The organism is Xanthobacter albus (assembly GCF_043194895.2).
In the GTDB taxonomy this organism is placed as follows: Bacteria; Pseudomonadota; Alphaproteobacteria; order Rhizobiales; family Xanthobacteraceae; genus Xanthobacter.
The window spans coordinates 1,364,531-1,591,500 of sequence record NZ_CM195532.1 but is presented as its reverse complement, the minus strand read 5'-3'; the positions used below and the strand labels follow the sequence as shown (position 1 = coordinate 1,591,500).

At 69.5% G+C, this 226,970-nt stretch carries 200 protein-coding genes, 1 tRNA gene and 2 riboswitches (2 of these 203 running past the window's edge); of the genes, 110 read left to right on the top strand and 91 right to left on the bottom strand.

What is annotated here, in order from left to right; all coding sequences use genetic code 11:
• Together V5F75_RS07140 and V5F75_RS07135 are read left to right on the top strand one after the other, a co-directional pair.
• Positions 1-162, top strand: partial view of an MBL fold metallo-hydrolase gene (locus V5F75_RS07140; protein ID WP_394035752.1) — the 3' end only. The gene continues 753 nt to the left of window position 1, outside the view; 162 of the gene's 915 nt are visible here — the last part of the coding sequence; the start codon falls outside the window, past its left edge; its stop codon occupies positions 160-162.
• A 38-nt stretch (positions 163-200) separates the two neighbouring features.
• Entirely contained in the window at positions 201-884 is a 684-nt protein-coding gene (locus tag V5F75_RS07135; RefSeq protein WP_394035754.1) for an SOS response-associated peptidase, read from the top strand.
• Positions 885-1,166: 282 nt separating this feature from the next.
• On the opposite strand, the gene V5F75_RS07130 is transcribed toward V5F75_RS07135, so the two are convergent.
• Positions 1,167-2,378, bottom strand: coding sequence for a ubiquinone biosynthesis hydroxylase (locus tag V5F75_RS07130; protein WP_394035802.1), 1,212 nt, complete (start codon positions 2,376-2,378; stop codon positions 1,167-1,169).
• 317 nt (positions 2,379-2,695) lie between these two features.
• On the opposite strand from V5F75_RS07130, the gene tesB reads away from it, so the two are divergent.
• The 13 genes from tesB to gcvPB all read left to right on the top strand — a co-directional run bounded on the left by tesB (position 2,696) and on the right by gcvPB (position 19,487).
• Positions 2,696-3,571 carry an acyl-CoA thioesterase II gene (tesB, locus tag V5F75_RS07125; protein ID WP_394035756.1) on the top strand — a complete coding sequence of 292 codons (876 nt, stop codon included), beginning with the start codon at positions 2,696-2,698 and terminating at the stop codon, positions 3,569-3,571.
• 309 nt (positions 3,572-3,880) lie between these two features.
• Positions 3,881-4,219, top strand: coding sequence for a P-II family nitrogen regulator (locus V5F75_RS07120; protein ID WP_234050913.1), 339 nt, complete (start codon positions 3,881-3,883; stop codon positions 4,217-4,219).
• Between the two features lie 29 nt (positions 4,220-4,248).
• Positions 4,249-5,610 carry an ammonium transporter gene (locus V5F75_RS07115; RefSeq protein WP_394035758.1) on the top strand — a complete coding sequence of 454 codons (1,362 nt, stop codon included), beginning with the start codon at positions 4,249-4,251 and terminating at the stop codon, positions 5,608-5,610.
• Between the two features lie 425 nt (positions 5,611-6,035).
• Positions 6,036-9,026: an isoleucine--tRNA ligase gene (gene ileS / locus V5F75_RS07110; RefSeq protein WP_394035760.1), complete on the top strand. Its 2,991-nt coding sequence runs from the start codon at positions 6,036-6,038 to the stop codon at positions 9,024-9,026.
• Positions 9,027-9,042: 16 nt separating this feature from the next.
• A complete protein-coding gene (gene lspA, locus V5F75_RS07105) occupies positions 9,043-9,567 on the top strand; it encodes a signal peptidase II (protein ID WP_394035762.1) in 525 nt (174 codons plus the stop codon).
• Positions 9,568-9,629: 62 nt separating this feature from the next.
• Positions 9,630-10,301, top strand: a complete 672-nt coding sequence (locus tag V5F75_RS07100) for a hypothetical protein (RefSeq protein ID WP_394035764.1) — start codon at positions 9,630-9,632, stop codon at positions 10,299-10,301.
• Between the two features lie 299 nt (positions 10,302-10,600).
• Positions 10,601-11,977: a M16 family metallopeptidase gene (locus V5F75_RS07095; protein ID WP_394035804.1), complete on the top strand. Its 1,377-nt coding sequence runs from the start codon at positions 10,601-10,603 to the stop codon at positions 11,975-11,977.
• Between the two features lie 71 nt (positions 11,978-12,048).
• Entirely contained in the window at positions 12,049-13,347 is a 1,299-nt protein-coding gene (locus tag V5F75_RS07090) for a M16 family metallopeptidase (protein WP_394035766.1), read from the top strand.
• Between the two features lie 180 nt (positions 13,348-13,527).
• Positions 13,528-14,400, top strand: coding sequence for a hypothetical protein (locus V5F75_RS07085; RefSeq protein ID WP_509212152.1), 873 nt, complete (start codon positions 13,528-13,530; stop codon positions 14,398-14,400).
• Positions 14,401-14,636: 236 nt separating this feature from the next.
• Positions 14,637-14,741, top strand: a riboswitch (glycine riboswitch).
• A gap of 3 nt (positions 14,742-14,744) precedes the next feature.
• Positions 14,745-14,844, top strand: a riboswitch (glycine riboswitch).
• A 54-nt stretch (positions 14,845-14,898) separates the two neighbouring features.
• Positions 14,899-16,062: a glycine cleavage system aminomethyltransferase GcvT gene (gene gcvT / locus V5F75_RS07080; RefSeq protein ID WP_394035770.1), complete on the top strand. Its 1,164-nt coding sequence runs from the start codon at positions 14,899-14,901 to the stop codon at positions 16,060-16,062.
• Positions 16,063-16,065: 3 nt separating this feature from the next.
• Complete coding sequence (gene gcvH / locus V5F75_RS07075; protein WP_394035772.1) at positions 16,066-16,443, top strand: glycine cleavage system protein GcvH; 378 nt, start codon at positions 16,066-16,068, stop codon at positions 16,441-16,443.
• A 60-nt stretch (positions 16,444-16,503) separates the two neighbouring features.
• Entirely contained in the window at positions 16,504-17,871 is a 1,368-nt protein-coding gene (gcvPA, locus tag V5F75_RS07070; protein WP_394035774.1) for an aminomethyl-transferring glycine dehydrogenase subunit GcvPA, read from the top strand.
• Between the two features lie 38 nt (positions 17,872-17,909).
• Complete coding sequence (gene gcvPB, locus V5F75_RS07065) at positions 17,910-19,487, top strand: aminomethyl-transferring glycine dehydrogenase subunit GcvPB (protein WP_394035776.1); 1,578 nt, start codon at positions 17,910-17,912, stop codon at positions 19,485-19,487.
• A gap of 157 nt (positions 19,488-19,644) precedes the next feature.
• Here gcvPB and V5F75_RS07060 read toward each other — a convergent pair whose 3' ends face one another.
• Positions 19,645-19,854 (bottom strand): hypothetical protein, encoded by a 210-nt coding sequence (locus tag V5F75_RS07060; protein ID WP_394035778.1) that lies wholly within the window; start codon positions 19,852-19,854, stop codon positions 19,645-19,647.
• Between the two features lie 233 nt (positions 19,855-20,087).
• Between V5F75_RS07060 and V5F75_RS07055 the strand changes: the two genes are divergently transcribed.
• Together V5F75_RS07055 and V5F75_RS07050 are read left to right on the top strand one after the other, a co-directional pair.
• The gene (locus tag V5F75_RS07055; RefSeq protein ID WP_394035780.1) at positions 20,088-20,696 is read left to right on the top strand and encodes an SAM-dependent methyltransferase; all 609 of its coding nucleotides are present in this window, start codon (positions 20,088-20,090) and stop codon (positions 20,694-20,696) included.
• A 116-nt stretch (positions 20,697-20,812) separates the two neighbouring features.
• On the top strand, positions 20,813-22,291 hold the full coding sequence (locus tag V5F75_RS07050; protein WP_394035782.1) for an NAD-dependent succinate-semialdehyde dehydrogenase: 1,479 nt from the start codon (positions 20,813-20,815) through the stop codon (positions 22,289-22,291).
• Positions 22,292-22,334: 43 nt separating this feature from the next.
• Here V5F75_RS07050 and V5F75_RS07045 read toward each other — a convergent pair whose 3' ends face one another.
• The 12 genes from V5F75_RS07045 to V5F75_RS06990 all read right to left on the bottom strand — a co-directional run bounded on the left by V5F75_RS07045 (position 22,335) and on the right by V5F75_RS06990 (position 37,769).
• Positions 22,335-22,793, bottom strand: a complete 459-nt coding sequence (locus V5F75_RS07045; RefSeq protein ID WP_394035784.1) for a carboxymuconolactone decarboxylase family protein — start codon at positions 22,791-22,793, stop codon at positions 22,335-22,337.
• Positions 22,794-22,815: 22 nt separating this feature from the next.
• On the bottom strand, positions 22,816-23,577 hold the full coding sequence (locus V5F75_RS07040) for an ABC transporter permease (protein WP_394035786.1): 762 nt from the start codon (positions 23,575-23,577) through the stop codon (positions 22,816-22,818).
• Positions 23,574-24,581 carry an ABC transporter ATP-binding protein gene (locus V5F75_RS07035; protein ID WP_394040957.1) on the bottom strand — a complete coding sequence of 336 codons (1,008 nt, stop codon included), beginning with the start codon at positions 24,579-24,581 and terminating at the stop codon, positions 23,574-23,576. Before V5F75_RS07035 ends, V5F75_RS07040 begins: the two co-directional genes overlap by 4 nt.
• Positions 24,582-24,760: 179 nt before the next feature.
• Positions 24,761-25,849: an ABC transporter permease gene (locus V5F75_RS07030; RefSeq protein WP_394035808.1), complete on the bottom strand. Its 1,089-nt coding sequence runs from the start codon at positions 25,847-25,849 to the stop codon at positions 24,761-24,763.
• Positions 25,850-25,935: 86 nt separating this feature from the next.
• A complete protein-coding gene (locus V5F75_RS07025) occupies positions 25,936-26,916 on the bottom strand; it encodes an ABC transporter ATP-binding protein (RefSeq protein ID WP_394035788.1) in 981 nt (326 codons plus the stop codon).
• Entirely contained in the window at positions 26,913-27,878 is a 966-nt protein-coding gene (locus V5F75_RS07020) for an HlyD family secretion protein (protein WP_394035790.1), read from the bottom strand. Before V5F75_RS07020 ends, V5F75_RS07025 begins: the two co-directional genes overlap by 4 nt.
• On the bottom strand, positions 27,878-28,621 hold the full coding sequence (locus tag V5F75_RS07015) for a TetR/AcrR family transcriptional regulator (RefSeq protein WP_394035792.1): 744 nt from the start codon (positions 28,619-28,621) through the stop codon (positions 27,878-27,880). Before V5F75_RS07015 ends, V5F75_RS07020 begins: the two co-directional genes overlap by 1 nt.
• 606 nt (positions 28,622-29,227) lie before the next feature.
• Positions 29,228-32,419 carry an efflux RND transporter permease subunit gene (locus V5F75_RS07010; RefSeq protein ID WP_394035810.1) on the bottom strand — a complete coding sequence of 1,064 codons (3,192 nt, stop codon included), beginning with the start codon at positions 32,417-32,419 and terminating at the stop codon, positions 29,228-29,230.
• Positions 32,420-32,431: 12 nt separating this feature from the next.
• Positions 32,432-33,682: an efflux RND transporter periplasmic adaptor subunit gene (locus tag V5F75_RS07005; protein ID WP_394035812.1), complete on the bottom strand. Its 1,251-nt coding sequence runs from the start codon at positions 33,680-33,682 to the stop codon at positions 32,432-32,434.
• Positions 33,683-33,927: 245 nt separating this feature from the next.
• Positions 33,928-35,478 (bottom strand): murein biosynthesis integral membrane protein MurJ, encoded by a 1,551-nt coding sequence (gene murJ, locus V5F75_RS07000; protein ID WP_394035814.1) that lies wholly within the window; start codon positions 35,476-35,478, stop codon positions 33,928-33,930.
• A gap of 112 nt (positions 35,479-35,590) precedes the next feature.
• A complete protein-coding gene (locus V5F75_RS06995) occupies positions 35,591-36,739 on the bottom strand; it encodes a DegT/DnrJ/EryC1/StrS family aminotransferase (protein WP_394035816.1) in 1,149 nt (382 codons plus the stop codon).
• Between the two features lie 49 nt (positions 36,740-36,788).
• Complete coding sequence (locus V5F75_RS06990) at positions 36,789-37,769, bottom strand: Gfo/Idh/MocA family oxidoreductase (protein ID WP_394035818.1); 981 nt, start codon at positions 37,767-37,769, stop codon at positions 36,789-36,791.
• Positions 37,770-38,020: 251 nt separating this feature from the next.
• Between V5F75_RS06990 and panD the strand changes: the two genes are divergently transcribed.
• The gene (panD, locus tag V5F75_RS06985; RefSeq protein WP_394035820.1) at positions 38,021-38,476 is read left to right on the top strand and encodes an aspartate 1-decarboxylase; all 456 of its coding nucleotides are present in this window, start codon (positions 38,021-38,023) and stop codon (positions 38,474-38,476) included.
• An 84-nt stretch (positions 38,477-38,560) separates the two neighbouring features.
• Here panD and V5F75_RS06980 read toward each other — a convergent pair whose 3' ends face one another.
• Positions 38,561-39,253 carry an outer membrane protein gene (locus V5F75_RS06980; protein WP_394035822.1) on the bottom strand — a complete coding sequence of 231 codons (693 nt, stop codon included), beginning with the start codon at positions 39,251-39,253 and terminating at the stop codon, positions 38,561-38,563.
• A gap of 687 nt (positions 39,254-39,940) precedes the next feature.
• On the opposite strand from V5F75_RS06980, the gene uvrC reads away from it, so the two are divergent.
• The 5 genes from uvrC (at position 39,941) to V5F75_RS06955 (ending at position 44,513) form a co-directional block, all read left to right on the top strand.
• A complete protein-coding gene (uvrC, locus tag V5F75_RS06975) occupies positions 39,941-42,151 on the top strand; it encodes an excinuclease ABC subunit UvrC (protein ID WP_394035824.1) in 2,211 nt (736 codons plus the stop codon).
• Between the two features lie 93 nt (positions 42,152-42,244).
• On the top strand, positions 42,245-42,877 hold the full coding sequence (gene pgsA, locus V5F75_RS06970) for a CDP-diacylglycerol--glycerol-3-phosphate 3-phosphatidyltransferase (protein WP_394035826.1): 633 nt from the start codon (positions 42,245-42,247) through the stop codon (positions 42,875-42,877).
• Positions 42,874-43,125: a molybdopterin converting factor subunit 1 gene (moaD, locus tag V5F75_RS06965; RefSeq protein WP_394035828.1), complete on the top strand. Its 252-nt coding sequence runs from the start codon at positions 42,874-42,876 to the stop codon at positions 43,123-43,125. The genes pgsA and moaD overlap by 4 nt, the downstream gene beginning before the upstream one ends.
• A gap of 3 nt (positions 43,126-43,128) precedes the next feature.
• Positions 43,129-43,635: a molybdenum cofactor biosynthesis protein MoaE gene (locus tag V5F75_RS06960; protein WP_394035830.1), complete on the top strand. Its 507-nt coding sequence runs from the start codon at positions 43,129-43,131 to the stop codon at positions 43,633-43,635.
• 317 nt (positions 43,636-43,952) lie between these two features.
• Complete coding sequence (locus tag V5F75_RS06955; RefSeq protein WP_393988813.1) at positions 43,953-44,513, top strand: hypothetical protein; 561 nt, start codon at positions 43,953-43,955, stop codon at positions 44,511-44,513.
• Between the two features lie 273 nt (positions 44,514-44,786).
• Here the strand turns inward: V5F75_RS06955 and V5F75_RS06950 are convergent, their stop codons facing one another.
• Positions 44,787-45,035 carry a hypothetical protein gene (locus V5F75_RS06950; RefSeq protein ID WP_394035832.1) on the bottom strand — a complete coding sequence of 83 codons (249 nt, stop codon included), beginning with the start codon at positions 45,033-45,035 and terminating at the stop codon, positions 44,787-44,789.
• 351 nt (positions 45,036-45,386) lie between these two features.
• On the opposite strand from V5F75_RS06950, the gene V5F75_RS06945 reads away from it, so the two are divergent.
• Entirely contained in the window at positions 45,387-46,808 is a 1,422-nt protein-coding gene (locus tag V5F75_RS06945) for a DHA2 family efflux MFS transporter permease subunit (protein ID WP_394036029.1), read from the top strand.
• A 217-nt stretch (positions 46,809-47,025) separates the two neighbouring features.
• On the opposite strand, the gene V5F75_RS06940 is transcribed toward V5F75_RS06945, so the two are convergent.
• The 3 genes from V5F75_RS06940 to V5F75_RS06930 form a co-directional block, all read right to left on the bottom strand.
• Positions 47,026-47,778, bottom strand: coding sequence for an RlmE family RNA methyltransferase (locus V5F75_RS06940; protein ID WP_394035834.1), 753 nt, complete (start codon positions 47,776-47,778; stop codon positions 47,026-47,028).
• On the bottom strand, positions 47,775-48,950 hold the full coding sequence (locus V5F75_RS06935) for a Ppx/GppA phosphatase family protein (protein WP_394035836.1): 1,176 nt from the start codon (positions 48,948-48,950) through the stop codon (positions 47,775-47,777). Before V5F75_RS06935 ends, V5F75_RS06940 begins: the two co-directional genes overlap by 4 nt.
• Before the next feature lie 324 nt (positions 48,951-49,274).
• On the bottom strand, positions 49,275-50,021 hold the full coding sequence (locus V5F75_RS06930; RefSeq protein WP_394035838.1) for a transaldolase family protein: 747 nt from the start codon (positions 50,019-50,021) through the stop codon (positions 49,275-49,277).
• A gap of 188 nt (positions 50,022-50,209) precedes the next feature.
• Here V5F75_RS06930 and V5F75_RS06925 point away from each other — a divergent pair, with 188 nt between their 5' ends.
• Positions 50,210-50,569, top strand: a complete 360-nt coding sequence (locus tag V5F75_RS06925; RefSeq protein WP_394035840.1) for a hypothetical protein — start codon at positions 50,210-50,212, stop codon at positions 50,567-50,569.
• A gap of 159 nt (positions 50,570-50,728) precedes the next feature.
• Here the strand turns inward: V5F75_RS06925 and V5F75_RS06920 are convergent, their stop codons facing one another.
• From V5F75_RS06920 to V5F75_RS06900, 5 genes are all read right to left on the bottom strand, one after another.
• The gene (locus V5F75_RS06920; protein ID WP_394035842.1) at positions 50,729-51,115 is read right to left on the bottom strand and encodes a DUF2023 family protein; all 387 of its coding nucleotides are present in this window, start codon (positions 51,113-51,115) and stop codon (positions 50,729-50,731) included.
• Positions 51,094-51,576 (bottom strand): flavodoxin FldA, encoded by a 483-nt coding sequence (fldA, locus tag V5F75_RS06915; RefSeq protein ID WP_394035844.1) that lies wholly within the window; start codon positions 51,574-51,576, stop codon positions 51,094-51,096. Before fldA ends, V5F75_RS06920 begins: the two co-directional genes overlap by 22 nt.
• Before the next feature lie 342 nt (positions 51,577-51,918).
• Positions 51,919-52,938 carry a ketol-acid reductoisomerase gene (ilvC, locus tag V5F75_RS06910; protein WP_393988806.1) on the bottom strand — a complete coding sequence of 340 codons (1,020 nt, stop codon included), beginning with the start codon at positions 52,936-52,938 and terminating at the stop codon, positions 51,919-51,921.
• A gap of 96 nt (positions 52,939-53,034) precedes the next feature.
• A complete protein-coding gene (gene ilvN / locus V5F75_RS06905) occupies positions 53,035-53,550 on the bottom strand; it encodes an acetolactate synthase small subunit (RefSeq protein ID WP_393988805.1) in 516 nt (171 codons plus the stop codon).
• Positions 53,551-53,640: 90 nt separating this feature from the next.
• The gene (locus V5F75_RS06900; RefSeq protein WP_394035846.1) at positions 53,641-55,437 is read right to left on the bottom strand and encodes an acetolactate synthase 3 large subunit; all 1,797 of its coding nucleotides are present in this window, start codon (positions 55,435-55,437) and stop codon (positions 53,641-53,643) included.
• 421 nt (positions 55,438-55,858) lie between these two features.
• On the opposite strand from V5F75_RS06900, the gene smc reads away from it, so the two are divergent.
• From smc to V5F75_RS06850, 10 genes are all read left to right on the top strand, one after another.
• Positions 55,859-59,311, top strand: coding sequence for a chromosome segregation protein SMC (smc, locus tag V5F75_RS06895; protein ID WP_394035848.1), 3,453 nt, complete (start codon positions 55,859-55,861; stop codon positions 59,309-59,311).
• A gap of 236 nt (positions 59,312-59,547) precedes the next feature.
• Positions 59,548-59,937: an AtpZ/AtpI family protein gene (locus V5F75_RS06890; protein WP_394035850.1), complete on the top strand. Its 390-nt coding sequence runs from the start codon at positions 59,548-59,550 to the stop codon at positions 59,935-59,937.
• 268 nt (positions 59,938-60,205) lie between these two features.
• Entirely contained in the window at positions 60,206-60,958 is a 753-nt protein-coding gene (locus tag V5F75_RS06885; protein ID WP_394035852.1) for a F0F1 ATP synthase subunit A, read from the top strand.
• Between the two features lie 75 nt (positions 60,959-61,033).
• A complete protein-coding gene (locus V5F75_RS06880; protein ID WP_234051604.1) occupies positions 61,034-61,261 on the top strand; it encodes a F0F1 ATP synthase subunit C in 228 nt (75 codons plus the stop codon).
• Positions 61,262-61,373: 112 nt separating this feature from the next.
• Entirely contained in the window at positions 61,374-62,027 is a 654-nt protein-coding gene (locus tag V5F75_RS06875; RefSeq protein ID WP_394036031.1) for a F0F1 ATP synthase subunit B, read from the top strand.
• Positions 62,028-62,239: 212 nt separating this feature from the next.
• Positions 62,240-62,731: a F0F1 ATP synthase subunit B family protein gene (locus V5F75_RS06870; RefSeq protein WP_394035854.1), complete on the top strand. Its 492-nt coding sequence runs from the start codon at positions 62,240-62,242 to the stop codon at positions 62,729-62,731.
• A 246-nt stretch (positions 62,732-62,977) separates the two neighbouring features.
• Positions 62,978-64,144, top strand: a complete 1,167-nt coding sequence (locus V5F75_RS06865) for a DUF459 domain-containing protein (RefSeq protein ID WP_509212151.1) — start codon at positions 62,978-62,980, stop codon at positions 64,142-64,144.
• 272 nt (positions 64,145-64,416) lie between these two features.
• Positions 64,417-65,292 (top strand): HpcH/HpaI aldolase/citrate lyase family protein, encoded by an 876-nt coding sequence (locus V5F75_RS06860; protein ID WP_394035858.1) that lies wholly within the window; start codon positions 64,417-64,419, stop codon positions 65,290-65,292.
• Between the two features lie 4 nt (positions 65,293-65,296).
• Positions 65,297-65,998, top strand: a complete 702-nt coding sequence (locus V5F75_RS06855; protein WP_394035860.1) for a DJ-1/PfpI family protein — start codon at positions 65,297-65,299, stop codon at positions 65,996-65,998.
• Positions 65,999-66,054: 56 nt separating this feature from the next.
• Positions 66,055-66,258, top strand: coding sequence for a DUF1737 domain-containing protein (locus tag V5F75_RS06850; RefSeq protein ID WP_394035862.1), 204 nt, complete (start codon positions 66,055-66,057; stop codon positions 66,256-66,258).
• Positions 66,259-66,396: 138 nt separating this feature from the next.
• Here the strand turns inward: V5F75_RS06850 and V5F75_RS06845 are convergent, their stop codons facing one another.
• Positions 66,397-67,254 (bottom strand): cation diffusion facilitator family transporter, encoded by an 858-nt coding sequence (locus V5F75_RS06845; RefSeq protein ID WP_394035864.1) that lies wholly within the window; start codon positions 67,252-67,254, stop codon positions 66,397-66,399.
• A gap of 203 nt (positions 67,255-67,457) precedes the next feature.
• Here V5F75_RS06845 and V5F75_RS06840 point away from each other — a divergent pair, with 203 nt between their 5' ends.
• Complete coding sequence (locus V5F75_RS06840; protein ID WP_394035866.1) at positions 67,458-68,507, top strand: MaoC family dehydratase; 1,050 nt, start codon at positions 67,458-67,460, stop codon at positions 68,505-68,507.
• Here the strand turns inward: V5F75_RS06840 and V5F75_RS06835 are convergent.
• Positions 68,504-69,529, bottom strand: coding sequence for a CE1 family esterase (locus V5F75_RS06835; protein WP_394040953.1), 1,026 nt, complete (start codon positions 69,527-69,529; stop codon positions 68,504-68,506). The two genes, V5F75_RS06840 and V5F75_RS06835, sit on opposite strands and share 4 nt — an antisense overlap.
• A 396-nt stretch (positions 69,530-69,925) precedes the next feature.
• Here V5F75_RS06835 and V5F75_RS06830 point away from each other — a divergent pair, with 396 nt between their 5' ends.
• From V5F75_RS06830 to V5F75_RS06805, 6 genes are all read left to right on the top strand, one after another.
• On the top strand, positions 69,926-70,612 hold the full coding sequence (locus tag V5F75_RS06830; protein WP_394035870.1) for an OmpW/AlkL family protein: 687 nt from the start codon (positions 69,926-69,928) through the stop codon (positions 70,610-70,612).
• Positions 70,613-71,057: 445 nt separating this feature from the next.
• Positions 71,058-71,459: a succinate dehydrogenase, cytochrome b556 subunit gene (sdhC, locus tag V5F75_RS06825; protein WP_394035872.1), complete on the top strand. Its 402-nt coding sequence runs from the start codon at positions 71,058-71,060 to the stop codon at positions 71,457-71,459.
• Between the two features lie 10 nt (positions 71,460-71,469).
• Positions 71,470-71,868, top strand: coding sequence for a succinate dehydrogenase, hydrophobic membrane anchor protein (sdhD, locus tag V5F75_RS06820; protein WP_394035874.1), 399 nt, complete (start codon positions 71,470-71,472; stop codon positions 71,866-71,868).
• A 3-nt stretch (positions 71,869-71,871) separates the two neighbouring features.
• Complete coding sequence (gene sdhA / locus V5F75_RS06815) at positions 71,872-73,707, top strand: succinate dehydrogenase flavoprotein subunit (protein ID WP_394035876.1); 1,836 nt, start codon at positions 71,872-71,874, stop codon at positions 73,705-73,707.
• A 111-nt stretch (positions 73,708-73,818) separates the two neighbouring features.
• Positions 73,819-74,604: a succinate dehydrogenase iron-sulfur subunit gene (locus V5F75_RS06810; protein ID WP_394035879.1), complete on the top strand. Its 786-nt coding sequence runs from the start codon at positions 73,819-73,821 to the stop codon at positions 74,602-74,604.
• A gap of 409 nt (positions 74,605-75,013) precedes the next feature.
• On the top strand, positions 75,014-75,259 hold the full coding sequence (locus V5F75_RS06805; RefSeq protein WP_394035881.1) for a hypothetical protein: 246 nt from the start codon (positions 75,014-75,016) through the stop codon (positions 75,257-75,259).
• A gap of 489 nt (positions 75,260-75,748) precedes the next feature.
• Here the strand turns inward: V5F75_RS06805 and V5F75_RS06800 are convergent, their stop codons facing one another.
• The gene (locus tag V5F75_RS06800; RefSeq protein ID WP_394035883.1) at positions 75,749-76,162 is read right to left on the bottom strand and encodes a hypothetical protein; all 414 of its coding nucleotides are present in this window, start codon (positions 76,160-76,162) and stop codon (positions 75,749-75,751) included.
• A 323-nt stretch (positions 76,163-76,485) separates the two neighbouring features.
• Between V5F75_RS06800 and V5F75_RS06795 the strand changes: the two genes are divergently transcribed.
• The 7 genes from V5F75_RS06795 (at position 76,486) to V5F75_RS06765 (ending at position 86,895) form a co-directional block, all read left to right on the top strand.
• Positions 76,486-77,778, top strand: coding sequence for an oligosaccharide flippase family protein (locus V5F75_RS06795; RefSeq protein WP_394035885.1), 1,293 nt, complete (start codon positions 76,486-76,488; stop codon positions 77,776-77,778).
• A gap of 189 nt (positions 77,779-77,967) precedes the next feature.
• Positions 77,968-80,091, top strand: coding sequence for an exopolysaccharide transport family protein (locus V5F75_RS06790; RefSeq protein WP_394035887.1), 2,124 nt, complete (start codon positions 77,968-77,970; stop codon positions 80,089-80,091).
• 414 nt (positions 80,092-80,505) lie between these two features.
• Positions 80,506-81,315: a polysaccharide biosynthesis/export family protein gene (locus V5F75_RS06785; RefSeq protein WP_509212150.1), complete on the top strand. Its 810-nt coding sequence runs from the start codon at positions 80,506-80,508 to the stop codon at positions 81,313-81,315.
• Positions 81,316-81,404: 89 nt separating this feature from the next.
• Positions 81,405-82,235: a WecB/TagA/CpsF family glycosyltransferase gene (locus V5F75_RS06780; RefSeq protein ID WP_394035891.1), complete on the top strand. Its 831-nt coding sequence runs from the start codon at positions 81,405-81,407 to the stop codon at positions 82,233-82,235.
• Entirely contained in the window at positions 82,232-83,602 is a 1,371-nt protein-coding gene (locus tag V5F75_RS06775) for an O-antigen ligase family protein (protein ID WP_394035893.1), read from the top strand. The genes V5F75_RS06780 and V5F75_RS06775 overlap by 4 nt, the downstream gene beginning before the upstream one ends.
• A gap of 303 nt (positions 83,603-83,905) precedes the next feature.
• Positions 83,906-85,615 (top strand): carbamoyltransferase C-terminal domain-containing protein, encoded by a 1,710-nt coding sequence (locus V5F75_RS06770; RefSeq protein ID WP_394035895.1) that lies wholly within the window; start codon positions 83,906-83,908, stop codon positions 85,613-85,615.
• 422 nt (positions 85,616-86,037) lie between these two features.
• Entirely contained in the window at positions 86,038-86,895 is an 858-nt protein-coding gene (locus tag V5F75_RS06765) for an FkbM family methyltransferase (protein WP_394035897.1), read from the top strand.
• Between the two features lie 325 nt (positions 86,896-87,220).
• On the opposite strand, the gene V5F75_RS06760 is transcribed toward V5F75_RS06765, so the two are convergent.
• The gene (locus V5F75_RS06760) at positions 87,221-88,894 is read right to left on the bottom strand and encodes an electron transfer flavoprotein-ubiquinone oxidoreductase (protein ID WP_394035899.1); all 1,674 of its coding nucleotides are present in this window, start codon (positions 88,892-88,894) and stop codon (positions 87,221-87,223) included.
• A gap of 234 nt (positions 88,895-89,128) precedes the next feature.
• Between V5F75_RS06760 and V5F75_RS06755 the strand changes: the two genes are divergently transcribed.
• The gene (locus V5F75_RS06755) at positions 89,129-90,004 is read left to right on the top strand and encodes a uracil-DNA glycosylase (protein ID WP_394035901.1); all 876 of its coding nucleotides are present in this window, start codon (positions 89,129-89,131) and stop codon (positions 90,002-90,004) included.
• A 4-nt stretch (positions 90,005-90,008) separates the two neighbouring features.
• Here the strand turns inward: V5F75_RS06755 and V5F75_RS06750 are convergent, their stop codons facing one another.
• The 3 genes from V5F75_RS06750 to hyi form a co-directional block, all read right to left on the bottom strand.
• Positions 90,009-90,485 carry a CYTH domain-containing protein gene (locus V5F75_RS06750; RefSeq protein ID WP_394035903.1) on the bottom strand — a complete coding sequence of 159 codons (477 nt, stop codon included), beginning with the start codon at positions 90,483-90,485 and terminating at the stop codon, positions 90,009-90,011.
• Between the two features lie 262 nt (positions 90,486-90,747).
• Entirely contained in the window at positions 90,748-92,268 is a 1,521-nt protein-coding gene (gene pyk / locus V5F75_RS06745) for a pyruvate kinase (RefSeq protein WP_394035905.1), read from the bottom strand.
• A 149-nt stretch (positions 92,269-92,417) separates the two neighbouring features.
• Positions 92,418-93,197, bottom strand: coding sequence for a hydroxypyruvate isomerase (hyi, locus tag V5F75_RS06740; protein WP_394035907.1), 780 nt, complete (start codon positions 93,195-93,197; stop codon positions 92,418-92,420).
• Between the two features lie 120 nt (positions 93,198-93,317).
• Here hyi and V5F75_RS06735 point away from each other — a divergent pair, with 120 nt between their 5' ends.
• From V5F75_RS06735 to cydC, 3 genes are all read left to right on the top strand, one after another.
• On the top strand, positions 93,318-93,617 hold the full coding sequence (locus V5F75_RS06735) for a YARHG domain-containing protein (protein WP_394035909.1): 300 nt from the start codon (positions 93,318-93,320) through the stop codon (positions 93,615-93,617).
• 166 nt (positions 93,618-93,783) lie between these two features.
• Entirely contained in the window at positions 93,784-95,604 is a 1,821-nt protein-coding gene (gene cydD, locus V5F75_RS06730; RefSeq protein WP_509212149.1) for a thiol reductant ABC exporter subunit CydD, read from the top strand.
• Positions 95,601-97,322, top strand: a complete 1,722-nt coding sequence (cydC, locus tag V5F75_RS06725; RefSeq protein ID WP_394035914.1) for a thiol reductant ABC exporter subunit CydC — start codon at positions 95,601-95,603, stop codon at positions 97,320-97,322. Before cydD ends, cydC begins: the two co-directional genes overlap by 4 nt.
• A gap of 346 nt (positions 97,323-97,668) precedes the next feature.
• On the opposite strand, the gene V5F75_RS06720 is transcribed toward cydC, so the two are convergent.
• The 4 genes from V5F75_RS06720 to V5F75_RS06705 form a co-directional block, all read right to left on the bottom strand.
• Complete coding sequence (locus tag V5F75_RS06720) at positions 97,669-99,342, bottom strand: NAD+ synthase (RefSeq protein ID WP_394036033.1); 1,674 nt, start codon at positions 99,340-99,342, stop codon at positions 97,669-97,671.
• 59 nt (positions 99,343-99,401) lie between these two features.
• Positions 99,402-100,271: a S49 family peptidase gene (locus tag V5F75_RS06715; RefSeq protein ID WP_394035916.1), complete on the bottom strand. Its 870-nt coding sequence runs from the start codon at positions 100,269-100,271 to the stop codon at positions 99,402-99,404.
• A 212-nt stretch (positions 100,272-100,483) separates the two neighbouring features.
• Complete coding sequence (locus tag V5F75_RS06710) at positions 100,484-101,239, bottom strand: tRNA1(Val) (adenine(37)-N6)-methyltransferase (RefSeq protein WP_394035918.1); 756 nt, start codon at positions 101,237-101,239, stop codon at positions 100,484-100,486.
• 10 nt (positions 101,240-101,249) lie between these two features.
• Positions 101,250-101,477, bottom strand: coding sequence for a putative signal transducing protein (locus tag V5F75_RS06705; protein ID WP_393987764.1), 228 nt, complete (start codon positions 101,475-101,477; stop codon positions 101,250-101,252).
• 118 nt (positions 101,478-101,595) lie between these two features.
• Here V5F75_RS06705 and V5F75_RS06700 point away from each other — a divergent pair, with 118 nt between their 5' ends.
• On the top strand, positions 101,596-102,603 hold the full coding sequence (locus V5F75_RS06700; protein ID WP_394035920.1) for a polyprenyl synthetase family protein: 1,008 nt from the start codon (positions 101,596-101,598) through the stop codon (positions 102,601-102,603).
• A gap of 133 nt (positions 102,604-102,736) precedes the next feature.
• On the opposite strand, the gene V5F75_RS06695 is transcribed toward V5F75_RS06700, so the two are convergent.
• A complete protein-coding gene (locus tag V5F75_RS06695) occupies positions 102,737-103,060 on the bottom strand; it encodes a YnfA family protein (protein WP_394035922.1) in 324 nt (107 codons plus the stop codon).
• Positions 103,061-103,177: 117 nt separating this feature from the next.
• Complete coding sequence (locus V5F75_RS06690) at positions 103,178-104,047, bottom strand: 4-(cytidine 5'-diphospho)-2-C-methyl-D-erythritol kinase (protein WP_394035924.1); 870 nt, start codon at positions 104,045-104,047, stop codon at positions 103,178-103,180.
• Positions 104,048-104,294: 247 nt separating this feature from the next.
• Here V5F75_RS06690 and V5F75_RS06685 point away from each other — a divergent pair, with 247 nt between their 5' ends.
• From V5F75_RS06685 to V5F75_RS06675, 3 genes are all read left to right on the top strand, one after another.
• A complete protein-coding gene (locus tag V5F75_RS06685) occupies positions 104,295-106,049 on the top strand; it encodes a tetratricopeptide repeat protein (RefSeq protein ID WP_394035926.1) in 1,755 nt (584 codons plus the stop codon).
• 660 nt (positions 106,050-106,709) lie between these two features.
• Positions 106,710-109,406, top strand: a complete 2,697-nt coding sequence (locus tag V5F75_RS06680) for a DUF2339 domain-containing protein (RefSeq protein WP_394035928.1) — start codon at positions 106,710-106,712, stop codon at positions 109,404-109,406.
• A gap of 92 nt (positions 109,407-109,498) precedes the next feature.
• On the top strand, positions 109,499-110,434 hold the full coding sequence (locus tag V5F75_RS06675; protein WP_394035930.1) for a LysR family transcriptional regulator: 936 nt from the start codon (positions 109,499-109,501) through the stop codon (positions 110,432-110,434).
• 179 nt (positions 110,435-110,613) lie between these two features.
• Here the strand turns inward: V5F75_RS06675 and V5F75_RS06670 are convergent, their stop codons facing one another.
• From V5F75_RS06670 to V5F75_RS06655, 4 genes are all read right to left on the bottom strand, one after another.
• Positions 110,614-111,084: a hypothetical protein gene (locus V5F75_RS06670; protein WP_394035932.1), complete on the bottom strand. Its 471-nt coding sequence runs from the start codon at positions 111,082-111,084 to the stop codon at positions 110,614-110,616.
• 158 nt (positions 111,085-111,242) lie between these two features.
• Positions 111,243-112,496, bottom strand: a complete 1,254-nt coding sequence (locus tag V5F75_RS06665; RefSeq protein WP_394035934.1) for an MFS transporter — start codon at positions 112,494-112,496, stop codon at positions 111,243-111,245.
• A 238-nt stretch (positions 112,497-112,734) separates the two neighbouring features.
• On the bottom strand, positions 112,735-113,313 hold the full coding sequence (locus V5F75_RS06660; RefSeq protein WP_394035936.1) for a Spy/CpxP family protein refolding chaperone: 579 nt from the start codon (positions 113,311-113,313) through the stop codon (positions 112,735-112,737).
• A gap of 108 nt (positions 113,314-113,421) precedes the next feature.
• Positions 113,422-114,342 (bottom strand): metallophosphoesterase family protein, encoded by a 921-nt coding sequence (locus V5F75_RS06655; protein WP_394035938.1) that lies wholly within the window; start codon positions 114,340-114,342, stop codon positions 113,422-113,424.
• A gap of 329 nt (positions 114,343-114,671) precedes the next feature.
• Here V5F75_RS06655 and V5F75_RS06650 point away from each other — a divergent pair, with 329 nt between their 5' ends.
• Positions 114,672-115,937, top strand: a complete 1,266-nt coding sequence (locus tag V5F75_RS06650) for a glycoside hydrolase family 2 TIM barrel-domain containing protein (RefSeq protein WP_394035941.1) — start codon at positions 114,672-114,674, stop codon at positions 115,935-115,937.
• Between the two features lie 178 nt (positions 115,938-116,115).
• Entirely contained in the window at positions 116,116-116,625 is a 510-nt protein-coding gene (gene fae, locus V5F75_RS06645) for a formaldehyde-activating enzyme (RefSeq protein WP_394035943.1), read from the top strand.
• 7 nt (positions 116,626-116,632) lie between these two features.
• Here fae and V5F75_RS06640 read toward each other — a convergent pair whose 3' ends face one another.
• The 4 genes from V5F75_RS06640 to V5F75_RS06625 all read right to left on the bottom strand — a co-directional run bounded on the left by V5F75_RS06640 (position 116,633) and on the right by V5F75_RS06625 (position 119,500).
• Positions 116,633-117,220 carry a MarR family winged helix-turn-helix transcriptional regulator gene (locus tag V5F75_RS06640; RefSeq protein WP_394035945.1) on the bottom strand — a complete coding sequence of 196 codons (588 nt, stop codon included), beginning with the start codon at positions 117,218-117,220 and terminating at the stop codon, positions 116,633-116,635.
• A gap of 249 nt (positions 117,221-117,469) precedes the next feature.
• Positions 117,470-118,270: an SDR family NAD(P)-dependent oxidoreductase gene (locus V5F75_RS06635; protein WP_394035947.1), complete on the bottom strand. Its 801-nt coding sequence runs from the start codon at positions 118,268-118,270 to the stop codon at positions 117,470-117,472.
• Between the two features lie 140 nt (positions 118,271-118,410).
• The gene (gene ppa / locus V5F75_RS06630) at positions 118,411-118,938 is read right to left on the bottom strand and encodes an inorganic diphosphatase (RefSeq protein ID WP_393987779.1); all 528 of its coding nucleotides are present in this window, start codon (positions 118,936-118,938) and stop codon (positions 118,411-118,413) included.
• 52 nt (positions 118,939-118,990) lie between these two features.
• Positions 118,991-119,500, bottom strand: a complete 510-nt coding sequence (locus V5F75_RS06625; protein WP_394035949.1) for a GNAT family N-acetyltransferase — start codon at positions 119,498-119,500, stop codon at positions 118,991-118,993.
• A 244-nt stretch (positions 119,501-119,744) separates the two neighbouring features.
• Between V5F75_RS06625 and V5F75_RS06620 the strand changes: the two genes are divergently transcribed.
• Complete coding sequence (locus V5F75_RS06620; RefSeq protein ID WP_509212148.1) at positions 119,745-120,065, top strand: hypothetical protein; 321 nt, start codon at positions 119,745-119,747, stop codon at positions 120,063-120,065.
• 142 nt (positions 120,066-120,207) lie between these two features.
• Entirely contained in the window at positions 120,208-120,864 is a 657-nt protein-coding gene (msrA, locus tag V5F75_RS06615) for a peptide-methionine (S)-S-oxide reductase MsrA (protein WP_394035953.1), read from the top strand.
• 19 nt (positions 120,865-120,883) lie between these two features.
• Here msrA and V5F75_RS06610 read toward each other — a convergent pair whose 3' ends face one another.
• Entirely contained in the window at positions 120,884-121,546 is a 663-nt protein-coding gene (locus tag V5F75_RS06610) for a TetR/AcrR family transcriptional regulator (protein WP_394035955.1), read from the bottom strand.
• 142 nt (positions 121,547-121,688) lie between these two features.
• On the opposite strand from V5F75_RS06610, the gene V5F75_RS06605 reads away from it, so the two are divergent.
• Entirely contained in the window at positions 121,689-122,867 is a 1,179-nt protein-coding gene (locus V5F75_RS06605) for an HlyD family secretion protein (protein WP_394035957.1), read from the top strand.
• Between the two features lie 23 nt (positions 122,868-122,890).
• Positions 122,891-124,462 (top strand): DHA2 family efflux MFS transporter permease subunit, encoded by a 1,572-nt coding sequence (locus tag V5F75_RS06600; RefSeq protein ID WP_394035959.1) that lies wholly within the window; start codon positions 122,891-122,893, stop codon positions 124,460-124,462.
• A gap of 28 nt (positions 124,463-124,490) precedes the next feature.
• Here the strand turns inward: V5F75_RS06600 and V5F75_RS06595 are convergent, their stop codons facing one another.
• From V5F75_RS06595 to V5F75_RS06555, 9 genes are all read right to left on the bottom strand, one after another.
• On the bottom strand, positions 124,491-125,237 hold the full coding sequence (locus tag V5F75_RS06595; RefSeq protein WP_394036035.1) for a Crp/Fnr family transcriptional regulator: 747 nt from the start codon (positions 125,235-125,237) through the stop codon (positions 124,491-124,493).
• A gap of 16 nt (positions 125,238-125,253) precedes the next feature.
• On the bottom strand, positions 125,254-126,105 hold the full coding sequence (locus V5F75_RS06590; RefSeq protein ID WP_394035961.1) for an ABC transporter ATP-binding protein: 852 nt from the start codon (positions 126,103-126,105) through the stop codon (positions 125,254-125,256).
• Positions 126,106-126,227: 122 nt separating this feature from the next.
• The gene (locus V5F75_RS06585; protein ID WP_509212147.1) at positions 126,228-127,157 is read right to left on the bottom strand and encodes an ABC transporter permease subunit; all 930 of its coding nucleotides are present in this window, start codon (positions 127,155-127,157) and stop codon (positions 126,228-126,230) included.
• Between the two features lie 116 nt (positions 127,158-127,273).
• Positions 127,274-128,611 carry an ABC transporter substrate-binding protein gene (locus tag V5F75_RS06580; protein WP_509212146.1) on the bottom strand — a complete coding sequence of 446 codons (1,338 nt, stop codon included), beginning with the start codon at positions 128,609-128,611 and terminating at the stop codon, positions 127,274-127,276.
• Positions 128,612-129,105: 494 nt separating this feature from the next.
• Positions 129,106-129,813 (bottom strand): GntR family transcriptional regulator, encoded by a 708-nt coding sequence (locus V5F75_RS06575; protein WP_394035967.1) that lies wholly within the window; start codon positions 129,811-129,813, stop codon positions 129,106-129,108.
• Positions 129,814-130,228: 415 nt separating this feature from the next.
• Positions 130,229-131,182, bottom strand: a complete 954-nt coding sequence (locus V5F75_RS06570; RefSeq protein ID WP_394035969.1) for a HEAT repeat domain-containing protein — start codon at positions 131,180-131,182, stop codon at positions 130,229-130,231.
• Positions 131,183-131,190: 8 nt separating this feature from the next.
• Positions 131,191-131,424 carry a 4Fe-4S dicluster domain-containing protein gene (locus tag V5F75_RS06565; RefSeq protein WP_394035971.1) on the bottom strand — a complete coding sequence of 78 codons (234 nt, stop codon included), beginning with the start codon at positions 131,422-131,424 and terminating at the stop codon, positions 131,191-131,193.
• Positions 131,425-131,463: 39 nt separating this feature from the next.
• Positions 131,464-133,224 (bottom strand): fumarate reductase/succinate dehydrogenase flavoprotein subunit, encoded by a 1,761-nt coding sequence (locus V5F75_RS06560; protein ID WP_394040950.1) that lies wholly within the window; start codon positions 133,222-133,224, stop codon positions 131,464-131,466.
• 39 nt (positions 133,225-133,263) lie between these two features.
• Positions 133,264-133,614, bottom strand: a complete 351-nt coding sequence (locus tag V5F75_RS06555) for a gamma-butyrobetaine hydroxylase-like domain-containing protein (protein ID WP_394035975.1) — start codon at positions 133,612-133,614, stop codon at positions 133,264-133,266.
• Positions 133,615-133,745: 131 nt separating this feature from the next.
• On the opposite strand from V5F75_RS06555, the gene fdxA reads away from it, so the two are divergent.
• Positions 133,746-134,081 (top strand): ferredoxin FdxA, encoded by a 336-nt coding sequence (fdxA, locus tag V5F75_RS06550; protein WP_394035977.1) that lies wholly within the window; start codon positions 133,746-133,748, stop codon positions 134,079-134,081.
• 125 nt (positions 134,082-134,206) lie between these two features.
• Entirely contained in the window at positions 134,207-135,019 is an 813-nt protein-coding gene (locus V5F75_RS06545) for a ferredoxin--NADP reductase (RefSeq protein WP_394035979.1), read from the top strand.
• A gap of 69 nt (positions 135,020-135,088) precedes the next feature.
• On the opposite strand, the gene V5F75_RS06540 is transcribed toward V5F75_RS06545, so the two are convergent.
• The 4 genes from V5F75_RS06540 to V5F75_RS06525 form a co-directional block, all read right to left on the bottom strand.
• A complete protein-coding gene (locus tag V5F75_RS06540) occupies positions 135,089-135,394 on the bottom strand; it encodes a PadR family transcriptional regulator (RefSeq protein ID WP_394035981.1) in 306 nt (101 codons plus the stop codon).
• Positions 135,395-135,431: 37 nt separating this feature from the next.
• Positions 135,432-135,617 (bottom strand): hypothetical protein, encoded by a 186-nt coding sequence (locus tag V5F75_RS06535; protein WP_394035983.1) that lies wholly within the window; start codon positions 135,615-135,617, stop codon positions 135,432-135,434.
• Positions 135,618-135,787: 170 nt separating this feature from the next.
• A complete protein-coding gene (locus V5F75_RS06530; protein ID WP_394035985.1) occupies positions 135,788-136,435 on the bottom strand; it encodes a pyridoxamine 5'-phosphate oxidase family protein in 648 nt (215 codons plus the stop codon).
• 136 nt (positions 136,436-136,571) lie between these two features.
• Complete coding sequence (locus V5F75_RS06525; RefSeq protein ID WP_394035987.1) at positions 136,572-136,916, bottom strand: carboxymuconolactone decarboxylase family protein; 345 nt, start codon at positions 136,914-136,916, stop codon at positions 136,572-136,574.
• A gap of 130 nt (positions 136,917-137,046) precedes the next feature.
• On the opposite strand from V5F75_RS06525, the gene V5F75_RS06520 reads away from it, so the two are divergent.
• Positions 137,047-137,415, top strand: a complete 369-nt coding sequence (locus tag V5F75_RS06520; RefSeq protein WP_394035989.1) for an ArsR/SmtB family transcription factor — start codon at positions 137,047-137,049, stop codon at positions 137,413-137,415.
• Here the strand turns inward: V5F75_RS06520 and V5F75_RS06515 are convergent.
• The 4 genes from V5F75_RS06515 to V5F75_RS06500 form a co-directional block, all read right to left on the bottom strand.
• Positions 137,393-139,339 carry an acyltransferase family protein gene (locus tag V5F75_RS06515; protein WP_394036037.1) on the bottom strand — a complete coding sequence of 649 codons (1,947 nt, stop codon included), beginning with the start codon at positions 139,337-139,339 and terminating at the stop codon, positions 137,393-137,395. The genes V5F75_RS06520 and V5F75_RS06515 overlap by 23 nt on opposite strands.
• A 280-nt stretch (positions 139,340-139,619) precedes the next feature.
• Positions 139,620-140,438 carry an ABC transporter permease gene (locus tag V5F75_RS06510; RefSeq protein WP_394035991.1) on the bottom strand — a complete coding sequence of 273 codons (819 nt, stop codon included), beginning with the start codon at positions 140,436-140,438 and terminating at the stop codon, positions 139,620-139,622.
• Positions 140,435-141,352, bottom strand: coding sequence for an ABC transporter permease subunit (locus V5F75_RS06505; protein ID WP_393987802.1), 918 nt, complete (start codon positions 141,350-141,352; stop codon positions 140,435-140,437). The genes V5F75_RS06510 and V5F75_RS06505 overlap by 4 nt, the downstream gene beginning before the upstream one ends.
• A gap of 11 nt (positions 141,353-141,363) precedes the next feature.
• Positions 141,364-142,530: an ABC transporter ATP-binding protein gene (locus V5F75_RS06500; RefSeq protein ID WP_394035993.1), complete on the bottom strand. Its 1,167-nt coding sequence runs from the start codon at positions 142,528-142,530 to the stop codon at positions 141,364-141,366.
• A gap of 348 nt (positions 142,531-142,878) precedes the next feature.
• On the opposite strand from V5F75_RS06500, the gene V5F75_RS06495 reads away from it, so the two are divergent.
• The 4 genes from V5F75_RS06495 to V5F75_RS06480 all read left to right on the top strand — a co-directional run bounded on the left by V5F75_RS06495 (position 142,879) and on the right by V5F75_RS06480 (position 146,473).
• Positions 142,879-142,953, top strand: a tRNA-Thr gene (locus V5F75_RS06495).
• An 80-nt stretch (positions 142,954-143,033) separates the two neighbouring features.
• On the top strand, positions 143,034-144,656 hold the full coding sequence (locus tag V5F75_RS06490) for a DUF6538 domain-containing protein (RefSeq protein ID WP_394035995.1): 1,623 nt from the start codon (positions 143,034-143,036) through the stop codon (positions 144,654-144,656).
• A gap of 2 nt (positions 144,657-144,658) precedes the next feature.
• Positions 144,659-145,219 (top strand): hypothetical protein, encoded by a 561-nt coding sequence (locus tag V5F75_RS06485; RefSeq protein ID WP_394035997.1) that lies wholly within the window; start codon positions 144,659-144,661, stop codon positions 145,217-145,219.
• Between the two features lie 891 nt (positions 145,220-146,110).
• A complete protein-coding gene (locus V5F75_RS06480; RefSeq protein ID WP_394035999.1) occupies positions 146,111-146,473 on the top strand; it encodes a hypothetical protein in 363 nt (120 codons plus the stop codon).
• Between the two features lie 37 nt (positions 146,474-146,510).
• On the opposite strand, the gene V5F75_RS06475 is transcribed toward V5F75_RS06480, so the two are convergent.
• The gene (locus V5F75_RS06475) at positions 146,511-146,798 is read right to left on the bottom strand and encodes a hypothetical protein (protein ID WP_394036001.1); all 288 of its coding nucleotides are present in this window, start codon (positions 146,796-146,798) and stop codon (positions 146,511-146,513) included.
• A gap of 538 nt (positions 146,799-147,336) precedes the next feature.
• Between V5F75_RS06475 and V5F75_RS06470 the strand changes: the two genes are divergently transcribed.
• The 13 genes from V5F75_RS06470 (at position 147,337) to V5F75_RS06410 (ending at position 164,738) form a co-directional block, all read left to right on the top strand.
• Entirely contained in the window at positions 147,337-148,464 is a 1,128-nt protein-coding gene (locus V5F75_RS06470; RefSeq protein ID WP_394036003.1) for a hypothetical protein, read from the top strand.
• A 314-nt stretch (positions 148,465-148,778) separates the two neighbouring features.
• The gene (locus tag V5F75_RS06465; RefSeq protein ID WP_394036005.1) at positions 148,779-149,516 is read left to right on the top strand and encodes a DUF3102 domain-containing protein; all 738 of its coding nucleotides are present in this window, start codon (positions 148,779-148,781) and stop codon (positions 149,514-149,516) included.
• A 501-nt stretch (positions 149,517-150,017) separates the two neighbouring features.
• Positions 150,018-150,959 carry a major capsid protein gene (locus tag V5F75_RS06460; protein ID WP_394036007.1) on the top strand — a complete coding sequence of 314 codons (942 nt, stop codon included), beginning with the start codon at positions 150,018-150,020 and terminating at the stop codon, positions 150,957-150,959.
• Between the two features lie 516 nt (positions 150,960-151,475).
• Positions 151,476-151,967 (top strand): hypothetical protein, encoded by a 492-nt coding sequence (locus V5F75_RS06455; RefSeq protein WP_394036009.1) that lies wholly within the window; start codon positions 151,476-151,478, stop codon positions 151,965-151,967.
• Positions 151,968-152,029: 62 nt separating this feature from the next.
• Entirely contained in the window at positions 152,030-152,326 is a 297-nt protein-coding gene (locus V5F75_RS06450; protein ID WP_394036011.1) for a hypothetical protein, read from the top strand.
• Between the two features lie 652 nt (positions 152,327-152,978).
• Positions 152,979-153,152: a hypothetical protein gene (locus V5F75_RS06445; protein ID WP_394036013.1), complete on the top strand. Its 174-nt coding sequence runs from the start codon at positions 152,979-152,981 to the stop codon at positions 153,150-153,152.
• A complete protein-coding gene (locus tag V5F75_RS06440; protein ID WP_394040948.1) occupies positions 153,149-153,346 on the top strand; it encodes an AP2 domain-containing protein in 198 nt (65 codons plus the stop codon). The genes V5F75_RS06445 and V5F75_RS06440 overlap by 4 nt, the downstream gene beginning before the upstream one ends.
• A gap of 528 nt (positions 153,347-153,874) precedes the next feature.
• Entirely contained in the window at positions 153,875-154,294 is a 420-nt protein-coding gene (locus V5F75_RS06435; RefSeq protein ID WP_394036017.1) for a hypothetical protein, read from the top strand.
• Positions 154,295-154,311: 17 nt separating this feature from the next.
• Positions 154,312-154,641, top strand: coding sequence for a hypothetical protein (locus V5F75_RS06430; RefSeq protein ID WP_394036019.1), 330 nt, complete (start codon positions 154,312-154,314; stop codon positions 154,639-154,641).
• A gap of 130 nt (positions 154,642-154,771) precedes the next feature.
• Positions 154,772-155,047, top strand: coding sequence for a hypothetical protein (locus V5F75_RS06425; RefSeq protein WP_394036021.1), 276 nt, complete (start codon positions 154,772-154,774; stop codon positions 155,045-155,047).
• 18 nt (positions 155,048-155,065) lie between these two features.
• Complete coding sequence (locus tag V5F75_RS06420; RefSeq protein ID WP_394036023.1) at positions 155,066-155,653, top strand: recombinase family protein; 588 nt, start codon at positions 155,066-155,068, stop codon at positions 155,651-155,653.
• A 14-nt stretch (positions 155,654-155,667) separates the two neighbouring features.
• A complete protein-coding gene (locus V5F75_RS06415) occupies positions 155,668-156,669 on the top strand; it encodes an abortive infection family protein (protein ID WP_394036025.1) in 1,002 nt (333 codons plus the stop codon).
• A 2,063-nt stretch (positions 156,670-158,732) separates the two neighbouring features.
• Positions 158,733-164,738 (top strand): autotransporter-associated beta strand repeat-containing protein, encoded by a 6,006-nt coding sequence (locus V5F75_RS06410; protein ID WP_509212145.1) that lies wholly within the window; start codon positions 158,733-158,735, stop codon positions 164,736-164,738.
• A gap of 173 nt (positions 164,739-164,911) precedes the next feature.
• Here the strand turns inward: V5F75_RS06410 and V5F75_RS06405 are convergent, their stop codons facing one another.
• The gene (locus tag V5F75_RS06405; protein WP_394033621.1) at positions 164,912-165,448 is read right to left on the bottom strand and encodes a hypothetical protein; all 537 of its coding nucleotides are present in this window, start codon (positions 165,446-165,448) and stop codon (positions 164,912-164,914) included.
• A gap of 940 nt (positions 165,449-166,388) precedes the next feature.
• On the opposite strand from V5F75_RS06405, the gene V5F75_RS06400 reads away from it, so the two are divergent.
• A complete protein-coding gene (locus V5F75_RS06400) occupies positions 166,389-167,996 on the top strand; it encodes an arylsulfatase (RefSeq protein ID WP_394033620.1) in 1,608 nt (535 codons plus the stop codon).
• A 252-nt stretch (positions 167,997-168,248) separates the two neighbouring features.
• On the opposite strand, the gene V5F75_RS06395 is transcribed toward V5F75_RS06400, so the two are convergent.
• Positions 168,249-168,764: a cupin domain-containing protein gene (locus tag V5F75_RS06395; protein WP_394033619.1), complete on the bottom strand. Its 516-nt coding sequence runs from the start codon at positions 168,762-168,764 to the stop codon at positions 168,249-168,251.
• A 96-nt stretch (positions 168,765-168,860) separates the two neighbouring features.
• On the opposite strand from V5F75_RS06395, the gene V5F75_RS06390 reads away from it, so the two are divergent.
• The 4 genes from V5F75_RS06390 to V5F75_RS06375 all read left to right on the top strand — a co-directional run bounded on the left by V5F75_RS06390 (position 168,861) and on the right by V5F75_RS06375 (position 175,351).
• Positions 168,861-169,835 (top strand): helix-turn-helix transcriptional regulator, encoded by a 975-nt coding sequence (locus V5F75_RS06390; protein ID WP_394033663.1) that lies wholly within the window; start codon positions 168,861-168,863, stop codon positions 169,833-169,835.
• A 615-nt stretch (positions 169,836-170,450) separates the two neighbouring features.
• A complete protein-coding gene (locus V5F75_RS06385; protein WP_394033618.1) occupies positions 170,451-171,644 on the top strand; it encodes an efflux RND transporter periplasmic adaptor subunit in 1,194 nt (397 codons plus the stop codon).
• Positions 171,645-171,653: 9 nt separating this feature from the next.
• The gene (locus tag V5F75_RS06380; RefSeq protein WP_394033617.1) at positions 171,654-174,791 is read left to right on the top strand and encodes a multidrug efflux RND transporter permease subunit; all 3,138 of its coding nucleotides are present in this window, start codon (positions 171,654-171,656) and stop codon (positions 174,789-174,791) included.
• Complete coding sequence (locus V5F75_RS06375) at positions 174,788-175,351, top strand: TetR/AcrR family transcriptional regulator (RefSeq protein WP_394033616.1); 564 nt, start codon at positions 174,788-174,790, stop codon at positions 175,349-175,351. Before V5F75_RS06380 ends, V5F75_RS06375 begins: the two co-directional genes overlap by 4 nt.
• Before the next feature lie 249 nt (positions 175,352-175,600).
• Here the strand turns inward: V5F75_RS06375 and V5F75_RS06370 are convergent, their stop codons facing one another.
• Positions 175,601-176,494, bottom strand: a complete 894-nt coding sequence (locus V5F75_RS06370) for a LysR family transcriptional regulator (RefSeq protein WP_394033615.1) — start codon at positions 176,492-176,494, stop codon at positions 175,601-175,603.
• A gap of 259 nt (positions 176,495-176,753) precedes the next feature.
• Between V5F75_RS06370 and V5F75_RS06365 the strand changes: the two genes are divergently transcribed.
• The 3 genes from V5F75_RS06365 to V5F75_RS06355 all read left to right on the top strand — a co-directional run bounded on the left by V5F75_RS06365 (position 176,754) and on the right by V5F75_RS06355 (position 180,099).
• Positions 176,754-177,053 carry a DUF485 domain-containing protein gene (locus V5F75_RS06365; protein ID WP_394033614.1) on the top strand — a complete coding sequence of 100 codons (300 nt, stop codon included), beginning with the start codon at positions 176,754-176,756 and terminating at the stop codon, positions 177,051-177,053.
• Positions 177,050-178,546 (top strand): sodium:solute symporter family transporter, encoded by a 1,497-nt coding sequence (locus V5F75_RS06360; protein WP_394033613.1) that lies wholly within the window; start codon positions 177,050-177,052, stop codon positions 178,544-178,546. Before V5F75_RS06365 ends, V5F75_RS06360 begins: the two co-directional genes overlap by 4 nt.
• A gap of 71 nt (positions 178,547-178,617) precedes the next feature.
• Positions 178,618-180,099, top strand: a complete 1,482-nt coding sequence (locus V5F75_RS06355) for a CoA transferase (protein WP_394033612.1) — start codon at positions 178,618-178,620, stop codon at positions 180,097-180,099.
• A 471-nt stretch (positions 180,100-180,570) separates the two neighbouring features.
• On the opposite strand, the gene V5F75_RS06350 is transcribed toward V5F75_RS06355, so the two are convergent.
• From V5F75_RS06350 to V5F75_RS06315, 8 genes are all read right to left on the bottom strand, one after another.
• Positions 180,571-180,990, bottom strand: a complete 420-nt coding sequence (locus V5F75_RS06350; RefSeq protein ID WP_394033611.1) for a F0F1 ATP synthase subunit epsilon — start codon at positions 180,988-180,990, stop codon at positions 180,571-180,573.
• Between the two features lie 299 nt (positions 180,991-181,289).
• Positions 181,290-182,726 carry a F0F1 ATP synthase subunit beta gene (gene atpD, locus V5F75_RS06345; protein WP_394033610.1) on the bottom strand — a complete coding sequence of 479 codons (1,437 nt, stop codon included), beginning with the start codon at positions 182,724-182,726 and terminating at the stop codon, positions 181,290-181,292.
• A gap of 34 nt (positions 182,727-182,760) precedes the next feature.
• Positions 182,761-183,636: a F0F1 ATP synthase subunit gamma gene (locus tag V5F75_RS06340; RefSeq protein ID WP_394033609.1), complete on the bottom strand. Its 876-nt coding sequence runs from the start codon at positions 183,634-183,636 to the stop codon at positions 182,761-182,763.
• Between the two features lie 39 nt (positions 183,637-183,675).
• Positions 183,676-185,205, bottom strand: coding sequence for a F0F1 ATP synthase subunit alpha (gene atpA / locus V5F75_RS06335; protein ID WP_394033608.1), 1,530 nt, complete (start codon positions 185,203-185,205; stop codon positions 183,676-183,678).
• A complete protein-coding gene (locus V5F75_RS06330) occupies positions 185,205-185,765 on the bottom strand; it encodes a F0F1 ATP synthase subunit delta (RefSeq protein WP_394033607.1) in 561 nt (186 codons plus the stop codon). The genes atpA and V5F75_RS06330 overlap by 1 nt, the downstream gene beginning before the upstream one ends.
• A gap of 466 nt (positions 185,766-186,231) precedes the next feature.
• Complete coding sequence (locus V5F75_RS06325; protein ID WP_394033662.1) at positions 186,232-187,578, bottom strand: S41 family peptidase; 1,347 nt, start codon at positions 187,576-187,578, stop codon at positions 186,232-186,234.
• Positions 187,575-188,945: a murein hydrolase activator EnvC family protein gene (locus tag V5F75_RS06320; protein ID WP_394033606.1), complete on the bottom strand. Its 1,371-nt coding sequence runs from the start codon at positions 188,943-188,945 to the stop codon at positions 187,575-187,577. Before V5F75_RS06320 ends, V5F75_RS06325 begins: the two co-directional genes overlap by 4 nt.
• A gap of 118 nt (positions 188,946-189,063) precedes the next feature.
• Entirely contained in the window at positions 189,064-190,965 is a 1,902-nt protein-coding gene (locus V5F75_RS06315) for a M3 family oligoendopeptidase (RefSeq protein ID WP_394033605.1), read from the bottom strand.
• Positions 190,966-191,165: 200 nt separating this feature from the next.
• Here V5F75_RS06315 and V5F75_RS06310 point away from each other — a divergent pair, with 200 nt between their 5' ends.
• The 3 genes from V5F75_RS06310 (at position 191,166) to V5F75_RS06300 (ending at position 196,154) form a co-directional block, all read left to right on the top strand.
• Positions 191,166-191,942, top strand: coding sequence for a response regulator (locus V5F75_RS06310; protein ID WP_394033604.1), 777 nt, complete (start codon positions 191,166-191,168; stop codon positions 191,940-191,942).
• Between the two features lie 91 nt (positions 191,943-192,033).
• Complete coding sequence (locus V5F75_RS06305; protein WP_394033603.1) at positions 192,034-194,250, top strand: L,D-transpeptidase scaffold domain-containing protein; 2,217 nt, start codon at positions 192,034-192,036, stop codon at positions 194,248-194,250.
• A gap of 440 nt (positions 194,251-194,690) precedes the next feature.
• Positions 194,691-196,154: a peptidoglycan L,D-endopeptidase MepK gene (locus V5F75_RS06300; protein WP_394033602.1), complete on the top strand. Its 1,464-nt coding sequence runs from the start codon at positions 194,691-194,693 to the stop codon at positions 196,152-196,154.
• Positions 196,155-196,444: 290 nt separating this feature from the next.
• Here the strand turns inward: V5F75_RS06300 and V5F75_RS06295 are convergent, their stop codons facing one another.
• Complete coding sequence (locus V5F75_RS06295; RefSeq protein WP_393987821.1) at positions 196,445-196,711, bottom strand: DUF2312 domain-containing protein; 267 nt, start codon at positions 196,709-196,711, stop codon at positions 196,445-196,447.
• Positions 196,712-196,922: 211 nt separating this feature from the next.
• Between V5F75_RS06295 and V5F75_RS06290 the strand changes: the two genes are divergently transcribed.
• A complete protein-coding gene (locus V5F75_RS06290) occupies positions 196,923-197,486 on the top strand; it encodes a DUF1036 domain-containing protein (protein WP_394074291.1) in 564 nt (187 codons plus the stop codon).
• A gap of 20 nt (positions 197,487-197,506) precedes the next feature.
• On the opposite strand, the gene pdeM is transcribed toward V5F75_RS06290, so the two are convergent.
• Positions 197,507-198,205: a ligase-associated DNA damage response endonuclease PdeM gene (gene pdeM / locus V5F75_RS06285; RefSeq protein WP_394033600.1), complete on the bottom strand. Its 699-nt coding sequence runs from the start codon at positions 198,203-198,205 to the stop codon at positions 197,507-197,509.
• A gap of 210 nt (positions 198,206-198,415) precedes the next feature.
• Here pdeM and proB point away from each other — a divergent pair, with 210 nt between their 5' ends.
• From proB to V5F75_RS06250, 7 genes are all read left to right on the top strand, one after another.
• Entirely contained in the window at positions 198,416-199,558 is a 1,143-nt protein-coding gene (gene proB / locus V5F75_RS06280) for a glutamate 5-kinase (protein WP_394033599.1), read from the top strand.
• Between the two features lie 230 nt (positions 199,559-199,788).
• Entirely contained in the window at positions 199,789-201,087 is a 1,299-nt protein-coding gene (locus V5F75_RS06275; protein ID WP_394033661.1) for a glutamate-5-semialdehyde dehydrogenase, read from the top strand.
• Between the two features lie 159 nt (positions 201,088-201,246).
• On the top strand, positions 201,247-201,834 hold the full coding sequence (locus V5F75_RS06270; RefSeq protein ID WP_509212172.1) for a nicotinate-nucleotide adenylyltransferase: 588 nt from the start codon (positions 201,247-201,249) through the stop codon (positions 201,832-201,834).
• 109 nt (positions 201,835-201,943) lie between these two features.
• Positions 201,944-202,378, top strand: a complete 435-nt coding sequence (gene rsfS, locus V5F75_RS06265; protein WP_394033598.1) for a ribosome silencing factor — start codon at positions 201,944-201,946, stop codon at positions 202,376-202,378.
• A 35-nt stretch (positions 202,379-202,413) separates the two neighbouring features.
• On the top strand, positions 202,414-202,896 hold the full coding sequence (rlmH, locus tag V5F75_RS06260) for a 23S rRNA (pseudouridine(1915)-N(3))-methyltransferase RlmH (protein WP_394033597.1): 483 nt from the start codon (positions 202,414-202,416) through the stop codon (positions 202,894-202,896).
• Between the two features lie 146 nt (positions 202,897-203,042).
• Positions 203,043-203,168, top strand: coding sequence for a type B 50S ribosomal protein L36 (gene ykgO, locus V5F75_RS06255; protein ID WP_012114086.1), 126 nt, complete (start codon positions 203,043-203,045; stop codon positions 203,166-203,168).
• 202 nt (positions 203,169-203,370) lie between these two features.
• Positions 203,371-204,000: a tetratricopeptide repeat protein gene (locus V5F75_RS06250; protein WP_394033596.1), complete on the top strand. Its 630-nt coding sequence runs from the start codon at positions 203,371-203,373 to the stop codon at positions 203,998-204,000.
• Between the two features lie 247 nt (positions 204,001-204,247).
• Here V5F75_RS06250 and V5F75_RS06245 read toward each other — a convergent pair whose 3' ends face one another.
• The 3 genes from V5F75_RS06245 to V5F75_RS06235 all read right to left on the bottom strand — a co-directional run bounded on the left by V5F75_RS06245 (position 204,248) and on the right by V5F75_RS06235 (position 206,929).
• The gene (locus V5F75_RS06245; RefSeq protein ID WP_394033595.1) at positions 204,248-204,847 is read right to left on the bottom strand and encodes a Smr/MutS family protein; all 600 of its coding nucleotides are present in this window, start codon (positions 204,845-204,847) and stop codon (positions 204,248-204,250) included.
• A complete protein-coding gene (gene mltA, locus V5F75_RS06240) occupies positions 204,844-206,109 on the bottom strand; it encodes a murein transglycosylase A (protein WP_394033594.1) in 1,266 nt (421 codons plus the stop codon). Before mltA ends, V5F75_RS06245 begins: the two co-directional genes overlap by 4 nt.
• Before the next feature lie 100 nt (positions 206,110-206,209).
• Entirely contained in the window at positions 206,210-206,929 is a 720-nt protein-coding gene (locus V5F75_RS06235; protein ID WP_394033659.1) for a Tim44/TimA family putative adaptor protein, read from the bottom strand.
• A 347-nt stretch (positions 206,930-207,276) separates the two neighbouring features.
• Here V5F75_RS06235 and V5F75_RS06230 point away from each other — a divergent pair, with 347 nt between their 5' ends.
• Positions 207,277-208,218 (top strand): glucokinase, encoded by a 942-nt coding sequence (locus tag V5F75_RS06230; RefSeq protein ID WP_394033593.1) that lies wholly within the window; start codon positions 207,277-207,279, stop codon positions 208,216-208,218.
• Between the two features lie 7 nt (positions 208,219-208,225).
• Here the strand turns inward: V5F75_RS06230 and V5F75_RS06225 are convergent, their stop codons facing one another.
• Positions 208,226-209,116 (bottom strand): LysR substrate-binding domain-containing protein, encoded by an 891-nt coding sequence (locus tag V5F75_RS06225; RefSeq protein WP_394033592.1) that lies wholly within the window; start codon positions 209,114-209,116, stop codon positions 208,226-208,228.
• An 86-nt stretch (positions 209,117-209,202) separates the two neighbouring features.
• On the opposite strand from V5F75_RS06225, the gene V5F75_RS06220 reads away from it, so the two are divergent.
• Positions 209,203-210,195 carry a DMT family transporter gene (locus tag V5F75_RS06220; protein ID WP_394033591.1) on the top strand — a complete coding sequence of 331 codons (993 nt, stop codon included), beginning with the start codon at positions 209,203-209,205 and terminating at the stop codon, positions 210,193-210,195.
• Positions 210,196-210,254: 59 nt separating this feature from the next.
• On the opposite strand, the gene V5F75_RS06215 is transcribed toward V5F75_RS06220, so the two are convergent.
• On the bottom strand, positions 210,255-211,034 hold the full coding sequence (locus V5F75_RS06215; protein WP_394033590.1) for a hypothetical protein: 780 nt from the start codon (positions 211,032-211,034) through the stop codon (positions 210,255-210,257).
• A gap of 343 nt (positions 211,035-211,377) precedes the next feature.
• Here V5F75_RS06215 and V5F75_RS06210 point away from each other — a divergent pair, with 343 nt between their 5' ends.
• Both V5F75_RS06210 and V5F75_RS06205 read left to right on the top strand, forming a co-directional pair.
• Complete coding sequence (locus V5F75_RS06210; RefSeq protein ID WP_394033589.1) at positions 211,378-212,166, top strand: Bax inhibitor-1/YccA family protein; 789 nt, start codon at positions 211,378-211,380, stop codon at positions 212,164-212,166.
• Positions 212,167-212,400: 234 nt separating this feature from the next.
• Positions 212,401-212,931: a GNAT family N-acetyltransferase gene (locus V5F75_RS06205; RefSeq protein WP_394033588.1), complete on the top strand. Its 531-nt coding sequence runs from the start codon at positions 212,401-212,403 to the stop codon at positions 212,929-212,931.
• Positions 212,932-212,992: 61 nt separating this feature from the next.
• Here V5F75_RS06205 and argB read toward each other — a convergent pair whose 3' ends face one another.
• Complete coding sequence (gene argB, locus V5F75_RS06200; protein WP_394033587.1) at positions 212,993-213,898, bottom strand: acetylglutamate kinase; 906 nt, start codon at positions 213,896-213,898, stop codon at positions 212,993-212,995.
• 421 nt (positions 213,899-214,319) lie between these two features.
• Between argB and V5F75_RS06195 the strand changes: the two genes are divergently transcribed.
• Positions 214,320-215,939, top strand: a complete 1,620-nt coding sequence (locus V5F75_RS06195; protein WP_394033586.1) for a hypothetical protein — start codon at positions 214,320-214,322, stop codon at positions 215,937-215,939.
• 89 nt (positions 215,940-216,028) lie between these two features.
• Positions 216,029-217,162, top strand: a complete 1,134-nt coding sequence (locus tag V5F75_RS06190; protein WP_394033585.1) for an alpha-D-ribose 1-methylphosphonate 5-triphosphate diphosphatase — start codon at positions 216,029-216,031, stop codon at positions 217,160-217,162.
• A gap of 196 nt (positions 217,163-217,358) precedes the next feature.
• Here the strand turns inward: V5F75_RS06190 and V5F75_RS06185 are convergent, their stop codons facing one another.
• Positions 217,359-218,414 carry a DUF2125 domain-containing protein gene (locus V5F75_RS06185; protein WP_394033584.1) on the bottom strand — a complete coding sequence of 352 codons (1,056 nt, stop codon included), beginning with the start codon at positions 218,412-218,414 and terminating at the stop codon, positions 217,359-217,361.
• Between the two features lie 141 nt (positions 218,415-218,555).
• On the opposite strand from V5F75_RS06185, the gene V5F75_RS06180 reads away from it, so the two are divergent.
• Entirely contained in the window at positions 218,556-219,149 is a 594-nt protein-coding gene (locus V5F75_RS06180) for a gamma-glutamylcyclotransferase (protein WP_394033583.1), read from the top strand.
• Between the two features lie 28 nt (positions 219,150-219,177).
• On the opposite strand, the gene V5F75_RS06175 is transcribed toward V5F75_RS06180, so the two are convergent.
• The 5 genes from V5F75_RS06175 to ftsE form a co-directional block, all read right to left on the bottom strand.
• Complete coding sequence (locus V5F75_RS06175; RefSeq protein WP_394033582.1) at positions 219,178-219,633, bottom strand: hypothetical protein; 456 nt, start codon at positions 219,631-219,633, stop codon at positions 219,178-219,180.
• A complete protein-coding gene (locus V5F75_RS06170) occupies positions 219,630-220,427 on the bottom strand; it encodes a lysophospholipid acyltransferase family protein (RefSeq protein WP_394033581.1) in 798 nt (265 codons plus the stop codon). Before V5F75_RS06170 ends, V5F75_RS06175 begins: the two co-directional genes overlap by 4 nt.
• A 31-nt stretch (positions 220,428-220,458) precedes the next feature.
• Positions 220,459-221,259 (bottom strand): YdcF family protein, encoded by an 801-nt coding sequence (locus V5F75_RS06165; RefSeq protein WP_394092759.1) that lies wholly within the window; start codon positions 221,257-221,259, stop codon positions 220,459-220,461.
• Between the two features lie 76 nt (positions 221,260-221,335).
• Complete coding sequence (locus V5F75_RS06160; RefSeq protein WP_394033579.1) at positions 221,336-222,313, bottom strand: cell division protein FtsX; 978 nt, start codon at positions 222,311-222,313, stop codon at positions 221,336-221,338.
• Complete coding sequence (gene ftsE / locus V5F75_RS06155) at positions 222,300-222,959, bottom strand: cell division ATP-binding protein FtsE (protein ID WP_394033658.1); 660 nt, start codon at positions 222,957-222,959, stop codon at positions 222,300-222,302. Before ftsE ends, V5F75_RS06160 begins: the two co-directional genes overlap by 14 nt.
• Positions 222,960-223,102: 143 nt before the next feature.
• Here ftsE and hpt point away from each other — a divergent pair, with 143 nt between their 5' ends.
• Complete coding sequence (gene hpt, locus V5F75_RS06150; protein WP_394033578.1) at positions 223,103-223,639, top strand: hypoxanthine phosphoribosyltransferase; 537 nt, start codon at positions 223,103-223,105, stop codon at positions 223,637-223,639.
• A 111-nt stretch (positions 223,640-223,750) separates the two neighbouring features.
• On the opposite strand, the gene V5F75_RS06145 is transcribed toward hpt, so the two are convergent.
• Positions 223,751-224,800, bottom strand: a complete 1,050-nt coding sequence (locus V5F75_RS06145) for a cytochrome-c peroxidase (RefSeq protein ID WP_394033577.1) — start codon at positions 224,798-224,800, stop codon at positions 223,751-223,753.
• A gap of 297 nt (positions 224,801-225,097) precedes the next feature.
• Positions 225,098-226,970, bottom strand: the 3' portion of a protein-coding gene (gene ppc, locus V5F75_RS06140; protein WP_394033576.1) for a phosphoenolpyruvate carboxylase. Its footprint extends 920 nt past the window's final position; 1,873 of the gene's 2,793 nt are visible here — the last part of the coding sequence; the start codon falls outside the window, past its right edge; its stop codon occupies positions 225,098-225,100.

The following is a 226,970-nucleotide window of genomic DNA, read 5'->3' as shown; positions in this document are numbered from 1 at the left end:
ATTCCCGATCTCGTGCGCGGCATCTACATCGGGCTCGATCCCCGGCTCGTGGGCGCGGCCTCCCTGACGGTGCTGGCGCACCTTGAGCATCTGGTGGAGACGGGGCGCGTCTTCACGGAAGGCGCACCCGCCATCGACGGGCGCTTCCGCCTCGTATCCTGATTCCCCCTCCACGACACCACGCGGAAGGGGAGCCCGCCATGTGCGGCCGCTTCGTTCAATACCGGGCACCAGTCGCCTATGTGGAGCATTTCGGGCTCAGCGGCCCCGCGCTGCGCCTGCCCAACTGCCCGCCCCACTATAATGCGGCGCCCACCCAGGACCTGATGGTGGTGCGCCTCAATCCGCACACCGGCGCGCTGGACCTCTCCCTGCTGCGGTGGGGATTCGTGCCGGTATGGGCGAGGGACCCGAGCGGTGGCGCCAGGCTCGTCAACGCCCGCGCGGAGGGGGTGGCGGAAAAACCCACCTTTCGCGATGCGTGGTGGAAGAGGCGGCGCTGCATCGTGCCGGCGGACGGCTTCTATGAATGGCAGCGGCGCAACGGCGCCGCCCAGCCCTTCTTCGTCACCACGGCCGATGGCGCGCCCCTCGCCTTCGCGGGGCTGTGGGAAGGCTGGAAGGATCCGACCACCGGGCAATGGCTGCGCACCTTCACCATCCTCACCTGCCCGGCCAATGAAACGCTGCGGCCGCTGCACGAGCGAATGCCCGTGGTGCTCGCCGATACGGACATTCCCCGCTTTCTTTCCGCCGAAGACCCGCGCGACCTGCTGCGCCCGGCCCCGCCGGCACAACTCACCTTCTGGCCGGTCTCCAAAGCGGTGAACGCCGTGCGCAACGACGATCCCGGCCTGACCGCACCCCTCCCGCCGACCGATTGATCCCATTGGCGCCGATCTTCGACCCGCAAGAAGCGGGCTCGCTCAGGTGCTGCGCGGCCCTGGCCAAAGGCCCGTGCGTCATGCCCACAAACCTCTTGCGTCAGATACGGCCAACCAGGAGCGAGAGGCAGCGGAAGCGACAGGTCAGCGAGCTGAATCCCCCGACGTCCCGCGCGCCACCCGCCAGCCGCGCCGGAAGAAAGCGGGGCGAATCGCAAGAACCGCGTCCTGCCGGCCCTTCGCACCGCCTCCGTTCCGAGACAGACGCCCCCTGCGCGGCGCCTAAAGCGCCTCGCCGCGCAGCAGCTTCGGCACCGCCCCGGTGAGGCCCGCCGCGTCGCGGATGAACAGGCCCTTCAGGCGCGGCAGGCGGTCCACCATCCCAAGGCCCACGTCGCGCAGCGCGCGCAGGGCGTCCGAGTGGTTGGAGAACAGGCGGTTGAGGCCGTCGGTGGCGATGCCCATGGCCAGGGTGTCGAAGCGGCGCCAGCGCTGGTAGCGTTCCAGCACCTGGGGCGAGGCGAAGTCCAGCCCCACGCGGGCGGCATCGGTGACCGCCTCCGCCAGGGCCGCGACATCGCGCAGGCCCATGTTGAGGCCCTGCCCGGCGATGGGGTGGATGAGATGGGCGGCATCCCCCACCAGCGCCAGCCTGTCGCCGACAAAGCTGCGCGCCATGGAGAAGCCGAGCGGATAGGGGCGCGGCCGCGTCACCGCCTTCACCCAGCCCAGGCGATGGCCGAAGCGCTGCTCCAGCTCCTCCTGGAACAGAGGCGCCGGGAGGGCGGCGATGCGCTCGGCATCCTCGGTGCGCTCGGTCCACACGATGGCGGAGCGGTTGCCGGGCAGGGGCAGCACGGCGAACGGCCCGGCCGGCAGGAAATGCTCCTCCGCACGGCCCTCGTGCGGGCGCTCATGCTCCACGGTGAAGGTGATGCCGCTCTGGCCATAGCCCCAGGAGACGGTCTCGATGCCGGCCATGGACCTGAGGCGCGAGCGGGCGCCGTCGCAGGCCACCAGCAGCCGGGTGGAGAGGCTCGCGCCCGTGCCGGTGGTGAGCGCCATGCCCGCGCCCTCGGGCGCGAAGGCGGACACGGTCTCGGCCTGCAGCTCGATCCCGGCGGCCTCGGCATCGGCGATGAGCGCGGCCTGGAGCACCGCGTTCGGCACCATGTGGGCGAAGGGCTCGCCGGGGACGACGTCGCCGTCGAAGGTGAGAAAGGTGGGGCGCGCCACGTCCCGCGTGCGGCTGTCGGTCACCACCATGGAGAGGATGGGCTGGGCCTGCGCCGCGATGCGCGGCCATGTGCCGAGCACGGTGAGCATGCGGCGCCCGCAGGCGGCGATGGCGGAGCAGCGCTCGTCGTCGATCACCGGATTGGCCAGGGCGGGATCGAACAGCGTGATGCGCGCGTCGGCGCCCAGCCCCTGCCGCAGCGCCAGCGCAAGGCTGAGCCCCGCCAGCCCGCCGCCGACGATGGCCACGTCGGACATCGCCGCCGGCGCGAGGAAGACACCGGGACCCGTATAGGGCGAAGGCGCCGTGGCGGGCTCGAACAGGCCACTCATGGAACAGTCTCCTCACAGGGTCGCTTGGCCGGGATCTCCCGGCCGGTATCTTCGCCGCATACCTGCCCGCGCCGCGGGCCCGGCGGGCTCATCCCGCCCCGGCCGGGGCCGGCATCGACGCGAACGTCATGATCTTCACCTATACGGACTTGACGCGCCTCATGGGCGCATGGCGTCTTCGTGCCTCGTCATCCTCACACCCGCCGCCCGCGCCCCGCGGGCCTTCCGCAAGGCCGATCCTCATGACCGACACGCCGTCTTCCGACGTTGAAGCGCTTCTGTCTATCCTCGATCTGGAGCAATTGGAGATCAATCTGTTCCGGGGTCGCAGCGGCAATCCGGGCGGCGGGCGCGTGTTCGGCGGGCAGGTGGTGGCGCAGGCCCTGGTGGCGGCGCGCCGCACCGTGGACGCGCCGCGCGTCACCCATTCGCTCCACGGCTATTTCCTTTTGGGCGGCGACCCCACCATCCCCATCGTCTACGAGGTGGAGCGCATCCGCGACGGGCGCAGCTTCACCACCCGGCGCGTGGTGGCCATCCAGCACGGCAGGGCCATCTTCTCCATGTCCGCCTCGTTCGAGCTGGAGGAGGACGGCCTGGAACACCAGAGCACCATGCCGAAGGTGCCCATGCCGGAAGAGCTGCCGCCCGACGAAGCCTGGCGCGCGCGCCTGCTGGAGCGCTTCCCCGAGGCGGCGAGCCGCGACTGGATGGCCATCAAGCCGCTGGAGATCCGGCCCACCTCGCTGGACCCCTCCTATATCGGCAGCGCCGGGGCGCGGCCCAGCCTGTGGGTGCGCGCGCGGGCGGGGCTGCCGGACGATCTGCCCACGCATCAGGCAGTCCTGGCCTTCGCCTCGGACTTCTCGCTGCTCCAGGCGGCCCTTTTGCCGCATGGGCGCTCCGTGTTCGATCGCGACCTGCAGGTGGCGAGCCTCGACCACGCGCTGTGGTTCCACCGGCCGTTCCGGGCCGACGAATGGCTTCTGTACAGCCAGGAAAGCCCGGCCGCCTTCGGCTCGCGCGGGTTCTGCCGGGGCGAGTTCTTCACCCGCGAGGGGGTTCTCGTGGCTTCGGCGACGCAGGAAGGATTGATGCGCCGCGTCACGCCCAAATGAGGGGCGTGCAAGCGGGGAATACCATCTGTTGACCATCTTTGAAGCGTGTCGCCTAAAAAACAGGCTGAAAAAGCGGCGACCATCGGGCGCCGCCACGCCCTTGACCCGCATGGCGAGAAAATAAGCAGCGGGACTCCGCGCCTCGCCGCATCTGGCACGGTCCTTGATTCCCTGGAAACAGGCTTGCCTGCCGCGGCGCGGAATTCCCCGTCCCGCTCGGCGGAGCCGACAGAAAACACCGGCTGGCCGGCACGCGGGGGTGGGCCTCGCGGCGCCGGATCCAGGCCACCAGGGAACAGGGACCGATCCATGAAGATCGTCATGGCCATCATCAAGCCATTCAAGCTGGAGGAGGTGCGCGACGCCCTCACCGGTATCGGCGTCCACGGACTGACCGTGACCGAGGTGAAGGGCTACGGGCGGCAGAAGGGCCACACCGAGATCTACCGCGGCGCTGAATATGCCGTGAGCTTCCTGCCGAAGCTGAAGATCGAGGTGGCGGTGGCCGCCGACCAGGTTTCGAAGGTCGTGGAGGCCATCACCGCCTCCGCCAAGACCGGCCAGATCGGCGACGGCAAGATCTTCGTTCTCGCCATCGACCACGCCGTGCGCATCCGCACCGGCGAGACCGACGCCGACGCGCTTTGAGCCTTCCTCATTTTACGGAGCCTTCTTCCATGACGTTCAAGACGTGGACCCGCGCGGGCGTTCCCGCGCTGCTGGCGGCGGCGGCCTTCGCCCTGCCGGCGCTTGCCCAGCCCGACATGGCGCCGGCGGCCGCCTCCCCCGCCGCCGCCGCGGCGGTCTCCACCGTGAACAAGGGTGACGTGTCCTGGATGATGACCTCCACGGTCCTCGTCCTGCTCATGACCGTCCCCGGCCTCGCCCTGTTCTACGGCGGCCTCGTGCGCGCCAAGAACATGCTCTCCGTCCTCATGCAGGTGCTCACCATCACCGCGGTGATGATGCTGGTGTGGGCGATCTACGGCTACTCGCTGGCCTTCACCTCCGGCAACGCCTTCATCGGCGGCTTCGAGAAGGCGTTCCTGGCGGGCGTCACCGTGGACAGCCTCGCGGATACCTTCACCAAGGGCGTGCAGATCCCCGAGTTCGCCTTCATCGCCTTCCAGATGACCTTCGCGGCCATCACTCCGGCCCTCGCCATCGGCGCCTTCGCCGAGCGCGTGAAGTTCCCGGCGGTGATCCTGTTCGCCGTGCTGTGGGGCACCTTCGTCTACTTCCCGATCGCCCACATGGTGTGGTTCTCGGAAGGCTACCTGTTCACCCTCGGCGCCCTCGACTTCGCGGGCGGCACCGTGGTGCACATCAATGCCGGTATCGCGGGCCTCGTCGGCGCCATCATCGTCGGCAAGCGCATCGGCTACGGCAAGGAGCAGCTTCCGCCCCACTCGCTGGCCTTCACCATGGTCGGCGCCTCCCTGCTGTGGGTCGGCTGGTTCGGCTTCAACGTCGGCTCGAACCTCGAAGCCAACGGCCTCGCCACCCTCGTGATGGTGAACACCTTCCTCGCCACCGCCGGCGCCGTCGTGGGCTGGCTCGTGATCGAGTGGCTGGTGCGCGGCAAGCCCTCCATGCTCGGCGGCGCGTCGGGTGCAGTGGCCGGCCTGGTCGCCATCACCCCGGCCTGCGGCGCCTCCGGTCCCATGGGCGCCATCGTGCTCGGCATCGTCGCGGCCATCGTCTGCTTCTTCTTCTGCACCGCGGTGAAGAACGCCCTCGGCTATGACGACAGCCTGGACGTGTTCGGCGTGCACGGCGTCGGCGGCATCATCGGCGCCATCGGCACCGGCATCCTGGTGTCGCCCGCCCTCGGCGGCGCCGGCGTGGCCGACTATTCCATGGGCCACCAGGTGTGGGTGCAGACCCAGGCGACCCTCGTGACCATCGTGTGGTCGGGTGTCGTGTCGGCCATCATCTTCTTCGTGCTCAACATCATCGTCGGCCTGCGTCCGTCGGTGGACGTGGAGCGCGAGGGCCTCGACATCAACGAGCACGGCGAGCGCGCCTACCACTCGTGACCTGATCCCCGGGGGCGCCCGCCGCCCCCGGCCGTTTTCCCGGCCTGTCCGGTCCCAAATAAAAAGAGGGGAACCAACGGACCCCGGCGCTTCCAGCGCCGGGGTCTTTTTGCGTCCGGAGCGGGCGGCGCGCGGGCGCGCCCATCTGCGCCCTTTCCCCGGCCTCGGCCGCCTGCTAGAAGCCGGCCTTCGGATTGGCTTCACACGGCCCGAGGATGACCCACGTCGCAACGGCCCCGCACGCATGGGGCGAAACGCCATGGCCGCGCGGCACCGCGTCGCGCGCCGGTGCTCCGCGTGTGCCCGGCGCGCGAATTATCGGCCCGGTCCCCCGCCGGCGCGACTGAGGCGCGCGGGGGAGCCGGGACCCTTGACCCCGCGTTTCTCCCCCATCGGCCGCCCCGCGGCCCCTTCCCGAGCCCGTCATGACCGAACAGACCCCCGACTATTCCAAGACCCTGCTGCTGCCGGAGACCGAATTTCCCATGCGCGGCGGGCTGCCGAAGAAGGAGCCCGAGCTGCTGGAGCGCTGGAAGCGCATCGGCCTCTACGCCCGCCTGCGCGAGGCGGGACGCGGGCGCCCGCGCTTCGTGCTCCATGACGGCCCGCCCTATGCCAACGGCAACATCCACATCGGCCACGCGCTCAACAAGATCCTGAAGGATGTGGTGACGCGCTCCCAGCAGATGCTGGGCCACGATTCCAACTACGTGCCCGGCTGGGACTGCCACGGCCTGCCCATCGAGTGGAAGATCGAGGAAGAGAACTACCGCAAGAAGGGCAAGGCCAAGCCCGACTTCTCCGATGCCGCCGCCATGGTGGCCTTCCGCCAGGAATGCCGCGCCTTCGCCCAGCACTGGCTGGACATCCAGCGCGAGGAGTTCAAGCGCCTGGGCGTGGAAGGCGACTGGGACCACCCCTACACCACCATGGCGTTCGCCGCCGAGGCGCAGATCGCCCGCGAGATCATGAAGTTCGCGGAAAACGGCCTGCTCTATCGCGGCTCCAAGCCGGTCATGTGGTCGGTGGTGGAGAAGACCGCTTTGGCCGAGGCCGAGGTGGAATACCAGGACTTCACGAGCGACACGGTGTGGGTGAAGTTCCCGGTGGCGGCCGGCGTCAGCGACGATCTCGGCGGTGCCTGCGTGGTCATCTGGACCACCACGCCCTGGACTATCCCCGGCAACCGCGCCATCTCCTTCTCCTCGAAGATCGCCTACGGCCTCTATGAGGTGACCGAGGCACCCGCCGACAACTGGGCCAGGGCGGGGGATCGCCTCATCCTCGCCGACAATCTGGCCGGCGATGTCTTCAGGCAGGCCCGCGTCGGCGCCTTCGTACGCGTACGGGATGTGAGCGCCGCCGAGCTGGGCGGCCTCATCTGCGCCCATCCCCTGGCCGCCCTCGGCTATGGCTTCAAGGTGCCGCTGCTGGACGGCGACCACGTGACCGACGACGCCGGCACCGGCTTCGTCCACACCGCGCCCAGCCATGGCCGCGAGGATTTCGAGATCTGGACCCAGAACCGCCGCTGGCTGGAGGAGCGCGGCATCAGCCCCGCCATCCCCTATCCGGTGGACGAGGACAGCTTCTACACCGCCCAGGCGCCCGGCTTCGAGGGCAAGCGCGTCATCACCGAGAAGGGCGAGAAGGGCGATGCCAATGGCGCCGTCATCGAGGCGCTGGTCGCCGCCGGCAACCTGCTCGCGCGCGGGCGGGTGAAGCACCAGTATCCCCACTCCTGGCGCTCCAAGAAGCCGGTGATCTTCCGCAACACGCCGCAATGGTTCATCGCCATGGACCAGGACATCCGCACCGCGGACGGCACGGCGGCGCCCCGCCCCGCCACCCTCGACGGCAACGTGCCCGACACCCTGCGCGAGCGGGCGCTCGCTGGCATCAAGACCGTGGAATGGGTGCCGGCGGCGGGCGAGAACCGCATCACCGGCATGATCGCCAACCGGCCCGACTGGGTGGTCTCCCGCCAGCGCGCCTGGGGCGTGCCCATCGCCGTGTTCGTGCGGGAGGTGGGCGACGGCTCGGTGGAGATCCTGCGCGACCGCAAGGTCAACGCCCGCATCGCGCAGGCCTTCGAGGAAGAAGGCGCCGACGCCTGGTTCCAGCAAAACGCGCGCGAGCGCTTCCTGCGCGAGCGCGCCGACGAGGGCTGGCAGAAGGTCAACGACGTCCTCGACGTGTGGTTCGACAGCGGCTCCACCCACACCTTCACCCTGGAGGTGCGCGACGATCTCAAGGCGGTGCGCGCGCCGCTGGGCAAGGACCGCGTGATGTACCTCGAGGGCTCGGACCAGCATCGCGGCTGGTTCCATTCCTCCCTGCTGGAGAGCTGCGGCACCCGCGGCCGCCCGCCCTACGATGCCGTGCTGACCCACGGCTTCGTACTGGACGAGGACGGACGCAAGATGTCCAAGTCGCTTGGCAACGTCACCGCGCCGCAGGAGGTCATCAAGGCCTCCGGCGCCGATATCCTGCGTCTGTGGGTGTGCGCCTCCGACTATTCGGACGACCTGCGCATCGGCCCGGAAATCCTGAAGACCACGGCCGACACCTACCGCAAGCTGCGCAACACCATCCGCTGGCTGCTCGGCTCGCTGCACCACTACCGGCCGGAGGCGCGGGTGGCGTTCGCCGACATGCCCTCGCTGGAGCGCTTCATCCTCAACCGGCTGAGCGAGCTCGACGGGGAGATCCGCGCCGCCTACCGCGCCTTCGACTACAAGAAGGTGCATGCGCTGCTCACCGCCTTCATGAACATCGAGCTCTCGGCCTTCTATTTCGACGTGCGCAAGGACGCGCTCTATTGCGATCCCCTGTCCTCGCTCACCCGCAGGGCCTGCCTCACGGTGCTGGACGAGACCTTCAACCGGGTAGTCGCCTGGCTCGCGCCCATCATGCCCTTCACCACCGAGGAGGCCTACATCGCCCGCACGGGGGATGAGGAAGGCTCGGTGCATCTCGTGACCTTCCCCGAAACGCCGGAAAGCTGGCGCGACCCCGCCCTCGCGGAGAAATGGCGCCGGGCGCGGCAGGTGCGGCGCGTGGTGCTCGGCGCGCTCGAGGTGGAGCGCGCCCAGAAGCGCATGGGCTCCTCGCTGGAGGCGGCCCCGGTGGTCTACGTGACCGACGAGGCCCTGGCCGATGCCTTCGCGGGGCTCGACCTCGCGGAGATCTGCATCACCAGCGCGGCCACGCTCGCGCGCGCCGAGGGGCCGGCGGACGCTTTCCGCCTTGCCGAGGTGCCCGGCGTCGCCGTGGTGCCGGCCCGCGCCGAGGGCAGGAAGTGCGCCCGCTCCTGGAAGATCTCGCCCGAGGTGGGCGCGGACCCCGAATTTCCCGACGTGACGCCGCGCGACGCGGCGGCGCTGCGGGAATTCTACGCCGCCGCGGCGGAATGACAGTGGGAGAGGCGCCATGACCCGACTTCGGCTGGGACTGCTGACCGCCCTTCTGGTGCTGGTGGCCGACCAGGCCACCAAGACCTGGGCCATCGCCTTCATGGCGGCGCAGGGGCCGGGCCTGGTGCCCGTGACGCCTTTCCTCGACCTCGTGGCCCTGTGGAACGCCGGCATCAGCTACGGCCTGTTCCCGCAGGGAGAGACGGGGCGCTGGGTGCTGGTGGCCATCAAGGTGGTGGCCGCCCTCGCCTTCGCGGCGTGGCTCACGCGCGCGCACCGCACGGCGGAGGCGCTCGGCCTCGGCCTGCTCATCGGCGGCGCCCTGGGCAATGCGGTGGACCGGGTGGTCTACGGCGCGGTGTTCGACTTCATCTCCCTGCACGCCTACGGCCTGCGCTGGTATGTGTTCAACGTGGCCGACATCGCGGTGGTTGGCGGCGTCGCCTTGCTGCTTTATGACGCTTTCTTCGGGCGTGCCTCAAAAACGCCGCCCTCGCCGACGCCTATGGCGTCAAAACCTGAAGCAGAGCGCGAGCCTTGAAGGGGAGCACCATGCGCGTGAACCCGACATTCCGGCCCGATGCCGCGACCCCGGCGAGGCCGATGCAGCATTCGAAGACGGCCTTCGCGGCCTTTAAGACCCTCTCCGGCGCCTGCGCCCTGGGCCTGCTGCTGGCCGGCCCCCTGGCGCGGCCCGCCGCCGCGCAGCAGGAGCAGTTCAACGCCAATCCGGTGGACAGCATGATGGAGCTGTTCGGCCTCAAGGAAGAGCAGGGCAAGCCGGAGATCGACTACCGCGAGCGCGCGCCGCTGGTGGTGCCGCCGGCCGCTTCCGCCGAGGCCCTGCCCTCGCCGGAGGACGCCGCCCACCGGAAGAACCCCAACTGGCCCAAGGACCCCGACGTGGCCCGCCGCCAGCGCGAGGCCGCCGCCGCCAACGCCCCCGTGGTGCGCGACGATCCCGGCCGGCCGCTGCTGCCCTCCGAGCTGAACAAGGGCCGCAAGAAGATCCTGGGCGTCATCCCCACCGAGCCGGTACCCACCGGCACCCGGCGCGACGAGCTGATGCCGAGCGAGCTCGGCGCCCGCGGCTGGCTGCCGAGCTTCAGCGGCGAGAAGGAAAAGCCCCTCACCTTCAACGGCGAGCCGGAGCGCGAGACCCTTCTGCAGCCCCCGGCCGGCTACCAGACCCCTGCCCCCAACGCGCCCTATGGCGTGGTGGAGAAGAAGCAGGAGCAGTGGAAGATGCCGACCCTGTTCGACCGGACCAACTGATCCGGAACCGGTCAATTCCCGACGGCCGGAGCGCGCCTCGCGCCCGGCCGGGTTCTCATGCCTACGGGCCGCGCCGCATTCGGCGGGCCCGGCTCTCGCCGGCCGCCGCGCCCAAGCAGCGCCCAAGCCGCGCGTGCGATGACGCGGCGCTCTGGGCCGCCGCCCCGGCCGCGCGGCGTTCAATTCCTGCGGCGCCCCCTGGCCTTCCCCGGCGAAGCTCCTATCTTTCAAGAAACGTGCGTGCCCTCCGGCGCGTGCACTGCCGGAAGATCCGCCACGTGAAGACGAGCCGTTTCGCCATGGTCGCCATCCTCGCCGCGAGCGCCGCCGCGCTCGCCCCCCGCGCCGCCTCGGCCGCGGGTCCGGACATTTCCCAGTTCACCCTCGACAACGGCCTGACCGTCATGGTCATCCCGGACCACCGCACGCCGGTGGTGACCCACATGGTGTGGTACAAGGTGGGCTCGGCCGACGAGCAGCCGGGCAAGTCGGGCATCGCCCACTTCCTGGAACACCTGATGTTCAAGGGCACCGAGGCCCACCCCCAGGGCGCGTTCTCGGCCGAGGTGGCGCGCCTGGGCGGGCAGGAGAACGCCTTCACCTCCCAGGACTACACCGCCTATTTCCAGCGCGTCGCCAAGGAGCACCTGGAGAAGGTGATGGGCTTCGAGGCCGACCGCATGACCGGCCTCAAGCTCTCCGACGAGGTGGTGCTGCCGGAGCGCGACGTGGTTCTGGAGGAGCGCCGCATGCGCACCGACAACGAGCCCGGCGCCCGGCTCGGCGAGATCATGCAGGCCACCACCTACGTGAACCATCCCTACCAGCACCCGATCATCGGCTGGGAGCACGAGATCAAGCAGCTCAACCGGGAAGACGCCCTCGCCTTCTATCGCCGCTATTACGCGCCCAACAACGCGCTGCTGGTGGTGGCCGGCGACGTGAACCCGGACGAGGTGCGCGCGCTGGCGGAGAAGACCTACGGCAAGGTCGCCCGCGCCGACACCCCGGCCCGCGACCGCCCGCAGGAGCCCGAGCCCCAGGCCCACCGACGGGTGGCGCTGGCCGATGCCCGCGTGGCCCAGCCGAGCGTGCAGCGCTCCTACCTCGTGCCCTCCGAGCGCACCGCAGCCCCCCGTGAGGCGGAGGCGCTGGAGCTGCTCTCCCAGATCCTGGGCGGCGGGCAGACCGGGCGGCTCTACCGACAGCTCGTGGCCGAGAAGGGCCTCGCGGCGGGTGCCGGCGCCTGGTATCAGGGCACGGCCCATGACGCCACCCGCTTCGTGGTCTACGCCAGCCCCCGCCCCGGCGTGAGCCTGGAGGAGCTGGAGGCCGCCATCGACGCCGTCGTGGCCGAGGTGGCGGAGAAGGGCGTGGACGAGCTGGAGCTGAAGCGCGCCAAGACCCGCCTGACCGCCGACATGGTCTACGCCCAGGACAGCCAGGCGACCCTCGCGCGCATCTATGGCGCGGCCTGGGCCACCGGCACCAGCGCCGACGAGGTGCGCGCGTGGCCCGACCGGGTGAAGGCGGTGACCGCCGCCGACATGCAGGCCGCCGCCAGGCGCTACCTCACCAGCGAGCGGGCGGTGACGGGCTATCTGAAGACCGCGCCGGCCGCTTCCGCGCAGCCCCCCTCCGCGCCCGCTGCGGCGAAGAAGGACGACCGCTCGTGAGGGCGCTCTCCCCCGCTTGCGCCGGACGGCCCCTCGCGGCCGCCGGCTGGCTCTTTCTCGTGATGGTGACGATGGCTCTCTCGCTCATTTCCAACACCGAGGCCCAGGCCCAGCAGTCGAGCCGCATCACCGAGGTGACGAGCCCCGGCGGCATCAAGGCGTGGCTGGTGCACGACACCACCTTGCCCCTCATCGCCATGGAGTTCGCCTTCCTGGGCGGCGCGGCGCAGGACGGGGCGCAGAAGATGGGCCTCGCCCACCTCACCGCCTCGCTGCTCGACGAGGGCGCCGGCGACCTGGACGCCCAGGCCTTCCAGCAGAGGCTGGCCGACCATGCGGTGGAGCTGCACTTCGACGCCGGGCGCGACGAGATGCGCGGATCGCTGCGCACCCTCTCCGAGAACCGCGAGGTGGCCTTCGACCTGATGCGCCTCGCCGTGAACGAGCCGCGCTTCGACACCGAGGCGGTGGAGCGTATCCGCGCCGCCATCATGGCCGGCCTGCGCCGCCGCTCCACCGAGCCCAACGCCATCGCCAATGACCGCTGGTACGCCCTCGCCTTCCCCGGCCACCCCTACGGCCGGCCGGTGGACGGCACGCTCGAGAGCGTGCCCGGCCTGACGCGGGAGGACATCGCCGGCTTCGCGAAGCGCACTCTGGCGCGTTCCAACCTGCGCGTGGCGGTGGTGGGCGACATCACGCCCGAGGAGCTGGGCAAGCGGCTCGACGCGGTGTTCGGCGCCCTGCCTGACAAGGCCGAGCTGACCCCGGTGGCCAATGTGACGCCGCAGAAGATCGGCACCGTGGACATCATCCCCCTCGACGTGCCCCAGTCGGTAGTGGTGATGGGCACGGTGGGGTTGGAGCGGCGCGACCCGGATTTCATGGCCGCCTACGTGCTCAACCACATCCTGGGCGGCAGCGCGTTCTCCTCCCGCCTGTTCAAGGAAGTGCGGGAGGCGCGCGGGCTCGCCTACTCGGTCTATTCCTATCAGGTGGCCCTCGCCCACGTGGGCCTGTGGTTCGCCGGCACCGCCACCAAGAACGAGCGGGCGGCGGAATCCATCTCGCTCATCACCTCCGAGTTCCAGCGCATCCTCGACCAGGGGCCGACGCCGGAGGAGCTGAAGGAAGCCAAGAGCTACCTCACCGGCAGCTACGCCCTGCGGTTCGACACGTCGTCGAAGGTCGCCGGCCAGCTTCTGCAGATCCAGCTCGACGAGCTCGGCATCGACTATATCGACCGCCGCAACGCCCTGGTGGAGGCGGTGACGCTGGACGACATCAAGCGCGTCGCCGGCCGCCTCGCCGATGCGCGCAAGGCCCTGGTGGTGGTGGTGGGCAAGCCCGTGGGCCTCTCCGGCGGCTGAGGCCCAGCCCCTTGGAGGGCCCCCTTTGCGGGGCCCTTCGGCGCGGGCGTGCGCGGCGCGCGTTCACCATGTTTCCGGCTTTTGGTCACCAAAGGGTAAATTGCCGGCCCCGGCACGGTGCGTCCGCGGCGCCGTTTGCTATAACCATGCCATGTGCATGAGCCTATGGAGATGAGCGACATGGGAAGCGACATGGAGGGTGGCCTGGGAGGCGACTTCGGGAGCCGGAAGGCTTCCACGCAGGCAGGCACTCCCACACGCGGCCTTGTCGGCTTGGCGGTGGCGCTGGCCCTGGCGGGCTGCGCCGGGGGCGAGGGCCTCGACGGCGCCTTCGGCGGCCAGGACGTGGGCGTGGCCACCGGCAACGCCGCCGGTGTCTCCAGCGCCGCGACCCCGGCCCTCACCGTCGGCACCGGGCCGAACGCGGTCACCTACAATTGTCCGCCCGTCGCCATCCGCACCGGCGCCGGCACGTGGCAGGTCTCCGAGGGGGGCGCCCTGAAATATCAGGGCAACGTGGGCCAGCTCGCCCGCGAATGCGCCATCAACGGCCAGACCATGAACGTGAAGGTGGGCATCGAGGGCCGCCTGCTCATGGGCGAGAAGGGTGCGCCCGGCACCGTGCGTGTGCCCGTGCGCCTCGCGGTGGTGGAAGAAGGCCCCAACCCGAAGACCATCGCGACGAAATTCTTCACGGTGCCGGTGGAGATTCCCGCCGGCCAGCAGCAGACCGCCTTCACCGTGGTGGAGGACCAGCTGAGCTTCCCGCTGCCCAAGCCGGAGGATGTGGAACGCTACGTGGTTTACGTGGGCTACGACTCGCAGGGCGAGAAGGCCAAGCCCGCGGCCGCGCGCCCGCGCCCCTCGAAGCCCAAGCCGAAGCCGGCCGCCGAGAGCGCGCCTGCCGCCACCGCCGCACCCGCGGCGCCCAAGTCCGATCCCGGCGCGCCGGCGAGCGACGTGTTCGGGCCGCCGCCCTCGGGGTCCACCAGCAGCGGCGGCGGCTTCGCGGCCCCGCCCGCCTCGGGCGGCTTCGAACCTCCCCCGCGCTGAGCGGCGCGGGCCGGCTGCGGCCATACGCTCGATAGTTGGATGCCGCGCGGGCCGTCGTCGCCCGCGCGGCATTTTCATATGCGGGCCGGGACGCCCGGCGCGGGCCTGCCCGCCTGCGACGAAGGTCTGCAGCGACGGGCTGTTGACGCTGCCATGGATTTTCTTATTGTGCGATCGAAGTTGCCTATGGAACGGATTCGCGGCGAAAGCCGAGGCCGTTTCCGGCATCTTCTCGGATGAACCCTGCGGGAGAGACCGGCTGCGCGCCATGGGCGGGCAGAACCGGCGCCGAAGGCGCAACCGCCCCGGAACCGCTCAGGCCAAAGGACCGCAGGGGGACGACGCTCTGGAAAGAAGCCGCGGCGCAAGCCGCAGGCTCACCGAAGGAGTAAGCCGCGCCGGTCCACACGGCACGGTGAAATCTCTCAGGTTCCGCAGACAGAGGGGGCGCCCGAAGGACTCATGGTCCTCCACCCTGGCGCTATCCCCGGAGCTGCGATGACGCACGCCGCCGACCCTCTGCTCAAGACCCTGCTGCACACCACCCCCCTGTTCGCCGCCCATGTGGCGCTCGGGGCCCGCATCGTGCCGTTCGCCGGCTATGAGATGCCGGTGCAATATGCCGAGGGCATTCTCGCCGAGCACCACTGGACGCGCACCCACGCCGGCCTGTTCGACGTCTCCCACATGGGCCAGGCGGTCCTGGAGGGGCCGGACCATGCCGCCTGCGCCCGCGCGCTGGAGGCACTGGTGCCGGCGGATATCGTGAACCTTCCCCCCGGCCGGCAGCGCTATTCCCAGCTCCTCAACCGGGAAGGCGGCATCCTCGATGACCTGATGGTCACCCGCCCGCGCGATCCGAAGGACGACGGGCGCCTGCTGCTGGTGGTGAACGCCGCCTGCAAGGCCGCCGATTTCGCGCACATCGAGCGTCACCTGCCGCAGGGCGTGCGCCTCGTGCCGCAGCTCGACCGCGCCCTCATCGCCCTGCAGGGCCCCGAGGCGGCGCGCGCGATGGCCCGCCATTGCCCGCAGGCCCTGGACCTCGCCTTCATGGAAGCCGGCCCGGCCGCCTTCGACGGCATCCCCGTGCACGTCTCCCGTTCCGGCTACACGGGCGAGGACGGGTTCGAGATCTCGGTGCCGGCAGCGGATGCGCAGAAGGTGTGGGCCGCCCTCGCGGCCGAGCCGGAGGTGAAGCCCATCGGCCTCGGCGCGCGCGACAGCCTGCGCCTGGAAGCGGGGCTCTGCCTCTACGGCCACGACATCGACGCCACCACCTCGCCGGTGGAGGCGGCCCTCGCCTGGTCCATCCAGAAGCGCCGCCGCGTGGAAGGCGGCTTTCCCGGCGCGGACCGCATCCGCGCGGAGCTGGAGCACGGCCCGGCGCGCGTGCGCGTCGGCCTGCGGCTGGAAGGGCGCGCGCCCGCCCGCGAGGGCGCCGAGATCGTCCAGGGGGGCGAGAGCGTGGGCCGCGTCACCTCCGGCGGCTTCGCGCCCAGCCTCAACGCCCCCGTGGCCATGGGCTATGTGCCGCCGCGCCTCGCCGCGCCGGGCACCCGGCTCGATCTCCTGGTGCGCGGCAAGGCGCTCGCCGCCACCGTCGTCCCCCTTCCCTTCGTGCCGGCGCGTTACGCGCGCACATCCCCGAAAGAGGCCTGAAGCATGACCAGCGTGCGCTACAGCAAGGACCACGAATATGTGCGCGTCGAGGGCGACGAGGGCGTGGTGGGCATCTCCCACTATGCCCAGAGCCAGCTCGGCGACGTAGTGTTCGTGGAGCTGCCCCAGCTCGGCAAGGTGGTGGAGCAGGGCAAGGAAGTGGCGGTGGTGGAGAGCGTGAAGGCGGCGAGCGAGGTCTATGCGCCCCTCGCCGGCACCGTCACCGCCGTGAACACCGAGCTGGAGGGCAACCCCGCCCTGGTGAACGCGGAGCCGGAAGGCGCGGGCTGGTTCCTGCGCCTGAAGATCGCCGCCCCCTCCCAGCTCGACGCCCTGATGGACGAGGCCGCCTACAAGGCCTTCGTCGAAAGCCTCGGCTGAGCGCCCGCCGCGCCCCGCGCGCGGCGCCCCTCGCCGCCAGATGGTGTGAGACCCTTTTCCATGCGCTACCTTCCCCTCACCGCCGAGGACCGCGCCGAGATGCTGGCGCGCATCGGCGTCGCGTCCGTGGACGCGCTGTTCGCCGACATTCCTACCGAGAAGCGCGCCACAGCGCTGCCGCCCCTGCCCGACGCCCAGGGCGAGATGGAGGTGGAGCGCGCGCTCTCCCGCATCGCCGCCCGCAACACGGCGGCGGGCGCGGTGCCCTTCTTCCTGGGCGCGGGCGCCTATCGCCACCACGTGCCGGCCACGGTGGATCACCTGATCCAGCGTTCGGAGTTCCTCACCTCCTACACGCCGTACCAGCCGGAAATCGCCCAGGGCACGCTGCAATACCTGTTCGAGTTCCAGACCCAGGTGGCGGAGCTGACGGGGATGGAGGTGGCCAACGCCTCCATGTACGACGGCTCCACCGCCGCCGCCGAGGCGGTGCTGATGGCCCACCGCGTCACCCGCCGCCCCAAGGCGGTGCTGGCGGGCAACCTGCACCCGCACTACCGCGCCACCATCGAGACCGTCTCGCGCTATGCCGGGGACGAGGTGGCGGTCCTGCCCGCGCGACCCGAGGGCGGGGAAGACCTCATCGGCGCCATCGATGCCACCACCTCCTGCGTGGTGGTGCAGAGCCCGGACGTGTTCGGCAACCTCGTGGACCTCAGGCCCATCGCGGAAGCCGCCCACAAGGCGGGCGCGCTTTTGGTGGCCGTGTTCACGGAGGTGGTGTCCCTCGGCCTCGTGGAGCCGCCGGGCGCGCAGGGTGCCGACATCGTGGTGGGCGAGGGCCAGTCGCTGGGCAATGCGCTGAACTTCGGCGGGCCCTATGTGGGCCTGTTCGCCACCCGCCAGAAATACGTGCGCCAGATGCCCGGCCGTCTCGCCGGCGAGACCGTGGACGCGGAAGGCCGGCGCGGCTTCGTGCTCACCCTCTCCACCCGCGAGCAGCACATCCGGCGCGAGAAGGCGACCTCCAACATCTGCACCAATTCGGGCCTGTGCGCGCTCGCCTTCACCATTCACCTCACGCTGCTCGGCCAGGGCGGCCTCACCCGCCTCGCCGCGCTCAACCACGAGGCCGCCTGCGACCTCGCGGACCGGCTGGCGGCGGTGCCCGGCGTCGCGGTGCTGAACGGCGCCTTCTTCAACGAGTTCACCGTGCGCCTGCCGCGCCCGGCGACGGGCGTGGTGGAAAAGCTGGCTGAACGGGGCATCCTCGCCGGCGTGCCCTATGCGCGCCTCGCGCCGGATGCGGGGCTCGACGATCTCCTGCTGGTGGCGGCCACCGAGGTGACGACCGAAGGCGACCGCGCGGCCTATGCCGCCGCCCTCGCCGAGGTTCTCTCGCAATCGCCCGCCGGGGTGCCGGCATGAGCCGCACCCGCCGCACATTCCCATTCTGGAGCTGAGCCATGAACCGCGAAGGCCGTGGCGCCACCGCGCCGAACGCCCCTGTTGCCTCCCCCCTGGCCGCCGCGCCGGAAACCTTCACCGGCAACCGCGCCCTCGACCTGGAAGAGGGCCTCATCTTCGAGATCGGCCGCCCGGATGTCTCCGGCGTCGACCTGCCGCTCCCGAAGGGCGGGCCCGACCGCCTCGGCGGGCTGAAGCGCTCCGCGCCGCCCGAGCTGCCCGGCCTGTCCGAGCCGGAGGCCATGCGCCATTACGTGCGCCTCTCGCGCATGAATTACGGCATCGACAGCGGGCTGTTCCCGCTCGGCTCGTGCACCATGAAGCACAATCCGCGCCTCAACGAGAAGGTGGCGCGCCTGCCCGGCTTCGCCGATGTGCACCCGCTGCAGCCCGCCTCCACCGTGCAGGGCGCGCTGGAGCTGATGGCGGAACTCTCCCGCTATCTCATGGCGCTCACCGGCATGGCGGCGGTGGCCCTGCCGCCCAAGGCCGGCGCGCACGGCGAGCTCACGGGCATGATGGCCATCAAGGCCGCCCACCTCGCCGGCGGCGAGGCGCGCCACATCGTGCTGGTGCCCGAGAGCGCCCACGGCACCAACCCGGCCACCGCCGCCCTCATCGGCTATCAGGTGAAGGCCATCCCCGCCCGCGCCGACGGCACGGTGGACGCGGAAGCGGTGCGCGCCGCGCTCACCCCCGAGGTGGCGGCGCTGATGCTCACCAATCCCAACACCTGCGGCCTGTTCGAGCGCGACATCGTGGAGATCGCCGCCGCCGTGCACGCGGCGGGCGCCTATTTCTACTGCGACGGCGCCAATTTCAACGCCATCCTGGGCAAGGTGAAGGTGGCGGACCTCGGTGTCGACGCCATGCACATCAACCTGCACAAGACGTTCTCCACGCCCCACGGCGGCGGCGGGCCGGGCGCGGGACCGGTGGTGCTCTCGCCCGCCCTGGCCCCGTTCGCCCCGGTGCCGGCGCTGGTGGAGCGGAACGGCGCCCTCGCCCTGGTGGAGGAAGAAGGAGCGCCGGGCGCGGAGCAGTCCCTCGGCCGCATGAGCGCCTTCCACGGGCAGATGGGCATGTTCGTGCGCGCCTTCGCCTGGATGCTCTCCCACGGTGCCGATGGCATGCGGCAGGCCTCCGAGGATGCGGTGCTGGCCGCCAACTACGTGCGCGCGAGCCTGATGGATGTCATGTCCGCCCCCTTCGCCGAGCGGCCGGCCATGCATGAGGCGCTGTTCGACGACGCCTGGCTGGCGGGCACGGGCATCTCCACCCTCGACATGGCCAAGGCGCTGATCGACGAGGGCTACCACCCCATGACCGTGTATTTCCCGCTGGTGGTGCACGGAGCCATGCTCATCGAGCCGACCGAGAGCGAATCGAAGGCCTCCCTCGATCTGTTCATCGCCGCCCTGCGCGACCTCGCCATGGCGGCCAAAGCGGGGAACACCGAGCGCTTTCTCGGCGCACCCCACTACGCCCCGCGCCGGCGCCTGGACGAGACCCGCGCCGCCCGCGCCCCGGTGCTGCGCTGGACGCGGCCGCAGGCGCTGTCCGAAGCGGCGGAGTGACGCCCGCAGACCGGGACAGACGCCCACACGAAAAAGGCCGGTGAGCAAGCTCACCGGCCTTTTTCGTGTGCTCCCAACGCGCCCTCGCGGCCCCTGACGCTCCCGGCCCCGCCGCGCGGTGGCCCCGCGGCGGCGACCGGAACGAGGGGCCGGATCCTCAGCCGCGCTGCTTCGCGCTCAGCGCGATAATGCGCTTCGCCACGAACAGGGACGCGGGAATGGCCAGCAGCGCGCCGATGGCGGCGGCGATGGGAATCGCCCGCATGTCGCTCTGCGCCGGGGTCGGCACCAGCAGGACGATCAGCACGAGGGAGCCGGCGAAAGCGACGGACAGGATGACCCAGATGAGAAGTGCAACTTTCAGCATGACGCCACCTCCTTCTTAGAGGCCCTCAATATATTGACAAAGGGACATGCCTTCTTGACCTCGATCAACAAAAAGGCACCCCTGCGTCACCGCGCCCTATGGGCGTGCCGCCGGCACGGCACTTCCCTGCCGAGGAAGCGATGACGCGCGGCACCGAATTTTCCGGAACGCCCTGAGCCGCCGAAGGCCGGACGCATCGGCCCCCATCCACGGGCAATCGAATCGGAGTGGACATGACCGCCTTCTGGGACCAGCGCTATACGCGTGAAGACTATCTGTTCGGCGTGGCGCCCAATGCCTTCCTGGCCCGCCAGGCGCCGCGGCTGAAGGCAGGCGGCCGCGCGCTCGCCATCGCCGACGGCGAGGGGCGCAATGGCGTGTGGCTCGCCGAGCAGGGCCTCGCGGTGCATTCGGTCGATTCGTCCGCCGTGGCGCAGGAGAAGGCCCGCCGCCTCGCCGCCGCGCGCGGCGTGACGCTGGAGCTGGAACTGGTGGACCTCTCCGCCTGGAGCTGGCCCGTGGCCGCCTATGACGTGGTGGCCGGCATCTTCATCCAGTTCCTGCCGCCCGCCGAGCGCGACCTCATGTTCACGCGCATCCGCGAGGCACTTAAGCCCGGCGGCCTGCTGCTGCTGGAGGGCTACCGCCCCGAGCAGATCGTCTACGGCACCGGCGGTCCGTCCCAGGCAGAGAACCTCTATACCGAGGCCCTGCTGCGCGCCGCCTTCGCGGATTTCAACATCCTTGAGCTGCGCGGCTACGACGCGGAGATTGCCGAGGGCAGCGCCCACCGCGGCATGTCCGCGCTCATCGACCTTGTGGCCGAGAAGCCGGCGGCCTGAGCGGCGCCTCGCGCACGGGCGCGGGCGAACCTATATGAACGGCGCGGGCCGCCGGCGCCCGCGCCGAAGAGCACACACGCTCAAGCCCAATAAGCGCTCAAGCCCAGGAGCACCCCATGGCCGCCACCCAGCCCGCCTCGTCCGCCACCGCCCCCTCATTCACCCTGCTGCGCGAGAAGATGCTCATTGGCGGCGCCTGGGTGGATGCCGACGGCGGCGGCACCATCGTGGTGACGAACCCGGCCACGGGCGCCCTCCTCGGCACCATCCCCAACGGCGGCGCCGCCGAGACACGCCGCGCGGTCGAGGCCGCCGCGGCCGCCTTCAAGGGCTGGCGCGCCCTCACCGCCGGCGAGCGCGCGGCGAAGCTCGGCAGGCTCGCCGACCTGATCCTGGAAAATGCCGAGGAGCTGGCCGTGCTGCTCACCTGCGAGCAGGGCAAGCCGCTGGCGGAGGCGCGCGGCGAGGTCAACATCTCCGCCGCCTATGTGCGCTGGTTCGCGGAGGAGGCCCGGCGCCTCTATGGCGATGTCATTCCCTCCCCCTGGGCGGGGCGGCGCATCATGGTCACCAAGGAGCCGGTGGGCGTGGTGGCGGCGGTGACCCCGTGGAACTTCCCCTCCTCCATGCTCGCGCGCAAGATCGGCGCGGCCCTGGCGGCGGGCTGCACGGTGGTGGCCAAACCCTCGGAGCTGACCCCCTATTCCGGCCTCGCCTGGGGCGTGCTGGCCAAGATGGCCGGCATTCCGGACGGCGTCGTCAACATCGTGGTGGGCGACGCGCCCGCCATCGGCGCCGAGATGACCTCCAACCCGGCGGTCAAGAAGGTCACCTTCACCGGCTCCACCCCCGTGGGCAAGCTCCTGATGAAGCAGTCGGCGGACACGCTGAAGAAGGTCTCGCTGGAGCTGGGCGGCAACGCGCCCTTCCTGGTGTTCGACGATGCCGACCTCGATCTCGCGGTGGAGCAGGCCATCGCCTCCAAATATCGCAACGTGGGCCAGACCTGCGTGTGCGCCAACCGCTTCTACGTGCAGGCCGGCATCTACGATGCCTTCGCCGCGCGGTTCACGGAGGCCTCCCGCAAGCTGAAGATTGGCAACGGCCTGGACGAAGGCGTCACCGCCGGCCCGCTGATCGATGCGCGGGCGCTGGCCAAGGTGGAGCGCCTGCTGAAGGACGCCACCGACAAGGGCGCCAAGGTGCTCACGGGCGGCAAGCCCTCCGCGCTCGGCGGCACCTTCTTCGAGCCCACCGTGCTCGCCGGCGCGACGCAGGAGATGGCCTTCGCCCGCGAGGAGATCTTCGGCCCCCTCGCGCCCCTGTTCCGCTTCGAGACGGAGGAGGAGGCCGTCGCCCTGGCCAACGCCACCGAATACGGCCTCGCCTGCTATTTCTTCACGAAGGACCTGGGCCGCGCGTTCCGCGTCTCGGAGCAGCTCGAATACGGGCAGGTGGGCGTCAACGCCGGCGTCATCACCACCGAGGTCGCGCCCTTCGGCGGCGTGAAGGAGAGCGGCATGGGCCGCGAGGGCTCCAAGTACGGCTGCGACGACTACCTGCACATCAAGTACGTGTGCGTCGGCGGCATCTGATACCAAAGGCCCGCGCCCCGGCCGGGGCGCGGGCCTATCCGTATCAGGCCGGCGGCGCGAAGCGCAGGGCGATGCCGATGCGGTTCCAGGCGTTGATGGTGGCGATGGCCACCGTGAGGTGCAGCGCCTCATTCTCCGAGAATTCCTCCCGCAGGGCGGCCCAGGCGTCGTCCGAGGCCACCTCCCCCTCCAGCACGGTGAGGGCCTCGGCATAGGCGAGCGCCGCCCTCTCGCGCGCGGAGAAGAGGCCGGCATCATGCCAGGCCGCGAGCAGGTCCAGCTTCTCCTGCGGCACGCCCGCCTTGCGCGCTACGCCCAGGTGGAACTTGAGGCAGAAGGCGCAGCCGTTGATCTGCGAGGCGCGCAGCTTCACCAGCTCGGTCAGCCCCTTGTCGAGGCCCGATGCGTCCACCGCCTTGGTGAGGGCGGCGAGGCCGCCGTACACCTCCGGCGCGGCGGCGGTGAACTCCTTGTAGGTGGGGCGGTGCGGAACATCGGTCATGACGGGTCCTTTCGAGGGGGACTCAGCTCTTCAGCCGGTAGCCGGTGCGGAACATCCAGCTCACGATGAGAAGGCACGCCGCCAGGAACGCCAGCGTCATGCCGAAGCTCACGCTCACCGCCACGTCGGAGAGGCCGAAGAAGCTCCAGCGGAAACCGGAGATGAGATAGACCACCGGATTGAACAGCGTGAGCGTGCGCCACACCGGCGGCAGCATGTCGAGCGAATAGAAGGTGCCGCCCAGGAAGGTGAGCGGCGTCACGATCAGCATGGGGATGAGCTGCAGGCGCTCGAACCCGTCGGCCCAGATGCCGATGATGAAGCCGAACAGCGAGAAGGTGACCGCGGTGAGCACCAGGAAGGCGAGCATCGCCACCGGGTGGCGCACCTCCATGGGCACGAACAGCGCCGCCGTGCCCAGGATGATGAGGCCCAGCAGCACCGATTTCGTCGCCGCCGCCCCCACGTATCCGCACACGATCTCGAACGGCGAGACCGGCGCCGAGAGCACCTCGTAGATGGTGCCCGTGAAGCGCGGGAAATAGATGGCGAACGAGGCGTTGGCGATGGACTGCGTGAGCAGGGTCAGCATCATCAGCCCCGGCACGATGAAGGCGCCGTAGGGCACGTGCTCCACCTGCGTCATGTGGGCGCCGATGGCGGAGCCGAACACCACGAAATAGAGCGAGGTGGAAATGACCGGCGAAACCACGCTCTGCAGCAGGGTGCGGCGGGTGCGCGCCATCTCGAAGGCATAGATGGCGCGGATGGCTTGAAGGTTCACGGCTGCTGCCTCACGAGGCTGACGAAGATGTCCTCCAGCGAGCTCTGCGCGGTGCGCAGGTCGTCGAAGGCGATGCCGGCGGCGGAAAGAGCGGACAGCAGGCTGGCGATGGGCGCCTCCTCCTGCCCCTCGGCGCCATAGCTGTAGGTGAGGGTGCGCCCCTCGCCGGAGAGGACGAGGCCATAGGACGAGAGCGCCGGCGGCACCGCGCCGAGCGGGGCGGAAAGCTCGACGGTGAGCTGCTTGCGCCCCAGCTTGCGCATCAGCGCCGCCTTCTCCTCCACCAGGATGATCTCGCCCCGGTTGATGACGCCCACCCGGTCGGCCATCTCCTCGGCCTCCTCGATATAGTGGGTGGTGAGGATGATGGTGGTGCCCTTCTCCTTCAGGCCCCGCACCAGGCGCCACATGTCGCGGCGCAGCTCCACGTCCACGCCGGCGGTGGGCTCGTCGAGGAACAGCACCTCCGGCTCATGGGAAAGGGCCTTGGCGATCAGCACCCGCCGCTTCATGCCGCCGGAGAGGGTCATGATCTTGGCGTCGCGCTTCTCCCACAGGGAAAGGCTTTTCAGCACCTGCTCGATATGGGCAGGGTTCGGCGCCTTGCCGAACAGCCCGCGCGAGAAGCTCACGGCGGCCCACACCGTCTCGAACGAATCGGTGGCCAGCTCCTGCGGTACGAGGCCGATGCGCGCGCGTGCCGCCCGGTAGTCGTGCACGATGTGGTGCCCCCCCACCCGCACCTCGCCGGCGGTGGCGTTCACCAGCCCGCAGACGATGGAGATGAGGGTGGTCTTGCCCGCGCCGTTGGGGCCGAGCAAGGCGAAGATCTCGCCGGAGGCGATCTCCAGGTTGATGTCCTTCAGCGCGCTGTGGCCGGTGGCGTAGGTCTTCGAGAGATGGCGCACGCTGACCACCCCGCGCGCCGGGCTCGGAGCCGGGGCGCCGGAGCGCGCTGGAACGGATGAGGCGGAAGGCTCGGTCTGGGGCATGGCTCGGGGCATGGCTTGGGCATCGCTCGGGGCGCGGCGGTGGGGTGGCTGGAACCGGTATGCGAATCCCTGGCTCTCCGGGCCGTGGCCCGGCCGGGCGCCCGCCGCGGACGCCCTGCGTTAGACCACGCCGCGCCACGGACGGGAAGCCCCGCCCGCGCCGGGCCCGCCCGCGCGGCAGGCGCGGCGGCTCAATCCAGCGTCTGCCGGAAGCGGGCCACGGCGATGCCCATGGCCACCAGCATCAGGGCCAGCAGCGCCGCCGCATCGCCCTGGAGATCCGCGAAGTTCGAGCCCTTCAGCAGGATGCCGCGCACCATGCGCAGGAAATGGGTGAGGGGCAGCGCCTCGCCCACCCATTGCGCCCACATGGGCATGCCCGAGAAGGGAAACATGAAGCCGGACAGAAGGATGCTCGGCAGGAAGAACATGAACGACATCTGCACCGCCTGGAGCTGGTTCTGCGCCAGGGTGGAGAAGGTGTAGCCGATGGAAAGGTTGGTGGTGATGAACAGGAGCGTCGCCGCCGCCAGCATCAGGGCCGAGCCCTCCAGCGGCACGCCGAACAGCAGCATGCCGGCGGAAAGGATGAGCACCGCCTGCAGGATGCCCACCGCCACATAGGGCACGATCTTGCCCAGCATGATCTCCACCGGGTGGATGGGCATGGAGAGCAGGCTCTCCATGGTGCCGCGCTCGATCTCCCGCGTCACCGAGAGCGCGGTGAAGATGAGCATGGTCATGGTGAGGATGGTGCCGAGCAGTCCGGGCACGATATTGAGCTGGCTGGTGCCGGCGGGATTGTAGCGCCGGTGCTGCACGATCTCGAACGGCGCCCCGCCCGGCGCATCCACGAACCGCTCGCGGGTCAGCGCCGTGGCGACCACGCCGGAGAGGGCCGCGAGCGCATTGGCCGAGCCCACCGGGTCGGTCGCGTCCGCCGCCACCAGGAGCTGCGGGGTGTCGCCGCGCCGGAGGCTCCGCTCGAAGCCGGCCGGGATCTCCACGAAGAACAGCACATCGCCGGCGCGGATGAGATGCTCGGCCTCCTCCGCGCTCCCCACCTCCTTCACGAAGGCGAAGAAGGCGGTGTTGCGCAGGGCGGCGAGGATGGCGCGGGTGACGTCGTTGTTCTCATGGGCGAACACGGCCGCCGGCAGGTGGCGCGGCGTGGTGTTGATGGCATAGCCGAACAGGACGAGCTGCAGGAGCGGGATCATGATCATGGTGGCGAAGGTCACCCGGTCGCGCCGAAGCTGGATGAACTCCTTCACGATCATCGCCGAGATGCGGCGCAGCACGCCCAGGCCCGAGGCCAAAGGGCCCTGCGAAGGGGAACCCGGCGCGAAGGGACCGGACGGGGCGCTCATCGCAGGTCGTCCTTGGTGCGGCCCATCAGGTCGATGAACACGTCCTCCAGCGTCGGCGCATCCTGGCGGAAGGCGAGCTTCGGATCGGCGCGGAAGGGGGCGATGGCGGCCTCCAGCGCCGCCGCGTCGCGCCCGGAGATGTGGAGCTGGGTGCCGAAGGGCGCCACCATGTCCACGCCCGGCCGCTCGCCGAGCGCGCGGGCAAGCGTGGTGATGGCCTGCCCCGCCGCATGCCCCTCCAGCCCCTTCACCTCCACCGTCCAGGTGGTGAGGTGGGAGGCGGCGATGACGCTCGCCACCGTGCCCTGGGCCAGCAGCCTGCCGTAGGCGATGTAGGCGATCTCGTGGCAGCGCTCGGCCTCGTCCATGTAGTGGGTGGAAACGAGCACCGTGAGCCCCTCCGCCGCCAGATCATGGATCTGGGCCCAGAACTCCCGCCGTGCCTTGGGATCGACGCCGGCCGTGGGCTCGTCGAGCAGCAGCAGGTCCGGGCTCGGCAGGATGCAGGCGCCGAGGGCGAGCCGCTGCTTCCACCCGCCCGAGAGCGAGCCGGCCAGCTGCCTGCCGCGCCCGGCGAGGCCCAGCCGCTCCAGCGCCGCGGCGGCCGCCCGCTCCGGCTGCGGCACGCCATAGAGCCGCGCCACGAACTCCAGGTTCTCCCGCACCGAGAGGTCCTGGTAGAGGGAGAAGCGCTGGGTCATGTAGCCCACCCGCTCGCGGATCTTGCGGGCCTCGGTGCGGATGTCCATGCCAAGGCAGGTGCCGGTGCCGGAATCCGGCGTCAGCAGGCCGCACAGCATGCGGATGGTGGTGGTCTTGCCCGATCCGTTGGGGCCGAGGAAGCCATAGATCTGCCCGCGCATCACCCGCATGGTGAGGTGATCCACCACCGGCCGCCCGTCGAAGCTCTTGGAAAGCCCCTCCACGGAAATGGCGACATCGCCGGGGTCGGGAGCTGCGGGCGCCGGCGTGCTCATGGCGCGCCGCCCAGCGTGACGCTGACGGGTTGTCCGGGCCGCGTGCTGCCGGGCGCATCGGGCCGCGCCTCGATGAGATAGACGAGCTTGGCGCGTTCCTCGCGGCTGTAGATGACCGGCGGGGTATATTCCGCCGAAGCGGAGATGAAGCTCACCTTGCCGGTGAGCGGCGGGCAGCCGTCGCATTCCACGCGCACGCTCTCGCCCAGCGCCACCTTCGGCAGCACCGCCTCGGGCACGAAGAAGCGGATTTTCACCAGCCCCGGCGGCAGCAGGGAAACCACGGGCCGCCCCTCCGGCACCAGCTCTCCCACCCGGTAGTAGACGGTCTGGATGGCGCCCGCCTCCGGCGCGACGAGCGTGCGGCGGGCAAGGCGCACCTCGGCCGCAGCCACCGCCGCCCGCGCGGCGGCCGCCGCCTCCTGCGCCGCCTGGATCTGCTGGGTGCGCGAGGCGATGCGGGCCGCGGCCGTGCGCCGGCGCGCCTCGTCATAGGCCGCCTGATTCTGGTCGAACGTATGCTGGGCCGAATCGAGATTGGCCTGGGAGGAGGCGCCCTTGGGCACCAGGTCCTTCTGCCGGGACAATTCGATGCGCGAAAGATCGAGCGCCGCGGATGCCCGCCGCTCCGCCGCCTCCAGCACCGCGATCTCCTCCGGCCGCTGGAGCGGGGCCTCGGCATTGGCGAGCTGCGCTTCGGCCTCCTTCAGCTGCGCCCGGGCGCTGTCGAGGGCGGCGAGCTGGAGGTCGTCCTCCACCCGCGCCACGGCCTCGCCCTTGGCCACCGTGTCGCCCTCCCGCACCGAGAGGGCGGTGACACGGCCCGGCTCGTTCGGGCCGATGAAGACGAGGTCGCCCTCGATATAGCCCGAGAAGCTCTGCTGCGCCCCGCCATCGCAGCCCGCGAGAGCGAGGGCGGCGGCGAGCACGAGCGGCAGGGCGGCGGCGAGAGGGCGGGGCATCAGGCGTCTCTCCATCCAAGGCCGGCGAGCAGAAGGTCGCGGTGGGCCGCGAGCAGGGCGCGGGCATCGAGCGGGTCCACCGCATCGAAAACGCCGTTCCACACCACCGCGAGAATGGCCGGCGCCACCACCAGATGCGGGAAGCGCACGGCGAGGTCGTTCGAAAGCTCCCCGCGATCAAGCCCGCGCCGGGCCACCTGCCGGATGAGCGCGAGGCCGTGCGACACCACCTCACGATGGTAGAACGCCGCGAGTTCCGGGAAACGCGCGCCCTCCCCCAGCATCAGCCGGACCAGGGCGGCGGCGGGCGCATCGAGCACACGGTCCGCCATGAGCGCCATCAGCCGCTCCAGCAGATCGCGGGTGGTGCCGGGAAAACGGCTCACCAGAGTGTCCGCGTCCAGCAGCACGCTGGAGATGTTCTCCTCCACCAAGGCGCGGAAGAGGGCTTCCTTGTCGGAGAAGTAGAGGTAGAGCGTGCCCTTGGCGACGCCGGCCCGGCGCGCCACATCGTCGAGCCGCGTCACCGCGAAGCCGTGGGCGGCGAACTCCGCGAGCGCCGCATCCAGGATGGCGCGCCGCCGCTCCGCCCGCGCCGCTGGCGCTGCCCTCGGCCGCCCGCGCACGCCCGCCACGGCGCCGCCCTCTCCAGCCGCCGACGCGGCCACGATGGGGCCGGAGAGCCCCCGGCCCGCCGTGCCGCCGCCCTGCGCGGCGCGCGTCTGCGATGCTGTCTCGGTCATGATCCGATTTTTCTGACTGACGCGTCAGTCATACACTTGGTCAGAGTAGGGTGCCACAGCTTTCCACACACGAAGGACGTCGAAATCTGGCCCGTTGGCGCGATGCGCCTCCAGGTTCCTGCCGCAGAACGCATGTTGGGCTCGGGCTGCGCCCGATGCGTGGTGCGCGGGCCTGAAATCGCCCCCGTTGCGCTCCATCCGGGCGCAAGCGCCCGCTCATTCCGGGCGAAACGGGACGCCGCGCACCGGATGCCCCGCCGTGGCAGCGGGCCGGGAACACCGTCCGCGAGGGGATCGCCGGTGGCGAGGCGCTCCAGAGTCGCACGGGCAGGCGGCACGGTCCGCGCACCCTCAAGCGGCTTGCTGCCGCCGCGGCGCCGATGGCTGGGCATTTTGGCTCACGCCGGCCTGCGGCGCTTCAGCTGAATCATCGAGAATAAACACTTTCATCACGCGCGCCGGCATCCGCTTCGCGTGAGGATGCTCCGGCGTCATCATACCGGCCCAGGCAAGGCACGCGTCGCGGGCGGCCCCTCAAAAGGGCCGGGGCCGGCTGCGTCTCGCGCAGCCGGCCCCGGAGCCCAGGTTCTGAGGATATCGCGCCGGTCACTCGGCCGGCGCGGGATGGTGAGGCGGCTCGCTGCGCGGCGGCTCGCTCTTGGCTTTCCGGCCGCCGAGGCCCGCGAGCCAGCGCGCGAACACATAGAACACCGGCGTGAACACGAGGCCGAACAGCGTGACGCCGATCATGCCGGAGAACACCGCCGTGCCCAGCGCCTGCCGCAGCTCGGCGCCCGCGCCCACCGCCCACACCAGCGGCGCCACGCCGAGGATGAAGGCGAGCGAGGTCATGATGATGGGCCGCAGGCGCAGCCGCGCCGCCTCCACCGCCGCCTCACGGCGGCCGTGGCCATCATCCTCGAGCTGCTTGGCGAACTCGACGATCAGGATGGCGTTCTTGGCGGCGAGGCCGATGAGCACGATGAAGCCCACCTGGGTGAGGATGTTGTTGTCCATCCCCCGCATGATGACGCCGAGAAGCGCCGCCACCAGGCACATGGGCACGATGAGGATGACCGCCAGCGGCAGGGTCAGGCTCTCGTACTGCGCGGCCAGCACCAGGAACACGAACACCACGCCCAGCGCGAAGGCGAAGATGGCGGTGTTGCCCGCCCGCTCCTGCTGGAAGGCGATGCCCGTCCACTCATAAGCGAAGCCCTGGGGCAGGACCTTCTGCGCGAGGCCTTCCATGATCTTCATGGCCTGGCCCTGGGAGTAGCCCGGCGCCGGCGAGCCGTCGAGCTCCGCCGCCGGATAGAGGTTGTAGCGCGGCACGCGATAGGGGCCGGAAATGTCCTTGACCGTGGTGAAGGAGCCGAGCGGCACCGTATCCCCGGCCTCCGTGCGCACGCGGATGGCCAGCACGTCCTTCGCTTCCATGCGGAACTTCGAGTCGGCCTGCGCCTGCACGCGGAAAGTGCGGCCAAACAGGTTGAAGTCGTTCACATAGGAAGAGCCGATGAAGGTCTGCAGGGCGGTGAAGACGTCATTGACGTTCACCTTGAGCAGCTGGGCCTTTTCGCGGTCGATGTCGAGGTAGAGCTGCGGCGTCGAGGTTTCGAACAGGGTGTAGACCTGCATCAGCCCCGGCGTCTGCGCGGCGGCGCCCATCATGGCGTAGGTGGCGTTGCGCAGGGCCAGCAGCCCGGCGCCGTCGCGATCCTCCACCATCATGCGGAAGCCGCCGGCATTGCCGATGCCCTGAACGGGCGGCGGCTGCACCACGATCATCTGCGCCTCCTGGATGGAGGCCATCTTGCCGAACAGGGTGCGCTGCACCGCCGCCGCCGAGCGGGTGGGGTCACCGCCGCGCGCGGAGAACGGCTCCAGGATGACGAACATGGCGCCGGCATTGGGCGCGTTGGTGAAGGTGGCGCCCGAGAAGCCGACGATGTTCACGATGCGCGCCACGCCCGGCGTGCCGAGCACGAGCTCGCCGGCCTGCTTCATCACCTGCTCCGTGCGCGCCATGGACGCGCCCGGCGGCAGCTGGGCCACCACGATGAGATAGCCGCGGTCCTGCTGCGGGATGAAGCCCTGGGGGGTGGTCGAGAACAGGTAGCCGCCGAAGCCGACGATGCCCGCGTACACGATCAGGACCAGCGCCACCACGCGCACGAGGCGCGAGGTCATCCAGGCATAGCCGTTGCCCAGCCCCTCGAACCCGCGGTTGAACAGGCGGAAGAAGCCGACCAGGGGCCGCGCGTACCACGCATGGTGCTCGTGGCCCTGCTTGTGCGGCTTCAGGAGCAGCGCGCACATGGCGGGCGAGAGCGTGAGCGACACCAGGAGCGAGATCAGGGTCGAGCCCGCGATGGTGAGCGCGAACTGCTGGTAGAACGCCCCCGAGATGCCGGTGATGAACGCGGTAGGCACGAACACCGAGGACAGCACCAGCGAGATGGCCACCAGCGCCCCGCCCACCTCGTCCATGGTCTTGTAGGCGGCGTCCCGCGGCGAGAGGCCCGCCGCGATGTTGCGCTCCACGTTCTCCACCACGACGATGGCGTCATCCACCACGATGCCGATGGCGAGCACCAGACCGAACAGCGACAGGTTGTTCAGCGAGAAGCCGAACATGGCCATGACGAAGAAGGTGCCGATGAGCGAGATCGGGATGGCGAGGATGGGGATGACCGCCGCCCGCCAGGACTGGAGGAACAGGATCACCACCAGCACCACCAGCACGATGGCCTCGCCGATGGTGTGCACCACCGCGTCCACTGACTGCTGAATGAACTCGGTGGGGTTGTAGTAGATGCCGTATTCGACGCCTTCCGGGAAGGTCTGGCGAATGCGCTTCATCTCCTCCACCAGCGCGTTGCCGGTGGCGAGGGCGTTGGAGCCCGGCCGCTGGAAGATGCCGAGGCCGATGGAGGGGTAGCGGTCGAGGAAGGTGGTGGAGGCGTAGTCCTGGGCGGTGATCTCCACCCGGCCCACGTCCTTCAGCCGCACCAGGGCCTCGTCCGTCTGCTTGATGACGATGTCGCCGAACTCCTCCGGCGTCGACAGGCGGCCGAGGGTACGCACCGCGATCTGGAACGCGTTCTGCTTCGGCACCGGCGGCGCGTTCAGGATGCCCGAGGCCACCTGGACGTTCTGCGCCTTGAGCGCCGCCACCACGTCGTTGGACGTGAGGTTGAGCTGCGAGAGGCGGTCCGGATCGATCCAGATCTGCATCGCATAGTCGCGCTGGCCGAACACCGTGATGGAGCCGACGCCGTCGATGCGCGAAAGCACGTCCTTGATCTGGATATTGGCGAAGTTGGAGATGAACAGCGGATCGCGCGAGCCGTCGGGCGAATAAAGGTTCACCACCAGCAGCATGTCGGGCGAGGACTTGGCCGTCACCACTCCCACCTGCTGCACTTCCGAGGGCAGGCGCGGGGTGGCGATGGCCACGCGGTTCTGCACCTGCACCTGGGCGGTGTCGAGGTTGGTGCCGAGGTCGAACGTCACCTGGATCGAGAAGCGGCCGTCCGCCGTGGAGTTGGACGAGATGTAGAGCATGTGCTCCACACCGTTGATCTGCTGCTCGATGGGCGCGACGACGGTATCGGCCACGGTCTCGGCCGAGGCGCCGGGATACTGGCCGGTGACGGTGATGACCGGCGGCGCGATCTCAGGATACTGCGCCACTGGCAGGCGCAGGTACGAAACCGCGCCGAGGATGATGACGATGGTGGAGACCACCGACGCGAAGATCGGCCGGTCGATGAAGAAGTGGGAAAAGCGCATGGAGGGCCTCCCTCACTTCGACGCGGAGGGTTCGGCCGCGCCCTTGGGTGGCTCTGCCTTCGGCACATCCGGCTTCGGCGCATCAGTCTTCGGGGCGTCGGTCTTACCCGCGTCGGCCTTGGCGGCATCGGCGGGCGCGGCGGCCACCTGCGGGTTCACCACCACGCCGGGGCGCACGCGCATCAGGCCGTTCACCACCACCTTGTCCTGCGGGGTGAGGCCGTCGAGGATCACGCGCTGGTCGCCGGCGAGCGAGCCGAGGGTGACGAAGCGCTGGGCCACCTTGTTGTCAGCCCCCACCACATAGACGAACTTCTTCACCTGCTCCGTGCCGATGGCGGAATCCGGCACCACCACCACCTCGTGCGGATCGGACGAGTTGAGGCGCAGGCGGGCGAACATGCCGGGGCGGAACAGGCCGTTGGGGTTGGCGAACACCGCGCGGCCGCGGATGGTGCCCGTCTCCCGGTCGATCACGTTGTTGAGGAAGTCCATCTTCCCTTCGTGGACGAAGCCCTTGTCGTCGATGAGCTTCAGCGCCACCGGCTCACCCTTGATGTCGGTCTTGCGGCGCTGGATGCGCAGCAGGGCGGCCTCGTCGATGGTGAACTCGAAGCGGATGGGATCGATGGAAACGATGACCGCGAGCAGGGTGGGCGAGCCGCCGGTGCCGCCGGTCACATAGTTACCCACCGACACCCGTCGATCGCCGATCTGGCCGGACACGGGGGCCTTCACCTCGGTGAAGCCGAGGTCGAGTTCCGCCTGGCGCACGGCCGCCTCCTGCGACTGCACGGTGGCGGCGGCGGTGCGCTCGGCCTGGGTGCGCTGGTCGAAGGCCTGCTTGGAGATGGCGTTGGAGTTCTTGTCCTCCAGCAGGGTGCGGGCGCGCTCAAGATCGCCCTTGGCGAAGTCGAGGTTCGCCTTGGCCTGAGCGAGGTTCGCCTGCGCCTGATCCAGCGCGATCTTGAACGGGCGCTGGTCAATGGTGAAGAGGAGGTCGCCCTGCTTCACCATCTGGCCGTCGGTGAAGTGGATCTTGTCCAGGTAGCCCGACACGCGGGCGCGCACGTTCACTTCATCGATGGCGACGAAGCGACCGACATATTCGTCCTGATCCGTGACCGTGCGGGTGCCAGGGTTGGCGACCGTCACCTGGGGCGCGGGCGGTGGGCCCGACTGCTGGCTGGTGGGTTGCCCGCAGCCCGCGAGCACAAGGGCGGCGGACGCGAAAAGGAAGGCTGAGCGCATGACGTGCGTCATCAAATCCGGCTCCTGGCGGATACTCGGGATCCGCAAAATTCCTGGGGCGAGGGGGTTCGGCACTTCCCGCAACCGACGAGCCGAAACCGGAATGAGAGGCGTGGAGATAGCACAGACCAGTGCGATGCAAAACGCCTCGAACGTCGAATTCACCCCCGGCGACGGCCATTGGGCACCTCCGCCGGCGGACAGTGACTTAATGGCAACGCCCCGCCGGCCCTCCGCCGCCCCTCCGCCGTCGCCGCTCAGGAGACTGTGGCGGGCATGCGCCGGCCCATGACTCCGGCCAGGAAGCGCCGGCCCAGCAGCAGCGCCACCGTCGCCCCGTAAACGGCGGCACCCACCACCACCACGAGCGCCAGCATCACTTCCTCGCGAGCGGGAAACTGCGGCGGCAGCAGCCGGGCGCCGGCGAAGGCCGCGCCCCATAGCGCCGCCGACACCACCACCAGCACCACCGCCAGCCGCGCCAGATGCCCGCTCAGCGCCTCATCCCCCAGGGGAAAGCCGCGCCGCCGGGCGAACAGGATGAGCAGGCCCACATTGATCCACCCGCCCACCGCCGTGGCGAAGGCAAGGCCCACCTGGGCGAAGGTGCCCATGAGCGCGAACTTCAGCGCCACGTTGAGCCCCACGGCGCAGAGCGAGGCGATCATGGGGGTGCGTGTGTCGCCGCGGGCGTGGAACGGGGCGATGAAGGCGCGCACCACCAGGAAGGCGAGAAGGCCAAAGCCGTAAGCGCGCAGGGTGGCGGCGGCGGCAGCCGCGTCGGCGGCGGTGAAGGCGCCGCGCGCGAACAGGGCGCGCATGGTGAGGTCCGGCACCACCAGCGCCGCCGCCACGAAGGGAATGCCGAGCAGCGCCGCGAGCTCGATGCAGCGCGCCTGGGCATGGGCGGCGCCGGCATCGTCCTTCGCCGCGAGGCGCCGTGCCATCTCCGGCAGCAACACGGTGCCCACCGCGATGCCCACGACGCCGATGGGAAGCTGGTTGATGCGGTCCGCGTAATAAAGCGCCGACAGCGCGCCGATGGGCAGGAAGGTGGCGATGATGGTGTCCGCGAACAGCGCGATCTGCACGCCGGCGGAGCCGATGATGGCCGGCCCCAGGGCCTTCAGGAACTGCCGCGTGCCCGAATCCATCCGCGGCCGGCCGAACCGGAGGCCGATGCCGTGCCGCTCCGCATCGAGCCCCACCCAGAACAGCTGGGCGACGCCGGAGGCGAGCACCCCCCAGGCCGCCGCATCGCCGGCGGTGGGGAACAGGGCGGCCGCGAGCAGCGTGCTCACCATGCAGATGTTGAGCAGGATGGGCGAGGCCGCCGCCACCCAGAACCGCTCGGACGCGTTGAGCGCGCCGGAGACGAGAGTCGCCACCGAGATCAGCGCCAGATACGGGAAAGTGATTCGGGTCAGCGTCACCGCCAGATTGAAGCGCTCGCCGTCCTCCGCGAGGCCGGGGGCCAGCAGGCCCACGAACTGGGGCGTGAAGCCCAGGGCCAGCGCCAGCAGCACGGCATGGACCAGCACCATGCCGGTGAGGATCTCATCCGCGAAGCGCCGCGCCGCCGGCACCCCGTCCTGCTCCCGCAGGCGCGCATAGGTGGGCACGAAGGCGGCGTTGAAGGCGCCTTCGGCAAAGATGGCGCGGAAGTGATTCGGCAGGCGGAACGCCACCAGGAAGGCATCGGCCACCGGCCCGGCGCCGAGCACGGCCGCCATCACCACGTCGCGGATGAAGCCGGCGATGCGCGAGAGCAGCGTGAAGCCGCCGACGGAAAGAATGGAGCGGAACATGAAGGGCGCGCCGTGGAGAATGCGGCGCGGAAGCTAGCCCGCCGCGCCGCCGGACGCCAGCGCCGCGCCGGCTTGCGCGAAGACCCGCGAGATCGCCCGAGGGTCCCTTGGATCAGGCACCGAGGCCGCGGCGCACGGCGGCGATGATGCGATCCTGCGTCGCCTCGTCCAGATAGGCGTGCATGGGCAGGGAGATGACCTCCTCCGCCAGCGCCTCGCACACGGGCAGGATGGCGCCCGCGGAAGGGTAATGGCGGTAGGCCGGCTGCAGGTGCATGGGCAGGCGATAATATACCGCCGTGGGCACGCCCTCGGCCTTCAGCGCCTCGGCGAGGCCGTCGCGCATGCCGGGCTGGAGGCGGATGGTGTACTGCGCCCACACGGAGGTGGCGCGCGGGTCCACCACCGGCACGGTGGCCACGTCCTTCAGCAGGTCGTTGTAGCGCCGCGCCACCTTCTCGCGGGCGGCGATCTCATCCTCGAAGATGGCGAGCTTCTCGAGCAGCACCGCCGCCTGCACGGTATCGAGGCGGGCGGTCATGCCGATGCGCACGTTCTGGTACTTGTCCACGCCCTGGCCGTGCTCGCGCAGGCTCTTCAGGATGGCGACCAGCTCCGCGCTGTCGGTGAAGATGGCGCCGCCGTCCCCGTAGGCGCCGAGCGGCTTGGCGGGGAAGAAGGAGGTGGCGGTGGCATCGCCGATGGAGCCGGTGCGCCTGTTGTTCCAGGTGCCGCCGAAGCCCTGGGCGGTGTCGCACAGCACCTTCAGGCCGTGCTTCTCCGCGATGGGCAGGATGGCGTCATAGTCGGCAGGCTGGCCGAACAGGTCCACCGGGATCACCACCTTCGGCTGGAGCCCCTGCTCCACGGCGACGGCGATGGCCGCCTCCAGGCTCTCCGGGTCCATGTTGAAGGTGTCTTCCTTCACGTCCACGAACACCGGGGTGGCGCCCACCCAGGGCACCACCTCGGCGGTGGCGCAGAAGGTGAAGGCCGGGCAGAACACGGCATCGCCGGGCTTCACGCCCCAGGCCATCAGGAGCAGCGCCAGCGCGTCCGTGCCCGAGGAGCAGGTGACCGCGTACTTCGCGCCCGCGAACGCCGCCAGCTTCTCTTCGAGCTCGCCCACCTGCGGCCCGTTGATGAAGCGGCAGGACGCGAGCACCGACTGGACCGCGGCATCGATCTTCGCGCCGACGCGCGCGCGCTGCGCGGCGAGGTCGATGAAGGCGATGGGCGCGGCGGTCACGGGAGACGTCATGTGTGCGAAGTCCTGAAATGAAGACCTGAAGGTGGAAAGCGGACAGGCCTCAGCCGATGGCCCGGCGCTGCGCGGATTGGGCGGGCCCGTGCTCGGCGAGGCACGAGATGGCGATCTCGAGGCTCGCCACCCCCTGCTCGCCGGTCACCTCGGGCGCACGGCCCGCGCGCACGGCGGAGAGGAAGTTCTCGAGCTCGGCGCGCAGCGGCTCGGCATAGGCCACCGGCAGGTGCCGGGTGGAATAGGAGCCGTCCGGCCGGTAGTCGAAATGCTCGGTCACCTGGCGGGTGAGCAGGTCGCCGATCACGTACTTCTTGGCGGTGGCCACATGCACCGTGCGCGCCTTGAAGGGCGTGAGCCAGTTGGTGTTGATGTGGGCGAGCACGCCGGAAGCGGTGCGGAACTGGAGCAGCGCGATGTCCTCGCGCTCCGCCAGCGCCGCCGAGGTCTGCGGCTGCACCTCGATGATCTCCGAATCGGTCAGCCAGCGGATGAGGTCGATGTCGTGCACGGCGAGGTCGATCACCACGCCCACGTTCGACATGCGCGGCGGGAAGGGACCGACGCGCGTGAAGGCCACCGAGAGGATGTGCTCGCCGCGGATGGCCTCCTTCACGGCGCGCACCGCCGGATTGAAGCGCTCCACATGGCCGACCATGAGGGTCACGCCCTTCTGGCGGGCGGCGGCGACGATCTCGTGCCCCTCCTCGGCGGTGGAGGCGATGGGCTTCTCCACCAGCACCGAGCAACCGGCGCCGATGACGTCGAGGGCCACGGAATGGTGCAGGTGGGTGGGCGCCGCCACCACGATGGCGTCGAGGCCCAGCTCCAGCAGGGCGTGGTGGTCGCCCACCGCCTTGCAGCCGAGGAAGCTCGCGACACGCTCGGCCTGGGCCTGGTCGGGGTCCGCCACCGCCACCAGCTCGGCGCCGGGCAGGGCGGAGAGCACGCGGGCGTGGTTGGAACCCATGATGCCGATGCCCGTGACACCGACGCGAAGGGCGCGCTCGGGCGCAGCCGGATGAGCCATGACAGCCCTCATTTCTTTGATCACGGTGCCGGCTCCTAGCACGACAACCCGGGAGGAAGCGAGGCAAGGGGCCAAACTGCGCCGGCCGGGGCGTTCAAGAATTGCGTCCCCGTGTTACCGCACCGCAGCGCGCGCGGGGCCGGCCCCACGCGGCGGCGCCCGCCGGCAGCCCCTTCCCTCCCGCCCCCGGCGCGATTAAGGGACGCGCCAGGCTTGGTCCCACATCCATCGGAAAACGGGGAGGACACCCCATGCGCAAGATCGTCGCCGGCAAGCTTCACGGCATCACTGTCACGGGCGCGGATCTCAATTATCACGGCTCGATCACCCTCGATCCCGACCATTGCGAGGAAGCCGGCATCCTGCCCATGGAGTTCGTGGAGATCTGGAACCGCAATTCCGGCGCGCGGATCTCCACCTACGTCATCCTCGGCGAGCGCGGCTCGCGCTGCTGCGTGCTCAACGGCGCCGCCGCCCGCACCTGCCAGCCCGGCGACGAGGTCATCATCTGCAATTCGGTCTATGTGCCGGAGGAGGAGATCCCCGCCATCCGGCCGCGGGTGCTCACCTTCGACCGGGAGAACCGCGTGACCGGCCGCCTCTCCTACGCGGTGACGCGGGACGCGGACGGGCGCTGGCGCTTCTCCATCGAGGACGAGACCGGCGCCGCCCAGCCCATTCCCCTGCGCTCCGCCCCGCGCGCCTGAGGCGCGGGAAGCGGCGAGAAAGAAGCCGGAAAGAAAAAGGGGGCTTCCCGCACGGGAAGCCCCCTTTTCCGCGTCTGGCGGCGATCAGAACTTGTAGTTCACGCCGGCCTTGACGGTGTTCATGGTGAGGCCCTGGGACGCGGTGTCCGTGTTCAGGTAGCCCAGGTTCTTGTCGCCGAAGTCGAGGTAGAGATACTCGGCCTTGACGGTCCAGTTGTTGGTGAGGGCGTATTCGGCGCCGCCACCGATGGTCCAGCCCCAGCGCGTGCCGTCGGAGCTCACGCCCCACGGGCCGGTGAAGCTGGTGTTGGCCCAGGCCGCGCCGCCCGTGAAGTAGGGCAGGAAGCGGTCGAGCGCGTAGCCGACGCGGCCGCGGATGGTGCCGAAGGTATCGACCTTGCTGGAGGTGATGGTGGCCGACAGCGGGCCGCCCACGAGCGTGTTGCTCTGGCCGATGTCGGCGAACTCAAGGTCCGCCTCCACGCCCACCACCACATTGTTGGCGAACTGGAAGTTGTAGCCGCCCTGCAGACCGCCGAACACGCCGTTCGAGTTGTCCACGTCGTAATTGTAGGTCAGGGCGCCGGTAGTGTAGTCGAACGAGTTGGAGGCCCAGCCCCAGCCGACGTTGCCACCGATGTAGAAGCCGGTCCACGAGAACATCGGGGCGGGCATCACGGCGGCCTTCACGGGATAGCGTGTGGAGAGATCGGCAGCAGACGCCGAGCCGGCCAGAAGAGCGAGGGCGGAGGCGCCCAGCAGAACACGCTTCAACATGACTATTACCTTCTTGCTTCAATTCGGCCCGCCCGGAGGCGATCGCCGACCATGGGAGACTTCATACAGACCGCCAGCCCGGCCGTCTGTAGCCATCGCGCCACACCAGCCAAATCAAAAACGGCCGAGATGTGGCGAAACCTTTCCACTTCCTTACATCAGCCAGAGCACGCTCTGTCAAACAAGGCGCCATAGGGGCGGGACCACAGTTGCGCCTCATTCGATGGAACTTTCCATCGCCCCGAAAGCTGAATCGATAGTTGATATCCACGCACCAAATAGTTTTCCACCGACTCAATTTACCACTGCCCCGCAAAGCGGAGAGAAGCCGGCACACTCATTTACCCATGGATACTCAACCATCGCCGGACCCCACGGCGGACCGCAACCCCTTCGGATACGGGAGCCGCGCCTGCCCGACACGCGCACTGTGGCAGCACAAACCTGCCCGAATTTTGCCGCGCGTGGATTCCCGCTCCCCATGATGAACGCCGGGTAAATGCTTCAATGCTTTGTGATGGCTTCACAATTTCAAATTCGGGCGCTCTCGGCCCGCGTGCGGCGCGGCATCCCGTGGCCACTATGGTTGACGGCGCCCTAACGGCGCCGGCGCCCCTCCCCGGCACACGCGGGCTTGACCAAAGGCCCATGTCTGTCGCCCATGAGCCTTTGGTATAAGCTGCACCCATGACCGGCAGACGCCCCACGGACCCGCCCGAGCTTCAGCTTCCCGCCACCGATGCGCCCGGCGCCGACATGGCGCGTGCGCCGCGCGGCGCGCCCGCGCCGAAGGCCCGCATGCCCGGCGCCGACGCGCCCGAGCCGGAGGCGCCGGAGATCGAGGCCGGCGCGGACGCGGAGGAGCAGGACCTTCCCGAATTCTCCCTCGAAGACGACGCGGACGCCGAGGCGCCGGCGGAGGCGACGCTGGCCACCGGCCGCGCCGCCATCGTCCGCGCGGTGAAGCTCGCGCCCACGGGGCCGGGCGTCTATCGCATGCTCGGCGCCGACGGCACCGTGCTCTACGTGGGCAAGGCCAAGAGCATCAAGAAGAGGGTGCTGAGCTACACCCGCCCGGTGGGCCACACCAACCGCATCGCGCGGATGATCGCGGGCACCCATGCCATGGAGTTCGTCTCCACCCGCAGCGAGCCGGAAGCCCTGCTGCTGGAAGCGAACCTCATCAAGCAGCTGAAGCCGCGCTTCAATGTGCTGCTGCGCGACGACAAGTCCTTCCCCTACATCCTCATCACCGCGGATATCGAGCACAAGGCGCCGCAGATCCTGAAGCATCGCGGCGCGCGCAACCGGCCGGGGGACTATTACGGCCCGTTCGCCAGCGTGTGGGCGGTGGACCGCACCATCAACGCGCTGGAGCGTGCCTTCCTCCTGCGCTCGTGCTCCGACAGCTATTTCGAGAATCGCTCGCGCCCCTGCCTGCTCCACCAGATCAAGCGCTGCGCCGGCCCCTGCACCGGCGAGATCGAGGAGAAGGATTACGCCCGGCTGGTGCGGGAGGCGAAGGACTTCCTCTCCGGCCGCTCGCGCGCCATCAAGGAGGAGCTGGCGAAGGAGATGGAGGCCGCCGCCGAGGCGCTGGAATTCGAGCGTGCCGCGCGCCTGCGCGACCGCCTCGCCGCTCTCTCCGCCGTGCAGGGCACGCAGGGCATCAACCCCCGCTCGGTGGAGGAGGCGGACGTATTCGCCTGCCACCAGGAAGGCGGCGCCACCTGCATCGAGGTGTTCTTCTTCCGCACCGGCCAGAACTGGGGCAACCGCGCCTATTACCCGCGCGCCGACCGCTCCCTGGACGAGAGCGAGGTGCTCGGCGCCTTCCTCTCCCAGTTCTACGAGGACAAGCCGGCCCCGCGCCTCATCCTGCTCTCCCACAAGGTGGAGGAGCAGGCGCTGCTGGCGGAGGCCCTCTCGGAGAAGTCCGGCTTCAAGGTGGAGATCGCGGCACCCCAGCGCGGCGAGAAGCGCGACCTCGTGGACCACGCCATGCAGAACGCCCGCGAGGCTTTGGGCCGCACCCTGGCTGAGACCGCGACCCAGGCGCGGCTGCTGGAAGGGGTGGCCAAGGCCTTCGGCCTCGCCCGCGCGCCGCAGCGCATCGAGGTCTACGACAATTCCCACATCATGGGCACGAATGCCGTGGGCGGCATGATCGTGGCGGGGCCGGAGGGCTTCCGCAAATCCCAGTATCGCAAGTTCAACATCAAGTCGTCCGACCTCGTGCCCGGCGACGACTTCGGCATGATGCGCGAGGTGCTCACCCGCCGCTTCGCCCGGCTGCTGAAGGAGAACCCGCGCGCGGAGGCCGTGCCGCCGGTGGAGGACATCCAGCCGCCCCGCGCCGGCGAAGCGGCCGAGACGGGCGCGCCTGGGACGGACGCGCCCGAGACCGAAGGCCCCCTGCCCGACGCCGAGGGCGCCTCGCCCTGGCCCGACCTCGTGCTCATCGACGGCGGCCTCGGCCAGCTCAACGTGGCGCGCGAGGTGCTGGATGCGCTCGGCATCACCGACGTGCCGCTGGTGGGCATCGCCAAGGGGCTCGACCGCGAGGCGGGGCGCGAGCAGTTCTTCCTGCCCGGCAAGCCGCCGTTCCGCATGGAGCCGCGCGACCCGGTGCTCTATTTCATCCAGCGCCTGCGCGACGAGGCCCACCGCTTCGCCATCGGCTCCCACCGGGCGCGGCGCAAGAAGGACATCTCGGAAGCGGGCCTGCAGGCCATCGCCGGCGTGGGCCCCACACGCAAACGCGCGCTGCTGCGCCATTTCGGCACACTGAAGGCCATCGAGCGGGCGGCCCTCGCCGACCTGGAGCAGGTGGATGGAATCAATGCCGCCACCGCCAAGGCGGTCTATGATTATTTTCATGAGCGCCCTTCCGCCTGAGGCGAAGGACGCACAAGCGGGTTCCCCCTGCGCCCGGCGCGAATTAAAGAAGGGCGATCGCGAACCCCGGACCGCTTCTGCGAAGTGATGAGCATGGCCGACGCTGCAACGCGCACCTCCCCCTCCCCCGCGCCCGGCCGGGGCCATGCCCTTTCCGTGCCGAATCTCCTCACCTATGCGCGCTGCGTGGCGGTGCCGCTGGTGGCGGCCTGCCTGTTCTGGTCGGACATCCTGCACGGCGGCCTCTGGCTGCGCTGGGTCGCGCTCGCGCTGTATGTCGCGGCGGCGATCACCGATTTCTTCGACGGCTACCTCGCCCGCGCCTGGCAGCAGCAGTCCGCCATCGGCCGCATGCTGGACCCCATCGCCGACAAGCTCCTGGTCTCCACCTGCCTGCTGATGCTGGCCTCGGACGGCACCATCCGCGGCTGGTCGCTGTGGGCGGCCGTCGTCATCCTCTGCCGCGAGATCCTGGTCTCCGGCCTCAGGGAGTTCCTGGCGGAGCTGCGCGTGTCGGTGCCGGTGTCGCGCCTCGCCAAGTGGAAGACCACGGTGCAGCTCGTGGCCGTGGGCGTGCTCATCACCGGCACGGCCGGCGAGCAGATCCTGCCCGGCACCAGCCTTGTCGGCCTCACCCTGCTGTGGATCTCCGCCGTGCTCACCCTTTACACCGGCTACGACTATTTCCGCGCCGGCGCGCGCCATCTGGTGGAGGACGAGCGGTGAAGATCCTCTACTTCGCCTGGCTGCGCGAGCGGGTGGGCCTGCCGGAGGAAACCGTGGACCCGCCGGAGACCGTGCGCACGGTGGCCGACCTCGCCCGCTGGCTGGCGGGGCGGGACGAGGCCCACGCCTCGGCCTTCACCGACCCCGCCGTGGTGCGCGCCGCCCTCGACCGCCGCCATGTGAAGCCGGACGCCCCGCTCGCCGGCGCGCGTGAGGTCGCCTTCTTCCCGCCCATGACGGGAGGCTGAGCCATGGCCGCCGCAGCCCCGGAAGGCGTCTTCGTGGTGCGCGTGCAGGCCGAGCCCTTCGACGCGGCCGAGGAGGCCGCCCGCCTCTCGGCGGGACGCGCCGACATCGGCGCCGTGGTCACCTTCACCGGCCTGTGCCGCGCCGACGCGGGCGAGGCGCCCCTCACCGCGCTGGTGCTGGAGCACTACCCCGGCATGGCGGAGGAGGAGATCTCCCGCCACCTGGAGGAGGCCCGCCGGCGCTGGCCCCTGGAAGGCGCGGTGATCGTGCACCGCCACGGCCGCATCGTTCCCGGCGCGCCCATCGTGCTGGTGGCCACGGCCTCCGCCCATCGCGGCGCCGCCTTCGCCGCCGCCGAGTTCCTGATGGACTGGCTGAAGACCGATGCCCCCTTCTGGAAGAAGGAAGAACGCGCCTCCGGCGGCACCTGGGTGGAGGCCAAGGCGGCGGACGACGACGCCGCCGCGCGCTGGGGCGCTCCGACCGGGCCGAAACCCCGCGCGCCATAGGGTAAAGGCGGCGCCGGCAGGCGCCCGCGGGGGCTTCTCCACTGCCTTGGCCAGTTTCGTAAAGATCTGGTTAACAACCTGCCCAGATACCTGCCTCGATTGATGAAATCGATATTTTACAGAATGTTAAGGCAACACCCCATCATCCCCCCTGCCACCGCCGGGCGCGGCCGCGCCGAGGCGCAACGGCTGCTGTCTCTTTGAAAATGCACGACAAGACGGTACAAGAACCTTGGCCAGCCCCAGTCGTCCTGCGCATCCAAGCGAGAAGTGGGCACGGTGGGCTCGACGATGTCCCTGCTGGGTGGAGCTGAGTAATGGAAAACCCGCGCGTATATGTGTACCAGTTCGCCACCGGTGCCCAATGGGCGGCGGGGGACAGCGTGGAGACCTATCTCCGCCGCCTGCTGGACGTGGACTTCATCCAGAATCTCCGGGCCGACCGTCTGGCGGCCCTGAGCTCGTTCCTCGACGAGGCCTTCCAGCTCGCCCATTCCCTGGGCTGGAGCGGCTCCGCCCGCGAGGCGCCGCAGATGTTCTCGCTCCCCGGCATGCCGGTGGACGAGGAGGTCTACATGGTGGCCTGGGAGCAGGAGGACGGCGTGGCCTTCATCGCCTCGCCCTTCCCGCTGCCGTGGCTCGACGCCAAGGCCTCGCGCACCACGGATTCGAGCCGCGCGGTTCCGGTGGGCAACGCCCGCCCGGCGCCGGCCCCCGTGCCCGCAGCCGCCCGCCCGCAGCCCCTGGAAGTGGCCCCCGCCAGCGCCCGGGAGGACGCCCGCGACCCTTTTTCGGATTTCATCCGCCGCGATGAAACCGCGCGCCTGACCCGCGAGCCGGGCCAGGACGAGGAATCCGGCGGACGTCGCTTCTTCTGAGGCGGCGCGAAGCGGCGCGGGGCGAGCCCCCGCGCCGGCCAGAATGCGGCGCGCCCCCCAGGCCGCGCTGCAAGCATGAACGCCGAGGCGCGCCGACGAATCGCGCCGCTTCCGGGCGCATTGCACGCTGTCGCGAGCCCTGCGGCCTCATGGGGGGATCGCCCGACAGCCGAACGGCGCTGACAGGGCGAGAGGCAGCGCCCGCTTCCGGCCCAGGATCATTCCGACCACCTCCCTGCCGCCTCCCCACGGGCGCCGGAAACCCGGCTCGCCTCAGGGCGTGCCGCCGGGCGGGGCCTCGCGGCGGGCGATGGCCTCCAGCATGCGCCGCTGCCAGCGATCGTTGCGCTTCATGTGCACCGAGATCACCGCATGGGCCGAGGGCAGCAGCAAGAACGGGGCGAAAAGCAGCCCCAGCAGCACGCACGGCACGATCATCACGAGATTGACCACCGCCGACACCGGCTGGCCGTTCAGCAGCAGCCCGAGCGGCGGCAGCAGCGCTGCGAGAATGTAGATCATCCGGCCGGGCCCTCCTGCGGCGGCCACCACGGCCGCTCCTGCGCATATGGGCGAGATCGTCGCCATCGCAAGCGGCCACCTTGCCGGGGGGCAGGCGGATGACAGGGAAAGCGCCCATGCGACGCTCCATAGCGCCCCCGGCGGGGTCTCCTCCCCTGCATCGTTGCCCCGAGCGTCGCTCACGGACGCCGGCCGCCCTCGCGCCGCGCGGCCAGCCATCGCCGCGATCATCCAAGCGCCGCGCGCGCCGACGGCCCGCGCGTGGGTGTGATGGCCGCCCCCTTCATCCGCCGGGCAAACTGGCTTAAGGAGGCGCCACGCCGTCAGGAAGCCCCCGTGTCGCGCCTCGCTCTGCCCCCGCAGGTTCTCATCCCGCTGATCGTCGCGTGCGCCCTGTTCATGGAGCAGGTGGACGCCACCGTCATCGCCACCTCCCTGCCCGCCATCGCCGCCGATCTCCACGAGGACCCGGTGGCGCTGAAGCTGGCGCTCACCTCCTATTTGCTGTCGCTGGCGGTGTTCATCCCCGCCAGCGGCTGGGCGGCGGACCGCTACGGCGCGCGCACGGTGTTCCGCTCCGCCATCGTCATCTTCACCCTGGGGTCGGTGCTGTGCGGGCTCGCCACCTCGCTGGGCGACTTCGTCCTCTACCGCATCATCCAGGGCCTGGGCGGGGCCATGATGGTGCCGGTGGGGCGGCTCGTCATCCTGCGCGCGGTGCCGAAGTCGGAGCTGGTGTCGGCGCTGGCGTGGCTCACCATACCGGCGCTGCTGGGCCCGGTGATCGGCCCGCCGCTCGGCGGCTTCATCACCACTTATTTCAACTGGCGGCTGGTGTTCTTCATCAACGTGCCCATCGGCATCCTGGGCGTGTTCCTGGCCACGCGCTTCATCGAGAACGTGCGCGCCGAGGACGTGCCGCCGCTGGACCTGAAGGGGCTGGTGCTGTCGGGCGTCGGGCTCGCCGGGCTGGTGTTCGGCTTCGCGGTGCTGGGACAGGAGATCGTGCCGCTCTGGATCGTGCTCGCCGTATCGGGCGTCGGCGCGCTCTCGCTCGCGGCCTACGTGCGCCATGCCCGCCGCACGCCCCACGCGGTGCTGGACCTCGGGCTGATGCGCTATCCCACCTTCCGCGCCTGCGTGGTGGGGGGCTCCCTGTTCCGGGTGGGCATCGGCGCCCTGCCCTTCCTGCTACCGCTGCTGCTGCAGCTCGTCTACGGCCTCTCGCCCTTCGCCTCCGGGCTCATCACGTTTTCCGCCTCGGCCGGCGCCATCGTCATGAAGGTGACCGCGGCGCGCATCCTCCAGCGGCTCGGCTACAAGCGGGTGCTGACGGTGAACGCGCTGCTCTCGGCCGGCTTCATCGCCGCCTATGCCCTCTTCACCAACGAGACGCCCTACTGGCTCATCGTGGCCCTGCTGCTGGTCGGCGGCTTCCTGCGCTCGCTCCAGTTCACGGCGCTCAACGCCCTGAGCTATGCGGAGGTGCAGGACCGCGAGATGAGCAGCGCCACCTCCTTCGCCAGCGTCGCGCAGCAGGTGTCGCTCTCCACCGGCGTCGCCCTCGCCGGGCTGGTGCTGGAGCTGATGCGCGGCGGCGGAGACGAGGCGCACGTGACGCAGATCGACTTCACCGTGGCCTTCCTGGTGGTGGCGGCGGTGAGCGCGCTCAGTTTCCTCCACTTCATCATGCTGCCGGCGAACGCCGGCAAGGAGCTCATCTCCAAGCGCAAGGACCTCGCCGACCCGCGCGCGGAGGTGGAGCAGCACTGACAGGGACGCGGCATGTGGCCCGCGCGCATGAGAGCATTTTCAGGCGAAGCGGATACCGGTTCGCGTGAAGAAAACGCATAGTTTCAAGAGCCCGGAGCGTTTTCCGTGAGTCCATGCGAACGGACAACGCTCCAGCCGCCGCATGGCGCAATGGCCGGGCGGATGAGGCGGACCCCACCGCGCGGGCCGGGGCCACGCCCTGCCTGTGCCCCTCGCCTCAGCCCGCCGCCGGCCCATCCTGCGCGGGTGCCGCGTCGCCGTCCTCGCCCCGCCCTTCCGCCGTCCGGCCGCGAAAGCCGGTGGCCAGCACGTAGAGCTCGGCCGAATCGGCACGGCTCGCGGCGGGCTTCACATGCTTCACCGAGGCGAAGTCCCGCTTCAGGTCCGCCAGCAGCGTGCCTTCGGTGCCACCCTGCAGCACCTTGGCGAGGAAGGCGCCGCCCGGCGCCAGCACCTGGCGGGCGAAATCCGCCGCCAGCTCCACCAGCGCCACGATCTTCAGGTGGTCGGTCTTCTTGTGGCCGGTGGCATTGGCCGCCATGTCCGACATCACGAGGTCCGCCGGCCCGTCGAGCATCTCGAGCAGCCGCCCGGGCGCGTCGGGGGCCAGGAAGTCCATCTGCGCGAGGACCACGCCGGGGATGGGCTCCATCTCCAGGAGGTCGATGCCCACGATCTTGCCGTGACCGGCGTCGAGGCCGATCTTGCGCGCGGCCACCTGGCTCCAGCCGCCGGGCGCGGCGCCGAGATCCAGGATGCGCATGCCCTTCTTCAGCAGCTTCGCCTTCTCGTCCATCTCGATGAGCTTGAACGCCGCGCGCGAGCGCCAGCCCTCGCGCCGGGCGCGGGCCACATAGGGGTCATTGAGCTGGCGCTGCAGCCATTTCTGCGAGGAGGTGGTGCGGCCGCGGGCGGTCTTCACCCGCACCTTGAGGGGGCGCCCGTCGGGCCCATGGGTGGGGTTGCTCACGGTCGCGCATCCTTCCTGCGGCCATCGGCGCACTCCGCCGGGGCGGCGCCCGCCTTGGTTCCCTTCGACACGCCTTTCGCGGTGCCCTTTCCAGTGCCCTTGGGGGCGTCGCCGGGCTGCTCGCGCTCCGCGCAGGGCGCCGGGGCGTCCTCGCAGGCCGCGCCGCCGGGCCGCTGCCGGCGCCACACGCCGTCGGCGCGCATCAATTGAACCAGCATGCCTTCCCTCAAGCCGCGATCGGCCACGCGCAGGCGCTCCGCCGGGAACACCTCGCGCACCGCCTCCATGATGGCGCAGCCCGCCAGCACCAAGTCCGCCCGCTGGGCGCCGATGCATGGATTGGCCACCCGCTCCTCGAACGACATGCCCATGAGCCGGTCCACCACCTCGCCGATGGAGGTGTCGCTGAGCCAGGTGCCGTCCACGCGGGTGCGGTCGTAGCGGTGGAGGCCGAGGTGGATGCCCGCCACCGTCGTGACCGTGCCGGAGGTGCCGAGCAGGTGCAGGCGCTGGGGCGGGCGGAAGCTCCAGCTCTCGCGCACGCCCTCCAGCATGGTGCGCACCTCCGCCACCATGGCGTGGAACACGTCCGGCGAGACCCGCACCCCGCCGTGGCGCTCGGACAGGGAAACCACCCCCACCGGCAGCGACACCCAGGCGCGGATGCGCGCCCGCGGCGGGCCGTCGTCGCCGGCCGAGCGGCGGCCGAGCCAGACCACCTCGGTGGAGCCGCCGCCGATGTCGAACAGCACCGCCCCGTCGCCGCGCGGATCCACCAGCGGCGCGCAGCCGGCGGCGGCGAGCCCCGCCTCGGTGCGGCGGTCCACCACCTCGAGGTCGAGGCCCGTGCGCGAACGCACGCGGGCGCAGAAGTCCTCGCCGTTGACGGCGGCGCGGCAGGCTTCGGTGGCGATCACGCGGGCGCGCGTCACGCCCCGCTGGGCCATCTTGGCGGCGCACACCTCCAGCGCGGAGGCCGCCCGTTCCATGGCCGAATCACCGAGCCGGCCGGAGGCGGTCAGCCCCTCGCCGAGGCGGACGATGCGCGAGAAGGCATCCACCACGCGGAAGCCGCGCGGCGTGGGCCGGGCCACCAGAAGGCGGCAATTGTTGGTGCCGAGGTCGATGGCGGCGTAGACCGAATCATCCGGCGGCCCCTGCCGCTCCGGCACGCGCCGCGCGCGCGAAGGCGCGACACCGCGTCTCTCGCTCCCGGATTGGGAAGACGGCTCCGAGCCCGACGCGGACCCGTGCGTCCCGTCCCTCATATCGATCCCCTCGCCGCAAGGCGGAAAAATGCGCTCCGGCCCGGTGTGCGCATCACACCTCGCCGCGCCTTGGCGACAAGTCTATCAGCGCGCGGCGGCGGCGCAATGGCTGCCGGTGCCACCGCGCAACCTCCACACGGCGATCCACGCAGTTTTCAATCCGCGCCGATCACACCGGCTTCGGAAGAAAATCCGCGCCGGCGCGGTGTCGCGGGGCGGAGGATCACTCTAGGCGGCGTCGCGGCCGGGGATGGGGAGCGTGAGGCCAGCCGCTTCCACATCCGCGCGGAACGCCTTCACCGCGCCGAGGGACAGCTCGGCGGCGGTGCGGGTGCCCAGCTCCGGCAGCTTCTTCAGCACGTCGGCCGGGGCGGTGATGATGTGGCAGCCCATGCGGTCGGCCTCGATCACGTTCCACACCTCGCGGGTGGAGGCCCAGATGACCTCGACGTTGGGCGTGGCGCGGGCCAGCGCCACCGCGCGGGTGACCGCGGGGGCGTAGTCGAGCCCCATGTCCGCGAGGCGGCCGGCGAACACCGAGATGCAGGCCGGCGCCCCACCCGCGAGCGCGGCCACGCCCTCCTCCACCTGCGGCAGGTCGAACACCGCCGTGAGGTTCACCTTCACGCCCTGCTGCGACAGCTCCCGCACCAGGGGGAACAGCGGCTCGCCGGCGGTGGTGGACACCGGCAGCTTCACATAAACGTTGGCGCCCCAGGTGGCGATGAACAGCGCCTGGCGGCGGATCTCGGGAATGTCGTCGGCGATCACCTCGAACGAGAGGTGGCGGTCGGGCACCGCCTCCACCAGGGCGCGGGCATGGGCCTCGTAATCGGTGACGCCGGCCTTGCGCAGCAGGGAGGGATTGGTGGTGAAGCCGGCGATGTGGCCGTGCCGGGCCATCTCCACGATCTGCGCCTTGTCGGCGCCGTCGGTGAAGAGCTTCACCTTGAGCATGTCGAGGGTCACCGCCATCCTTACCACTCCCCTGGCTTGCGCCGTGCGACCGGCGGCTTAGCACGCGCGCCGCGGCCAGCGCCACCGCTCGCGCGCGTTCATGTTTCATTGACCATGCGGCAAAAACGGCCCGCTTCGCAACGGTCAGGAAACGGCTTTCCGGCACCTTTGGGCGCGATCGGATTGGAAGGTCAGAGGGCCAGGGGATGATCTCGGCGGACATGGTGGAGCGTATGGCGCGGGCGATGCACGCCTTTTCGCGCACCCGCTATCCGCTCCTTGAGGCGTGGGAGGATATCGCGCCGGAGCGGCGGGCCTATCAGCGCCAGCTCGCGGCGCAGGCCCTGCAGGCGCTGACCGCCCACGACATCATCGAGATCACGTCCCATAATGCGCCCGAGATCGTGGCCCTGCCGGTGGAGCCCAACCCCTGGGCCCTCGCCGAGCTGCAGGAGGCCGCCATCTCCGACAACGGCACCGCCATCGATGCCCGGCGGCGCTACCGCTCGTTCCTCGCCACGGCGTCCCTGCCGCTGGCCACCCGCTATTCCGACGCGGCGACCTGACGTCACCGATCCCGGTCCATGGGCGGCCCCAGGCGGGCTGCGCGCGAACGCCGCGCGGGCCTGGGCAAGGGTCGAAGCATGGAGCCCGCGGGCTGGCGGCGCGATGCGGTGCAGGACGGGAACATCCGCAACGGGAGAGCAGCGCCGGCCGGCGCCGCCTCACTCCGCCGCCACGGCGAGGGGACAGCGCGCCGCCGGCGCCGCGAGCTTGCTCAGGAAGCGCCGGCACTGCTGCTCCCGGTCGTAGCCGAGCAGCGTGCCGAGCATGAAATCCTCCTCCGGGCTCAGAAGGTTGAGCGGCTTGGTGACGAAACTGCGCGCCACCGCCACGTAAGCCTCCCGCCCGAAGAAGACATTGACCTTCGAGGCCCCCACCCGCTGCACGAAGTGGTCGATGCCGTCGTCGCGAAGCTTCGCGACGACGGGCGCGGACTCGATGAGCCCGATGGTCATGAGGAACAGGCCCCGCACGCCCCGCCCGTATTCATACAGGTGGTGGTGGAACAGCCTGAGCGCGACCGGATCTACAGCAGCTTGCTGAGCCATGCCGTGACCCGCTTCTCGGTCATGCCCGACTGGCCGTCCTGGTCCAGGGCGAGGCCGACGAACTGGCCGTCCCGCTCGGCGGTGGAGCCGGAGTAGTCATAGCCGGCGGTGTCGGTGAAGCCCACCACCTCGGCGCCCAGCCCCATCACCTCATCATATAGAATGCCCATGGCATCGACGAAGGACTCAGGGTAGGTCGCCTGGTCTCCGGTGCCGAACAGGGCGACTTTCTTGCCCTGGATATTGGCGGAGCGCAGCTTGTCGATATTCTCCTCCCAGTCCGTCTGCAGCGTGCCGTCGCCGTAGGTGGGCGAGCCGAGGATCAGGAGGTCGCAGCCCTCGAAATCGGCCTTGCTGGCGGCCTTGATGTCGACGCTGCGGCCCTGGCATTTCTTGGAAATCTTGGAGGCGACACCCTTGGTCGCGCCGCCGTCCGATCCGAAGATGACGGTAACATTCATGGGTCGTATCTCTTTATTGAATCGTTCAAAATCAAAACGAAGGGCGCCGCACGGAGAGGATGGCACCCGGCTTTCAGCGCTTGAAATCTAATTGCGCGCCGCAAGCTCTCTCAAGATAGGACAACACCGAATTGTGTCAAAGAAAAACTTATGATATTTGACACACCATCGAAAACTCGCGCTTTCGAGAGCGGCTTTATATTGAACTCTTGTTTTGAGTTGTTCTTATTTAAATCCCCATCCACCTCTGCCAGCCCCCGCCCCCGGACATGAAAAACCCCGGGCCGGCAAGCCGACCCGGGGCCGAATGCGCGCCGCGGGCCGCATGCCCGCGGAACAGCCTCAGTTCTTGGACTTGTCCACCAGGGCCTTGGCCTTGATCCAGGGCATCATGGCGCGCAGCTTCTCGCCCACGTCCTCGATGGGGTGGGCGTTCACGCGGGCGCGGGTGGCCTTGAACGAGGTCTGGTTCACCTTGTTCTCCAGCATCCAGTCGCGGGTGAACTTGCCGGACTGGATGTCCGTGAGCACGCGCTTCATCTCGGCCTTGGTCTCGGGCGTGATGATGCGCGGGCCGGTGACGTACTCGCCATACTCCGCGGTGTTGGAGATGGAGTAATTCATGTTGGCGATGCCGCCCTCGTAGATGAGGTCGACGATGAGCTTCATCTCGTGCAGGCACTCGAAATAGGCCATCTCGGGGGCGTAGCCGGCCTCCACGAGGGTCTCGAAGCCGGCGCGGATCAGCTCCACCACGCCGCCGCACAGCACCGCCTGCTCGCCGAACAGGTCGGTCTCGCACTCTTCCTTGAAGGTGGTCTCGATGATGCCGGCGCGGCCGCCGCCGATGGCGGAGGCGTAGGACAGCGCGAGATCATGCGCGTTGCCGGTCGCGTCCTGGGCGATGGCGATGAGGGTCGGCACGCCGCCGCCCTTGAGATACTCGCCGCGCACGGTATGGCCCGGGCCCTTGGGGGCGGCCATCAGCACGTCGAGGTCCTTGCGCGCCTCGATCAGGTTGAAGTGGATGTTCAGGCCGTGGGCGAAGAACAGCGCCGCGCCTTCCTTCATGTTGTCATGGAGGCTGTCGCGATAGATGTCGCCCTGCAGTTCGTCGGGGGTGAGCATCATCACCACGTCGGCCCACTTGGCGGCCTCGGCGGGGGAAAGCACCTTGAAGCCCTCGGCCTCGGCCTTCTTGGCGGTGGCGGAGCCGGGACGCAGCGCGATCACCACATCCTTCACGCCCGAATCGCGCATGTTGAGCGCGTGGGCGTGGCCCTGGCTGCCGTAGCCGATGACGGCGACCTTCTTGCCCTTGATGAGGTTCAGGTCGGCGTCGCGATCGTAGTAAACGCGCATCAGTGTCTCCTTGTGGGCGTCGTCTTTGAATGGCGGAGGGCCGCGCCGGCGTCGTGCACCGGATCGCGGCCGAAGGGAACCCGTCTCAGGCCGGCATCACAGGGCCTTGGGCCCGCGCGAGATGGCGACCACGCCGGTGCGCGCCACCTCGGTGAGGCCGAGCGGCTCCATGAGGTGGGCGAACTGGTCGATCTTGTCGCTCTTGCCGGTGATCTCGAACACGAAGCTCTCGCGGGAGGCGTCGATGACGCGGGCGCGGAACGCCTCGGCGAGGCGCAGCGCCTCCGAGCGGGCCTCGCCGGTGCCGCTCACCTTCACCATGGCGAGCTCGCGCTCGAGGTAGCAGCCCTCCACCGTGAGGTCGCGCACCCGGTGCACGGGCACCAGGCGGTCGAGCTGGTTGCGGATCTGCTCGATCACCATGGGCGTGCCGGTGGTGACGATGGTGATGCGCGAGAGATGGCTCTCGGCGCTCACCTCGGACACGGTGAGGCTGTCGATATTGTAGCCGCGGCCGGAAAACAGGCCGATGACGCGGGCGAGCACGCCCGGCTCGTTGTCCACCAGGACCGAGAGGGTATGGCGCTCGATGCGCTCGTGAGCTTCAGGCATGGAAGGGCTCGGGAATGGGTGTCGGCGGGAACCCCTCCCCCGCGCGGGGGAGGGCCGGAACGGCGGGAGGGAGCAGGCGGGCGCGCCCGCTCACACCAGCATCTTGCCTTCGGCGGTGATGGCGTCGTCGAGATCCACGGCCATGTCGCCGAGGATCATCTCGTTGTGGGCGCGGCCCGAGGGGATCATGGGGAAGCAGTTTTCCTGCTGGTCCACGATGCAGTCGAAGATCACCGGCTTCTTCACCGAGATCATTTCCTGGATCGCCGCGTCGAGGTCGGAAGGCTTGTCGCAGCGGATGCCGACGCCGCCATAGGCCTCCGCCAGCTTCACGAAATCGGGCAGCGCCTCGGAGTAGGAATGGGAGTAGCGCCCGCCGTGCAGCAGCTCCTGCCACTGGCGCACCATGCCCATGTACTTGTTGTTCAGGATGAAGACCTTCACCGGCAGGTCGAACTGCATGGCGGTGGACATCTCCTGCATGTTCATCTGGATGGACGCCTCGCCGGCGATGTCCACCACCAGGGCGCCGGGGTGCGCCTTCTGCGCGCCGATGGCGGCCGGCAGGCCGTAACCCATGGTGCCGAGGCCGCCGGAGGTCAGCCAGCGGTTCGGCTCCTCGAAGTGGAAGAACTGGGCCGCCCACATCTGGTGCTGGCCCACCTCGGTGGTGATGTAGACGTCCTTGTCCTTCACCGCGTTGTAGAGCCGCTCGATGGCGTACTGCGGCTTGATGATGGTGTCGGACGCGCGATAGGCGAGGCACTGGCGCGAGCGCCAGCGGTTGATCTGCGTCCACCATGCGGCCAGCGCCTGCTTGTCGATGGAGGCCCCACGCCCCGCCCAGGCGATGGTGAGGGCGCCGAGCACCCGCGCCACGTCGCCGATGATCGGCAGGTCCACCTTCACGCTCTTGTTGATGGAGGACGGGTCGATGTCGATGTGGATCTTCTTGGAATGCGGAGCGAAGGCATCGAGCCGGCCGGTGATGCGGTCGTCGAAGCGCGCGCCGATGCACACCATGACGTCGCAGTCATGCATGGCGAGGTTGGCCTCGTAGGTGCCGTGCATGCCCAGCATGCCCAGCCACTGCGGATCGCTCGCCGGGAAGGCGCCGAGGCCCATCAGGGTCGAGGTGACGGGCACGCCGGTCTCGCGGGCGAAGGCGCGCAGCAGGCGGCTCGCCTCGGGCCCGGAATTGATGACGCCGCCGCCCGTGTAGAAAATGGGCTTCTTGGCGGACGCGAGCATCTCCACCGCGGCCGCGATCTGCGAATCCTCGGCTTCCAGCTTCGGCCGGTAGGTCTTGTGCTGGATGTTCTCGCGGCCGACATAGGTGCCGGTCGCGAACTGGACATCCTTGGGGATGTCCACCACCACCGGTCCGGGCCGGCCGTTCTGCGCCACGTAGAACGCCTCGTGCAGCACGCGCGCCAGGTCGTTCACGTCGCGCACCAGGTAATTGTGCTTGGTGCAGGGCCGGGTGATGCCGACCGTGTCGCACTCCTGGAAGGCATCGTTGCCGATGAGGTGCGTCGGCACCTGCCCGGAAATGCAGACGATCGGGATCGAATCCATCAGCGCGTCGGCGAGGCCCGTCACCGCGTTGGTGGCGCCGGGGCCGGAGGTGACGAGCACCACGCCCACCTTGCCGGAGGAGCGGGCATAGCCTTCCGCCGCGTGCACCGCCGCCTGCTCGTGGCGCACCAGGATGTGCTCGATGGCGTCCTGCTGGAAGATCGCGTCATAGATGGGCAGCACCGCGCCGCCGGGATAGCCGAAGATGTGCGCGACGCCCTGGTCGGCGAAAGCCCGGATCACCATTTCGGCGCCGGTCATCCTGGTGCCGGCGGGGATGGTCGGGCTGGTGGTGGTCTCGCTGGTCATGGCGTTGGAACTCCCTGGCGCCTTCGCGCCGCATGTCTGTCTGTCATCGCGTCGGGCCGCGATCGACAGGACCGCGGCGGTTCAGAAACGACGAAGGGGCCCCAAGGGCCCCTCGTCGCGCGCCACGTCCGTTCGAAACAGCCGCTTCAGGCTGGACCGATCGTGGCGCCCCCGGATACGAGAAGAATAACGATATTGCGCATGGTCCCGCAGGCCCTTCCAAAAGTTGCGCGAAGTTACCCACCCCCGCGCGAGGCGTCAAGCGCCGATCGCACGGCGAACCGCACCGCCGCGCGCTCCGCGCGGCGGGCATCGTGCCGACGCCATGCCATGCGCCGGCACCGCGCCGTTTGACGCCGCCGCCACGCGCTGGCACACCTCTTGCCATGATCCGCGCCAACCACGTCCCGGTGCCGACCGCATGAAGTTCGACCGCCTCCGGCTGGTGGGCTTCAAGACGTTCGTCGAGCCCACGGAACTCGTCATCGAGCCCGGCCTGACAGGCGTGGTGGGCCCGAACGGGTGCGGCAAGTCGAACCTCGTGGAAGCCCTGCGCTGGGTGATGGGCGAAAGCTCCCACAAGGCCATGCGCGCCCAGGACATGGACGACGTCATCTTCTCCGGCACCACCGGGCGGCCGGCGCGCAACACGGCCGAGGTGGCGCTCCAGCTCGACAATGCGGACCGCACCGCCCCCGCCGCCTTCAACGAGTGGGAGGAGCTGGAGGTGGTGCGCCGCATCGAGCGCGGCTCCGGCTCCGGCTACCGCATCAACGGGCGCGACGTGCGGGCGCGCGACGTGCACCTGCTGTTCGCGGACGCCTCCACGGGCGCGCGCTCGCCGGCCCTGGTGCGCCAGGGGCAGATCGGCGAGATCGTGGGCGCCAAGCCCAATGCCCGCCGCCGCATCCTGGAGGAGGCGGCCGGCGTCGCCGGCCTCCACGCCCGCCGCCACGAAGCCGAAACGCGCCTCAGGGCCGCCGAGCAGAACCTCGCCCGCGTCGAGGATGTCATCCTCCAGATCGGCTCCCAGGTGGAGAGCCTGCGCCGCCAGTCGCGCCAGACCCAGCGCTACAAGGCGCTGGCCGCCGAGATCCGCCACTGCGAGGCCACCCTGATGTGGCTGCGCTGGCGCGAGGTGAGCGCCGCCCTCATGGACGCCGAGCGGGCGCTGGCGGCCTCCCAGCGCGACGGCGCGGAACTGACCCGCGTGCAGGCGGAAGCGGCCCGCCTCCAGGCGCTCGCCGCCCATGCCCTGCCGCCGCTGCGCGCGCAGGAGGCGGAGGCCGCCGCCGCCGTCCAGCGCCTCGCCCACGCGCGTGACGCGCTGGACAAGGAGGAGGCGCGCCTTTCCGCCCGCCGGCAGGAGCTGGAGCGCCGCCTGGTCCAGCTCGCCCAGGACCTGGAGCGCGAGACCTCCCTCTCCGCCGACGCCGAGGGCGTGCTGGAGCGGCTCGATGCCGAGGCGGAAACCCTCCTGGCCGAGCAGGAGGAGGCGGCCGAGCTGGGCGCCGTCGCCGCCGAGCGGCAGGAGGAAGCCGCCGCTTTGCTGGAGGAGGCCCAGCACGCGCTGGAGGAAAAGACCGCCCATTTCGCCGACCTCGGCGCCCGCCGGGCGAGCCTGGAGCAGGCCGCGCGCGAGATCCGCGACCGCCTGCTGCGCAACGCCGCCGAGCGGGCCTCGGTGGAAGCGGAAGAGAGCCGGCTCGGCCGCGAGGCCGGCACCGCCGCCCTGGACGACATCCGCCTCAACGCCGAAATCTCCCGCGAGAGCCTCGCGGAGGCGGAAGAAGCCACCCTCGCCGCCGAGGCGGAGCACGCCGCCGCCCGCCGCGCGGTGGAAGCGCTGCGCCCGGCCGTGGGCGAGGCGGAAAAACGCTTCGGCCGCCTGGACGCGGAGGCCCGCACCCTCGCCAAGCTGCTGCAATCCACTGATCACCGCTTCCCTCCCGTCGCCGACCTCGTGCGCGTGGAAAAGGGGTACGAGACCGCCCTCGGCGCCGCATTGGGCGACGACCTCGACCTGCCGGTGGCGCCGGAGGCCCCCGCCCGCTGGGCCGGTGCCGCCCCCGCCCCTTCGGACCCGCCCCTGCCGGCCGGGGCCGAGCCCCTCTCCCGGCATGTCACCGGCGCACCCGCCCTCGCCCGCCGCCTCGCCCAGGTGGGCATTGTGGAGGCCGCCGCGGGGCCGCGGCTCGCGCCCCTGCTGAAACCCGGCCAGAGGCTCATCTCCCGTGCCGGCGACCTCTGGCGCTGGGACGGCCTGACCGCCGCCGCCGATGCCCCCACTGCAGCCGCCCGGCGGCTCGCCGAGCGCAACCGCCTCGCCGACATCGAGGCCGAGACCGAGGCCGCGCGGGAGGCGGTGGAGGAGATCCGCGCCACCCTGGCGGAACGGGAGGGAGAGGAACGCCTCGCCGCCGCCGCCGAGACCCACGCCCGCGAGGCCCGCCGCGCCGCCCAGCGCGCGGCCGAGGCCGCCCGCGCCGTGCTGGAAGCGGCCGAGCGCAAGGCCGCCCAGCACATGGCGCGCCTGGCCGCCATCGGCGAGGCCCGCGCGCGCCTCGCCGCCGTGCGCGAGGAGATGGAGGCCCAGCTTCAGGAGGCCCAGGACCAGCTCGCCGCCCTGGACATGCCCCAGGTGCTGGAGGCCGAGCTCGCCCGCGCCCGCGCCGAGGCCGGCGAGCGCCGCGCCGCTCTGGCCGAGGCCCGCGCCGCCGCCGACGCCCTGCGCCGCGACGGCGCCGCCCGCATCCGGCGCCTGGAAGCCATCGCCGGCGAGCGCCGCTCCTGGCAGCAGCGCGCGGGAGGCGCGGGCGAGCGGCTCGCGGCCATCGAGGCGCGTGCGGACGAAGCCCATGCGGAGCTGGCCGAGATCGAGGATGCGCCGAGCGAGATCATCCGCCAGCGCCGCGCCCTCATGACCGGGCTGGAGGAGGCGGAAACCGCCCGCCGCGCCGCCGCCGACCGCCTGGCCGAGGGCGAGGCCGCGCTCGCCGCCAGCGACAAGGCGGCCCGCGAGGCGCTGGAGGCCATGTCCCAGTCCCGCGCCGAGGCGGCCCGCGCCGAGGCCCGGCTCGAAGCCGCCCGCCAGCGCCGGGACGACCTGGAGCGCGAGATCCTGGAGGCGCTGGACGGCCCGCCCGACGCCGCCCGCGTCCAGGCCGGCATCACCGGCGAAGAAAACCTGCCCGAGGCCGGCGCGGTGGAGGCGGTGCTGGAGCGCGCCAAGCGCGACCGCGACCGCCTGGGCGCCGTGAACCTGCGCGCCGACGTGGAGCTGGAGGAGGCGGAAGCCCGCCACACCGGCCTCGTCACCGAGCGCGACGACCTCATCGAGGCCATCAAGCGCCTGCGCGGCGCCATCCAGAGCCTGAACCGCGAGGCGCGCGAGCGCCTTCAGGCGTCGTTCACGGTGGTGAACGCCCATTTCAAGTCGCTGTTCGACACCCTGTTCGGTGGCGGCGAGGCGGACCTCGTGCTCACCGACGCGGAGGACCCGCTGGAAGCGGGGCTCGACATCATCGCCCGCCCGCCGGGCAAGAAGCCGCAGACCCTCTCCCTGCTCTCCGGCGGCGAGCAGGCGCTGACCGCCATGGCGCTCATCTTCGCGGTGTTCCTCACCAATCCCGCGCCCATCTGCGTGCTCGACGAGGTGGATGCGCCGCTCGACGACGCCAACGTGGAGCGCTTCTGCACGCTCCTGGAAGAGATGACGCGGCGCACGGACACGCGCTTCCTCACCATCACCCACAACCCCATCACCATGGCGCACCAGAACCGGCTGTTCGGCGTCACCATGGCGGAACGCGGCGTTTCCCGCCTCGTCTCCGTCGATCTGCAGGGCGCCGAAAGCCTGCGCGAGGCCGGCTGAGCGCCACACCCGCGCACCGTGCGCCAACGGCGCGCCCGCGACGCCCCTGTTGCCGCGACGTCGCAGGGGCTGGGAAAAGGCACCTTCCACGTTGTCGCAGCCACATTTTTTCGCTGCGCTTTCATAGACTTAAGTAAAATTGCGTGCGCCTTGACACCCAATTTTGACACAACTATGGTGCGCCCCGGTTTCGAGGGGCAAGGCATCCGCCTCGCCCTGGAGCCGAGGTTTGCGCCATGTCCGAGCCTGAACATTCTCCCTCCGGAGAGCGCCACGGGGCCGCGGGCAACACGCAGGCGCCCGGATCCAACGATTCCGAGCTCGGCGCGCGGCTGGAGCGGCTCAACAGCTCGTTGAGCCAGGTCCGCGCCAAGGGCGAGGTTCCCGCGCCCAAGGGCGCGGCGGATACCTCCTCCCGCTCGGGCGTGGCCCTGGCCTTCCGGCTGGGCGCGGAGTTCGTCTCGGGCGTGCTGGTGGGCGCCGCCATCGGCTACGGGGTCGACACGTTTCTGGCGACCACGCCCTGGGGGCTGATCGTCTTCACCCTGATCGGCTTCGGCGCCGGGGTGCTGAACATGATGCGGGCGGCCGGCGAAGGCCCCTCGCGCAAGGGCCCGAAGTCCTGATGCGCCGTGCAGCGGCCGCTCGGACCGAACGGACCTGGACCGGCGGCGCGGCCGCGGTGGTTTTCAAGCGCGGCCATGGCCGCGGCGTTTTCGATGCGGCTGCGGCCGTGACGCATTGATCGCGGCCCGTGCCGCGGACAGACAATTGGCGGCGGCAACGCCGCGAAGCGGACCGGGCGGCGCTTGCGTCGCACAGCATTTCACGCGGCGCGTGCGCCGCAGGACAGAAAACGCGGCGTCAGCGCCGCACGGCAGGGGGCGCGTTCGGATGACCGTAGATCCGATCCATCAGTTCCAGATCAAGCGCTTTGTGGACCTGCTGAACATCGGCGGCGCGCAGTTCTCCTTCACCAATGCCGCCGTGTTCATGTTCGGCATCGTGGCCATCATCTTCTTCTTCCTCACCTATGCGACCCGCGGGCGCACGCTGGTTCCCGGCCGGGCCCAGTCGGTGGCGGAGATGAGCTACGAGTTCATCGCCAAGATGGTGCGTGATTCGGCCGGCAGCCAGGGGATGGTGTTCTTCCCCTTCGTGTTCACCCTCTTCACCTTCGTGCTGGTGGCGAACCTCGTGGGGCTCATCCCCTACACCTTCACCGTCACCGCCCATCTCGTCGTCACCGCCGCGCTGGCGCTGCTCGTCATCGGCACCGTCATCGTCTACGGCTTCTTCAAGCACGGCACCCACTTCCTGCACCTGTTCGTGCCGTCGGGCGTGCCCGCCTTCCTGCTGCCGTTCCTGGTGGTGATCGAGATCGTCTCCTTCCTCTCGCGGCCCATCAGCCTCTCGCTCCGTCTGTTCGCGAACATGCTGGCGGGCCACATCGCGCTCAAGGTCTTCGCCTTCTTCGTGGTGGGCCTTGCCTCGGCGGGTGTCGTGGGCTGGTTCGGCGCCACGCTGCCCTTCTTCATGATCGTGGCGCTCACCGCGCTCGAGCTGCTGGTGGCTGTGCTGCAGGCCTACGTGTTCGCGGTGCTCACCTCCATCTATCTCAACGACGCCATCCACCCCGGCCACTGACCGGGGCGGGTTGACCGTTCGAGAGCAAGTTCCCACCCGTTTCGTCAATCCAACAGGTTCTCAAGGAGCAGTCCAATGGAAGCGGAAGCTGGAAAGTTCGTCGGTGCCGGCCTCGCCTGCCTCGGCATGGGTCTCGCCGGCGTCGGCGTCGGTAACATTTTCGGCAACTTCCTGTCGGGTGCGCTGCGCAACCCGTCGGCGGCCGATGGCCAGTTCGCCCGCGCGTTCATCGGCGCGGCCCTCGCGGAAGGTCTCGGCATCTTCTCGCTCGTCGTGGCGCTCGTTCTGCTCTTCGTGGCCTGATCGAAGCGTGCTCAAGAGAGCCCCGCGCGGCACCGCGCGGGGCTCTTGGCTCAAGTTCAAGTCAGGCGGGCGAGCCATGATGAAGACGTGGAAATTGATTGTCGCGGTGGCGATGACCGCTGCGTGCCTTTCGGCCGCTCCCCTCGCCCTTGCGCCCCAGACCGCGCACGCAGAGACGGCGGCGCCCGCAAATCCTGCCTCCGGCCATGCCACCGGCGCCGCGCCGGCCGCCGGCCATGAGAACGTCGTGGACGCGCACGCCGTGCACTTCCCGCCGTTCGACGTCACCACTTTTCCCTCGCAGCTTCTGTGGCTGGCGATCACCTTCGGCCTGCTCTACCTGCTCATGAGCCGGGTGACGCTGCCGCGCATCGGTCGCATCCTCGAGGAGCGCCACGACCGCATCGCGGACGATCTCGAGGAAGCCAACAAGCACAAGGCCGAGAGCGAGGCCGCCCAGGCAGCCTACGAGAAGGCGCTGCACGAGGCCCGTTCCAAGGCGAATGCCATCGCCAGCGAGACCCGCGCCCGCCTTGCCGCCGATTCCGACGCGAATCGCAAGTCGCTGGAGGCTGACCTCAACGCCAAGCTTTCGACGGCCGAGCAGCGCATCGCCACGACCAAGACCGAAGCGATGAGCCATGTCCGCGGCATCGCGGTGGACACCGCCGACACCATCGTCTCCACGCTCGTCGGCGCCGCGGCGCCGAAGGCGGACGTCGAGAAGGCGGTGGACTCCGCCCTGGCCGCGAGAGACGCCGCCTGAGCGCATCCTCGTCCTTGGCGTGCCGCCACGTGCGGCGCGCCGTTCGGGCACACGGAGGGCCATCCGCCCTCCGCAGGAATAGCCGGCTCGCTTTCCGCCTTTGCCGCGTTTCTCGCGGCGGGATCGCGCGCCGAACGAGAACCGGGTTTCTGGGAGCCCGCGATCGCCCTTGACCGAGGGCCGCGGGTTCGGACCGATCTGAGGACCGTGACATGCACGAGATGGAACTGGCGGAACTCTGGGTCGCCATCGCATTCCTGGTTTTCGTGGGCATCCTGCTTTACGCGGGCACCCACCGCGCCATCGCCTCCGCCCTCGACAAGCGCGGCGTGCGCATCGCCGCCGAGCTCGAGGAGGCCCGCCGGCTGAAGGAAGAGGCGCAGAAGCTGGTGGCCGAGTTCAAGCGCAAGCAGCGCGAGGCCGAGGCCGAGGCCGAATCCATCGTGACCGCTGCGAAGGCGGAAGCCGAGCGTCTGGCCGCCGAGGCCAAGGCCAAGCTCGAGGATTTCGTCTCCCGCCGCACCAAGATGGCCGAGGAGAAGATCGCCCAGGCCGAGAAGCAGGCCATCGCCGACGTGAAGGCGATCGCCGCCGATACCGCGAGCCGCGCGGCTGAGGGCCTTCTCAGCGCCGCCGCCACCGGCCAGGCCGCCGAGCGCCTCATCTCGAACGCGCTCTCCGAGGTGAAGTCCAAGCTGAACTGAACCCTCTGCTTCTCGCTCCAGGCCGCGAGAACCGACGTTCCAGGGAAAAGCCGCCGCGCGAGCAGGCGGCTTTTCTTTTGCCCCACGCCGCGCATCCATCCGTCAGCCCGGCCGCATCTTGAAATCGCCGCGGGCCTGCGCCACACCTGACGCATGTGGATGCAAGCTCTCCGTCGCGCCGCGCCGCGCCGTTTTCCCGCGCCCAGCCGTTCAGGCGCGCGCTGGCTTGCGCCCGTGTGGCGGGTCGTGCTGCCGGCGCTCCTCGCATGCATCGCGCTGGTGCCCCTTGCGCCCGCGACCCCGGCCTTCGCGCAGGCGGACTTCTTCTCTTTCCTGCGGCCACCCGCGCCCGTGCCCCAGGCCCCGCGCAACCGCAACAACAACGGCTGGTGGCCAGGCTTCGGCTTCCAGCCCCGCCAGGCGCCGGCGCCGAGCGAAGCACCCCAGGCCGCCCCCAAGAAGCGCGAGCCGCCGGCGGAGCCAGAGGGCACCGTCTACGCCAGCGCCGATGCCGCGAGCCAGGGCAAGCGCCAGCCGCCCACCCAGTTCGCGCTCGTGCTCGGCGACCGCATGGGCGGCCAGCTCGCCCAGGGTCTCGCCGATGCCTACGTGCCGGATCGCGCCCGCCTCGCCATCGTCGAATATACGGTGGACGACAGCGGCTATCTTTCGAGCCCCATAGACTGGATCGCCAAGGCGCCACCGGCCATCGCCAACGGCCGTCCGAACGTGACGGTGCTCGCCCTCGGCGGGGAAGACCTCAAGCCCATCACCGAGGGCGACCAGCAGCTCGAACCGCTGACCGACCGCTGGATCGAGGCCTACAGCCGCCGCGTGGACGAGGTGCTCGCGGCGCTACGCGAGAAGGCCGGCCGGGTTATCGTGGTCGGCGTCGCCCCGGCGGCAAGCCCGGGCGTCTCGGCGGATTACGAGCGGCTCAATGAAATCCTCCGCGCCCGCGCCGCGCGGGCGGGACTGCCTTTCGTCAGCGTGTGGGACGGCTTCGTCGACGAGGAAGGCAAGTATCTCGCCACCGGCCCGGCGGTGGATGGCCAGCGCCGCAGGCTGCGCCTCGCCGACGGGGTCCGCTTCACGCGGGCCGGCGGACGCAAGCTCGCGTTTTTCGTCCAGAAGGACCTCAACCGCCTGCTGGAAGACCCCGCCAAGCCGGCGGCGCCCGCTGACGGCGCTTCTCCCGCGCTGAGCCTCGCCGGAGCGCCGGTCAAGGCCGACGCGAAAGCCGATGCGCGCGCCTTGCCCGCGGCCATCCCGGCCGCCGCCACGGCCGTGCCCGCGCAGGCCGCGGCACGGGCGCTGAGGGACGGCGTGTCTCCGCCGGCCGTGCGCGGACGGGCCGATGACTTTTCCTGGCCGCCGCCCTCGGCCGAGCCGGTGCCGCCGCCCCAGAAATAAAGCCGCGCAGCAGAAGAGACGCGGCGGAGCTCGAAGGCCCCGCACGTCGCGCGCCCCCCAGCCGTCAGCGAGCGCCCCTCACATTCCGCGCGCCCGCCGCCACTGTTGGTGATGCCCCGCGACGTGCGCCTGCGCGCCTCCTGGCGCGGCATTCGCAAACCCGCCCCGCGCAGCGCGCCCTGTGCGAAAGGCGCCGGCCGCTGCCACAGCCGCGCTTCCCGCCGCCATTGGGAGGCCTTAAGTTCGCCTCCAGTCCAACCGGGGAGCTTTCCATGACCATTCGTCCGCGCCGCAGCTTTCTCTACATGCCGGGCTCGAACGCCCGCGCCCTGGAGAAGGCGCGCACCCTGCCGGCCGACGGCGTGATTCTCGATCTTGAGGACGCCGTCGCCCCCGACGCCAAGGTGGAGGCGCGCGGCCGCATCGTGGAGAGCGTGAAGGCCGGCGGCTTCGGCCCGCGCGAGGTGGTGATCCGCATCAACGGCCTCGACACGCCCTGGGGCTCGGACGACCTCGATGCCGCCGCCGCCGCCCGGCCCGACGCCATCCTGCTGCCCAAGGTGCAGAGCGTGGAGCAGCTCGTCACCGTGGGCCGCCGCCTGGAGACGCTGGGCGTGCCGCAGACCACGCGGGTGTGGGCGATGATCGAGACTCCGCTCGCCATCCTCGACATCAAGGCCATCGCCGCCGCGAAGGACCCGCTGACCCGCCTCGCCGTGTTCGTGCTCGGCACCAACGACCTTGCCAAGGAGACCCGCGCCGCGCTGGTGCCGGGCCGCGCGCCCATGGTGGCGTGGCTCACCCTCGTGGTGGCCGCCGCCCGCGCCTACGGCGTGGAGGTGCTGGACGGCGTGTGGAACGCCTACCAGGACACCGAGGGCTTCGACGCCGAATGCGCCCAGGGCGTCTCCTTCGGCATGGACGGCAAGACCCTCATTCATCCCGCGCAGATCGAGCCCTGCAACCGCGCTTTCTCCCCGCCCGAGGCGGACGTGGCGCGCGCCCGTGCCATCATCGCCGCCTTCGCGCTGCCTGAGAATGCCGGCAAGGGCGTCATCACCCTCGACGGCCGCATGGTGGAGCTGCTCCACGCGGAGATGGCGAAGCGCACCGTGGCGGTCGCCGACGCCATCGCCGCGCGGGGCTGACGCCGTGGAGCCCGCCCTCCCGCTGCGCGTGGTCATGCTCGCCTATCCGGGCATGACCCAGCTCGACCTCACCGGGCCGTTCGAGGTGCTGAGTCGCCTTAAGGATGTGCGGATCGAGCTGGCGTGGAAGAAGGCGCGCAAGCCGGTGGAGGATGCCTCCGGCCTGCGGATCATGCCCACGGCGGCGTTCGGCGGGCTTTCGGGGTGCGACCTTCTGTTCGTGCCGGGCGGGCCGGGGCAGCTCGACCTGATGGAGGACGTGGAGACGCTGGAATTCCTGCGCCGCATGGCGCAGGAGGCGCGCTACGTCACCTCGGTGTGCACCGGCTCGCTGCTGCTCGGGGCGGCGGGCCTGCTGCACGGCTACCGGGCCACCTGCCACTGGCTCTCCCTGCCCCAGCTCGCCTTCCTCGGCGCCGCGCCGGTGGCCGAGCGGGTGGTGATGGACCGCAATCGCATCACCGGCGCCGGCGTCACCTCCGGCATCGATTTCGGCCTGCAACTGGCGGCCGAGCTGGCGGGGGAGGACGAGGCGCGGCGCATCGCCCTCGCCATCGAGTATGATCCGGCGCCGCCCTTCCCCTTCGCCGGCGCGGACCCGCGCCTCTCCGGCGAGGTGCGGGAGCGCACGGCGGCGTTCCAGGCCCGGCGCGAGGCCGCCGCCCGCGCCGCCGGCGCGCGGCTGGGCCTCGCCCCGCCCGCCTGAACCCAACCCGGCGGGGCCGCGCGGCCCCGTCTTCCCCTCGCCAGACGGCAGCCATCATGAAGCTCTACCGCTATCTCACCGGACCGGACGACACCTCCTTCTGCAACCGCGTCACCGCCGCCCTCAACAAGGGCTGGCAGCTCTATGGCGCGCCCACCCTCACCTTCGACCCCGCGAAGGGGCGCGTCATCTGCGGCCAGGTGATCGTGAAGGAAGCGCCGGGCGAGTGGAACGAGGACGTCAAGCTCTCCGACTACTGACGCGGTCGGCCCCGGCCCGCCACCGGCGCGAAGCGGATTTTGTTCAAGCCCCGCGCGGGGCTTGAACAAAGCTCGCGAGGAAAGTTCACCGCCTCACGGTGAGCGGGCCCCGCCACACGGCGGAAGGGCCCCGCTGGCTCACGCCGCGGCGTGGCCGGGAATGAGCACCACCGCCACGTCCACCTCGTCGCCCGCCGCGCGGAACGCGGCCTTCACCGCCTGCGTGAGACGGCCGACGACAGCGCGGGTGTGGGCCACGGTCCAATCGTCCTCGAAGGCGAGGTGCAGCTCCACGAACATCTTGCCGCCGAACTGCCGGGTGCGGATGTCGCCCAGCTCGGAGAAGTCGTCGAAATGGGTGGTGAGCACCTTGAGGATGCGCAGCTGCCCCGCCTCGCCGATCGCCTGATCGAGCAGGGAGCCGACGGAATTCGTCAGCATCGCCAGGATGTTGTAGATCATGAAGCCGATCACCACGAACGAGGCCATGGGATCGAGGTAGAAGATCCAGTACACGTCGTTGAAGATCGAGGTGATGACGGTGACGATGAACACCGAGCCCGACGAGATGGCGGAGACGAGGTGCACCCGCGCCTGGGCCGCCAGCACCGGCGACTTGGTCTCGGCCGCGAGGCGCAGCGCCTTGCGGTTCAGGAACACGTTCCCCGCCACCGCCGCCGCCGTCACGAACAAGCCGAATTCGGCCCCGCTCACGCCTTCCGGGTGCATGATGCGCGAGACGGCCTGGGTGCCGGCGATGACGACCAGTACGCTCTGCAGGAGCGCGATCATCAATTCCGCGAGGTTTTCCAGCTTGCCGAGGCCGTAGGCATACTTGCCCGTATTGGCCCCGTGCGCCACGCGTAGCACCAGCCAGCAGGCCGTGAGCGCGGTGAGATCGAACGATGTCGCCAGGAGGTCCGACAGGATCGCGGACGAATTGGTGAGGGTCGCCGCCAGGATGTAGAAGGGAAACAGGCAGGCCGTGAAAACCATGGCCTGAAATGACAATTTCTGACTTGCCGAACCCGACACCGCGACCCCCTCCATGCGTTGCGCCATCAGCACCGGCGCGGCGCCATCCGTCAAGCGCGCCAGGGTTGGCCCTTCGCGAAAAGCCGCAGCATCCCCCCGCGCGGCCCGGTTGCCAGCCTCCCGCCCGGTCTGCCAACATGCGCCACCACCCCTGGGGGAGCATGATGAGCAAGACGAACAAGGGCAATTTCTTCGAGGATTTCAAGGTCGGCCAGGTGATCCGGCACGCCACGCCGCGCACCGTCACGACCGGCGACGCGAGCCTCTACAGCGCCCTCTACGGCACCCGTTTCGCGGTGCAGTCCGCCGACAGCTTCGCCCAGGCCATCGGCTATCCGCGCGCGCCGGTGGACGACCTTCTCACCTTCCACGTGGTGTTCGGCAAGACGGTGCCGGACATCTCCCTCAACGCGGTGGCGAACCTCGGCTACGCGGGTGGGCGTTTCCTCGCCCCCGTGTTCCCCGGCGACACGCTGACCGCCGTCTCCGAGGTCATCGGCCTCAAGGAGAACTCCAATCGCCAGAGCGGCGTGGTCTACGTGCGCTCCACCGGCTTCAACCAGGACGGCGTCGAGGTGCTCGACTATGTGCGCTGGGTGATGGTGCGCAAGGCGGACCCCGCCTCCCCCGCGCCCGAGCCGGTGGTGCCCAAGCTGCCCTCCGCCCTCGCGCCCGACGCCCTGGGCGCCGCAGTGCCGCTGCTCGACATCGAGGGGTGGAACGACGACCTCTCCGGCTCCACCGCCCGCTTCGGCGACTATGAGGTGGGCGAGCGCATCGACCATGTGGACGGCATGACCGTGGAAGAGGCCGAGCACATGCTCGCCACCCGCCTCTACCAGAACACGGCGAAGGTGCACTTCAACCAGTTCACCGAGGGCCAGGGCCGCTTCGGCCGCCGCCTCATCTATGGCGGGCACGTCATCTCGCTGGCGCGCGCGCTGTCGTTCAACGGCCTCGCCAATGCCTTCCACGTGGCCGCCATCAACGGCGGTCGCCATGTGGCGCCTCTGTTCGCCGGCCTCACCGTGCACGCCTGGAGCGAGATCCTCGACGCCCAGCCCCTGCCCGGCCGCGAGGACGTGGGCGCGCTGCGCGTGCGCACCATCGCCACCAAGGACCGCCCCACCGCCGATTTCCCCAATCGCGCCGGCGAGGACTACGACCCGAGCGTGATCCTGGATCTCGACTATTGGGTGCTCATTCCGCGCTAATGCGGCTGCGCCCCGCCGGCCTGGGCCTCAGCGCCCGCCTGCGAGGCTCCGCCGGTCTTGGGCGCCGCGCCGCTCTTGGGCGCCGCACCCACCTTGGGCGCCGCGCTTGCGTTGGGCGCCGCACCGGCCTGCGAGGCGGCGCCCTTGGGCTTGCGCGCGGCCGTCGGCGGCTGCGCGGGCACGGTGCCGGGAGCGGGCGCGAGCGAGAAGGCGGACATGAAGCGCCACACTTCCTCTCCCGCGTCGATGTCACGGTTGCGCAGGCCCAGGAACGGCGTGGCCAAGTCGGGCCGGGTTTCCACCCGCGCCGGTGACTGGTGGCCGCCGCCCTCCACCGAGAGCAGGGTCACGGTCGCGCCGTCCCGGCAGCCCTGCCAGGTGCGCTCGGTCACGGTGGTGCCGTCGGCGGGGTCGAGATCGGGCAGGGCCCGCTTCTCCACGCCGCCGCAGCCGTTGAGGTGCGCGAACAGGGCGGCGCTGTCGGGCGCGGAAAGGGTCGCCCCCATGGGCGTCCAGAAGCCGCTGTAGGTAATGACCGTGTCCGCCGTGCCGTGGATGAACAGGATCGGCACCGGCCGCGCCGGATGGCACTCCTCCTGCGAATTGACCGGCGTGGTGGCCATGATCGCCGAATAGGCGGCGAACAGGTCGGCCGCCTCGCACGCCATGCGCTCCACCATGAAGCCGCCGTTGGAAATGCCGGTGAGATAGATGCGCGCGGGGTCGGCGACCCCCTCCGCCACCAGCCTGCTCGCCAGCGCCACCAGGAAGGCGACATCATCGCCCGGGCGCAGCAGCGCCTTGAGGCGCATGGCGGCCGGGCGGCTGTCGTTCCAGACCCGTCCTTCCCCCTCCGGATAGACAGCGACAAAATTGTTCGCCGCCGCCGCCGCATCGAGCCCGAAATAGGCGCGGAAGCTCTCCGGCGTCTGCCCCGCCCCGTGCAGGGCGATGACCACCGGCGCCGGCCCCACCACGCCGGCGGGGTTGGACACGAGGTAGGAGCGCGTGGCGTCCCCCACGCTCAGGTGCTGACGATTCGATGACGCCCCCGCATCCGATACCACCATCAGAGTCGCGATAGCGGCCAGAACTGTGGCTTTCCCGCACCACTTCGTGAGGGATTTCGCGCACGCCACAACCGAGCGCGGCACCCTGCGCAGGGATCGGGACACACCTACCACAACCGAAGCCATACCCGAGGGAATCCTTGAAATCAAAGGAACGGAGCGCCGAACACGGGGGGACTTCGCCCCCACTCAAATCACCTTGAAATGCGGCGCCGGCGCGGCGCCGCTGTGCTCTCGTTGCCACAGATCGGGCGACAAGCGAAGTGGACTTGATCTGAATCAATCCTATTCTGCGCCCGGAGCGTGATGTCTAACGCACGATAAATTCACATTTGCGGGAGTTGGGGGATGATCAAGTTCGGTTTCGGGGCTGCGCTTGCGGCGACTTTCGGTGCGCTGATGGCGGGTCAGGCTGCTGCGGCCGACCTCTCGACGCCCGTCTACAAGGCGCCGGTGGCCGAGGAAGCCCAGAGCCCCTGGATGATCCGCCTGCGCGCGCTCTACGTGAAGCCCGAGAACAGCGGCTCCGTGAGCGGCGTGCTCAACTCGGACCTGAGCTACTCCGACTCGGTCATCCCCGAAATCGACATCTCCTACTTCTTCACGAAGAACATCGCTGCGGAACTCATCCTCGGCACCACCAACTCCACCATCACCGGTGAGGGTGCGCTCGCCGGCCTGAACGACGTCGCGAAGGTGTGGATCCTCCCGCCGACCCTGACCCTGCAGTATCACTTCACCGACTTCGGGCCCTTCAAGCCCTATATCGGCGCCGGCGTGAACTACACGGTGTTCTACAACTCCAGCATCAAGAACGCGGCGTTCGACTCGATCAACGTGCAGGACAGCTGGGGCCTCGCCCTCCAGGCCGGCTTCGACTGGATGTTCGACAAGCACTGGGGTATCAACGTCGACGTGAAGAAGCTCTACCTGAAGCCCGACTTCACGCTGAACACCGCCGGCGGCGCGATCCTGAGCGGCACCGCCGACCTCAACCCCTGGCTCATCGGCGGTGGTGTCACCTACCGCTTCTGATCGAAGCCACATTCGGCATTTTTCGCGCGGCGTCGGGGACCTCCCCGGCGCCGCAGCCGTTTTGGGGCCGGCTTCGCGCGGAGCGTGCACCCGCCGGCCGGCGGGTGCGTCCAAGCGTAGCAGGCAAGCGAGACACCGCCCGGCGCACTTGCCGCCGCCCGCGCAGCCATCTCCCGCCCCTCGCCGGCGTCTGTCAGAAAAAGTGAAGTCTTTACGGGATACAAGAGTGCGCAGATGGGTGTAAGGACGTGCCATCGTCCGGCGTCACTGCGATGCAGCACACCCCCGGCGACCCGGAAACCGGCAGCGGCCGCGCCTCATCCAACCTAGGACCAATTGCGCTGCCGCCCCCATCCGATCATTAAACCGCAGCCTTTCCGCTTTGGAATCGTTGCGAACTGGCCACGATTGAGATACCTGATCGGTCAATTTTTGGAGGAGGCCCATGGCCGATAGTCCTTCGCGCATCGAGCGCCCCCTTTCGCCTCACCTGCAGATCTACCGTCCGCTGTTCACGATGGTGATGTCCATCGTGCACCGCATCACGGGCATCGGGCTGTACTTCGGCATGGTGCTGTTCGTGTGGTGGCTGCTGGCCGCGGCGTCCACCGCCTCGGCCTTCGCCACCTTCAGCGGGCTGGCCGGGTCGTTCATCGGCCTCCTGGTGCTGCTGGGCTTCACCTGGGCCCTGCTCCATCACGCCCTCGGCGGCGTGCGCCACTTCATCTGGGACTTCATCCACGGCTTCGGCCTGCAGGAGCGCATGCTCCTCGCCAAGGCGACGCTGGCGGGCTCGGTGGGCCTCACCATCGTGCTGTGGATCATCGGCCTCGCACTCAAGGGCTGAGGACAGCGACATGAGCAACCACACTCATTCCCCCATGCGCACCCCCCTCGGCCGCGTGCGTGGCCTCGGCTCCGCCCACACGGGCACCGAGCACTTCTTCCTGCAGCGGGTCACCGGCCTCGCCAACCTGCTGCTGATGATCGCCTTCATCATCATCGTCATCCGCCTCGCCGGCGCCAGCTACGCGGAAACCCGCGCGGTGCTCGGCCAGCCGCTGGTGGCGATCATCCTTCTCCTCACCCTTCTCTCGGTCACCACCCACATGCGCCTCGGCATGCAGGTGGTGATCGAGGACTACGTGCACACCGAAGGCCTGAAGGTGGCGCTCATCATCGCCAACACCTTCTTCACTATCGCGATCGCTCTCGCCGGCGCCTTCGCCGTGCTCAAGATCAGCCTGGGAGGCTGACACATGGCCGATACCGCAACCAATGGGGCGGCCGCGCCGTCCAAGCTGGGCGCCGCCTACCCCATCCAGGACCACACCTACGACGTGCTCGTGGTGGGTGCCGGTGGCGCGGGCCTGCGTGCCGTGGTGGGCTGCTCCGAAGCCGGTCTGCGCACCGCCTGCATCACCAAGGTGTTCCCCACCCGCTCCCACACCGTGGCCGCCCAGGGCGGCGTCGCGGCGTCCCTCGGCAACATGGGCGACGACAAGTGGGAATGGCACATGTACGACACCGTGAAGGGGTCGGACTGGCTGGGTGACCAGGATGCCATCGAGTATCTGGTGCGCAACGCGCCGGCCGCCGTCTACGAGCTGGAGCACTGGGGCGTCCCCTTCTCCCGCACCGAGGACGGCAAGATCTACCAGCGCCCGTTCGGCGGCATGACCACGCACTTCGGCAAGGGCACCGCCCAGCGCACCTGCGCCGCCGCCGACCGCACCGGCCACGCCATGCTGCACACGCTCTATGGCGCGGCGCTGAAGCACAAGGCTGAGTTCTTCGTCGAATACTTCGCCATCGACCTCATTATGGACGAAGAAGGCCGCTGCCGCGGCGTGGTGGCGCTGAAGCTCGACGACGGCACCATCCACCGCTTCCGGTCGCACCTCACCGTGCTCGCCACCGGCGGCTACGGCCGTGCCTACTTCTCCGCCACCTCGGCCCATACCTGCACCGGCGACGGCGGCGGCATGGTGCTGCGCGCCGGCCTGCCGCTGCAGGATATGGAGTTCGTGCAGTTCCACCCCACCGGCATCTACGGCTCGGGCTGCCTCATCACCGAGGGTGCCCGTGGCGAGGGCGGCTACCTGACCAACTCCGAAGGCGAGCGCTTCATGGAGCGCTACGCGCCCTCCGCGAAGGACCTCGCCTCCCGCGACGTGGTCTCGCGCTCCATCACCATGGAAATCCGCGAAGGCCGCGGCGTCGGCAAGAACAAGGATCACGCCTTCCTCCACCTCGACCACCTGGACCCGGCCATTCTCCATGAGCGCCTGCCCGGCATCTCGGAGAGCGCCCGGATCTTCGCCGGCGTGGACGTGACCCGCGAGCCGATCCCGATCCTGCCCACCGTGCACTACAACATGGGCGGCATCCCGACGAACTACTTCGGCGAGGTGCTGGACAAGCGCAGCGGCGATCCGGACACCGTGGTGCCCGGGCTGATGGCCATCGGCGAAGCGGCCTGCGTGTCCGTGCACGGCGCCAACCGCCTTGGCTCCAATTCCCTGATCGATCTCGTGGTGTTCGGCCGCGCGGCCGGCCTGCGGGCCGCCGAGCTGGTGAAGCCCGGCGAGAAGCACAATCCGCTGCCGGAAAACAGCGCCGAGCTCGCGCTCTCGCGCCTTGATGCCGCCCGGTATGCGAAGGGCTCCACGCCCACCGCCGAGCTGCGTCTCAAGATGCAGAAGGTGATGCAGAACAATTGCGCGGTGTTCCGCACCGGCGAGGTTCTGGAGGAGGGCAAGACCCTCATCCATGAAGTGTTCGATCACTCGAGCGACATCGGCGTGTCCGATCGCGGCCTGATCTGGAACTCGGATCTCATGGAGACCCTGGAGTTCGAGAACCTGATCGGCCAGGCGGTGGTGACCATGGAAAGCGCGGCCAACCGCAAGGAAAGCCGTGGCGCCCATGCCCGCGAGGATTATCCGGAGCGCGACGACGCCAACTGGATGAAGCACACTCTCGCTTACTTCGACTCGAAGACAGGCGGCGTGCGGCTCGACGATCGTCCGGTGCACACCTACACGCTGTCGAACGACATCCAGTATATCGAGCCCCGCAAGCGCGTGTACTGAGACCGCCTTCCTCGACCGCGCGCGCCCGCTGCGGCGCGTGCGGCCATGGCCAGAATTCCTGCGGGCGGTCCTGCCTCAAGCGACCACCGCTCCAGCGATCCAGGACGTCCCATGGCTGAGTTCACTCTCCCGAAAAACTCCCAGATCACAGCGGGCAAGGTGTGGCCGAAGCCGGCCGGCGCCAAGAAGCTGACGGAGTTCCGCATCTACCGCTGGAACCCCGACGACGGCCGCAACCCGCGCATCGACACCTATTACGTGGACCGCGAGGACTGCGGCCCGATGGTGCTCGACGGCCTCATCTACATCAAAAACAAAATCGACCCGACCCTGACCTTCCGCCGGTCCTGCCGCGAAGGCGTGTGCGGCTCGTGCGCCATGAACATCGGCGGCACCAACACCCTCGCCTGCACCAAGGGCATGGACGAGGTGCTGGTGAAGGGTGTGGTGAGCGTCTATCCGCTGCCACACATGGAAGTGGTGAAGGACCTGGTGCCGGATCTCACCCGCTTCTACGCGCAGCATGCGTCCATCGAGCCCTGGCTGCAGACGGACAGCGCCGCCCCCGAGAAGGAGTGGCGCCAGTCCAAGGAGGACCGCGAAAAGCTGGACGGCCTCTATGAGTGCATCCTGTGCGCCTGCTGCTCCACCTCCTGCCCGAGCTATTGGTGGAACGGCGACCGCTACCTCGGCCCGGCCGCCCTGCTCCAGGCCACCCGCTGGCTGAAGGACAGCCGCGACGAGCGCACCGGAACCCGCCTCGACAATCTGGAAGATCCCTTCCGGCTGTATCGCTGCCACACCATCATGAACTGCGCCCAGGCGTGCCCGAAGAGCCTCAACCCGGCCAAGGCCATCGCCGAAGTGAAGAAGATGATGGTGGAGCGCGCCATCTGATTTCGGCCCGGTGCGGGCCTGTTCCGCGCCGATCGCCGGCGGGGCTTGCCCTGCTCCTTGCGCCGTCATTCGGAAATGAAGGAGCCGTCACCGGCCACGGTGGCGGCTTTTTTCTTTCAAGTTTCGCTCTCCGTCGCACCGGTCCATATGGCCGCCTCCCGTCACCGGAAACAGATGACGCTCACAAAAGCATCCTGGAGTCTGGCGCCGATCACCGCCAAGGCGCCCACGGTTTTCGGACAGGCGATCGTGAGACGGCCTCCGCGGCGAATGAGGCGCGGCGCCGGCCGAAGGCGAAAGCCTGACACGCGAACGTGAGCGTGTAAGCGGTCTTTTCACCACCGGCCCCGCATGGTAAAGAGGTGGATGGCCCGGTGAGGATAAGGGCCGCGCCCTCCGGAGAAGTGCGATGCTGCGCCGCCTGTCCATCTTCATTGCCCTTGCGGCGATCGGTCTGCCCTTCATCCTGCGCTATCCGGAGCGCAGCTTCGAGCTGTTCGCCGGTCTCCTCATTACCTTCAGCACCACCAGCACGCTGATTTTCTTCGCGTTCGCGGTGACTGCCCTCGTGTTCGGCTTCGACCGCGCCTACAAGGGCCGCGTGGTGCAGGCGCAGCCGATGCACCAGAACCTTGGAGATCAGTTCGTCTCCTGACGCGTGAGCTGATACTTTCTCCTTTGGCCGCGCAGCAAAGGTAAGAGCCCTTCCTTCTCTAGAAGGGCTCACCCTTCGGCTTCCGCGTACATGCCTTTTTCACCTTGTGCACTGGCTTCGTCTTTATCCGGTGTGCCCGGAGCCTCGCCTAAGTGCAGCGTGAACTTGCGCCGGGGCGGCAGACGACCGGAAGGCTTACCCCCCCCTACCACCGCCCCACGTTCAGCGCGAGCCTTTGGAGCGCTGCCTCCCGCGTATTCCCGTGGAACGATGCAGGTCCTAAGGGCTGCCGATCCGCCCGAATATGAACCGCGCCTTCCGGGCTGAGCGCCATATCGAACATCGCCGCCTTGTCCAAGGCCGCGACGCGCGTCTCGCAAGCCCCGCTTCCCGAACGTCTTTGGTGGCTCGCCGTAAGCAGCGGGGAGCTTCCGCCTCAGCCTTCGGCGATCCCGGGCCGGCCATCGCCTTGCGCGCTCCGCCCAGCCCTCAGAGCCGGCAGGTCCAGCTCGGCCAGAACTTCTTCTGGAAGAACGGGCGCATCTCGATCTCGCGGAAAGTGCGCCACAGATTGTCGTTGGGCTGGGGGCACAGGCGCATCATCGCGCTGGTGGGGTTGCCCTGCCAGCCGTCGGGGATATGGATCTCCACCGCGATGCGGTTGTTCCCGAAATCGACTTCCCGTCCCCACCACAGGCTCGGCAGGTGCTTCGCGAGATAGGCGCGGATCACCACATGGGGGTCGATGGGCAGCAGGCGGTTCATCGGGGTCAGGGTGCGCTGCCGCGGAAGGTCGTTGAGATCGAGGATCTGAAGCTGAGCCCGCGCGGGCGTGGCCGCCGCCAGCACCGCGAGCACGGCCAGGCTGCACGCCCTTGCGGCGCGGCGCGGCGCGTGCTTCATGAACCAAGCCTCGACCACGGCCCGGAGTCGTTTCCGCGTGCGCCTCATCGGTCCGAACATCCCCCCATTCCCGCCCATGCGGCGAGTCTTACCTTCAGCGCCCCGTTGGTGCCCCGCCGCGTCTTCGCGAGAAAGCGGTGGCGACCCGCGCGAGCCGGCGCCAAGTCTTTCCATAGCACCTCCGCGCAGGCACGAGACAGGGGGGCGCGCCGCCTCATCCTCCGCCGCCTCGTCTCACACCGGCGAGCGCCGCCGCTCCAACCCCGCCTGAGCCACAGCCCCTTTCCCCTCCGCGCCGCCCGGCGCCAGCCGCCAAGAGCCCCATGAAGGTCCGCCTCCAGCCCATCCTCCGTCTCATCCTCGCTCAATGGGCGTTCGGGGCCGCGCTGGTGGTGCGCGGGCTTGAGGTGGTGGGCAAGCTCGGCCTCTACATGCTCACGGCGCGCATCCTGGGCGTGGTGGAGGCGGGCCTGTTCTTCCTCTGCAACACCTGGGTGAGCGCGGCCGCCACGGTGGCGCGCGGCGGCTTTGAAAAGGCCGTCATGCGCCATATCGCCGCGGAACTCGCCGTGGGCCGCGGGCCGGATGCACGCAAGGCGCTGCTGACGGGCACGCTATGGGTCACGGCCGGCGGCCTCGCCGCGAGCCTCGCCACCGTCCTCGCCGCCGAGCCGCTCGCCACCTACGTCTTCAAGGAGCACGCGCTGACAGTGCCGCTGATGATCTCTGCGGCATCCATCCTGCCGCAGGCGCTGTGCATCTTCGCCGCGCACGCGCTCACCGGCTGCCACCGGGGCGTGGCGGGGCAGTTCGTGCAGAACGGCCTGTGGCCCATCCTCACCTTCGGCGCGCTGGCGCTCGGCATCCATTCGCTCCACGGCATCCTCTACGCGCTGGCGTTCGCCAACATCACGAGCGCGGCCCTGGGCTTCGGCCTGCTCTTCGGCGAGCGGCGCAAGCTCGCCGTGAGCGCGCCGAAGGACGGCCCGGTGGAACGCCTGCCGGCGCTGTGGCGCAGCGCCTGGCCACTCGCCATCGTGGAGAACGTGCAGGCGGCGCTCAATTCCATCCCCACCATGGTGCTGGCGGCCTATGCCAGCGCCGCGGCGGTGGGCGGGTTCAGCGTGGCCAGCCGCATCACGGTGCTGATCTGGGTGGTCATCATCGCCATCTCCACCATCGCCGCGCCGTCGTTCGCGGCGGCGCACCGCACCGGCGACTTCGACCAGCTGCGCGGGCTGAACCGGCGCGCGCGCCTCGCCATCGCCGCCTGCGGCGTGCCCGCCATCGCGGTGATGCTGGTGGCGCCGGGGTGGCTCCTGCACCTTATCGGCCCCGGCTTCGAGGCGGCTGCCCCGGCGCTCGTCATCATGGCGGTGGGCCAACTCATCAACTGCCTGCTGCCCACGCAGGACGTGATGCTGGCCATGACCGGCCACGGGCGGGTGCTGCGCTGGCTGAACGGCGCCCAGCTCGCGAGCTGCATCATCCTGTGCTTCGCGCTCATTCCCCCCTTCGGCATGATCGGCGCGGCGGTCGCCACCTCCCTCTTCATCGCGCAGGGGGCCATCGGCACCACGCTGGCGGTGCTGAAGCTGATGCGGCGTGCCTATTGAGCGCCGGGGGCTTCACGCACGACCGCTTAACCGCGGGGTAATCGGGCCAGGGCATGATTCCTCCGGCGATGCCCGCCCGCGTGACGCCGCCCTTGCGGCCGCGCGGCCAGCCGGGACGGGAGCCGGCGGAGCGCGGGGGCGCGGCCGCCACGGCGGGGCAGGACGAAGCGGATGGCCGCAGGGGGAAGCATGTCGATGGCGCAACAGGCCGGCACCGCGGACGACACCGCACTCGCACCGGCCATCGCCGCGGAGGCGCCGAGCTTCACGCTGCGCGACTTCCTGATCGCCGCCTTCTTCCACATCCGCGTGGTGGCTGCGGCGGCCCTGGTGCCGCTGGTGATCGGCATCGCCGCCGCCGCCCTCGCCAAGACCGAATACACCGCTTCCAGCCTGATGCTGGTGATCGTGAACCGCGAGGTTTCCAACGCCGGAAACATCACCGACACCGGCCCCGCCGTGCTCACGGTGGAGGGCCTGAAGCAGGTGGAATCCGAGGTTCAGATCATCGAGAGCGCGGACGTGATCCGCACCACCATCGAGCAGATCGGCCTCGACCGGCTGTTCCCGCCGGGCCCGCTGAGCAGCCTCACCCGCCTGCTCGGCTCCAGCCAGGACGAGATGGACCAGGCCATCGAGCGCTTCCGCCGCAGCCTGCGCGCGGACGTGGTCTCCGATTCCAACATCATCCAGGTCCAGTTCACCAATCCGGACCGCGAGATCGCCGTCAAGACCACCGATGCGCTGGTGCAGAACTACCTCGCCAGCCGCCGCAAGGTGTTCGAGAATCCCACCGCCAAGATCCTCATGCTGGAGGTGGACCGCTTCAAGCGTGACCTCACCACCGCCGACAACGACATCGAGGCGCTCAAGGCCAAGGTGGGGGTGATCGACTTCAACCAGGACGCCATCCTCGCCTCCAACCAGATGGACAGCGTGGTGCAGCGCATCCGCCAGGTGGACGAGCGCGAGGCCACCCTCGCCGCCCAGCTCGCGGAGGCCGAGGCCCAGCGCCGGGCGCTACCCGATTCGGTGTTCGATTTCTCCGAGAAGAACGACGCCCTCCAGGGCGACGACAGCTCCAACCAGCTCACCCAGCTCCTGCTGGAGCGCGACCGCCTCGCCGCCCAGTACGCCCCCGGCAGCCCGCTGCTGAAGGAGGTGCAGAAGAAGATCGACACGATGCGCAAGCGCATCGCCGAACGCGGGCAGAACGCCTATTATACCGACCGAGCCTCGCGGAATCCCTCCATCAACTATGTGGACAATCTCGTCCTCAACCTGAAGGTGGAGAAGGATTCCCTCGGCAAGCAGCGGGACGAGCTGGAGCAGCAGCGCATCGCAGCGCAGCAGCGCATCGATATCCTGCGTGGGGCAGAGACGCGGCTCATCGAGCTCATCCGCCAGCGCGAGACCCTGAGCGAGGGCTATCGCGAGTATCTGCGCCGGGCGGTGGCCGCCAATATCGAGGAAACCGCCGCCCGCACCCGCCAGTCCAACGTGCGCCTGGTGCAGGAGGCCGGGGCGGCGGTGACCAAGCGCTCCCTGGTGCTGCCCATGCTGGCGGGCGGCCTCATCGGCGGCATTCTGTTCGGCGCGGCCGCGGGCGCCATCGCCTCGGTGCTGCGCACCACCTTCATCATGCCCAGCGAGCCGGAGCGCCTGCTGGACCTGCCCAACCTCGCCACCTTCGACGAGGGCGTGGAGGAGCACGCCAGCCCGGCGGTGGACCAGGCGATAGGCAGTTGCGCCACGCTGCTGCTCGACACGCGCATCGACGACGTGCCGCTGCGTGCCATGCACTTCCTCTCTCCCGATCGCGACGAGACCCTGCCCTGGTTCTGCCGCCGCCTCGCGGAGGAGCTCGCCACCCAGCGCCGCATGCGCACCCTGCTGGTGGACCTCAGCTCCTACACCCCCTACCCGCTGCACACCGGGCACATGGAGGTGATCGGCGGCCTCGCGGTGACCACGACCCCGGTGCCGCTGCTGTGGTCGGCGGCGGAGGTGGAATCCTCGCCTCTGCTCAGCGTGCGCCTGCCGGTGGTGGAAGGCGAGGAGATGATCAAGGCGCTCAAGGTCGCCTTCGACTGCATCATCATCTGCTCCAGCCTCCAGGGTTCTTCGCTGGTCACCCAGCGCCTCACCCAGCTGGTGGACGGCAACATCCTCACCGTCCATGCGGAAATCACCCGCAAGCCGGCCGCCATCCACCTGCGCGACACGGTGGCCGAAGCGGGCGGCACGCTGCTCGGTCTCGTCTTCTTCGGCCGGCGCTTCTACCTGCCCGCCTGGCTCTACCGCCGCGCCTGAGGGCGCCGCGCGGGTGCCCTCGGGCACCTCACCGCCCCTTGCCCGCATCCGCGTGATTCGCCGCGCGCCCGCCCCGCTTCCACCGGAGACGGGCGGGCGGCGTCGCGCATTCTACCCTCCCCTACCGCGCCGCACGCGCACCATCCACAGGCCCGCGCTACATTTCGCTACCGCCTGCCCTGGTCGGAAGCCGGGGCTATTTTGCTTTGCAGCGTAGCGTTAAGGACTTTGTTAACCGTGCCGCTTTAGCGTGTGTTAACCAAGAATTGCGGTTCAGCTCGCGTTGGTGGCATCGCCGCTCCGGAGGCCGGAGGGGACAATCGGCCAGGACGCGGCGGGCGTGGTGCGAACGTGTCATTTTGGGAGTCCCCGATGGTCTTGCCCCGGTGCGGTTGGATCGCATCCGCTCGCCACATGGTGCCGGACCGGACCACCCGGCGCATGGCTCCGGTGGCGCTGGCGCTCATCGCCGGCCCCCTCGCCCTGAGCGGCTGCGCCGCCATCGCCACCTCGCAGAACACGGGCACCCCCCCCTTCACCACCGGCCACGAGCTGCGCTTCACCGAGGTGAACGCTGACCGCTTCCGCCCCTGGAGCGATACCCTGCCCGCTTACCGGGTGGTTCCGGGCGACCGGCTGAAGATCAAGTATTTCATCACCCGCGACATGGACGAGGAGCTCACCGTCAGCCCCGACGGCACCATCGCCCCGCGCGCCATCGGGCAGATCCGGGTGGAGGGCTCCACTCTGACCGGGGTCGAGGACTACATCCGCAAGGCCTCCCGCAAGGAGCTGGTGGACCAGAAGGTGGTGGTGTCCCTGGAGGCGGCCTCCGGCCCCCGCGTCTATGTGGGCGGCATGGTGAAGCAGTCCGGCATGATCAAGGTGGAGAGTTCCGGCGTCAGCGTGCTGCAGGGCATCGTGATGGCGGGCGGCTTCACCGAGGAGGCCCGCACCGGCCAGGTGGCACTCATCCGCCGCGGGCCCGACAACATGCCCATGCTGCGCCTGATCGACGTGCGCGAGATGATCGAGACCGGCTTCGCCGACGGCGACGTGCCGCTCCAGAGCGGCGACATCATCTTCGTGCCGCGCAGCTCCATCGCCGAGGTCAATCTCTGGATCGACCAGTTCATCAATCGCGTGGTGCCGTTCCAGCGCTCGTTCAGCTATACCATCGGCAATTACACGCAGAACGGCGGCACCACCTCGCTCGTCCCCTGAGCGAACGGGCGCCGCCGCCCCGGCGGGATGGGACACGAGAGGCCGGCGCGGCGCCCCGCGGCCGAAACACAGGAGCGGGACCCGAAGCCATGCCGCAGGAAGCCTTGCCGCAGCCCGTCGCCCTGCCGGCGGACGTGCAGACCATCACCTTCCTCAACGTGCCGTTCGCGTGCCTCGACGCGGAAGGCGCTGCCGCGCTCATCGCCTCGCGGCCGCCGGGCGCCCCGTTCGCCTATGTGGTGACCCCCAACGCCGCCAACCTCACCCGGCTGAACGAGCTGAAGGACCCGGTCTTCATCGAGATCTACGAGAACGCCTGGCTGCACACCATGGACGGGGCGGTGCCGCGGGCGCTGGCGCGCAAGCTGTTCGGCCTCCACATTCCGCGCGCGCCCGGCTCCGACATCACCACCGCTTTGTTCGAGCGCCATATCCGGCCCGATGACGCCATCACCATCATCGGCGGCTCGGACGAGATGCTGGAGCGCCTCAAGGCGCGCTATCGCCTCACCAACGTGGCGATGCATGTGCCGCCCATGGGCTTCATCAACAAGCCCGAGGACGTGGAGCGCTGCGTCTCCTTCGTGCTGGATCACCCGGCCCGCTACGTGTTCTTCGTCACCGGCTCGCCGCGTTCCGAATATGTCACGCGCCTCGTCTGGCGCAGCGGCAGGGCGGTGGGCACCGGCCTGTGCGTGGGCAACTCGCTGAACTTCCTCACCGGCCTCTCCACCCGCGCGCCGCTCGCCTACCGCCGGCTGGGGGTGGAGTGGCTGCACCGGCTGGTGCAGGACCCGAAGATCCAGGTGAAGCGCGTGTTCGTGGATTCCATGCCGGTCTTCCTCGCCGCCGCCAAGGCGCGGCTGAACCCCGCCGCCTATGGCATGGCGAAGCCGGACGGCGCGGACCGCGCGCCATGAGCGTGGCCGGCCCGACGCGTCCGGCCCGGAAGGTGGTGATGCCGCTGCGGCGGCGGGTGCGCCCGCGCGCCTACGGGGGCCCCGCCGTTTCCAGGACCGCGACGCTCGCGCTGGTCTTCGTCCTGCCCTTCTTCGCCCAGGTGTTCCATTACCTGAACGAGCTGCCGCCGCCCTATTTCCTGTCGAAGGCGTGGCCGTTCCTCATGTTTCCGCTCAGCCTCTACGGCGCCATCCGCCTGCGGCTGCCGGGGCGGAACCTGTTCCTGCTGCTGCTCGCCTACCTTCTCGGCTTCACGCCGCTGATCTCCATCATCCAGCTCGGCAACGGCCTCCTCGACGCGCTCGCCACCACGGTGAAGGCGTGGCCCTTCACCTATTATTTCGCGCTCGCCGGCCTGCTCTCGCTCCTGGCGCTGCCGCCGGAGCGGGTGCGCGCGGTGTGCCTCTCCTACGGCATCGCCACCTTCGTGCTGCTGGTGCTGCTCTACACGCTCGCGCCGCGCTCCTGGTTCGTGACCGACCCCATCAACGGCAAGCTCCTGCAATACGACACCGACCGCGGCCGGCGCGTCTACATGTCGATGTTCTTCGGCATGATCTTCATCTTCTACCTGGGCCGCAGCTTCGTGATGGAGCGCCGGCCCTTCCGCCTGTTCCTCATCCCCGTGTGCCTGCTGATCCAGGTGCTCACCTACAAGCAGCGCACCGCGATCCTGATGGCGGTACTGGTCACCGCCTACGGCATCGTCATGTCCCTGCCGGGCCGGGCGCGGCGCTTCGCCATCGGGATCGGGATCGCCATGATGGTGCCCATGCTGGTGATGGTGGCCGCCAAGCTCGGCCTGTTCGGCGGCGCGGGCTGGGACAGCATGGAGCAGAGCCTCGGCGGCTCGCTCTCGGTGCGGCAGAATTCGAGCGCGATCGCGGTGCGCTATCTGGGCGACCACACCATGCGCTGGATCTTCGGCGTGGGCGCCACCACGCGCTTCGGCTCGGTCACGCTCGCCGACATCTTCGGCTACAGCCAGTTCTTCATCTCGGACCTGGGCTGGCTCGGCGTGGTGTTCGAATATGGGCTGACGGGCGCCATCCTGGTGCTGATGGTGCACGTATGGGCCTTCGTCTTCACCGCCCGGCGCGGCATGGCGGCGCGCGATCCCTTCGCGCTCGCCGTGTCCGATTACGTGCTCTACCTGCTGCTGACCTCCGCGGTCTACTCGCTGGTGCTCCAGCCCGGAGAGCTCGGTGTCGCGCTGGCGCTGGTCGTCTACGCCACCAGCGCATCGCAGCCCGCGGTGCCGGCGGCGTTCCGCCCGCCGCCGGGGCGTCCGCGCCGGCGGTGGCTGGGCCGGCCACAGGCAGCATGAGACGAGCATCCGGCGCGGATCGGCATGCGCGGGCGGAAACCCGGCCGCGAAACCGGGACGGGCTTGCGCAGTACGCATGGCCTGCAAGGAAAGATGCCCATGGCGCGCAGGACACCGACAATAAACGTGGTCAGGCCCCTGACGCGACGACAAGGACATCGCTTTTTAACGCCCGGCGAACTAGGCTGTTGTCAAAAGCCGTGTCCAAAGCGTCATCCTTCCTCCCGTAGAACCCCGCTTTACTCCCCCTGCCATTGACAAAGCCATTCCGGCTTGGCGCAAATTGTCTTTCGGAGTGTGAAAGTGACCGTCATCGGCGTCAGCGATTCCCACAATTCCGCGGTTGCCGCTTTGTCCCAGGATGGAACGATCTCGGCCGTTCAGGAAGAACGCCTTCGGCGGGTCAAGAACTACCACGGCGTTCCCGCCATGGGCCTCGAATGGCTGCTGCGGGAGACCGGCGTGAAGCCGCAGGACGTTTCGGTGCTCGCCCTCGCCGGACTGCCGACCGTACCGCTCGACCGCGCCGGGTGGATCGACGTGTTCCGCCGCTCGGCCCATTGGCAGGGGCGGGTGCGCACCGCCCTCGGCCAGACGCCGCTGCGGCTGGCGGTGGAGCGCCAGCGCGCCCAGCAGCGCCATGACGCCTACGTGGCCATGGGCTTCCGCCCCGATGCCATCAGGACCTACGGCCACCACGCCTGCCACGCCGCCACCGCCTATTTCGGCCAGCCCGACCGCAGCAAGCCCATGCTGGTGCTCACCGTGGACGGCGGCGGCGACGGCCTGTGCGCCAGCGTCAGCATCGGCGAGAACAACACGCTGAAGCTGCTGCACGAGGTGCCCTACCCCGATTCCTTCGGCACCCTCTATGCCGTGGTCACCTACATGCTCGGCATGGTGCCGCTGGAGCATGAATACAAGATCATGGGCATGGCGCCCTATGCCGCCACGTCTGGCAGCCGCAAGATCGCCGACCGGCTGCACACCCTGTTCCGCTGGGTGGACGACCACACCCCGGTCTGGTCCCGCGCGCCCGGCGTGCCGCACACGCTGCACATCCAGCCCGTGCTCGAGAAGCTGTTCTTCGAGCAGCGGTTCGACAACATCATGGGCGGCGTCCAGCTGTTCACTGAGGAAATCCTCTGCGAGTTCGTGCGCCGCGCGGTGGCGGAAACCGGCATCGGCCGGCTCTGCCTCTCCGGCGGTGTCTTCATGAACGTGAAGGCCAACAAGCGGATCATGGAGATGGACGAGGTGGAGAGCATCTTCGTCTTCCCCTCCTGCGGCGACGAGACCAACGCCATCGGTGCCGCCTACCTCGCCCGCGCCGAGCGCGAGGGCGGGGGCGCCGTGCCGGCTCTCGCCTCCATGTATCTCGGGCCGGACTGGTCCGACGAGGAGATCCGCGCCGACCTCGCCGAATGGACCGAGCGCGGCGACATCCTCCTCTCGCGCCCGGACAACATCAACGATGCGGTGGTCGGGCTTCTGGCCCAGGGCCATGTGGTGGGCCGCTTCGCCGGGCGCGAGGAGTTCGGCGCCCGCTCGCTCGGCAACCGGGCGATCCTGGCGGACCCGCGGAACCCCGACGTCATCCGCGAGATCAACGAGATGGTGAAGAGCCGCGACTTCTGGATGCCATTCGCCGCATCCATGGTCGCGGAATATGCGGACATCTACCTGCGCAATCCCAAGCACGTCTCCGCGCCCTACATGATCCTCTCCTTCGACACCACCGGCGCCGGCGCGGAGCAGCTCAAGGCGGGCACCCACCCCTACGACCGCACCTGCCGCCCCCAGGTGGTGGCGCAGGAGGCGAACCCGGCCTATTGGGACCTCATCCAGCGGTTCGCGGCCCAGTCCGGGGTGGGCGGGCTGCTCAACACCTCGCTGAACCTGCACGGCCTGCCGCTGGTGCACCGCCCGCGCGATGCCGTGCACGTGCTCCTCAACTCGGGCCTGAACTGGCTGGCGGTGGGGCCCTTCCTGGTGACGAAGCCGGGCGCCTGAGCCTCCATGGGCGCGCCCGCCGCTCACGATCCAGGGTTGCCGGGCGCCCACAGGCACCCGCGCGGATGGCGCGACACAAGGTCCGCCACGCTGCGGCCCGATGATCCGCCCGAGCGGCGCGACACCATGAACGCAGGCGACCTGACGTTACGGCGCCCTGCGGTGCGGGACGCTCAAGGCCAACCGGCGCGGGCGGCGCAGCCCGGCCGCACCGGCCGGCCATGCACACGGCGAGGATGCGCGGCGCGGCACGCGTTGTTGACATCCTGCGCCCATTCCCATGTCTACCCTCCGGGCCGCTGCGGATGCGCCCGGACCTCAGCCGCCCTTCCCGCCCCGACGCCGGTGTCACCACCGCAGAGGGCTCCCGCCGGAAGGGCCAACCAAATGCGACTTTCCAGCCGGACGAGACAGCAGGGGCGATGATGCTAAAGCGGATCAAGAAGCTTCTGAACGAGCAGGCGTTCAAGCAGGCGCCCCTGACGGTGCTGGCCCGCGTCGCCCGCCTCGCGACGCTGGTGGCGCTGGGTCAGCGGCCCACCTTCCACCTGGTGCCCGGCGGCGCCGTGATGCAGGTGCCGGCGGACCTGCGCTACACCACCGTCTCGGTGTTCCTGCTGCGCGACCAGGTGGAGCCGGAACTAAGGTATCTCGACCGCTTCGTCGCCAAGGGCGACGTGTTCGTGGACGTGGGTGCCAATGTCGGCCTGTTCTCCCTGAAGATGGCCCCGCGCGCGAGCCGCATCGTCTCGGTGGAGCCGGGCAAGGAGGCGGGGGACCTCCTGGTCCACAACGCCAAGCTCAACGATTTCAAGAACGTGACCCTGGTGCGCAAGGGCCTCGCCGACACCGCCGGCAAGGCCTCCCTGTTCCACAATCCGGTGGGCGACGATCCGCAGGCCTTCTCCCTCGTGAATGATGGCGCCGCCACCGAGGCCGAGGAAGTGGAGATCACCACCCTCGACACGCTGGTGGCCGACCTCGCCCTGCCGCGCGTGGACAGCATCAAGATCGACGTGGAAGGCGCCGAGCAGCGGGTGCTCGCCGGCGGGCTCAAGACCATCTCCACCTGGCACCCGGTCATCATCTTCGAGATGAACTGCCCGGCCCTGCTCTCCAGCGGCGGCGACCCGGCCGCGCCCTGGAACACGCTGGCCGGCCTCGGCTATCGCTTCTTCCGCCTCGACTGGGAGGGCCGGCTCACCGCGCTCAAGACCCGCCCGACCGAGTTCTGCAACATCATCGCCTGCCACCCCGAAAGCCGCACCCAGGTGGCCTGACCCCGTACCCCACGGGCGGCACGACGAAAAAGGCCGGTGGGCGTGGAGCCCACCGGCCTTTTCATTTGATGTCATAAGACCAAAGGTCCATGAGCGTGACTCATGGGCCTTTGGTCAAGCCCGCGCGGCGCTTGAGCGTACCCACTCGGCACCGGTCAAAGACCGGGGCCGATGGCATGAGGTGTGGGAACACGGCCAGGACCGGTTCAACTCACACCGTCCTGCCCGCGGCCCCAGGCGGGCGCTGAACGGGCGCCGAGCGGGTCCAGCAACGCCGCCGGCCTGGCAAAGAGCCCGCGAGCACAGCTCACGGGCCCGCGCCCTCTCACATGTTGGGATAGTTCGGCCCGCCACCGCCCTCGGGCGCGGTCCAGGTGATGTTCTGGTTCGGGTCCTTGATGTCGCAGGTCTTGCAGTGCACGCAGTTCTGCGCGTTGATCTGGAAGCGCGGGCCCTCGCCCCCCTCCTCCACCCACTCGTACACGCCGGCCGGGCAGTAGCGGTTGGACGGGCCGCCGTAGATACCGAGCTCGGACGACTTCTGCAGCGCCATGTCCGCCACCTTGAGGTGAACCGGCTGGTCCTCCTCATGGTTGGTGTTGGAGATGAACACCGAGGAGAGCTTGTCGAAGGTGAGCACGCCGTCCGGCTTGGGATAGACGATCTTCTTGCACTGGGCGGCGGGCTTCAGGGTGGCGTAGTCCGGCTTGCCGTGCTTCAGGGTGCCGAACAGGGAGAAGCCGAAGGTGTTGGCCCACATGTCGAGCCCCGCCAGCGGAATGCCCACGAAGGTGCCGAGCTTGGACCACAGGGGCTTCACGTTGCGGACCTTCTTCAGGTCCTCGCCCACGGCCGAGCCGCGCCAGGCGTCCTCGTAGCTCGAAAGCTCGTCATGGCCGCGTCCGGCGGCCAGCGCCTCGGCCAGGTGATCGGCCGCGAGGATGCCGGAGAGCACCGCATTGTGGCTGCCCTTGATGCGCGGCACGTTCACGAAGCCGGCCGCGCAGCCCACCAGCACGCCGCCGGGGAAGGACAGCTTCGGCACGCTCTGCCAGCCGCCCTCGGTGATGGCGCGGGCGCCGTAGGAGATGCGCTTGGCGCCCTCGAACGTGTCCTTGAAGATGGGGTGGGTCTTGAAGCGCTGGAACTCGTCGAAGGGCGAGAGCCAGGGGTTCTGGTAGTTCAGGTGGACCACGAAGCCCACCATCACCTGCTCATCCTCCATGTGATAGAGGAAGGCGCCGCCGCCAGTCTTGGAATCGAGCGGCCAGCCGAAGGCGTGCTGCACGGTGCCGGGCTTGTGCTTCTCCGGCTTGACCTTCCACAGCTCCTTGAGGCCGATGCCGAACTTCTGCGGCTCGCGGCCCTCGCCGAGGCCGAACCTGGCGATGAGCTGCTTGGAGAGCTGGCCGCGCGCACCCTCGGCGAACACGGTGTAGCGGCCGCGCAGCTCCATGCCGCGGGTGAACTCGGCCTTGGGCTCGCCGTCCTTGCCCACGCCCATGTCGCCGGTGGCGACGCCGCGCACCGCACCCTTTTCGTCAAAGAGCAGCTCGTTGGCGGCGAAGCCGGGGTAGATCTCCACCTCCAGCTCCTCCGCCTTGCGGGCGAGGTAGCGCGCGACATTGCCGAGCGAGCCGATGAAGTTGCCGTGGTTGTTCATCAGCGGCGGCATGGCGAAATTGGGCAGCTTCACGCCGCCGGCCGGGCCGAGCAGGTAGAAGTGGTCGTCGTTCACCTGCGTGACGAGGGGGCGGTCCTCCTCCTCGCGCCAGCCGGGCAGGAGCTGGTCGAGGCCCGAGGGGTCCACCACCGCGCCGGAAAGGATGTGGGCGCCCACCTCGGAGCCCTTCTCCACCACCACCACCGAGATTTCGGTGCCGCGTTCGGCCGCCTGCTGCTTCAAGCGAATGGCCGTGGCGAGACCGGCGGGCCCCCCGCCCACCACCACCACGTCATAGTCCATGCCTTCGCGTTCAGGCAGTTCCGCCGCGCTCATCTCCCAAGCTCCCGCTTACGTCATCGTGCTTTCGTTGGAGTTCTTCCACGGTTGGGCCCTCCTGACAATTCGCGAGATGGCCACAAGGTGCGACGACTTGACCAATCCGCCGGTTGTCCCCATGTCCGTGGACGCACATGCAGCAACACGCTGCTTCACCGGCGGGCGCGGGCGTGCCATAGGTTCGCCCTGCAGAACGCATGAGGCGCCCCGCCGCGCCCGGCCCGGATTTCCATGACCGACCATCCGCCCCACGACTGGTCCGACCTACTCGCCTTCCATGTGGAAGCCGGGGTGGACGTGGCCCTCGGCGAGGCACCGGTGGACCGCTTCGCCGAAAGCGCGGCCGAGCAGCAGGCACGCGCCGTGCCCGCGGCGCCGGAAGATGCGCTGCAGGAGCCCGCGCATCCCGCCGCGCGCCCAGCGCCCAGCGCCCAGCCCCGCGCCCAAAGCACGCCCCGCCCTCCCGCAATCGTCGCCCCCCATTCGCCCGACGAGGCGGTGATGGCCGCGCGCGAGGCGGCCCGCGGCGCCGCCAGCCTGGAGGAGCTGCGCGCGCTCATGGAGGGGTTCGAGGGCTGCGCGCTGAAGCGCACCGCGAGCCGGCTCGTGTTCGCGGACGGCAACCCGGCCGCGCGGGTGATGTTCGTGGGCGAGGCGCCCGGCCGCGACGAGGACCAGCAGGGCCTGCCCTTCGTGGGCCGCGCCGGCCGCCTGCTGGACCTGATGCTGGGGGCCATCGGCCTCGACCGCTCCAGCGCCTACATCGCCAACATCATCCCGTGGCGGCCGCCCGGAAACCGGGCGCCGACGCCGCAGGAAACCGCCATCTGCCTGCCCTTCATCGCCCGGCAGATCGAGCTGGCGAGCCCGGAGCTGCTGGTGTGCCTGGGCGGCCAGTCGGCGCAGGCGCTGTTCGGCACCACGGAGGGCATCACCCGGCTGCGCGGCCGCTTCATGGATTACGAGACCGGCACGCGCGCGATCCGCGCGGTCGCGACCTTCCATCCGGCCTATCTGCTGCGCACGCCCATCGGCAAGCGCCTTGCGTGGCGCGACCTGCTCGCCATCGAGGCCGCGCTGGGCAAGCCCGGCGCGGACAAAGCCTGAGCCGTCAAATCTCGCAGCGGGCGTCGCCCAGCGGCGCGCTCACCAGGGCGGAGTTGCGGTAGCGGGGATCGGATGTCACCTCCTCGCCCACCCACGGCGGCAGCGCCACCCGCTCCTCGGGATGGGTGAGTTCCACCTCCGCCACCACCAGCCCGGCATTGCCGGCGCCGAACACGTCCACGGTCCAGAGCTTGCCGGCGTGCGTGAGGGAATAGCGGGTCTTCTCGATCAGCGGCCCGTCGCACAGGTCATGAAGCATGGCCTCGGCATCCGGGAGGGGGATCTCATATTCGAATTCCGCGCGCGAGATGCCCTCGGTCTTGCTTTTGACCGTGATGAAGGCACGCGGGCCCGCCACGCGGATGCGCACGGTGGTTTCAGCGCCGAGGCAAAGATAGCCCTGGCGAATGGGGCAGGCTTCCGCGCCTTCGCGCCAAGCCTCTGAAACCACGAGAAACTTTCGCTCGACTTCGACAGCCATGATGACGCAACGCGAGAGTTGGAACGGGTTGAAGATGCGCTGCAGCAGGCGCGACGTCTACCCTTCTTAAAATTATAAGCCGGCAAATATTATAACCGAAGGCGCTTTTCTCAAAATAATTCCAGGCCTTACCCGGATATGCGTTGCAGCGATACCACTCATGCAGAACAGCTCGCGCACAAATACTTTTCCCCGCCAAAGAACGCCACACCCCCGCCCGCAACGGGCGGGGGGTTACTTGTTATTCCCACATGAATACACCTCAGCCGGCGCGCGCCGTGTCCGTCCGCGCCACGGCGCCCGCCGCCGCATCCACGTCGTAGCGGGACGGCGGGTCGTCGGCGCCGATGGTGGTGATGCGCATGATGTTGGTGCTGCCGGGCTGGGCGAAGGGCACGCCGGCGCAGATGGCGAGCCGGTCTCCCGGCCGCCCCAAGCCGTGCTCCACCGTGGTACGCACCGCCGTGTCCACCATCTCGCCGAAGGAGTGGATGTCCTCCTTCATGTGCACCGCGTGCACGCCATAGGAGAGCGCCAGCCGCCGCGCGGTGCCGATCCTGGGCGTGAGGCCGAGGATGGGCAATTGCGGCCGCTCGCGCGCGGCGCGCAGGCCCGTGGTGCCCGAGAGCGTGAAGGCGACCAGGGCCGAGGCCCCCACCGCCACCGCCGCCTGGTAGCTCGCCTTGATGACCGCATCCCCGATGGCGCTGCCGAAGTCCGCCTCCGAGGCGCCGAGCACCTTGCGATAGCCGGGGTCGCGCTCCACGTGGCGGATCACCTCGTCCATCACCGTCACCGCCTCCACCGGATACTGGCCGGCGGCGGTCTCGGCGGAGAGCATCACCGCGTCCGCCCCCTCGTAGACGGCGGTCGCCACGTCGGAGACCTCGGCGCGGGTGGGCACCGGGGCCTGGATCATGGATTCCAGCATCTGGGTGGCGACGATGACCGGGCGGCCGAAGCGGCGCGCCTCCGCGATCATGCGGCGCTGCAGGGCCGGCACCTCCGCCAGCGAGATCTCCACCCCGAGGTCGCCGCGCGCCACCATGATGGCGTCGGAAAGCTCCACCAGCTCGGTCAAATGCTCCACCGCCGAGGGCTTCTCCATCTTCAGCATCACCGCCGCCCGGCCCTTGATGAGGGCGCGCGCCTCGTGGATGTCCTGCGGCTTCTGCACGAACGAGAGGGCGATCCACTCCACCCCGGCCGCGCAGGCGAACTCGAGGTCGAGCCGGTCCTTCTCCGTCAGCGGGGAAAGCGGCAGCACCACGTCGGGGATGTTGAAGCCCTTGGTGTTGGACAGGCGCGTGCCGGCCACCACCCTGGCCTCCAGATAGCCCGGCCCCTTCTCCACCACCTTCAGGCGCACCTTGCCGTCGTCGCACAGCACGGTGGCGCCCACCGGCAGCGCCTCCAGGATATCGGGGTGGGGAATGGGCACGCGGCGCCCCTCGCCGAGCCGGTCGGTGTCGGCGTCGAAATGGAGGATGTCGCCGGGAGCGAAGGAGACGGCGCCTTCCTTGAAGCGGCCGATGCGCAGCTTCGGCCCCTGCACGTCGGCGATGACGCCGATGGGCCGGCCCTCGGCCTTCTCCAGCCGGCGGATGCGCTCCAGCACCGCGCCGTGGTCGGCCTGGGTGCCGTGGCTGAAATTCAGCCGGAACACGTCCACGCCGGCCCGGAACAGCGTTTCCAGCTTCTCCGGCGAATGGGATGCGGGGCCGACGGTCGCCACGATCTTGGTGGCGCGCTCGCGCCGCACGGGCGCTCGCTTGTGGGGCATGCGGGTGTTCCTCCGGTTCCGGGGTTGGCCCTCGGGATTGGCGCGCGGCAATTCTCGCTTAACGCCATCATGCGACAGCCGCGTCTCCGCATAAAGTCGCATAAGGGTCAGCGAGGCTGCCGCGTCCCGCCGCCAGGGACACTCTCCGCTCACTCCCGGTAGGGCGCGAGCCAGCCGAGACCGGCCTCGGTGCCCGCGCGGGGGCGGTACTCGCAGCCGATCCAGCCCCGGTAGCCGGCGGCGTCGATGGCGGCGAGCACGAACGGGAAATGGATCTCCCCTGTGCCGGGCTCGCCCCGCCCCGGCGCATCGGCGATCTGGATATGGCCGATGCGGTCCATGTGGCGGGTGAGGGTGGTGGTGAGGTCCCCCTCCATCACCTGCATGTGGTAGACGTCGTATTGCAGGTAGGCATTGGGCGCGCCCACGGCGTCGAGCAGGTCGAGCGTCTCGCGCGAGCGGGAGAGGGCGAAGCCCGGCATGTCGCGGGTGTTGATGGGCTCCACCAGCAGGTCGAGCCCCTCGCGGCCCAGCGCCTCGGCCGCGAACCGCAGGTTCCGCGCCAGCGTGTCGCGGGCAGTGGCGGCGGAAACGCCCTCGGGCACCAGGCCCGCGAGGCAGTTCAGCATCCGCGCGCCGGTCGCCCGCGCATGGTCGAGGGCACGGCTCACCCCGTCCTCGAACTCCCCCTCCCGGCCGGGAATGCAGGCGATGCCGCGCTCGCCCGCGGCCCAGTCGCCGGCCGGCAGGTTGTACATCACCAGCGTCAGGTCGTTGGCGGCGAGGAGATCGGCCAGCCGCTCCTTCTCCAGCGCGTAGGGAAACTGGCACTCCACCGCGCGGAAGCCCGCCGCCCGCGCGCGGGCGAAGCGATCGGCGAACTCCAGCTCGGTCCAGAGCAGGCTCAGGTTGGCGGCGAATTTCGGCACCGGCGCTCTCCCTCGGGGGCCTTCCCGGCTGTCATGGTCCGGGGGTAGGATCAACTGCCGCAGCGGGACGGCCCCGAGGCGGCGCGGCCGCCAGGATAGCGGCGCAGGATGGGGGTGACGATGCTTCGCAACACCGCGCGCGGCCTTGGCGCCGCGCTTTTCCTCATGCTCGCGGCGGGCATTCCGGCCGCCCTCTCCCCGACGCCCGCGGCGGCCCAGGCGCTGAGCGAGCTGTCGTGCCGCGCCCTGTGGTACCAGCGCAATGCCGTCTATGCCGAGCGGGGCCACTGCTTCAAGACAGCGGACGCCATCGCCACCTTCGGCGAGCGCTGCTACCCGCCCTATGGCAAGCTGACCGCCGAGCAGCAGCGCTACGTGGACCAGGTGCAGTATTGGGAAGCCCGCAAGGGCTGCCGATAGGCGCGCGCCTCCTTCCGCAGGAGAATCGGGCGTTTCATCGCAGTGAAGCGCCCCGGATTGTATGCTATCCGTCCCCGCATCCGAGGCATTCCCCGGCGGCGAGGACACCTTCGGCCGCGCCGCCCCGCCGGGCGCGCGACCGCACGCCCCCCTGCGCCCCGCGCCGATGCCCCGCCTGCTCCCTTGCCCCAGCGGAGGCGTCGCCATCTCCACCTCGTCCGCCCTCGAAGAGAAGCCCGACAAGAAGCGCCTGTCCGCCTTCCTGTCCCGGTTCCGCGCCTCGGCCCGGCGCGATCTCAACGCCACCATGGCGCTGTCGGTGGCCACCGGGCTGCTCGTCATCCTCCAGGCGTTCCTGGTGGCGCGCATCCTGAACGGCGTGCTGTTCCAGGGCCTGCCCGCGCTCGCCTTCGCGGGCGAGATCGGCGTGCTGCTCGCCGCCATGGCGCTGCGCTTCCTCACCCAGTGGGGCACCGAGCGCTTCGGCTTCGCCGCCGCCGCGCGCGTCATGCGCGCCATGCGCGCCGCCCTCCTCGACCGGGTGGAGAAGATCGGCCCGGTGGGCCTCGCGGAAACCAGCGCGGGCGAGCTGGTGGCCGCCCTCGCGGAGGGCGTGCGCGCGGTGGAGCCCTTCTATTCGCGCTACATTCCCGCCTCGGTGCTGGCGGTGGTGCTGCCGCTCGCCATCCTGGTCGCGGTGTTCCCGCTCGACTGGATCTCGGGACTGGTCTTCCTCGTCACGGCGCCGCTCATCCCGGTGTTCATGATCTTCATCGGCAAGGGGGCCGAGCGACGGAACCAGCGGCAGTGGCGCCGGCTCGCGCGCATGTCCGGCCACCTGCTCGACGCGGTGCAGGGCCTCGCCACCCTCAAGGCGTTCAACGCCGCCGGCCGCATGGCTGCCCAGGTGGCCGAGGTGGCGGACGGCTACCGGCGCGACACCATGGCGGTGCTGCGCATCGCCTTCCTCTCGTCCCTGGTGCTGGAGTTCTTCGCCACCGTCTCCATCGCCATGGTGGCGGTGTTCATCGGCTTCCGCCTGCTGTGGGGGGAGATGGACTTCTTCACCGGCCTGTTCATCCTGCTGCTGGCGCCGGAATTCTACGCGCCGCTGCGCGCCATGGGCACCGCCTACCACGCCCGCATGGAGGCGCTGGGCGCCGCCGAGCGCATGGTGGCGCTGGAGGACCTGCCGGCGCTCGCCGAGGCCGGCGGCACCACCCCCCTGCCCGCGCCCGAGCGCATCGAGGTGCGGTTCGAGGATGTGCGGCTCGCCTTCCCCGACGGACGCGTGGCGCTCGACGGCGTCTCCTTCACCATCGCGCCGGGGGAGACGGTGGCGCTGGTGGGACCCTCGGGCGCCGGCAAGTCGTCCCTCATCCACCTGCTGCTCGGCTTCGTGGCGCCCAGCTCGGGCCGGGTGCTGGTGAACGGGGTGCCCCTCGGCGCGCTCGACCTCGCCCAATGGCGCCGCCGCATCGGCTACGTGCCGCAGCGCCCGTGCCTGTTCGCCGGCACGCTCGCCGCCAACATCGCCCCCGGCGAGGAGACGCCCGATCCGGCGCAGTTGAAGGCCGCCATCGCCCAGGCCGGGCTGGCGGACGTGGTGGCGAACGTGCCCGGCGGCCTCCAGGGCCGCGTGGGCGAAGGCGGCAGCGGGCTTTCCGGTGGCGAGGCCCACCGCCTCTGCGTGGCCCGCGCCTTCTACCGCGACGCCTCCATGGTGGTGCTGGACGAGCCCACCGCCCATCTCGACAGCGAGAGCGAGGCCGGGGTGGAAGCCGCCCTGCGCCGGCTGCTGCCGGGGCGCACCGGCCTCATCGCCGCCCACCGCCTCGCCTCCATCTCCGGCGCCCGCCGCATCGTGGTGCTGAGCCGGGGAAGGATCGTCGAGGAGGGGGATGCCGAAAGCCTCATCGCCAAAGGCGGGCTCTACGCGCGGCTCGCCGCCGGGGGCGATGCCGATTTCTGGGAGGCGGCCCGATGAAGGACTTCCTGCGCCTCGTCGCACTCATGCGGCCGCAGGCCCCGTGGATGGCCGCGGCGGTGCTGCTCTCGGCCCTCGCCAGCCTCGCCCACATGGCGCTCATGGCCACCTCGGGCTGGTTCATCACCGCCATGGCGCTCGCCGGCACGGCGGGCATCGCCATCGACGTGTTCGCGCCGGCGGCCTACATCCGCGGCTTCGCCATCGCCCGCACGGCCTCGCGCTATGTGGAGCGGCTGGTGGGCCATGAGGCCACGCTGAAGTTCGTGGCGCGCCTGCGCCCCTGGTTCTTCACCCGCCTGGTACCGCTCGCCCCGGCCGCATTGGAGGACCAGCGCAGCGGCGACCTGCTCGCCCGCCTGAAGGGCGACATCGACCGGCTGGAATTCGCCTTCCTGCGCGTGGTCTCGCCGCTCACGGCGGCAGCCATCGTGGTGTGCATCGGCCTCGCCTTCATCGCCGGCCACGACCGGGCCATGGCGCTCGCGGTCGGCGGCGCGGCGGTGCTCGCCGGCGTCGGCCTGCCGCTGCTGGTGCAGCGCCTCGCGGCGCCCGCCGCCCGCACCGTCACCGCCCGCTCGGCCGAGCTGAACGCCGCCCTGGTGGACCACCTGGAAGGCCGCGCCGAGCTCGACATCTACGACCCCGGCCGGCGCCACCGCGCCGCCGTGGAGGCCACCAGCGACACGCTGATCGCCGCCGAGGGGCGGCTCGCCGCCATCGCCGGCTTCGCGGGGGCGGGCGTGAGCCTCGCGGCGCAGGCGAGCCTGCTCGCGGTCATCCTCATCGGCGCGCCGCAGGTGCTCGCCGGCACCCTGCCGGGGCCGGACCTGCCCATGCTGGCCCTGTTCTCCCTCGCCCTGTTCGAGGCGGTGGCGCCCCTGCCGCTCGCCTTCCAGACCCTGCCCGGCACCCTCGCCTCGGCCCGCCGCATCTTCGCTTTGGTGGACCGGCCGGCGCCGGTGGCCGAACCCGCCGCGCCGCGCCCGGTGCCGGCGGAAGGCGCGCTCGCCTTCTCCCACGCCGGCCTCACCTATCCCGGCGCCGCCAGCCCGGCGGTGGAGGACGCGAGCTTCCACCTGGAGCCGGGCCGGCGCATCGGCATCGTGGGGCGGAGCGGCTCGGGCAAGTCCAGCCTCGTTTCGCTCGCCCTGCGCTTCCGCGCGCCCACGGCGGGCGAGGTCGCCTTCGCCGGCGCCGGGGCGGAAGCCTACGCGGCCGATGCGCTGCGCGCGCGCATGGCGGTGCTGGCCCAGGGCGATCACCTGTTCTCCGCCACCATCCGCGAAAACCTCCTCATCGCCGCGCCCGGTGCCGGAGAGGATGAGCTGAAAGCCGCCTGCGCCAGGGCCGGCATCCTCGCCTTCATCGAGGCCCAGCCCCAGGGCCTGGACACCTTCGTGGGCGCCCACGGCGCCAAGGTCTCGGGCGGCGAGGCGCGGCGGCTCGGCCTCGCCCGCGCATTGCTGAAGGACGCGCTCATCCTCATTCTCGACGAGCCCACCGAGGGGCTGGACACCGAGAGCGAGCAGAAGGTGATGGGCGCCGTGCTGGAAGCGACCCAGGGGCGCGCGCTGCTGCTCATCTCCCACCGCCGCGCGCGGCTCGACGCCATGGACGAGATCATCGTGATGGCCGAGGGGCGCATCACCGGCCGCGGCGCGCCGCGGGACATCCTGCGGGACCTCGCCGACGCGGCGCAGCCGGGCCGGACCTGAGGCCGAAACCGGCATCCGTGCCGTGGGCGGCACGGATGCCGTATCCCTTCCGATACGGCTCGGCCCGCACCGCCCGACAGGTGCATCGCACCCCAAATTGGCGCGAGCCTCACGACAAAACCATCCCTCAGGTTGAATCCTACCGACCACAGGGCCTTAGCACCCGAAATGGGTAGGCTGACAGCCCAATTTGGGGATGTCGCGCGTGAAGAATCCGTGTCATGAAGAAGGCGCGAAAGAGGACCGGACGTTCGCGATCGCGTTCAGCCTGACGACCTTCCCCCGCGGGTCGTCAGGCTGATCCGGCCGCCTCCGGCGACAGCCTAGGAGTGTTGCCGCCCCGCCGTCAGCCCTCGTCGCGGAAGCGGTTGGTGATGGGATAGCGCCGGTCGCGGCCGAAATTGCGCGGCGTCACCTTCACGCCCGGCGCCGCCTGGCGGCGCTTGTATTCCGCGACGGCGAGCAGGCGCTCCACGCGCTTCACCACCGCCGGATCGAACCCCTCCGCGATCACGCTCGCCACCGGGGCCTCCAGCTCCACCAGCCGGAACAGAATGGCATCCAAAGTGGCATAGGGCGGCAGGGAATCCTCGTCCTTCTGGTTCTCGCGCAGCTCGGCGGTCGGCGGCTTGTCGATGACGTGCGCGGGCATGACCACGCCCTCCGGCCCGGCGGCCCAGGCGGGCTTCCAGCGGTTGCGCAGGCGCGAGAGGCGGAACACCTCGGTCTTGTAGAGGTCCTTGATGGGGTTGTAGCCGCCGTTCATGTCGCCATAGAGGGTGGCGTAGCCGGTGGACATCTCGGACTTGTTGCCGGTGGTCACCACCATGCCGCCGAACTTGTTGGACACCGACATGAGCAGCGTGCCCCGTGCTCGCGACTGGAGGTTCTCCTCCGTCACGTCGCGCTCGCGGCCGGCGAACACGGGCTTCAGCACCGCCTCCAGCCCCTCCACCGCCGGGGCGATGGGCAGGATGTCGTAGCGCACGCCCAGCGCCTCGGCCACGGCGGCGGCATCCGAAAGGCTCTCGTCCGAGGTGTAGCGGTAGGGCAGCATGATGCAGTGCACCCGCTCGGGGCCCAGCGCATCCACCGCCATCGCCGCGCATAGCGCGCTGTCGATGCCGCCGGAGAGGCCCAGCACCACGCCCGGGAAGCGGCTCTTGTTCACGTAGTCCTTGAGGCCCAGCACGCAGGCGGAATAATCCGCCGCGTCCTCCTCCACCCGGTCCACGATGCCGCCCTCGGTGCAGGCCCAGCCGGTGGGCAGGCGCTGCCAGCGCGTCACCCGCACCCGCTCCTCGAAGCTCGGGAACTGGAGGGCGAGAAAGCGGTCGGCGTTGAGCGCGAAGGAGCCGCCGTCGAATACCAGCTCGTCCTGACCACCCACCTGGTTCACATAAAGCATGGGCAGGCGGCTCTCCACCACGCGGGCCACCGCCACGTTCTCGCGCTCCTCATAGACGGTGCGGCGATAGGGAGAGCCGTTGGGCACCACCAGGATCTCGGCCCCGGTCTCGGCGAGGCACTCCACCACGTCCGGCCCCCAGATATCCTCGCAGACGGGCACGCCGAGCCGCACGCCCCTGAAGGGGATCGGCCCCGGCATGGGGCCGGCGGTGAACACGCGCTTCTCGTCGAACACGCCGTAATTGGGCAGGTCCACCTTGTGGCGCACGGCGGCGATGGCGCCCTTCTCCAGCAGCAGCACCGAATTGTAGAGCTTGCCGCCCTCCACCCAGGGCGCGCCGATGAGGAGGGCGGGCCCCTCCGCGCTCTCCGCCGCCAGCTCCTCGATGGCCTTGCGGCAGGCGGCCTGGAACGCGGGCTTCAGCACCAGGTCCTCGGGCGGATAGCCGGCGATGAACAGCTCGGAGAACACCACGAGCTCGGCGCCCGAGAGCCGCGCCGCGTCACGGGTGCGGCGCGCCAGCTCCAGGTTGCCGGAAACGTCGCCCACCGTGGGGTTGAGCTGGGCGACGGCGATGAACAGCGTGTCGGCGGGCGTATCGGAGGGCATCGTCATGGGGGCTCATCGACCGTGCCGCGAGGCGGCGGGAAAGGGAAAGCGAAGGCGTCCTAAAGGCCGAAGCGGGCCCACAGGGCGCGCTCCTCGGCGGCGGCGACGGCGCCGGCAGCGGCCTCGCGGGCGAGGGCACCGGCAAAGCCGCCGGGGCGGCGCGAGAAGAACGGCTTCGGCCCCTCCACCAGCGGCGTCTCCACCCCCTCGCCATAGCGGGCGCGCAGGGTGGAACGCACATCCCCCAGCCCGTCGAGCAGGCCGTGGCCGAGGGCCTGGGTGGCGAGCCAGAACTCGCCCGAGAACAGGAAGGCGTCGTCAGTCGCCAGGGTAGCGCCGCGTCGGGAGCGCACGAGATCGGCGAACACCACGTGCAGCTCCTTCAGGAGGCCGTCGAGCCGCTCCACGTCCTCCGCCTGCTCGGGCCGGAAGGGATCGAGGGTCACCTTCCGCTCGCCCGCGGTATAGACGCGCCGCTCGATGCCGAGGCGGGCGATGGCCTTGTCGAAGCCGAAGCCGGCGCTCACCACGCCGATGGAACCCACCACCGAGCACGGATCGGCGAAGATCTCGTCGGCGGCGCAGGCGATCATGTAGCCGCCGGAGGCCGCCACATCCTCCACGAAGGCGAAGACGTGCTTCTCCTTCTCCTCGGCCAGCGCGCGGATGCGCTTGAAGATGAGATGGGACTGCACCGGCGAGCCGCCCGGCGAATTGATGAGCAGCGCCACCGCCGGCGCGTCCTTCACCGCGAACGCCTTCTCCAGCGCCTTGGCGCAGCCGGCGAGGGTGAGGGACGCCGAGAAGGGCGACGCCATGCCGATGGCGCCGGACAGGCGCACCACGGGCACCACCGGCGCATCCTTGCGCCAGCGCTTGGGCAGGAGGGCGCGCACGCGGCGCGGAAGGAAGGAGAGAGCGTCGGCCATGCCCGAGATGTAAGCCGCCCGCGCGACGGCCTCAAGGCGGTGCGGCGCCCCGGCCCCGGCCGGAGGACGAGATCGGGGCAAGAACGTCTCCGCGCCCGATCGGCCAGCGGAGGCCCTCAGCCACGGGAGCCTTCAGCCGGAGGGGTGGTCAGCCAGGAGCGATCTTGGCCAGAAACGATCTTGGCCAGGAGCGACCTTGGCCGGAAGCGGCCTCAGCCCAGGGGCGCGGCATCCCGCAGCACCGCCTGCGCGGCGGCGGTGGCCGTACCTGCCCCATCGGCCAGCACGAGGCCCGGCAGCAGGCGCGGCGGCGTGCGCCGGCCCTTCACCGCCCGCGCCAGCAGGCGCACGGCGGGCGCATCGGGACGCGGATGCACCGGCAGCAGGTCGGCCGCGCCGAAGCGGCCGGAAAGAGCCTCCAGCAGCGCCGCGATATCCTCCGGCCGCAGGATGGCGCACAGCACGCCGCCGGGCGCGAGGCAGCGATAGGCGGCCGTGACCCAGGCCCGCAGCAGCCCCTCTTCCGCCACGTGGGCGCGCGCGCGCCCGTCGTGGGGCGAGGGCTGGTGCGCCTGCGCCGCGTTGAAGGGCGGGTTCATGAGCACGAGATCCGCCGCCCCGGCCGCGGGCTCCGCCGGGCCGGAGGGGCGGCCGAGGGTGAGCACGTCCGCCGCCACCGCCCGGCAGCGGCAGGAGAGGCCGTTCGTCTCGGCATTCCGCTGGGCCAGGGCCGCGAGGTCGGGGTCGATCTCCACCAAGGTGCCGCGCGCCTGCGGCATCCGCGCCAGGAAGGCGAGGCCCGCCCCTCCGACCCCGGCGCCCAGATCCACCATGGCGCGGCATCCCTCCGGCGCCAGCGCCGCCAGCAGCACCGCGTCATGCCCCACGCGGTGGCCGCGCGCCGGCTGGGCGAGCGAGACGCGGCCGCCGAGGATGGCATCGGTGGTGAGGGCGAAGGGCGCGTCCACGGGGGAATCCTCAGGCCGGATCGCGCAGGGCGTCGGCGAATCCCGCCTCCGCCAGCAGGCGCCGGGCGCGCGGGGCGTCATCGTCCGGCACCAGCAGGCGGCGCGGCAGGATACCGATGGAGCCTTCCAGCGCGCTGGTATGCGCGTCCGCGACCAAATGGCCGATTCGCGCCGCGTCCAGCAGGGCGCCGATGGCGCCGAGCAGCACCAAGTCGTTGGTCCGCACCAGCTCCTGCATGGCCGCACGCTCCCGTGCCCGCGCCGGTACCGACAGACGGCATCGTTGAGAACCACTTGCGCCGGGCCCGTGGGCATCCCTATGGTGCGCCCGAAAGAATGACAAGCGGGGGCATTTCTTGGCCATCGTTCTTCCGTTCGAGCCCAACGAGCCGTCCATCGAGGCACTGGTGCGCCTCGTGAAGGCGGACATGGAACGCGTGAACGCCGCCATCCTGGCGCGCACGGGCTCCGACGTGGCGATGATCCCCGAGGTGGCGAACCACCTCATCTCCTCCGGCGGCAAGCGGCTGCGGCCCATGCTCACGCTCGCCTGCGCCGCCCTGTGCGACTACGAGGGGGAGGGGCACATCAAGCTCGCCGCCTCGGTGGAGTTCATGCACACCGCCACCCTCCTCCACGACGACGTGGTGGACGAGAGCGACATGCGCCGGGGCAAGCTCGCGGCCCGCAAGCTGTGGGGCAACGAGGCCAGCGTGCTGGTGGGTGACTTCCTGCTCGGCCAGGCCTTCAAGATGATGGTGGAGGTGGGCTCGCTCACCTGCCTCGACATCCTCTCCAACGCCGCCAGCGTCATCGCCGAGGGCGAGGTGATGCAGCTCGCCGCCGCCAAGAACACCCACACCTCGGAAGACGATTACCTCGCCGTCATCCGCGGCAAGACGGCGGAGCTGTTCGCCGCCGCCTGCGAGGTGGGCGCCGTGCTCGGCCAGCGCGCGAAGGCGGAGCAGGCCGCCTGCCGCTCCTACGGCATGAACCTCGGCATCGCCTTCCAGCTCGTGGACGACGCGCTCGACTACGGCGGCAACCAGCAGAAGCTCGGCAAGAACGTGGGCGACGACTTCCGCGAGGGCAAGATCACCCTGCCGGTGCTGCTCGCGTTCCGCCGTGGCGACGAAAGCGAGCGCGCCTTCTGGCAGAAGTGCCTGGAGCACGGCGAGGTCACCGATGCCGATCTCCAGCACGCCATCGGCCTTCTCGTGAAGCACCGGGCGCTCGCCGATACGGTGGAGCGCGCCCGCCACTACGGCGCCATGGCCAAGGATGCGCTGGCCCTGTTCCCGGCGGGCCCGGCCAAGTTCGCCCTGGCGCAGGCCGTGGACTTCTGCCTCGCCCGCGCCCACTGAGGCCTTCGGCCCGGCCCGTGAGCAGAAACGGGCCGGCCTCCCGCAAGCACCGCGCGGGCTCGCCCAGGGCCGGTGAGAACAGCGCCCGCAAGAAAAACTCCCGACCCTTCGGCGTGACGCCGGGCGCCGGCTCTCATGCTCCGCGCGGGCCGAACACGATCACCGCCGCGCCGGCGAGGCACAGGAGCGCGCCGGCCGCGTCCCAGCGGTCTGGCCGCACGCCCTCCACCGCCCACATCCAGGCCAAAGACGACAGGATGTAGATGCCGCCATAGGCCGCGAAGGCACGCCCGGCGGCTTCCGAATCCACGAAGGTGAGCGCATAGGCGAAGGCCGACAGGCTCACGACCCCGGCCAGCAGCCACAGCGGCGAACCGCCGAGCCGCACCACATGCCAGAAGGCGAAGCAGCCGGCGATCTCCCCGAGGGCGGCGAACAGGAAAGCCGGCAGCGTCATCCGATCCTCATCATATCGGCGCCGCGGGGCGGCCCTTCGAGGACAGGAAAGCGCGCGGCCTCCACGATCTCAAGGTTTTTTCGTACCTCGGCGCACAGTGCCTCGCGTCGGCGGCGCTCAGCGCAGAACGGTGGGCCGGACCCACCAGCCGGGGTGGGCCGCCGCGATCCGCCGCGCCAGCCCCGCCGCGTCCCGGCAGGTGTCCACCAGGGCGAACACGGTGGCGCCCGAGCCGGACATGCGGACCAGCCGCGCCTCCGGCGCTTCCGCGAGGCGCTGCACCACGTCCTGGATCTGCGGCGCCACGACCCGCGCCGGTGGCTCGAGATCATTGGGCAGTCCCGCGAGCGCGGCCCGCAGCGCCGTCGCATCCGGCGGGAAGGAAGCGGGGTGCGCGGCCCCCGGCAATGCCTCCCCCGCGCGCAGGCCAAGGGTGCGGAACACGTCCGCCGTGGGCACCGCGACGCGGCAGTTCACCAGGACCGCCGGCAGGAGCGGCAGGGCCAGCGGCGCGGACAAATCGTGCCCCACCCCGCGCATGATGCGTGCGCGGGGGTCGAGGCACACGCTCACATCGGCGCCGGTGGCCCGCGCCGCGGCGCGCAGGCGCGGATCATCGCCGCCGATGCCATTGAGGCGGGAGAGCAGGCGCAGCGCCGCCGCCGCATCGGAGGAGCCGCCGCCGACCCCGGCCGCCACCGGCAGGCGCTTCACCAGCCGGAACGCGCCGAGCCGCGCGCCCGGCACCTCACGCGCGAAGGCCGCCGTGGCCTTCAGCACCAGATTGTCGGCATCGGGCCCCGCATCGCCCGCCGTCGGCCCCGCGACAGCGAGCGAGAGCGGCGCATCCGGCGTGAGGGAGAGCAGATCTCCCGCCCCCGCGAACGCCACGAGGCTGACGAGGTCGTGGTATCCATCTGCGCGCCGGCCCGTGACCCGCAGGGTCAGGTTGATCTTGGCCGGGGCCTTGGCGAGGAGCGGCTGCATGGCGCCCCTTATGCCGCGCTGCGGGAGACCCCGCAAGAAGCGCCCCGGGAAAGCACCCGAGAAGCGCCAGCGAGACGCGCGCGCAAGTCGCGGGGCGGACAGGGGGATCGGCCACGAGGCGCCATCTATGCCGCCTGACGCCGGGCAAGCTTGCGGCGCGCGGGGAAAGCGGCCATCCTCCCGCCATCTCGCCGCGCTTGTATGGCGCGTTGCAACGGCCGCACAGGCTCTTCAGGATTCTCGATCGGTGAAGATTCCCCGCCTTTCCAATTCCGTGGCCCTGGCTGCCGGGCTTGCCGCGGTGCTGCACCTTGCCCTGCCCGCCGCGGCGCGCGCGGAGACGGCCGCCGGCCTGCCCGCCGATGTGGATCCCTCCGTCTCCGGAAGCTACCTCGCCGCCCGCTTCGCCAGCTCCGAGCGCGACAGCGACGCCGCCGTGACCTATCTGCGCAACCTGCTGCGGCTCGATTCGCGCAATGACGAGGTGGTGGAGCGCACCTTCTACGCCACCCTCGCCGACGGGCAGATGGACGAGGCCATGAAGCTGGCCGAGCGGCTGGTGAAAGTGGACCGTACCCACCGCATCGCCCGGCTCGCGCTGGCGGTGAAGGCCATCAAGAAAAGCCAGTACCAGACCGCCCGCACCAATCTCTCGCTCTCCGTGCGCGGCCCCATCGGCGACCTCACCGCCACCCTGCTCGCGGCCTGGACCTTCTATGGCTCCGGCAACGCCAAGGGCGCGGTGGAGTTGATCGACCGCCTCCAGGGGCCGGACTGGTACGCGCCCATGAAGGCGCTCCAGGCGGGGCTCATCCTCGATGCCGCCGGCAGCAAGAAGGAGGCGGGCAAGCGCCTCGCCGAGGCGGTGAAGCTCGATCCCGGCTCCCTGCGCACCGCCGACGCCTATGCCCGCTGGCTCTCGCGCAACGAGACCCCGGCGGCGGCCGCGGCCGCGCTGGGCGAGTTCGAGAAGGCCATGCCCAACCACCCCTTGGTGCTGGCCGAGCTGAAGGAGCTGAAGGCGGGCAAGGCCCTGCCGCCGATGGTGACCACGCCCCAGCAGGGCGCCGCCGAGGTGCTCTACGGCCTCGGTTCCACCCTGGGCCGGCAGGGGGGCGAGGACCTCGCCCTCGTCTACCTCCAGCTCGCCCACTGGCTCGACCCCGAGCACCCCTTCGCCGGTCTCACGCTGGCCGACCTCTACGAGCAGCTCAAGCAGCCGGAGAAGGCGATCCAGATCTACGCGAAGGTGCCCGCAAGCTCGCCCCTGCGGCGCAACGCCGAGGTGCAGCTCGCCATCAACCTCGACGCCATCGACAAGCACGCCGAGGCGCGCAAGCACCTGGAAGACCTCATCGCCGCCGATCCGAAGGACCTGGAGGCCATCGTGGCGCTCGGCCGCCTGCAGCAGGCGCGCAAGATGTTCGCGGAGTGCGCGGCCACCTACAGCAAGGCCATCGACCTCATCCCCACCCCCGGCAAGGGCAACTGGGCGCTGTTCTACTTCCGCGGCATCTGCAACGAGCGCAGCAAGAACTGGCCGGCGGCGGAGGCGGACCTGAAGAAGGCGCTGGAGCTGAACCCGGACCAGCCGCAGGTTCTGAACTACCTCGGCTATTCCTGGGTGGACCAGGGCACCAACCTGGATGCCGGCCTGGACATGATCCGCAAGGCGGTGTCCCTGCGCCCCGACGACGGCCCCATCGTGGACAGCCTGGGCTGGGCCTATTATCGCCTCGGCCGCTACGACGAGGCCGTGGGCGAGCTGGAGCGCGCGGTGGAGCTGATGCCGCAGGACCCGGTCATCAACGACCACCTGGGCGATGCCTACTGGAAGGTGGGCCGCCGCCTGGAGGCCGGCTTCCAGTGGAACCACGCCCGCGACCTGAAGCCCGAGCCCGAGGACCTCGCCAAGATCGTCAAGAAGATCGACGGCGGGCTCGACGCGGTGGACCAGCCCGCCCCGGTGCGCAAGGCCGAGGAGCAGAAGAAGGCCGACTGAGGCTGAGGCGCCGGTCCTGGACCGGCGCCGAACGGGCTTCGCACGCACGTGGCGCGCGCGGGGCCAAAGGTCCTGTGAATCGGATTCACGGGGCCGGCGGCATGAGACCACGCTCCGTGCAAACCTGCCCCGCGCGCGGGATTCCCGTGGCGAACGGACCTCGCGATGGCGCGAACGGCAACGACGGCCAGAGGAAAACTCCGTCAATGGGGAGGCCTACATCCCCCTGATCGGTTCCTCTCGTTCCCGAACAGGCGTCGTGGGCTCGCGAATGAGGCTCCTCGCGGCGCTTTTCGCTAAGGGCGCGCCCACCGGGATGACAACGACGCATCGGGCCGTGGCACCGCGCACCGGCCACCGGGCGTGCAAGGCCAAGCCCCCGGCCCCGCATCGGCGGCATTCGCGCGGAGCGCCGGCCGATGCCCCTTTCCCAAGCTTCGCCCGCGCCCTTCCGGAGGGGCCTTCTTCTGGCGTGGCGGCAGCCGGCGCGATAGCCTGTCGGCGATGATGCAGCGGGGTGCGGCGCGCGTGCGCATTTTCAAGCGAAGCGGATGCTGGTTCGCGTGAAGAGATTGCGTGATCCCAGGAATCTGGAACGCTTTCCGCGCACCCCCGTGAGCGGAACCGCCTCAGGAGCCCGCGCCCGGCGGGGTGGACGACATGGATGAATTGGCGTGGCTGGTGGTGGTTCTGCTGGCCTTCCCGGTCATGTCCCTCGTGGGGCTGGTGCTGGCCCTGCGGCAGCGGGGCCGGCTGCGGCTGCTGGAAACGCGCGTCGCGCAGCTTGAAGCGGCTCTTGCGGGCGGGGCCGTTCCCTCCCCCGCGCCTCTCCAGCCCACCGCCGCGCCGCCACGAGCGACACCCGACGAAGAGGGGCGCAGCCCGCCGGAACCGGCCCCGCCCGGCACCCCGCACTGGACCGCCGGCCTCCGGCGCATCGGCCGCATCCGGGAAAATCTCGGCGGCATCGAGGAGCGCATCGGCGCGCGCTGGGCGGTGTGGGTCGGCGGCCTCGCGCTCGCCCTCGGCGGCATCTTTCTGGTGCGCTTCGCGGTGGAGCAGAACCTCGTGGGGCCCGGCGGGCGCGTGGCGCTCGGCCTCGTGCTCGCGGCGGCATTGCTCGCGGGTGGAGAGGCCCTGCGCCGTCTCGACCGGCGGCAGGATCTCGACCCGCCCCCGGCCGCAGGGCCGCTCTCCGGCGTGCCGCAGGTGCCGGCCCTGCTCACCGCCGTCGGCATCATGACGGCCTTCGGCAGCCTCTATGCCGCCTACGAGCTCTATCACCTCCTCCCGCCCGCTCCCGCCTTCGTTCTCCTGGGCCTGACGGCGGTGGCCGGCATGCTCGCCGCCCTGCTGCACGGGCCGGCGCTCGCCGCCCTCGGCTTCGCCGGCGCGGCGGTGACGCCGTTCCTCGTCACCTCCGAGGCACCCGATGCGTGGGGCGTGGCGCTGCTCATCATAGTGGTGGGGGCGGCCGCCGCGGCGGTGGCACGCCTGCGGGCATGGCGCTGGTTCGCGGCGCTCGCGGTAGCGGGCATGGGGGCCTGGGGCCTCGCCCTGCTCCTGTTCGAGGTGCCGCAGGCGATCCCCGCCGCCGGCGCCCTGGCGCTGGCGCTGCTGGTGGTCACTGCGGCGCTGCTCACCCCCGGCCACCTCCTGGGCCCGCCAGCTTCCGGAAGGCCGGATGCGCTCGCCACCCTCGGCGCAGCACTGGCGCTGGCGGTCGCCGCCCTCGCCACGGTTACGGGCGAGATCGCTGCGGGGCCGCTCGCGGTGTTCATCGCAACCGCCCTCGGCGCCCTCGGCCTGGCGTGGCGGGCGGAAGCCGCCACCTTCGCGGCCACGGCGGCTGCGCTCGCCGCGCCGGCCATCCTGGCTGGATGGAGCGTCCCGCCGGCGCCGGAATTCCCGGCCGGCATCACGCTCTACGGCTTCGGCATGGGCGCGCTGCTGGCCGTCGCCGGCCTCGCGGGCGCGCGGCGCGGCCTCCAAAGGCATGTCCCCGTTTCACGGAATAGGGGACATGCTCCTGATTCTCGCATTGATGCGTTTTCCTCGCGCGAACCGGTTCCCACTTCGCTCGAAAACGCTCTCGCCCTCGGCTGGGGCGTAGCCGGCGCGGCAGGACCGGTCCTGCTCATGGCCGCCGCCTACGGCCGCCTTGCCGGCTTCGAGCGCAGCGTGCCCTTTGCCGCCCTCGCTTTGGCCCTCGCCGCCCTCTTCACCCCGGCGGCGGAATGGCTCTTCCGCCTGCGCCGGCCGGCGGCGGCGTCCGCCTTCGCCACCGGCGCAGTGGCCGCCCTCGCACTCGCCCTCGCCTTCGCGCTGGAAAAGGGATGGCTGACGGCGGGCCTCGCGCTCATCTCACTCGGCGTCGCCTGGGTCTCCACCCGCCGCCCACTTCCGGGCCTGCGCCCGCTTTCGGCAGGGCTCGGCCTGCTGGTGCTCGCCCGCGTGGGGTGGGAGCCCTCGATCGCGGGCGCGGATCTCGGCACCACGCCCGTCTTCAACTGGCTGTTGTGGGGCTATGGCGTGCCCGCGCTCGCCTTCACCGGAGCGGCACGCCTCCTCACCCCGGCCGGCGACGACTGGAGCCGGCGGGTGCTGGAAGGGCTCGCCCTCGTGTTCGCCGTGCTGCTGGCCGCGCTGGAGGTGCGCCACCTCGCCCATGGCGGCGATCTCGACGGCGCCGGCACGCGCCTGTTCGAGACGGGCCTTCTGGCTGCCCTCTACGGCGCCTACGCGGTGGGCCTCGCCCGCCTCGCCGCCGTGACGGGACGGGCCCTCTACCGCCTGTTTTCCGATGTGGTGGCCCTGCTCGCCGCCTTATGCGCCCTCATGGCGCTCACCGCCGACAATCCCTTCGCCACCGGCGAGGGGGTGGGCGGCCTCGTCTTCAACGATCTCCTGGCGGCCTATGCCCTGCCGGCCGCGATGGCCCTGCTCTACGCGGAAGGCCAGCCGCCGGAGCGGCGGCGCCTGCGCCTCGCGGCATCGGGCCTCGCGGTGGTGCTCACCCTCGCCTACCTCACCGGCCAGGTGGCCCGCCTGTTCCAGGGGCCGGTGCTGGCGGCGGAGCACATCGGCGCCATGGAGTGGTACGCCTATTCGGCCACCTGGCTCGCCTTCGGCATCGTGCTGCTCGGCCTCGGCCTGTGGCGCGGCTCGCGCAGCCTGCGGCTCGCCTCGGCGGCGGTGATGGTCGCGACCGTGCTCAAGGTGTTCGTGTCCGACATGGCGGACCTGGAGGGGGTGCTGCGCGCCCTGTCCTTCATCGGCCTCGGGCTGGTGCTGGTGGCCATGGGCTGGCTCTACCAGCGCCTGCTGGCGCGCCGGCGCTCACCGGAGCCGGAGTGAGCGCGGAACGGAGCCCCCAGGAAGCTCGCGCTTTCCTTCACGCAATGAGATAACGATGGGGAGCCGGACACACCTGCACGGATGCAACTGCAATGATCGCCTGGGATGACTTCCGCCTCGTGCGCGCCATCGCCGAAAGCGGCTCCCTCGCCGGTGCGGCGGAACTCCTGGCGGTGAACCACTCCACCGTCTTCCGCCGCCTCGGCGCGCTGGAGGCGCAGATCGGCACCCGCCTGTTCGACCGCGCCCGCGCCGGCTACGTGCCCACCCCCACCGGCGAGGAAATGGTGCGCCTCGCCGAGCGCATGGGCGAGGAAGTGGCGGCGGTGGAGCGGCGCATCACCGGGCAGGATCTGCGGCCCTCCGGCGAATTGCGCGTGACCACCAACGATTCCGTGCTCATCCACATGCTCACCCCGGTGTTCGCCAGCTTCCGGGCGGCCTTTCCGGAAATCCGGCTGGAGGTGGTGATCACCAATTCCTCGCTCAGCCTCTCCAAGCGCGACGCCGACGTGGCCATCCGCGCCAGCGACCGGCCGGGCGACGCGCTGGTGGGCCGGCGCATCGCCGGCATCGGCTGGGGTGTCTACGCCCGGCCGGACATGGTGCCCGGCGGGCGGCTGGAGCCCGGCACCCTGCGGCACCACGACTGGATCGGCTTCTCCGAGGCCCTCGGCCACATCAAGCCGGCCAAATGGCTGCGCGAGCGGGTGGGCGAGGAACGCGTGGTGTACCGGGTCAATTCGGTGCTCGGCCTCGCGGAGGCGGCGGCGGCGGGCATCGGGCTCACGGTGCTGCCCTGCTTCATCGCCGCCCGCACGCCCGGCCTGCGGCGCTACATGGGCCCAGAGCCCGAGATGGCTTCCGGCCTGTGGCTGGTGACCCATCCGGACATCAAGGCCACCGCGCGGGTGCGCGTGTTCATGGACCACGTGGGGCACGAGCTCCACCGCCTGCGCGCGCGCATCGCGGGAGACGTGGATGAGACCGCCGAGCCGGCCGCGCGCGGCGAGACCACGGGAAGCTGAAGCATTTTCAAGCGAAGCGGGTACCAGTTCGCGTAAAGAAAATGCGTAAATTCAATAACTAGAGTGATCTCTGCGCGCCAACCGGGAGCAGGCCGCGAAAGCCCGCGCGCAGTACGGCGTGGGCCGGCCGAGCCACATAACGCCCGGTTGACCGGCGAAGCTTCCATTCCGGAGGGCTTCTATTCGGCGGAAGCTTCCTGGGCGGCGGAGCGCGCGCGGGAACGGCGGGCGGCCATCTGCGGGCGATCCTTGCCGGCGCGCTGGAAATCGCACCACATGGTCTGCACGCCGGCGAGGGTGCCGCGGAAGCTGGCCGGCCCGGTCTTCACCACGTCGAAGCAGGGCTCGAAGCTCATGCCCTTCACGTAGCCGCACACGGCGCCGCTGCGCACGCGCAGCGTGTTCGCCGGCAGGCGCACGAAGCGCGCGGGCGCCTCCTTGAGCGTGATGATGCCGGCCACGGAGCCGTCGGCATAGACCCGCCCGGAGCCCTTGGAGCCCTCGAAGCAGGTGAAGGAGAACTCGCGCCCGACCACGAACGCCCGCGCCTGCTCGGCGCTGAGCTGATCTTCGGCCCGGGCGGGGGTCGTCATCGCCGGCCCCGTCACGATGGTGGCGAAGCCGACAGCCGCGATAAGTGTGCTGCGCATGGCTCGTTCGCGAAATGTCTGAGTTTCGAGCTTCAGCTTGCGCAGACCGCCCCCCGCACTGTCAAGAGACAGCTCCGCATGGCGGACCCGAAAACGGCGCGGGAGAGCCATTTTTCCCGGCGGCGTGGCCGCCGGGACGCGTGATTTTAACCCTGCGTTCACACAGTGACCACGACCGGCCGCTTCACCGGCTCCTCGCGGATCGGCAGGTTGATGGCGGCCGAGGCGAAGGAGAGCGCCACCGAGAGCCACCACACCATGTTGTAGGAGCCCGTCGCCTCGTAGAGCTCGCCGCCGAGATAGACGCCGAGGAAGCCCCCGACCTGATGGGAGAAGAAGGCGAAGCCATACAGCATGGCCATGTAGCGCGTGCCGAACATGAGCATCACGAGGCTCGACGTGGGCGGCACCGTGGAAAGCCACAGCAGCCCCAGCACCGCGCCGAACACGTAGCAGCTCAGCGGCGTCACCGGCAGCAGCACGAACACCGCGATGGCCACCCCGCGCCCGGCATAGATCCACGCCAGCAGCCACTTGCGCGAGACCCGGTTCGTCAGGTAGCCGGCGCCCAGGGAGCCGGCCATGTTGAACAGGCCGATCAGCGCCAGGGTCACCGCGCCCACGGAAAGGCTCATGCCCCGGTCCACCAGGAAGGCGGGCATGTGCACGGTGACGAAGGCGAGCTGGAAGCCGCAGGTGAAGAAGCCCAGCACCAGCATCACGTAGCTCGGGTGCCGGAACGCCTCGGAAAGGGCGGCGCCCACGCTCTGCTGGGGCGCCGCGGCGGGGCCGCCCGCCCGCGCCGCGCCACGGGTGGCGAGGGCGAGGGAGAACGGCATCACCAGCAGCAGCGAGACGCCGAACACCATCAGCGTCTCCTGCCAGCCCACCGCCTGGATGAGGCCGGTGGCGAGCGGCGGGAACAGGAACTGGCCGAACGAGCCGGCCGCCGTGGCGGCGCCGAAGCCCAGCGCCTTCATCCGGTCCGGCAGCAGCTTGCCGAATGCCGCCAGCACCAGATTGAAGGAGGCCGCCGAAAGGCCGAAGCCCACCAGCACGCCGGCCGTGAGCTGCAGCGCGCCAGGGGTGCTGGAATAGGCCATCAGCACCAGGCCCGCCCCGTAGACGAGCGCGCCGCCCCACAGCACCCGCACGGTGCCGAAGCGGTCGGCGATGGCGCCGGCGAAGGGCGAGCCCAGGCCCCACAGCAGGTTCTGGATGGCGACCGCGAGCCCGAACACGTCGCGCCCCCAGCCGAATTCCCGCGACATGGGCACCAGGAACAGGCCGAACACCGAGCGCGGCCCGAAGGTGAGCATGGCGACGGCGCAGCCGGCCACGATGATGAGAAGCGCCGGCAGATGCCGGCCCGGCGCGGGGACCGCAGGGGTGGACGAGCTTGAGGCAGACATGACCCGTTCTTTCCGCGCGGCCGTTGGAACGGGGCCACGCCTTCAGGTCATGTTAAAGCCCATTTCAGCGCTGTGAAAAATCAATAATGGAAAAGCAATCCATGAGCTTCCTTCATGGAAGGCTCAGGCGCACCCCGAAGACGCCTTCTCCCAGCACCGCCGTGGCCGGCGGGAGCCGCCCCCGCCCCTCCCCGCGAACCGGAGAAGGGATGGGGCGGCGACACGGCCGGGGCGGGCCTCAGCCGCGATCGGAACCGCGGCCGGAGCGCTCGCCGCGCGGATGCTGCATGCCGAAGAAGCTGCGCAGGTCCTTGCGGGCGGTCGTCTCGAAGGCCTTCTTCTGGCCAGCGTCGAAGCTCTTGTAGAGCGGGTCCAGCGCGTCGGCCACCTGGCGCAGCTCGGCGGAGACGGCGGCCATGCGGTCGGCGGCGGTGCGCACGCGCGTCACCATGTCCGGGCGGGCGGGACGCTGGCCGGATTCACGGGCGGCCTGCCGCTCTGCGCGGCGCTCCGCCATGTGGGCCGCGCGATCCTTCGCCACCTTGCGCAGCGCGGTCTCGAACGCCGGCCAGAGCTTCTCCTGGTCAGGGGTCAGCTTCAGGCTGGACTTGAGATCGGCGAGGTGGGCGTCGAAGGCGGCGGCGCGCTTCGAGGACACGTCGGCCGCGCCCATCGCGGGGGCGGCGGGGCTGGCCGCCTGCGCGGCCGCGGGGGGCGTGCCCTGGGGCGGGGTCGCGTCGGCCGGGCCGGCGGCATGGGCGATCGCCGACCCGGCGATGAGCGCGGCGGTGGCGGCGGCGATAACGGCTTTCTTCATCACATCCTCCTTAAAGGATGGCCGCACCATGGGCCCGGCCACCCGGCGCCTCAACTTAAAGTTCGGTAATTCATCGTTGCGGCAGGGGGATGGCGAAACCCGCCCGGCTCAGGCCGCCGGACGCGGCCAGAGCACCTGCGTCTCGCGGGCGGCGACGGCACGGTCGGCGGGGGCGTATCCGCGCCGCTCCATCTCGCAGCGCCACGCGCCCGGCCGGCCGGAGACGCGATAGAGCGCATAGGCGCCCGCCCCGCGCTCGTCGTCCGGCCCGGCGGAGGCCGAGGGCACGCCCACCACGGGGATGGAGCCGCCGTCGGCGCTCTCGATGCGGCCGAGGGAGGCGCGATGGTCGTGGCCGTGCATCACCAGCTCGGCGCCGGCCTCCGCCAGCACGGCGCGCAGGGCCGGGGCATCCCTCAGGTCACGGTGGAAGGGGCGGGCGCCCACCGGCGGATGGTGGATCATCACCGCGCGGAACAACCCCTCCGCCCGCAGCTCGGCGAGCAGGGCCCGGAGGCGGCCGAGCTGGGCCCGGCCCACCTCACCGCTCGCCAGGAACACCGCCGTCGGCACCGCCGTGGACACGCCCACCACCGCCACCGGCCCGCGCCGGCGCACATAGGGAAACGCATCCACGTCCACCGGGGTGTGGGGGTGGGTATCGTCGCCGGAGAGGAAGGGCGCCCAGTGCTCCAGGTGGTAGTGCATGGCGGAGCGTACATAGGCATCGTGGTTGCCGGGCACCACGCTCACCGCCTCCGGCGCGCCGAGGGAGGAGAGGAAGGTGGCGCCGGTGTCGAACTCCGCCGGCAGGCTCACATTGACGAGGTCGCCGGTGACGCAGATGTGGTCCGGCCGCTGCGCCAGCAGGTCGTCCGCCAGCGGCCCGAGGGTGGAGGCGCCGAAGTTGCGCCGCCGCGCACCGATCCAGTTCATCATGCCGAAGAAGCGCTTGCCCATCAGCTCGGACAGGCGCGCCTCGGGGATGGGGCCGAGATGGGGATCGGACAGGTGGGCGAGCACGAACACGGCGTCACGGCCTCCGGCATTGAGCGGCGCGGCGAGGGGCGCCCCGCGGACGGGCCCCGGCGTGGGAACACCCCATGGATGTCGCGGCCCCGGCGCCTCCGGCGCCCGCGCGCAGACGGCCGGGCGCCGCCTCTCCTTTAGAGCATCCCGCATGCGGCGCAACCGCGGACCGGCGCCGCTCACGCGCCCGTGCCGCACCGCGGAAAGAAATCAGTTGCCTGCGGCCGCGCCGCCAAGAATGCTGGAGCGCAATTGTGGTGCGGCGCGGCACGCCGCGCCGTGCGTTCACGCCCCTTCGCCGGGGCGCCGGTCAGGAGCCTTTCTTCAACGTGCCCGCCCCACGCTTTTCCGCCCTCATCGCCCCCGCCACCCTTGCCTTTGCCGTCCTCGCGCTACCGCCCGCCGGGGCCGCAGCCTCGCAGGTCTCCGTGCGCGGCACCGACATCCTCGTGGATGGGCGCCCCTTCGTGCCCAACGGCGCCGCCGGAGAGACCCGCCTGCCCGAGCTGAAGGCGCTCGGCGCCAACGTGGTGCGCACCTACGGCCAGGAGCCGGGCGAGATCCTCGACGCCGCCCAGCGCGCGGGCCTCAAGGTCATCGTCGGCTTCTGGATGGGCCACCCCCGCCTCGGCTTCGACTATCGCAACCGGCAGGCGACGGAGGCGCAGCTCGAATCCCTGCGCCACATGGTGGAGCGCTACCGCAACCACCCCGCCCTGCTCATGTGGGGAATCGGCAACGAGGTGGAGGTGGAACTGCCGCCCGCCGAGGTGCTGGCGACCGTGTGGCCCGCCATCGAGGAAGCGGCGCGGCTGGTGAAGACCCTCGACCCCAGCCACCCCACCCTCGCCGTGGTGGCCGAGCTCGGCACCGACAAGGCCCGCCAGATCAAGGAGCTGGCGCCGTCGATCGACGTGCTCGGCGTCAACGGCTACGGCGACGGGCTGCTCACCTCCGCCACCCGCGCCCGCATGCAGGGCTGGACCGGCCCTGTGGTGCTCACGGAGATGGGCGCCCTCGGCCACTGGGAGGCGGCCAAGACGCCGTGGGGCGCCCGCGTGGAGCCCACCTCGTCCCAGAAGGCGGACGTGATGCGGCGCTATCTCACCGCCGCGAACCATGCCGGCATCGGCACCATCGTGTTCCTGTGGGGCCAGAAGCAGGAGGTGACGCCCACCTGGTACTCCCTGCTGCTGCCCACCGGCGAATGGACCGAGACGGTGGAGGTGATGGCCGACCAGTGGGACGGCAACCCGCCCGGCGGCGACAACCACGCCCCGCGCATCCTCTCATTCCGGCTCGACGGGCCGGCGGTGCTCCCCCGCAACGGCACCGTCGTGGCGCGGGTGGCGACCACCGATCCCGACGGCGATCCGCTGAAGGTGGAATGGCAGGTGATGGCGGAAAGCACCGCCCCCAGCGTCGGCGGCGACCCGCAGCCGGTGCCGCCCAGCTTTCCCGATGCGGTGCACGAGCCCCAGCCCAACGCGGCCCGCATCGGCCCCCTGCCGCCCGGAGCCTACCGCGTGTTCGTGACCGTGCGCGACGGGCGCGGCGCCGCCGCCACCGGCAACCTCCCCCTCTACGTGCGCTGACCCCTGCACCGAGGCCCGTTCCCCGCGCCACCCCGCCGAATGGGCGAGCGCCAGCGCGTTTTCGAGCGAAGCGGGGAACCGGTTCGCGAGAGGAAAACGCGTCAACTCAATACGATGGAGCGTTTCCCGCGTCCATGAAGCGGAGAAACGCTCCAGACACCATTGCGGAGAGCATGTGATGGCGAAGATCGACAGGCTGCTGGTGGGCGAGGCCCTGGTGGGCGACGGCAACGAGGTGGCGCATATCGACCTCATCATGGGGCCGCGCGGCTCGTCGGCCGAATATGCCTTCGTGAACGCCCTCACCAACAACAAGGACGGCTTCACCGCCCTGCTCGCGGTGATGGAGCCGAACCTGCTCGCCAAGCCCGCCACCGTGCTGTTCAACAAGGTGACCATCAAGGACGCGCGGCAGGCGGTGCAGATGTTCGGACCCGCGCAGCACGCCGTGGCCATGGCCCTCACCGACAGCGTGGCCGAGGGCATCATCCCCATCGAGGAGGCGGACGACGTCTTCATCTGCGTCGGCGTCTTCATCCATTGGGACGCCAGCGACGACGCGCGGATCCAGTCCTTCAACTACGAGGCCACGCGCGAGGCCATCCGCCGCGCCGTTTCCGGCACGCCCCGCCCGCAGGAGGCGGTGGCCAGGGCCGCGAGCGCCAAGCACCCCTTCGCCGCCGGCTGAAGGCGCCTCACACCGGCGGGCGCACATCCCGCGGCACTTCGTCGAGCCGCCCCGTGGGGGCGAGGTAGGCGATGAGCTGCAGCGCGCGGTCGCCGGGGGCGGCGAGCTTGGCGATGATGCCGCGCAGGGTCTTGAACTCCTGCGCCGATAGCGGCTCGAACAGGGAATCGTTGGCCGGCACCTGGACCCGTACCAGCTCGGTGAGCCGCCGCTCCGCCTCGGGCGTCACCGCGAGCACCACCCGCCGCCGGTCGTCCGGATTGACCGACTTGGTCACCAGCCCGGCGCTCACCAGCTTGTTCACCTCGAGCGTGACGAACGCCCCCGACAGGTGCAGGTGCTCGGCCACCTGGTTCACCCCGAGGTTCGGCGTGTGCTCGTTGAGGCGCGCGATGGAGGTGAGGAGGGTGTACTGCGTGCCCGACAGGCCGATCAGCGCGCCGAGCCGGTCCCGCACCTCCTCGATGACCGCGGCGAAGGCCAGCATGTCATGCAGGAGGTCGCGAAAGGCGACGTCGGAGCGCTCCACCAGGAGCGCGGGACGAGAGACCGTCAGCGGCAATGGCTTTCGCCCCTTGGCAGGCTTCAGAGACATGGAGTGGCTCTCCCCCGGCGCCCGCGTGGGCACCGGAGCGCCGACGCGTGCACTTCCAACCCGGATAATAGCTTTATTTGATAGCTATATAGTAGCACCGGTCCTCTTGGTATACCATCCGCCATCCGGCCGAGACCAATGAGCTTTCGGTAGAATGCCTCAGCGTCAGGCGCAGGCGGGGCCGGGCGGAGCCGCCCCCCGGTACGGCGCGGCCGCGCCCTATCGCTCCGGATGCACCACCACAGCCCCTCAGGCGGAGCCCCCGTCCACGGGCATGCGCAGGCCGCCGTAGGTATTCCACGGGGTTGCCACCAGCCATCCGCAGTCCACCGGCAGGTTGACGCCGGTGACGGCCGAGGCCCCCTCCCCCGCCAGGAAGGCCACCGCCCGCGCCACCTCCTCCGGCTCCACCAGCCGCTGCAGCGCGGCATTGCCCTCCAGCGCCGAAACATCGCGCTCGCCGCGCGCGACCGCCGCGCGCAGCGCCGGGGTGAGGGTGTAGCCGGGCGAGACCGCATTCACGCGCACGCCGGCCGGACCCCACTCGGCCGCAAGGCATTCGGTGAGGGCGATGACCGCCGCCTTGGCCGGCCCGTAGGCGTGCAGCGGCACCGCGCGCAGGCCGGTGATGGAGGCGATGTTGACGATGGCGCCGCGCCGCCGCGCCAGCATGGCGCGCGCGAAGGCGAGGCAGGCCACATAGGTGCCGCGCTGGTCGATGCGGATCACCTCGTCCCAGCGCGAGAGGGGCAGGTCGTGGGGCCGCTCGGGCGGCTGGAGCACGCCGGCGCTGTTCACCAGCACCGCCACCGGCCCGAGCTGCGCCTCCACCGCGGCGGCGCAGGCCTCGAGCCCCGCGGCATCGCCCACGTCGGCGAAAAAGGCGCGCCCACCCACCTCGGCGGCGAGGGCTTCGGCGGCCTCCGGCGCGCGGTCGAGCACCGCGACGCGCGCGCCCTCCTGGGCGAAGCGGCGCACGCAGGCGGCGCCGATGCCGCTGGCGCCCCCCGTGACCACCACCACGGGCGCGGAACTCGGATGCTCTGACATGGCCTTCCTCCCTTTTGTTGGGAAGGCCGATGGGTCCATTCGCCGCCGCTGTCAATGCCGCGCGGCGGAAAGAGCGGCAGGCGGGGCGCCCCCCGGCGCCCCGCAAGGCCCCTGTCACAGGGCCTCGATCAGGCGGTGGCTCAGGCCTTGGCGCGCTCGATCGCCTCGACGATCATCTTCTGGGCTTCCGCCTTGTCGCCCCAGCGGATCACCTTCACCCACTTGTTGGGCTCGAGGTCCTTGTAGTGCTCGAAGAAGTGCTCGATCTGCTTGAGCACGATCTCGGGCAGGTCGGTGTATTCGGCCACCTTCTCATAGCGCTTGGTGAGCTTGGAGACGGGCACGGCGACGATCTTCTCGTCCTGGCCGCCCTCGTCCTCCATCACCAGCACGCCCACCGGGCGCACGGCGATCACCGAGCCCGGCACCAGGGCGCGGGTATTGCAGACGAGAACGTCGGCCGGGTCGCCATCGCCAGAGAGAGTGTGGGGGATGAAGCCGTAGTTCCCGGGATAGCGCATGGAGGTATAAAGGAAGCGATCCACGAACAGAGCGCCGGACTCCTTGTCCATCTCGTACTTGATCGGCTCGCCGCCGATCGGCACCTCGATGATGACGTTGACTTCCTCCGGGGCCTTCTTCCCAGTCGGGATGGCTTCGATGCGCATGGCTTGTCTCGCTTCCAGCTTGGTCTCGCGCGGAGGCTACCCCGCGCGGGCGCTACCGCTGCCAAGCGTAGGCGATCTTGTCCAGCGTTTTCGTGCCGAACCGCTCGCTCGACGATGCGACCGGTTGCCCTCCCAGGGCGGTGTAGAAGCCCACCGCCGCCTCGTTCTCCGCGAGGGCCCACACCACCAGCCCGCCGAGCCGCGCCAGGGCGAGATCGCTGCGCGCGGAGGCGAACAGCCGCTGGCCGAAGCCCAGCCCCTGGAACTGGGGATGCAGGTAGATCTCGTAGATCTCGCCGCCATAGGGCAGCGCCTTGGCGCGGTTGCCGCCGTAGTTCACGTAGCCGGCCAGCTCGTCGCCCACCTTCAGCACATTGAGCCGGCTGCCGCGGGAAATGGCCGCCTGCCACCAGGCGGGGCCCCGCCGCTCCACCATGCGCTCCAGCTCCAGGCCGGGAATGAGCCCGCGGTAGGTGGCGCGCCAAGCCGCGTCGTGGACCGCCGAAATAGCCAGGGCATCGGCGGGCGTCGCTCTGCGGATTTCGATCACGAGCGTGCTCATGGGTGAATGGAAGCAAACCTCGCCCCATCCTTCAAGAGCCTTGCCGATCCGCGCACGGGAACGTCATTTCCACCACGCCGCCGCGCCGGCCGCCCCCGCCCGGGCGCGTGCCCCGCAATACATCCGGACGCAAAACCGCTACACACTTCCGGTGCACTTGCTCTAGCATCCGCCCGCCGCCCCACCGGCGGCCCCGCTCGTTGCTTCGCCTTCGTTTCCACTCGTTCTGAGGTCTGGCCGCCCCGTGCGCATGCTCCGGTTCATTCTCCGCTTCGTCGGCTTCTGGCTGGTGGCCGGCGGGTTCGTGGCCCTCATCGTCGACGGCACGCGCTCCATCGCCGCGTCCCGGCTGGTCTTCACCTCGGCGGGCGACGCATGGTCCGTCCTCGCCCCGCAGAACCTGGAGCTGGCGCAGGCGGAAGCCGCCGTCGCGGCGCCCTGGCTGTGGCCGCAGCTGATGGTGCCCGCCTTGTCGCTGCCCGCCTCGGTGCTGCTGGTGCTGGTGGGGCTGGTGCTGCTCGGCCTCGGCCGCCAGCGGGAGCGCTCGCGCTTCCAGGCGGGCTGAGCACGCACGAAAGGGTGAGGCGCCCACGGCGCCGCATCTCTCGCGCTCCGGCCACGCTACCCCCATATTGGAGCCCACAACACAGGGCGCGGCGCGCCGGCCGGAACCTCCGGGCGGGGCGGCCGCGCATGGGAGCCTCGCCATGTTCTACCTGAGGAAGCCCCTCGACCTGCCCACGGCGGCGGAAGCCCTGCCGGGCCGGGCCACGCCCCTTCCCACCGCCCGCACCCACGCCGTCAACGGCCACCCGCTGAAAGGCCCCTACCCCGCCGGGCTGCGCACGGCGGTGTTCGCCCTCGGCTGCTTCTGGGGCGCGGAGCGCAAGTTCTGGCAGCAGCCGGGCGTATATGTGACGGCCGTGGGCTATGTGGGCGGGCTCACGCCCAACCCCACCTATGAGGAGGTGTGCTCCGGCTTCACCGGCCATACCGAGGCGGTGCTGGTGGTGTACGACCCGGCGGCCGTGACCTACGAGGCGCTGCTGAAGCTGTTCTTCGAGGCTCACGACCCCACCCAGGGCATGCGCCAGGGCAATGACGTGGGCACGCAGTATCGCTCCGGCATCTACCTGACGGCGCACGACCAGAAGGCGCCGGCGGAAGCGGCCAAGACGGCCTACGCGGCCGCCCTCGCCGCGCGCGGTTTCGGCCCCGTCACCACCGAGATCGCGGCGATCGAAACCTTCTATTTCGCCGAGGACTATCACCAGCAGTATCTGGCGAAGAACCCCGGCGGCTATTGCGGGCTCGGCGGCACCGGCGTGGCATGTCCCATCGGCACCGGGGTCGCGGCGCAATAGCGCGGCCCGCGCAAGCCGTTCACGCCGGCTTCACGCCATAGCCGGCGAGGAACACGCGCACCCCGGCCGCCACCGTGGCGCGGATTTCCTCGGCGGTGGGCGGCCGGTTGGTGCCGAACAGCAGGCCCTTCACCAGATTGCCCTGGCACAGGTTGAAGAACTGGAACGCCGCCAGCTCGAAATCCTGCACCCTCAGGCGGCCCAGCTCGGTCTGGCGCGCCAGCAGGTCGGCGAGGCGCCGCCCGCCCTGGCAGGGCCCGGCCTCGAAGAAGGTGCGGCCGATGGCGGGGAACTGCTCGGCCGCGCCGATCACCATGCGGATGAGCCGGATGTGCTCGGGCGAGACCATCATGGTCATGAAGCTCTCGCCGATGCGCTGGAGCAGACTCTCCACATCGGGGTCGGCCGGGTCGTATTCGAACAGGCGCTCGGCCGACTTGCGGCGGTCCACCTCCACCAGGGCCTGGAACAGCTCCACCTTGCCGGCGAAATAGGAATAGATGGTCGCCTTCGAGACGCCGCTGGCGCGGGCGATCTCGTCCATGCTGGCGCCGTCGAAGCCCTTTTCGAAGAAGACCGTGCGCGCGCCGTCGATGATGGTGCGGCGCTTCGCGCTCTCCGGCTCGGCGCCTGCGCGCCCGGCGGCGGAGGCGTGCGCCTCGCCCATACTTATGTGGTTCATGTCCACCTTCCTGCCCGCCACCTTGCTTAGGGGCAGGCGGGCATCCTGTCAAAGAAATTGACTGAACGGTTTGGTTCAGTGTATCTCAGTCATCGAGAGAACTGAACCGTTCAGTTGAAATTTCCCGGCTCGGAGAAACGCCGTGTCCCAGACAACGAGGCTCGATGCGGCCGAGCGTGAAGCGGCGCCCGGCGTTACCGTCCTGAAGGCCCGCCCGGCCGAGGCCCCCGCCACCCCCGCGCCCACCACCAGCCCGCAGGATGCCCCGCCCAGGAGGTCGCGCAAGCGGCTGGTGCTCGGCGCCGTGCTCGCTTTGCTGGTGGCGGCGGGCGGCTGGTATGGTCTCCGCTGGTGGCAGGTGGGGCGGTTCGAGGTTTCCACCGACGACGCCTATGTGAGCGCCGATACCTCCCTGCTCGCCGCCAAGGTGGGTGGATACGTGAAGAGTATCGAGGTCGAGGCCAACCAGTCGGTGAAGGCCGGCGACGTGATCGCCCGCATCGACGACGGCGACTACCGGCTCGCGGTGCAGGCCGCCGCCGACAAGATCGCCACCCAGGAGGCCGCCCTCATCCGCTTCGACGAGCAGGGCAAGGCGGCGGCCGCCTCCGTGGCCCAGGCCAAGGCCCAGCTTTCCGCGGCGGAGGCCGAGCAGCAGCGCGCCACGCTGGAATTCGAGCGCCAGGACAAGCTCGCCAGCTCCAATTTCGCGAGCCGCTCGGTGCTCGACAACGCCCGTGCCGACCGCGACAAGGGCGCGGCCAGCGTGCTTTCCGCCAAGGCGGCGGTCGCCTCCGCCGAGGCGGCGCTCTCGGTTCTGAAGGCCCAGCGCACGGAGGCCGAGCGCGTGCTGGCGGAATACCGCACCGCGCGCGACCAGGCCCAGCGCGACCTCGACTTCACCGTGGTGCGCGCGCCCATCGACGGGGTGGTGGGCAACCGCGCCGTGCAGGTGGGCCAATTGGTGCAACCGGGCACGCGGCTCGCCGCCGTGGTGCCCCTCGATGCCGTGTATGTGGACGCCAACTTCAAGGAAACGCAGCTCGACCGCATCCATCCGGGCCAGAGCGCGCGCATCTATGTGGACGCCTACCCCGACCGCGACCTGACCGGCCGGGTGGCCAGCGTCTCGCCGGCCTCGGGCGCGGTGTTCTCCCTGCTGCCGCCGGAGAACGCCACCGGCAACTTCACCAAGATCGTGCAGCGCATTCCGGTGCGCATCGCCCTCGATGCCCACACCCTGGAGGGCCACCGGCTGCGGCCCGGCATGTCCGTGACCGCCGTGGTGGATACCCGCGCCGGCACGGCCGGGCAGCCCTGAGCCCGCCCGACGGGAGAAGAGGAATGTCCGCCACCACCCACGCCGCCCCGGCGGCGGGCCACGGCATGGAGACGAGGCGCATGGTCGCCTTCCTCTCCATGGTGTTCGGCATGTTCATGGCGATCCTGGACATCCAGATCGTCTCGGCCTCGCTGGCGGAGATCCAGGCCGGGCTCGCGGCCTCGTCGGACGAAATCTCCTGGGTGCAGACCAGCTACCTCATCGCCGAGGTGGTGATGATCCCGCTCTCGGGCTTCCTGTCGCGGGCGCTCTCCACCCGCTGGCTGTTCGCCGCCTCCGCCACCGGCTTCACGGTGATGAGCTTCATGTGCGCGACGGCCACCTCCATCGAGCAGATGATCCTTTATCGCGCGCTCCAGGGCTTCCTGGGCGGCGGCATGATCCCCACCGTGTTCGCTGCGGCCTATTCGGTGTTCCCGCGCGAGAAGCAGCCCATCGTCGCGCCCATGATCGGCCTCGTGGCGACGCTGGCGCCCACCATCGGCCCCACCGTGGGCGGCTATCTCACCGACCTGTTCTCCTGGCACTGGCTGTTCCTGGTGAACGTGGTGCCGGGCATCTTCGTCATCCTGCTGACCGTCACGCTGGTGGACTTCGACGAGCCGGACTTCTCCCTGCTCGACCGCTTCGACTGGTGGGGCCTGCTGTTCATGGCCGGCTTCCTCGGCAGCCTCGAATACGTGCTGGAGGAAGGCCCCACCAACGACTGGTTCGAGGACAATTCCATCCTCGTGTTCGCCATCGTGTGCGCGGTGTCGTCTGTGGCCTTCTTCGCGCGGGTGCTGATGGCGTCCCACCCGGTGGTGGACATCAAGGCGTTCGTGAACCGCAACTTCGCCATCGGCTCGGCCTTCAGCTTCGTGCTGGGCATCGGGCTCTACGGGCTCACCTATCTCTACCCCATCTTCCTCGGCCGGGTGCGGGGCTATTCGGCGCTGCAGATCGGCGAGACCATGTTCGTCACCGGCGTCGCCATGTTCCTCACCGCGCCCATCGCCGGGCGGCTGATGACGAAGCTCGACCCGCGCGTCATGATGGGCGTGGCGTTCGCCGGCTTCGCCCTCGGCACCTGGTGGATCACCTTCATCACCAAGGACTGGGACTTCTGGGAGCTCGTCATCCCGCAGATCCTGCGCGGCACCTCGCTGATGCTGGCGATGATCCCCATCAACAACATCTCCCTCGGCACCCTGCCGCCGGACCAGCTGAAGAACGCCTCGGGCCTGTTCAACCTCACGCGCAACCTCGGCGGCGCGGTGGGCCTCGCGCTCATCAACACGGTACTGAACCACCGCTGGGACCTGCACCTCGCGCGCCTGCACGAGAGCGTGCAGTGGGGCAGCGCCGCCGCCGTGGAGCGGCTCGACGGGCTCACCGCCACCTTCTCCGCCCTCGGCTCCAACGCCACCGACGCGGCCCTGAAGCAGCTCGCCCTGCTGGTGCGCCAGCAGGCGCTGGTCATGGCGTTCGCGGACGTGTTCGCCCTGCTCACTGTGCTGTTCCTGTGTCTGGTGGCGGCCGCGCCCCTGATGCGCCGTCCCAAGCCCGGCGGAGGCGGGGGCGGCGGCCACTGAGGCCGGCGGCGCGGGCCCTTGGGGCTTCTCAGGCCCGCACCTCCGCGCACAGCAGGTCGTAATTCTCCACCACGATGCACTGGCGGCTCACCGAGATGAGGCCGCGCTTCTGGAACTTGTCGAGGGTCATGGTCACCCACTGGCGGGTGGCGCCGACGATGGCGGCGAGCTGGTCGTGGGTGAGCTTGCGCTCGATGACGAGGCGGTTGCCCTCGCGCCGGCTCGAGGTGTCCGCGAAGATGACCAGCAATTGCGCGAGGCGCTCCGTGACCGAGCGGGTGCCGAGCATCTGCACCAGGGCGGAATAGCACTTGCCCTTCGCCACCAGCCCCTCGATGAGGCAGATGGCGAAGCGGGGCATGGTCTCCGCCAGCAGGCGGATCTTGGCGCCGGTGAGGTAGAGCACCTCCGCGTCGTCGTGCACGTCGGCGGACCACACGTGGCTGCCGCCGCCGAACACTTCCGGCCCGCCCACGAAATGGCCGGGAGTCCACAAGGCGAGGGTGATCTCGCGGCCGGTGGGGCTCACGTAGAAGGTGCGCACCGTGCCGCGCTCGATGAGCCAGATGCCGGCGTGGGTGTCGCCCTGGCGGAACAGGCTCTCGCCGGCGGAAAGCGTGCGCGGCGCGCCGGCCGCGCGCAGCTCGGCGATCTCGCCGGGGGTCAGGCGCTGGAGGAAGTCCGCGCCGGCGTTGAGATCGGTCGGCTCCTCGCTGAGGAAGACCGCGGAGAGGGAGGCCTCGTTCTGCCGGAGTGCGCCGATGCGGCGTTCCATGTCGCTCACCGCGCCCTCACTGGCTCTGCTGCGCGAAGGCCCTGAGGCTCTCCGCGCGGATGCGCTCGTGGCAGGCGCGCTTCAGCTCCATGAAGGCGTCGGTGGTGGCCATCTCCTGGCTGCGCGGGCGCGGCAGGCTCACCTTCAGGTCGGCGATCACCGAGCCGGGGCTGGCGCTCATGATGACGATGCGGTCGGCGAGGAAGATGGCCTCGTCCACGTCGTGGGTCACGAACACCACGGTGATGCCGAAGGCGCTCCAGATCTCCAGCAGGCTCTCCTGCATCATCAGCCGGGTCTGGGCGTCGAGGGCGCCGAAGGGCTCGTCCATCAGCAGCACGCTCGGCGAATTGGCCAGCGCGCGGGCGATGCCCACGCGCTGCTGCATGCCGCCGGAAAGCTCGGCCGGATAGGCGTTCGCGAACCGGGCGAGGCCCACCATCTCCAGGAAGGTGTCGCCGATGGTCTTCAGCTCCTGCGCCGGGCGCCCGGCCACCTTGGGCCCGAACACGATGTTCTCGCGGATGGTCTTCCAGGGGAACAGCGAATACTGCTGGAATACCATGCCCCGCTCGGGGCCCGGCCCGCGCACCGGCTCGTCGTCCACGATCACCTCGCCCGTGGAAGGGCGCACGTAGCCGGCGATGGACGAGAGCAGCGTGGACTTGCCGCAGCCCGAGGGGCCGAGGATGCACACGAACTCGCCGGGCTTGATGTCGAGGCTGGTCTCCATCACCGCATGGTGCATCTTGCGGCCCTGGCCGAAGGTGATGGCGACACCGTCCACGCGGATGCGGCCACGCCCCGCGCTGGAGCGCCGCCCGCCGATGCCGGCAAGACGATCAGTGAAGGACACGACTTCTTCCATGGTCCTGGCTCCGGATGCTGTTGCGGTGGCTGGGGCGTTCCCGCGCGAGGCGGGTGCCGGTTCGCGCGGGGAAAACGGGTCGATGCGGAAACGAAGGAGCGCCCTGGGCGCTCCGGGCGCGGTCAGCGCGCGCGGCGCTGCCACTTCAGGAACGGCCGCGCCGCCACGCGCACCAAAGCGGTGGAAATGGTGCCGAGCGCGCCCGTCACCAGCATGCCGACGATGATGTCGGGATAGTCCACCAGCGAATAGGCGTTCCAGGTGAAGTAGCCGATGCCGTACTGGCCGGAGATGATCTCGCCCGCCAGCAGCGAGAACCAGCTCACCCCCATGCCCACCGCGAGGCCGGTGACGATGCTGGGCAGCGCCGCCGGCAGGATGACGTTCCAGAAGATCTGGAGCTGCGAGGCGCCGAGGGATTTCGCCGCCCGCACCAGCACCGCCGGGGTCTGCTCCACCCCCTGCATGGTGTTGATGACGACGGGGAACAGCGCGCCCAGGAAAGTGATGAAGGCGATGGAGGCCTCGTCGGTGGGCCACATCAGGATGGCGAGCGGAATCCAGGCCACCGCCGGGATCGGCCGCATGATCTCGATATAGGGCGCGAACAGCGCCGCCCCGAACTTCGAACGCCCCATCAGCGTGCCGAGCGCAATGCCGATGACCGCCGCGCTGACGAAGCCGGCGGCGATGCGCAGCACGGAGACCTCGATGTGCACGTAGAAGACAGGATCGAACAGGTGCTTCATGAAGGCCGCGAACACGAGGCCCGGGCGCGGCACGTTCGAGAAATTGATGAAGAAGTTGACCTTGTTCACGCTGAGCACGTGCCACAGGCCGATGCCGATGGCGAGGCCGATGGTGCCCACCACGAGGCCGTAGGCCTTGGCCTGGAACCAGGCCAGGATGGCGTTCACCCCGGCCCGGACGGGCCCCACGCGCCGCGGCCGGCCGCCGCCCGCGGCCTCGCGCGCGCCCTGCCCCGCCGCCCCCGCGCGGGGCGCCGCCGGGGCGTTTTCGAGGGAAACGGAAACCGGCACGGCGTAAGCCACCTCGTGTTTCAAAGCGTTTTGCATGGAACGACACGTCCTGAAGCGAAATTTCGGGGCGAAGTTTCTGAAAAACGAGAGCCGAAGCGCGGCGCGGACAGGCCGCGCCGCGCCGTTGCTCACGAGGCGATGGCTTCCCAGCCCACCACCTTGCCGCCGGAACTCTTGGCGAAGGCCTCGGCATCGCCCTTCTTCATGAAGGCGGTGAGGGCGCCGTCCTTGCCCTCCACGAAGAAGGCCACCTTGCCGAACAGCTTGAGGCCGCTCGCCTGGTCGTAGACATAGGTGGCGAGCACGCTCTTGCCGTCGGCCTTGGCCTTCCTGGCGGCCTCCGTCAGGGCCTCCACGCTGTCGAGCTTGGTGACGCCGGCGCCGTCGATCCAGATTTCGGCGGGCTTGAGGCCGGGGGCGCCCGGCCTGGAGGAGACGACCTCCTTCACCGCCGCGTCATAGTCCTTGCCGCGGGCCTTGTAGGCCGCCTTCACATAGGTCGGGTCCACCCAGCGGCCGAAGTCGAGAGGGGTGAGGCCGGTCTCCTTGGCCAGCAGCGCATGATCATACTTCAGCGCGTCCACCCACTGCGGCTTGATGGAAGCCTCGAAGGTGGAGATGCCGCCCTGGCTGAAGTAGAGGTAGAGCACCTCCTTCTCGATGCCGGTCCATTCGGAGACCTTGATGGCGGCCTCCACCGGGTCCTTGGCGATCCAGTCCTGGGCCTCCATGGTGGCCTCGATATAGGCCTGGACCAGCTCCGGATACTTGTCGGCGAAGTCCTTCAGCACCACCGTGCCGTGGAAGGTGGGAATGCCCGCCTCGCTGCCGTCGAAGATCTTGCGGCCGGTGCCGCGGAACTCCATCACCTCCGACCAGGGGCAGAAGTCGGCATGGGCGTCGATCTTGTCCTGGGCGATGGCGGCGACGCCCACCGGCGGGGCCTGGTTCTGGATCTTCACGTCCTCGAAGATCCCGGCATCGCGCAACGCCTTCAGCGTCATGCCCCAGGCGGCGCTGCCGACGGGGGTGGAGATGCTCTTGCCCTTGAGCTGGCCCAGCTCGTAGACGTCCGACTTCACGGGCACCACGATGCCGTTGCCGGTGCCCTTCAGGTTGTAGCCGGTGACGGCGATGAAGCGGGTTTCCGCATTGCCGGCGGCCTGGAACTTGGCGCCGTTCACGATCAGCGGATAGTCGCCCATCACGCCGAAGGCGAGCTTGCCGGCCAGCATCTGGTTGGTGATGGGCGGGCCGGACGTGTAGTCCTGGAACACGACCTTGTAGTCGGCGTCCTTGTACTTGCCGTCATGGGGCAGGTGCTTTTCGAGAAGGCCCAGCTTCTCGAGGATGATGCCGCCGGGAACGGTGTTGGTCACGGTGCTCTGGTGGCCGATGCCGATCTCGATCGTCTCGGCGAGCGCGGGGGCGCTCATGAGCGCCGCGAGGGCTACGCCAAAGAGCATCGAATGATGTCGCATGTCTGATCCCTCGAAAGCTGCACTTGTCCTAAAACGCCTCCCAAGAGGCGCAACAGGCGTGCCATCGACGTCGTGCATGCCGGCGCTGGAGTTGGAAAAGGTCCAGAAAACAAGGCGAAAGGCGGTAACACCTCGCGATGACGCTGGGTGAATGCCCGCCATTTCATCGCTGCCTGTTGCTCAAGCATGGCGCAGTTGGTGTCCGCTTGAGCAGCCCGTGCCCGCCCCCGATAATACAAGTTCGCCGGATCGATCCGCCCTTCCCGCCCGCAGTCGCGGGACCGCGCGGCCCACCCCGGACGGAGCGGACAGGCGCATGCGCATGCAAGAGAATCGGGAAGTGGAGCGCCTTTGCGGGGCATACGGCCCCGCCACGCGCCACCGGCACGCCCGACCCTGGAAGCATGGGCGGGCACCGGCGATTCGTCAATATATTCGATAATTTTAGTTGATTTTATGTCGCCGCAGGAACGGGCCGGTCACCAGCGCGGAATGCGGGCCTTGAAGCGATGGTTGCCGGCGGGCGCGTAGAGGTTCTCGAAGTCGATGGGCCGGCCGTCCATGGCGTGGGTCAGCCGCTCGATATGGATCACCGGCGCGCCCGGCTTCAAAGGCAGGTGAGCGCACAGCTCGGCATCGGCCTCCACCACGCTCATGGTGATGTCGGCGAAGCCGATCTCGATGCCGAGGTCGGTCTCGATGAGCTTGAAGATGTCCACGCGCTGGAGATCGAGGCCGAGCAGCGGGCGGCCCACGTCGAGCGGGAAATAGCTGATGTCCACCGACATGGTCACGCTGGCGGCGATCCGGAGGCGCTCGATCCGCACCACCTCCTCGCCCCGCCGGGTGCCGAAGGCACGCGCCACCGCCGCCGGGGCCTCCACCACCGCCGCGCCGAGCACCTCCGAGCGGGTGGCGATGCCGAGCGGCTCCATCATCTCGCCGAAGCCCTGGAGCCGGCCGAGATCCTGCATGGCGCTGATGGCGCGGACGAAATAGCCCTTGCCCTGGTGCGCGGTGACGAGCCCACTCTCCCGCAGCAGGTCCAGCGCCTGGCGCACGGTGATGCGGCTGACGGCGAACCTCTGGGCCAGCTCGTTCTCGCTGGGCAAGGCGTCGCCGGGCCGGAAGCGCCCCTCCAGCACGCCGCGCAGCAGCCATTCCTTCAGCTCGAGGTATTTCGGCACGCGGGGCTTGGGGCCGGAGGGCTCGGAACCGGCACTCCCGGCGCCGGACGGCCGGGATATGGGCGGTTTGGAAATGGGGGCCTGAGAGATGGGCGGCTTGGAGATCGGCACCTCGGGCGCCGCGATCCGTGAACCCGCAGTCGTGGGACCAGCCACCCTGGGACCTGCCACCTTGGGACCTGCCACCCTGGATGCCGCAATTCTGGGCGTGCCGATCCTGGCGGGGTCCGCCTCCGCGCAGGGCGTGGCGGAGGGGGAAACGGCAATGCGCGACGCAGGTCCGGCGCTCGGCGGCATCTTCGGTCCGGTGGGCGGAATGGCGAGCCTCCCGATCCTTGCCCCGCAAGGGCCCTCACATCCTGCGCCGGACGGCGAGGCCGGCGCGCGCCGCAGCCGCGCCGGCCTCAAGCGCCGACTATTCTATCCGACCGAGCGCCCAGCGCACGTTCTTTCGGACATCGGGGTCGGGGTCGTCGACATAGCGCTCCAGGAAGGGCCGCGCGGCAGGGGTCGCGATCTCGCCCAGGGCGGCGGCCGCTTCCTTGCGCAGGTTGCTGATGCCGTCCTCCAGGCAGCCCGCGATCTGCGGCACCGCCTCCGCCGCCTTGAGCAGGCCGAGGGCGCGCACGATCTTCACCCGCACCTGCCATTCCGGATCGTCGAAGGCGGCGATCAGCGGCGCCACGGCGCGGGCGAAGCGGCCCTTGCCCAGGATCTCCGCCGCCACCTCGCGCACCGACCAGTCGGCATCGGAAAGCGCGCGGATCAACGCTTCCGCCGCGTGGCCGGAGCGCGAGAAGCCAAGCGCCCCCACCGCCGTGCGGCGCACCTCGGCATGGGCATCGCGCGCGCAGGCGATGAGCGCCGGCAGCGTCTCCTCTACCTTCAGGTAGCCGACCACGCCGAGCGCCTCCACCCGCACGCGCGGCTCGGCGTCGTCCAGCGCCCGCAGGGCCAGCGGCAGCGCGTCCGGCCGGCGCAGCTCCTTGATGCCGCGCAGGGCGCCGGCGCGCACGAACGCATCCTCATGGGCGATGAGGGGGAAGATGGGATCGGCCGCCGCCGGGTCCTTCAGCTCGGCGAGGCTGTCGGCGGAGGCGCGGGCCACGCGATGGTCCTTGTCCACGAGGCCGACCGCCAGCATCTCCGCCGTCTCGCGCCCGTCGAACTCGCCGAGGGCGATGGCGGCCTGCAGGCGCACTTCCGGCACCACGTCGCGCAGCGCGGAACCGATCAGCGCCACCGCCCCCGGCTCGGCCGTGTCGGCCAGCTCCATCACCGCCACCCGGCGCACGCTCGGGTCGGCGTCGCGCAGCTTCTCCGCAAGTTCGTCGAGGTCGCTGAACGCCTCGAAGGGCTCGAACGTCATGGCGCGCCTCACTTGAGCAGGTAGGGGATGTTGACGGTGACGGCGCCGGTGGGGCAATCCGCCTCGCACGGCATGCAATACCAGCACTCGTCGAACTTCATGTAGGCCTTGCCGGTCAGCTCGGAGATGCGCAGCACGTCGAGCGGGCAGACATCGACGCAGACCGTGCAGCCCTTGTCGGCGATGCACTTGTCCTCGTCGACGAGGACGGGAACCGTGGTGGACGTATTGGCCAGAGGCATGGGGCAGTTCCTTTTCTCGACTTCAGATCACGCCGACGTTCATGCCTTGGCGGTGATGCGCTGCTTGTAGTAGGCGTCCTTCTCGTCGTCGGAGATGGGGACGATGTAGGGCTGGATCGCGCGCTTCTCGCAGCCCATGGAACCGTCCTCCTGCTTGCCCAGCAGGACGTGGCACTTCCAGTCCTGGTCGTTGTGCCCGGGGTAGTCCGTGCGCCAGTGGTAGAGGCCCCAGCGGCTCTCGGTGCGGTAGAGCGAGGCGCAGGCCGCCATGTCGGCGCAGTCGAGGATGGAGGAAACCTCCATGGCGCGCATCAGCTCGTGGGCGTCGCGGGCCATCATGGCCCCCTCCATGTCCTCGCGCACCTCGGCGAAGCGCTGCTGCGCCAGCTCGTATTTCTTGGTCACCTTCGGCGGCTGCAGGTAATCGTTCACGAGGCGCCGCACCTTGTACTCGATCTGGTTGGGCGGAATGCCGTCCTCGCGCCTGGTCGGCGCCAGCACGCGCTCCTGCTCGGCCAGCACGTCGGCGCGGTCGTAGGCGTCGAGATCCACGTCCTTGCAGAAGTCGATGGCGTCCTCGCCGGCGATGGCGCCGTTGGTGAAGGCGCCCAGCATGTAGTTGTGCGGCACGCTCGCCATGTCGCCAGCGGCGTAGAGGCCGGGCACCGTGGTGCGGGCGAACTCGTCCACGAACACGCCGGAGGCCGAGTGGCCGGAGCAGAAGCCGATTTCCGAGATGTGCATCTCGATCATGGTTTCCGAATAGCGGGTGCCGCGCTGCTCATGGAACCGCCCGCGCGAGGGCCGCTCCACCGTGTGCAGGATCTGCTCGATATGGTCGGCGGTCTCCTTCTTGAGGTGGTTGAGGCGCAGGAACACCGGCCCGTTTCCGGATTGCAGCTCCTTGTAGAACTCCTGCATCATCTGGCCGGACCAGTAATCGCACTCGATGAAGCGCTCGCCGTTCGCATTGGCGGTGTATCCGCCGAAGGGACCGGCCACATAGGCGCAGGCCGGGCCGTTGTAGTCCTTGATAAGCGGGTTGATCTGGAAGCATTCGAGGTTCGCGAGCTTCGCTCCGGCGTGATAGGCCATGGCATAGCCCTCGCCGGAATTGGCGGCGTTCTCGTAGGTTCCGAACAGATAGCCCGAGGTCGGCAGGCCCAGCCGGCCGGCGGCGCCCATGCTCATGATGACGGTCTTGGCGCGCACCACCAGGAACTCGGCGGTGCGGGTGTTCACCGCGATGGCGCCGGCGATGCGGCCCGATTTGCCGGTGAGGAGGCGGGTCGCCATGTAGCGGTTGGAGATGAGGATGCGGGCGCGGCGGAGCTGGCGGTAGAGCGCCTTCTTCACCGTCTCGCCATTGGGCATGGGCAGCACGTAGGTGCCCATGTGGTGCACCTTCTTGACGTCGTAGTCGCCGTTCTCGTCCTTCTGGAAGCGGATGCCGAAGCGGTCCAGTTCCTGGATCATCTCGAAGCAGTTCTCGGCGTATTTGAGCACCGCCGCCTGGTCGACGATGCCGTCGTTGGCGATGGTGATCTCCTTCGTATACTGCTCGGGCGTCGAATGGCCGGGAATGACCGCGTTGTTGAGCCCGTCCATGCCCATGGAGATGGCGCCGGAGCGCTTCACATTGGCCTTCTCCAGCAGCACCACCTTGGCGTCGGGGTTCTTCATCTTCGCCTTGTAGGCCGCCATGGGGCCGGCGGTGCCGCCGCCGATGACCAGCACATCGCAGTCGATTTCCGAAAGTCCGGCCGTGATCTCGTCCACGCGAGCCTCCTTCACATCCATGTTGACCGGAACTTGAACCGTTCCAGGCTCACGTGTCGGTCAAGGAATTGCATTGACCCGCGGAAGAGGAACTTCCCCTTCAATGCCAGCGTCTTGCCCGATCTCCCGCAGCAGCGCCCAGGGGTAGATCCCGCGGTCGTGCCCGTCGGAGAAGGAGAGGTTGAGGCCGTAGGAGCCGAGCAGGCTCACGCCGGTCACGGTGATGTCGGCGCGCACCGGCGCCTCGATCCCGATAACGCGCAGGCGCTTCTCCCCGGCGGACTGGGAGCGAGCCCGCAGCTCCGGGGCGCCGAGCGCCTCCACCGCGCCGTCCTCCCACACGAGGGTGAGGCGGCGCTTGTCCGCCGAGAGACGGATCTCCACTGGCGGGTTGGGGTTCGGGGTGGTCATGGCTGGGGTCTCCTCGCAGGGTCGATGAAGATCACCACCCCCGCGCGGCCGCCCGATAGCAACAACTTGACAGACCCCGCCGCCCGCTTGGGCCTAAGCGAAGGCCATCCTCACCGTTTCAGGACGCGATCATGGCCTTCGTCGTCACCGAGAACTGCATCCGCTGCAAATACACCGACTGCGTGGAGGTCTGCCCGGTGGACTGCTTCCACGAGGGCGAGAACATGCTCGTCATCAATCCGCAGGAATGCATCGACTGCGGCGTGTGCGAGCCGGAATGCCCGGCCGACGCCATCATCGCCGACAGCGCGGAGGGCGCGGCGCCCTGGCTGGAGATCAACCGCAGATATGCGGCGCTCTGGCCCGTCATCGCCGAGCGCATCGAGCCCCTCGACGACGCGGAGGACTGGAACGGCCGCCCGGACAAGCTGCCCCTCCTGAGCGACAAGGCCGCCGAGGCCCGCTGACCCCCTCCCGCCAGAGCGTTTTCCGCTCGCACTGGCTCGCGGCAGCCGCTCTGGATTATCGAGATCGCGCATTTTCAAGCGCACCGGCATCCACTTCGCTTGAAAATGCTCTAACGGACACCGCCATGACCCTGCCCCTCTCCGCCGAAGACCTGGCCCAAAAAGCCCCCGACGGCATCTTCATCGAAACCGTCACCAGCGTGACCCATTACACGGACCGCCTGTTCCGCTTCCGCGCCACCCGGCCCCCGAGCTTCCGCTTCCGTTCCGGCGAGTTCGCCATGATCGGCCTCCTGGCGGAGGGCAAGCCGCTCTACCGCGCCTATTCCATCGCCAGCCCCGCCTGGGCGGAGGAACTGGAATTCTTCTCCATCAAGGTGCCGGATGGGCCGCTGACCTCCCGCCTGCAGATGGTCCGCCCCGGCGACGGCATCCTGATGCGCAAGAAGGCCACCGGCACGCTGGTGCTGGACGCCCTCACCCCCGGCCGCCGGCTCTACATGTTCTCCACCGGCACCGGCATCGCCCCGTTCGCGAGCCTCATCCGCGATCCCGAGACCTATGAGAAGTTCGACGAGGTGATCCTCACCCACACCTGCCGCGAGGTGGCGGAGCTGAAATACGGCTTCGACATCGTGGAGGAGGCGCTGTCCGATCCGCTGGTGGGGGAATACGCCGCCGGCAAGCTGCGCCATTACGCGAGCGTGACGCGCGAGGATTTTGCCCACACGGGGCGCATCACCGACCTCATGCGCAGCGGCCGGCTCTTTGCCGATCTCGGCGTGCCGCCCCTCGACCCCGCCGTGGACCGGGGCATGATCTGCGGCTCCATGGGCATGCTGCGCGACACCCGCGACCTGCTCCTCGCCGCCGGCTTCACCGAGGGGGCGAACGCCGCGCCCGGCGCCTTCGTCACGGAACGCGCCTTCGCCGAGTAACGATGCCGGATGCGGCAGAGCGCGGGCCGCGTCCCGCCTGGGCGCGGCCCTTTTCGCGCTTCGGGCGGCTCAATCCTCCGGCAGCATCTCGCGGAACAGCTCGCGCACCTTGCGCCGCGCGAGATCCAGCGCCTCGCGCCCCATGGGGGTGGCGCTGTAGAGCTTGCGAATGGAGCGTCCGTGGCGCTGCGCGCGGGCGGTGAGGTAGCCCTTGCGCTCCATGGCGTGCAGCAGGGGATAGAGGGTGCCGGGGCTGAGGCGGTAGCCGTGGCGCGCCAGTTCCTCGATCATCCACTGCCCGTAGACCTCGCCCTCCACCGCATGGTGCAGGATGTGCAGCCGGACGAGGCCGGACAGAAGCTCCTGATGCTCCACCCGCGCCTCCCGCACGCGTTCGAGAAGGGCCGCCCGGCTAAAGAAGGTCCAGCACCCGGCCCTGGCTGTCGACCGCCCGCACCCGGCAGCCGGGATTGACCCGCGCCACCGTGTGCATGGCATTGGTGATGTTCTGCGGCAGATTCTCCACCGTCATCACCGTGCTCCAATTGCCGGTCCGGTTCTGGAACTGGACCTGCACCTGCTCGAACGCCCCCGCCATGCCGCGCCCCGTGATATCCAGCCATATAGAGCGTTTTTGAGCGAATTGGGTACCGGCTCCCGGGAAGAAAACGCGTCGACGCAGGAATCTGAAGGGTTTCACCGGCGCCATGAAACGGCGCCCCCCTCCAGCGGACCAGCGCTACCCGACATGCAACCGCCGCCCGCCCCTCAGCCGATCTTGAACGCGCGCACCTCGGGCGGCATCTCCACGCCCGGCAGGTTCCTGGGGTCGGCCACCGGCGGGTCCACCACCATGCGCACCGGCACCACCCCGGCCCAGACCGGGAAGGCATAGTCCTCCGCCTCGTCCTCCGGCTGGCCGGTGCGCACCTTGGCGGAGGCTTCGGTGATGGGCAGGCAGAGCACGGTGGTGGCCTTCAGCTCCTTGTCCTTCACCGGGCGCAGGCGGTCCCACTGGCCGGGGATGACGCCGTCCACGAAGCGCTGGAGCTGGGCCCTCTTCTCCTCCGGATCGGTGACCATCTCGGCCTGGCCGAAGATCATCACCGAGCGGTGGTTGATGTTGTAATTGTAGGCCGAGCGGGCGAGCACGAGGCCGTCGATCAGCGAGACGGTGATGCACACCTCCTGCCCCGCCGTGGCGCGGATCATGCGGCTCGCCGCCGAGCCGTGCCAGTAGATGCGGTCGCCGTCGCGCCACTGCAGGGTGGGTGTCACCACCGGCCGGCCCTCGTGCACATAGGCCACGTTGCACACCGGCATGGCGTCGAGGATGGCGTGGATGGTCTGCGGCGCGTAATCGGCCAGCTGGTGGTAGCGCTTGACGCGGGTGCGTTCGCTCGGGGCGTCGGACATCGGGTAACTCGCCTCCTCGGCAGGGACGGCGCATGAAGCGGCCTGGGGGTACCTCATAGCAAAGGCCCATGAGCTTGGCTCATGGGCCTTTCGTCACTTGCGGCCTTGCCCGCGCGCCGGCGCTGGAAAATGCCGCTCAGGCGTCGCTGAACTGGTCGAAGGCGCGCAGGGCGTCGGCGGCGTACATCAGGGCCGGGCCGCCGCCCATGTACACGCACATGGAGAGCATCTCGGCCACCTCGGCGCGGGTCGCGCCCAGGTCCTTCAGGGCCTTGGTGTGGAAGCCGATGCAGCCGTCGCAGCGCTGGGTGACGCCGATGGCGAGGGCGATCAGCTCCTTGGTCTTCTTGTCGAGGGCGCCGTCGGCGCTCGCGGCCTTGGCGAGGCTGTAGAAGCCCGCCATCGCATCCGGCGTTTCCTTCCGCAGCTCGGCGGTGTAACGCGAGATATCGGCGATCAGCGCCTTGTAGTCCTTGCTCATCGGTGACCCCTTCATATTATGATTTTCTAATATCATCATATTATGATGCGTCAACGCCTACCTCCTCCGCGCGGACGGAGGGCGCGTGGGGAAAGCCGGGAGAAAAGGGCGGGCAGACGATGGAGGCGGCATGACCAGGGGCGCGGACACCGGCGGCGGCCGGATCGACACCGCCGGAAGCGACGGCCCCCACGCCTTCGCGGACGATCGCTCGGAGGCGGCCGCGCAGTTTCTCAGCGGGCTCGCCAATCCGCGCCGCCTGCGCATCCTGTGCCAGCTCACCGCGGGGGAAAAGAGCGTCTCGGAGCTTTCGGACGCCACCGGCATCTCCCAGACCTCCATGTCCCAGCACCTGGCGAAGCTGAAGAGCGAAGGCATCGTCACCTTCCGGCGGGAGCACCGGCGGCTCTATTATTCCATCTGCAACCCGGTGGTCACCGAGATCATGACCGCCATCTACGCCAATTTCTGCGCCCTCAGCGGGGACGCGCCGCGCTGACGGCGGGCAGGAGGCCCTCCAGCGCCGCGCCGAGATCGTCCCGCAGGGCGAGGGAGCCCGTGACGTTCAGGTGGCCGCCGTCGGTCATGGCCACCTTGCCGTCCACCAGCGGGCGACAGGCGGCGGCATCGCAGAAGCGCAGGCGCGGCAGCACCACCCGCACCAGCGGATTAGCAGCCATGGCCGCGAAGGCCCCCTCCACCCGGCGGGGCCCCACCTCGGCCTCCGCCGCCGGCAGGCCGCAGCCCTCGTCGTCGAGGCCCATGAAGCGCCGGCGCGCCACGCAATGCCCGCCGCCGCTCGCGAAGGCCACCGCCGGCGCCACCAGCACCACGCCCCGCCCCGACGCCGTGATCTCCCCCACCGCCGAGGCGAGGGAGGCGAGGTCGTCGTCGAGCCGCCCCTCGGCGCCCCAATTGCCGCCGATCACCACAATACGGATGGCGGGATCATCAAGGATCGACTTCAGCGAGGCGCCACGGAAGGCGTTGCACACGCCGCTTTCCTTGGTGCGCGGCGCGGTCGCCTCATCCTGCGGCCGACGCGGCGCGCAGCCGGCCTTGGTCACCTGCACGAGGCCGAAGCCCATCTGGCGCGCCAGCGCGTCGAGCGCCGGGCCATGATGGTTGGCGAGGGAATCGCCCCATAGCGCCATCTGCGGCACGCCCGCCGCCGGGTCACCGAAACGGCAGCCGGCCGGCGGCACGGTCTGGTTGGGGCCGAGCAGGCAGGCCTTGGTGCCGCGCCACACGTCCGCCACCGCCCTCTCCGCTTCAAGCGCCCGCGCCGGGGCCCGCCCGGGCAGCCCCTGGGCCAGCACCAGCGCGAAGCCCGTCGCCACCAGCACCGCCAGCGCGCCGAGGCCGAGCGTGATGCTCCTCAGCTCCGTGCGCAGGGTGGTGAAGCCGGCGCGGCGGAACGGATTTTCCACGAAGCGCCAGGAGAGCGTGGCCAGCACCACCGCCGCCGCCACCGCGCCCGCCACCGCAACCGGCGAGAGATGGGGCCCGTTCAGCAGGCGCAGGAACACCAGGATGGGCCAGTGCCACAGGTAGAGCGAATAGGAGATGAGCCCCACGAAGGCGAGCGGCGCCAGCGCCAGCAGCCGCCCGGCGGCGGTGGCGCGCCCCTCCGCCCCCGCCCACAGCACGAACAGCGCCCCGAGCGTCGGCAGCAGCGCGCTCGCGCCGGGAAACACCGTGTGACGGTCGAACAGCGCCACCGCCGCCAGGATCATGGCGACGCCCGCCGCGGCGACGATCTCCGCCACCAGCGGCCGTGTGAGGCGCGGCAGCAGGCCAAGGGCCAGCGTCGCGCCCAGCAGCAGCTCCCAGGCCCGCCCGGCGAAATTGTAGAAAGCCGGCCCCGGCCGCAGCACCGCATTGCGCGTGGCCAGGAACAGGGAGGCGGCGATGAGGGCGTACACCACCACCGGCCGCAGCCGCTTCAACCGCGGATGGGCGAGCCCCGCCAGCAGCAGCGGCCAGAACAGGTAGAACTGCTCCTCGATGGAGAGCGACCAGGTGTGCAGCAGCGGCTGCTCCTCGGCCACCGGGCCGAAATAGGACGCCACCGAGAGGAAATAGCGATTGGCCAGGAAGGTGGAGGCCGCCTTCAGCTGCTCCCCGTAGCCGATGAGCAGGGCCGGCGGCAGCAGCACCAGCGCCGCCACCGTGGTCGCGAGCGCCATGGCCACATAAGCGGGCAGGATGCGCCGCACGCGCCGGTCATAGAAGCGGGCGAGGCTGAAGCCGCCCTTGTCCAGCTCCGCCGCGATGACCGAGGTGATGAGATAGCCGGAGATGACGAAGAAGACGTCCACGCCCACATAGCCGCCGGGGGCGAGGACCGGATTCGCGTGGAACAGCACGACGGGAATCACCGCCAGCGCGCGAAGGCCGCTGATGTCCGCACGATATCGCATCAAGGAGGTCCAGATCCGTCCCCAGGGCCATCCGCCCCGGCCTGGGGCCCGGACGCAGCTCCCGCGCGGCCCGTCGCCCGCCGCGAAAGCAGGCGCGGGCGCGCCGCGCGGGAGAGAGGCCGAGCTTATGGCAAAGACTGCCCCGCCCGATCAAGCCGGCCGGGAGGACGGGACGCGGCCCGTGCCATCATCCCCGGTCTTCCGGCGGCGCCAAGCGGATTCGCTCCCGCGCCCCACCCCGCCGGAAGCCCATGAGAGTGGAGCTCACGGGCCTTCGGTATCAGCCCTGCATGGCCGCCCGCTCCTCCGCCTGCCGCTGGTTTTCCGCCCGCTTGGTGACGAGCGAGGCGATGATGACCACCACCGTGACGATGGCGATGAGGATGGTGCAGACGGCGTTGATCTCCGGCGTCACGCCCAGGCGCACCTGGGAATAGATGCGCATGGGCAGGGTGGTGGCGCCGGGCCCGGTGGTGAAGCTCGCGATCACCAAGTCGTCGAGCGACAGGGTGAAGGCCAGCATGAAGCCGGAGACCACCGCCGGCAGGATCAAGGGCAGGGTGATGGTGAGGAAGGTCTTCAGCGGCGGGCAGCCGAGGTCGAGCGCCGCCTCTTCCAGCGTGCGGTCGAAGGTGACGAGGCGCGACTGCACCACCACCGCCACGAAACACATGGTGAAGGTGATGTGCGCGAGCAGCACCGTCCAGAAGCCGCGATCGAAGTTCACGGCCACGAACAGCAGCAGCAGCGACAGGCCGGTGATGACCTCGGGCATGACGAGGGGCGCGTAGATCATGCCCGAGAACAGGGTGCGCCCGGCAAAGCGCCCGTAGCGGGTGAGCGCCAGCGCCGCCATGGTGCCGAGCACCGTGGAGACCAGGGAGGAGAAGAAGGCGATGCGCAGCGTGACCCACGCGGCATCGATGAGCTGCTCGTTCTCCAGCAGCGCCCAGTACCACTGGGTGGAGAAGCCCGCCCACACGGTGACGAGGCGCGAGGCGTTGAAGGAGTAGATCACCAACAGCAGGATGGGGATGTAGAGGAACGCGAAGCCCAGGGCGATGGACGTCACGTTGAACCAGGTGAGGCCCTTCTTCATTTGCCGGCCTCCAGCTCACGCTGCTGGATGTTCTGGTAGATGACGATGGGCACCACCAGCACCAGCAGCAGCAGCACCGCCACCGCCGAGGAGACGGTCCACGAGCGGTTCACGGTGAACTCGGTCCACAGCGACTTTCCGATCATCATCGTGTCGGAGCCGCCGAGCAGGTCGGGGATCACGAACTCGCCCACCGCCGGGATGAAGCACAGCAGCGCGCCCGCCGCCACGCCCGGAAGCGAGAGCGGGAAGGTGATGGTCCAGAACGCCTTGGTGGGCGGGCAGCCGAGATCGGCGGCGGCCTCCAGCAGCGTCAGGTCCAGCTTTTCCAGCGCCGAGTAGAGCGGCAGCACCATGAACGGCAGGTAGGAATAGACGATGCCGATATAGACGGCCGTGTCGGTGTTGAGGATTTCCAGCGGCGTGTCGATGAGCCCCAGCGCCATCAGCCCCTGGTTCAGAAGCCCCTCGGGCGAGAGGATGCCGATCCAGGCGTAGACGCGGATCAGGAACGAGGTCCAGAACGGCAGGATCACCAGCATCAGCAGCGTGGGCTGCATGGAGCGCGGCGCGCGCGCCATGCCATAGGCGATGGGGTAGCCCACCAGCAGCAGCAGCACCGTGGAGATGGAGGCGATGACCAGAGAGGAACCGTAGGCCTGGATGAACTCGTTCGAGAAATCCAGCACATACAGGTAGTTATCGAGGGAGAGCTGGGACAGGAACGCGGTGAAGCCGGCCCAGCCCTGGGAGAGATCCAGCAGCGGCGTGTAGGGCGGCTGCGCCACCGCATCCTGCGACAGCGAGATCTTGAACACGATGAGGAACGGCGCCAGGAACAGCGCCAGGAGCCACAGATAGGGCACCGCGAGCACCAGATACCGCCCGCGCCCCTTCTCGCCCGCCATCGCCATGGACGCCTCCTTCAGCGGGTGAGCACGACGCCGGCATGGGGCGCGAACGTCACCCACACCTTGTCGTCCCAGGTGATGGGCCGCTGCACCATACGCGAGAGGTTCGGCTGCGAGACCTTGATGCGCTGCCCGCAGGCGAGCTCCACATGGTAGATGGACAGGTCGCCGAGGTAGCCGATGTCCCAGATCTCGCCCTCGAAGCAATTCTCCGAGGTGTCGGCGGGCGGCTCCAGCGAGATGCGCAGCTTCTCCGGGCGGATGGCGATGCAGGCTTCGTCGCCCGGCTTCAGGTCCGCCCCCTGCGTCACGTGCAGCGGATGGGGCGTGATGGGCGAGGACAGCCGCAGCTCCTCGGCGGAGGCGGAGAGGACCTTGCCCTCCACCAGGTTCACCTCGCCGATGAAGTCCGCCACGTAGCGGGTGGCGGGCTGCTCGTAGATCTCCGCCGGCGGGGCCACCTGCATCAGCACGCCGTGGTTCATCACGGCGATGCGGTCGGCCACCGTCATGGCCTCTTCCTGGTCGTGGGTGACGATGAGGAAGGTCATGCCCAGGTCCATCTGCAGGTCCATGAGCTCGAACTGGGTCTCCTCGCGCAGCTTCTTGTCGAGCGCGCCGAGCGGCTCGTCGAGCAGCAGCACCTTGGGGCGCTTGGCCAGCGAGCGGGCGAGCGCGACCCGTTGGCGCTGGCCGCCCGAGAGCTGGTGCGGCTTCCTCTTGGCGAACTTCTCGAGCTTGGTGAGCTTGAGCATCTCCTCGACGCGGGCCGCGATGTCCGCCTTCGGCATCTTGTCCTGCTTCAGGCCGAAGGCGATGTTGTCCATGACGTTCATGTGCGGGAACAGAGCGTAGGACTGGAACATCATGTTCACCGGCCGCCGGTAGGGCGGAATGCCGGAGATGTCCTCCCCCGCGAGGGTGAGGCGCCCTTCGGTCGGCTCCTCGAAGCCGGCCAGCATGCGCATCAAGGTGGTCTTGCCGCATCCGGAAGGGCCGAGAAGGGCGAAGAACTCACGCTCGTAGATGTCGAGGCTGACATTGTCGACGGCGGTGAAATCGCCGAATCGCTTCACGATGTTCTCGAAGCGGATCAGCGGCTTCTTTTCGGGATCCGCCCAGGGCTGGAAGGTCCGCCGGACGGCGCCGATGGTTTGATTGCGCGGCTTTTCCGCAGCCATACTGTCCCCCGCAATGGCCTCTCACACCGAAGGCTACAGAGGGACGCGAAAACGCTCAAGCGGTGAGCACGCGCAAAAAAGCAGCTTGCACCGCGCAACCGGCAGGCACGGCGCCGGCCGGCACCGAAAGCGGCCCTGGGTGTCCAGCGGCCTTGCGCAAGGCTCAGCCGGCGCGATGTGGACGCGCCTGTTCATAACTCCCCCTTTCCGGCATGGCGCAGCAAAAGATGACGAAATGCCCTTGCGCCCCCCGAACCCATGTGGCAGATGAAGCCGCCTGACGGCGAACGAAGTTTCGCCGCTGTTCGAGGCGGGGCTGATATTTTCTCATCCCTCCTTGAACCGGGCGCTGCGGTAGCTCAGTGGTAGAGCACTCCCTTGGTAAGGGAGAGGTCGAGAGTTCAATCCTCTCTCGCAGCACCAGCCTATGGCGTTGACGCTCCAGAACATTTGGAAATAGAAGGGCTTCGGGTCGCTCCACTGCTACACAGGAGCGCTACACAGTGGCTCTTCCCATGCCTCGTCCAACGCACCGTCACGGCTCCTCGAACCTGACCTTTCGCAAGCGCATTCCCGCCGATCTTCGTGGCAGGGTCACGGGCCAATCGGTCCTGATCCACTTCCCCGCCCACGGCCACGAACCGGAATGCACCGTCGCGGCCACCCTTGGTGCCTCCGAGGTCACCTTCTCCCTGCGCACCCGCGATCCGCAAACAGCCAAGGCACGCACCGGCATTGCCGAGGATCACCTACAGCGCCTCTTCGTCAGCCTGAGGACCGGCCCGACGCGCCTCTCGCAGAAGCAGGCGGTGGCCCTGGCGGGGGCGTGGTATCGGGACTTCGTCGCGCGGCTGGAGGATAACCCCGGCAAGTCGCTCGTGTTCGAGAAGCTCCAACAGGCGGTTGGCGAGCGGCTCGACGACAGCTCCGCGCTTCGAGCGGAGATGGCCCCATTCGTGGATGACCTGCTATCGGCCCGTGCCCTCGTGGTGGATGACGACAGCCGGGAGCTGCTTGCCACCGCCATGAGAGGAGCGATTAGGGATGCGGCAGGGACGCTCCTGAGGCGGGCTGAGGGCGATTACGGGCCGGATGCTGTTGTGCAGCGGTTCCCATCGGAAGCCGCTCTGCCCCGGCCGGAAATCGGTGGAGCCGCAAAGACGCCTTCAACGGGCAAGGGTGTGACCCTGACCGGCCTTGCAGAGGCGTGGGGGCGGGAGCGGCAGCCGCGAGCGAAGACATTGGAAGAGCACCTGCGGGTGGTGAAAGCGTTCGTCGCATTCGTCAAGCATGACGACGCCACGGCGATCACTCCAGAGGACGTGGTCGGCTGGAAGGATGCCCTTGTTGCCGAGGGCCGCCTTGCCGCCAAGACCATCAACGCCAAGTATCTCACGCCGCTGGGCACCGTCCTCAACTGGGGGAAGGCGAACCGCAAGATCACCAGCAACCCGGCTCAGGGCATCCGCTCCAGCGGCAAGGCCCCGCCACGCACCCGCGACCGCTCCTTCACTCACGAGGAAGCCGCCACCATCCTGAAGGCCGCGCTTCACGCCTATGATACTCCCGGTAGGAATGCCCCGGAGATGCTGGCGGCCCGGCGGTGGGTTCCCTGGCTTTGCGCCTACTCCGGCGCTCGCGTCTCCGAAATCACCCAGCTCCGTGGGCAGGACTTCCAAGAGGTCAATGGTGTTTGGGTCTTCCGCATCTCGCCTGAGGCCGGCGCCGTGAAGACGGACAAGCCGCGCATGGTCCCCGTCCACCCCGACTTGATCCGGCAGGGGCTCTTGGAGTTCGTGAAGGAGCGCGGGGATGGGCCGCTCTTCTATAAGGAGGCTCCCTCCCACCAGAAGGGCCCTGCCAAGGCCCACCCGGCCAAGACGGTGGCGGGGCGGCTCGCCGGATGGGTCCGCGACATCGGGGTGGATGATCCCTATGTGCAGCCGAACCACGGCTGGCGGCACCTCTTCATGACGCTGTGCCGCGAGCACCAGGTGGCGGAGGAGGCTCGCTATTTCATCGTCGGCCACACGTTGCGGGATACCGGGCAGCGCTACGGGGAGGCATCGGCTGCGGCGTTGGCTGGGGAACTGTCGAAGCTGCCGGCCTTTGAGGTGGAGGAATAGCCATGGCCTATCTCGTCATAGCTACCGAGGACCATGCAAGGGCGTTGTACTGCGTTCTACGAGCTGCCGACCGAGCTGAGATCGAAGCGCGGACCAGCAAAGACCCCCTAAGTGTCCTTCTGTCCTATGCTCAGTATAATTGTGGGGTGCGCCTGTTCTCCGAGATGATGTTCTCGGACGCGGGGGAACTGGTGGGAATGTGCGGGGTGAACCCCGTTGTGAAGTTCCAACCGGGGGAGGTTCCCTTCCCGGACGGCGGTGGAACTCCGACAGGGGAGGCATCGGTCTGGATGATCGGAAGCACCCTCCTCGACGAGAAGCCTATCGAGTTCCTCCGCTCCAGCCTCGATTGGGTCGAAGACCTGAAGCGCATTTACCACACGCTCACCAACACCGTGGATGGCCGCAACACCAAGCGCATTGAATGGCTGCGATGGCTGGATTTCACCATGGACCCCACACCGTCACCCGACAGCCCGCCCGGCATCCCCTTCTATAGCTTCACGTGGACACGCAAAAAGGACACCGAGGAGTGTGCATTGCATCCGCTCTCCCCACCCTGAGCTTGGGCTTCTTGAACTTGCTCTTGGCCGTTGGCTATACCGTGGATTGCAGAAAGGTGGGGGACACGGATGTTTCGGCTGGCAATTCTCATGCTCCTGTTCGCAGCTTCGAATGCGGAGGCGCGTGTCATTCACATGAAGTCGTGCGTTATGACGATCGGCAGCTTTTGCCCAGTTGAGACAGTTGGGGGCATCGCATTCGCTGTCGCTGCTTTCGCCGTAGCGGGTTTTCCTCTCCGCTGGGTGATCAGGCGCCACGTAACAGCTCGTAGGGCAGCCGATCCTGCGTACGAGCCATCGAGTGAAGCTTTGTTCTTCTACCGCTGGGCGGGATATCTGACACTTGCGGCTGTCGGTTTCCTGCTGTTTTTGCTCTTTAGGCCATCTTAAGCTGCGGCAGGGCGTCGCACACCGCCAGAAAATTTGTCACCAGATTTGTCACCAAACTCATCAAATCTGGACTCAAGCGTTTGAGTGAACTGGAGAAGCAACGGATAAGCAATCCGTTGCTCTTTTATTCACAGGCACTTAGCTGATTGACCGAGCCCTCTGAGAGGGGGCATTTGGATCACGTCAAACGGGCACGACGCCCCGGCGACGGACCCCAAGGACCCGAGGGCGAACAAATATCGGACCGGCTGGAAAGTGCGATGCGGAAGGGCTGAGCGCGATCCGGCGGAGTGACAGGCCATGGACCTTGCGGAGGCCGGAAGTCGCTTGCGTGTGAGACATCGCCGCCACGCTTCTCAAAGCGGACGGTGGAACCCGTAGCACCTTCTTCAGTCAACGCCGCAGGACCGGGCTGCAACCCGCCTGTTGGCATCAGTCACAATCATATCAGTGGCGTTCTGCTTATCCTGAGACGGTGGCAGGCGTCAAGAAAGGCATTCCATGAAGACCATTTACTGCGCCGATTCGGAAGACGCTCGCGACCAGCGCGAATTCCTCACCTCCTGCGGGGATGTCGAGGGGAAGGACTTCGTCTTGAAGCCGCTTGACGAACTCCATGACGACGAAGTCCGGTCCCTCTTGGAAGCCGGCTTGGAGGAAGGTCGCGACTTCCGCATGGTGACGGAGGAAGAACTTGCCGGAAGCGGTGAGGCCCCCTCAGACGAAGGGCTCCGAGCTATCGAGCGCGTCGGCACGTTTCTTTCGATGATGACAGGGCAGCCGGTTCGCTTCGTGGACGCCCGAACCGGCGAGCTAATCGGACCGCTGTCGAATGCCGCGGCCTTCGGCGCTTCCGAGTTCTAGACCATCTCCGCAGGGCGTCGGCTACGGCCGGCGCCCTTCACGCCTCCTTAAGCTCCCTGGAGCGCACCTTACGCACCACGTAGCCGATGCCTCGCCCGATTGCCAGCAGCAGGAGATTCGTCCCGAATTTCACCGCGAAGCCGAGGGTGAGCATGAGCGAGCTGGCGTGTTGTAGCTCGGGCCTCACCGCGACGGCGACGACAGCGCCGGCAAGAGTCCACCCCAAGGCGACCCAGGCCAGCGTCCCCCACCTCTTGGTTCTCGCTCCTATGACGAGCAGGGCGATAAGGTTCACCACCCAGACCACCAGCACTTCGATCACCATCTCGTCCTTCCTTGGATACCGTCTCTGACTTTCCCGCCACTCTAGCCTAACTCGCACCGTCATTCCGCAGCGTCCTGCTGTTGTTTTGGTGACAGCCACGACAGGCCGCCCAACGCTGGCGATACAGCGAGAACCTTGTCGATCATCTCCCCGGAAGGGGCACACGGTGGTCAACAAGCGGTGCGTAGCGGCACCAGTCCTTCGGCTTGCTTCCCCTCGAAAGGGGAGGACCGATCGGAGACGAGGCATAAAATACGCTGGGGAGAGGTGAATTGCAGGTCTGCCTGTACGTCCACCCCTTGCCCTCTTCCATGCGCTGGCATGTGGATGATCCCCGTAAGGGACAGGCTGACCAGAGTGGTCGGCGGGAGCATCCACGTGTCGCGAGGCTGGGAGAGGGGGAGGGGGGAGAGGTGTACAGGTGTTTCTGTAAGCGTTTCTTTGAGCTTCAAGGAAAGCTCTCCGTCAGCTTTCAGAAAGCTTTCCCTCCACCGACCACCCCTTCCCATTCCGTTTTGGTGACACAGGAGACACCTCTATGGATTTCTCCTCTGCCCCTACTGCACTCCACGAACGTGGAGCCTCTGACGAAGCATCTTTCGAGAACACCGACACGTCGGTCAGCTTCTATCAGCCCGTGACCTTCCACGGGGCATTCCGTCCGTGCCCTTCGCATCGGTCGATCTATGACGACCTCTTCCCGGCTGAGGACGGCGAAGACGTGCCATGGGAAGAAGACGGCCCCTCCGAAGAGGAAGCCCCAAGCGTCGCTGGCGCGACTGCCAAAGGCGACCAGCACAACGCCCACGTCATCGCCTACATGGCCCGTCGAGAGCGCTGCCAGCACCTCGCGACCCTCACCCGCGCCCTTCTCAAAGCCCGTCAGCATCTCGACGGGTCCCCCGGCTGCACCCGAATGGGCTTCAGCGAGGAATGGTGCTCCCCAAGGTGGTCTTCCTCTGAGGAAGAGCTTCTAGCCCTCCCCGACGAACCCCTGACCATTGACGAGTTCCAGGCCATCAACCCCTGCCATGACGGACGATGGGTGCGCTATCCGAGCTGCACTCTCCCGTGGTGGGGCTGGCCTCCCGTCTTCGGTCATGACGACCCGGTTCTCTTCCGCCTCCGTGTCTGGCAGGGCGCCGCCATGGTCCGCTCTCAGATCGCTGAGGCTGGTGGTCTCGACGATGACCATGGGTGGATCAGCCGGCCGACAGGCGCTTTCCGTCCCGAGTGGTGGCAAGAGCAGCGCAACGCCGCCTTCATGCTCCCCTCGGAGCGTGCCGCCGCCGCCACGGCCCGGAAGAAGACCGCCAACACCGAAGCCAAGCGCCGCAGCCGGGCCGCTGAGCGGGTGAAGGCTGGCAAGGCCGCCACGCCCAAGAAGACCGGCCCCCGCCCTGTGGTCATACAGCGGAGCGAAGACGGCGACTTCGCCCTCGTGCCCCTAACGAGGGGCTACACGGCCCGCCTTCCCGCCGCCGACGCGCCCCTGGTGGAAGGCCACGACTGGCATGTGTGCATCCCCGGTCCCGGCAAGAAGCCGTTCGCGCGGCGCCTCGTGGCCGGTGACGGGTGCAAGCAGAAGGCCCTGCGAATGGACAAGGTCGAGGGCCTCACCGGGCCGGTGGTGGTCATCCCGCCTACAGAATTTCAAGTTTCCTGAGGGATGGCGTCAGTCACTCGCTGTTCCTTGAATGCGAGAGGATGACCTTCCAGCGGGCTTTGCCCGCCCTGGTCATCCCACCTTGCGGGCACCCTGACCGGCTGAGGTCGGATAGGGGTGCCCGCATCTTCTCCCTATTGCGCCCGTCCCCATGGGCTCCCTGTCCGCGCTCCGACCGTTAGCAGCGGTCGTTGAGCGCCTCGCCACCTCTCCCCATGCCCTGGCTCGCTTCGCGTCTCCTTTCCGCGAGACGAGCGATTGCATGGGGAGAGGTCGGCATTCCGTTTCCTCACCCGCAACGAAAGGACCCGCCGATGTCATCCACCAACGCCGTCGTCATCGTCGAAGACCCCACCTACCTCGCCCGCGAGATCAACTACGCCCACCGGCAAGTGGTTGGGTACGGAAAGTCCATGCTGGCCTACGCGGCGAAGGCCGGAAGGGACCTCATCGCCGTGAAGGGGATGCTCCAGCACGGCGAGTTCAAGCCGTGGATAAAGGCGAACTGCGCGTTCTCCTACGACCGGGCTGCAATGTACATGCGGGTCGCCAAAAATTGCGCATGCGCAACTTTTGACCCGGAGCAGAGCATCGACGCCTTCCTCGGCATCGAGCGCAAGCCGTCCACTCCGCACCCCTCCGAAGCCCCCGCCTTCGACCGCACCGATGCGGAGCACGTCATGAAGCTCCACGCCATGGTCGAGCGTGGCGGGACGGAGGGAGAGCGCAACGTCGCCCGCTTCAAGCTCCACAACTACGCCAAGGAGTTCGGCTTCTCCATCTCGGAAGCCGTCGCCAAGGCCCAGGACATCCTCCCGGATTGGCAGAAGTCAACCGACCAGATCGAGCGGGAGAAGGCACGGGAAGAACTTGCCGCATCCCAGGCAGAAGCCGCCACCCTCCGCGCCCAGCTCGAAGCCATCCAGGGCCGCATCAACCAGCTCCGCACGGACTGCATGGGCATGACGCGGGAGGCGCTGGAGGAGGCGTACATCGGCCTCGTTCTGGAGCGGGAAGGTCTCACCAAGATCAACGAGAAGGCCGCCCGATGAACGGCACTCCCCGCCTGTCCTGCACCGCAGGGTAGGCTCCTGGCGACGTGCCGCATCCGCTCGTGCGGTGCACTCGCAGGTCCGAACCCTGCCACGCCGCGCCACCACCCCTTGATGATGTCCCAAGCCGCCCAATGGCGGCCCCTCGAATGACGCGCCATCGCTCTCCTACGCTCGCCGTAGGGGCTCGCAAGCGAGACGCCCGAGGCCCCGCATATGCGGGGTTGAACATGCCCTGCGAACTCCGGCCCTGTGGTCTCCCTTCCCCGCGCTGAGGTGCGGCGGGAGGCCCTTGGCTGGAACTACTCCTTGAGCGTGTCGGGACCCATGGCAACGCCGCCAGCCACCGCCGGCTCTCCTGTCCGCTGATCGCCAATCCCCTTGCACTCCACTGAGGTGGAGCCTCCAGGGGCTGACGGAAGGCGCCCCAAGAGAACTACCGGCCGCGCTCGCGACGCCACGCCATAACCCTCCACATCATCATCAAGGAATTTTCACACCATGGCTCATGGTGACACCACTGTTTCGCGTCTCGGTCAGGTCAATCAGGCCGGCGCCACCGACGCTCTCTTCCTCAAGCTGTTCGCTGGCGAGGTCCTCACCGAGTTCGAGCGCACCAACGTGTTCAAGGGCCTGACGTTCGTCCGCCAGATCCAGCATGGCAAGTCTGCCCAGTTCCCGCTGGTCGGCCGTGCCAGCTCCGCCTACCACACCCCCGGTACCTGGATCGACGGCAGCGCCATCGACCATGCGGAGAAGGTCATCACCATCGACGACAAGCTGGTGGCGACCACCTTCATTGCGGACGTTGACGAGGCCGTGAACCACTATGACATTCGTGGCGTCTACTCCAAGGAGCTGGGGCAGGAGCTGGCCCACCAGTACGACACGCACCTCGGTGCCGTGCTGGCCCTTGCCGCGCGTGCGTCCTCGCCGCTGACCGGCCGTCCCGGCGGCTCCCGGATCACCGACGCCGCGATGGCGACCGACCCGGCGAAGCTGGAAGCGGCCCTGTTCACCGCCACTCAGACCCTGGACGAAAAGAACGTCACGCAGAGCGACCGCTATGCCGTGTTCCGTCCGGCGCAGTATTACCTGCTTGCCCAGCGCGACCGGCTCGTGGACACGAACCTTGGCGCTCAGGGCTCCGTGGCCTCCGGCATCGTGCAGACCATCGCCGGCCTGCCCATCGTGAAGTCGAACCACGTCCCGAACACCCAGGTGACGACCGGCCCGGCCAAGTACCAGGGTGACTTCCGCACCACCGTGGGTCTCGTCTTCAACAAGATGGCCGCCGGCACCGTGCAGCTCATGGACCTGTCCATGGAGAGCGACTACGAAATTCGCCGTCAGGGCACCTTCCTGATCGGCTCGTACCTCTGCGGACACGACGTGCTGCGCTCCGACTGCGCCATTGAGCTGGCGACGGGCGCGGTGGCGTAAGCCCGCCGCATGACCTGCGGTGCCCGATGATCGCCCCATCTCCGGCAGCTACGTTCATCGCGACATGGTCCCTGCCGCTCCTGTGGCTGATGCCACTGGCGGCGAAGACGCTGTCGCTCAACTGAACGCCCTCATGGCGTCCCTTCGCACCGCCGGCATCCTGTTGACCAGCGACAGCGAAGACGCCCCGGCGGAATAGCTCTGCCCCTTTGCCGCCTCCTCTCAAGGAGCCCTGAAGCCCATCCCTCAGATTTAATCGCCCGCAGGGGCGTGCTGAGGGGTGGGTGAACAGGGCGTTTACGGCCTCGACATGGCTTTCCCCATGGCGGGTTCCACCAAGCCCCTCGGGACCTATCACAGGGCCCCGAGGGCACCCCCTTTTGCGGACACCCCTACGCTCGCGTAGCTCGCCCAACACCTCGCCCGACCTCTTCAGGAGGCTGCTTCTGCCCCGCCTTGCTGGGTCCCTCGCAGCTCACAGGGCACCACCATCCCCTTCATAGAAAAGGACCCTCCTTGACCACCACCCTCACCTTGGCCGCTCGCGTCCCTGGACAAGCGGGCGTCGGCGCCCTCGCGCTCCTGATCGAACATGCGGACGGCACCCGAGAGGAGGTCACCGCGCCGCTGACCGGCTCCGTTGAGCTGCGCGAAGCGGGCTTCCTGGCGGCCACCTACGCCCTGTCGCTGGTCGATCCCGAACAGCCCACGGTGCTGCGGGCCACGATGCGCAGCGTTGTGAATGCCCTCGGCTCCACGCCCTGGTTCCCGACCTCTGACATCCCCATCGGCGTCATTGAGGCCCGCCACGAGTTCCTGATGGCGGCCGCTCGGTTCCCCGCGCTGCGGGTTGAGGTGGCGGGAAGCGATGAAGAGGCCGTGGCGGACCTTCTCAAGGCCGCCGCCAACGTGGCCCGTGCCGCCTGCGAGGAGCGTCTCACCGCTTGCGGGCTCGCCTCGCACCTGCCGCCCCGCAAGACCGCTCGGTCGCACCGCAAGGCCGCCTGAACTCCAGTCACGGACTGGAGCCTCTGACCACACCATCACCACCACCAACGAAAGGACTTCCCATGACCATCAACACGGCCGCCTCGCGCGACATTCCCGGTTCCTACGGCACCGCTCCGGCCTCCCGCATCCCGGCTCCGATGATCGCCGCCGGCCTCTATGACCTGTCGCCCGGCACCCTCCGGCACGACGGCTCCCGTCCGCGCACCATCTTCGACATGACCACTGAGGACGGCAGGGCCGCCCATGCCGCCCTCCTGGCGGACCGCGACCGCTCCGAGGCGGCCAAGGAAGCCGCTTTGGAACGCTATGCTGCGTCCCAGGGCGCCGCTGAAGGCATGAACGGCATGGGCATCTGACATTGGCCGTTCACCAAGAGACCGCCAAACCCGTCCGAGATCGTGGAAAGATGACCCCCAACGGGTGGGAGCCGGAGAACCACGAATGGCTTGATGTTCTCGCTCCTCGGAATGAAGCCGGCCGTCGCGCGGGAGTTGATCCCCTCGGTCTCGATCTGGCTACCCTTATCGCTTCCGGGCACCCTCGACGGGCAGAAGCCGCCAGCGTCCTGGGCGCGATGAAGGAAAACCCCGGCCCTCGCGAGGACGGCAAGCCGTGGCGCTTCACAAACCTCCGGGACCATTGCCTTACCTGCGCTGAGAATGCTGCCGAGGTGCGCCGCTGCGCTTGTGTCGAGTGCCCGGTGTGGCCTTACCGGATGGGCCGGAACCCGCACAATCCCCAGCGTGGGAAGATGCCTGCCCATGCGCTCGCAGGCTCGCAGCCAATAAAACCCCCTGCCTCACGGACTCTGACCGGCAATCACGGTGGCCCGGCTACGGTAGCCCCCGAGGACCCTGCCCAGGCCGTTTCAACCGCCCCTCCCGAGGCGGAGGCCGCCTGATGCCCTCACTTCACGATATGTCGCTAGTGGACTTCCACGACGGCAACGGGCCTCGGCACGTTGACGGGCTCGTTTGGTCCCCCGTCTCCCGCCTCTGGGAAGCGACCATGACCGACCCGCAGGGGAACAAGATGTTCTTGGGGAGCTTCGAGACGCCTGCACGGGCTATCGAGGCCGTCGAGAGCATGACCAAGACCTTCGCCAAGCTGAAGGCGTTCACCGGCACCAAGGTCGGCGGGCCGAAGCCGTCGCCGCAGGCGGCATCCAAGCCAACAGAATGAGTGTGAAGCGCCCCTTTCGCGGGGTTGCGTGGGATGCGCTCTATAAATGTTGGACGGCGACCATCACCGTGAACGGCAAGCGCCTCTGGTTGGGCTCCTTCGAGCGGCCGGAAGATGCCGCCCGGGCCTATGACGCCGCTGCCCTTCAGCACCACGGCAGCAAGGCGAAGCTGAACGGCCTGACGGCCTCCTGAGGCCCCCACCGGAGACCATTGGCAGGTCCCACCCCTGCAATGTGCCGCCCCCTTTCAAGTTCTCTGCAAGATCGCGCCACGCCTTACCAAGGTGGACGTCCCCGGCGAACCTTGCCCGCCCCGGCGATATTTGCCGGAAATTTTCGAGCCCCTCTCTATATATAAGAAGAACGCGCGTTCCCCCCGCGCCCCCTCGCGCCTGAGAGGGAACACCGCGCGGCACGCGAGCGAACGGCAAACCGCGCGTGAACGGCAAGTCACGCCCACCCACGCGCAAGCACAGGCGCCCGCAACGCATGTACACGCGCCCACATGCCCGCGTTATTCCGCTTCTGTCGTAAGTTGACGGTCGCATAAAATCTGCATTAACCATCAACAACTTCCGAGAAAAATCAAGACATTCTCAGAATTGTGCTTGACAGTTACAGCGAGACGAATCAGTCTTTTCTCATGTTCGGAGCGGCGATCGGCCCACGAACACTTCCGCTCCGCACAGCGGAGCCTCCCAACAACTTGAGGAACACTGAGATGCTCACGATTGACTCGGCTATTGCGCTTGTCACCGACACCTTCGCCCCTGAAGAAGTCCTGTCCGCCGTCTGGTCCGGTGACGGCACGGAGGTGCTGGTGATGGCGACCGAGGCGGGAGAAGGCTTCGTTGCCACCGTGTGGGAAGGGGAGGACATCGACGGCCGGCCCGTCCTGTACTGCGATGCCGGCGACAAGGGCCTTGACGACTTCACCGACGCCCTTGCCCGCGCCAACGGCCTGAAGCCGTGGGGCAATCAGGACACCGTGGGCGACATGACGTGGCACACATGGGCGGGGAAGGTCGAGAAAATCGACGCCTACGCCTCGGGGGAGCTTGAGCCGGCTTGGTCGGTGGAGCGCATGGCCGCTGCCAAGCGGGACGCGGACGCCTTCAACGATGCGCCAGAGCTGGTCTGAGCCGAGGGGGACAGGACATGAGCGAAACCATGACCTTTGACGAAGCCAAGGCCCTGCAAGCCTCCATTGAGGCGAGCGTGGCCCGTGCGGGGGCGTGGCTGGACCATCTGCGGGGCGACCATCGCACCGTCCTTGGCCTCACGCCTGACGAGGTGAAGTTCTCTCGGGAATGGCAGCGGGGGAAGGCGGTCTATGACGCGGCCTTCCGGCGCCTGCGGGAGTTCAATCGGGTGTTCGTGAAAGCCTACGCCCGAGAGCTGCGGGCCGAACGGCGGGAGCGCGAGGGGGTGCGCAATGCCCGCATCACCCAAGCCGCCAGAGAGGCCGCGCAAGCGATGCCTCAATAGGGCTCAAGGCCCTGTGAGACGAGGCGTCCGAAAAGCCGGAATGGACTCTATCGGACGCCCTCCACACCGTCTCGCAGGGGAGGTGTTCAGTGGGACCCGCCAAGGCGGGCAACGGGACAGGGGATTAGTGATGACCGCCCACATTGCAGCTTTTCCGATGGCCACCACAGAGAAGGCGCCCGCACCCTCGCTGCCCAGCGCAGCCGAGCCGAAGCCGTCGCCACAGGGGCCATGGAAGATCGAAGGCGGCCGCATCGTCTTCGCGGCCGACGATCCGATGAGCGACGAGACACTGACCGCCGTGACGGCCGCTCGCATCGCTATCGGTACCGACGAATGGTGGTCGGACACATTACGGGCTGAGGAACTGAGTTACGCCGTCCGCAACGGCATCGTGTTTGGCTGAGACAGGGGGAGAATGACGATGCTGGTGGGCTATTGCAGGGTGAGCACGGACGGACAGGATGCGGGCTTTCAGAGCCAGCTTGACGACCTCCGGGAGGCCGGTTGCGACAAGCTCTTTCAGGAGCATGTCAGCGCCGTTGCCGCGTCCCGGCCGGAGCTGGAACGGGCCTTGGAGTTCCTGCGGGAGGGTGACACGCTGGTGGTGACCAAGCTGGACCGCCTCGCTCGGTCGGTGCAGCACCTATGGACCATCGTGGAAGCCCTCGACGCCAAGGGCGTGGGGCTGGTCATTCTCAACCTGGGAGGTGACCGGGTGAACACGAAGAGCGCTTCAGGCCGTCTCATGTTGGCGGTCTTCGGCGCCGTGGCCGCCTTCGAGCGGGAATTGCTCCTTGAGCGGCAGCGGGCCGGCATCGCCAAGGCCAGGGCTGAAGGCAAGTACCGGGGCAGGAAGCCCACGGCACGGGCCAAGGCAGAGGAGGTCAGGCGGCTGAAGGGTGAGGGCGTGAGCCCCACGGAGATTGCCGGGCGCCTTGGGATCGGCCGTGCGAGTGTCTACCGGTGTTTGCAACTCCACGAAGTGGAGCCTCAGGGGGCGGAGGCGTAGCGGGAGGAGGCTGGGTGAGGAACGGCGGGCTTTCCGCGTGGCTGTTCGGCTATCTGTTTTTTGCTTCGTCGCCTGGGGATATCGTCGCACATCGGTTGATTCAGCGCGAAACGGCAGCCATCGGTTTATCCATGCCAAAAATCCTTTTGTCACACCAGTCCATTGAGGCGTTGGCGGAGATCATCACGGGCGGCCCCGCAGGATTTGGAGGGGCACCCATCGGAATCTACCGCACCCATGACCGGATCGGTGAGTTCTTCGCCGCTGCTGGGGTGAGCTTTCAGTCCGAAGGGCTTACCAGGGTGCGGGGAACAGTTAGGACCCTGTCGGGACTTGTGGGAGACCCTTCTTTAGAGGGCAAGCTCAGGCGTGTAATCGAGAGCGCAGCGGACCCGCGAGATTTCATTCATGATGCGGATCGCCATGATGCAGTTTTAGAATATCTCAACAAGCACTTTGATTATGACGGCTTGCGCTTGGAGAAGCTGGAACGTGGCGTGCGCCTTGTCGCGCACGGGAATTTCGCTGCCGTTGTGCATACTTTGGCCGACGCAGCCAGCGATATTGATTTTGATACGGTCCAACAGGACTTGGAGAGGGCGCAGAGAGGCGCCGAGGAGGACCCTGAAACGGCAGTGACGGCAGCTTGTTCTATTATAGAGAGTGTCTGCCGCTCAGTCCTGGTTGAACTTGGGCTCCCGTTGCCCGCCAAGAAGGACGTGCAAGGGCTTTATCAGGCTGTGCGCGAGCCGTTGGGGCTTGCCCCTAACAAAGACGGGATTCCGGACCTGATAGCGGACGACGTGCGATCAATCCTCGGAGGGATCAATACGGTTGTGAATGGTATCGGGGCGCTGAGGACCCATGCGGGTAGTGCACATGGGAGGGAGAGAGGGCATCGTCGGATCGACGCGCGGATTGCTCGCCTCTCTCTGCATGCTGCCAGTACCATAGCGCTATTCCTCGTGGAGACATGGCAGATGAAGTTCCCAAATCGGAAGCTGCCGAGAAAATGAGTCACGGCACTCGTCTCCGCCTTGAAGCGTCCCCGCAGGACTGCTACACAGGATCCGCAAGGGACTCGAAATTCTCTTTTATATCCAATGCGTTCTGGTCGAGGATCACGTTTTCAATCCTCTCTCGCAGCACCATTATTTTCAGCACCAAAATCAGGCGCTTAGCAGTTTGACCGACAAGGTCAACGCTGCCCGACATACGGGAAGTTGGGCACTCTTGTGCGCACTGTGTGCCGGACGTATGCCGCATCACCCGTACAACCCGGATAACCCACCGGAGAGCAGCGCGGTGCGCCGCGCCTGAGCTTCGGCCTGTTGAGCCTCGCGGCGACGCAGCGTCATCTGCTGCGCCGGCATGGACGCGCTCCCGATCCCGGCGAAGGGCTTCTGCCTCCTCATCCGCCAGGGCGCGCATCTTCCGTGCCTGCCTGTCCACGTCCAGACAGGCCGTGCCGATATTGATTGCCCGGGAGATGAAGTCCTCCCGGAGGTCGGCATCATTCCCCATCGATCAGAAATGACGCAGGCCAGCACCTGGGCACGCGGAGCGGGCGGAGCGGCGGGACAATTCCAAAGCTTGGGCATGGTGGCATTTCCCGCCGCCAATCGACTTGTGGAAGCGCGGTGCCGCCAAAGTGCGTCATCCGCTGGCGGAACCACGCGCGTCTCGGGCTCCCAATTCCCGCTGCCGCTCCGGCCCACCCAGGTTCAGCGTGGCGAACTCGGCGGCCTCGAAGAATCGCCACGACCCTCGCCACGGGGTGACCTCGCTGGTGCAGAGGCCGGCGATGGTCTCGGCCAGGGCGCTGTGGCGTGCGGGCAGCATCGGAAGACCGAAGGAAAACGGTCGCACAGGCGTCACGGCCACGTCGTGCCCGGCCTCTTATAAGCCGCTCCCAGGTACTCCGATAGGCGCTTCGCCGGTTTGATGCTTCTGCAAGTGCCGCGTCCGGACATCGCTGGGGACTTTCATGCCGAACCATGCCGTGCTGCTCCGCGCTCGTTCCGCCTCCGAGAAACGCCCTGTTCGGCATAGCCTTCGGGCGTCCCTCCTCGGCTCCGCGGCGGCGATCCTTCTATCCCTGAGCGCCCCGCCCGTCTTCGCGGCGGACGGTGATGGCGGGAAGGGTGGTCGACTTGATGGCGGTATCGGCGGCTCGGCCAGCGAGACAGGCGTCGGAGCAGCCGGCGCCAACTCTGTCATACAAGGCGGCGGCGGTGGTGGCGGCGGGAGCGGATGGGCCGTGTCCGGTCAAGCGGGCGGCAGCGGCGGCAGCGGGCACGACGGGGGCGCAGGTGGTGCGGGCGGCAGCAGCGGCGGTAACGGCCAAAACGGCACTCCCGGCCTCGCCGGAGGCGGTGGTGGCGGCGGCGGCCACGCATATGTCGGGACGTATTCTGATTTTGTGGCAAATGTGTCCAGTCCGATTGCGGGAGGCAACGGCGGCGCAGGTGCTGATGCCACGCTCAATGGCGGTGGCGGCGGCGGTGGTGGCGGCTTCGGCGCTGTGATCACCAGCGGTTTGCAGAACGCGCAGTTCCTCCTCGGCATTTCCGGGGGAACAGGCGGGAATGGTGGCGCAACCAGCCCGAATGGCGGCTCCGCCGGCACCGGAGGCGTTGGCGGCAACGGAGGGAGCGGCCTGGTTCTGAAAGAGGCTGGAACTGTAAGTGTCAAACTCCTGAGCGGGGGCGACGGTGGGATTGGCGGCGGTTCGCTGAACATAAGCAGTGCCGGCGGCGCCGGCGGTAGCGGCCTGGTGTCGGTGGGAGGGGGCTCTACGACGATAATGGATGGTGGGGGGGTGACGGGAGGGAGCGGCGGCAGAGGTGGGCGTGCCACGGGCGGCTCCGGCGGCACTCAGAGCGGATTCGGTGGCGCTGGCGGTCTCGGTGGAGCCGGTGTGTTTCTGAGTGGAGCCTCAGTCGGCACGACATTGACCGGCGCGGGAAGCGTGGCGGGAGGCCAGGGTGGCGCTGGCGGCGACAGCTTCGGTGTCCTCTCTTTCACGAACGGCGGCGGCGGCGGCGGCACGGGCGGGAGCGGTCTGGCGCTCGCGCAAATGAGGGGCACAGGCTTCACCATTGACGTGGCCGTGACCGGCGGCAACGGCGGCACGGGCGGCAACGGAGGCAATCACGGCGGCGCGGGCGGCGCCGGGGGCGTCGGCGGTAGCGGCCTGCTTCTGATGGCCGGGACAACCGGGGCAAACACCTTCGACATCTCCGGTGCGGTGACTGGCGGCGCGGGCGGGGTCGGCGGAACCGGCGGAGCCACTGGAGCCGCCGCTGTCGGGGGCATCGGAGGCGTTGGGGGCAAGGGCCTGGACCTGACGGGCTCGACAGGGACCACCACCGTCACCATCAGCGCCGCCGTGACGGGCGGAAACGGTGGCGCCGGCGGAAACGGCACCAATGGCGGCGCGAATGGCCTTCGCGGCAATGGCGGCAACGGAGTTGAGGGCAAGAACCTCGCCGTCACCGTCGCGGGAACGGGAAGTGTTGCTGGCGGGTTGGGGGGAACCGGCGCCCAAGCCGCGGCCTTCAATTTCACCGCCGGCACCAACACCCTGGCCGTGGCATCCGGCGCGACGGTCACCGGTGACATCGTGGTTTCGACCAACACCACGACGCTCAAATTCAACCAGACGGACAACGTCACGCTTGGCAACGTCATCAGCGGCGCGGGCTCCATCATCAAGTCCGGCACCGGCAGGCTCACCCTCTCGGGCACCAACGCCTTCACAGGCTCCACCACCTTAGAGGCAGGCACCCTTTCCATCTCGGCCGATGCGGCGCTGGGTGGGGCCTCGGGTGGCATCACCTTCAAGGGCGGAACGCTGGAAACGACGGAGAGCTTTACCAGCAGCCGCAATATAACGCTCAATAGTGCCACCACGGGAACGTTCAACACCGCAAGCGGCACGACCCTCACGCTTTCCGGCTTTTTCTCCGGTCTTGGGGGTCTTGTGAAGACGGGGGACGGTACGCTCGTCGTATCCAGCAACCCCGGCTACAGCTATGGGGGCGACACCACCATCACCGCCGGCACGCTGGCTCTAACGGGCCCCGGCGCCATCGGTGCATCGAGCAGCGTCAAGGTGGATGGCACGCTGGACATTTCCGGCATCACGACCGCCAACACCACGATCAAGACCCTTATGGGCGGCTCCACAGGCGAGATCGTCCTCGGTACCCAGGCCCTGGGCGTGAACCAGGCCGCGGACAAAACCTTCGCCGGGAAGATATCGGGCAGCGGCAAGTTCACTTATGCCGGCCTTATCAATTCCGTCGCCAGCACGCTCACCCTCACCGGTGACAGCAGCGCCTTCACAGGCGCCACCAGCGTCTGGTCCGGCACGCTGGCGCTGTCGGGCAGCGGCAGCCTTGCGGCGTCGTCCGCAGTAGAGATCAACAGTTACGGCAAGCTGGACATTTCGGGCACCACGACCGGCACCAGCATCAAGACCCTTTCGGGTTACTCCGGGGGCCAGGTCGCGCTGGGCAGCAGGGACCTGACCGTAGATCAGTCGGCGGATAAGACCTTCGCCGGAAGGTTCTCGGGCAGCGGCGCCCTCACCAAGACTGGCGCAAGCACCCTGACGCTGACCGGTGACAGCACCGCCTTCACCGGCGCCACCATCATCACCGCCGGCACCCTGGCCCTTTCGGGCGGCGCCAGCGTCGAGAACTCGAACGGCATTACAGTGGACGGCAAGCTGGACATTGCCGGCACCACGACCGGCGCCACCATCCGCACCCTTCAGGGCGGCTCCACGGGCGAGATCGCCCTGGGGGCCAGGGACCTGACGGTGGACCAGACTGCAGGCCACACCTTCGCCGGAAAGTTCTCGGGCAGCGGCGCCCTCATCAAGACTGGCGCAAGCACGTTGACGCTGACCGGCGACAGCTCCGCCTTCACCGGTGCCACCATCATCACCGCCGGCACCCTGGCCCTTTCGGGCGGCGCCAGCATCGAGAACTCGAACGGCATTACAGTGGACGGCAAGCTGGACATTGCCGACACCACGACCGGCGCCACCATCCGCACCCTTCAGGGTGGCTCCATGGGCGAGATCGCCCTGGGGGCCAGGGACCTGACGGTGGACCAGACTGCGGACCACAGCTTCGCCGGAAGGTTCTCGGGCAGCGGCGCCCTCATCAAAACTGGCGCAAGCACGCTCACGCTGACCGGTAACAGCTCCGGCTTTGCCGGCAGCACCATCATCACCGCCGGCACCCTTGCCCTTTCGGGCGGCGCCAGCATCGAGAACTCGAACGGCATTACAGTGGACGGCAAGCTGGACATTGCCGGCACCACGACCGGCGCCACCATCCGCACCCTTCAGGGCGGCTCCACGGGCGAGATCGCCCTGGGGGCCAGGGACCTGACGGTGGACCAGACTGCGGACCACACCTTCGCCGGAAGGTTCTCGGGCAGCGGCGCCCTCATCAAGACTGGCGCAAGCACGCTCACGCTGACCGGCGACAGCTCCGGCTTTGCCGGCAGCACCGGGGTGGAGGCCGGCGTGCTGCAGGTCGGCAGCAACGGTTCCGGCACGCTGAACGGCGATATGACCGTCGCTTCGGGGGCGACCCTGAAGGGCGGGGGCGGGACGATTACAGGCAATGTCTCGGTCGACAATGGCGGCATCCTGTCCGGCGGGCAGAATGGCGGCGGCCTGACCATGAACGCGCTTGCCCAGAACACCAGCGCCATCACCAATGTGAGCCTTGCGACCCCCACCACCGCCAACGCCGTGTTCACCATTACCGACGCGACCCCAGGCGCGCTCATGGTGAACGGTACGCTGAACGTGACGGGAGAAGCGGGCTATGGGCCAGGTGTCTACCGCGTGTTCGCGAGCCCCAATGCCGATCTGACGAATGCCGGACTGGCCTTGGGCAGCGCTTCCTCCATCAGCGGCTACACCGCCGCCCTGGATACGGGCGCGCGGTATGTGGACGTGCAGCTGACGGCGTCCGGCGGCGGTGGCACCGGAGGAGGTGGCGACGGCGGCGGTGGCGGGACCCCCACCCCCACTCCAGCCCTGCAATATTGGAGCGCCGATGGGACGAGCCGGGGCAGCGGGGGGAACTGGACCAGTGCCTCGCTATGGCTCTCCCCAGCCAGCGACAGCACCGGTCCCTGGGCCGGCAACACGGGCGTATTCGCCGGTCCTGCGGGCACCGTGGCGGTGGATGGCCGCCAGTCGTTCGGCACCCTGGAATTCCTGACCTCCGGCTACGCGCTTGTGACCGGCGCGGTCGGGAGCCTCGACCTCGGCTCGGGCGGGCGGCTCTGGGCAGAGGGGGCGGGCACCATCGCCACCGTCTCGGCGCCGCTCACCGGCAGCGGCGCCCTCACCAAGATCGGCGCGGGCACGATCATCCTGTCCGGCGCCAACACCTATCAGGGCGGCACGGTGCTCTCCGCCGGCACGCTCCAGGTTTCCTCCGACGCCAATCTGGGCGCGGCCTCGGGCGGCCTCACCCTCAATGGCGGCACGCTGGCCGCGACGACGAGCTTTTCGAGCGCCCGCACCGTCGCCCTCGGCACCCCCGGTGGCTCCTTCGATGTCGTGGGGGGTGCCACCGCGCTCACCCTGTCCGGGACAGTGGACGGTGCCGGCGCCCTCTCCAAGGTCGGGGCCGGCACGCTCATCCTCGCTGGCGCCAACACCTATCAGGGCGGCACGGTGCTCTCCGCCGGCACGCTCCAGGTTTCCTCCGACGCCAATCTGGGCGCGGCCTCGGGCGGCCTCACCTTCAATGGCGGCACGCTGGCCGCAACGACGAGCTTTTCGAGCGCCCGCACCGTCGCCCTCGGCACCCCCGGTGGCTCCTTCGATGTCGTGGGGGGTGCCACCGCGCTCACCCTGTCCGGGACAGTGGACGGTGCCGGCGCCCTCTCCAAGGTCGGGGCGGGCACACTCATCCTCGCTGGCGCCAACACCTATCAGGGCGGCACGGTGCTCTCCGCCGGCACGCTCCAGGTTTCCTCCGACGCCAATCTGGGCGCGGCCTCGGGCGGCCTCACCTTCAATGGCGGCACGCTGGCCGCGACAGCGAGCTTTTCGAGCGCCCGCTCCGCGACGCTCGCCAGTGGGAGCGGAGGCAGCATCAGCCCCGCCGCCGGCACCATCCTCACCCTGTCGGGATCGATTTCGGGTGATGGCGCGCTCGTGAAGGACGGGGCGGGCACGCTCGTCCTCACCGGTACGAACACCTATACGGGCGGCACGACCATCAATGGCGGCGCGCTTCAGATCGGCAATGGCGGCACCACGGGCTCCATCTCCGGCAATGTGGTGAACAACGCCGCGCTGGTCTTCAACCGCTCGGATACCTACAGCTTCCCCGGCACCATCACAGGCGCCGGCACCGTGACCTTCCTCGGCGGCGGCCGGGTGGAGTTCGCGACGCCCGGCAGCTACAGCGGCGCGATCTCGGTCCAGGACACGACGGTCCACCTTGAGCAGGATGCGGTCTCCACCTCCACCTTCACCGTTGGGAACCTGGGGGTGCTCGTGGGCAACGGCACCGTCGGCGGGCTCGTGGTGGACACGGGCGGCACCGCCGCGCCGGGAAATTCTCCCGGCACCATTGCCGTCACGGGGCCGGTCACCTTCAAGGCCGGCTCCACCTACCGTGTGGATGTGACGCCGGACGGCCGGCACGATCTCATCACCGCCACCGGGCCGGTCACCCTCAGCTCCGGCGCTGCGGTGCAGGTGATCGCCGAGCCCGGCGCCTACGCGCCCAACGCCACCTACGCCATCCTCACCACCACGGCGTCGGTGAGCGGCACCTTCGGCTCGGTGGCCTCGGACTATGCCTTCCTCACGCCCGCGCTCTCCTATGACACACAGAACGTCTACCTGAAGCTGGTCTATGCCGGGCCGGCCGACGGCGGGGGCGGCAGCCCCAGCCCGCGCTTCGCATCGTTCGCGACGACGGCGAACGAGGTGGCCGTGGCCAACGGGGCGCAGGCGCTCGGCCTCGGCAACGCGGTGTTCGACGCCATCGTCACGCTGCCGGTTTCGGGCGTGCCGGGCGTGTTCGCAGCGCTTTCCGGCGAGGCTTATTCCTCCGCCGATACCGTGATCCAGCAGCAGTCCATCTATGTGCGCGAGGCCGTGGGGGCACGTCTGCGGCAGTCCGTGACCGCCCCCGTGGCGCAGCCTTTGGCCCATGGCGCGACGGCGGCCGCGCCGGCGACCGCGCAGCTCTCCGCCAGCCTGACCCCCACTTTGTGGGCGCAGGGCTATGGCGGCTGGGGCACCAGCTTCGGTACCGGCAATGCCGCGACGGTGTCCAACTCGCTCGGCGGCTTCCTGATCGGTGCCGACGTGGCGGTGGGGAGCAACGCCCGGGCTGGCCTGTTCGGCGGCTACAGCCAGTCGCAATTCGACGTGAACGACCGCGCGTCCAGCGGCACCATGGACAATTACGACATCGGCACCTACGTCGGCGCGCAGTTCGGTGCCCTCGCGCTGCGGGGCGGGGCTGCCTACACCTGGCACGACGTATCGGTGGACCGCACCGTGGCCTTTCCAGGCTTCTCGGCAGCGCTGAGCTCCGGCTACCAGACGGGCACCACGCAGGTCTTCGGCGAGGTGGGCTATGACATGGCGGTCGGGCCCTATTCCTTCGAGCCGTTCGCGGGCCTTGCTTATGTGGGCATCTCCGGGGCGTCGTTCCGCGAGAATTTCGGGCCGGCGGCGCTCGCGGTGAGCACAAATGGCATGGACACGCTCTACAGCACCCTCGGGGTGCGGGCGGCGACCGCGTTCGACGTGATGGGGCGTTCGCTGACTCCCAGCCTGACCTTGGGCTGGCAGCATGCCTTCGGGGATACGAACCCCACCGCGGCCATGCAGTTCGCGGGCGGGGTGACGCCCTTCTCCATCTCCGGCGCGCCGATTGCCGGGGATGCGCTGCTGGTGGAAGCGGGGCTGTCCTACGAGCTGTCCGGCATGGCGGCGCTGTCCGCGACCTACAGCGGCCAGCTCGCCGGCTCCGCCTCCCAGAACGCCTTCACCGCTCAGTTCTCGCTCAAGTTCTGAGTGGCCAAAGCTTGCGGCTGGGCTCCCTCCGGGTCCAGCCGCACCGCCCGCGCGCGCACCTCGGGGAGAACTTGTTCGTCGTCTTGCCTGTCATGGCTCCACCTTCCCGGGAACTGGAGCCTCCGGCAAACCCGGGAAGGTTCAAAATCCTGAGCCCAGACGCCCTGGCAGGCTCATTTCACTGGTATCATCAAATGCTCGTATGGCGTATCCGGCCACATCACGTACGGCTTGGTGGGATCCGCGTCGAGCGTGCGGGGATAGCTGACCATCGCCTTGACGCCCGGGCCCAGGAGCATGACGTGCGGCCCCGTCTTGACCCAGTGATTGTCCGAGGTCGGCCCCATGGCGCCCGGCGCCACATTGCTGGTCCCGTTGTCCCCCGCGAGCATATAGATGAAGCCGACCTTGTCCGGCGGGTTCGTCTTGGTCAGCACGGCATGCACCCACTCCATCCCGGCCGGGTCCGTGCACATCGGCACGTCATCGGGCATGATCATGCACGTCCATTGATTTGTGCCCTTCTGCAGGACGCGCATCGAGCCACCTTCCATGGTGGCGATGGTGGCTCCCTTGGCGACCGCCTCGGGCGCAGCGGTCATCGCCTTGGCGATATAAGCGGCGTCGCTCAGCTTCTCCGCATGGACGGGCGTCGTCACGAGCGCGATCATCGCGGCGGCCGACAGCAACCCGCTCAATTCGTTTCTCATGGCTTTCCTCCCTCGATGCACCGCCCCTTGGCACTCAATGGGGACGACCCGGATCCGCCGCGGGGGTGAGGACATGACGCGCCTCTTCCCTCAGACGATCGCCCGGAGCGTTTTGAACGTCTCTCCAGCGCATTTTCTTCACGCGAACCGGCATCCACCGCGCTTGAAAACGCTCCAACGCCACCGCAAACAGCCTGGCTCTTCCAGCGGCACAGTCCTGCAAGGCACGACGCTCAATGCACGAAGGCAGAGGCGTCATCACCGACCCGCGTTCCGCCGTCGTTTCAGTATTTCAGCAGGGCAACAGCGCGCAATGCGCGAAACCAATTATGACAATATCCAGAAATTATGGCCAGCTTCAGAGCCAACTGACACGCCGATTTGATCCGATATAGCGCACCCACACCGGTTACCACCATAATATCCAGAGCGATATCCTATCGATTGAAAAACTTTTATCTTAAAACCGCCCTCTGACTATAGGAATGAAAACGCCATACCCTATCAACTTACGAAGCAAAGCTTATAGGCGCCTGCGTCAGGGCAGCGGCATCATCGCATCGGCAACCCAATACAGCCGCCGCCGACGGATACATAATAGCCCGGCAACAGGCCGTGAGCTTGAGCCATTCCATGTCCTCGCCAAGACCGAGAGCGCACCAAGGAATGGTATGTTAGAACAGACTGACGTCACCTCAAGGTCACGCTATCGTGGATCCGCAGCCCAAAGCCTGACCTTCAGATTTGTTCAGCCGAATGGCCCGATCTGGAATCACAGAAACTTTCAAGTGATCGTCCGCAGTTCATAATGTACCATACGGTGCGCATCACGGGAAAGAAGAGCGCGGATCTCCAGAACATGCGCCACACCGGCTGCTGCGTCCTCGTTTAGTCCCGCACGGCCGGAATGCGGCCGACTGCAAAGGGGAGGAGCGCTCCCATGTTCGATATTCATCGAATGAGGCTGGCATTGGCGGCTCTGGCCGCTCTTGGCTTTGCCGACGCCGGTCACGCACAGCAAGGCGGCCGGCCCAACATCGTCGTCATCATGGGCGACGACATCGGCTGGTATAATGTAGGCGCCTACAACCAAGGCATCATGGCCGGCCGCACGCCCAACCTCGACCGGCTGGCGAGCGAGGGCATGCGCTTCACCGACTATTACGCCGAGGCGAGCTGCACCGCCGGCCGGGCCAATTTCATCACCGGGGAACTGCCGATCCGCACCGGCCTGACGACGGTCGGCCAAGCCGGCTCGCCTCTCGGCATACCGGACGACGCGGTCACGCTCGCCACCACTCTGAAAACCATGGGCTACGCCACCGGGCAATTCGGCAAGAACCACCTCGGCGACCTCAACAAGTTCCTGCCGACTGTGCACGGCTTCGACGAATTCTTCGGCTACCTCTATCACCTGGATGCGATGGAAGACCCCTCGCACCGGAACTATCCCCCCGCGATGCTGGATCGCGTGGGTCCGCGCAACATGATTCACAGCTGGGCGACGACCACTGACGATCCGACCGAGCAGCCGCGCTGGGGCAGGATCGGGAAGCAACGCATCGAGGATGCGGGAACGCTCTTTCCTGAGCGGATGAAGACAGTCGACGATGAAATCCTCGACTTCACGCTGAAGTTCATCGACAAGGCCAAGGCGGACAACAAGCCGTTCTTCGTGTGGCTCAACCCCACGCGCATGCACGTCATCACCCATCTTTCGGACAAGTATGAGAATCTGCGCACGCCGGAAAACGGCTGGTCGACCGAGGAGGCCGGCATGGCGCAGCTCGACGACGTGGTGGGCAGCGTCCTGAAGAAGCTGAAGGACATTGGCGTTGACGACAACACCATCGTCGTCTTCACCACCGACAACGGCGCAGAGAACTTCACCTGGCCGGACGGGGGCCAGACGCCGTTCGCCGGCGGCAAGGGGACCGCCCTGGAAGGCGGCTTCCGCGTGCCCGCGATGGTGCGCTGGCCGGGAAAGGTGCCTGCGGGCAAGATCGAGAACAGCATCATCTCCGGCCTGGACTGGTTTCCGACCCTGGTGGCCGCGGCCGGCGATGCCAACATCGTGGACGAGCTGAAGCAGGGCAAGCAGCTCGGCGAGCGCACCTACAGGGTGCACCTCGACGGCTACAACCAGATGGACCTGATTACCGGCAAGGGTCCGTCGGCACGCAACGAAGTCTTCTACTTCACCGAAAGCACGCTTTCGGCGGTCCGCATCGGCGACTACAAGTACCGCTTCACCGACCAGCCCTCGGGCTGGCTGGGCGCGACGGTCAAGGTGGACTGGCCGATCCTGACCAATCTCAGGCTCGACCCGTTCGAGCGCACGGGCATGCCGACAAGCAACTCGGGATCCCTCAACTACTACAGCTGGTTCATCGATCAGTTCTGGCGCTTCGTGTTCGTGCAGCAGGAGGTGGCCAAGCTCGCCCAGACAGCCATCGACTTCCCGCCGATGCAGCAGGGCGCCAGCTTCAACCTGTCGGCCATCAAGGCGCAAGTCGAGCAGGCCGCGACGCCCCCCGCGGCGAAGTGAGCCGGCGGCGGCCGAACTCGATCACGCCGTGGCGCAGGATCATTGCCCGGGCGGAAGCAGCATGCCGCCGGCGCGCGATGAAAGAGCACCACCACCGGCCGGCGGTTGCGCGCCATGGCCGCCCCGGCGGCCGGGCCGCCGGGGTCCGGCAGGCGGACACGGGCCAGCCCGAGGTGCGGCCCGTGGAGGACGCGGGGGCCCCATGCGGTCTCGACGCGGTAGCGTCCGGGCTGCCCCCGCGCCTCGGCCTGCTCAGGCGTCCCAGTAGCCGAGGCTGTCGCTTTCCCGCCCGATATACATGAGCTTGCGCGGCTGGCCCTCCAGTGTGGGCGCCAGATCGGCGAGGATGCCGAAGCGGCCGCTGTCCGGATATTCGACGATGTCGGCCGGGTGCATCGAGCTCACGGCGAGGAAGCGCAGTTCTTCCGTTCCGGTATTGATGATCTGGTGCGCCGTCTGCGGCCCGCCGGCGGGACAGGAGATGATGTCGCCCGGACGGATGGCGTGGCGCTCCTCGCCGATGCGGATCTCCCCCGTCCCCGACAGGATGAAGAACATCTCGTCGTTCGTATGGTGGTTGTGGAACGGAAAGGCGCGCTTGCCGGGGGCGATGGCGGTCACGTTGTAGCCGAGGCTCGTGACGCCGAGCTGCCGCGACACGAAGGCGACCCGGGCATCGAAGACGCCGGCCGCTGCTCCGGTGGGGGCGTATTGCGGCGGGCGCGGCTGAAGCGCGACATCGGCCACGTTCAGGATCGGCTTTGTCATGGGGATCTCATTTCAATGCTTGCGTGGGCGGGCACTCCCAATCTAAGGGCGGATACCTGTCAGCTTCTGTCAGGTTGATCCGGGATGACGGCGGTCATGCGGGCGAGCCGGCTTCTTTCCATCCTCACCACGCTCCAGGCGCGGGGGCGGGTCACCGCCCGCGCCCTTGCCGACGAATGCGAGGTGTCGCTGCGAACGATCTATCGCGACATCGACGCCCTGAGCGCCGCCGGAATCCCGGTCTACGCCGAGCGCGGATCGGAAGGAGGCTACCGGCTGCTCGACGGCTACCGCGTCCGCCTGAACGGCCTGTCGTCCCGCGAGGCCGGGGCGCTGTTCCTCGCCGGACTGGGCGGCCCCGCCGCCGATCTCGGGCTCGGCGCCGTCATGGCCGCGGCCGAGACGAAGCTGCTCGCGGCGCTGCCGGAGGATGTGCGCTCGAGCGCGGAACGGATGCGCAGCCGCTTCCATCTCGACGCGCCGGCCTGGTTCACCGAGGCCGAGCAGCCCGAGCATCTGGCCGCCATCGCCGATGCCGTCTGGCGACAGGCCGCGATCCAGATCCGCTATCGCAGCTGGAAGGCCGAGAAGAGCCGACGGGTCGAGCCGCTCGGGATCGTGCTGAAGGGCGGGGCCTGGTATCTCGTCGGGCAGGTCGGGGATAGCGCGCGAACCTATCGGATCTCGCGCATGCTTCAGCTCGACATTCTCGCCGAGCATTTCGAGCGGCCCGAAGCGTTCGACCTCCCGGCCTACTGGAAGGCCTCGGCCGACCGGCTGGAAGAGGAGCTTCATCCGGTCACGGCCACCCTTCGCCTCTCTCCGCTCGGGGTGGAGCTTCTGGCAGCGTTCAGCTCGCCTTATGTGCGGGCGCGGACCGCGCTGGGAGCGGAGGCGGATGCCCGGGGATGGCGGACCGCGACGCTGCCCGTCGGCCGGACGCGGCAGGCGGTGGTGGACCTCCTGCGCCTCGGCGCGCAGGCCGAGGTTCTCGATCCGCCGGAGCTGCGGGCCCAGATGGCGGAAATCGCCGCCGGCATGGCCGGGCTCTATCGGGATGCCTCGCCCTGACCGTCATGAGCCCCAAGCTCCGTGTCGCGCGATGCCGGGGTGTGCCGGCGCGAGGGCCGCAAGCGGGCGTGCGGTACGCGGCAGCCCATGCTGGTGCCGGCCATGATCGATGATTTCAGCGGATATATCTGGCGCTGGTTGCCGACACCTCACTACTGTCCGGCCTTGGGGTAACGCGCGAGCTGGATGCGCCCACGGCATCCGGGGCAAGCCTTCAGCCATCGTCTCGGATAACGGCGCCGAGCCGGCCCCCATGGCCGTCCCCAAATGGTGCCGGCAGGCGGGCGTCGCATGGCACGATATCGCGCCGGACAAACCCATCTCGACCGGACGAGGAAAAGGGGCTCGGGTCACATGCTCGCGATATGAGCCGCCAGGCCGGGCGGCATCTGCGCCCCCGCGGTGAAGCGGCGGCAACAGCCTGCATGCAAGACGTTGCGTCATCCCCTCTTTTGGGGACGCCCCGTGGATCACGAAAGCTGCTTGTGCACGCCGGGAGAGACTCCGCGGAGAGCTTGACGGAAGCGGAGCTGTCCCAAAACATACCATCTGGACGGTATCTATTACACATGCTATCGGGACCGCTCCGTATCGCAGCTCCAGCATCTGAAGGTGATGAAGGTGCCCTCCCTTCCATCCTTGTTCCGTCTGCCCCTGGCCGCGTCCCTTCTCGCCACGCTCGCGATCTCCGGTTGCGGCGAGAGCGGCGACGCGGCCGGCCCGGCCGCTCCGCCGCCGGCGCCCGTCGCGGTGGTCACCGTCGAGCCCGAGACGCTGCCCATCACCAACGAGCTGCCCGGCCGCATCGCGCCGACGCGCATCGCCGAGGTGCGTCCGCGCGTCTCCGGCATCCTCGTCGCGCGGGTGTTCGAGCAGGGCAGCGTGGTGAAGGAAGGCGACGTGCTCTACCGGATCGACCCGGCCCCGTTCCGGGTGAAGGTGGACAGCGCCAAGGCGACGCTGGCGCGGGCGGAAGCCACGCGCACCCTCGCCAAGCAGAAGGCCGACCGGCAGACGCAGCTCAAGGACCGGCAGATCACCTCCGACCAGAGCTACGACATCGCCGTCGCGGAGCTCGGCCAGGCCGATGCCGACGTGGCCGCCGCCAGGGCCGGGCTCGACGCCGCCGAGCTCGACCTGCAATATACCGAGGTGCGCGCGCCCATCGGCGGGCGGATCGGGCGGGCGCTGGTGACCGAGGGCGCGCTCGTCAGCGCCACCGATGCGCAGAGCCTCGCCACCATCCAGCAGCTCGATCCCATCTATGCAGACTTCACCCAGTCCGCGAACCAGCTGCTCGCGCTGAAGCGCGCGGCCGAGGCCGAGGCGCGCGCCGCCGGCTCCGATGCCGGGCGGGCGCATGTGGTCCTGAATTTCGACGACGGCACGCGCTATGCCCACATGGGCCGCTTCCTTTTCTCCGAGGCGGCTGTCGACGCCAGCACCGGGCAGATCATCCTGCGCGGCGAATTTCCCAATCCGAGCGGCGATCTCCTGCCGGGCATGTACGTGCGTGTCCAGATCGTCCAGGGCCAGCAGGCCGACGCGCTGGCGGTGCCCGAGCGCGCGGTGCAGCGCGATGCAGGCGGCGCGGCCCATGTCTTCGTCGTCGGCCCCGACAACAAGGCGGAGCTGCGCAAGGTCGCGGCGGGACGGATCGTCAACAACCGCTGGGTGATCGATCGCGGGCTGAAGCCCGGCGACCGGGTGGTGGTGGAGGGCTTCCAGACCCTCGCCCCCGGCGCCGCCGTCGATCCGCAGCCCTGGCAGCCCGGCGTCTCCGCCGCCGGCACCGCCGCCGAACGTTGAGGGAAGCAGATGCCCAGCTTCTTCATCGACCGGCCGATCTTCGCCTGGGTGGTCGCCATCTTCATCATGATCGGCGGCGCCATCGCCATCCCGCTGCTGCCGGTCTCGCAATATCCGAACATCGCCCCGCCGCAGGTCGCGATCTCCACCTCCTATCCCGGCGCCTCGCCGGAGGAGCTCTACCAGGGCGTCACCCGGCTGATCGAAGAGGAGCTGAACGGCATCAACGGGCTCATGTATTTCGAGTCCACCTCGGATACCTCCGGCGCCGTGCAGATCACCGCCACCTTCGCGCCCGGCACCTCGGTGGAGCAGGCCTCGGTGGATGTGCAGAACCGAATTCGGCGGGTGGAATCGCGCCTGCCGCGGCCGGTGGTGCAGCAGGGCATCACCGTGGAGGAAGCGGCGAGCTCCTTCTTGCTCGTGGTCTCCCTCACCTCCACCGACGGCGAGACAGACGAGCTCGCCCTCGGTGACTACGCCACCCGCAACGTGTTGAGCGAGCTGCGGCGGCTCAAGGGCGTCGGCAAGGCCCAGCTCTTCTCGACCCAGCGGGCGATGCGGGTGTGGCTGGACCCCGACAAGATGCTCGGCCTCAGGCTCACCGCCGACGACATCACCCTGGCGATCCAGGCGCAGAACGCCCAGGTGGCCGCCGGCCGCATCGGCGCGCTGCCGAACCCCATCAGCCAGGAGACATCCGCGCCGGTGCTGGTGAAGGGCCAGCTCGGCACGCCGGAGGAGTTCGGCGCGATCGTGCTGCGCGCCAATCCGGACGGCTCCACCGTCCGCCTGCGCGACGTGGCGCGCGTGGAGGTGGGCGGCGAGGACTACAACTTCACCAGCCGCCTCAACGGCCAGCCCAGCGCCTCGGTGGGCGTCCAGCTCTCCGCCACCGGCAATGCCCTCGCCACCGCCCAGGCGGTCAAGGCGAAGATGGCGGAGCTGGAGCGCTTCTTCCCGCCGGGCATCAAGCAGTCCATCCCCTACAACACGACGCCCTTCGTCGAGGTGTCCATCAAGAAGGTGCTGATGACGCTGGCGGAGGCGGTGGCGCTCGTCTTCGTGGTCATGTTCCTGTTCCTGCAGAACGTGCGCTACACCCTCATCCCCACCATCGTGGTGCCGGTGGCGCTGCTGGGCACCTGCGCGGTGATGCTGGCGGCGGGCTTCTCCATCAACGTGCTCACCATGTTCGCCATGGTGCTGGCCATCGGCATCCTGGTGGACGATGCCATCGTGGTGGTGGAGAACGTGGAGCGCCTGATGGCCAGCGAGGGGCTTTCCCCGCGCGAGGCCACCCGCAAGGCCATGGGGCAGATCGGCGGGGCCATCGTCGGCATCACGCTGGTGCTCACCGCCGTGTTCGTGCCCATGGCGTTCTTTCCCGGCGCCACCGGCATCATCTATCGCCAGTTCAGCCTGACCATGGTGGTCTCCATCCTGTTCTCCGGCTTCCTGGCGCTGTCGCTGACACCGGCGATGTGCGCCACCTTCCTGAAGCCCGTCCCCCAGGGGCACCACGACAAGCGCGGCTTCTTCGGCGTCTTCAACCGCGGCTTCGACCGCACCGCGCGGGGCTATCGCGGCCTCGTGGGCTGGGCCGTCGATCGGGCCGGGCGCATGATGATCGCCTATCTGGCGCTGCTCGTCGCGCTCGGCTGGGCATTCGTGCGCCTGCCTTCGGCCTTCCTGCCCACCGAGGACCAGGGCTACCTGATCGTCGACATCCAGAGCCCACCGGAAGCCACCGGCACCCGCACGCTGGAGGCCGTGAAGCAGGTGGAAGCCATTTTCATGAAGGAGAAGGCGGTGGCCGACGTCTTCGCCATCCAGGGCTTCAGCTTCTCCGGCAACGGCCAGAACGCGGCCATCGCCTTCGTGGTGCTGAAGGATTGGAGCGCGCGCGGCCCCGAGGACAGCGCCGAGGCCATCGCCGGGCGCGCGAACATGGAGCTGTCCGGCATCCGCGACGCCATGACCTTCGCCCTCTCGCCGCCGCCCATCGAAGGGCTCGGCACCTCGTCCGGCTTCACCTTCCGCCTCCAGGATCGCTCCAGCCGCGGCCATGCCGCCCTCGATGCGGCGGGTGGCCAGCTCCTCGCCGCCGCCAGCGCGAGCCCGGTGTTGGCGGGACCGCGCATCGAGGGACTCTCCGGCTCGGCGCAGCTCCACCTCGTCATCGACCGGGAAAAGGCGAATGCGTTCGGCGTGGCGTTCGCGGATATCAACTCGGCCATCTCCGCCAGTTTCGGCTCGTCCTATGTGAACGACTTCCCCAATGCCGGCCGCATGCAGCGGGTTTCCGTGCAGGCCGACGCGCCCCGCCGCATGCAGGCGAACGACCTCCTGAAGCTCAACGTGCGCAACGCGTCCGGCGGCATGGTGCCGCTCTCGGCGGTGGCGCGGCTCGAATGGTCGAAGGGGCCCACCCAGATCGTCGGCTTCAACGGCTATCCGGCGCTCCGCCTCGGCGGCGAGGCCGCCCGCGGCAAGTCCTCGGGCGACGCCATCGCGCAGATGGAGCGGCTCGCGGGGCAGCTTCCGCCGGGGTTCGGCTTCGAATGGGCGGGCCAGTCGCTGCAGGAGATCCAGTCCGGCTCCCAGGCGCCGTTCCTGCTCGCCCTCAGCGTGCTGTTCGTGTTCCTGCTGCTGGCTGCGCTTTACGAGAGCTGGTCCATCCCGCTCTCGGTGATCCTGGTGGTGCCGCTCGGCGTCATCGGGTCGGTGGTGGCGGTGATGCTGCGCGACATGCCCAACGACATCTACTTCAAGGTCGGCCTCATCGCCATCATCGGCCTCTCGGCCAAGAACGCGATCCTGATCGTGGAGTTCGCGAAGGACCTGCGGGCGGAGGGACGCTCCCTCCGCGAGGCGGCGCTGGAGGCGGCGTTCCTCCGCTTCCGCCCCATCGTCATGACCTCGCTCGCCTTCATCCTGGGCGTCACCCCGCTGGCCATGGCCGTGGGCGCGAGCGCCGGCAGCCAGAACGCCATCGGCACCGGCGTGCTCGGCGGCATGCTCTCGGCGACCCTGCTGGCGGTGGTGTTCGTGCCCGTGTTCTATGTGGTCGTGTCGCGGGTGTTCGCGCGGCACCGGCCGATGCAGGACGCCGGGGCGGCGGATGCTGAAGAGGGCACGGCATGAGCGAGGCGCATCGCCGCAAGAAGCAGCCCCAGGTGGTGCGCAGCCAGCTTCTGGAGGTGGCGGCCCGGCTGTGCGTGGAGAACGGCCTGCACACCGTGACGCTGGATGCGGTGGCGCGCGCGGCCGGGGTCAGCAAGGGGGGATTGCTGCATCATTTCCCGGCCAAGCGGGATCTGCTGGACGCCTTGCACGAGGAGCTCCTCCGCGGCTTCGAGGCGAGGCTGGAAGAACTGATGGCGCAGGACGTGGACCCCCACGGCCGCTTCACCCGCGCCTATCTCCTCGCCAATCTCGACAGCGCGAGCCATGAGAATGCGGAGCGCTGGAACAGTCTCGCCGTGCTGCTGCTGGCTGAGGCAACCATGCGAGAGCGTTGGGGTGCCTGGATCAGCAACAGGCTGTCAGCCCTCGGCCCGGAGGAAAAGACCGTCGCCATGCAGATCGTGCGCACGGCGGCGGACGGGATATGGCTCGCCGAGCTGACCGACATCGGCGCCCCCTCCGATCGCGAACGCGAGCAGATGATCGAGGCGCTTTTGGCCATGACCCGGAACCGCTGACCCGACGCCAGCCTGCGCCGGCAGCCGGGCCACCTCCGCCGCGGCGAGCGGGATGCGCTCCATGGACCGTCCGCGGCCGGCCGGGCATCCTGCGCCGCGAAGGCCATGCGTGACCCCCGCCGCCGGGCTGCTGCGCGGCCCTGGGGGCAGGCGTGAAATTACATTTTATTTTTCAATTCACTCTGGCCGTCGGCCACGGGTTCAATCCTGTCTCGCAGGCAGCCGCAGGCCCGCGCCTGGGCGGCGGGCCTATTCTCCCGCCTCGGCCATGCCGGCCGGGGCCGGCGCCTCCATGGCCTCCAGGAAGGCGGTGAGCGCAGGCGAGACATAGACCTGCGCGCGGCGGATGAAGAGCGTCTCCACCCGCGCCTCCTCGCGCGGCAGGCGCAGCACCCGGAAGCTGCGCGCCCCGCCGTGGGCCTTCAGCAGGTCCAGGGGCAGCAGCGTCACACCCATGCCGGCGGAGACGCAGGCGAGGATGGCATCGAGGCTGCCGTATTCCAGCGTGCGCGCCACCGCGATGCCGCGCCGCGCCAGCAGCTGCTCCAGCCGCTGACGATAGGAACAGCCCCGGCGGAACACGTAGATGTTGGCGTGTCCCCGTTCGGCGATCACATCGAGGGAGGCGACATCCGGCCCCGCCACGACCGCCAGCTCCTCCAGGAAGGCGCTCCGCGCCACCAGGCGCGGGTGCGCCAGGGGCCCGCACACATAGGCGCCCTCCAGCTCCTGCCGCAGCACCTGCTCCACCAGTTCCGCGGTGGTGCCGGTGCGCAGGGTGAGGTCCACGTCGGGGCATCGGCGGGAGAAGGTCACGAGCCGCTCGCTGAGGCGCAGCGCCATGGTGGTCTCCATGGCGCCGATCGGCAGCGGCCCGCCGGGGATGTCGGAGGCGGCGACCGCGCGCCGCGCCTCACCCAGCAGCCGGCCCACCTCCGCCGCGAACGGCAGCAGCCGCTCGCCCGCGCCGGTGAGCTTCACCCCGCGTGAGTGCCGCTCGAACAGGATGACGTCGAGGTCCGCCTCCAGCTTCTTGATGCGGTTCGTCACGTTGGACTGGGCGGTGTTGAGCCGGGCCGCGGCCCCGCCGATGGAGGCCTCGCGGCTCACCGCGAGAAAAAATTCCAGATCCGCGCTGTTCATGGTTCCGCACCGGTGCAGGAGACGCGCGCTCACACCACGCGCTGCCGGGCCCGCAATCCGCCGGAGGCGGGGCGCTGGCATCTCATTTTCAGATGACTGAGATCAGATCAAACCATTTCAGGAATGTCAAACGCGCTATTAGCCTCGAAAGTCATCAGGTTCATTCCTGCTCAAAAATGAGGCGACCAGGGCCAGAGGCCTCCTCCCAACCCTGGCGCCCCAGCCGGCGGAAATCCGCCATCCAGAAGGGAACAACCACATGACCTCACCAACCAAACCGCAGGCCCGCGAAGATGGCGCCGGGCTCGGCCTCGGCGCCACCGCGATCCTCGCCCTCGCCTATCTCGCCTTCACCGCGCTCGCGGCCTTCGCGCCGGCGCTGCTGGCGGCGCCCGTCACGCCGGGCGGGGCGATCACCTGGGCGTTCGCCGGTGGGCTCGGCGTCATCGCCCTCGGCTTCGCGCTCACCGTCGGCTACGCGGTGGCGGCGAACCGGCGCGAGGCCCCCCTGTTCGAGACGCGGGACGCCGGCGCGGCGGCGGAAGGGGCGGCGCGATGAACACCGTGGCCATCGCCTGCTTCCTCGCCATCGTGCTGCTGTCCCTCGCCATCACCTGGTGGGCGGCGCGCAACACCAAGGGCACGAACGACTTCTACGCCGCCGGCGGCAATGTCACGAGCCTCCAGAACGGCCTCGCGCTGGCCGGAGACGCGCTCTCCGCCGGCGCCTTCCTGGGGCTCACGGGCCTCATCTTCACCAGCGGCTTCGACGGCTACATCTATGCCATCGGCTATTCCACCGGCATGCCCATCGTGGTGTTCCTGCTGGCGGAACGGCTGCGGCGGCTCGGCAGGTTCACCTTCTCGGACGTGGTGAGCCTGAACCTCGACGAGACGCCCATGCGCATCTTCGGGGCGGTCGCGTCCCTGGTGGTGATCGCCTTCTACCTCATCGCCCAGATCGTCGGCGCCGGCGCGCTCATCGAGCTGCTGTTCGGCATCGGCTTCAAGGCGGCGGTGGCGCTCGTGGGGGCGCTGATGATCTGCTACGTCATGTTCGGCGGCATGATGGCCACCACCTGGGTGCAGATCGTGAAGGCCTGCCTGATGCTGGCGGGCGGCGCGCTCATCGCCTTCCTGGTGTTGCAGCGCTTCGGGTTCGATGTCTCCGCCATCCTGAAGGGCGCCGCCGCCGCGCACCCGAAGGGCGAGACCATCCTTGCCCCCGCATCGGCGGCGCGCGCGCCGTTCTCCGCCCTGTCCCTGGCGCTGGCGCTCATGTTCGGCACCGCCGGCCTGCCGCACATCCTCATGCGCTTCTTCACGGTGCCCGATGCCCGCGCGGCGCGGAACTCCGTGGTGTGGGGCACGGCCTTCATCTCCACCTTCTACGCCGCCACCGCCGTGTTCGGCTTCGGCGCCATCCTCATCCTCTCCGGCGAGGCCAGCGCCCTGGGCGCCGACGGCAAGGTGATCGGCGGCGTCAACATGGTGGCCATCCACCTCTCCCGCATCCTGGGCGGCAACGTGATGCTGGGCCTCGTCTCGGCGGTGGCCTTCGCCACCATCCTCGCCGTGGTAGCGGGGCTCACCCTCGCCGGCGCCTCCTCCGTCAGCCACGACCTCTACGCCCGGGTGGTGCTGAAGGGCCACGTGGACGACCGGCAGGAGCTGCGCATCTCCCGCATCGCCACCGTGGTGCTGGGGCTGGAGGCGATCGCCCTCGGCATCGCGTTCGAGGGGCAGAACGTCGCCTACATGATCTCCCTGGCCTTCGCCATCGCCTGCTCGTCCACCTTTCCGGTGCTGCTGCTGTCCATCTACTGGCGGGGCCTCACCACCCGCGGCGCCATCGCCGGCGGCAGCGTCGGGCTGGTGGCGGCGCTGGCGCTCACGGTGCTCGGCCCCTCCATGTGGGTGAAGGTGTTCGGCTTCGCGGCCCCGGTGGTCACGCTCGATCCGCCCACCCTCATCTCCATGCCGCTGGCCTTCCTCACCTGCTGGCTCGTCTCCCGCGCCGGGCGCCCCGCGCCCCTGCCGGCGGCCGCCTGAGCGCGCCCGCCTCCCGCAACCGCGCGCGGACGGCCGCCGCCCGCGCCGCCCCCACCGAAGGCAAGAGAACCATGACCGAAGACCTCCGCACCCGCTCCAACGCCTTCCGCGAGCTGATGGCCATCCGCGCCGGCGCCCCCCTCGCATTAGACGAGGTGACACTGACCGGCGCCGATCCCTTCTTCCGCACGCCGTTCCGCATCGGCGAGGTTTCGGCCGCCGCCCTGGCCGCCCGCGGGGTCGCCGCCAACGACCTGTGGGAGCTGCGCACCGGGCGACGCCAGAAGATCTCCGTCGATGCCCGCGCCGCCGCCGCCACCTCCCTCTCCGGCGGAGAGGAGACGCTGCTCAAGGGGACGGACGGCCGCTACCATCCCATCCCCGCCTCGCCCGCCATGAAGCACATGGTGGCCCTCACCCAGCCCTGGCCGACCGCCGACGGCGGCCACGTCCTGCCCCACACCAACCTGCCCCACCTGGAGCGGCGGGTGCTGGACGTGCTCGCCTGCGAAAGCTCGGTGGAGGGCGTGAAGGCCGGCGTGGGCCGCTGGAAGGCCGACCCGCTGGAGGACGCCCTGGCGGAGGCCCGCGCCTGCGGCGGCAAGGTGCGCACGCCCGAGGAATGGCTCGCCCACCCCCATGGCGCCTATCTCGCCGCCCGGCCGGTGGTGGAGATCACCAAGGTGGCGGACGGCGCGCCGGAGCCGCTGCCCCAGGGCGACGCCCCCATGGCCGGGCTGCGCGTGCTCGATCTCACGCGCATTCTCGCCGGCCCCACCGCCGGCCTCAGCCTCGCCGAGCATGGCGCCGACGTGCTGATGGTGACGGCGCCCGAACTGCCCCAGGTGCCCGCCTTCGTGCGCGACACCAGCCACGGCAAGCGCAGTTCCTTCCTCAACTTCAACCGGCCCGAGGAGGCCGACCGCCTGCGCGCGCTCGTCCGCGCCGCCGATGTGTTCATCGATGGCTACCGGCCGCAGCGCCTCGCCGCCCACGGCTTCGGGGCCGAGCAGCTGATGGCGCTCCGCCCCGGGCTGGTGCACGTCTCCGTCAACTGCTTCGGCTCGGGCGGGCCCTTCGGCGCGCGGGCAGGCTGGGACCAGGTGGCCCAGGCCGTCACCGGTATCTGCCACACCCAGGGGGAGGCCCTTGGCGCGGGCGCGCCGGAACTGACCCCGGTCTTCATGTGTGATTTTCTCACCGGCTTCCTCGGCGCGTTCGGCGCCATGCTGGCCCTCGCCCGCCGCGCGCGGGAAGGCGGCAGCTACCGCGTGCAGGTGTCGCTATGCCAGTCGGCCATGCTTCTGCAGCGCGAGGGGTTGGTCCGGGGCTTCGAGACCGCGCCGGGGCACCTGACGGCGGAGGAGTTCGAGGCGCTCTCGATGCGCGTCGACGGCACCTGCTACGGCGATCTGAAGACCCTGGCGCCTGTGCTGCGGATGTCGCAGACACCTTGCCGGTGGCTCCGCCCCACTCCGCGCCTCGGCAGCGACCGGCCGGAATGGCTGCCCCGCGGCGGTGATGCCGCCTCAGCCCTGCGCGCCGCCGTCTGATCCGCGCACGCCGCTCAGGCACCACGACGCCAGCCCGGCCGCGGCCTGCGGCCCGGTTGGCGCCTGTTCACGCGAATCGGGCGCCGTTCCGCTTGAAGAAAGCGCCATGGCGCTTTCAGCCGGCGCGCGCGCCATGAGCGCCCGCAAGGCACAGGCGCCTTGCCCCCTCTGGTTCCCGCGCTAAGCACACGAAGGCGCGCCCCGCGTTGCGACGGGTCGCCGGCCCCATGAACGCGGCGCCGGTACCCGTTGCGCGTTTCCCGGTCGGCGCTCCCCGAGGCGCGCTGTCTCGGGCCGCTCCCGCCGACGGCCATCGGTCACAGCACCCTTCGCCCGGACCCTGCCGCGCTGCGCGACCCCGAGACGCCGCCCCACCCGCGCCCCTCCGCTGCATCGCCGCTTCATGACGGTCGTCAACGCAAAAAGGCCGGGCGCAGGGCCCGGCCTTTTTCAAAGCTTCACAGATCGAAATCAGTGCGCCGCGTTTCCGAAGCCGCGCTCCAGGGCATCGGCCACCTGCTCGAGGTCCGCAAGATGACGCTCGGCGCGCTGGCGAGCATCGTCGCTCTTGGCGTCCGAAACGTCTTCCTTCGCGTCCTGGATCTGCTGGCGCAGCGTCGCCGGGTCGATCTCCTCCACCGGCTTTGCTTCCTCCGCGAGAACGGTGAGGCCCGCCAGATTCACTTCAGCGAAGCCGCCGCGCACGAAATAGCGCTTCGGTGCACCCTCGCCCTTGATGGTGAGGATGCCCGGCTTGAGCGTGCCGATATAGGGCGCATGGCCCGCGAGCACGCCGAACTCGCCCTCGGCGCCCGGCACGATCACCTCGCTCACGGCGCCGGAGAACACCAGCCGCTCGGGCGAAACCAGTTCAAAGGATAAGCTCGCCATCTTCGTCTCCGGTTCCCTTCTCTCCGGCGCCACCGCGCCGAAGGGGCTCATGGTCCCGCGCCATCCGTCGAAAAACGCCGGGCGAGCCCTGAAGCGCGCGGCGCGACGCCGGGCAGCTGTCGCGTCACACGACACCGCGACCACGAAACACGCCCGCAGCCGCTCGGAATTAGAACCCCAGCGCCACCGCGGCGAAACGGCCGCTGCCGCTTCCACCGAAAAAGCCGCGCCCGGCTTCCCATCACTCAAGTCGTGGGCGCTCGCGTTCTCCGCGAGCGCCCGTCGTCAGCGAAAGCCGATCACGCCGCCTCGGCGGCCAGCTTCTTGCCCTTCTCGATGGCTTCTTCCATGGAGCCAACCATGTAGAAGGCCTGCTCGGGCAGGTAGTCGTACTTGCCTTCCACCAGGCCCTTGAAGCCGGCAATGGTGTCCTTCAGATCCACCAGCTTGCCGGGCGAGCCGGTGAACACTTCGGCGACGTGGAAGGGCTGGGACAGGAAGCGCTCGATCTTGCGGGCGCGCGCCACCGTCAGCTTATCCTCTTCCGAAAGCTCGTCCATGCCCAGGATGGCGATGATGTCCTGGAGCGCCTTGTACCGCTGCAGGGTCTGCTGCACCTGGCGGGCGGTGTTATAGTGCTCCTCGCCGAGGATGGCGGGGGACAGCATGCGCGAGGTGGAGTCCAGCGGGTCCACCGCCGGATAGATGCCCTTCTCCGCGATGGAGCGCGAAAGCACGGTGGTCGCGTCCAGATGGGTGAAGGAGGCGGCCGGCGCCGGGTCGGTCAGGTCGTCGGCGGGCACGTAGATGGCCTGCACCGAAGTGATCGAGCCCTTGGTGGTGGTGGTGATGCGCTCCTGCAGGGCGCCCATGTCGGTGGCCAGCGTCGGCTGATAGCCCACCGCCGAGGGAATGCGACCGAGAAGGGCCGACACCTCGGAACCCGCCTGCGTGAAGCGGAAGATGTTGTCCACGAAGAACAGCACGTCCTGGCCCTGGTCGCGGAAGTGCTCGGCGACCGTGAGGCCGGTGAGCGCGACACGGGCGCGGGCGCCCGGAGGCTCGTTCATCTGGCCGTACACCAGCGCGCACTTGGAGCCCGCCGCAGAGCCACCATGCTCCTTGGGGTCCTTGTTCACGTTGGACTCGATCATCTCGTGGTAGAGGTCGTTGCCCTCACGGGTGCGCTCACCCACGCCGGCGAACACGGAATAGCCGCCGTGCGCCTTCGCCACGTTGTTGATGAGCTCCATGATGAGCACGGTCTTGCCCACGCCGGCGCCACCGAACAGGCCGATCTTGCCGCCCTTGGCGTAGGGCGCGAGCAGGTCCACCACCTTGATGCCGGTGACGAGGATCTCGGCCTCGGTCGCCTGCTCGGCGTAGGACGGCGCCGGCTGGTGAATGCCGCGCTTCAGCTCGAAGGAGATGGGGCCCACCTCGTCCACCGGCTCGCCGATGACGTTCATGATGCGACCCAGCGTGCCGTCGCCGACGGGCACCTGGATCGGCTCGTCGGTGTCCTCGACGACAGCGCCGCGCACGAGACCCTCGGTGGCGTCCATGGCGATGGCGCGCACGGTGTTCTCGCCGAGATGCTGCGCCACCTCGAGAACCAGGCGGTTGCCCTGGTTGGTGGTCTCCAGCGCGTTGAGGATCGCCGGCAGATGGTCGTCGAACTGCACGTCGACGACGGCGCCGATGACCTGGGTGATGCGTCCGACCTTTTTCGCCATTTTCGTCGTCCTTCGTATCTTCGGTCGCGAGGCGTCAGACGGCCTCGGCGCCAGAGATGATCTCGATGAGTTCCTTCGTGATCATGGCCTGGCGGGTGCGGTTGTAGGTGAGCGTCTGCTTCTTGATCATGTCGCCCGCATTGCGGGTGGCGTTGTCCATGGCGCTCATCTGCGCGCCATAGAAGGACGCCTGATTCTCCAGCAGCGCGCGGAAGATCTGCACGGCGATGTTGCGCGGCAGGAGGTCCGCGAGGATCTCCTCTTCCGTCGGCTCGTATTCATAGACCGGCCCCGCGTCGCTGGTGTCGCGCTCGGGGAAGGTCGCGGGGATGAGCTGCTGGGCGGTCGGCACCTGCTGGATCACGCTCTTGAAGTTCGAATAGAAGAGCGTGCAAACGTCGAACGCGCCATCATCGAGCAGGCCCAGCACCTTGGCCGCGATCCCGTGGGCCTCCTTGAAGCCGATGGTGCGCACGCTGCGCAGGTCCACCACCTCAAGGATGCGGTCGGGATAGACGCGGCGCAGCTGCTCGGCGCCCTTGCGGCCGACGCAGAGGATCTTGACCTCCTTACCTTCCGCAATCAGCGCCTGAGCCTTCTCGCGCGCCAGGCGCACGATGGAGCTGTTGAAGGCGCCGCACAGGCCGCGCTCGCCGGTGCAGACCAGAAGCAGATGCGTCTGGGTCCGGCCGGTGCCGGCGAGCAGCACCGGCGCCTGGGAATTGCCGACGATGCCGACGGCAAGATTGCCCAGCACCGTCTCCATGCGCTCGGCATAGGGCCGGGCCGCTTCCGCCGCCTGCTGGGCGCGACGCAGCTTCGCCGCGGCGACCATCTGCATCGCCTTGGTGATCTTCTGCGTCGCCTTCACAGAGGCGATGCGGTTTCTAAGGTCCTTCAGACTCGCCATCGCGCCCGTCCGTCAGGTTCGAGGAACAGGGAGCGCCGCTCAGGCGAAGCTCTTGGCAAAGGCGTCGAGGGCCTTCGTCAGCTTCTCGGCGGTGTCCTTGGCCAGTTCCTTGGAGGTGCGGATCGCCTCCAGGATCTCCGGATGCTGAGAGCGCAGCGCCAGCAGGAGACCCTGCTCGAACTCGCGCACCTTGGAAACCGGCAGCGGATCAAGGTAGCCGTTGGTGCCGGCGAAGATCACCGCCACCTGCTCCTCGACCTTGAGGGGCGAGAACTGGCTCTGCTTGAGCAGCTCGGTGAGGCGGGCGCCGCGGTTCAGCAGCTTCTGGGTCGAGGCATCGAGGTCCGAGCCGAACTGGGCGAAGGCCGCGAGCTCACGGTACTGGGCGAGCTCGCCCTTGATCTTGCCCGCCACCTGCTTCATCGCCTTGATCTGGGCCGAGGAGCCCACGCGCGACACCGACAGGCCGACGTTCACCGCCGGGCGGATGCCCTGGTAGAACAGGTCGGACTCGAGGAAGATCTGACCGTCGGTGATGGAGATCACGTTGGTCGGGATGTAGGCCGACACGTCGTTGGCCTGGGTCTCGATGACCGGGAGGGCGGTGAGCGAGCCGGCGCCGTTGGCGTCGTTCAGCTTGGCCGCGCGCTCCAGCAGGCGGGAGTGCAGGTAGAACACGTCGCCGGGATAGGCCTCGCGGCCCGGCGGGCGGCGCAGCAGCAGCGACATCTGGCGGTAGGCCACGGCCTGCTTGGACAGGTCGTCGTGGATGATGAGCGCGTGCATGCCGTTGTCACGGAAGAACTCGCCCATGGCGGTGCCGGTGAACGGCGCCAGGAACTGCATGGGAGCCGCGTCGGAGGCGGTGGCGGCGACGACGATCGAATATTCGAGCGCGCCCTGCTCCTCCAGCACTTTCACGAACTGGGCGACGGTGGAGCGCTTCTGGCCCACCGCGACATACACGCAGTAGAGCTTGGCCTTCTCGTCGGTGCCCTGGTTGATGGGCTTCTGATTCAGGATCGAATCGAGCGCGACGGCGGTCTTGCCGGTCTGGCGGTCGCCGATGATGAGCTCGCGCTGACCGCGGCCGATCGGGATCAGGGCGTCGATGGCCTTGAGGCCGGTCTGCATGGGCTCATGCACGGACTTGCGCGGAATGATGCCCGGAGCCTTCACGTCGACGCGGCGACGCTCGGTGTACTCGATGGGGCCCTTGCCGTCGATCGGGTTGCCGAGGGCGTCCACGACGCGGCCGAGCAGGCCCTTGCCCACGGGGGCGTCCACGATGGCGCCGGTGCGCTTGACGGTCTGGCCTTCCTTGATCTCACGGTCGGAGCCGAAGATCACGATGCCGACGTTGTCGATCTCGAGGTTCAGCGCCATGCCGCGCGTGCCGTTCTCGAACTCGACCATCTCGCCGGCCTGGACATTGTCGAGGCCGTAGACGCGGGCGATGCCGTCGCCGACGGAGAGAACCTGCCCGACCTCGGACACCTCGGCCTCCTGGCCGAAGTTCTGGATCTGCTCCTTGAGGATGGCAGAAATTTCAGCGGCTCGAATGTCCATCAGCGGACCTCTTTCATCGCATGCCGGATAGAATTGAGTTTGGTCTTCAGCGAAGCGTCGACCATGCGGGAGCCGAGCTTCACGATGAGACCACCGAGGATGGACGGGTCGACGGTGACGTCGAGCTGCACGTCCTTGCCGGTCTTGCTGGCCAGCGCCTCCTTCAGCTCCGCGAGATGCGCGTCGCTCAGGGGCTGAGCCACCGTCACCTGCGCCGTGGTCTCACCGCGCTTGGCGGCCACCAGGGCGCTGAAGTCGGCGATCATCTGCGGGAGCGCGAACAGGCGGCGGTTCTGCGCCACCAGCTTCACGAAATTGCCCGCGAGACCGCCGATCTCGGCCTTTTCCAGAATCGCGGTGATAGCGGAAAGCTGCACATCGGCCGTGAAGACGGGACTCTTCACCAGCCGCGCCAGATCCGCACTTTCGGCAATGAGGGCCGACAGGCGATCGAGATCCGCTTTCACGGAATCAATGGCGCCGGCTTCATCCGCCAGTTCGAACAGCGCGGTCGCGTAGCGCCCCGCCATGCCTGACACGATCGTATCCGCCACCCGCACCTCTCTCGGATTTGCAGCCGCCCCCCGGGCACGCTTGCCCCGGCTATGACCCAAACCCTTGATCTGTTGGGAATATTATGGTGTGACCTCGCCAGCGGGCGAAACCCCACCCTCGAAATCCCGGGTTGCCTAACACAGGCCGATCTAGGCGGCAACATGACCGAAGGATGGCACCTAGGCCGCATTGCCGCACCGGGAGCATCTCATTGCCGTCGCGGAGCTACCGCGAGCTGTGGCAACAGGCGCCCACAGGCGCCCTGCCCTTGCGTGAAGGCGGCGCCCGGAACCGCCGGAAGCCGCATGAATGCAGGAAAAGCCCGAAGGCGGCTCAGAATCCGCGACGTCACGCGCGCCACAACCGTTGCATGAATGCAGCGGCTGAGGATTTAAGAAAGCGCCCCCGCGCAAAGATTGAGCGGAGGCGCTGTTCTGCATGAATTTTCGGCAGCCCGAGGGAGCCGAAGGCTCAGTTCGCCTGCGTAGTCTTGTTCGTGCTCGCGGGGAAGGCGGCGTTCTTCACGGTGCCCTCCATCAGCTCCACCGCCAGCTTGAGCTGGGTGTCGTCCTTCGGGTCCGGCGGCACATAGGAGGGCGAACCCGCCTGCTCGTCCTCGCCGTTCTTGAGATGCCCCTTGAGCGAGGCTTCGCCGCGGGTGGGGTCGCCGGAAGCGCCGAGCTTGGCCTTCACGTCGTCGGGCATGTCCTGCACCAGGACGATGTCGGGCTCGATGCCCTTGGCCTGGATGGAGCGGCCCGAAGGCGTGTAGTAGCGCGCGGTGGTCAGGCGCAGCGCCCCGTTCTGGCCGAGCGGGATGATGGTCTGCACCGAGCCCTTGCCGAAGGTGCGCGAGCCGAGCACGGTCGCGCGCTTCTGGTCCTGCAGCGCGCCGGCCACGATTTCCGAGGCCGAGGCCGAGCCGCCGTTGACCAGCACGATCACCGGCTTGCCCTTGGTGAGGTCGCCGCCGCGCGCATTGAAGCGCTGCGTCTCCTCCGGATTGCGGCCGCGGGTCGAGACGATCTCGCCGCGGTCGAGGAAGGCGTCCGACACCGCGATCGCCTGATCCAGGAGGCCGCCGGGGTTGTTGCGCAGGTCGATGATGTAGCCCTTGATCTTGTCCGGGCCGATCTCGGCGGTGAGATCGTCCACGGCCTTCTTCAGGCCATCGTAGGTCTGCTCGTTGAAGGAGTTGACGCGAATGTAGGCGATGTCGCCATTCTCCACCCGCGAGCGCACAACCTTGATCTTGATGGTGTCGCGCGTCACCTTCAGGTCGAGCGGCTTGTCGACGCCCTTGCGCACGATGGTGAGGGTGATGGGCGTGCCCACCGCGCCGCGCATCTTGTCCACGGCCTCGTTCAGGCTCAGGCCCTGCACCGCGTCGCCGTTGAGCTTGGTGATGAGGTCGCCGGCCAGCACGCCGGCCTTGGCCGCGGGGGTGTCCTCCATGGGAGCGACCACCTTCACCAGGCCGTCCTCCATGGTCACCTCGATGCCGAGGCCGCCGAACTCGCCCTTGGTCTGCACCTGCATGTCGCGGTGGTTCTTCGCGTCCATGTAGGAGGAGTGGGGATCGAGCGACTGCAGCATGCCGTTGATGGCCGACTCGATCAGCTTCGAGTCCTCCGGCTTTTCCACGTAGTCCGAGCGCACGCGCTCGAACACGTCACCGAAGAGGTTGAGCTGACGGTAGGTGTCCGAAGACGCCGCCTCGGCCGCCGTGCCGAGGATGGCGCGCGGCTGCACCGCGGCGACGGCCACCAGGGCGCCGGCTGCGACGCCGAAAAGAAAAAGGGATGTCCGACGCATTATCCGCGCACCTTCCGACTTTCCGTTGCCGCCCACCAGGGGGCGGGATCGATCGAGACTCCGTCCTTGCGGAATTCAACATACAATTGGGGCTGTCCCGAGGCCGTGCCAAGGGGGGAGCTCCCAGGCGCGGGCGCGCCCGGACGCGCCAGACCACCCATGACCGCCACCGGCTCGCCCGCGAGGACGAACTGGCCCAGCTCCACGGTGATCTTTTCCATGCCCGCCATCAAGATATGGTATCCGCCGCCCGCGTTGATGATCAAGAGTTGGCCGTAGCTGCGGAACGGCCCCGCATAGACCACCCAGCCGTCGGCCGGCGCGGTCACCGGAGCCCCGGCGCGGGTGGCGATGGTGAGGCCCTTGGCGGCCGCGCCCACGTCGTCCGCCGCCCCGAAATCGCGCAGGCGCACCCCCGCCACCGGCAATGGCAGCAAGCCCTTGGCCTCGACGAAGGGCACCGCGGGGGCGATGCGCGCGGGGTTCTGGAGGGCGGCGAGATCGGGCTTGGCGCCGACGGGCGGCTCCGGCGCGGCGCGCGCGGCATCTGCGGCGCGGGCGGCGGGAGGCACCTCCGTCTCCAGGCGGCTCACGAGATCGTGCACGTCGGGGGCGTTCCGCGCCAGCGAATCGGCCTGCGCCTTCTCTCCCTGCGGCAGGGGATGTTCCTCCGCCTGGCGGCGCTGGCGCTCGCCCACCAGAGCGGCGAGGCGCTTCCTGTCCTGCTCCAGGGCCGCGCGCAGCTGGCCGAGGCTCTCGCGCGCCGCCGTCAGCTCTCCGCGCACGCGCACCAGCTCGGAGAGGTCGGCCGCCAGCGTCTCCGCCTCCACCCGCATCTCCGGCAGCAGCGCGCCGAGCAGGATGGCCGAGCGCACCGCGTCGAGGGCGTCATCGGGGCGCATCAGCAGCGCCGGCGGCGGGTTGCGGCCCATGCGCAGCAGCGCCGCCAGCACCTCCGCCAGCACGCCGCGCCGCTTAGCGAGGGAGGCGGTGAGCGCCGAGGCCGACGTGTCCAGCGCCGCGATGCGGCCCTCCACGTCGATGAGCTGCTGCTCCACCGTCCGCGAGCGGCCGGCGGTCTCGATGAGCAGGGCGTTGAGCTTGGCGCGGTCGCCCTTGGCGGCCTCCAGCTCGGCGGCGATGCGTTTCTGGAAGTCCTCCCCGCTCTTCACATCCGCCTTGAGGGCGTCGGTGTCGATGCCCCTGGCGGCGCGGGCGGGCGGAACGGGGGGCAGCGGCGCGCCCGGCGGCGGGCGCGCGGGAAGCTGGAGCGCGGGGGTCCCCGCCGGATCCTGCCCGCGCGCCGGCACCACCAGCCCCGCAAGGCCGATGGCGAGGGCGCACAGGAGCGGGCCGGGTCGCAGCATCATGAATCAATGCTTAAGGCGACGGGAGTTGAAGAGACGTAAAGGCGCCCGCCCGCGGCACCGGAAATCCTTGCCCGAGGGGGGCCCGCCGCGACGGCCGGCCTCCCTCGGGGAACCCGCCTCAGGCGGCTTCCATGCCTTCCAGCTCAGTGATCATCCGGTCGATGAGCGAGAGGCCGGTCTGCCAGAAAGCGGGATCCCGCGCGTCGAGGCCGAACGGGGCGAGCAGCTCGGAATGGTGCTTGGTGCCGCCGGCCGACAGCATCTGGAGGTAGCGCTCGGCGAAGCCGTCCGCCGCCTTCTCGTAGACCGCGTAGAGCGAGTTCACGAGGCAGTCGCCGAAGGCATAGGCGTAGACGTAGAAGGGCGAGTGGATGAAGTGCGGGATGTAGGTCCAGAAGGTCTCGTAGCCGGCGCCGAGGTTGATGGCCGGGCCGAGGCTCTCGCTCTGCACCTTCATCCAGATCTCGCCCAGCGCCTCGGAGGTCAGCTCGCCCTTGCGGCGCTCGGTGTGGACGTGGCGCTCGAAGGTGTAGAAGGCGGTCTGGCGCACCACCGTGTTGATCATGTCCTCCACCTTCTGGGCCAGCATGATCTTGCGGGCCTGGGCGGTCTCGGCCTTGTCCAGCAGGCGGCGGAAGGTGAGCATCTCGCCGAACACGGATGCGGTCTCGGCCAGGGTCAGCGGGGTCGGCGCCATCAGCGCGCCCTGGCGGGCGGCGAGCACCTGGTGCACCCCGTGGCCGAGCTCATGGGCGAGGGTCATCACGTCCCGCGGCTTGCCCTGGTAGTTGAGCAGCACGAACGGATGGGCCGAGGGCACGGTGGGGTGCGCGAACGCGCCCGGCGACTTGCCGGGCCGGGTCGGCGCGTCGATCCAGTCCTTGTCGAAGAAGACCCCGGCGATCTCGGCCATGCGGGGAGAGAAGGCGCCGTAGGCGGAGAGCACGGTGTCCTTCGCCTCGCCCCAGCCGATGTCGCGGGTGATGACCTTGGGCAGGGGCGCGTTGCGGTCCCAGAACTCCAGCTTGTCCTTGCCGAACCAGCGGGCCTTCAGCGCGTAGTAGCGGTGGGAGAGGCGCGGATAGGCGGCGCGGATCGCCTCCACCATGGCGTCCACCACCTCCTGCTCCACCCGGTTGGCGAGGTGGCGGGAGGAGGCGACATCGGGGAAGCCGCGCCAGCGGTCGGAGATCTCCTTGTCCTTCGCCAGCGTGTTGGTGACGAGGGAGAACAGCCGCACGTTCTTGGAGAAGGTGTCCGCGAGCGCGAGGCCGGCGGCGCGGCGCACCTCTTCCTTGGGGTCCTGCATCTGGTTCAAGGTGGGCTCGATGGCCAGCTCCTGCCCGTTCACCGAGAAGCGCAGGGAGGAGATGGTCTCGTCGAACAGCCGGCTCCAGGCGGAGCGGGAGGTGGTCGCCTTCTCGTGGAAGAGCTGCTCCACCTTGTCGTCGAGCTGGTAGGGCTTGTCCTTGCGCAGGTCCTCGATCCACGGCCGGTAGTGTCCGAGGGCGGGCACCGCCATGGCGGCCTCCAGGGCCGCGTCGTCGAGGCGGTTCAGCTCCAGCGTGAAGAACAGCAGGTGGGTGGAGGCGTCGGTGAGCCGCTCCTGGATGTCGCCGTAGAACTTGGCGCGCGCGGCATCGGAGGTGTCGCCCGCATAGACGAGGCTGCCGTAGGAGGCGATGCGGCCGAGCAGGTCGTCGATCTCCTCGTAGCGCCGCACCGCGGCGCCCAGCGTCGCGCCCGCCTCGGGGCTGGCGAGGATGCCGGCGAGCTTGCCCTTGTAGGCCTCCTCGAACCCCTTGCACTCGATGTCCGCCTTGATGAGGTCGGCCTCAAGCTCCGGCGCGTCCATGCCGGAATAGAGATCGGAGAGGTTCCACTCGGGCAGCTGCTCGGACACGGCGGCGCCACCGGCGGACGCCGCGCGGACCACGGCCGGATGCGCCGCGCCGGAAGCGGCGCCGGCGGGCGCGGCGGCGGGGAACGGCAGGTCTGCGGGGCGGCGATGAAGCGACATGGAACCTCCGGCGGGATCGGGCGTGCGGGACGGCGAGGGCGCCCGGCGGCCCCCTCATAGCGTGGTGCACACGATCACCTCAATGCGCCGTCGCCGCAAGCCGGCACGCCGGCCGCGGGACGGCGCACGAATGCGTGAAGCTCAGACTTGCTTAACCAAACGCGCCCAATCTGGGTATGTTCGCACCACGCCGGAATCCCATGAAACCCTTGCTGCTGCTGGTCGAAGACGACCCCGTGGAAGCGCGCCGACTCGAATCGGCCGTGCACCTCCTGGGCTACGACGCCGCCCTCGCCCGCGATGGGGACGAGGCGCTGGCCCTCATGGAACGCATGGCGTTCGACGTGGTGCTGCTCGATCTGGTGCTGCCGGAGCTCGACGGCATGGGCGTGCTCGGCGCCATGAAGGCGCGCGGCATCCGCGTACCGGTGGTGGCGGCGGTGACCGCCGAGGGCATAGACACCGCGGCCTCGGCCATCCGCGCCGGCGCGCGGGATTTCGTGGTGAAGCCGGCCGGCGCGCTGCGACTGCAGGTTGCGCTCGCCAACGCCATGGCCCTCGCCAACGTGCCGGCAGCCGGGACGCCGATGCCGAAGAAGGCGTCGCCGGAGAGGGCCGAGGCGCTCGCCGGGGAGGCCCGAATCACCCCGGTGGAGGCCGGCAGCGGCCGCCGCCCCGTCCTCCATCTGGTGGGGGAGCGGCCCGAGGCGCCTCCCGCCTGCGACCCGCCGGCGGCGCCCGCGCCATGGGTGGATCGCGGCGGCCATGTGCGGCCGCTGGAGGAGATCGAGGAGAAGGCCATCCGCTTCGCCTGCGCCCATTACGACGGCCGGCTCACGGAGGTGGCGCGCCGGCTCGGCATCGGCCGCTCCACCCTTTATCGCAAGCTTTCACGGCTCGGGCTCGCCGCCTATGACGGCACCCGGCCACCCCCGAATATGGAACCTATTGCAGCCCTGTTTGTTGCCGCTGAGTGACAAGCTCACGAAAACGCCGCGCGGCGCGCGGTTGTGAGTTGATCGGATACCTACGGCACGGCACCAGATGACAAGGGCCAGCGGCGAGGAGATGACCATGGAGGTCGAGGAGCACGTGGAGACGCGGACGGCACGCCGGTACGCCATGCGGAGCCGCGCGAAGGAACGCCGGCTCGCCCACACGCTCGGCGTGAGCCTTGCCGGTCTTGCGCTTGCCCTCTCCTGGCTTCCCGCGGCGCAGGCGGGACCTGCCGACGCGCCGCAGGCCATGTCCCCCGCCGCCGCCTCGGCCCGCGCGCTGCTGAACGGCCCGCGCCCCGCCGCTCCCGTGACCACCAATGCCGGCATGGGCACCACCGACCCGCCCCGGCGCACCGCCGCCGCCATCGCGGGTGGCGTGGATGCGGCCGGCAGCGGCGAGCATGCGCCGGCCCGGCCCGTGGCGGGCGGCATCGATGCCGCCGGCAACGGCGAGAGCGCGCCGCCGGCCCGCGCCGCGACCTCCCCGGCCGCGCCCCTCTCCTCTTCCTCCTCCCCCGCGAGCACGCCGCCGGCTCCGGCCCAGGCGCGTGACGCCGCGCCCCTCGCGCCGGCGGCGAGCCAGGCGAGCGCGCCCGCGCATGCCGAGCCCACGGCTCCGGCAGCCGCACCGCGCGCCGCCGAATCGGCGCCCACCTCCCCCGCTCCGGCGGCACCGGCCACGGCGCAGGGCGCCCCGACGCCCGCCTCCTCGGGCCCGGCCACGAACGCCCAGGCCCCCGCCGGCACGCCGGCCATCGCCGCCGCGCCCTCGGGCCCGCTGGCGCCGGTGGCCGAGGCGGTCGCCGTGCAGCTCGCGGAACCTTCCGGCCTCGGCGCCACCAAGAAAGAGACCGAGGCGCTCACCGCCTTCTATGGTGCCCGCCTGGGCCTGCCGGTGTTCGTGGACGAGCGGGGCGTGAATGCGCGCGGCGCGGCCGCGCTCGCCCGCTTCGCCGCCGCCGGCGATGACGGGCTCGACCCCGCCGATTATGCGGTCGCCACCCCGCCGCGCGGCGCCGATGCCGCCACCCTGGCCGCCACCGAGCTGCGGCTCGCCGTGGCCGCTCTCACCTATGCCCGCCACGCCCAGGCAGGCCGCTTCGAGCCGAGCCGCATCTCCGCGCTGGTGACGCCCACCCGCGAGATCCCCGATCCCGGCGCCGTGCTCGCCGCCCTCTCCCAGGCGGGAGACGTCAACGCCGCCCTCGCCGCCTTCAACCCGCCCCACGCCGGCTACAAGGCGCTGAAGGCGAAGCTGGCGGAAAGCGCGCGGCCCCGCACCACCGCCCAGGTGGTCATCCCCTCCGGTGGCCTGCTGAAGCCCGGCGACAGCGATCCCCGCGTGCCCGCGCTGCGCACCCGCCTCGGCCTTTCCGGCATGCCGGGCGACCTCACCTATGACGACGCCCTCGTCGGCGCCGTGAAGGCGTTCCAGGACACCGTGCGGCTGAAGCCCACGGGCGTGGTGGGCGCCACCACGGTGGCCGCCCTCAACCGGGGTGCCCCTGCCGCGCCCGGCGTGGAGGCGAAAGCCGACATCATCGCCAACATGGAGCGCTGGCGCTGGCTGCCCCGCGACCTCGGCGCCTATTACGTGTGGGTGAACATCCCCGAATACGTCGCCCGCGTCCACGAGGGCGAGAAGGTCATCCACGAGACCCGCATCGTGGTGGGCAAGAAGGAGACGCCCACCCCGCTGCTGAGCCAGGACATGCGCTACGCGGTGGTGAACCCGGCCTGGAACATCCCGCCCTCCATCGCCCGCAACGAGATGATGCCCCTCCTGCGCTCGGACCCCGAGGCCCTGTCGCGGCGCGGCATCGAGGTGGTGCGCAACGGCTCCGGCGGCTACACCTTCCGCCAGTCCCCCGGCGAGCGGAACGCCCTCGGCCGCATCAAGTTCATGTTCCCCAACGACCATTCGGTCTACCTGCACGACACGCCCTCCAAGACGCTGTTCGCGCGCGAGCAGCGGGCCTTCAGCCACGGCTGCATGCGTGTCCAGGACCCGCTGGAATTCGGCGAGGTGCTGTTCAACATCGGCCTGCCGGGCGAGAGCTGGACCGCCCAGCGCATCGGCAAGATGTTCGGCGGCAAGGAGCGCTACGTGACCCTGAAGCAACGCATTCCGGTGCACGTGGTCTATTTCACCACCTTCGTGAACGACGCCGGCCGGCTGGAGACGCACGAGGACATCTACGGCATCAATGCCGAGGTGAAGTCGCGGCTCGGCCTCGATGCCGCCAAGCGGCGCATCGCCGAGAGCGGCGCAACGCCCCGGCGCTGATTCGGCCCTGGAGCAGCACCCGCGCGGCCGCGAAGCGCGGCGGCGCGGTTTTAGCCGCACATGACATTCCGCTTGGTCACCTGCGGAAAGACAAATTTATTCAGCAAAAACAATGCGCGGCGACGTAGCTTACGGAGCCCTCCCGCGCGCCGATGCCCGTGAATTGCGCCAACATGCCGCACTGCGAGAAGGCGAACAACAGCCGGCCTTGCTTGCCTATGGTACTCCCGCCACAGCCACGCGCCAGCTTCCAGCACGTTTTCGCCATGTTCCGCCTCTAGCCAAAGCGGCACAGGCGTGGTCACGACGGCGTGACCGCCGCGCGTGCCAAGCGTTGGGAGGGGCGGGTGTCAATTCACCCTTAACCTAACCCGGCAAGACTCCGTTAGCGTCGCGGTTCGCCGCGGCGTCTTCGAAACCAGAGCCCCGGGTTCGCGACATTGGCCAGGACTTCCGCTTCGACCGTTCCCTCGGTCCTCACCCGTCCCCTGCGCCGCGGCGCGCGCGCGCTCCGCGCCTCCGCCATCGGCGTCGCGCTCCTGGTCTTCGGCTCCACCTCGCTCCAGAACGCGATCGCCAACGGCGACACGCGCACCCTCACGCTGCACCACAGCCATCGCGGTGAGACGGGCACCTTCACCTTCAAGAAGGACGGGCGCTATGACCAGGAAACCCTGGAGAAGCTGAACTGGTTCCTGCGCGACTGGCGCAACGACAAGCCCACCAAGATGGACCCCCACCTCTTCGACATCGTCTGGGAGGTCTATCGCGAGACCGACGCCACCTCCACGATCCAGATCGTGAGCGCGTACCGCTCGCCGGAAACCAACGCCATGCTGCGCTCGCGCAGCCGGGGCGTCGCCAAATTCTCCCAGCACATGCTGGGCAAGGCCATGGATTTCTACATCCCCGGCGTGAAGCTGGTGGACCTCCGGGTCGCGGGCCTGCGGCTGCAGCGCGGCGGCGTGGGCTTTTATCCCACCTCCGGCTCGCCCTTCGTGCACATGGACACCGGCAGCGTACGCCACTGGCCGCGCATGACCCACGACCAGCTCGCCCGCGTGTTCCCCGATGGCAAGACGGTGCACGTGCCCACCGATGGCAAGCCCCTGGCCCATTACGCCGAGGCGCTGGCCGAGATCCGCGCCCGCGGCTCCAATGCCGGGGTCGCCGTCGCCTCCGCCGATTCCGGGCGGGGCATGAAGAACTTCTTCTCGGGCTTCTTCGGCAAGAAGGATGCGGAGGACGAGGAAGGGCCGGGCGAGACCGCCGTGGCCCAGGCCTCCGCCGAGGAGGCCACCGAGGCGCCCGCCCCGGCCGAGCGCGCCGCAGCGCCGGCGCCCCGCGTCGCCCAGGCGGCCCCGCTGCCGCAGGCGCGGCCGGCGGAAGCCATGGCCGGCGCCCTCGCCACCCAGCAGGTGGCCAGCGCGGCGCTGCTCGCGCCCCTGCCCCAGCGCCGCCCGGCGGAAGCCCAGGCCCGCAGCCAGATGGCCGCGGCCCCCCTGCCCGCCGTCATTACCCGCGGCACCGACCGCCCCGGCCCCGAGGCCCTGGGCTATGCCGCCGCGGGCGACGTCTTCGGCCCGGCGCCCATCGCCGCCCGCGCGCCCGCCGCTGCCGAGATATCGACCGCACGGCGCCCGCGCGAGCGCGCCCGCCCGGTGCAGGCCATCGCTTTCGGGCGCCTGTTCCTGTCGCCCAGCCTGTCGACCGAGCTGTACCTGCGGCCGCCGGAGCTGCGGGTCTTCACGTCCTTCATGGCGCCGCCCACCCAGGCCGTGGCCCTGGCCTTCTCGCGGGATGCGAGCTTCGGCCTGAAGTCGAGCTTCAGCGGCACCTCGGTGGCGGACGTGCCCACCTTCGTGTTCCGCGCCCCGGCCTACGCCCTCAACCAGCGCATGTGAGCCAAGCCCATCGGTCCCGGCTTTCGACCGGGGCCGGGCGGGTTTGGCTCAGCCGCGCGGGCTTGGCCGAAAGCCGTTCCAGAACGGCTCACGAGCCTTCTGCCTGGAGCGGGCGCCCGGCGGGCGCTTCCGCGTTCGGGCGCAGGCCCGGCGCGCGCCCTTCGGAACGCCGCGGCACAGCCGCATCAGGGTTCAGGCGGTGGGAAGCTCCGCGCCATGGGCATGCCCACGCGCGTGCGCCCCGGCCGCCTTGCGGCGCCGGGGGCATGGCACGCGCGGGCGGCGCACCGTCAGAGAAAGATGCCGAGCGCCTGGCAGTACAGCTCGACGATGGCGTCGAGCTCCTTGCGCTCGTCCGCGTCTTCCTTGCGCAGCTTCAGGATGGCGCGCAGGGCCTTCACGTCGAAGCCGTTGGCCTTGGCCTCGGCGAACACGTCCTTGATGTCGTCGGAAATCGCCTTCTTCTCCTCCTCCAGGCGCTCGATGCGCTCGACGAAGGACTTGAGCTGTTCCTTGGCGAAGCCCGCGGGGGCATCCGACACGTCTTCTTCCGCCACCTGGCAGGTCTCCTCAATCTGATCGGGCGATGATAGAGGCCCCCCATGGCGCCCGCGTCAAGGATCGATCCCCGCTTTCCACGCCGCGGCGCCGAACCCTGCCGCCGGCGCCGCAAAAACGCCGCCATGCTGCCGCGATCGGCGGCGACAAGACCCCTTCCGCCCGCCGGCCATTGACGGATCGCGCGATGAAAGGCACACAGCCTGCTCCATGTTTCGCTGTCCCGACCGCATGACGGCCCCTGACCGCACCGGACCGAGCCGGACCGGCCGCGCCCGCACGGCGCGATCGGCGCCGCTTTTCGGCCTCGCGCTGGTGCTCGGCCTCGCGCTTGCCCCCAGCCTCGCCCACGCCGATTTCCGCCTGTGCAACCGCACCCAGAGCCGCGTCGGCGTCGCGGTGGGCTACAAGGATGGGGACACCTGGGCCACCGAGGGCTGGTGGAACGTCGCCGCCAACAGCTGCGAGACGCTGCTGCGCGGCGATCTGGTCGCCCGCTTCTACTATCTCTATGCGGTGGACTACGACCAGGGCGGCGAATGGTCGGGCAAGTCGCCCATGTGCACGCGGGAAAAGGAATTCACCATTCGCGGCGCGGAGGATTGCCTCGCCCGCGGCTTCGAGCGCACCGGCTTCTTCGAGGTGGACACCCAGGAGCAGAAATCCTGGACCGTGCAGCTCACCGAGGGCGGGCAGTCACGCCCGGCCCAGGCCCAGGCGCACCCGCCTCTTCCCCCGTCCGCGCCGCCGAACTTCCGCCCGAAGCCCCAATAGCCCTGCCAGCCGCAGATGCCCTATCCCGCCCGCTCCAGCGGAATACGGAAGGTGCGCTCCGCACCCAGCAGGTGCGCCTCGAACGGCCGGGCGAACAGGCTGGAAATGGCCGGCTCCCCCACGTCGAGCCCGCCGGCGTAGGCGCCGAAGGCGGGCATGAGCAGCCGGGCGCCATCCGTCACGAAGCAGCGCCGCCGCATGGATCTCCCGCGTGCCGCCACCCGCGCCGTCGGGTGAAGATGGCCGCAGACCTCGCCGGCGGCGGCCCCCTCTTCCGGCTCGTGCCGCAGGCGCAGCGGGCCGAGGGCCAGCATCTCCATGCAGGCGCCCCCGAGCCCGTGCGGAGCGGGATCATGGTTGCCGGCGATCCACACCACCTCCACCGCCGCCGCCAGCGCCCGCAGCCGCGCGCGGATGCCGGCGTCGAGCCGCTCGCCGGCCCAGCGGTCGTGCAGGCTGTCGCCAAGCGCGACCAGGATGCGCGGGCGGTGGCGGGCGACGAGGCGCTCCAGCCGGGCGACGGTGTCGATGGTGTCGAAGGGCGGCAGCATCTGCCCGCGCCGGGCGAAGGCGGAGCCTTTCTCCAGGTGCATGTCCGCCACCATCAGCACCCGCTCCTCCACCCACACGGCGGCGCCGGAGGGATCGAGCAGCAGCTCGGCCCCGGAGATTCCGATGGCGGTGAGGGAAAGGGGGGCCGATTCGGCGCGCGCGAGCATGGGCGCGATTTTGCCGGAGGCGGGCGCCCAGGCAAGGCCCGCTCATGCCAAGGGGCCGCCGGGCGGGCTTGAATTCCTCCGACCCGATGGCCTATGCCCTGGGCGCAGGCACATGAGGTGCCCCGCCCCAGGGCCCGCCCTGCGCGGCGCTGTCCCCCGCGCCGGCGGATGCGGCCCCGCCCGCCCCGGCGCCTTTCCGGTTCCCGCACCATGGCCTCCCTGGACCACGCCACGCCGCCCGCCCTCACCGATTTCCGCCGCATCGTCATCAAGGTGGGCTCCGCCTTGCTGGTGGACCGCGACCGGGGCCGGGTGCGCCTGCCATGGCTGGTCTCGCTGGTGGAGGACATCGGCACCCTGCACCGGCGCGGCTGCGACGTGATGGTGGTGTCCTCCGGCGCCATCGCCCTCGGCCGCACGGTGCTGCGCCTGCCGGCCGGGCCGCTGAAGCTGGAGGACAGCCAGGCCGCCGCCGCCGTGGGCCAGATCGCCCTCGCCCGCACCTGGGCCGAGGCACTCGCCCATGAGGACATCAACGCCGGACAGGTGCTGCTGACCCTGGGCGACACCGAGGAGCGCCGGCGCTACCTCAATGCCCGCTCCACCCTGGCGCGGCTGATGGACCTGCGCGCCGTGCCCATCATCAACGAGAACGACACGGTCGCCACCTCCGAGATCCGCTACGGCGACAACGATCGCCTCGCCGCCCGCGTCGCCACCATGGCGAGCGCCGATCTGCTGGTGCTGCTGTCCGACATCGACGGGCTCTACACGGCGCCGCCGGCCAAGGACCCGAACGCCGCGCACATTCCCGTGGTGCCGCGCATCACCGCCGAGATCGAGGCCATGGCGGGGGCAGCGGGCTCCGAGCTTTCGCGCGGGGGCATGCGCACCAAGATCGCGGCCGGCAAGATCGCCACCTCCGCCGGCACCCACATGGTCATCGCCACCGGCCACGTGAAGAACCCGCTGAAGCGCATCCGCGAGGGCGGGCGCTGCACCTGGTTCCTCACCTCGGCCAATCCCGTGCGGGCGCGCAAGAGCTGGATCGCCGGCGCGCTGGAGCCCCACGGCACGCTCCACCTGGACGACGGCGCGGTCGCCGCCCTGCGGCGCGGGGCCAGCCTGCTGCCCGCCGGGGTCAAGCGCATCGAGGGCGCCTTCGACCGGGGCGACGCGGTGGTGCTGCGCGGGCCTGACGGAGCGGAGGTGGGGCGCGGCCTCGTCGCCTATGATTCGCAGACCGCGCACCGCATCATGGGCCGCTCCACAGCCGAGATCGAGGAACTGCTGGGCGTCTCCGGCCGCTCGGAGATGGTGCACCGGGACGACATGGCCCTCGGCGTCGAGTGATACCGGCGTGACACGTTCGTGAACAGGCGGCGCTTCCCCCCGCCTGGCAACGGCCCGTGCCACCGCCCATCTCGGAAGCGAAGATCAGCACGCGCGGTGCCGATTGTTGTCGGTTGATGTCGGTTTTGTCGCCCGACATGATACAGATCGTTCCGGGCACGTCCGACACCCGCGCCCGGAACCCGATTCTATAGAGAGTGATACCCATGGCCACCGCCTCCGCCGCACGCATGAACGCCGCCGCTTCCGCGGAGCGGGCGCTGCCGCCGGCGGAGCTGGAGGCGGCCATGCTGGAGATGGGCCGGCGCGCCCGCGCCGCCGCCCGCGCCCTCGCCCTCGCCGACGCCGAGACCAAGACCCGCGCCCTGAACGCCGCCGCCGCCGCCGTGCGCGCGGCCGGCGCCGACATCCTGGCCGCCAATGCCGGGGATGTCGCCCGCGCCAAGGCCGAGGGCATGACCGGCTCCTTCCTCGACCGCCTGACCCTGACCCCCGAGCGCATCGCAGCCATGGCCGAGGGCATCGAGGCCGTGGCCGCCCTGCCCGATCCCGTGGGCAAGGTGACCGAAAGCTGGACCCGGCCCAACGGCATGCTCATCGAGCGCGTGCGCACGCCGCTCGGCGTCATCGGCGTCATCTACGAGAGCCGGCCCAACGTGACGGCCGATGCGGCCGCGCTCTGCGTGCGGGCCGGCAACGCCGTCATCCTGCGCGGCGGCTCCGACAGCCTCGCCTCGTCGGGCGCCATCCACAAGGCGTTCGTGGCCGGGCTCGCCTCGGCCGGCCTGCCGGAGGACACGGTGCAGTTCGTGAACACGCCGGACCGGGCCGCCGTCGGCCACATGCTGGCCGGGCTCGGCGGCGCGGTGGACGTGATCGTGCCGCGCGGCGGCAAGAGCCTGGTGGCGCGGGTGCAGTCCGATGCCCGCGTGCCCGTCTTCTCCCACCTCGACGGCATCGTGCACGTGTTCGTGGACAAGGCGGCCGACCTCGACATGGCCAAGACCGTGGTGCTGAACGCCAAGATGCGCCGCACCGGCATCTGCGGCGCCGCCGAGACGCTGCTGGTGGACCGCGCGGTGGCCGGCACCCATCTCAAGCCCCTGGTGGAGATGCTGCTCGACGCCGGCTGCGCCGTGCGCGGCGACGCGGCGGTGCAGGCGGTGGACCCGCGCGTGGAGGCCGCCGCCGAAAGCGACTGGGACACCGAATATCTCGACGCCATCCTGGCGGTGAAGGTGGTGGACGGGCTCGACGCCGCCATCGCCCACATCGAGCGGCACGGCTCCCACCACACCGACTGCATCGTGACCCAGGACCAGGCCGCCGCAGAGCGTTTCCTGGCGGAGGTCGATTCGGCCATCGTACTGCACAATGCCTCCACCCAGTTCGCCGACGGCGGGGAATTCGGCTTCGGCGCCGAGATCGGCATCGCCACCGGGCGCATGCACGCGCGCGGGCCGGTGGGGGCGGAGCAGCTCACCTCGTTCAAGTACCGCATCCACGGCTCCGGCCAGACCCGCCCGTGACCGCAGCCTGAGCATCGGGAGCCGCCCGTGAGCCGCGCTTCGGCGAGCGCCCCCTTCCTGCAGGCCGGCGCCACCATGCCGCCGTGCCGCGCCGGCGGGGCGGAGGGCGAGACGCCCTGCGCCCGCGACGCGCGCCGCATCCCGCTTGCGGCGCCGGGGCTGCGCGTCGGCCTGCTGGGCGGCAGCTTCAATCCCGCCCACGGCGCGCACCGGGCGGCGAGCCTGCTGGCGCTGAGGCGCCTGCAGCTCGACCGCGTGTGGTGGCTGGTGACGCCCGGCAACCCCCTGAAGGACAACCGCGAGCTGCCATCCCTGGAGGAGCGGGTGGCGCTGGCGCGGCGGGTCGCGCACCATCCGCGCATCGACGTCACCGGCTGCGAGGCCGCGCTCGGCGTGCGCTACACCTATGACACCATCGCGGCGCTGACGCGCCGGATGCCGAAGGTGCGCTTCGTGTGGATCATGGGGGCGGACAATCTCGCGCAGTTCCACCGCTGGCAGCGCTGGCGCGCCATCGCCGAGCGGGTGCCCGTGGCGGTGGTGGACCGCATGGGCCAGTCGCTCGCCGCCACCGCCGCCCCGGCGGCGCGGGCGCTGGAGCGCTGGCGCATCGAGGAGAGCGACGCCACCGTGCTGGCGGACCTCGCCCCGCCCGCCTGGGTGTTCCTCCACGGGCTGAAATCCCCCGTATCTTCAACGGGAATCCGCGCCGCCCGGCGCCTCGGCTCCGTGCCCGGCGGGGGGTGAGGTCGCGCGACCCTTGAAAATTCGTTGATTTTCCGACATTCTAATGCTCGCGCCTGCGGCACGTGCGCCCGGCGCCTTCAACCTGAGAGGATATGGACCCCTGTCCACAATGGCTTCGGCCCAAGAGGCCACGGTCCAGGCGGCCGTTCTGGCGACCAGCCCTGAGGCAAACGACCAGATGACGCCGCCCGCCACGATCTCCGACGGTCATCTCCAGCCCGAGGAGATTCTCGCCCTCGTCCAGGCCAAGCTGGAGGACGACAAGTCCGAGGACATCGTCTCCATCGACCTGCGCGGGAAAACCGCCATCGCCGACTTCATGGTGATCGCCTCCGGCCGCTCGCAGCGGCATGTGGGCGCCATCGCCGAGCACCTCCTGGAGGCGCTCAAGGAAGCCGGGATCAAGCATGTGCGCGTGGAAGGCCAGCCGGCCTGCGACTGGGTGCTGATCGACGCGAACGACGTGATCGTCCACGTCTTCCAGCCGGAGGTCCGCGCCTTCTACAACATCGAGAAGATGTGGTCCGGCACGCCGCGCCCCTGAACGCGCCGCGGCGACCGTTTCCAGGCTGAACGCACGTGCGCCTCGTTCTCCTTTGCGTCGGCCGGCTGAAGGCCGGGGCTGAGCGCGACCTTGTCGCCCGCTACCTGGAACGCTCCCGCGCCGCCGGGCGCGCCCTGGGCTTCACCGCCGTGGACATGGTGGAGATCGCCGAATCGTCCGCCCGCCGCGCAGAGGACCGCATGGCCGAGGAGGGCGCGGCGATTCTCGCGGCCCTGCCCCCCGGTGCCGGGCTCGTCGTGCTCGATCCGCGCGGACGGAACCTGACCAGCGAGGATTTCGCCGCTCACCTCGGCGCGCTGCGCGACGGGGGCACGTCGGCGCTCGCCTGCATCATCGGCGGTGCAGACGGCCTTGCGGATAGCGTGCGGGCCCGTGCCGGCCGGCTCGTGGCCTATGGCGCCGCCACCTTTCCCCACCAATTGGTGCGGGTGATGCTGGCCGAGCAGGTCTACCGCGCGGTGACCATCCTCGCCGGGCACCCCTATCACCGTGCGTGAGGGCGACGACCCGGCAAGGAGGTGGGAAGGGCGCGGGACGCATTGACATCGGCGCCGCCGCCGCTTATCACGCCGGCTCAATCCATCAGCAGAGTGTCGACGAGCCGCGCGGCATGCGCGCCGCGGTCGGCCCGAAGGCGAGTGTCATGAAGATCCGCAATTCCCTCAAGTCGCTGCTCGGTCGCCACCGGGACAACCGTCTGGTGCGCCGCAAGGGCCGCGTCTACATCATCAACAAGACCCAGAAGCGCTACAAGGCCCGCCAGGGCTGAGGCGCTCGCGCCGATGCGTTCCGGCGGGCCTTCGCCGGAACGTGAAAGGCGGCCGCGGCCCAAGCGCCGCGGCGCCGTTGACGAAACGGGCGTCACGTCCGACACTTCTTCCATGAGTGCCGTCTCCACGCCGCCCGCCCAGCGCCCTTCCGGGCCCTCTTCCCGTTTCCGACGGCATGCGTTGCGCATCGCGGCATTTCCAATGCTCGCGGCTCTCGTCTTCGGCCACGGCCCGGCATGGGCGCTGACAGCCGGAGAGGACGTTGCGGGCCAGCCCGGAGCCCAAGAGGCGGCACCAGCCGTACCCGACGGAACTGCACCCCGCTCTCCGCGCAAGACGCCGAAGGACAAGCGCACCCAGCTCGAAGCGCTTTTCGCCGCCCTGAAGGTCGCGCCCGACGAGCGCAGCGCCAAGGTCATCAGCGAGCGGCTCGACCGCCTTTTCAACACCACCGACAGCACCAGCGTCGACCTGCTGATGGCGCGCGCCAGCGTGGCGCTGGAAGCCAAGCAGTACGACCTCGCCCTGAAGATTCTCGGCCAGGCGATCGAGATCGACCCGGACGACATCGGCGCCCTCTCCAAGCGCGCGACCATCCATTACATGCGCGACGACTACGGGCCGGCGCTGGCGGACATCCGCGAGGTGCTCGCCCGCGAGCCGCGGCATTTCCCCATGCTCTACGGCCTCGCCCTGATCCTGCGCGACATCGGCGACGACAAAAGGGCGCTGGAGGCCACGCGCAAGGCGCTGGAGGTCAACCCCCGCTTCGAGGGCGCGAAGGAGCTGGAAGGCCAGCTCGTGGTCACCGTGGAGGGCCGGGAGATCTAGGGGCGTTTTCCGCTCGCATCGACTGGCAACAGCCGCCCCAGATTATTGAGATCACGCATTTTCTTCACGCGAACCGCCACCCGCTTCGCTTGAAAATGTTCTGGGACGCCCCAGGCAGGCCCAGCCGCGCCGGCGCCATTCCAACCCCTGTCCCGCCGTACATTCCCCCGCCAGACTTCCGCGCGACGGGGGACACTCCGCGGCGCGATCGACCGCGCGATCACACCGGACCTGCCTACGCCCCACGTCAATCCAGGCCGCGCCGCCTGCGGATGCGCACGTAAAGGGCCCCCTCGCCGCCGTGACGGCGGGATGCCGCCTCGAAGCCCAGGACCACATTGCGCAGATCCGGCTCCGCCAGCCAATGCGGCACCGCCCGCCGCAGCACGCCCCTGCCCTCCCCAAAATGCGCGCCGCCGATAGCCTCGGGATCGCCCTTGCCGGTGATGACCAGCACCACCGCGTGGCCCAGCGCCTGCGCCTCCATGAGGAACAGCCGCAGGCGGCGATGCGCCAGCGCCTGGGTGAGGCCGTGCAGGTCGATGCGCGCATCCACCTCCGCGCCGCGCCCGAGCCGGCGGCGCGCCTTCGGCTCCAATGGCGCGAGGGGCAGCGGCGGCTTTGGCGGCGGTGCCTTGGGGGGAGCCACCTGGGGAGACGCGGACCTGGCGCGGGCGGCGGACGTGGCCGCCGGAGCATTCCCCGCCGCGCCCGGAGCGGTGGCGACACCCTCCTCCGGAGAATGCGGATGGGACTCCGGCTTCAGGGGCTTCACCTCGCGGACCACGAGTGCCCACAATGCCCGCTCCTCGGCGCTCAGCAGGCGGCGGCGCCCCCGCCGGCTCATGGGCGGCCGGCTTCGGCCGCGCCCGCCCCTGCCGCTTTCTGCTCGGGCACGCTCCCGGTCGGCAGGTCCGGCTCGGCGAAACGCGGCACCAGCAAGGCGAGCTGCGCCCGATGGCGGATGCGACCTGCCACCGCCCCCGCCTCCGCGCCGGCGCCGAAGAACAGGTCCGCCCGCCCCGGCCCGACGATGGCGGAGCCGGTATCCTGGGCGATCATCAGCCGCCGGAAGGCGTCCGCCGCGCGGGGGGCGGACAGCGGCAGCACCGCCTCCACGAAGAAGGGCGAGCCGAAGGTGTGCAGCCGGCGGTCCACCGCCAGGGAGCGCCCGGCCGTGAGGGACACGCCCTGCGCGCCCATGGCGCCTTCCTCGGACGACAGCTCGAGCGCCTTGAAGAACACGAAGGACCGATTCTCGCGGCGCAGCTCCCGCCCGGCGTCGGGGTGCTGCTCCATGAAGGCACGGATGCGCTCCATGGACATCTCGTCCCGCGACACCAGCCCCCGCTGGATCAGCAGCTTGCCCACGGGGGTGTAGGGTTGCCCGTTGTAGCCGTCGTAATTGAGCCGCAGCACCCGCCCGCCCGGCAGCCGCACCCGGCCCGAGCCCTGGATCTGCATGAAGAACAGGTCCACCGGGTCCTTGAGGTAGACGAGCTCAAGCCCGCGCCCCTTCAGGGCGCCGTCCTCGATCTCGGCGCGGTCGTAGTAAGGCACCTCCCGCCCGTTCTCCATGCGCATCGCGCCGCCGCCATTGGCCGCGACCCCGGCGGTCATGACGAGATCCGACGGCCGGGCGTAGACCGGGACCTCGAAGCCGCCGCCCCGCTCCAGCGCGCCTTCCACCTCGGGCTCGTAATAGCCGGTGAGAAAGGCGTCCGGGTGGGTGTCCGGCATCACGCGGTAGGGGCGGAAATTGAGCTCGAAGAACAGCCGCGCCACCTCGCGGGAGGGGTGCTCCAGGCCGAGGGCATCCGCCGCGGCGCAGGCGGAGAGCAGGCCGCGGACCAACGTGTCGGCCGAAGGCAGCGCGCCGGCCGCCGGCGGCGCGCGCAGGGCACCGCAGCTCGCGCGGAAGGCGCGGAAGGCTGCGGCGAGGTCGTCGTCCTTCCAGCCCTTGAGGTCGGAAAAGCGAACCGGCACCAAGCGGGCGCCGGGAATGTCAGGCGTCGCCATGGGCTCCACCGGGGCAGCCACGATCAGCGCCGGCGCGGCGCGGACACCGGCGGCGAAGCCGAGGCTGGCCAGCACCGCGACGGCGAGCATCCGGCCTGCGCCCGCCGGCATGCGCCGGCTTGGGCGCTCCCCGCGCCGCCCGCCGCCTGAAGTCCCTTGCCGATCCTTCGATGCCGCCACGATCGCCGCCTCACTGCGCCGCTTCGGTGGCCACGAGCTTCCAGTTGGGATTGCGGGTGCCCAGCTCGCGGGCGAAGGTCCACACGTCGGTCACGTCCGCCACCGTGTCCGGGCTGCCGTCCACCACGCCGCCGTCCCGCCCGCGGGTGACGGAGATGAGCTGCGAGACGAAGCGTACCGTGAGCTGCGCCGTCGCGCCCTGTGCCACAGCCTGCTCCAGATCGGCGCGGGAAATGGCGACGAAGCGCGATTCCATGGTCTCGCCCCGGCTCTCCCGCTCGGTGATGGCGGCGGCGAAATTATCGTAGACCTCCTTGGAGAGAAGATCCTTCAAGGTCCGCCGGTCGCCATTGGCAAAGGCGGTCACGATCATCTCGTAGGCGGCCTTGGCGCCGGAGAGGAAGTGCTTCGCGTCGAAGTCCGGCTCGATGCGCGCGATCGCATCCAGGGCGGCGGCCGCGGGACTGCCCTCGGGCGCCACGCCTTCCCAACGGTATTTGGGCGCCTCGTCCTCGTCGTCGCCCACGGGCTGCGGCACGCCGGGGTTCACGGTGTTGCGCTCGGGCAGGGGCACCACGTTGTCGGGCGCCGGCTGCGGCGGGCGCGCGGTGTCGCGGGAATAGGGATCGTAAGGCGGCCGCTCACGCCCCGTGCGCTGGCCCAGCACGCTGCGCAGCCGCACGAAGATGAACACGGCCAGGGCCAGGAAGATGATCGTGTAGATATCGATCACTGCGTTTCGCCATGCCTGCGGCGCAGCGGCACCGCCGCCACGCCTGGTTGCCTCGATCGCGAGTTCCACCCGCCCGATGTCGCCGCATCGCGGAAGGGGCCTCGCCGCTTTATGTACGCAGCACCGCCCTTCCCGCCAGTCCCTTCCGGCCGATGGCGCACATATTTGCTGCACCTTACGGCAGGCAGGGCGACGACGCCACCTTGCCGCCCGCGCCCTTCTCGGTGAGATTGAAGGCGGAAAAGAGACCGCGGGGCACCATCGCCGCACCCCGCGCAAGACGATACCGGGCGCGGCAAAATGCTTTAGATTGCGCGCCCCGTTCACGAAGCCGGACCGCGCCCATGGCCCCCACCGTCCTCATCGCAGACATCGGCGGCTCGACGACCCGCATCGCGCGCAGCGGCGCCGACGGGGTGCCGTTCGACGTGCGCCTGGAGGCGAACGATTCCTATGCCTCGGCGCAGGATCTCCTCGGCACCTATCTGTCCGCCGCATCAGGGGAAAAGCCGGTGGGGGCGGTGCTGGCGGTGGCCGGGCCCGTGGATGGCGACGCGGTGGGCCTCACCAACCGGGAGTGGCGCTTCTCCCGCGCCGCGCTGGGCGCCGCCTTGGGCCTCGAGCGGGTGGAGGTGCTCAACGATTTCGTGGCCTTCGCCCATGCGGTGCCGCAGCTCGGGCGGGATGATCTGCTGGCGGTGGGCGTGGGGCGCGCCGCGGCGGGGCGCCCACGGCTGGTATGCGGGCCGGGCACGGGCTTCGGGACCGCGCTGATCCTCACCCGCGAGGGCGGCCACGACGTGCTGCCGAGCGAGGCCGGGCACATGCGCTTCGGCGCCGTGACCACCGACGAGGCCCGCCTCATCGCCCATATGGTGCGCGACATGGGGCCGGTGGCGGTGGAGCATGTGCTCTCCGGCGGCGGGCTGGTGCGCATGCACCGCATCCTCACCGGCGAGCGCCTCTCCGCCCACGCCATCGTGAAGGCGGCCTTGGGCGGCCAGCCGAGCGAGAAGGAAACCTGCGCCGTGTTCCTGCGCGTGCTGGGGCGGGTGCTCGGCGACCTCGCCCTCGCGTTCGAGGCGCTCGGGGGCGTCTATGTGGGCGGGGGCCTCGGGCGCGGCCTCGCCCCCCTGTTCGCCGACAGCCCGTTCCGCACCGCCTTCGAGGACCACCCGCCCTATGGCGAGCGCCTCGCCCAGGTGCCGGTGCAGGTGGTGACCCATGCGGCGCCCGGCCTTTTGGGCGCGGCCCGGCTCGGCCGCCGGCTGCTGCAGCCCGGCTGAGGGGCGCTCAGGCCGCGTCGCGCAGTCCCGCCTCGCGGTCGCAGAAGGCGGCCACGGCATCCGCCAGCGCCTCGACCGGAGCCGGCGCGCGCGGCGCCACGCACAGGGCAAGCTCCGTGGGCGCGATGGCCGGCAGGCCGGCGGCCGCGTCGAGCACCCGATGGCCGGGCGCCACCGCCCGCCGCTCCAGCACCGCGATGCCGAGCCCCCCGGCCAGCGCCGCCGAGACGCCGATGAGGTTCGGGCTCTCATAGGCGATGCGCCAGTCGCGCCCCGCCTGCTCCAGCGCATGGACCGCCCGGTTGCGGTAGAGGCACCCCTGGGGAAAGGCCACCAGCGGCAGCGGATCGAGCGCCGCCGGATCGGCCGGGGCCGCCGGCCCGCCGACCCACACCAGCCGCTCCGGCCAGGTGGCGCGCGCGGTGGCCCGGCCGGCGGCGCCCCCAGCCCCCGCGCCGTCGCGCTTCATGAGGGCGATGTCGAGGTCGCCGCGGTCGAGATCGGCCGCCAGCTCGCAGCTCAGCGCGCAGCGCACAGAAAGGCGCACCGCCGGGTGGCGGTGGGCGAAATCGGCCACGAGGCCAGTCAGCGCCGCCAGGGCGAAGTCCTCGGGAATGCCGAGCCGCACCACACCCGCCCCGCCATCGGCCAGGGCCGCCCGTGCCTCCGCGCTCAGCGCCAGGATGCGCCGGGCATAGGCGAGCAGCCGCTCCCCCTCGGCGGTGAGGCTCACCGCCCGCGGCCCGCGCACCAGCAGCTCGCGGCCCGCCTGCTCCTCCAGCCTGCGGATCTGCTGGCTCACGGTGGACTGGGTGCGATGCACCCGCTCGCCGGCGCGGGTGAAGCCGCCGGCATCCACCACGCTCACGAAGGCCTTGAGAAGATCGAGATCGAACATGCCGCGCTCCCGCGCCCGGAGACGCCAAGCATTCAGGTTTCCGATACTCAACATCAAAACATCGAATTTCTCAATGGATGCCCGCCATGCGATTGCTGAAGGCCAGCACCATCCGCGAGCCCGCCATGAACCGGCCACTGTCCTTCTCCCTCGCCCCCGGCTTCAGCATCGACGGCACGCTGGTGCTGATCGTGCTGTTCTGCCTCGTCTGGAGCTCCGCCTTCGCCGCCGCCAAGACCGCGCTGGCCGATTGCCCGCCACTGCTGCTGCTTTCCGCGCGCTTCCTGCTGGCGGGGGGCGTTCTTTTGGCCGCCTGCGCGGCCATGGGCGCCCTGCGGCGGGTGGGCTGGCGCGTGCTCACGCTGTTCGCCGGCATCGGCGTGCTCAACAACGCGGCCTACCTCGGCTTCTCCTACTGGGGCATGACCACCGTCTCCTCCGGCTTCACGGCCGTGGTGGTGAGCGCCACGCCGCTGCTCACCGCGCTCGCCGCCGCGCCGCTGCTGGGCGAGCGGATGACGGGGCGCAAGCTCGCCGGCCTGCTCCTGGGCTTCGCCGGGGTGGCGCTGGTGCTGCGCTCGCGCCTCGGCGGCGGGCATGAGGACCCGGTGGGGACGCTGTTCGTGCTCGCGGCGCTGGTGGCGCTCACCGCCGGCACCCTCGCCTATAAGCGCGCGCGGCTGCCGGCGGGCACGCTGGTGCTGGGCAGCGGCGTGCAGGCGCTGGCCGGCGGGCTGGTGCTGGTGCCGTTCGCGCTGGCGCTGGAAGACCCCGCGCGCATCCATCTCACGCCGTCGCTGGCGGTATCGTTCCTCTACCTCACCCTCGGCGCCTCGGTGGGGGCCTTCAGCCTGTGGCTGTTCATCCTGAACCGCTCCAGCGCCACCCGCGCCAGCGCCCTGCACTTCCTGATGCCGCCGCTGGGGTTGCTGTTCGGCTGGCTGCTGCTGGGCGAGAGCGTGCCGCCCCTCGACCTCCTGGGCATCGTGCCCATCGCGCTCGGCATCCGCCTCGTCACCGCCGGCGAGCGGCCGCCTCAGAGGATGTCCTCACGTCATGAAACCGGAGACAGTCTCTAAATCTTTGAGTTGACGCATTTTCTTCACGCGAACCGGAAGCCACTTCGCTTGAAAATGCTCTAGAAACGGTAGAGGGCGCTGAACACCAGGCCGTTCTCCAGCGGCGCGTTGCGGGCGAGCCAGGTGGTCACCACCGATGCCTGCAGCGTCATCGCCGCGCTCCAGTCATAGGCGGCGCCGAGCTGGAGCTTGTAGTAGGCGTAGGAGGCATCGAAGTAGGGCCCCTCGCCCGCCCCCTCCGAGACCACGTTGAAGGACTGCGCCAGCGCCTGCCAGCGCTCCGCGAGGCGCACGCCCAGGGTCAGGTCCAGGTGCAGCTCGTCCGGCGGGTCGCCGAAGCGCATGCGCTGGGCAAGCTGGGCGTCGAGATAGGCGGGCCGGTCCCACAAGGTGAAGGAGAGGCCCGCGAGCAGGCGCAGGTCCAGCTCCGGGTCCTCGTAGCCCACCGCCGCCGCGCTCTGCGCGCCGCCGGTGCCGGAGAAGCGCCCCACCACCTGCGCCGAGACCACCATATTCTCCTGCTGCCACAGCCGCACGCGCCCGCCCACGTCCGTATAGCCGAGGCCGTCATACGAGGAGGGATCGGCGCCGCCCAGGGCGACGGAGAGGAATTGCGGCGCGGCGATCAGCGTCAGCCAGTCGGTGAGGCCGTATTCGAGCACCAGCGTCACCTCCACCTTGTCGTAGGGGCGGCTGTCGTAGAGGTGGGAGGAGGGACCGAACTCGGAGGAGGAATGGACCGCTGCGCTCTGCGCGATCGCCTGCCCACGGCCGCCCTCGAGGGTCCATGCGCCGGCGCGCGCCTCACCGCCCGTCGTGACGGCGGCCGGAAGCAGCACGAGACCCAGGATTGCCGTGATGTTCAGGGCACTTTTTAGTTGTGCTTCGGAGCGTCCGGCACCGCGTCGCGAACGCCCCTGCGTCCGCGTCTCCGCGTCGCCCGCCCTGCCCCGCCGATGCCTCATGCCGGTTGCCCTGACCTTGCGCGACCATAGCGGAAGTCGCATTCGGACGGCAGCGACATTAGGTCTCGATCAGCCACCTGACCTAGAGTGACCTTGCGTAAATTTCATCTTCGTTCGTCTTGCCGCCCTATGCGGAACCCACCATATTAACGCACGAACCCAACGGTGTGTTTGCGCGCCGGCAAAGGGGTTTAGAGTTTCTTGAAGGGGAACGACGATGTCCGATTATGATCGCAACGTCGCCGGGCGTTGGAACCCGTCGGTGGCACGCTCGCAGGCCGCGATCGACCAGGGGCTGCGTACGTACATGCTCAGCGTGTACAATTACATGGCGCTCGGCCTCGCCATCACGGGCGCGGCCGCGCTCGGCATCTACATGCTGTCCGTCACCACGGACCCGAGCCTCGCGGCCGGGCGGGTGGCCGGCGGCATCATGCTGACCCAGCTCGGCTACACGCTGTTCGTGAGCCCGCTGAAGTGGGTGGTGATGCTGGCCCCGCTCGCGGCGGTGTTCTTCCTCAGCTTCCGCGTGGAGCGCATGAGCGTCTCGGCGGCGCAGATCACCTTCTGGGTCTACGCGGCCCTGGTGGGTGTCTCGCTCTCCACTATCTTCCTCGTCTACACGCACGAAAGCATCGTGCGGGTTTTCTTCATCACCGCGGCCTCCTTCGGCGCGCTGAGCCTCTACGGCTACACCACGCAGAAGGACCTTTCGGGGATGGGCTCGTTCCTGATGATGGGCCTGTTCGGCATCATCATCGCCTCGCTGGTGAACATCTTCCTCGGCTCCTCGATGCTGCAGTTCATCGTGTCCGTGGTGGGCGTTCTGGTGTTCGCGGGCCTCACCGCCTACGACACACAGCGCATCAAGGAGATGTATTTCGAGGGCGACGACACCGCGGTGATGGGCAAGAAGGCCATCATGGGCGCGCTCACCCTCTACCTGGACTTCATCAACCTGTTCATGATGCTGCTCCAGCTCTTCGGCAACCGCAACAGCAACTGACGCTGCGTCTCACCGACGGATCTCTTGGAAACCCCGGCTCCGGCCGGGGTTTTCTTTTGCCCGCGTGACGGGCGGGCGTGGCCGCGCGGCAGCAGTGGAAAAGCGGAACGGGTGGTATAAGAGCAACGTGCCCGCGCCGGAGGAAGGCTCCGGCGGCGCGGGCGGCAGGGAGCGAGAGCGGCGCCGGGGCCTCCGGCGCGTTCAGGGCTCCCGGCGTCATGCGCAGCCAGTGGAATGAGGACCATGCCGATCCGCCCCGCCACCCCCGAAGACAGCCCCGCCATCGCCGCCATCTACGATGCCGCGGTGCTCGCCGGCACCGCCTCCTTCGAGATCGACCCGCCGGGGCCGGAGGAGATGGCGCGCCGCCAGCAGGCCATCATCGAGGCCGGCTATCCCTTCCTGGTGAAGGAAGAAGACGGCGCCGTGGTGGGCTATGCCTATGCCAGCGCCTTCCGGCCGCGCGTCGCCTATTGGAACACGGTGGAGAACTCGATCTACGTGGACGACCGGATGCATGGCCGCGGCATCGGCAAGGCCCTGCTCCAGGCGCTGCTCGAGGCCTGCGAGGCGCGCGACTTCCGGCAGATGGTGGCGGTGATCGGCGACAGCGGCAACACCGGCTCCATCGCCCTGCACCGGGCCTGCGGCTTCGCGCCCATCGGCATCCTGCCCGCCACCGGCTTCAAGCACGGCCGCTGGATCGACACGGTGCTGATGCAGCGCGCCCTCGGCCCCGGCGCCACCACGCTGCCGAGCCGCTGAGGCCGGCGGGCGCCTCTGGAACGGCCGCGAGGGGCGGGCCCCTCGCGGCGATGACGGCGCCTCAGCGGGTGATGAGTGTGCCCGCGCCGTGGTCGGTGAGCAGCTCCACCAGCACCGCGTGGGGCACCTTGCCGTCGAGGATGACGACACCCTCCACGCCCTTCTCCAGGGCGTAGATGCAGGTTTCCACCTTGGGGATCATGCCGCCGGAGATGGTGCCGTCGGCGATGAGGGCATGCGCCTCGGCGATGGTGAGGCGCGGGATGAGCTGCTTGTTCCGGTCGAGCACGCCCGGCACGTCGGTGAGCATCAGCAGGCGCTTGGCGCCCAGCGCGCCGGCGATGGCCCCGGCGAAGGTGTCGGCGTTGACGTTGTAGGTGCCGCCGTCCACCGCGGCCGCCACCGGCGCCAGCACCGGCACGAGGTCGCGGCCCAGGATCTGGTCCAGCACCATGGTGTCCACGGTGTCGGGCTCGCCCACGAACCCGAGGTCCACCACCTGCTCGATCTTGCTGTCGGGATCGACCACCACGCGGCTCGCCTTGCGGGCGCGCACCATGTTGCCGTCCTTGCCGCACAGGCCGATGGCCTTGCCGCCGGCCTCGTTGATGAAGCCGACGATCTGCTTGTTGATGGCGCCGGCGAGCACCATCTCGACGATCTCCACCGTGGCCTTGTCGGTGACGCGCAGGCCGGCGGCGAACTCGGACTTGATGCCGAGCTTCTGCAGCATGGCGCCGATCTGCGGGCCGCCGCCATGGACCACCACGGGGTTCACCCCCGCCTGCTCCAGCAGCACGATGTCGCTCGCGAAGTGGCGCGCCACGTCCTCGTCGCCCATGGCGTGGCCGCCATATTTCACCACGATGATGGTATCATCATAACGCTGCATGTGCGGCAGCGCCTTCGCCAGCACTTCGGCCTGGAGCTGCGCTTCCGCGATGGGGGACTGGACGGTCTCGGTCATGGAGATCTCGCTCAAGCAGGTCGGCCCGAGGGGCTTTGGGGGGAAGCAGCGCGCGTGGGCGCGGCGCCTCCCTCGAACGGCGCCGTCATAGCCCGTTCGCCGCCACCGGGGAAGGGCGCGGGCGCGTGTTGACATCCGACCAAAAAGGCATTTCACGGATCGCGGAAACGTGATGAGAAAGAGCCTCCGGCGCACCACAATCGGAGTGCGAAGAGCACGCCACCAAAGTGTTCCACCGCGCTCCGCCACAGGTCTCGACAGCCCGGCGGGCGCCGGGACCCACCCGTCCGGAGCGGGCACGCGCGGAAGACGTGCCGACGACGGGAGTGTCCCGACGACCACATTCGCCACGGCCGCCGCCGCGTCTCCCAAACCCAAGCATGCGCGCTCCCGAGCGGGCATCCCCAGGCAGAGTTCACCCATGTCCGCCCAGCAGCACCTGCCCCCGAAGGCGCCCCAGCCCGCGCTCCGCCTGCCGCCCCGCCGCCCGCACGATCTCTCGCGCCCGCTCATCGCGGTGCTGTTCGTGGTGTGCCTGGCCCTCGCCGCGATCCCGATCCTCACCCACCCCATCCCGCCTTTGTCAGACTATGTGAACCACCTGGCGCGGATGCACATCATCGCGACCCTGTCCCACGACCAGAACCTCGCGCGCTTCTATTCGCTGGACTGGTCGATCCTGCCCAACCTGATGATGGACATGGTGGTGCCGGTCATCGACCGCGTCACCAACATCTACGTGGCGGGCGAGATCTACACGCTCATGTGCTTCGCCCTCATCACGGGCGGCACGCTGACGCTCCACCGCGCCCTGTTCGGAAGCTGGTCGGCCCTGCCGCTGCTGGCCTTCCCGCTGCTGTACAACAGCATCTTCCTCATCGGCGTGATGAACTATTATTTCGGCATCGGCCTCGCCCTGTTCGCCCTGGCGTTCTGGAGCCTCCTGCGCGAGCGGCCGTGGCCGCTGCGCTTCATGGTGTCGGCCGCCTTCGTGGTGGTGCTGTTCTTCTGCCACCTGTTCGCGGCCGGCGTGTATGCGGTGGGCATCCTCTCGTTCGAGCTGGCGCGGCTGTTCGGGCGCCGCGGCACGCCGCTGGTGCCCCGGCTGGTGGATTTCGTCGCCTCCGGGCTGCCGTTCGCCATCATCATCCCCATGCTCATCGCCAGCCCCACCTGGGGCCTGTCGACACAGAACATCTGGGAGCCGCAGGGCAAGCTTCAGGGCATCGAGTTCGTCATCAACGTCTATTACGACATCGTGGCGTTCGTGCTCACGGCGGTGGTGGTGCTGGCGGCGGCGTGGGCCATCCAGCACCGGCTGCTGCGCACGCACCCGCTGCTGGTGCCGCTGCTGCTGGTGGCTGGCGCGGTCTATCTCGCCATGCCGCGCGTGGTGTTCGCCACCTACATGGCGGACCAGCGCTTCCCCATCGCCATCGCTTTCCTGGTGCTCGCGACCATCCAGGTGGACCTGCGCCACCGCCTCGCCCAGCGCGGCTTCGTGGTGGTGCTCATCGTGCTGCTGGCGGTCCGCGTGGCGGAGGTGCAGCTCGTGTGGGACCGGCTCAGCCAGTGGACCACCAATTTCCAGAAGTCCATCAGCCTCATCCACCCCGGTTCGCGGGTGCTGGTGGCCTATGCCGACGTCCAGGGCGGCAACGACCCGCGCGACCTCGGCCTCGTGCACGCGGCGTGCCTCGCCATCATCGAGCGTTCGAGCCTCGTCACCACCGCCTTCACGGTGAAGGGCAAGCAGATCCTGCGCGCCAACCTGCCCTATCGCGACCATGTGGACACCGAGGACGGCACGCCGCCCCAGATCGAGCAGCTCATGCTCACGGAAGACGAGTCCACCGCCGACGGCCCGCGTTATTGGGACCTGTGGCCCCAGCACTTCGACTATGTCTACGTGCTGTTCACCGAACGCGGCGCGCCCGATCCCGATCCGGACCGGCTGAAATTGATCTTTGAAGGCGAGCGGTTCCAGCTCTATCAGGTCATCCCGCCGAAGCCGGCGACCGCTCCCGCCGCCAGCAACTGAAGCTGGTCAACGCCCGCCGGCGTCATGCGCCAGTCTTGCGCATGTGCCATGGCGGGCCCTTTCCCGCCCCATCATCCATCGGAGCCGACATGGAATCCGTCCTCACCAACGCCCGCATCGTTCTCGACGACACCGTCATCGAGGGCACGCTGGTGGTGCGCGGCGGCACCATCGCCGCCGTGGAGGAAGGCCGGTCCCACCTGCCTCTGGCGGTGGACTGCGAGGGCGACATCCTCTGCCCCGGCCTCATCGACCTGCACACCGACGCGCTGGAAGGCCACTTCGTGCCGCGCCCCAAGGTGTTCTGGCCGGACCGGCGGGCCGCCGCCCTCGCCCATGACGGACAGGTGGTGGCGAGCGGCATCACCACCGTGTTCGACGCCATCTGCGCCGGCGGCTTCGACCAGGCGAAGGCCGAGCGGCGCGACCTTTTCACCCTCATGCTCGACGCGGTGGAGGAAAGCGCCGGCCTGTTCCGCGCCGACCACCGCATCCACCTGCGCTGCGAGATGACGGACCCCGGCCTGCTGGAGCTGGTGGCCCCGGCGCTGGAGCGGTCGCGGGTGACCCTCGCCTCCATCATGGACCACACGCCCGGCGCCCGGCAGTGGCGCAACGTGGAGAGCCTGCGCACCTTCCTGCTCGGCATCGGCAAGACCGCCGAGGAGGCCGAGGAGGAGATCGAGACCCGCTCCGCCCGCGGCCGCGCGGCGGTGGCCGAGAACCACGACCCGCTGGTCGCCATGCTGAGCGGGAAGCACATGGTGCGCGCCAGCCACGACGACACCACGCCGGAGCATGTGGAGCTGGCGCGGGCGGCGGGCTGCACCATCAGCGAGTTTCCCACCACCGTGGCCGCGGCCCGCGCCGCCCGCGCGGCGGGGCTCTCCACCATCGGCGGCGCGCCCAACGTGGTGCGCGGCGGCTCCCATTCTAACGGCGTCGCCATGAAGGACCTCGCCGCCGAGGGCCTGCTCGATGCCCTCGCCTCCGACTATGTGCCGGCGAGCCTGCTGCAGGCGGCGGTGGCGTTGCACCTGCGCCAGGGGCTCTCCCTGCCGCAGGCCCTCGGCCTCGTGACGCGCGCGCCAGCCCGCATGGCCGGGCTCGACGATCGCGGACGCATTGCGCCGGGCCTGCGGGCGGATCTCCTCCTGTTCCGCATGGTGGAGGACACGCCCGTGGTACGCCGGGTGCTGGCGGCCGGCGCGCGGGTGTTCTGACCACAGCTCCGGCGCAGGCATTCCCGCGCGCACCCACCTGCGGCAGCCGCCCTCGGCTTTCGCATCGACACGCTTCCTCGCGGGAAAACCGTTTCAGCCCAGGGGTCCGCGAGCATGCCTCGCGGGCGTTCAATCAAGTCCGCGCCGCGCCCGAGCGCAAGCCGCCCGGCGCCGTCAGAGGACCGGGCCGCGGGCCTTAAAAGGCCGGCGGCACCATGCCCACCGGGAAGCCGCCCAGGCGGAGGGTGCCGGACTTGAAGCTGAGCGCGAAGTTCACGCCCTGGCGCCCTTCCACCATGGCGGGCTTGCCCACCATCGCCAGCGCGCCCACCACGGGGGAAAGCTCACGCGGGATCACGCCGGCGCGGTCGAGCTGCTTCACGAGATCGTTGAGGCCGGCGAAGCCCAGGTCCAGCGTGCCGTTCAGGCGGCCCAGGGGATCGAGGGCGAGCTCGCCGCGCGCCGATGCCGCCATCTGCGGCGTGGTGACGGTGAGGCGGTCGAGCCGCGCCGTGCCCCCCGCCGCCGCCCACGCCTTGAGGCGCTGCGGCAGGGGCATGGGCCGCAGGTCCGCCGCCGCCGTCACGAGCCCCTGCAGGGCCACGTCCACCGGCCCGGCGCTGCCCGCCGCCGCGAGCACGGCGCTCTCCCCGCCGGTGATGCCGGCGGCATAGTCGAGCCCGTCCGGCCCCGCCGCGCCCGGCACCCGGCGCACATGGAACTCCGCGAGCCGCGCCGAGAGCAGCGCGCGCCCTGAACCATCGGCAGGCTCCTCCACGCGCGCGTCGCGCGCCAGCAGGGAGAAGCGCTGCGGCTGCCCGCCGAGATCGCCCACGCCGCTCATCTGCAGCAGGCCCCAGGTGGCGGTATAGGCGCGATGCGTCGTCCCCTCCTCCACCCGCGCCGGCGGAACGAACTCCGCCACGATGTGGTTCGGCGCCCAGACCTGCGCCACCGCGTGGGCCGACGCCGCGGTCACGCGGACCGGGTCGCCACCCTTGGTTTCCAGCGTCGGCGCCTGGCACGTCAACTCGAAGCGGAAGGGGAAGCCGCCGAGCCGCCGCTCGCCGCAGGACCACACGCGGCCGAGCCGCGCCTCCCGGTCCACCCAGGCGTCGATCTCGCGCTCGGCGCGGTTGGCGGCATAGACCCACGCCCCGCTCCAGGCCACGGCGAGCAGCACGACGAGCGCCACGAGCACGATCACGAACCACGGGCGAGAGCGCCTGGAGGGAGTTTCGGAGCTGGTCATGCGCGGCCTTTTCCCTGGTTTTCCCTCGTGGGGCGGATCGGGTGCGGGACGAATCGGCGCCGGCACGCTTGCGGCGGCGCTTCGCCGCTGTTAGGCGACGGCCGAGTGCATCTGTCAACGCCGAGGGCGCGCGCGTCGATCATGAGCGAGGAAACTGGCGCGGGCCACGACCACTGGGTCTTCGCCTACGGCTCCCTGATGTGGAACCCCGGCTTCGCCTTCGCGGAGCGGTGCGAGGCGCGCCTCATAGGCGCCCACCGGGCGCTGTGCGTCTACTCCTTCCACCATCGCGGCACGCCGGAGGCGCCGGGCCTGGTGCTGGGGCTGGAGCTCGGAGGCTCCTGCCGGGGCATCGCCTATCGGGTGGAGGCGCGGGACTGGACGCAGACCTACGCCTATCTCACGGAGCGGGAACAGATTTCCGGTGTCTACCGGGAGTGCGTGCGGCGGGTGCAGCTTCTGGACGGAAGCCGGCGCAACGCGCCGGCGGTGGCCTACCTCGTCAATCGCGCCCATGCGCAATATGCGGGCGGGCTGGACCTTCAGCAGCAGCTGGCGCTGGTCCAGCGCTCCCATGGCAAGTCCGGCCCCAATGCGGATTATGTGCTCGCCACCGTCGGCGCGCTCGACGAGCTGGGCCTCGCCGACCCCGGCCTCACCTGGATCGCCGGCCACCTGCGGCGGGAACACGGCGGGCTCAAGGGCCAGGCGGCGAAGGACACCGGCCCCGGCTGAGAACCCGCTGGCGCCTCACGCAACGGCGTCAGGCCGCATGCCGGCTCTGGAGCGCACAGGGGCGCACCACCACCGGCAGCCGCGCGGGGCGTTGCACGGCGGGCAGCGCGGGCGACGGGGCCAGCAGGCGCCGCAGGCCCGGCGCGGGCTCCTCGCCCAGCACATGGATATGGATCTCATCGGCATCGAGCCGCTCGGCCATGCGCCGCGCTTCTGCCCCGCTCGGTCCCGCCCACATGGCGAGCGAGCCGGCCGGCGTGCGGCGGGCGACGATGGCGACGGCATCCGGATAGTCGGGCGCCGCATCGACCGGATACACCGAAAACACGTGCCGCACGCCGTCTCCATCGCGCCAGAAGCGGTAGCGCGCACCGAGCACGCCGTGCTTCAGACCGGTGAGGCAACCGGCGTCGGTCAAGGGAATGAGGAGCGAATCAGTCGCGTTCATGGGAACGAAACTAGAACAGCCCAGAATCGCGATCAAGAGTTTTCCACAGAGGTGGACAACGGGGATGGCGCGGATGGCGGCAGCACCCCCTTGGGCGCCCGCGCGCCCAGCTCCTCCAGGCCCTGTGCAAGCAGGAGGTCGCTGGCGCCCTCGATGTCCGCCTCCAGCCGGCTCATGAACGCCGCGCGCCCCAGACCGGGCGGGATCGCCGGCAGGATGTCCACGCGGATGGTGCCGGCCCGCTTGGTGAGGGCGCGGCGCGGCCAGTAGAGGCCCGAATTGAGCGCCACCGGCAGGCACGGCACCCCGAGCGCCCCATAGAGATGCGCCACGCCGAACTTGTAGTCCGGCGGCGCGCCGGGCGGGCGGCGGGTGCCTTCGGGAAAGATGAGGATCTGCCGGCCGGCCTCCACCTCGCCGCGGGCGAAGCGGGTCATGGCCTTCAGCGCGCTCATGCCGCCGCTGCGGTCCACCGGGATCATCCGCGCCTTGGAGAGGTGCCAGCCCAGGACCGGGATGCGCATCAGTTCCTTCTTGAGCACGAAGGCGGCATCGGAGAACAGCGGCAGCAGCGCCAGCGTCTCCCAGGCCGACTGGTGCTTGGAGGCGATCAGCAGCGGGCCCTCGGGAATGTTGCCGCGCCCCGAGACCTCCATCCGCGTGCCGCAGATGACGCGCAGCAGGAAGGTGATGGTCCTGGCCCAGCCGAGCACCGCCCATTTCCAGTGGGTGCGGCGCGGCAGCAGTAGCAGCGGCACGAAGCCGACCGAATAGATCGCGGTCACCGCATAGAACGCGACCTGGAACACGAGCGAACGCAGCGCCGTCACCACCTCGGAAGCTCCCTCCCCGCCGAACGGTTCAATGCGCGGCGCGCGCCTCGGCGGAGACACGCGTGCGGGGAGCGTCGGGGCCGATCGTCTCGGCCACCGGCTGCACCGGGCGGATCTGCGCCCGCGCCATCATGTACTTCAGATATTCCTTGAAGAGCAGCTTCAAGGTGGCCGGATCGCGCCACCAGCGCTCCGTCTCCATGCGGGAGGTGACCACCGGGTAGGCCACGAGGTCCAAGTCGGGCAGCGAGTGGTTCAGCTCCACCAGGGCGCGCGGCATGTGCCAGGCGGAGGTGACCACCACCAGCGAGCGGAAGCCCTGGCTGCGCGCCCATTCCGCCGCCTCGATGGCGTTGCCGCGGGTGTTCAGCGCCCGATGGCCAAGGTCGATGCAGCAGGAAATGAGGGCCTCGCCATCCGGCAGGGTGCGGCTGAGCTCGCCGGGCGAGGTGACGGGATTGACTCCGGTGATGAGCAGCCGCCGGCCCCGTCCCTCCGCCAGCAGGTTCACCGCGTCGGCGATGCGGGAGGCGCCGCCGGTGAGCACCACGATGGCGTCGGCCGGGCGCACCTGCACCGGCTCGCGCACGGCGATCTGCGTGAGGAAGGCGAGGAAGCCCGCGAGCACCGCCAGCACGCACAGCCCCGCGAGCAGCAGCACGCCCTTGGCGAGCCGCCGCCACAGGGCACGCCGGCCGCGCGCGGGCGGGCGGGTGTCCGGCGCGGCATCCGGCCGCCGCTCCTCCGGCTGGTCCGAGGCGGTTTCCGACCGCTCCCGGCGCAGCGCGCGGGCGGCGGCGCCGGCCGGCAGCGTCAATTCGGTGGTCATGCTCATCGTCAAACCATGCGGACCGAATGCGGCGGCCCCGAGGACACTCCAGTACGACCCGGACGGGCCGTGAATTTCACTGGATCGTCCTCAAGGTTCGGTAAACGGTGACGCGCGAGGTGAAAGCGGTGGCGAACGCCACCACCGCCACCGCGCAGCCGATGCCCACAAAGCCCCACACGCCCGGATCGAGCCAGGCTAGGAAGCTCGGGTCTTCCGGATCGCCCGCCAGGGAAAAGCGCGGTGCCGCCACGATGGCGCCGAACACGGCCGCCGCCGCGCCGCCGCCGAGCAGCCCGCCCTGCGCCCCGATCTTCAGGAAGTGGCGCTGGAACTGGGCGGCGATGAAGCCGTCGCGCGCGCCCACGAAATGCAGCACCTCCACCACCGCGCGATTGGTGGCCACCGCCGCCCGCGTGGCGAACACCACCGAGAGCACGGTGGCGAGCCCCACCAGCGCCAGCAGCACGAGGCCGGTGAGCATCACCCCCTCGGCCATGGCGCCGAGGCGGCGCGACCACAGGCGGTGGTCGTCGAGGGTGGCGGTGGGGATGCGGTCGCTCAGGGTGCGGCGGAGCTTGGCGAAATCCACCGGCGTTCCGCCGTCGAGCTTCAGCACCACCACGCGCGGTACCGGCAGGTCGCCGAGGTCGAGCCCGGAGCCGAGCCAGGGTTCCAGCAAACGGCCCGTCTCCTCGGCTGAGAGGATGTGGGTCTCCGCGATGCCGGGGGTGGCGCGGGCGATCTCGGCGGCGAGCTGGACCTGGGCGTCGGTGGCCTTGGGCTCGCCGGCGCGGATCTGGATGGTCACCTCGCGCGTCACGTCGGCGCGCCACTGGCCGGCGGTGGTGCGCACGGCGAGCACGGCGCCGATGGTGAGCGAGGCGAGAAACGTCATGATGGCCACCACCGCCACCAGGGTGTGGCCGGCAATGGTGGCGCCGGGCACGATGGAGGACGAGCGGGGCCGCGCGGGCCGCGCCGCCTCCTCGGGCGCGGCGCCTGAGCCCTTGGAGCCATTGGGCGCGAGGGGGGCGGCTTCAGTCGTAGACATAGAGGCGACCGTCCGCGATCACGAGGCGCCGGGCGTCGTACTGGTCCATGAGCGCGATGTCATGGGTGGCCAGCAGCACGGACGTTCCGGTGCGGTTGAGCTCGATGAAGAGGCGCAGCAGGCGGCGCGCCAGGGTGGGGTCCACATTGCCGGTGGGCTCGTCGGCCAGCAGGAACTCGGGCCGGCCGATGAGGGCGCGGGCGATGGCCGCGCGCTGCTTCTCGCCACCGGAGAGCACCGGCGGCAGCACGTCCATGCGGTCGCCGAGGCCGACCCAGCCGAGCAGCTCCGTGACTTCCGCGCGGTAGCTCGCCTCCTCCCGCCCCAGCACGCGCAGCGGCAGCGCCACGTTCTCGTAGGTGGTGAGGTGGTCGAGCAGGCGAAAATCCTGGAACACGATGCCGATGCGCCGCCGCAGCACCGCCACCTCGTCCGGATCGAGGGAGGAGACATCGCGGCCGAACAGGGTGATGAGCCCGCGCGTCGGCTTCAGCGAGAGGAACAGGAGGCGCATCAGGGTGGTCTTGCCCGCGCCCGAGGGGCCGGTGAGGAACTGGAACGAACTGGGCGCGATGCCGAAGGAGACATCCTTCAGCACTTCCGGCCCCATCCCGTATCTCAGACCGACATTCTCGAATCGGACCAGATGTTCCACCCTTCCTCCGAATCGTCCGCTTGCGTTGATCCGCAAGCATAAACGATGCGGGCCGCCCCGCCCACCTCGGGCCGGCCCCGCTCTGGACGGGCGCGGGCATCCGGTCCATGCTCCGGCAAGTTGAGCGAGGACCCATGCCCCTGCCGAATATCTCCGTGCTGTTCGACCAAAGCCGCATCTCCGCCCGCGTCGGCGCCCTGGCGGGCGAGATCGCGGGGGAAGAGCCGCACAACCTGATCGCCGTGGTGGTGATGAACGGCGCCTTCATGTTCTCCGCCGACCTGCTGCGCGCGCTCCACGCTTCGGGGATCACGCCGGAGGTGGAGTTCATGCAGCTTTCCTCCTACCGCGAGGCCACGGTCTCCTGCGGGCAGGTGGACATCCTCTCCGACGTGCGCTCCGACGTGCGCGGCCGCGACGTGCTGCTCATCGACGACATATTGGAATCCGGCCGCACGCTGGCGTTCGCGAAGGACCTGCTGATGGCGCGTGGCGCCCGGCGGGTGCTGGTGTGCGTGCTGCTGGAGAAGCCCGGCAAGCGGGCGGTGCAGGTGCACCCCGATTTCGTGGGCTTCACCTGCCCCGACCTGTTCGTGGTGGGCTACGGCATGGACGTGGCCCACGCCTTCCGCCAATTGCCCTTCATCGGCCATATCGTCGGCCTCGCCTGAACCGGCCCCGAAACGCCAGGGACGCCCGCGATTGCCTCGCGGACGTCCCCTCGTCATGGCCGGCGCGAGCCCTCCGCTCCACGCCGGCCCGCGACTTCCGCCGCCCTGGCCTCAGGGCTTCACCACCTCGGCGGTGGGGTGCGGCGTGGCATCGGTCTCGGGCGGCAGCACCGGCAGCACCACCGGCGGCACCTTGCCGGTGAGCGAGCCGAGGAAGGCCACGATCAGCTTCACCTCGCCGTCGTTCAGCTCCTGGCCCAGCTGGGAGCTGCCCATGATGGCCACCGCCTGGCCGAGATCCCACACCTTTCCGGAGTGGAAATAGGGCCGGGTGACCGCCACGTTCCGCAGCGGCGCGGCGCGGTAGACATATTCGTCGTCCGCCGTCTTGGTCACGGCGAAGCGGCCCTTGTCGTTGGGCGGCAGGATGTCGGCGCCGGGCTTCTCCACCACGCCGAAGGGGTAGTAGCCGTGGCCGCCCACGTTGACCCCCGAATGGCAGGCCGAGCAGCCCTTGTCCATGAACAGGGCGAGGCCCTTCTTCTGGTCGGCGGTCAGCGCGTCGTCGTCGCCGTTCAGCCAGGCGTCGAAGGGCGCGGGGGTGATGAGGGTGGCCTCATAGGCCTCGATGGCCTTGGCCATGTTGTCGAAGGTCACCGGGTCCTGCTCGCCGGGGAAGGCGGTCTTGAAGGCCTCCACGTAGGGCGGCATGCTCTTCAGCGTCTTCACCACGTTGTCGGGCGTGTTGGCCATCTCGACGCTGGCCTGGATGGGGCCCTTGGCCTGGGCCTTCAGGTCTTCCGCGCGCCCGTCCCAGAACTGGGCCTCGTTCAGCACCGAGTTGAACACGGTGGGCGAATTGCGCGGGCCGCGCTGCCAGCCGTGGCCGATGGAGGTTTCCAGGTTGTCGTCGCCGCCGGTGGCGAGGTTGTGGCACGAATTGCAGCTGAACACGCCGGAGGCGGACAGTCTGGGATCGAAGAACAGCTCCTTGCCGAGCTCGATCTTCTGGGGCGTGATCTTGTTGCCCTTCACCGCCGGAATGGTGGACGGCAGGGGCTTGAACACCTCGAGCGCCTGGGTGCGCAGGTCGTCGGCAGCGGCCGCCGGCAAGGCCGGCGCGCCCGCCATGAGGCCCGCCGCCAGGCCGGCCAAGAGCATTCGTCTCATCGTCGTCTCCCCCGCAGGATGATGCGCGGAGGCTAGCGAGAAGCGTTCGCAACTCGGTTGATTTATATCAATTCCAGACTGCGACGAATGCTTGCACCTCGCTTGAAATAGAGCGCGAGATAAGGTTTTTTCCTCCATATCGATCGTGCATGCAAAGCATCAGATCCCCCATCCCGCGCAATAAGATGAACAGGAAAGGGGATCAGCTTCCGAAAGGTCTTATCTATTGCTACGTGAGAAGCGATAGATTTTCTTGAAGCCGCGCCGCGGATGCCGGATCGTCCGCCTTCAGCCCGAATTGCGCAAGCCGGCGGAGATGCCGTTGATGGAGAGCTGGATGCCGTGCAGCACCTCCTCGCGCGCCGCCTCGTCCCCTGCCGCGCCCTGCCGCCGGTGAAGCTTCAGGAACTCGATCTGCAGATGGTTGAGCGGGTCGAGATAGGGAAAGCGGGCGCGGATGGAGCGGTCGAGGGCGGGGTTGCCCTCCAGGAGCCGGCCCTGGCCCATGATGGCATTGAGATGGCCCACCGTGCGCCCGTGCTCGGCGCGGATGCGGCCGAAGATCTCCTCGCGCAGGCGCGCATCCGCCACCAGCTCCGCATAGCGCGAGGCCACCGCCAGGGAGCTCTTGGAGAGCACCATGTCCATGTTGGAGAGCTGGGTGCGGAAGAAGGGCCACTCCTTGTACATGGCCCTGAGCAGCGGGAGCCCGGCGTGGCCGCGGCGGGCCAGGAACGCTTCCACCGCCGTGCCGAAGCCGTACCAGCCCGGCAGCATCAAGCGGCACTGCGCCCACGAGAACACCCAGGGGATGGCCCGAAGCGCGGTGATGGCCCGCGTCCCCGCCCGCGACGCCGGGCGCGAGCCGATGTTCAGGGTGGCGATCTCGGAGATGACCGTGGACGACCAGAAATAGTCCTCGAACCCCTCGGTCTCGTAGACGAGGCCGCGATAGGCGCGAAACGCGGCGTCGGAGATCTCGGCCATGGCGTCCAGGAACTCCGCCCGCGGCGCGCTCTCGCGCGGCTGGAGCAGGGACGCCTCCAGGGTGGCCGCCACCAGGATCTCCAGGTTGCGCCGGCCCACATCGGGGTGGGAATATTTGGAGGAGATGATCTCGCCCTGCTCGGTGATGCGGATCCGCCCGTCCACCGCCCCGCCCGGCTGGGCGAGGATGGCATCGTAGCTCGGCCCCCCGCCGCGCCCCACCGAGCCGCCGCGCCCGTGGAACAGCCGCAGCCGCACCCCATGGGCCCGGAACACGCCGACGAGCCCGATCTCCGCCTTGTACAGCTCCCAGCCGGAGGTGACGAAGCCGCCATCCTTGTTGCTGTCGGAATAGCCGAGCATCACCTCCTGCTCGCCGCCCCGGCTCGCCACCAGCCGCGCGTAGGCGGGCAGCGAAAGCGCCCGGTCCATCACGCCGGCGCAGGCCTTCAGGTCGTCGATGGTCTCGAACAGGGGCACGATGTCGAGCGCGCTCGCCCCCTCGGCGGTGACCAGCCCCACCTCCTTCAGCAGCAGCGCCACCTCCAGAAGATCGGAGACGCTCTCCGCCTTGGAGATGATGCAATGGGGAATGGCGCGCGGCCCCAGCCCCCGGTGCGCAGCCGCCGCCTCGCGGAAGATGGCGAGCTCGGAGCGCGTCTCATCCGAATAGGCCACGAAGGGGGAGGACAGGAGCCGCGCGGTGGCAAGCTCCCGCGCCAGCAGCGCCACCCGCGCTTCCTCGTCGAGCCCCGCATAGCCGGTGCCGGGGGCCACCTTCTCGAACAGCTCGGCCACCGTGCGCGCGTGCACCTCGGAATTCTGCCTGAGATCCAGGCAGGCGAGGTGGAAGCCGAAGCCCTCCACCGCCTGCCTCAGGCGCCGCAGCCGGCCCCGCGCCAGGATGCGCGAGCCGTGGGCGCACAGGGAGCGGTGGACGATGTCGAGGTCGGCCTTGAGCGCCGCCGCATCGGCATAGGGCTCGCCCTCCGGCGCGGCGCCGCCGAGGTGGCGGCGGGTCGCCTCCACCCGCGCCAGCATATGGGACACCACCAGCCGATAGGGCTCGCCCCGGTGGCTCGACACCGGATCGGCCGAGCGGGCGGCAAGGGCGGCAAGCTCGGGCGAGACCGCCACCTGCCGGCCCGAAAGGGACAGCTCCGAGCCCAGCGCC

What these genes read in the sequence shown, in the direction of transcription:
- V5F75_RS07135 (WP_394035754.1), top strand. Translation starts at nt 201, where the DNA reads ATGTGCGGCCGCTTCGTTCAATACCGGGCACCAGTCGCCTATGTGGAG.
- V5F75_RS07130 (WP_394035802.1), bottom strand. Translation starts at nt 2,378, where the DNA reads ATGTCCGACGTGGCCATCGTCGGCGGCGGGCTGGCGGGGCTCAGCCTT.
- tesB (WP_394035756.1), top strand. Translation starts at nt 2,696, where the DNA reads ATGACCGACACGCCGTCTTCCGACGTTGAAGCGCTTCTGTCTATCCTC.
- V5F75_RS07120 (WP_234050913.1), top strand. Translation starts at nt 3,881, where the DNA reads ATGAAGATCGTCATGGCCATCATCAAGCCATTCAAGCTGGAGGAGGTG.
- V5F75_RS07115 (WP_394035758.1), top strand. Translation starts at nt 4,249, where the DNA reads ATGACGTTCAAGACGTGGACCCGCGCGGGCGTTCCCGCGCTGCTGGCG.
- ileS (WP_394035760.1), top strand. Translation starts at nt 6,036, where the DNA reads ATGACCGAACAGACCCCCGACTATTCCAAGACCCTGCTGCTGCCGGAG.
- lspA (WP_394035762.1), top strand. Translation starts at nt 9,043, where the DNA reads ATGACCCGACTTCGGCTGGGACTGCTGACCGCCCTTCTGGTGCTGGTG.
- V5F75_RS07100 (WP_394035764.1), top strand. Translation starts at nt 9,630, where the DNA reads ATGCAGCATTCGAAGACGGCCTTCGCGGCCTTTAAGACCCTCTCCGGC.
- V5F75_RS07095 (WP_394035804.1), top strand. Translation starts at nt 10,601, where the DNA reads ATGGTCGCCATCCTCGCCGCGAGCGCCGCCGCGCTCGCCCCCCGCGCC.
- V5F75_RS07090 (WP_394035766.1), top strand. Translation starts at nt 12,049, where the DNA reads ATGGCTCTCTCGCTCATTTCCAACACCGAGGCCCAGGCCCAGCAGTCG.
- V5F75_RS07085 (WP_509212152.1), top strand. Translation starts at nt 13,528, where the DNA reads ATGGGAAGCGACATGGAGGGTGGCCTGGGAGGCGACTTCGGGAGCCGG.
- gcvT (WP_394035770.1), top strand. Translation starts at nt 14,899, where the DNA reads ATGACGCACGCCGCCGACCCTCTGCTCAAGACCCTGCTGCACACCACC.
- gcvH (WP_394035772.1), top strand. Translation starts at nt 16,066, where the DNA reads ATGACCAGCGTGCGCTACAGCAAGGACCACGAATATGTGCGCGTCGAG.
- gcvPA (WP_394035774.1), top strand. Translation starts at nt 16,504, where the DNA reads ATGCGCTACCTTCCCCTCACCGCCGAGGACCGCGCCGAGATGCTGGCG.
- gcvPB (WP_394035776.1), top strand. Translation starts at nt 17,910, where the DNA reads ATGAACCGCGAAGGCCGTGGCGCCACCGCGCCGAACGCCCCTGTTGCC.
- V5F75_RS07060 (WP_394035778.1), bottom strand. Translation starts at nt 19,854, where the DNA reads ATGCTGAAAGTTGCACTTCTCATCTGGGTCATCCTGTCCGTCGCTTTC.
- V5F75_RS07055 (WP_394035780.1), top strand. Translation starts at nt 20,088, where the DNA reads ATGACCGCCTTCTGGGACCAGCGCTATACGCGTGAAGACTATCTGTTC.
- V5F75_RS07050 (WP_394035782.1), top strand. Translation starts at nt 20,813, where the DNA reads ATGGCCGCCACCCAGCCCGCCTCGTCCGCCACCGCCCCCTCATTCACC.
- V5F75_RS07045 (WP_394035784.1), bottom strand. Translation starts at nt 22,793, where the DNA reads ATGACCGATGTTCCGCACCGCCCCACCTACAAGGAGTTCACCGCCGCC.
- V5F75_RS07035 (WP_394040957.1), bottom strand. Translation starts at nt 24,581, where the DNA reads ATGCCCCGAGCCATGCCCCAGACCGAGCCTTCCGCCTCATCCGTTCCA.
- V5F75_RS07030 (WP_394035808.1), bottom strand. Translation starts at nt 25,849, where the DNA reads ATGATCGTGAAGGAGTTCATCCAGCTTCGGCGCGACCGGGTGACCTTC.
- V5F75_RS07025 (WP_394035788.1), bottom strand. Translation starts at nt 26,916, where the DNA reads ATGAGCACGCCGGCGCCCGCAGCTCCCGACCCCGGCGATGTCGCCATT.
- V5F75_RS07020 (WP_394035790.1), bottom strand. Translation starts at nt 27,878, where the DNA reads ATGCCCCGCCCTCTCGCCGCCGCCCTGCCGCTCGTGCTCGCCGCCGCC.
- V5F75_RS07015 (WP_394035792.1), bottom strand. Translation starts at nt 28,621, where the DNA reads ATGACCGAGACAGCATCGCAGACGCGCGCCGCGCAGGGCGGCGGCACG.
- V5F75_RS07010 (WP_394035810.1), bottom strand. Translation starts at nt 32,419, where the DNA reads ATGCGCTTTTCCCACTTCTTCATCGACCGGCCGATCTTCGCGTCGGTG.
- V5F75_RS07005 (WP_394035812.1), bottom strand. Translation starts at nt 33,682, where the DNA reads ATGACGCACGTCATGCGCTCAGCCTTCCTTTTCGCGTCCGCCGCCCTT.
- murJ (WP_394035814.1), bottom strand. Translation starts at nt 35,478, where the DNA reads ATGTTCCGCTCCATTCTTTCCGTCGGCGGCTTCACGCTGCTCTCGCGC.
- V5F75_RS06995 (WP_394035816.1), bottom strand. Translation starts at nt 36,739, where the DNA reads ATGACGTCTCCCGTGACCGCCGCGCCCATCGCCTTCATCGACCTCGCC.
- V5F75_RS06990 (WP_394035818.1), bottom strand. Translation starts at nt 37,769, where the DNA reads ATGGCTCATCCGGCTGCGCCCGAGCGCGCCCTTCGCGTCGGTGTCACG.
- panD (WP_394035820.1), top strand. Translation starts at nt 38,021, where the DNA reads ATGCGCAAGATCGTCGCCGGCAAGCTTCACGGCATCACTGTCACGGGC.
- V5F75_RS06980 (WP_394035822.1), bottom strand. Translation starts at nt 39,253, where the DNA reads ATGTTGAAGCGTGTTCTGCTGGGCGCCTCCGCCCTCGCTCTTCTGGCC.
- uvrC (WP_394035824.1), top strand. Translation starts at nt 39,941, where the DNA reads ATGACCGGCAGACGCCCCACGGACCCGCCCGAGCTTCAGCTTCCCGCC.
- pgsA (WP_394035826.1), top strand. Translation starts at nt 42,245, where the DNA reads ATGGCCGACGCTGCAACGCGCACCTCCCCCTCCCCCGCGCCCGGCCGG.
- V5F75_RS06960 (WP_394035830.1), top strand. Translation starts at nt 43,129, where the DNA reads ATGGCCGCCGCAGCCCCGGAAGGCGTCTTCGTGGTGCGCGTGCAGGCC.
- V5F75_RS06955 (WP_393988813.1), top strand. Translation starts at nt 43,953, where the DNA reads ATGGAAAACCCGCGCGTATATGTGTACCAGTTCGCCACCGGTGCCCAA.
- V5F75_RS06950 (WP_394035832.1), bottom strand. Translation starts at nt 45,035, where the DNA reads ATGATCTACATTCTCGCAGCGCTGCTGCCGCCGCTCGGGCTGCTGCTG.
- V5F75_RS06930 (WP_394035838.1), bottom strand. Translation starts at nt 50,021, where the DNA reads ATGGCGGTGACCCTCGACATGCTCAAGGTGAAGCTCTTCACCGACGGC.
- V5F75_RS06925 (WP_394035840.1), top strand. Translation starts at nt 50,210, where the DNA reads ATGATCTCGGCGGACATGGTGGAGCGTATGGCGCGGGCGATGCACGCC.
- V5F75_RS06920 (WP_394035842.1), bottom strand. Translation starts at nt 51,115, where the DNA reads ATGGCTCAGCAAGCTGCTGTAGATCCGGTCGCGCTCAGGCTGTTCCAC.
- fldA (WP_394035844.1), bottom strand. Translation starts at nt 51,576, where the DNA reads ATGAATGTTACCGTCATCTTCGGATCGGACGGCGGCGCGACCAAGGGT.
- ilvC (WP_393988806.1), bottom strand. Translation starts at nt 52,938, where the DNA reads ATGCGCGTTTACTACGATCGCGACGCCGACCTGAACCTCATCAAGGGC.
- ilvN (WP_393988805.1), bottom strand. Translation starts at nt 53,550, where the DNA reads ATGCCTGAAGCTCACGAGCGCATCGAGCGCCATACCCTCTCGGTCCTG.
- V5F75_RS06900 (WP_394035846.1), bottom strand. Translation starts at nt 55,437, where the DNA reads ATGACCAGCGAGACCACCACCAGCCCGACCATCCCCGCCGGCACCAGG.
- smc (WP_394035848.1), top strand. Translation starts at nt 55,859, where the DNA reads ATGAAGTTCGACCGCCTCCGGCTGGTGGGCTTCAAGACGTTCGTCGAG.
- V5F75_RS06890 (WP_394035850.1), top strand. Translation starts at nt 59,548, where the DNA reads ATGTCCGAGCCTGAACATTCTCCCTCCGGAGAGCGCCACGGGGCCGCG.
- V5F75_RS06885 (WP_394035852.1), top strand. Translation starts at nt 60,206, where the DNA reads ATGACCGTAGATCCGATCCATCAGTTCCAGATCAAGCGCTTTGTGGAC.
- V5F75_RS06880 (WP_234051604.1), top strand. Translation starts at nt 61,034, where the DNA reads ATGGAAGCGGAAGCTGGAAAGTTCGTCGGTGCCGGCCTCGCCTGCCTC.
- V5F75_RS06875 (WP_394036031.1), top strand. Translation starts at nt 61,374, where the DNA reads ATGACCGCTGCGTGCCTTTCGGCCGCTCCCCTCGCCCTTGCGCCCCAG.
- V5F75_RS06870 (WP_394035854.1), top strand. Translation starts at nt 62,240, where the DNA reads ATGCACGAGATGGAACTGGCGGAACTCTGGGTCGCCATCGCATTCCTG.
- V5F75_RS06860 (WP_394035858.1), top strand. Translation starts at nt 64,417, where the DNA reads ATGACCATTCGTCCGCGCCGCAGCTTTCTCTACATGCCGGGCTCGAAC.
- V5F75_RS06850 (WP_394035862.1), top strand. Translation starts at nt 66,055, where the DNA reads ATGAAGCTCTACCGCTATCTCACCGGACCGGACGACACCTCCTTCTGC.
- V5F75_RS06845 (WP_394035864.1), bottom strand. Translation starts at nt 67,254, where the DNA reads ATGGTTTTCACGGCCTGCCTGTTTCCCTTCTACATCCTGGCGGCGACC.
- V5F75_RS06840 (WP_394035866.1), top strand. Translation starts at nt 67,458, where the DNA reads ATGAGCAAGACGAACAAGGGCAATTTCTTCGAGGATTTCAAGGTCGGC.
- V5F75_RS06830 (WP_394035870.1), top strand. Translation starts at nt 69,926, where the DNA reads ATGATCAAGTTCGGTTTCGGGGCTGCGCTTGCGGCGACTTTCGGTGCG.
- sdhC (WP_394035872.1), top strand. Translation starts at nt 71,058, where the DNA reads ATGGCCGATAGTCCTTCGCGCATCGAGCGCCCCCTTTCGCCTCACCTG.
- sdhD (WP_394035874.1), top strand. Translation starts at nt 71,470, where the DNA reads ATGAGCAACCACACTCATTCCCCCATGCGCACCCCCCTCGGCCGCGTG.
- sdhA (WP_394035876.1), top strand. Translation starts at nt 71,872, where the DNA reads ATGGCCGATACCGCAACCAATGGGGCGGCCGCGCCGTCCAAGCTGGGC.
- V5F75_RS06810 (WP_394035879.1), top strand. Translation starts at nt 73,819, where the DNA reads ATGGCTGAGTTCACTCTCCCGAAAAACTCCCAGATCACAGCGGGCAAG.
- V5F75_RS06805 (WP_394035881.1), top strand. Translation starts at nt 75,014, where the DNA reads ATGCTGCGCCGCCTGTCCATCTTCATTGCCCTTGCGGCGATCGGTCTG.
- V5F75_RS06800 (WP_394035883.1), bottom strand. Translation starts at nt 76,162, where the DNA reads ATGAAGCACGCGCCGCGCCGCGCCGCAAGGGCGTGCAGCCTGGCCGTG.
- V5F75_RS06795 (WP_394035885.1), top strand. Translation starts at nt 76,486, where the DNA reads ATGAAGGTCCGCCTCCAGCCCATCCTCCGTCTCATCCTCGCTCAATGG.
- V5F75_RS06790 (WP_394035887.1), top strand. Translation starts at nt 77,968, where the DNA reads ATGTCGATGGCGCAACAGGCCGGCACCGCGGACGACACCGCACTCGCA.
- V5F75_RS06785 (WP_509212150.1), top strand. Translation starts at nt 80,506, where the DNA reads ATGGTGCCGGACCGGACCACCCGGCGCATGGCTCCGGTGGCGCTGGCG.
- V5F75_RS06780 (WP_394035891.1), top strand. Translation starts at nt 81,405, where the DNA reads ATGCCGCAGGAAGCCTTGCCGCAGCCCGTCGCCCTGCCGGCGGACGTG.
- V5F75_RS06775 (WP_394035893.1), top strand. Translation starts at nt 82,232, where the DNA reads ATGAGCGTGGCCGGCCCGACGCGTCCGGCCCGGAAGGTGGTGATGCCG.
- V5F75_RS06765 (WP_394035897.1), top strand. Translation starts at nt 86,038, where the DNA reads ATGATGCTAAAGCGGATCAAGAAGCTTCTGAACGAGCAGGCGTTCAAG.
- V5F75_RS06760 (WP_394035899.1), bottom strand. Translation starts at nt 88,894, where the DNA reads ATGAGCGCGGCGGAACTGCCTGAACGCGAAGGCATGGACTATGACGTG.
- V5F75_RS06755 (WP_394035901.1), top strand. Translation starts at nt 89,129, where the DNA reads ATGACCGACCATCCGCCCCACGACTGGTCCGACCTACTCGCCTTCCAT.
- V5F75_RS06750 (WP_394035903.1), bottom strand. Translation starts at nt 90,485, where the DNA reads ATGGCTGTCGAAGTCGAGCGAAAGTTTCTCGTGGTTTCAGAGGCTTGG.
- pyk (WP_394035905.1), bottom strand. Translation starts at nt 92,268, where the DNA reads ATGCCCCACAAGCGAGCGCCCGTGCGGCGCGAGCGCGCCACCAAGATC.
- V5F75_RS06735 (WP_394035909.1), top strand. Translation starts at nt 93,318, where the DNA reads ATGCTTCGCAACACCGCGCGCGGCCTTGGCGCCGCGCTTTTCCTCATG.
- cydD (WP_509212149.1), top strand. Translation starts at nt 93,784, where the DNA reads ATGCCCCGCCTGCTCCCTTGCCCCAGCGGAGGCGTCGCCATCTCCACC.
- cydC (WP_394035914.1), top strand. Translation starts at nt 95,601, where the DNA reads ATGAAGGACTTCCTGCGCCTCGTCGCACTCATGCGGCCGCAGGCCCCG.
- V5F75_RS06720 (WP_394036033.1), bottom strand. Translation starts at nt 99,342, where the DNA reads ATGCCCTCCGATACGCCCGCCGACACGCTGTTCATCGCCGTCGCCCAG.
- V5F75_RS06715 (WP_394035916.1), bottom strand. Translation starts at nt 100,271, where the DNA reads ATGGCCGACGCTCTCTCCTTCCTTCCGCGCCGCGTGCGCGCCCTCCTG.
- V5F75_RS06705 (WP_393987764.1), bottom strand. Translation starts at nt 101,477, where the DNA reads ATGCAGGAGCTGGTGCGGACCAACGACTTGGTGCTGCTCGGCGCCATC.
- V5F75_RS06695 (WP_394035922.1), bottom strand. Translation starts at nt 103,060, where the DNA reads ATGACGCTGCCGGCTTTCCTGTTCGCCGCCCTCGGGGAGATCGCCGGC.
- V5F75_RS06690 (WP_394035924.1), bottom strand. Translation starts at nt 104,047, where the DNA reads ATGCAGCCGCTCCTCGCCAAGGCCCCGGCCAAGATCAACCTGACCCTG.
- V5F75_RS06680 (WP_394035928.1), top strand. Translation starts at nt 106,710, where the DNA reads ATGGATGAATTGGCGTGGCTGGTGGTGGTTCTGCTGGCCTTCCCGGTC.
- V5F75_RS06675 (WP_394035930.1), top strand. Translation starts at nt 109,499, where the DNA reads ATGATCGCCTGGGATGACTTCCGCCTCGTGCGCGCCATCGCCGAAAGC.
- V5F75_RS06670 (WP_394035932.1), bottom strand. Translation starts at nt 111,084, where the DNA reads ATGCGCAGCACACTTATCGCGGCTGTCGGCTTCGCCACCATCGTGACG.
- V5F75_RS06665 (WP_394035934.1), bottom strand. Translation starts at nt 112,496, where the DNA reads ATGTCTGCCTCAAGCTCGTCCACCCCTGCGGTCCCCGCGCCGGGCCGG.
- V5F75_RS06660 (WP_394035936.1), bottom strand. Translation starts at nt 113,313, where the DNA reads ATGAAGAAAGCCGTTATCGCCGCCGCCACCGCCGCGCTCATCGCCGGG.
- fae (WP_394035943.1), top strand. Translation starts at nt 116,116, where the DNA reads ATGGCGAAGATCGACAGGCTGCTGGTGGGCGAGGCCCTGGTGGGCGAC.
- V5F75_RS06640 (WP_394035945.1), bottom strand. Translation starts at nt 117,220, where the DNA reads ATGTCTCTGAAGCCTGCCAAGGGGCGAAAGCCATTGCCGCTGACGGTC.
- V5F75_RS06635 (WP_394035947.1), bottom strand. Translation starts at nt 118,270, where the DNA reads ATGTCAGAGCATCCGAGTTCCGCGCCCGTGGTGGTGGTCACGGGGGGC.
- ppa (WP_393987779.1), bottom strand. Translation starts at nt 118,938, where the DNA reads ATGCGCATCGAAGCCATCCCGACTGGGAAGAAGGCCCCGGAGGAAGTC.
- V5F75_RS06625 (WP_394035949.1), bottom strand. Translation starts at nt 119,500, where the DNA reads ATGAGCACGCTCGTGATCGAAATCCGCAGAGCGACGCCCGCCGATGCC.
- msrA (WP_394035953.1), top strand. Translation starts at nt 120,208, where the DNA reads ATGTTCTACCTGAGGAAGCCCCTCGACCTGCCCACGGCGGCGGAAGCC.
- V5F75_RS06610 (WP_394035955.1), bottom strand. Translation starts at nt 121,546, where the DNA reads ATGAACCACATAAGTATGGGCGAGGCGCACGCCTCCGCCGCCGGGCGC.
- V5F75_RS06600 (WP_394035959.1), top strand. Translation starts at nt 122,891, where the DNA reads ATGTCCGCCACCACCCACGCCGCCCCGGCGGCGGGCCACGGCATGGAG.
- V5F75_RS06595 (WP_394036035.1), bottom strand. Translation starts at nt 125,237, where the DNA reads ATGGAACGCCGCATCGGCGCACTCCGGCAGAACGAGGCCTCCCTCTCC.
- V5F75_RS06590 (WP_394035961.1), bottom strand. Translation starts at nt 126,105, where the DNA reads ATGGAAGAAGTCGTGTCCTTCACTGATCGTCTTGCCGGCATCGGCGGG.
- V5F75_RS06580 (WP_509212146.1), bottom strand. Translation starts at nt 128,611, where the DNA reads ATGCTCTTTGGCGTAGCCCTCGCGGCGCTCATGAGCGCCCCCGCGCTC.
- V5F75_RS06570 (WP_394035969.1), bottom strand. Translation starts at nt 131,182, where the DNA reads ATGACGTTCGAGCCCTTCGAGGCGTTCAGCGACCTCGACGAACTTGCG.
- V5F75_RS06565 (WP_394035971.1), bottom strand. Translation starts at nt 131,424, where the DNA reads ATGCCTCTGGCCAATACGTCCACCACGGTTCCCGTCCTCGTCGACGAG.
- V5F75_RS06560 (WP_394040950.1), bottom strand. Translation starts at nt 133,224, where the DNA reads ATGGATGTGAAGGAGGCTCGCGTGGACGAGATCACGGCCGGACTTTCG.
- V5F75_RS06555 (WP_394035975.1), bottom strand. Translation starts at nt 133,614, where the DNA reads ATGACCACCCCGAACCCCAACCCGCCAGTGGAGATCCGTCTCTCGGCG.
- fdxA (WP_394035977.1), top strand. Translation starts at nt 133,746, where the DNA reads ATGGCCTTCGTCGTCACCGAGAACTGCATCCGCTGCAAATACACCGAC.
- V5F75_RS06545 (WP_394035979.1), top strand. Translation starts at nt 134,207, where the DNA reads ATGACCCTGCCCCTCTCCGCCGAAGACCTGGCCCAAAAAGCCCCCGAC.
- V5F75_RS06535 (WP_394035983.1), bottom strand. Translation starts at nt 135,617, where the DNA reads ATGGCGGGGGCGTTCGAGCAGGTGCAGGTCCAGTTCCAGAACCGGACC.
- V5F75_RS06530 (WP_394035985.1), bottom strand. Translation starts at nt 136,435, where the DNA reads ATGTCCGACGCCCCGAGCGAACGCACCCGCGTCAAGCGCTACCACCAG.
- V5F75_RS06525 (WP_394035987.1), bottom strand. Translation starts at nt 136,916, where the DNA reads ATGAGCAAGGACTACAAGGCGCTGATCGCCGATATCTCGCGTTACACC.
- V5F75_RS06520 (WP_394035989.1), top strand. Translation starts at nt 137,047, where the DNA reads ATGACCAGGGGCGCGGACACCGGCGGCGGCCGGATCGACACCGCCGGA.
- V5F75_RS06515 (WP_394036037.1), bottom strand. Translation starts at nt 139,339, where the DNA reads ATGCGATATCGTGCGGACATCAGCGGCCTTCGCGCGCTGGCGGTGATT.
- V5F75_RS06510 (WP_394035991.1), bottom strand. Translation starts at nt 140,438, where the DNA reads ATGAAGAAGGGCCTCACCTGGTTCAACGTGACGTCCATCGCCCTGGGC.
- V5F75_RS06505 (WP_393987802.1), bottom strand. Translation starts at nt 141,352, where the DNA reads ATGGCGATGGCGGGCGAGAAGGGGCGCGGGCGGTATCTGGTGCTCGCG.
- V5F75_RS06500 (WP_394035993.1), bottom strand. Translation starts at nt 142,530, where the DNA reads ATGGCTGCGGAAAAGCCGCGCAATCAAACCATCGGCGCCGTCCGGCGG.
- V5F75_RS06485 (WP_394035997.1), top strand. Translation starts at nt 144,659, where the DNA reads ATGGCCTATCTCGTCATAGCTACCGAGGACCATGCAAGGGCGTTGTAC.
- V5F75_RS06480 (WP_394035999.1), top strand. Translation starts at nt 146,111, where the DNA reads ATGAAGACCATTTACTGCGCCGATTCGGAAGACGCTCGCGACCAGCGC.
- V5F75_RS06475 (WP_394036001.1), bottom strand. Translation starts at nt 146,798, where the DNA reads ATGGTGATCGAAGTGCTGGTGGTCTGGGTGGTGAACCTTATCGCCCTG.
- V5F75_RS06470 (WP_394036003.1), top strand. Translation starts at nt 147,337, where the DNA reads ATGGATTTCTCCTCTGCCCCTACTGCACTCCACGAACGTGGAGCCTCT.
- V5F75_RS06465 (WP_394036005.1), top strand. Translation starts at nt 148,779, where the DNA reads ATGTCATCCACCAACGCCGTCGTCATCGTCGAAGACCCCACCTACCTC.
- V5F75_RS06460 (WP_394036007.1), top strand. Translation starts at nt 150,018, where the DNA reads ATGGCTCATGGTGACACCACTGTTTCGCGTCTCGGTCAGGTCAATCAG.
- V5F75_RS06450 (WP_394036011.1), top strand. Translation starts at nt 152,030, where the DNA reads ATGACCATCAACACGGCCGCCTCGCGCGACATTCCCGGTTCCTACGGC.
- V5F75_RS06445 (WP_394036013.1), top strand. Translation starts at nt 152,979, where the DNA reads ATGACCGACCCGCAGGGGAACAAGATGTTCTTGGGGAGCTTCGAGACG.
- V5F75_RS06440 (WP_394040948.1), top strand. Translation starts at nt 153,149, where the DNA reads ATGAGTGTGAAGCGCCCCTTTCGCGGGGTTGCGTGGGATGCGCTCTAT.
- V5F75_RS06435 (WP_394036017.1), top strand. Translation starts at nt 153,875, where the DNA reads ATGCTCACGATTGACTCGGCTATTGCGCTTGTCACCGACACCTTCGCC.
- V5F75_RS06430 (WP_394036019.1), top strand. Translation starts at nt 154,312, where the DNA reads ATGAGCGAAACCATGACCTTTGACGAAGCCAAGGCCCTGCAAGCCTCC.
- V5F75_RS06425 (WP_394036021.1), top strand. Translation starts at nt 154,772, where the DNA reads ATGACCGCCCACATTGCAGCTTTTCCGATGGCCACCACAGAGAAGGCG.
- V5F75_RS06420 (WP_394036023.1), top strand. Translation starts at nt 155,066, where the DNA reads ATGCTGGTGGGCTATTGCAGGGTGAGCACGGACGGACAGGATGCGGGC.
- V5F75_RS06410 (WP_509212145.1), top strand. Translation starts at nt 158,733, where the DNA reads ATGAGGGGCACAGGCTTCACCATTGACGTGGCCGTGACCGGCGGCAAC.
- V5F75_RS06405 (WP_394033621.1), bottom strand. Translation starts at nt 165,448, where the DNA reads ATGAGAAACGAATTGAGCGGGTTGCTGTCGGCCGCCGCGATGATCGCG.
- V5F75_RS06400 (WP_394033620.1), top strand. Translation starts at nt 166,389, where the DNA reads ATGTTCGATATTCATCGAATGAGGCTGGCATTGGCGGCTCTGGCCGCT.
- V5F75_RS06395 (WP_394033619.1), bottom strand. Translation starts at nt 168,764, where the DNA reads ATGACAAAGCCGATCCTGAACGTGGCCGATGTCGCGCTTCAGCCGCGC.
- V5F75_RS06390 (WP_394033663.1), top strand. Translation starts at nt 168,861, where the DNA reads ATGCGGGCGAGCCGGCTTCTTTCCATCCTCACCACGCTCCAGGCGCGG.
- V5F75_RS06385 (WP_394033618.1), top strand. Translation starts at nt 170,451, where the DNA reads ATGAAGGTGCCCTCCCTTCCATCCTTGTTCCGTCTGCCCCTGGCCGCG.
- V5F75_RS06380 (WP_394033617.1), top strand. Translation starts at nt 171,654, where the DNA reads ATGCCCAGCTTCTTCATCGACCGGCCGATCTTCGCCTGGGTGGTCGCC.
- V5F75_RS06375 (WP_394033616.1), top strand. Translation starts at nt 174,788, where the DNA reads ATGAGCGAGGCGCATCGCCGCAAGAAGCAGCCCCAGGTGGTGCGCAGC.
- V5F75_RS06370 (WP_394033615.1), bottom strand. Translation starts at nt 176,494, where the DNA reads ATGAACAGCGCGGATCTGGAATTTTTTCTCGCGGTGAGCCGCGAGGCC.
- V5F75_RS06365 (WP_394033614.1), top strand. Translation starts at nt 176,754, where the DNA reads ATGACCTCACCAACCAAACCGCAGGCCCGCGAAGATGGCGCCGGGCTC.
- V5F75_RS06360 (WP_394033613.1), top strand. Translation starts at nt 177,050, where the DNA reads ATGAACACCGTGGCCATCGCCTGCTTCCTCGCCATCGTGCTGCTGTCC.
- V5F75_RS06355 (WP_394033612.1), top strand. Translation starts at nt 178,618, where the DNA reads ATGACCGAAGACCTCCGCACCCGCTCCAACGCCTTCCGCGAGCTGATG.
- V5F75_RS06350 (WP_394033611.1), bottom strand. Translation starts at nt 180,990, where the DNA reads ATGGCGAGCTTATCCTTTGAACTGGTTTCGCCCGAGCGGCTGGTGTTC.
- atpD (WP_394033610.1), bottom strand. Translation starts at nt 182,726, where the DNA reads ATGGCGAAAAAGGTCGGACGCATCACCCAGGTCATCGGCGCCGTCGTC.
- V5F75_RS06340 (WP_394033609.1), bottom strand. Translation starts at nt 183,636, where the DNA reads ATGGCGAGTCTGAAGGACCTTAGAAACCGCATCGCCTCTGTGAAGGCG.
- atpA (WP_394033608.1), bottom strand. Translation starts at nt 185,205, where the DNA reads ATGGACATTCGAGCCGCTGAAATTTCTGCCATCCTCAAGGAGCAGATC.
- V5F75_RS06320 (WP_394033606.1), bottom strand. Translation starts at nt 188,945, where the DNA reads ATGATGCTGCGACCCGGCCCGCTCCTGTGCGCCCTCGCCATCGGCCTT.
- V5F75_RS06315 (WP_394033605.1), bottom strand. Translation starts at nt 190,965, where the DNA reads ATGTCGCTTCATCGCCGCCCCGCAGACCTGCCGTTCCCCGCCGCCGCG.
- V5F75_RS06310 (WP_394033604.1), top strand. Translation starts at nt 191,166, where the DNA reads ATGAAACCCTTGCTGCTGCTGGTCGAAGACGACCCCGTGGAAGCGCGC.
- V5F75_RS06305 (WP_394033603.1), top strand. Translation starts at nt 192,034, where the DNA reads ATGACCATGGAGGTCGAGGAGCACGTGGAGACGCGGACGGCACGCCGG.
- V5F75_RS06290 (WP_394074291.1), top strand. Translation starts at nt 196,923, where the DNA reads ATGTTTCGCTGTCCCGACCGCATGACGGCCCCTGACCGCACCGGACCG.
- pdeM (WP_394033600.1), bottom strand. Translation starts at nt 198,205, where the DNA reads ATGCTCGCGCGCGCCGAATCGGCCCCCCTTTCCCTCACCGCCATCGGA.
- proB (WP_394033599.1), top strand. Translation starts at nt 198,416, where the DNA reads ATGGCCTCCCTGGACCACGCCACGCCGCCCGCCCTCACCGATTTCCGC.
- V5F75_RS06275 (WP_394033661.1), top strand. Translation starts at nt 199,789, where the DNA reads ATGAACGCCGCCGCTTCCGCGGAGCGGGCGCTGCCGCCGGCGGAGCTG.
- rsfS (WP_394033598.1), top strand. Translation starts at nt 201,944, where the DNA reads ATGGCTTCGGCCCAAGAGGCCACGGTCCAGGCGGCCGTTCTGGCGACC.
- ykgO (WP_012114086.1), top strand. Translation starts at nt 203,043, where the DNA reads ATGAAGATCCGCAATTCCCTCAAGTCGCTGCTCGGTCGCCACCGGGAC.
- V5F75_RS06250 (WP_394033596.1), top strand. Translation starts at nt 203,371, where the DNA reads ATGCTCGCGGCTCTCGTCTTCGGCCACGGCCCGGCATGGGCGCTGACA.
- V5F75_RS06245 (WP_394033595.1), bottom strand. Translation starts at nt 204,847, where the DNA reads ATGAGCCGGCGGGGGCGCCGCCGCCTGCTGAGCGCCGAGGAGCGGGCA.
- mltA (WP_394033594.1), bottom strand. Translation starts at nt 206,109, where the DNA reads ATGCTCGCCGTCGCGGTGCTGGCCAGCCTCGGCTTCGCCGCCGGTGTC.
- V5F75_RS06230 (WP_394033593.1), top strand. Translation starts at nt 207,277, where the DNA reads ATGGCCCCCACCGTCCTCATCGCAGACATCGGCGGCTCGACGACCCGC.
- V5F75_RS06225 (WP_394033592.1), bottom strand. Translation starts at nt 209,116, where the DNA reads ATGTTCGATCTCGATCTTCTCAAGGCCTTCGTGAGCGTGGTGGATGCC.
- V5F75_RS06220 (WP_394033591.1), top strand. Translation starts at nt 209,203, where the DNA reads ATGCGATTGCTGAAGGCCAGCACCATCCGCGAGCCCGCCATGAACCGG.
- V5F75_RS06210 (WP_394033589.1), top strand. Translation starts at nt 211,378, where the DNA reads ATGTCCGATTATGATCGCAACGTCGCCGGGCGTTGGAACCCGTCGGTG.
- V5F75_RS06205 (WP_394033588.1), top strand. Translation starts at nt 212,401, where the DNA reads ATGAGGACCATGCCGATCCGCCCCGCCACCCCCGAAGACAGCCCCGCC.
- argB (WP_394033587.1), bottom strand. Translation starts at nt 213,898, where the DNA reads ATGACCGAGACCGTCCAGTCCCCCATCGCGGAAGCGCAGCTCCAGGCC.
- V5F75_RS06195 (WP_394033586.1), top strand. Translation starts at nt 214,320, where the DNA reads ATGTCCGCCCAGCAGCACCTGCCCCCGAAGGCGCCCCAGCCCGCGCTC.
- V5F75_RS06190 (WP_394033585.1), top strand. Translation starts at nt 216,029, where the DNA reads ATGGAATCCGTCCTCACCAACGCCCGCATCGTTCTCGACGACACCGTC.
- V5F75_RS06185 (WP_394033584.1), bottom strand. Translation starts at nt 218,414, where the DNA reads ATGACCAGCTCCGAAACTCCCTCCAGGCGCTCTCGCCCGTGGTTCGTG.
- V5F75_RS06180 (WP_394033583.1), top strand. Translation starts at nt 218,556, where the DNA reads ATGAGCGAGGAAACTGGCGCGGGCCACGACCACTGGGTCTTCGCCTAC.
- V5F75_RS06165 (WP_394092759.1), bottom strand. Translation starts at nt 221,259, where the DNA reads ATGACCACCGAATTGACGCTGCCGGCCGGCGCCGCCGCCCGCGCGCTG.
- V5F75_RS06160 (WP_394033579.1), bottom strand. Translation starts at nt 222,313, where the DNA reads ATGTCTACGACTGAAGCCGCCCCCCTCGCGCCCAATGGCTCCAAGGGC.
- hpt (WP_394033578.1), top strand. Translation starts at nt 223,103, where the DNA reads ATGCCCCTGCCGAATATCTCCGTGCTGTTCGACCAAAGCCGCATCTCC.
- V5F75_RS06145 (WP_394033577.1), bottom strand. Translation starts at nt 224,800, where the DNA reads ATGCTCTTGGCCGGCCTGGCGGCGGGCCTCATGGCGGGCGCGCCGGCC.